Origin of the sequence: Exiguobacterium sp. s70, assembly GCF_018618315.1 — a bacterium.
Classification (GTDB): domain Bacteria; phylum Bacillota; class Bacilli; order Exiguobacteriales; family Exiguobacteriaceae; genus Exiguobacterium; species Exiguobacterium chiriqhucha.
In genome coordinates this window covers 629,117-859,802 of record NZ_JACSLV010000001.1, presented here as the reverse complement: position 1 = coordinate 859,802, position 230,686 = coordinate 629,117, and the positions used below count along the sequence as shown (strand labels likewise).

At 49.5% G+C, this 230,686-nt stretch carries 218 protein-coding genes and 1 pseudogene (2 of these 219 cut by a window edge); 141 read left to right on the top strand and 78 right to left on the bottom strand.

The window, feature by feature from the left end; translation table 11 throughout:
• The 10 genes from atpA to KNP84_RS04235 form a co-directional block, all read left to right on the top strand.
• Nucleotides 1–1,270 carry the 3' portion of a F0F1 ATP synthase subunit alpha gene (atpA, locus tag KNP84_RS04280; RefSeq protein WP_021066138.1) on the top strand. It extends 239 nt beyond the left edge of the window, so only the last 1,270 of its 1,509 coding nucleotides appear in the window; its start codon lies off the left edge, out of view; it ends in the stop codon at nucleotides 1,268–1,270.
• Between the two features lie 36 nt (nucleotides 1,271–1,306).
• Entirely contained in the window at nucleotides 1,307–2,164 is an 858-nt protein-coding gene (gene atpG, locus KNP84_RS04275; protein ID WP_021066139.1) for an ATP synthase F1 subunit gamma, read from the top strand.
• A gap of 34 nt (nucleotides 2,165–2,198) precedes the next feature.
• Nucleotides 2,199–3,617 carry a F0F1 ATP synthase subunit beta gene (gene atpD, locus KNP84_RS04270; protein WP_021066140.1) on the top strand — a complete coding sequence of 473 codons (1,419 nt, stop codon included), beginning with the start codon at nucleotides 2,199–2,201 and terminating at the stop codon, nucleotides 3,615–3,617.
• A gap of 28 nt (nucleotides 3,618–3,645) precedes the next feature.
• Nucleotides 3,646–4,056, top strand: coding sequence for a F0F1 ATP synthase subunit epsilon (locus KNP84_RS04265; RefSeq protein WP_021066141.1), 411 nt, complete (start codon nucleotides 3,646–3,648; stop codon nucleotides 4,054–4,056).
• Nucleotides 4,057–4,229: 173 nt separating this feature from the next.
• Nucleotides 4,230–5,426, top strand: a complete 1,197-nt coding sequence (locus KNP84_RS04260; RefSeq protein ID WP_251131122.1) for an EAL and HDOD domain-containing protein — start codon at nucleotides 4,230–4,232, stop codon at nucleotides 5,424–5,426.
• Nucleotides 5,427–5,625: 199 nt separating this feature from the next.
• Nucleotides 5,626–5,844 carry a DUF1146 family protein gene (locus KNP84_RS04255; protein ID WP_021066143.1) on the top strand — a complete coding sequence of 73 codons (219 nt, stop codon included), beginning with the start codon at nucleotides 5,626–5,628 and terminating at the stop codon, nucleotides 5,842–5,844.
• Between the two features lie 246 nt (nucleotides 5,845–6,090).
• Nucleotides 6,091–7,392 (top strand): UDP-N-acetylglucosamine 1-carboxyvinyltransferase, encoded by a 1,302-nt coding sequence (gene murA, locus KNP84_RS04250; protein WP_021066144.1) that lies wholly within the window; start codon nucleotides 6,091–6,093, stop codon nucleotides 7,390–7,392.
• 77 nt (nucleotides 7,393–7,469) lie between these two features.
• On the top strand, nucleotides 7,470–8,456 hold the full coding sequence (gene mreB, locus KNP84_RS04245) for a rod shape-determining protein (protein ID WP_021066145.1): 987 nt from the start codon (nucleotides 7,470–7,472) through the stop codon (nucleotides 8,454–8,456).
• A 101-nt stretch (nucleotides 8,457–8,557) separates the two neighbouring features.
• Nucleotides 8,558–8,992: a DUF4275 family protein gene (locus tag KNP84_RS04240; RefSeq protein ID WP_215114352.1), complete on the top strand. Its 435-nt coding sequence runs from the start codon at nucleotides 8,558–8,560 to the stop codon at nucleotides 8,990–8,992.
• Nucleotides 8,993–9,754 (top strand): SDR family oxidoreductase, encoded by a 762-nt coding sequence (locus KNP84_RS04235; protein ID WP_215114351.1) that lies wholly within the window; start codon nucleotides 8,993–8,995, stop codon nucleotides 9,752–9,754.
• A gap of 35 nt (nucleotides 9,755–9,789) precedes the next feature.
• Here the strand turns inward: KNP84_RS04235 and KNP84_RS04230 are convergent, their stop codons facing one another.
• Nucleotides 9,790–10,569, bottom strand: coding sequence for a response regulator (locus tag KNP84_RS04230; protein WP_215114350.1), 780 nt, complete (start codon nucleotides 10,567–10,569; stop codon nucleotides 9,790–9,792).
• Nucleotides 10,550–12,361 (bottom strand): sensor histidine kinase, encoded by a 1,812-nt coding sequence (locus tag KNP84_RS04225; RefSeq protein WP_215114349.1) that lies wholly within the window; start codon nucleotides 12,359–12,361, stop codon nucleotides 10,550–10,552. Before KNP84_RS04225 ends, KNP84_RS04230 begins: the two co-directional genes overlap by 20 nt.
• A 180-nt stretch (nucleotides 12,362–12,541) precedes the next feature.
• Between KNP84_RS04225 and KNP84_RS04220 the strand changes: the two genes are divergently transcribed.
• The 4 genes from KNP84_RS04220 (at nucleotide 12,542) to KNP84_RS04205 (ending at nucleotide 17,320) form a co-directional block, all read left to right on the top strand.
• A complete protein-coding gene (locus KNP84_RS04220) occupies nucleotides 12,542–14,473 on the top strand; it encodes a sensor histidine kinase (RefSeq protein ID WP_215114348.1) in 1,932 nt (643 codons plus the stop codon).
• Between the two features lie 120 nt (nucleotides 14,474–14,593).
• Entirely contained in the window at nucleotides 14,594–15,367 is a 774-nt protein-coding gene (locus tag KNP84_RS04215; RefSeq protein WP_215114347.1) for a flagellar hook-basal body protein, read from the top strand.
• A gap of 11 nt (nucleotides 15,368–15,378) precedes the next feature.
• Complete coding sequence (locus KNP84_RS04210; RefSeq protein WP_215114346.1) at nucleotides 15,379–16,158, top strand: flagellar hook-basal body protein; 780 nt, start codon at nucleotides 15,379–15,381, stop codon at nucleotides 16,156–16,158.
• 64 nt (nucleotides 16,159–16,222) lie between these two features.
• Nucleotides 16,223–17,320, top strand: a complete 1,098-nt coding sequence (locus tag KNP84_RS04205; protein WP_251131121.1) for a glycerate kinase family protein — start codon at nucleotides 16,223–16,225, stop codon at nucleotides 17,318–17,320.
• A 27-nt stretch (nucleotides 17,321–17,347) separates the two neighbouring features.
• Here the strand turns inward: KNP84_RS04205 and mscL are convergent, their stop codons facing one another.
• A complete protein-coding gene (gene mscL / locus KNP84_RS04200) occupies nucleotides 17,348–17,725 on the bottom strand; it encodes a large-conductance mechanosensitive channel protein MscL (RefSeq protein WP_215114345.1) in 378 nt (125 codons plus the stop codon).
• A 207-nt stretch (nucleotides 17,726–17,932) separates the two neighbouring features.
• Here mscL and KNP84_RS04195 point away from each other — a divergent pair, with 207 nt between their 5' ends.
• The 6 genes from KNP84_RS04195 to KNP84_RS04170 all read left to right on the top strand — a co-directional run bounded on the left by KNP84_RS04195 (nucleotide 17,933) and on the right by KNP84_RS04170 (nucleotide 22,426).
• Nucleotides 17,933–18,184: a DNA-directed RNA polymerase subunit beta gene (locus tag KNP84_RS04195; protein ID WP_029594701.1), complete on the top strand. Its 252-nt coding sequence runs from the start codon at nucleotides 17,933–17,935 to the stop codon at nucleotides 18,182–18,184.
• A gap of 13 nt (nucleotides 18,185–18,197) precedes the next feature.
• A complete protein-coding gene (gene fabZ, locus KNP84_RS04190) occupies nucleotides 18,198–18,620 on the top strand; it encodes a 3-hydroxyacyl-ACP dehydratase FabZ (protein ID WP_021066156.1) in 423 nt (140 codons plus the stop codon).
• 12 nt (nucleotides 18,621–18,632) lie between these two features.
• Nucleotides 18,633–19,082 carry a hypothetical protein gene (locus KNP84_RS04185; RefSeq protein WP_021066157.1) on the top strand — a complete coding sequence of 150 codons (450 nt, stop codon included), beginning with the start codon at nucleotides 18,633–18,635 and terminating at the stop codon, nucleotides 19,080–19,082.
• A gap of 97 nt (nucleotides 19,083–19,179) precedes the next feature.
• Nucleotides 19,180–20,919 (top strand): methyl-accepting chemotaxis protein, encoded by a 1,740-nt coding sequence (locus KNP84_RS04180; RefSeq protein WP_215114344.1) that lies wholly within the window; start codon nucleotides 19,180–19,182, stop codon nucleotides 20,917–20,919.
• Between the two features lie 63 nt (nucleotides 20,920–20,982).
• Nucleotides 20,983–22,032 (top strand): C45 family autoproteolytic acyltransferase/hydrolase, encoded by a 1,050-nt coding sequence (locus KNP84_RS04175; RefSeq protein ID WP_215114343.1) that lies wholly within the window; start codon nucleotides 20,983–20,985, stop codon nucleotides 22,030–22,032.
• 115 nt (nucleotides 22,033–22,147) lie between these two features.
• The gene (locus KNP84_RS04170) at nucleotides 22,148–22,426 is read left to right on the top strand and encodes a hypothetical protein (protein ID WP_215114342.1); all 279 of its coding nucleotides are present in this window, start codon (nucleotides 22,148–22,150) and stop codon (nucleotides 22,424–22,426) included.
• Nucleotides 22,427–22,428: 2 nt separating this feature from the next.
• Here the strand turns inward: KNP84_RS04170 and KNP84_RS04165 are convergent, their stop codons facing one another.
• On the bottom strand, nucleotides 22,429–23,055 hold the full coding sequence (locus tag KNP84_RS04165) for a class I SAM-dependent methyltransferase (protein ID WP_215114341.1): 627 nt from the start codon (nucleotides 23,053–23,055) through the stop codon (nucleotides 22,429–22,431).
• A gap of 74 nt (nucleotides 23,056–23,129) precedes the next feature.
• Here KNP84_RS04165 and KNP84_RS04160 point away from each other — a divergent pair, with 74 nt between their 5' ends.
• The 7 genes from KNP84_RS04160 to KNP84_RS04130 all read left to right on the top strand — a co-directional run bounded on the left by KNP84_RS04160 (nucleotide 23,130) and on the right by KNP84_RS04130 (nucleotide 30,217).
• Entirely contained in the window at nucleotides 23,130–24,617 is a 1,488-nt protein-coding gene (locus KNP84_RS04160; RefSeq protein ID WP_215114340.1) for a cryptochrome/photolyase family protein, read from the top strand.
• 199 nt (nucleotides 24,618–24,816) lie between these two features.
• The gene (locus KNP84_RS04155) at nucleotides 24,817–25,404 is read left to right on the top strand and encodes a glycerol-3-phosphate responsive antiterminator (protein WP_370448784.1); all 588 of its coding nucleotides are present in this window, start codon (nucleotides 24,817–24,819) and stop codon (nucleotides 25,402–25,404) included.
• Nucleotides 25,401–26,492: an ABC transporter ATP-binding protein gene (locus KNP84_RS04150; protein ID WP_214835728.1), complete on the top strand. Its 1,092-nt coding sequence runs from the start codon at nucleotides 25,401–25,403 to the stop codon at nucleotides 26,490–26,492. The genes KNP84_RS04155 and KNP84_RS04150 overlap by 4 nt, the downstream gene beginning before the upstream one ends.
• Nucleotides 26,489–27,394 (top strand): carbohydrate ABC transporter permease, encoded by a 906-nt coding sequence (locus tag KNP84_RS04145; RefSeq protein WP_215114339.1) that lies wholly within the window; start codon nucleotides 26,489–26,491, stop codon nucleotides 27,392–27,394. Before KNP84_RS04150 ends, KNP84_RS04145 begins: the two co-directional genes overlap by 4 nt.
• A complete protein-coding gene (locus KNP84_RS04140; RefSeq protein ID WP_215114338.1) occupies nucleotides 27,391–28,200 on the top strand; it encodes a carbohydrate ABC transporter permease in 810 nt (269 codons plus the stop codon). The genes KNP84_RS04145 and KNP84_RS04140 overlap by 4 nt, the downstream gene beginning before the upstream one ends.
• A 15-nt stretch (nucleotides 28,201–28,215) precedes the next feature.
• A complete protein-coding gene (locus tag KNP84_RS04135) occupies nucleotides 28,216–29,526 on the top strand; it encodes an ABC transporter substrate-binding protein (RefSeq protein ID WP_215114337.1) in 1,311 nt (436 codons plus the stop codon).
• A complete protein-coding gene (locus KNP84_RS04130) occupies nucleotides 29,498–30,217 on the top strand; it encodes a glycerophosphodiester phosphodiesterase (RefSeq protein ID WP_251131120.1) in 720 nt (239 codons plus the stop codon). The genes KNP84_RS04135 and KNP84_RS04130 overlap by 29 nt, the downstream gene beginning before the upstream one ends.
• 98 nt (nucleotides 30,218–30,315) lie before the next feature.
• On the opposite strand, the gene KNP84_RS04125 is transcribed toward KNP84_RS04130, so the two are convergent.
• The 7 genes from KNP84_RS04125 to KNP84_RS04095 form a co-directional block, all read right to left on the bottom strand.
• The gene (locus tag KNP84_RS04125; protein ID WP_215114336.1) at nucleotides 30,316–30,663 is read right to left on the bottom strand and encodes a hypothetical protein; all 348 of its coding nucleotides are present in this window, start codon (nucleotides 30,661–30,663) and stop codon (nucleotides 30,316–30,318) included.
• Between the two features lie 81 nt (nucleotides 30,664–30,744).
• Nucleotides 30,745–30,897, bottom strand: a complete 153-nt coding sequence (locus KNP84_RS04120) for a hypothetical protein (RefSeq protein ID WP_215114335.1) — start codon at nucleotides 30,895–30,897, stop codon at nucleotides 30,745–30,747.
• Between the two features lie 49 nt (nucleotides 30,898–30,946).
• Nucleotides 30,947–31,093 carry a hypothetical protein gene (locus KNP84_RS04115; RefSeq protein WP_021066172.1) on the bottom strand — a complete coding sequence of 49 codons (147 nt, stop codon included), beginning with the start codon at nucleotides 31,091–31,093 and terminating at the stop codon, nucleotides 30,947–30,949.
• Nucleotides 31,094–31,169: 76 nt separating this feature from the next.
• The gene (locus KNP84_RS04110) at nucleotides 31,170–32,336 is read right to left on the bottom strand and encodes a sensor histidine kinase (protein ID WP_251131119.1); all 1,167 of its coding nucleotides are present in this window, start codon (nucleotides 32,334–32,336) and stop codon (nucleotides 31,170–31,172) included.
• 204 nt (nucleotides 32,337–32,540) lie between these two features.
• Nucleotides 32,541–33,242: a peptidoglycan DD-metalloendopeptidase family protein gene (locus tag KNP84_RS04105; protein WP_353047990.1), complete on the bottom strand. Its 702-nt coding sequence runs from the start codon at nucleotides 33,240–33,242 to the stop codon at nucleotides 32,541–32,543.
• Nucleotides 33,243–33,695: 453 nt separating this feature from the next.
• The gene (locus KNP84_RS04100) at nucleotides 33,696–34,277 is read right to left on the bottom strand and encodes a YdhK family protein (RefSeq protein WP_215114334.1); all 582 of its coding nucleotides are present in this window, start codon (nucleotides 34,275–34,277) and stop codon (nucleotides 33,696–33,698) included.
• 26 nt (nucleotides 34,278–34,303) lie between these two features.
• The gene (locus tag KNP84_RS04095; protein ID WP_251131118.1) at nucleotides 34,304–35,803 is read right to left on the bottom strand and encodes a multicopper oxidase family protein; all 1,500 of its coding nucleotides are present in this window, start codon (nucleotides 35,801–35,803) and stop codon (nucleotides 34,304–34,306) included.
• 282 nt (nucleotides 35,804–36,085) lie between these two features.
• Between KNP84_RS04095 and KNP84_RS04090 the strand changes: the two genes are divergently transcribed.
• Nucleotides 36,086–37,942, top strand: a complete 1,857-nt coding sequence (locus KNP84_RS04090; RefSeq protein WP_483299375.1) for a copper-translocating P-type ATPase — start codon at nucleotides 36,086–36,088, stop codon at nucleotides 37,940–37,942.
• Between the two features lie 59 nt (nucleotides 37,943–38,001).
• A complete protein-coding gene (locus KNP84_RS04085) occupies nucleotides 38,002–38,958 on the top strand; it encodes a F510_1955 family glycosylhydrolase (protein WP_215114333.1) in 957 nt (318 codons plus the stop codon).
• A 37-nt stretch (nucleotides 38,959–38,995) separates the two neighbouring features.
• Here the strand turns inward: KNP84_RS04085 and KNP84_RS04080 are convergent, their stop codons facing one another.
• From KNP84_RS04080 to KNP84_RS04070, 3 genes are all read right to left on the bottom strand, one after another.
• On the bottom strand, nucleotides 38,996–40,390 hold the full coding sequence (locus tag KNP84_RS04080) for a sensor histidine kinase (protein WP_215114332.1): 1,395 nt from the start codon (nucleotides 40,388–40,390) through the stop codon (nucleotides 38,996–38,998).
• The gene (locus KNP84_RS04075; protein WP_021066180.1) at nucleotides 40,387–41,064 is read right to left on the bottom strand and encodes a response regulator transcription factor; all 678 of its coding nucleotides are present in this window, start codon (nucleotides 41,062–41,064) and stop codon (nucleotides 40,387–40,389) included. The genes KNP84_RS04080 and KNP84_RS04075 overlap by 4 nt, the downstream gene beginning before the upstream one ends.
• Nucleotides 41,065–41,140: 76 nt before the next feature.
• A complete protein-coding gene (locus tag KNP84_RS04070; RefSeq protein ID WP_215114331.1) occupies nucleotides 41,141–42,595 on the bottom strand; it encodes a UDP-N-acetylmuramoyl-L-alanyl-D-glutamate--2,6-diaminopimelate ligase in 1,455 nt (484 codons plus the stop codon).
• Nucleotides 42,596–42,767: 172 nt separating this feature from the next.
• Here KNP84_RS04070 and KNP84_RS04065 point away from each other — a divergent pair, with 172 nt between their 5' ends.
• On the top strand, nucleotides 42,768–43,265 hold the full coding sequence (locus KNP84_RS04065) for a DUF305 domain-containing protein (protein WP_058764755.1): 498 nt from the start codon (nucleotides 42,768–42,770) through the stop codon (nucleotides 43,263–43,265).
• Between the two features lie 14 nt (nucleotides 43,266–43,279).
• On the opposite strand, the gene KNP84_RS04060 is transcribed toward KNP84_RS04065, so the two are convergent.
• The 5 genes from KNP84_RS04060 to KNP84_RS04040 form a co-directional block, all read right to left on the bottom strand.
• Complete coding sequence (locus KNP84_RS04060; protein WP_021066183.1) at nucleotides 43,280–43,483, bottom strand: hypothetical protein; 204 nt, start codon at nucleotides 43,481–43,483, stop codon at nucleotides 43,280–43,282.
• A 325-nt stretch (nucleotides 43,484–43,808) separates the two neighbouring features.
• Nucleotides 43,809–44,726: a TerC family protein gene (locus tag KNP84_RS04055; protein ID WP_058764751.1), complete on the bottom strand. Its 918-nt coding sequence runs from the start codon at nucleotides 44,724–44,726 to the stop codon at nucleotides 43,809–43,811.
• A gap of 130 nt (nucleotides 44,727–44,856) precedes the next feature.
• A complete protein-coding gene (locus KNP84_RS04050) occupies nucleotides 44,857–45,480 on the bottom strand; it encodes a DedA family protein (protein ID WP_021066186.1) in 624 nt (207 codons plus the stop codon).
• A 90-nt stretch (nucleotides 45,481–45,570) separates the two neighbouring features.
• The gene (locus tag KNP84_RS04045; RefSeq protein ID WP_214835692.1) at nucleotides 45,571–46,551 is read right to left on the bottom strand and encodes an aldo/keto reductase; all 981 of its coding nucleotides are present in this window, start codon (nucleotides 46,549–46,551) and stop codon (nucleotides 45,571–45,573) included.
• Nucleotides 46,552–46,564: 13 nt separating this feature from the next.
• Nucleotides 46,565–46,810, bottom strand: a complete 246-nt coding sequence (locus tag KNP84_RS04040) for a hypothetical protein (protein ID WP_021066188.1) — start codon at nucleotides 46,808–46,810, stop codon at nucleotides 46,565–46,567.
• Nucleotides 46,811–46,966: 156 nt separating this feature from the next.
• Between KNP84_RS04040 and KNP84_RS04035 the strand changes: the two genes are divergently transcribed.
• Together KNP84_RS04035 and KNP84_RS04030 are read left to right on the top strand one after the other, a co-directional pair.
• On the top strand, nucleotides 46,967–47,848 hold the full coding sequence (locus KNP84_RS04035; protein ID WP_029594733.1) for an AraC family transcriptional regulator: 882 nt from the start codon (nucleotides 46,967–46,969) through the stop codon (nucleotides 47,846–47,848).
• A 147-nt stretch (nucleotides 47,849–47,995) separates the two neighbouring features.
• A complete protein-coding gene (locus KNP84_RS04030; protein WP_207391688.1) occupies nucleotides 47,996–48,832 on the top strand; it encodes a Cof-type HAD-IIB family hydrolase in 837 nt (278 codons plus the stop codon).
• 22 nt (nucleotides 48,833–48,854) lie between these two features.
• Here KNP84_RS04030 and KNP84_RS04025 read toward each other — a convergent pair whose 3' ends face one another.
• Nucleotides 48,855–49,289, bottom strand: coding sequence for an Rrf2 family transcriptional regulator (locus tag KNP84_RS04025; RefSeq protein WP_029594735.1), 435 nt, complete (start codon nucleotides 49,287–49,289; stop codon nucleotides 48,855–48,857).
• 147 nt (nucleotides 49,290–49,436) lie between these two features.
• Here KNP84_RS04025 and KNP84_RS04020 point away from each other — a divergent pair, with 147 nt between their 5' ends.
• Entirely contained in the window at nucleotides 49,437–50,297 is an 861-nt protein-coding gene (locus tag KNP84_RS04020) for an SDR family oxidoreductase (RefSeq protein WP_215114330.1), read from the top strand.
• Nucleotides 50,298–50,663: 366 nt separating this feature from the next.
• On the opposite strand, the gene KNP84_RS04015 is transcribed toward KNP84_RS04020, so the two are convergent.
• On the bottom strand, nucleotides 50,664–52,190 hold the full coding sequence (locus KNP84_RS04015) for a methyl-accepting chemotaxis protein (RefSeq protein ID WP_215114329.1): 1,527 nt from the start codon (nucleotides 52,188–52,190) through the stop codon (nucleotides 50,664–50,666).
• Nucleotides 52,191–52,303: 113 nt separating this feature from the next.
• Nucleotides 52,304–52,951, bottom strand: coding sequence for a TVP38/TMEM64 family protein (locus KNP84_RS04010; protein WP_021066195.1), 648 nt, complete (start codon nucleotides 52,949–52,951; stop codon nucleotides 52,304–52,306).
• Between the two features lie 206 nt (nucleotides 52,952–53,157).
• On the opposite strand from KNP84_RS04010, the gene KNP84_RS04005 reads away from it, so the two are divergent.
• From KNP84_RS04005 to KNP84_RS03990, 4 genes are all read left to right on the top strand, one after another.
• Nucleotides 53,158–54,867: a methyl-accepting chemotaxis protein gene (locus KNP84_RS04005; protein ID WP_215114328.1), complete on the top strand. Its 1,710-nt coding sequence runs from the start codon at nucleotides 53,158–53,160 to the stop codon at nucleotides 54,865–54,867.
• A 322-nt stretch (nucleotides 54,868–55,189) separates the two neighbouring features.
• Nucleotides 55,190–55,519 (top strand): hypothetical protein, encoded by a 330-nt coding sequence (locus tag KNP84_RS04000; RefSeq protein WP_021066197.1) that lies wholly within the window; start codon nucleotides 55,190–55,192, stop codon nucleotides 55,517–55,519.
• Nucleotides 55,520–56,263: 744 nt separating this feature from the next.
• Nucleotides 56,264–57,421, top strand: coding sequence for an ABC transporter permease family protein (locus KNP84_RS03995; RefSeq protein ID WP_251131117.1), 1,158 nt, complete (start codon nucleotides 56,264–56,266; stop codon nucleotides 57,419–57,421).
• Complete coding sequence (locus KNP84_RS03990; RefSeq protein WP_058764720.1) at nucleotides 57,418–58,080, top strand: ABC transporter ATP-binding protein; 663 nt, start codon at nucleotides 57,418–57,420, stop codon at nucleotides 58,078–58,080. The genes KNP84_RS03995 and KNP84_RS03990 overlap by 4 nt, the downstream gene beginning before the upstream one ends.
• A 266-nt stretch (nucleotides 58,081–58,346) precedes the next feature.
• Here KNP84_RS03990 and KNP84_RS03985 read toward each other — a convergent pair whose 3' ends face one another.
• Together KNP84_RS03985 and KNP84_RS03980 are read right to left on the bottom strand one after the other, a co-directional pair.
• Entirely contained in the window at nucleotides 58,347–58,769 is a 423-nt protein-coding gene (locus KNP84_RS03985; protein ID WP_058764716.1) for a DUF1801 domain-containing protein, read from the bottom strand.
• Nucleotides 58,769–59,125, bottom strand: coding sequence for a DUF2200 domain-containing protein (locus KNP84_RS03980; RefSeq protein ID WP_214802158.1), 357 nt, complete (start codon nucleotides 59,123–59,125; stop codon nucleotides 58,769–58,771). Before KNP84_RS03980 ends, KNP84_RS03985 begins: the two co-directional genes overlap by 1 nt.
• 142 nt (nucleotides 59,126–59,267) lie before the next feature.
• Here KNP84_RS03980 and KNP84_RS03975 point away from each other — a divergent pair, with 142 nt between their 5' ends.
• Nucleotides 59,268–59,720, top strand: coding sequence for a MarR family winged helix-turn-helix transcriptional regulator (locus tag KNP84_RS03975; protein ID WP_214714399.1), 453 nt, complete (start codon nucleotides 59,268–59,270; stop codon nucleotides 59,718–59,720).
• An 8-nt stretch (nucleotides 59,721–59,728) separates the two neighbouring features.
• Nucleotides 59,729–60,250 carry a spermidine/spermine N(1)-acetyltransferase gene (gene paiA, locus KNP84_RS03970; RefSeq protein WP_214802428.1) on the top strand — a complete coding sequence of 174 codons (522 nt, stop codon included), beginning with the start codon at nucleotides 59,729–59,731 and terminating at the stop codon, nucleotides 60,248–60,250.
• Here paiA and KNP84_RS03965 read toward each other — a convergent pair.
• Nucleotides 60,225–60,911: a haloacid dehalogenase type II gene (locus KNP84_RS03965; RefSeq protein ID WP_215114327.1), complete on the bottom strand. Its 687-nt coding sequence runs from the start codon at nucleotides 60,909–60,911 to the stop codon at nucleotides 60,225–60,227. The genes paiA and KNP84_RS03965 overlap by 26 nt on opposite strands.
• Nucleotides 60,912–61,018: 107 nt before the next feature.
• Here KNP84_RS03965 and KNP84_RS03960 point away from each other — a divergent pair, with 107 nt between their 5' ends.
• Nucleotides 61,019–61,615, top strand: a complete 597-nt coding sequence (locus KNP84_RS03960; RefSeq protein ID WP_215114326.1) for an FMN-binding negative transcriptional regulator — start codon at nucleotides 61,019–61,021, stop codon at nucleotides 61,613–61,615.
• Nucleotides 61,616–61,664: 49 nt separating this feature from the next.
• Here KNP84_RS03960 and KNP84_RS03955 read toward each other — a convergent pair whose 3' ends face one another.
• Nucleotides 61,665–62,285 (bottom strand): YesL family protein, encoded by a 621-nt coding sequence (locus tag KNP84_RS03955; RefSeq protein ID WP_215114325.1) that lies wholly within the window; start codon nucleotides 62,283–62,285, stop codon nucleotides 61,665–61,667.
• A gap of 27 nt (nucleotides 62,286–62,312) precedes the next feature.
• Entirely contained in the window at nucleotides 62,313–63,437 is a 1,125-nt protein-coding gene (locus KNP84_RS03950; RefSeq protein ID WP_021066209.1) for a GntR family transcriptional regulator, read from the bottom strand.
• Nucleotides 63,438–63,804: 367 nt separating this feature from the next.
• On the opposite strand from KNP84_RS03950, the gene KNP84_RS03945 reads away from it, so the two are divergent.
• From KNP84_RS03945 to KNP84_RS03845, 21 genes are all read left to right on the top strand, one after another.
• Nucleotides 63,805–65,154: an ABC transporter substrate-binding protein gene (locus KNP84_RS03945; protein ID WP_021066210.1), complete on the top strand. Its 1,350-nt coding sequence runs from the start codon at nucleotides 63,805–63,807 to the stop codon at nucleotides 65,152–65,154.
• Nucleotides 65,155–65,222: 68 nt separating this feature from the next.
• Nucleotides 65,223–66,119: a carbohydrate ABC transporter permease gene (locus tag KNP84_RS03940; RefSeq protein ID WP_021066211.1), complete on the top strand. Its 897-nt coding sequence runs from the start codon at nucleotides 65,223–65,225 to the stop codon at nucleotides 66,117–66,119.
• A gap of 72 nt (nucleotides 66,120–66,191) precedes the next feature.
• The gene (locus tag KNP84_RS03935) at nucleotides 66,192–67,034 is read left to right on the top strand and encodes a carbohydrate ABC transporter permease (protein ID WP_031200025.1); all 843 of its coding nucleotides are present in this window, start codon (nucleotides 66,192–66,194) and stop codon (nucleotides 67,032–67,034) included.
• A gap of 68 nt (nucleotides 67,035–67,102) precedes the next feature.
• On the top strand, nucleotides 67,103–68,503 hold the full coding sequence (locus tag KNP84_RS03930; protein ID WP_215114324.1) for an arabinan endo-1,5-alpha-L-arabinosidase: 1,401 nt from the start codon (nucleotides 67,103–67,105) through the stop codon (nucleotides 68,501–68,503).
• A gap of 16 nt (nucleotides 68,504–68,519) precedes the next feature.
• Nucleotides 68,520–69,830: an arabinan endo-1,5-alpha-L-arabinosidase gene (locus tag KNP84_RS03925; protein ID WP_215114323.1), complete on the top strand. Its 1,311-nt coding sequence runs from the start codon at nucleotides 68,520–68,522 to the stop codon at nucleotides 69,828–69,830.
• 280 nt (nucleotides 69,831–70,110) lie between these two features.
• Nucleotides 70,111–71,808, top strand: coding sequence for a ribulokinase (araB, locus tag KNP84_RS03920; protein ID WP_215114322.1), 1,698 nt, complete (start codon nucleotides 70,111–70,113; stop codon nucleotides 71,806–71,808).
• A complete protein-coding gene (araD, locus tag KNP84_RS03915) occupies nucleotides 71,802–72,500 on the top strand; it encodes an L-ribulose-5-phosphate 4-epimerase (protein WP_031423581.1) in 699 nt (232 codons plus the stop codon). The genes araB and araD overlap by 7 nt, the downstream gene beginning before the upstream one ends.
• Nucleotides 72,501–72,534: 34 nt before the next feature.
• Nucleotides 72,535–74,022, top strand: coding sequence for an L-arabinose isomerase (gene araA, locus KNP84_RS03910; RefSeq protein ID WP_215114321.1), 1,488 nt, complete (start codon nucleotides 72,535–72,537; stop codon nucleotides 74,020–74,022).
• Between the two features lie 44 nt (nucleotides 74,023–74,066).
• Nucleotides 74,067–75,590 (top strand): alpha-N-arabinofuranosidase, encoded by a 1,524-nt coding sequence (locus KNP84_RS03905; RefSeq protein WP_215114320.1) that lies wholly within the window; start codon nucleotides 74,067–74,069, stop codon nucleotides 75,588–75,590.
• A 1-nt stretch (nucleotide 75,591) separates the two neighbouring features.
• Nucleotides 75,592–75,831 carry a DUF6171 family protein gene (locus KNP84_RS03900; RefSeq protein WP_214759834.1) on the top strand — a complete coding sequence of 80 codons (240 nt, stop codon included), beginning with the start codon at nucleotides 75,592–75,594 and terminating at the stop codon, nucleotides 75,829–75,831.
• A gap of 15 nt (nucleotides 75,832–75,846) precedes the next feature.
• Nucleotides 75,847–76,851 carry an aldose epimerase family protein gene (locus KNP84_RS03895; RefSeq protein ID WP_215114319.1) on the top strand — a complete coding sequence of 335 codons (1,005 nt, stop codon included), beginning with the start codon at nucleotides 75,847–75,849 and terminating at the stop codon, nucleotides 76,849–76,851.
• Nucleotides 76,848–78,017: a sn-glycerol-1-phosphate dehydrogenase gene (locus KNP84_RS03890; RefSeq protein WP_021066220.1), complete on the top strand. Its 1,170-nt coding sequence runs from the start codon at nucleotides 76,848–76,850 to the stop codon at nucleotides 78,015–78,017. The genes KNP84_RS03895 and KNP84_RS03890 overlap by 4 nt, the downstream gene beginning before the upstream one ends.
• Nucleotides 78,014–78,961, top strand: coding sequence for a glycoside hydrolase family 43 protein (locus KNP84_RS03885; RefSeq protein WP_215114318.1), 948 nt, complete (start codon nucleotides 78,014–78,016; stop codon nucleotides 78,959–78,961). The genes KNP84_RS03890 and KNP84_RS03885 overlap by 4 nt, the downstream gene beginning before the upstream one ends.
• Complete coding sequence (locus KNP84_RS03880) at nucleotides 78,958–79,902, top strand: glycoside hydrolase family 43 protein (RefSeq protein ID WP_215114317.1); 945 nt, start codon at nucleotides 78,958–78,960, stop codon at nucleotides 79,900–79,902. The genes KNP84_RS03885 and KNP84_RS03880 overlap by 4 nt, the downstream gene beginning before the upstream one ends.
• Before the next feature lie 187 nt (nucleotides 79,903–80,089).
• Nucleotides 80,090–81,070 carry a LacI family DNA-binding transcriptional regulator gene (locus KNP84_RS03875; protein WP_058764690.1) on the top strand — a complete coding sequence of 327 codons (981 nt, stop codon included), beginning with the start codon at nucleotides 80,090–80,092 and terminating at the stop codon, nucleotides 81,068–81,070.
• Between the two features lie 157 nt (nucleotides 81,071–81,227).
• Nucleotides 81,228–82,469, top strand: coding sequence for an MFS transporter (locus KNP84_RS03870; RefSeq protein ID WP_215114316.1), 1,242 nt, complete (start codon nucleotides 81,228–81,230; stop codon nucleotides 82,467–82,469).
• A 17-nt stretch (nucleotides 82,470–82,486) separates the two neighbouring features.
• Nucleotides 82,487–83,971, top strand: a complete 1,485-nt coding sequence (locus KNP84_RS03865) for a glycoside hydrolase family 32 protein (protein ID WP_215114315.1) — start codon at nucleotides 82,487–82,489, stop codon at nucleotides 83,969–83,971.
• A 77-nt stretch (nucleotides 83,972–84,048) separates the two neighbouring features.
• Nucleotides 84,049–85,026, top strand: coding sequence for a carbohydrate kinase family protein (locus KNP84_RS03860; RefSeq protein ID WP_215114314.1), 978 nt, complete (start codon nucleotides 84,049–84,051; stop codon nucleotides 85,024–85,026).
• 135 nt (nucleotides 85,027–85,161) lie between these two features.
• Complete coding sequence (locus KNP84_RS03855; RefSeq protein WP_021066227.1) at nucleotides 85,162–86,199, top strand: iron-siderophore ABC transporter substrate-binding protein; 1,038 nt, start codon at nucleotides 85,162–85,164, stop codon at nucleotides 86,197–86,199.
• Between the two features lie 10 nt (nucleotides 86,200–86,209).
• Nucleotides 86,210–87,223 carry a FecCD family ABC transporter permease gene (locus tag KNP84_RS03850; RefSeq protein ID WP_034797063.1) on the top strand — a complete coding sequence of 338 codons (1,014 nt, stop codon included), beginning with the start codon at nucleotides 86,210–86,212 and terminating at the stop codon, nucleotides 87,221–87,223.
• Nucleotides 87,220–88,251 carry a FecCD family ABC transporter permease gene (locus KNP84_RS03845; protein WP_029594756.1) on the top strand — a complete coding sequence of 344 codons (1,032 nt, stop codon included), beginning with the start codon at nucleotides 87,220–87,222 and terminating at the stop codon, nucleotides 88,249–88,251. The genes KNP84_RS03850 and KNP84_RS03845 overlap by 4 nt, the downstream gene beginning before the upstream one ends.
• Before the next feature lie 46 nt (nucleotides 88,252–88,297).
• Here the strand turns inward: KNP84_RS03845 and KNP84_RS03840 are convergent, their stop codons facing one another.
• Nucleotides 88,298–89,047, bottom strand: coding sequence for an SDR family oxidoreductase (locus KNP84_RS03840; RefSeq protein ID WP_021066230.1), 750 nt, complete (start codon nucleotides 89,045–89,047; stop codon nucleotides 88,298–88,300).
• A gap of 137 nt (nucleotides 89,048–89,184) precedes the next feature.
• Here KNP84_RS03840 and KNP84_RS03835 point away from each other — a divergent pair, with 137 nt between their 5' ends.
• A complete protein-coding gene (locus KNP84_RS03835) occupies nucleotides 89,185–89,757 on the top strand; it encodes a TetR/AcrR family transcriptional regulator (protein WP_215114394.1) in 573 nt (190 codons plus the stop codon).
• Here the strand turns inward: KNP84_RS03835 and KNP84_RS03830 are convergent.
• Entirely contained in the window at nucleotides 89,754–90,632 is an 879-nt protein-coding gene (locus KNP84_RS03830) for a LysR family transcriptional regulator (RefSeq protein ID WP_021066232.1), read from the bottom strand. The genes KNP84_RS03835 and KNP84_RS03830 overlap by 4 nt on opposite strands.
• 104 nt (nucleotides 90,633–90,736) lie before the next feature.
• Between KNP84_RS03830 and KNP84_RS03825 the strand changes: the two genes are divergently transcribed.
• The 4 genes from KNP84_RS03825 to KNP84_RS03810 all read left to right on the top strand — a co-directional run bounded on the left by KNP84_RS03825 (nucleotide 90,737) and on the right by KNP84_RS03810 (nucleotide 92,987).
• Complete coding sequence (locus KNP84_RS03825) at nucleotides 90,737–91,468, top strand: SDR family oxidoreductase (protein WP_021066233.1); 732 nt, start codon at nucleotides 90,737–90,739, stop codon at nucleotides 91,466–91,468.
• Nucleotides 91,468–92,028: a sugar O-acetyltransferase gene (locus KNP84_RS03820; protein ID WP_198922689.1), complete on the top strand. Its 561-nt coding sequence runs from the start codon at nucleotides 91,468–91,470 to the stop codon at nucleotides 92,026–92,028. The genes KNP84_RS03825 and KNP84_RS03820 overlap by 1 nt, the downstream gene beginning before the upstream one ends.
• Nucleotides 92,025–92,456 (top strand): cyclophilin-like fold protein, encoded by a 432-nt coding sequence (locus tag KNP84_RS03815; protein ID WP_215114313.1) that lies wholly within the window; start codon nucleotides 92,025–92,027, stop codon nucleotides 92,454–92,456. Before KNP84_RS03820 ends, KNP84_RS03815 begins: the two co-directional genes overlap by 4 nt.
• Before the next feature lie 132 nt (nucleotides 92,457–92,588).
• The gene (locus KNP84_RS03810; protein WP_021066236.1) at nucleotides 92,589–92,987 is read left to right on the top strand and encodes a cytidine deaminase; all 399 of its coding nucleotides are present in this window, start codon (nucleotides 92,589–92,591) and stop codon (nucleotides 92,985–92,987) included.
• A gap of 51 nt (nucleotides 92,988–93,038) precedes the next feature.
• Here KNP84_RS03810 and KNP84_RS03805 read toward each other — a convergent pair whose 3' ends face one another.
• The 7 genes and pseudogenes from KNP84_RS03805 to KNP84_RS03780 all read right to left on the bottom strand — a co-directional run bounded on the left by KNP84_RS03805 (nucleotide 93,039) and on the right by KNP84_RS03780 (nucleotide 98,617).
• Complete coding sequence (locus KNP84_RS03805; RefSeq protein WP_215114312.1) at nucleotides 93,039–93,977, bottom strand: M23 family metallopeptidase; 939 nt, start codon at nucleotides 93,975–93,977, stop codon at nucleotides 93,039–93,041.
• A 99-nt stretch (nucleotides 93,978–94,076) separates the two neighbouring features.
• Nucleotides 94,077–94,793, bottom strand: a complete 717-nt coding sequence (locus KNP84_RS03800; protein WP_214751221.1) for a polysaccharide deacetylase family protein — start codon at nucleotides 94,791–94,793, stop codon at nucleotides 94,077–94,079.
• A 134-nt stretch (nucleotides 94,794–94,927) separates the two neighbouring features.
• The gene (locus KNP84_RS03795) at nucleotides 94,928–95,401 is read right to left on the bottom strand and encodes a GNAT family N-acetyltransferase (RefSeq protein WP_215114311.1); all 474 of its coding nucleotides are present in this window, start codon (nucleotides 95,399–95,401) and stop codon (nucleotides 94,928–94,930) included.
• A gap of 172 nt (nucleotides 95,402–95,573) precedes the next feature.
• Nucleotides 95,574–96,188 carry a TOPRIM nucleotidyl transferase/hydrolase domain-containing protein gene (locus KNP84_RS15350; protein WP_353049100.1) on the bottom strand — a complete coding sequence of 205 codons (615 nt, stop codon included), beginning with the start codon at nucleotides 96,186–96,188 and terminating at the stop codon, nucleotides 95,574–95,576.
• A 120-nt stretch (nucleotides 96,189–96,308) separates the two neighbouring features.
• Nucleotides 96,309–97,271: pseudogene (locus KNP84_RS15345) on the bottom strand (ATP-dependent nuclease); the annotation flags it as partial.
• A gap of 98 nt (nucleotides 97,272–97,369) precedes the next feature.
• On the bottom strand, nucleotides 97,370–97,642 hold the full coding sequence (locus KNP84_RS03785; RefSeq protein ID WP_215114310.1) for a hypothetical protein: 273 nt from the start codon (nucleotides 97,640–97,642) through the stop codon (nucleotides 97,370–97,372).
• An 84-nt stretch (nucleotides 97,643–97,726) separates the two neighbouring features.
• A complete protein-coding gene (locus tag KNP84_RS03780) occupies nucleotides 97,727–98,617 on the bottom strand; it encodes a helix-turn-helix transcriptional regulator (RefSeq protein ID WP_215114309.1) in 891 nt (296 codons plus the stop codon).
• Between the two features lie 75 nt (nucleotides 98,618–98,692).
• Between KNP84_RS03780 and KNP84_RS03775 the strand changes: the two genes are divergently transcribed.
• Entirely contained in the window at nucleotides 98,693–99,211 is a 519-nt protein-coding gene (locus KNP84_RS03775; protein ID WP_215114308.1) for a dihydrofolate reductase family protein, read from the top strand.
• A 131-nt stretch (nucleotides 99,212–99,342) separates the two neighbouring features.
• Complete coding sequence (locus KNP84_RS03770; RefSeq protein WP_215114307.1) at nucleotides 99,343–100,278, top strand: HNH endonuclease; 936 nt, start codon at nucleotides 99,343–99,345, stop codon at nucleotides 100,276–100,278.
• Between the two features lie 116 nt (nucleotides 100,279–100,394).
• On the opposite strand, the gene gntK is transcribed toward KNP84_RS03770, so the two are convergent.
• The 4 genes from gntK to KNP84_RS03750 form a co-directional block, all read right to left on the bottom strand.
• Entirely contained in the window at nucleotides 100,395–101,900 is a 1,506-nt protein-coding gene (gene gntK, locus KNP84_RS03765) for a gluconokinase (protein ID WP_215114306.1), read from the bottom strand.
• A gap of 11 nt (nucleotides 101,901–101,911) precedes the next feature.
• The gene (locus tag KNP84_RS03760) at nucleotides 101,912–103,255 is read right to left on the bottom strand and encodes a GntT/GntP/DsdX family permease (protein WP_215114305.1); all 1,344 of its coding nucleotides are present in this window, start codon (nucleotides 103,253–103,255) and stop codon (nucleotides 101,912–101,914) included.
• An 82-nt stretch (nucleotides 103,256–103,337) separates the two neighbouring features.
• Nucleotides 103,338–104,222 (bottom strand): phosphogluconate dehydrogenase (NAD(+)-dependent, decarboxylating), encoded by an 885-nt coding sequence (gnd, locus tag KNP84_RS03755; RefSeq protein ID WP_214720305.1) that lies wholly within the window; start codon nucleotides 104,220–104,222, stop codon nucleotides 103,338–103,340.
• Nucleotides 104,223–104,360: 138 nt separating this feature from the next.
• Entirely contained in the window at nucleotides 104,361–106,799 is a 2,439-nt protein-coding gene (locus KNP84_RS03750; protein WP_215114304.1) for a bifunctional diguanylate cyclase/phosphodiesterase, read from the bottom strand.
• A gap of 196 nt (nucleotides 106,800–106,995) precedes the next feature.
• Here KNP84_RS03750 and KNP84_RS03745 point away from each other — a divergent pair, with 196 nt between their 5' ends.
• Entirely contained in the window at nucleotides 106,996–107,844 is an 849-nt protein-coding gene (locus tag KNP84_RS03745) for a MurR/RpiR family transcriptional regulator (RefSeq protein ID WP_214833758.1), read from the top strand.
• A gap of 29 nt (nucleotides 107,845–107,873) precedes the next feature.
• Here the strand turns inward: KNP84_RS03745 and KNP84_RS03740 are convergent, their stop codons facing one another.
• Nucleotides 107,874–108,752: a manganese catalase gene (locus KNP84_RS03740; RefSeq protein ID WP_215114303.1), complete on the bottom strand. Its 879-nt coding sequence runs from the start codon at nucleotides 108,750–108,752 to the stop codon at nucleotides 107,874–107,876.
• A 202-nt stretch (nucleotides 108,753–108,954) separates the two neighbouring features.
• Between KNP84_RS03740 and KNP84_RS03735 the strand changes: the two genes are divergently transcribed.
• The 6 genes from KNP84_RS03735 (at nucleotide 108,955) to KNP84_RS03710 (ending at nucleotide 113,770) form a co-directional block, all read left to right on the top strand.
• A complete protein-coding gene (locus KNP84_RS03735; RefSeq protein WP_215114302.1) occupies nucleotides 108,955–109,350 on the top strand; it encodes a hypothetical protein in 396 nt (131 codons plus the stop codon).
• A 93-nt stretch (nucleotides 109,351–109,443) separates the two neighbouring features.
• Nucleotides 109,444–110,964: an FAD-dependent oxidoreductase gene (locus tag KNP84_RS03730; RefSeq protein ID WP_215114301.1), complete on the top strand. Its 1,521-nt coding sequence runs from the start codon at nucleotides 109,444–109,446 to the stop codon at nucleotides 110,962–110,964.
• Between the two features lie 214 nt (nucleotides 110,965–111,178).
• Nucleotides 111,179–111,565, top strand: coding sequence for a DUF2512 family protein (locus KNP84_RS03725; RefSeq protein WP_215114300.1), 387 nt, complete (start codon nucleotides 111,179–111,181; stop codon nucleotides 111,563–111,565).
• 14 nt (nucleotides 111,566–111,579) lie between these two features.
• Nucleotides 111,580–111,780 carry a spore coat protein gene (locus KNP84_RS03720; protein WP_214708958.1) on the top strand — a complete coding sequence of 67 codons (201 nt, stop codon included), beginning with the start codon at nucleotides 111,580–111,582 and terminating at the stop codon, nucleotides 111,778–111,780.
• Nucleotides 111,781–111,793: 13 nt separating this feature from the next.
• Nucleotides 111,794–112,090, top strand: a complete 297-nt coding sequence (locus KNP84_RS03715; protein ID WP_214764294.1) for a spore coat protein — start codon at nucleotides 111,794–111,796, stop codon at nucleotides 112,088–112,090.
• A gap of 87 nt (nucleotides 112,091–112,177) precedes the next feature.
• Nucleotides 112,178–113,770, top strand: coding sequence for an FMN-binding glutamate synthase family protein (locus tag KNP84_RS03710; RefSeq protein WP_215114299.1), 1,593 nt, complete (start codon nucleotides 112,178–112,180; stop codon nucleotides 113,768–113,770).
• A 6-nt stretch (nucleotides 113,771–113,776) separates the two neighbouring features.
• On the opposite strand, the gene KNP84_RS03705 is transcribed toward KNP84_RS03710, so the two are convergent.
• Complete coding sequence (locus KNP84_RS03705) at nucleotides 113,777–114,976, bottom strand: MDR family MFS transporter (RefSeq protein WP_215114298.1); 1,200 nt, start codon at nucleotides 114,974–114,976, stop codon at nucleotides 113,777–113,779.
• 271 nt (nucleotides 114,977–115,247) lie between these two features.
• On the opposite strand from KNP84_RS03705, the gene KNP84_RS03700 reads away from it, so the two are divergent.
• Nucleotides 115,248–115,862: a flavodoxin family protein gene (locus tag KNP84_RS03700; RefSeq protein ID WP_215114297.1), complete on the top strand. Its 615-nt coding sequence runs from the start codon at nucleotides 115,248–115,250 to the stop codon at nucleotides 115,860–115,862.
• Nucleotides 115,863–115,904: 42 nt separating this feature from the next.
• Here KNP84_RS03700 and KNP84_RS03695 read toward each other — a convergent pair whose 3' ends face one another.
• The 3 genes from KNP84_RS03695 to KNP84_RS03685 form a co-directional block, all read right to left on the bottom strand.
• A complete protein-coding gene (locus tag KNP84_RS03695) occupies nucleotides 115,905–116,390 on the bottom strand; it encodes a hypothetical protein (protein WP_215114296.1) in 486 nt (161 codons plus the stop codon).
• Nucleotides 116,391–116,600: 210 nt separating this feature from the next.
• The gene (gene gnd / locus KNP84_RS03690; RefSeq protein ID WP_215114295.1) at nucleotides 116,601–117,482 is read right to left on the bottom strand and encodes a phosphogluconate dehydrogenase (NAD(+)-dependent, decarboxylating); all 882 of its coding nucleotides are present in this window, start codon (nucleotides 117,480–117,482) and stop codon (nucleotides 116,601–116,603) included.
• Nucleotides 117,483–117,543: 61 nt separating this feature from the next.
• Nucleotides 117,544–117,756 carry a hypothetical protein gene (locus tag KNP84_RS03685; RefSeq protein ID WP_215114294.1) on the bottom strand — a complete coding sequence of 71 codons (213 nt, stop codon included), beginning with the start codon at nucleotides 117,754–117,756 and terminating at the stop codon, nucleotides 117,544–117,546.
• Nucleotides 117,757–118,190: 434 nt separating this feature from the next.
• Between KNP84_RS03685 and KNP84_RS03680 the strand changes: the two genes are divergently transcribed.
• The 5 genes from KNP84_RS03680 to KNP84_RS03660 all read left to right on the top strand — a co-directional run bounded on the left by KNP84_RS03680 (nucleotide 118,191) and on the right by KNP84_RS03660 (nucleotide 122,847).
• Complete coding sequence (locus KNP84_RS03680) at nucleotides 118,191–119,144, top strand: LCP family glycopolymer transferase (protein WP_215114293.1); 954 nt, start codon at nucleotides 118,191–118,193, stop codon at nucleotides 119,142–119,144.
• A gap of 72 nt (nucleotides 119,145–119,216) precedes the next feature.
• Nucleotides 119,217–120,062 (top strand): YihY/virulence factor BrkB family protein, encoded by an 846-nt coding sequence (locus tag KNP84_RS03675; RefSeq protein ID WP_215114292.1) that lies wholly within the window; start codon nucleotides 119,217–119,219, stop codon nucleotides 120,060–120,062.
• A 102-nt stretch (nucleotides 120,063–120,164) separates the two neighbouring features.
• Nucleotides 120,165–121,088: an LCP family glycopolymer transferase gene (locus KNP84_RS03670; protein ID WP_215114291.1), complete on the top strand. Its 924-nt coding sequence runs from the start codon at nucleotides 120,165–120,167 to the stop codon at nucleotides 121,086–121,088.
• A gap of 83 nt (nucleotides 121,089–121,171) precedes the next feature.
• Nucleotides 121,172–122,371: an alpha-amylase family glycosyl hydrolase gene (locus tag KNP84_RS03665; RefSeq protein WP_215114290.1), complete on the top strand. Its 1,200-nt coding sequence runs from the start codon at nucleotides 121,172–121,174 to the stop codon at nucleotides 122,369–122,371.
• Between the two features lie 125 nt (nucleotides 122,372–122,496).
• The gene (locus KNP84_RS03660) at nucleotides 122,497–122,847 is read left to right on the top strand and encodes a hypothetical protein (protein WP_215114289.1); all 351 of its coding nucleotides are present in this window, start codon (nucleotides 122,497–122,499) and stop codon (nucleotides 122,845–122,847) included.
• Between the two features lie 23 nt (nucleotides 122,848–122,870).
• On the opposite strand, the gene galE (KNP84_RS03655) is transcribed toward KNP84_RS03660, so the two are convergent.
• Nucleotides 122,871–123,887, bottom strand: a complete 1,017-nt coding sequence (gene galE, locus KNP84_RS03655) for a UDP-glucose 4-epimerase GalE (RefSeq protein WP_215114288.1) — start codon at nucleotides 123,885–123,887, stop codon at nucleotides 122,871–122,873.
• A gap of 32 nt (nucleotides 123,888–123,919) precedes the next feature.
• Nucleotides 123,920–125,152 carry a flagellar basal body-associated FliL family protein gene (locus KNP84_RS03650; RefSeq protein ID WP_215114287.1) on the bottom strand — a complete coding sequence of 411 codons (1,233 nt, stop codon included), beginning with the start codon at nucleotides 125,150–125,152 and terminating at the stop codon, nucleotides 123,920–123,922.
• A 195-nt stretch (nucleotides 125,153–125,347) separates the two neighbouring features.
• On the opposite strand from KNP84_RS03650, the gene KNP84_RS03645 reads away from it, so the two are divergent.
• The 14 genes from KNP84_RS03645 to KNP84_RS03580 all read left to right on the top strand — a co-directional run bounded on the left by KNP84_RS03645 (nucleotide 125,348) and on the right by KNP84_RS03580 (nucleotide 140,368).
• Nucleotides 125,348–126,073, top strand: coding sequence for a YveK family protein (locus tag KNP84_RS03645; RefSeq protein WP_215114286.1), 726 nt, complete (start codon nucleotides 125,348–125,350; stop codon nucleotides 126,071–126,073).
• Nucleotides 126,066–126,782 (top strand): CpsD/CapB family tyrosine-protein kinase, encoded by a 717-nt coding sequence (locus KNP84_RS03640; RefSeq protein ID WP_215114285.1) that lies wholly within the window; start codon nucleotides 126,066–126,068, stop codon nucleotides 126,780–126,782. The genes KNP84_RS03645 and KNP84_RS03640 overlap by 8 nt, the downstream gene beginning before the upstream one ends.
• Before the next feature lie 14 nt (nucleotides 126,783–126,796).
• On the top strand, nucleotides 126,797–127,564 hold the full coding sequence (locus tag KNP84_RS03635) for a tyrosine-protein phosphatase (RefSeq protein ID WP_215114284.1): 768 nt from the start codon (nucleotides 126,797–126,799) through the stop codon (nucleotides 127,562–127,564).
• Nucleotides 127,565–127,784: 220 nt separating this feature from the next.
• Nucleotides 127,785–129,674 (top strand): polysaccharide biosynthesis protein, encoded by a 1,890-nt coding sequence (locus KNP84_RS03630; RefSeq protein ID WP_215114283.1) that lies wholly within the window; start codon nucleotides 127,785–127,787, stop codon nucleotides 129,672–129,674.
• 17 nt (nucleotides 129,675–129,691) lie between these two features.
• The gene (locus KNP84_RS03625; RefSeq protein ID WP_215114282.1) at nucleotides 129,692–130,324 is read left to right on the top strand and encodes a sugar transferase; all 633 of its coding nucleotides are present in this window, start codon (nucleotides 129,692–129,694) and stop codon (nucleotides 130,322–130,324) included.
• Nucleotides 130,321–131,166, top strand: coding sequence for a sugar nucleotide-binding protein (locus KNP84_RS03620; RefSeq protein ID WP_215114281.1), 846 nt, complete (start codon nucleotides 130,321–130,323; stop codon nucleotides 131,164–131,166). The genes KNP84_RS03625 and KNP84_RS03620 overlap by 4 nt, the downstream gene beginning before the upstream one ends.
• Nucleotides 131,167–131,237: 71 nt before the next feature.
• Nucleotides 131,238–132,323, top strand: a complete 1,086-nt coding sequence (locus KNP84_RS15340) for a glycosyltransferase family 4 protein (RefSeq protein ID WP_215114280.1) — start codon at nucleotides 131,238–131,240, stop codon at nucleotides 132,321–132,323.
• Entirely contained in the window at nucleotides 132,320–133,657 is a 1,338-nt protein-coding gene (locus KNP84_RS03610) for a nucleotide sugar dehydrogenase (protein ID WP_215114279.1), read from the top strand. Before KNP84_RS15340 ends, KNP84_RS03610 begins: the two co-directional genes overlap by 4 nt.
• Nucleotides 133,658–133,668: 11 nt before the next feature.
• Nucleotides 133,669–134,643, top strand: coding sequence for an SDR family oxidoreductase (locus KNP84_RS03605; protein WP_215114278.1), 975 nt, complete (start codon nucleotides 133,669–133,671; stop codon nucleotides 134,641–134,643).
• Nucleotides 134,644–135,849 carry a glycosyltransferase gene (locus tag KNP84_RS03600; protein WP_215114277.1) on the top strand — a complete coding sequence of 402 codons (1,206 nt, stop codon included), beginning with the start codon at nucleotides 134,644–134,646 and terminating at the stop codon, nucleotides 135,847–135,849.
• Between the two features lie 18 nt (nucleotides 135,850–135,867).
• Entirely contained in the window at nucleotides 135,868–136,377 is a 510-nt protein-coding gene (locus KNP84_RS15290) for an acyltransferase (RefSeq protein ID WP_215114393.1), read from the top strand.
• A 12-nt stretch (nucleotides 136,378–136,389) separates the two neighbouring features.
• The gene (murJ, locus tag KNP84_RS03590; protein WP_215114276.1) at nucleotides 136,390–137,904 is read left to right on the top strand and encodes a murein biosynthesis integral membrane protein MurJ; all 1,515 of its coding nucleotides are present in this window, start codon (nucleotides 136,390–136,392) and stop codon (nucleotides 137,902–137,904) included.
• A 6-nt stretch (nucleotides 137,905–137,910) separates the two neighbouring features.
• Nucleotides 137,911–139,221 (top strand): hypothetical protein, encoded by a 1,311-nt coding sequence (locus tag KNP84_RS03585; RefSeq protein WP_215114275.1) that lies wholly within the window; start codon nucleotides 137,911–137,913, stop codon nucleotides 139,219–139,221.
• A 109-nt stretch (nucleotides 139,222–139,330) separates the two neighbouring features.
• Nucleotides 139,331–140,368, top strand: coding sequence for an acyltransferase family protein (locus tag KNP84_RS03580; RefSeq protein WP_215114274.1), 1,038 nt, complete (start codon nucleotides 139,331–139,333; stop codon nucleotides 140,366–140,368).
• A 530-nt stretch (nucleotides 140,369–140,898) separates the two neighbouring features.
• Here the strand turns inward: KNP84_RS03580 and KNP84_RS03575 are convergent.
• Nucleotides 140,899–141,819 carry a tyrosine-type recombinase/integrase gene (locus KNP84_RS03575; RefSeq protein ID WP_215114273.1) on the bottom strand — a complete coding sequence of 307 codons (921 nt, stop codon included), beginning with the start codon at nucleotides 141,817–141,819 and terminating at the stop codon, nucleotides 140,899–140,901.
• 5 nt (nucleotides 141,820–141,824) lie between these two features.
• The gene (locus KNP84_RS03570; RefSeq protein ID WP_215114272.1) at nucleotides 141,825–142,277 is read right to left on the bottom strand and encodes a sigma factor; all 453 of its coding nucleotides are present in this window, start codon (nucleotides 142,275–142,277) and stop codon (nucleotides 141,825–141,827) included.
• 397 nt (nucleotides 142,278–142,674) lie between these two features.
• On the opposite strand from KNP84_RS03570, the gene KNP84_RS03565 reads away from it, so the two are divergent.
• From KNP84_RS03565 to KNP84_RS03480, 18 genes are all read left to right on the top strand, one after another.
• Complete coding sequence (locus tag KNP84_RS03565) at nucleotides 142,675–143,826, top strand: ROK family transcriptional regulator (RefSeq protein ID WP_215114271.1); 1,152 nt, start codon at nucleotides 142,675–142,677, stop codon at nucleotides 143,824–143,826.
• A 168-nt stretch (nucleotides 143,827–143,994) separates the two neighbouring features.
• On the top strand, nucleotides 143,995–144,441 hold the full coding sequence (locus KNP84_RS03560; RefSeq protein ID WP_131472967.1) for a hypothetical protein: 447 nt from the start codon (nucleotides 143,995–143,997) through the stop codon (nucleotides 144,439–144,441).
• Between the two features lie 19 nt (nucleotides 144,442–144,460).
• Complete coding sequence (locus KNP84_RS03555) at nucleotides 144,461–145,762, top strand: ABC transporter substrate-binding protein (RefSeq protein ID WP_021066290.1); 1,302 nt, start codon at nucleotides 144,461–144,463, stop codon at nucleotides 145,760–145,762.
• Nucleotides 145,763–145,828: 66 nt separating this feature from the next.
• The gene (locus KNP84_RS03550) at nucleotides 145,829–146,782 is read left to right on the top strand and encodes a carbohydrate ABC transporter permease (RefSeq protein WP_215114270.1); all 954 of its coding nucleotides are present in this window, start codon (nucleotides 145,829–145,831) and stop codon (nucleotides 146,780–146,782) included.
• A 12-nt stretch (nucleotides 146,783–146,794) separates the two neighbouring features.
• Nucleotides 146,795–147,580, top strand: coding sequence for a carbohydrate ABC transporter permease (locus KNP84_RS03545; protein ID WP_215114269.1), 786 nt, complete (start codon nucleotides 146,795–146,797; stop codon nucleotides 147,578–147,580).
• Between the two features lie 18 nt (nucleotides 147,581–147,598).
• The gene (locus tag KNP84_RS03540) at nucleotides 147,599–149,587 is read left to right on the top strand and encodes a beta-galactosidase (RefSeq protein WP_215114268.1); all 1,989 of its coding nucleotides are present in this window, start codon (nucleotides 147,599–147,601) and stop codon (nucleotides 149,585–149,587) included.
• Entirely contained in the window at nucleotides 149,584–151,650 is a 2,067-nt protein-coding gene (locus tag KNP84_RS03535; RefSeq protein WP_215114267.1) for an alpha-galactosidase, read from the top strand. The genes KNP84_RS03540 and KNP84_RS03535 overlap by 4 nt, the downstream gene beginning before the upstream one ends.
• 31 nt (nucleotides 151,651–151,681) lie before the next feature.
• Nucleotides 151,682–152,857 carry a galactokinase gene (locus tag KNP84_RS03530; protein ID WP_483299374.1) on the top strand — a complete coding sequence of 392 codons (1,176 nt, stop codon included), beginning with the start codon at nucleotides 151,682–151,684 and terminating at the stop codon, nucleotides 152,855–152,857.
• Nucleotides 152,854–153,861 (top strand): UDP-glucose 4-epimerase GalE, encoded by a 1,008-nt coding sequence (gene galE, locus KNP84_RS03525; RefSeq protein WP_215114265.1) that lies wholly within the window; start codon nucleotides 152,854–152,856, stop codon nucleotides 153,859–153,861. Before KNP84_RS03530 ends, galE (KNP84_RS03525) begins: the two co-directional genes overlap by 4 nt.
• Nucleotides 153,858–155,372, top strand: coding sequence for a UDP-glucose--hexose-1-phosphate uridylyltransferase (locus KNP84_RS03520; RefSeq protein WP_215114264.1), 1,515 nt, complete (start codon nucleotides 153,858–153,860; stop codon nucleotides 155,370–155,372). Before galE (KNP84_RS03525) ends, KNP84_RS03520 begins: the two co-directional genes overlap by 4 nt.
• A 23-nt stretch (nucleotides 155,373–155,395) precedes the next feature.
• Nucleotides 155,396–156,364, top strand: coding sequence for an aldose epimerase family protein (locus KNP84_RS03515; protein ID WP_215114263.1), 969 nt, complete (start codon nucleotides 155,396–155,398; stop codon nucleotides 156,362–156,364).
• A gap of 587 nt (nucleotides 156,365–156,951) precedes the next feature.
• Nucleotides 156,952–158,220, top strand: a complete 1,269-nt coding sequence (locus tag KNP84_RS03510) for a dynamin family protein (RefSeq protein ID WP_215114262.1) — start codon at nucleotides 156,952–156,954, stop codon at nucleotides 158,218–158,220.
• 44 nt (nucleotides 158,221–158,264) lie between these two features.
• Nucleotides 158,265–160,502 (top strand): dynamin family protein, encoded by a 2,238-nt coding sequence (locus tag KNP84_RS03505; RefSeq protein WP_215114261.1) that lies wholly within the window; start codon nucleotides 158,265–158,267, stop codon nucleotides 160,500–160,502.
• A gap of 19 nt (nucleotides 160,503–160,521) precedes the next feature.
• Nucleotides 160,522–161,106, top strand: coding sequence for a hypothetical protein (locus KNP84_RS03500; RefSeq protein WP_214754815.1), 585 nt, complete (start codon nucleotides 160,522–160,524; stop codon nucleotides 161,104–161,106).
• 5 nt (nucleotides 161,107–161,111) lie between these two features.
• On the top strand, nucleotides 161,112–164,153 hold the full coding sequence (locus tag KNP84_RS15335) for an ATP-binding protein (RefSeq protein ID WP_215114260.1): 3,042 nt from the start codon (nucleotides 161,112–161,114) through the stop codon (nucleotides 164,151–164,153).
• The gene (locus tag KNP84_RS03490) at nucleotides 164,150–164,689 is read left to right on the top strand and encodes an HNH/ENDO VII family nuclease (RefSeq protein ID WP_215114259.1); all 540 of its coding nucleotides are present in this window, start codon (nucleotides 164,150–164,152) and stop codon (nucleotides 164,687–164,689) included. Before KNP84_RS15335 ends, KNP84_RS03490 begins: the two co-directional genes overlap by 4 nt.
• Complete coding sequence (locus tag KNP84_RS03485) at nucleotides 164,670–165,065, top strand: SMI1/KNR4 family protein (RefSeq protein ID WP_215114258.1); 396 nt, start codon at nucleotides 164,670–164,672, stop codon at nucleotides 165,063–165,065. The genes KNP84_RS03490 and KNP84_RS03485 overlap by 20 nt, the downstream gene beginning before the upstream one ends.
• 218 nt (nucleotides 165,066–165,283) lie before the next feature.
• Entirely contained in the window at nucleotides 165,284–165,862 is a 579-nt protein-coding gene (locus tag KNP84_RS03480; RefSeq protein ID WP_215114257.1) for a hypothetical protein, read from the top strand.
• A gap of 75 nt (nucleotides 165,863–165,937) precedes the next feature.
• Here the strand turns inward: KNP84_RS03480 and KNP84_RS03475 are convergent, their stop codons facing one another.
• The 11 genes from KNP84_RS03475 to KNP84_RS03425 all read right to left on the bottom strand — a co-directional run bounded on the left by KNP84_RS03475 (nucleotide 165,938) and on the right by KNP84_RS03425 (nucleotide 177,616).
• Nucleotides 165,938–166,372 (bottom strand): hypothetical protein, encoded by a 435-nt coding sequence (locus KNP84_RS03475; protein WP_215114256.1) that lies wholly within the window; start codon nucleotides 166,370–166,372, stop codon nucleotides 165,938–165,940.
• A gap of 92 nt (nucleotides 166,373–166,464) precedes the next feature.
• Nucleotides 166,465–168,354: a hypothetical protein gene (locus tag KNP84_RS03470; RefSeq protein ID WP_215114255.1), complete on the bottom strand. Its 1,890-nt coding sequence runs from the start codon at nucleotides 168,352–168,354 to the stop codon at nucleotides 166,465–166,467.
• 90 nt (nucleotides 168,355–168,444) lie between these two features.
• Entirely contained in the window at nucleotides 168,445–170,475 is a 2,031-nt protein-coding gene (locus KNP84_RS03465) for a nuclease domain-containing protein (protein ID WP_215114254.1), read from the bottom strand.
• A 22-nt stretch (nucleotides 170,476–170,497) separates the two neighbouring features.
• On the bottom strand, nucleotides 170,498–172,435 hold the full coding sequence (locus KNP84_RS03460; protein ID WP_215114253.1) for an AAA family ATPase: 1,938 nt from the start codon (nucleotides 172,433–172,435) through the stop codon (nucleotides 170,498–170,500).
• Nucleotides 172,436–172,729: 294 nt separating this feature from the next.
• Nucleotides 172,730–173,320 carry a hypothetical protein gene (locus KNP84_RS03455; RefSeq protein WP_215114252.1) on the bottom strand — a complete coding sequence of 197 codons (591 nt, stop codon included), beginning with the start codon at nucleotides 173,318–173,320 and terminating at the stop codon, nucleotides 172,730–172,732.
• A 71-nt stretch (nucleotides 173,321–173,391) separates the two neighbouring features.
• Nucleotides 173,392–173,967 (bottom strand): DEAD/DEAH box helicase family protein, encoded by a 576-nt coding sequence (locus KNP84_RS03450; RefSeq protein ID WP_215114251.1) that lies wholly within the window; start codon nucleotides 173,965–173,967, stop codon nucleotides 173,392–173,394.
• 15 nt (nucleotides 173,968–173,982) lie between these two features.
• Nucleotides 173,983–174,489 carry a GreA/GreB family elongation factor gene (locus tag KNP84_RS03445; protein ID WP_215114250.1) on the bottom strand — a complete coding sequence of 169 codons (507 nt, stop codon included), beginning with the start codon at nucleotides 174,487–174,489 and terminating at the stop codon, nucleotides 173,983–173,985.
• 29 nt (nucleotides 174,490–174,518) lie between these two features.
• On the bottom strand, nucleotides 174,519–175,163 hold the full coding sequence (locus KNP84_RS03440) for a deoxynucleoside kinase (RefSeq protein ID WP_215114249.1): 645 nt from the start codon (nucleotides 175,161–175,163) through the stop codon (nucleotides 174,519–174,521).
• Complete coding sequence (locus KNP84_RS03435; RefSeq protein ID WP_215114248.1) at nucleotides 175,144–176,082, bottom strand: radical SAM protein; 939 nt, start codon at nucleotides 176,080–176,082, stop codon at nucleotides 175,144–175,146. Before KNP84_RS03435 ends, KNP84_RS03440 begins: the two co-directional genes overlap by 20 nt.
• 167 nt (nucleotides 176,083–176,249) lie before the next feature.
• Nucleotides 176,250–176,618 carry a hypothetical protein gene (locus KNP84_RS03430; RefSeq protein ID WP_215114247.1) on the bottom strand — a complete coding sequence of 123 codons (369 nt, stop codon included), beginning with the start codon at nucleotides 176,616–176,618 and terminating at the stop codon, nucleotides 176,250–176,252.
• A 23-nt stretch (nucleotides 176,619–176,641) separates the two neighbouring features.
• Nucleotides 176,642–177,616, bottom strand: coding sequence for a PDDEXK-like family protein (locus KNP84_RS03425; RefSeq protein WP_215114246.1), 975 nt, complete (start codon nucleotides 177,614–177,616; stop codon nucleotides 176,642–176,644).
• Nucleotides 177,617–178,206: 590 nt separating this feature from the next.
• Between KNP84_RS03425 and KNP84_RS03420 the strand changes: the two genes are divergently transcribed.
• The 3 genes from KNP84_RS03420 to KNP84_RS03410 all read left to right on the top strand — a co-directional run bounded on the left by KNP84_RS03420 (nucleotide 178,207) and on the right by KNP84_RS03410 (nucleotide 183,251).
• A complete protein-coding gene (locus tag KNP84_RS03420; RefSeq protein ID WP_215114245.1) occupies nucleotides 178,207–180,324 on the top strand; it encodes a hypothetical protein in 2,118 nt (705 codons plus the stop codon).
• A 64-nt stretch (nucleotides 180,325–180,388) separates the two neighbouring features.
• Nucleotides 180,389–182,158 carry a P-loop NTPase family protein gene (locus KNP84_RS03415; protein ID WP_215114244.1) on the top strand — a complete coding sequence of 590 codons (1,770 nt, stop codon included), beginning with the start codon at nucleotides 180,389–180,391 and terminating at the stop codon, nucleotides 182,156–182,158.
• Nucleotides 182,070–183,251 (top strand): hypothetical protein, encoded by a 1,182-nt coding sequence (locus KNP84_RS03410; RefSeq protein ID WP_215114243.1) that lies wholly within the window; start codon nucleotides 182,070–182,072, stop codon nucleotides 183,249–183,251. Before KNP84_RS03415 ends, KNP84_RS03410 begins: the two co-directional genes overlap by 89 nt.
• Before the next feature lie 55 nt (nucleotides 183,252–183,306).
• On the opposite strand, the gene KNP84_RS03405 is transcribed toward KNP84_RS03410, so the two are convergent.
• The 10 genes from KNP84_RS03405 to KNP84_RS03360 all read right to left on the bottom strand — a co-directional run bounded on the left by KNP84_RS03405 (nucleotide 183,307) and on the right by KNP84_RS03360 (nucleotide 197,625).
• Nucleotides 183,307–184,761: a 6-phospho-beta-glucosidase gene (locus tag KNP84_RS03405; RefSeq protein ID WP_215114242.1), complete on the bottom strand. Its 1,455-nt coding sequence runs from the start codon at nucleotides 184,759–184,761 to the stop codon at nucleotides 183,307–183,309.
• Nucleotides 184,762–184,799: 38 nt separating this feature from the next.
• Nucleotides 184,800–186,707: a beta-glucoside-specific PTS transporter subunit IIABC gene (locus tag KNP84_RS03400; RefSeq protein WP_215114241.1), complete on the bottom strand. Its 1,908-nt coding sequence runs from the start codon at nucleotides 186,705–186,707 to the stop codon at nucleotides 184,800–184,802.
• Nucleotides 186,708–186,985: 278 nt separating this feature from the next.
• Nucleotides 186,986–187,579 (bottom strand): DUF4956 domain-containing protein, encoded by a 594-nt coding sequence (locus tag KNP84_RS03395; RefSeq protein WP_251131115.1) that lies wholly within the window; start codon nucleotides 187,577–187,579, stop codon nucleotides 186,986–186,988.
• Between the two features lie 100 nt (nucleotides 187,580–187,679).
• Nucleotides 187,680–188,378, bottom strand: coding sequence for a polyphosphate polymerase domain-containing protein (locus KNP84_RS03390; RefSeq protein WP_021066326.1), 699 nt, complete (start codon nucleotides 188,376–188,378; stop codon nucleotides 187,680–187,682).
• On the bottom strand, nucleotides 188,375–190,105 hold the full coding sequence (locus tag KNP84_RS03385; RefSeq protein ID WP_215114240.1) for a CotH kinase family protein: 1,731 nt from the start codon (nucleotides 190,103–190,105) through the stop codon (nucleotides 188,375–188,377). The genes KNP84_RS03390 and KNP84_RS03385 overlap by 4 nt, the downstream gene beginning before the upstream one ends.
• A 16-nt stretch (nucleotides 190,106–190,121) precedes the next feature.
• Nucleotides 190,122–191,558: an exopolysaccharide Pel transporter PelG gene (gene pelG / locus KNP84_RS03380; protein ID WP_215114239.1), complete on the bottom strand. Its 1,437-nt coding sequence runs from the start codon at nucleotides 191,556–191,558 to the stop codon at nucleotides 190,122–190,124.
• Complete coding sequence (gene pelF, locus KNP84_RS03375; protein WP_214803823.1) at nucleotides 191,521–192,960, bottom strand: GT4 family glycosyltransferase PelF; 1,440 nt, start codon at nucleotides 192,958–192,960, stop codon at nucleotides 191,521–191,523. The genes pelG and pelF overlap by 38 nt, the downstream gene beginning before the upstream one ends.
• Nucleotides 192,957–194,348, bottom strand: coding sequence for a DUF2194 domain-containing protein (locus KNP84_RS03370; protein ID WP_215114238.1), 1,392 nt, complete (start codon nucleotides 194,346–194,348; stop codon nucleotides 192,957–192,959). The genes pelF and KNP84_RS03370 overlap by 4 nt, the downstream gene beginning before the upstream one ends.
• A gap of 279 nt (nucleotides 194,349–194,627) precedes the next feature.
• Nucleotides 194,628–195,497: a bacterial transcriptional activator domain-containing protein gene (locus KNP84_RS03365; protein ID WP_214710838.1), complete on the bottom strand. Its 870-nt coding sequence runs from the start codon at nucleotides 195,495–195,497 to the stop codon at nucleotides 194,628–194,630.
• The gene (locus KNP84_RS03360; RefSeq protein ID WP_215114237.1) at nucleotides 195,487–197,625 is read right to left on the bottom strand and encodes an NAD-dependent epimerase/dehydratase family protein; all 2,139 of its coding nucleotides are present in this window, start codon (nucleotides 197,623–197,625) and stop codon (nucleotides 195,487–195,489) included. Before KNP84_RS03360 ends, KNP84_RS03365 begins: the two co-directional genes overlap by 11 nt.
• 229 nt (nucleotides 197,626–197,854) lie before the next feature.
• Between KNP84_RS03360 and KNP84_RS03355 the strand changes: the two genes are divergently transcribed.
• Nucleotides 197,855–198,310, top strand: coding sequence for a hypothetical protein (locus KNP84_RS03355; protein WP_215114236.1), 456 nt, complete (start codon nucleotides 197,855–197,857; stop codon nucleotides 198,308–198,310).
• Between the two features lie 40 nt (nucleotides 198,311–198,350).
• Here the strand turns inward: KNP84_RS03355 and KNP84_RS03350 are convergent, their stop codons facing one another.
• Complete coding sequence (locus tag KNP84_RS03350) at nucleotides 198,351–198,998, bottom strand: acetyltransferase (RefSeq protein ID WP_215114235.1); 648 nt, start codon at nucleotides 198,996–198,998, stop codon at nucleotides 198,351–198,353.
• A 283-nt stretch (nucleotides 198,999–199,281) separates the two neighbouring features.
• Here KNP84_RS03350 and KNP84_RS03345 point away from each other — a divergent pair, with 283 nt between their 5' ends.
• From KNP84_RS03345 to KNP84_RS03250, 20 genes are all read left to right on the top strand, one after another.
• Nucleotides 199,282–200,127, top strand: a complete 846-nt coding sequence (locus KNP84_RS03345; protein WP_215114234.1) for an aldolase/citrate lyase family protein — start codon at nucleotides 199,282–199,284, stop codon at nucleotides 200,125–200,127.
• A complete protein-coding gene (locus KNP84_RS03340; RefSeq protein WP_021066336.1) occupies nucleotides 200,124–201,029 on the top strand; it encodes an NAD(P)-dependent oxidoreductase in 906 nt (301 codons plus the stop codon). Before KNP84_RS03345 ends, KNP84_RS03340 begins: the two co-directional genes overlap by 4 nt.
• Before the next feature lie 172 nt (nucleotides 201,030–201,201).
• Entirely contained in the window at nucleotides 201,202–202,254 is a 1,053-nt protein-coding gene (locus tag KNP84_RS03335) for a glycosyltransferase family 2 protein (protein ID WP_081637921.1), read from the top strand.
• A 13-nt stretch (nucleotides 202,255–202,267) separates the two neighbouring features.
• Complete coding sequence (locus KNP84_RS03330; RefSeq protein WP_021066338.1) at nucleotides 202,268–203,425, top strand: glycosyltransferase family 4 protein; 1,158 nt, start codon at nucleotides 202,268–202,270, stop codon at nucleotides 203,423–203,425.
• Nucleotides 203,426–203,559: 134 nt separating this feature from the next.
• Nucleotides 203,560–204,336, top strand: a complete 777-nt coding sequence (locus tag KNP84_RS03325; RefSeq protein ID WP_021066339.1) for a YveK family protein — start codon at nucleotides 203,560–203,562, stop codon at nucleotides 204,334–204,336.
• A gap of 22 nt (nucleotides 204,337–204,358) precedes the next feature.
• Entirely contained in the window at nucleotides 204,359–205,003 is a 645-nt protein-coding gene (locus tag KNP84_RS03320; RefSeq protein ID WP_353049098.1) for a CpsD/CapB family tyrosine-protein kinase, read from the top strand.
• 16 nt (nucleotides 205,004–205,019) lie between these two features.
• Nucleotides 205,020–206,291 carry a glycosyltransferase gene (locus tag KNP84_RS03315; RefSeq protein WP_215114233.1) on the top strand — a complete coding sequence of 424 codons (1,272 nt, stop codon included), beginning with the start codon at nucleotides 205,020–205,022 and terminating at the stop codon, nucleotides 206,289–206,291.
• Nucleotides 206,234–207,169, top strand: a complete 936-nt coding sequence (locus tag KNP84_RS03310) for a glycosyltransferase family 2 protein (RefSeq protein ID WP_215114232.1) — start codon at nucleotides 206,234–206,236, stop codon at nucleotides 207,167–207,169. The genes KNP84_RS03315 and KNP84_RS03310 overlap by 58 nt, the downstream gene beginning before the upstream one ends.
• A 20-nt stretch (nucleotides 207,170–207,189) precedes the next feature.
• Complete coding sequence (locus KNP84_RS03305; RefSeq protein WP_021066343.1) at nucleotides 207,190–208,254, top strand: EpsG family protein; 1,065 nt, start codon at nucleotides 207,190–207,192, stop codon at nucleotides 208,252–208,254.
• Nucleotides 208,255–208,269: 15 nt separating this feature from the next.
• Complete coding sequence (locus KNP84_RS03300) at nucleotides 208,270–209,811, top strand: oligosaccharide flippase family protein (RefSeq protein WP_215114231.1); 1,542 nt, start codon at nucleotides 208,270–208,272, stop codon at nucleotides 209,809–209,811.
• A gap of 192 nt (nucleotides 209,812–210,003) precedes the next feature.
• On the top strand, nucleotides 210,004–211,029 hold the full coding sequence (locus KNP84_RS03295; protein ID WP_214714225.1) for a polysaccharide biosynthesis protein: 1,026 nt from the start codon (nucleotides 210,004–210,006) through the stop codon (nucleotides 211,027–211,029).
• Entirely contained in the window at nucleotides 211,026–212,210 is a 1,185-nt protein-coding gene (locus tag KNP84_RS03290; protein WP_215114230.1) for a polysaccharide biosynthesis C-terminal domain-containing protein, read from the top strand. Before KNP84_RS03295 ends, KNP84_RS03290 begins: the two co-directional genes overlap by 4 nt.
• Nucleotides 212,137–213,294 carry a non-hydrolyzing UDP-N-acetylglucosamine 2-epimerase gene (gene wecB, locus KNP84_RS03285; RefSeq protein ID WP_214714221.1) on the top strand — a complete coding sequence of 386 codons (1,158 nt, stop codon included), beginning with the start codon at nucleotides 212,137–212,139 and terminating at the stop codon, nucleotides 213,292–213,294. The genes KNP84_RS03290 and wecB overlap by 74 nt, the downstream gene beginning before the upstream one ends.
• Nucleotides 213,291–214,421 (top strand): glycosyltransferase family 4 protein, encoded by a 1,131-nt coding sequence (locus tag KNP84_RS03280; RefSeq protein WP_215114229.1) that lies wholly within the window; start codon nucleotides 213,291–213,293, stop codon nucleotides 214,419–214,421. The genes wecB and KNP84_RS03280 overlap by 4 nt, the downstream gene beginning before the upstream one ends.
• 12 nt (nucleotides 214,422–214,433) lie before the next feature.
• Complete coding sequence (locus tag KNP84_RS03275; protein ID WP_214803788.1) at nucleotides 214,434–215,150, top strand: WbqC family protein; 717 nt, start codon at nucleotides 214,434–214,436, stop codon at nucleotides 215,148–215,150.
• 10 nt (nucleotides 215,151–215,160) lie between these two features.
• Nucleotides 215,161–216,336, top strand: coding sequence for a DegT/DnrJ/EryC1/StrS family aminotransferase (locus KNP84_RS03270; RefSeq protein ID WP_214803787.1), 1,176 nt, complete (start codon nucleotides 215,161–215,163; stop codon nucleotides 216,334–216,336).
• The gene (rfbA, locus tag KNP84_RS03265) at nucleotides 216,336–217,307 is read left to right on the top strand and encodes a glucose-1-phosphate thymidylyltransferase RfbA (RefSeq protein WP_021066351.1); all 972 of its coding nucleotides are present in this window, start codon (nucleotides 216,336–216,338) and stop codon (nucleotides 217,305–217,307) included. The genes KNP84_RS03270 and rfbA overlap by 1 nt, the downstream gene beginning before the upstream one ends.
• Nucleotides 217,213–218,271, top strand: coding sequence for a dTDP-glucose 4,6-dehydratase (rfbB, locus tag KNP84_RS03260; RefSeq protein ID WP_215114228.1), 1,059 nt, complete (start codon nucleotides 217,213–217,215; stop codon nucleotides 218,269–218,271). Before rfbA ends, rfbB begins: the two co-directional genes overlap by 95 nt.
• An 11-nt stretch (nucleotides 218,272–218,282) precedes the next feature.
• On the top strand, nucleotides 218,283–218,891 hold the full coding sequence (locus KNP84_RS03255) for a sugar transferase (protein WP_214803783.1): 609 nt from the start codon (nucleotides 218,283–218,285) through the stop codon (nucleotides 218,889–218,891).
• A 153-nt stretch (nucleotides 218,892–219,044) separates the two neighbouring features.
• Nucleotides 219,045–219,689, top strand: coding sequence for a thioredoxin domain-containing protein (locus KNP84_RS03250; RefSeq protein ID WP_215114227.1), 645 nt, complete (start codon nucleotides 219,045–219,047; stop codon nucleotides 219,687–219,689).
• 31 nt (nucleotides 219,690–219,720) lie between these two features.
• Here KNP84_RS03250 and KNP84_RS03245 read toward each other — a convergent pair whose 3' ends face one another.
• The 4 genes from KNP84_RS03245 to KNP84_RS03230 form a co-directional block, all read right to left on the bottom strand.
• Nucleotides 219,721–220,329, bottom strand: coding sequence for a polysaccharide deacetylase family protein (locus KNP84_RS03245; protein ID WP_215114226.1), 609 nt, complete (start codon nucleotides 220,327–220,329; stop codon nucleotides 219,721–219,723).
• Nucleotides 220,330–220,410: 81 nt separating this feature from the next.
• The gene (locus KNP84_RS03240) at nucleotides 220,411–220,890 is read right to left on the bottom strand and encodes a PgaD family protein (RefSeq protein ID WP_215114225.1); all 480 of its coding nucleotides are present in this window, start codon (nucleotides 220,888–220,890) and stop codon (nucleotides 220,411–220,413) included.
• A complete protein-coding gene (pgaC, locus tag KNP84_RS03235; RefSeq protein ID WP_215114224.1) occupies nucleotides 220,848–222,107 on the bottom strand; it encodes a poly-beta-1,6-N-acetyl-D-glucosamine synthase in 1,260 nt (419 codons plus the stop codon). Before pgaC ends, KNP84_RS03240 begins: the two co-directional genes overlap by 43 nt.
• Before the next feature lie 120 nt (nucleotides 222,108–222,227).
• A complete protein-coding gene (locus tag KNP84_RS03230) occupies nucleotides 222,228–222,473 on the bottom strand; it encodes a hypothetical protein (protein WP_215114223.1) in 246 nt (81 codons plus the stop codon).
• A 126-nt stretch (nucleotides 222,474–222,599) separates the two neighbouring features.
• On the opposite strand from KNP84_RS03230, the gene KNP84_RS03225 reads away from it, so the two are divergent.
• Complete coding sequence (locus KNP84_RS03225) at nucleotides 222,600–223,841, top strand: UDP-glucose dehydrogenase family protein (RefSeq protein WP_215114222.1); 1,242 nt, start codon at nucleotides 222,600–222,602, stop codon at nucleotides 223,839–223,841.
• Nucleotides 223,842–223,875: 34 nt separating this feature from the next.
• On the opposite strand, the gene KNP84_RS03220 is transcribed toward KNP84_RS03225, so the two are convergent.
• Nucleotides 223,876–224,349: a DinB family protein gene (locus tag KNP84_RS03220; RefSeq protein ID WP_215114221.1), complete on the bottom strand. Its 474-nt coding sequence runs from the start codon at nucleotides 224,347–224,349 to the stop codon at nucleotides 223,876–223,878.
• A gap of 108 nt (nucleotides 224,350–224,457) precedes the next feature.
• Here KNP84_RS03220 and KNP84_RS03215 point away from each other — a divergent pair, with 108 nt between their 5' ends.
• Nucleotides 224,458–225,186, top strand: a complete 729-nt coding sequence (locus KNP84_RS03215) for a DUF3784 domain-containing protein (RefSeq protein WP_021066361.1) — start codon at nucleotides 224,458–224,460, stop codon at nucleotides 225,184–225,186.
• Nucleotides 225,183–225,449: a hypothetical protein gene (locus KNP84_RS03210; protein ID WP_215114220.1), complete on the top strand. Its 267-nt coding sequence runs from the start codon at nucleotides 225,183–225,185 to the stop codon at nucleotides 225,447–225,449. Before KNP84_RS03215 ends, KNP84_RS03210 begins: the two co-directional genes overlap by 4 nt.
• A gap of 31 nt (nucleotides 225,450–225,480) precedes the next feature.
• On the opposite strand, the gene KNP84_RS03205 is transcribed toward KNP84_RS03210, so the two are convergent.
• Both KNP84_RS03205 and KNP84_RS03200 read right to left on the bottom strand, forming a co-directional pair.
• Complete coding sequence (locus tag KNP84_RS03205; protein ID WP_215114219.1) at nucleotides 225,481–228,189, bottom strand: EAL domain-containing protein; 2,709 nt, start codon at nucleotides 228,187–228,189, stop codon at nucleotides 225,481–225,483.
• 115 nt (nucleotides 228,190–228,304) lie between these two features.
• On the bottom strand, nucleotides 228,305–229,912 hold the full coding sequence (locus KNP84_RS03200) for a C40 family peptidase (protein WP_251131114.1): 1,608 nt from the start codon (nucleotides 229,910–229,912) through the stop codon (nucleotides 228,305–228,307).
• Nucleotides 229,913–230,192: 280 nt separating this feature from the next.
• Here KNP84_RS03200 and KNP84_RS03195 point away from each other — a divergent pair, with 280 nt between their 5' ends.
• A protein-coding gene (locus KNP84_RS03195; protein ID WP_214714192.1) for a sensor domain-containing phosphodiesterase crosses the window boundary here: on the top strand, nucleotides 230,193–230,686 show its 5' end (the start). The gene runs 1,360 nt beyond the window's last position; 494 of the gene's 1,854 nt are visible here — the first part of the coding sequence; it begins with the start codon at nucleotides 230,193–230,195; its stop codon lies beyond the right edge, outside the window.

Below are 230,686 nucleotides of genomic sequence, written 5' to 3'. Positions count from 1 at the left end.
AGGCATCAAAGAAGGCGACTCGGTAAAACGTACGGGCCGCATCATGGAAGTTCCAGTCGGTGAAGCGCTCCTCGGACGCGTCGTCAACCCACTCGGACAACCAATCGACGGTCTCGGACCGATCGTGACGGACACATACAACCCGATCGAGCGTAAAGCTTACGGCGTTATGGCCCGTAAGTCAGTTCACGAACCGCTCCAAACTGGGATTAAGGCGATTGACGCCCTCGTACCAATCGGTCGCGGACAACGTGAGCTCATCATCGGTGACCGTCAAACTGGTAAGACTTCGCTCGCAATCGATGCGATCATCAACCAAAAAGAAGAAAACATGGTCTGTATCTACGTCGCAATCGGTCAGAAAGAATCGACTGTCCGTGGCGTAGTTGAGACGCTCCGTCAAAACGGCGCCCTCGATTACACGATCGTTGTTTCGGCATCGGCTTCACAGCCAGCCCCACTTCTTTACCTCGCACCATTCGCTGGGGTATCGATGGGTGAGTACTTCATGGACCGCGGACAACACGTCCTCGTCGTATATGATGACCTCTCGAAACAAGCGGCAGCTTATCGTGAGCTCTCGCTTCTTCTCCGTCGTCCTCCAGGCCGCGAAGCCTACCCAGGGGATGTCTTCTACCTCCACTCACGCCTTCTTGAGCGTGCGGCGAAGTTGAACGACGAACTCGGCGGCGGTTCATTGACAGCACTTCCGTTCATCGAGACACAAGCGTCGGATATCTCGGCTTACATCCCGACGAACGTTATCTCGATCACAGACGGTCAAATCTTCCTTCAGTCGGACCTCTTCTTCTCAGGGGTACGTCCTGCGATTAACGCCGGTCTCTCGGTATCGCGTGTTGGTGGTTCGGCTCAAGTGAAAGCGATGAAGAAAGTTGCCGGTACGCTCCGTCTTGACCTCGCGTCATACCGTGAGCTCGAAGCGTTCGCCCAGTTCGGGTCGGACCTCGACAAAGCGACACAAGCGAAGCTCAACCGTGGACAACGTACCGTTGAAGTCTTGAAACAAGACTTGAACGCACCGCTCTCGGTCGACAAGCAAGTCATCATCATCTACGCTCTCACGAAAGGTCATCTCGATGACGTCCCAGTCGAAGACATCCGTCGTTTCGAAAAAGAAATGAACGCATGGCTCGACCAAAACCGTGCGGACCTCTGCCGTGAAATCCGTCAAACAGGAAACCTTCCTGCTGACGAGGCGATGGTCGATGCACTTACGGAATTCAAAAAGACGTTCTCGCCATCGGTTTAATCCGGTGACGAGCGTCTATTAAGGTGGTGAATCGAAATGGCATCATTACGTGAGATCCAGATGCGGATCACCTCGACCCAAAGCACGAAGCAAATCACGAAAGCGATGAACATGGTGTCGGCCTCGAAATTGAACCGCGCTCAAGGGAGCAACGCCAACTTCAAGCCGTACATGACCAAGTTGCAGGAAGTCATCTCGTCGATTGCCGGCGGTACTTCAGGCGCAACACACCCGATGCTTCAAGTCCGTCCCGTCAAACGGACCGGCTATATCGTCATCACGTCAGACCGCGGACTTGCTGGTGGATACAACGCCAGCGTCCTTCGTGACGTGTATCGCGAGTTGAAAGCCAAACACGGTTCAACAGACGAGTACCGTCTGTACGTGATCGGGAAGGTCGGCGTTCAGTTCTTCAAGGCACGTAACATTCCGGTGTACAGTGCCATGACAGGATTGAACGACCAGCCATCATTCGTTGAAGTCGCAGAGATCGTCAAACAGACGGTCGGCGCGTTCAGTGAAGGCGAGATTGATGAATTGAAGCTCTGCTACAACTCATTTATCTCTGTCATCAGCCAAGAAGTGAAGATTGATCGATTGCTTCCGCTTGGGAATATCGAACAGACCGCATCTAATGTGATGTATGAATACGAACCAGAAGAAGAAACGATCTTAGCAGCGCTTCTTCCGCGTTACGCGGAAGGACTCATCTACGGCGCGCTCCTCGATGCGAAAGTATCGGAGCACGCGGCTCGGATGACGGCGATGTCGAACGCGACAGACAACGCGGATGAACTCATCCGTGGACTCAAGCTCAAGTTCAACCGCGCGCGTCAAGCGGCGATCACACAAGAAATCACAGAGATTGTCGGAGGTGCGGCTGCGCTTGAATAAGCGCACGCCCTCTAGATTGTAGGAGGCTAACACGATGAACGAATACGGCATGAAAGGCCGCGTAGTCGCAGTCATGGGCCCAGTTATCGACGTTAAGTTCGACAACCACTTACCGAACATCTATAACGCCCTTAAAGTCACACACGTGGCTGAATCGGCACAAGATGTCAGTGTCGACTTGACGCTCGAGGTGGCGATTCACCTTGGGGATGACACGGTCCGTACGATTGCGATGGACTCAACGGACGGCGTTCGCCGCGGCATGGAAGTACTTGACTTAGGTTCACCGATTTCAGTACCAGTCGGAGAAGAGACGCTCGGTCGTGTCTTCAACGTACTCGGTAACCCGATTGACGATAAAGAAGTGTCACCGACTGTCCGTCGGTCACCGATTCACCGTCTCGCACCGACGTTCGATGAGTTGTCGACAAAAGTTGAAATCTTGGAAACAGGAATCAAAGTCGTCGACCTTCTCGCACCATACATCAAAGGTGGTAAAATCGGCCTCTTCGGTGGTGCCGGTGTAGGTAAAACCGTTCTCATTCAGGAACTCATCAACAACATCGCGCAAGAGCACAGCGGGATTTCTGTATTTGCAGGAGTCGGTGAGCGTACGCGTGAAGGAAATGACTTGTTCCACGAGATGACGGACTCAGGCGTTATCAAGCAAACGGCGATGGTCTTCGGTCAGATGAACGAGCCGCCTGGCGCGCGTCTTCGCGTAGCCTTGACGGGTCTTACAATGGCAGAATACTTCCGCGATGAGCAAGGACAAGACGTTCTTCTCTTCGTCGATAACATCTTCCGTTTCACTCAGGCAGGTTCGGAAGTTTCGGCCCTTCTCGGTCGGATGCCATCTGCCGTAGGTTACCAGCCAACACTCGCAACGGAAATGGGTATGCTTCAAGAGCGAATCACGTCAACAGCTAAAGGATCGGTCACATCGATTCAAGCGGTTTACGTACCAGCCGATGACTATACTGACCCGGCTCCAGCGACAACGTTCGCTCACCTTGATGCAACGACTAACTTGGAGCGTCGTCTTTCGGAGATGGGGATTTACCCAGCCGTTGACCCGCTCGCATCGACTTCACGTGCCCTCTCGCCTGACATCGTCGGACCTGAGCACTACGAAGTAGCCCGTAACGTCCAGCAGACGCTTCAGCGTTACAAAGAGCTTCAAGATATCATTGCAATCCTCGGTATGGACGAGTTGTCTGAAGACGATAAGCTCACGGTTCACCGTGCCCGTCGTATTCAGTTCTTCTTGTCACAAAACTTCCACGTGGCTGAGCAGTTCACAGGCCAAAAAGGTTCGTACGTACCAGTTAAAGAGACAGTTCGCGGCTTCAAAGAGATCCTCGATGGTAAACACGACGATCTTCCAGAAGATGCATTCCGTCTCGTTGGTCCAATCGAAGACGTCATCGAAAAAGCGAAGACGTTGGTCTAAGACCTACACGGAAGGGGGAAACTAGACGATGAATACTCTTCACGTCAACGTCGTCACCCCGGATGGTGCAGCCTATGAGGGCGAGGCACGGATGGTCGTCGCCAAATCGGTGACCGGTGAACTCGGTATCTTACCGAAACACATCCCGATGGTGACACCGCTCGATATCTCAGTTCTCAAACTGCGCCACGAAGATGGTGGACGCACGCTGATCGCACTCAGCGGCGGTTTCATGGAAGTTCGTCCCGACACGGTGACGATCTTAGCTGAAACAGCCGAAATGGCGGATAAAATCGACTACGACCGCGCTTCTGCGGCGAAAGTTCGTGCCGAGCGTCGTCTTCAAGACACGAAGCTCTCGGACCTCGAATTCCGTCGTGCGGAGCTCGCGCTCAAAAAAGCGATTAACCGTTTGAGCATTCGCGATATCAAAGAATAACCGACATCTCTCCTGCAGCCGCAGGGGAGATTTTTTTGTGGATGGACCGAATGAATCACGTTCCTTCTATATATATAGGTCCAAAGCATCAAAAGTTTTACGACCAAATAGTGGAAGACAGACATCTCTTATCCGATAATATAGGTGGGAACTACGGTAAAGGAGACAATGGGATGAAAGTTTATGTTGCGCGCCAACCGATCTTTGATCAAAAATTACGCGTCTGTGGCTATGAACTGTTATATCGCCGCAGCGAGAAAAATATATTTGAACATGTCGATGACGCACTTGCGACCGCCGACGTGATTCATAACGCCTATCTCGTCTTCAACTTTCGGGAGTTGACGGAAGGGACGAGAGCGTTCATCAACTTTCCGCAAAACTTGATTGAGAGCGAGGTCCCGGCTTTATTGCCGCGGCAGACGCTCGTCGTCGAAGTGCTCGAGCATGTCGAACCGACGGAGAAAGTCTTGGCGGCGTTACGTTCGTTACGTCGGAAAGGCTATACGATCGCCCTCGACGACTTCGTGTTCGAAGAGAAGTATCGGCCACTCATCGGACTCGCCGATATCATCAAAATCGACTACCAGGCGACACCAATCGACCAACAGAAACGGCTCATCGACGCCCTCGGCCATCGCATCGAATTTCTAGCGGAGAAAATCGAGACACCGTTTGAATATGAGATTGCCAAGAAGCTCGGCTATCACATGTTCCAAGGCTACTTCTTCAGTCGGCCGACGGTCGTCCACGGTGCCGAGGTCCATCCGCTCCGGCATACGCTCGTCGAAGTGCTGAAGGAGCTCGATAAGCCGGAACCGGACTTCCGACGCATCGCCAGCCAAATCGAACGAAGCGTCGACTTGTCGTATAAAATGTTACGCTCGGTCAACACGGTTTATCAAAAGGGACGTCACACGATTCAATCGATTGAACAGGCCGTCGCGCGCATCGGGCTCGATGAGATGCGGCGTTGGTCCTACTTGATGTTGTTGCGTGAGTTACAGACATCCGAATCGAAAGAATTGATTAAACAGAGTGTCATCCGCGGCAAGATGATGGAACTGATCGCGGCCGAGACGCTGCCGCACGTGACGGCGTTCGACGCGTTCATCACGGGTATCTTCTCGTCGCTTGACGTCATCTTGGACGAGACGATGCATACGCTCGTCTCGGAGCTTCCGGTCGAACCCGTCGTCAAAGCGGCGCTTCTCGGGGAAGACAACGAGTTGCGCGGTTTGCTCGATACGGTGCTCGCCTATGAGCGGTTGACGGTCGACGTCGATGAGACGATGCCGGACTTGTCTCGATACTATGTCGAAGCCATCCGTTGGAGCCAAACTTATGATGCTGAAGTGAATAATGTTTGAAATGTTGAAGGGACGTCAATTACTGTACTAAGGCCATGCGCCGGTTGACGTTCCTTTTTTGTATGCGGTTTATGGAGAGAAAGCGAGTTGATCGGATGAACCCATTCAACCACTCACTAGAACGCTAAGTCTTTTTTTCTCTGACGCGTCATGCTATGATTAAAAATGGTACGAATTTTTGAAAAGAGGGGAATCGTCGATGCTGAACACCGTATTATCGCTCGTCATCTACGTCGTAGCGATCTACGTCGCTTGGTGGGCGCTCATGCCGGTCAAATGGGACCGCTTGCTCAATCAAGTGAGGAGTCCGCAAGCTGCTGTCTTGCGCGTCCTCGTGGCCGTCGTCTTCGGTTCACTGATCGCCCAGTTCTTTTTGGAGTATATCCGATTGGCTCAGGCACTCGCACCATTACAGTAGGCAGGGAAATGATTACTAAACTGTAATCCTGCTGTAACGTATCGTATATGTTTATCGTGATAGGATAAATTCGTCTGACATGACGAAATTTTTCATCAGAATTTTATGGTTGCTTTTATTATTATTTTTCTCTCTGATGAAGCGTCACGTAATACAAACCATCATAGTAATCGACACAACCACATCCGGTAACGGATATCGACGTATAAAACAAAAAATCAACGAAGTTGGAGGACAAAGAGAGATATGAAGGATTTGATTGTAGTCCGTGGAGGACGTAAATTGTCAGGTACTGTGCGTGTTGAAGGAGCTAAAAACGCCGTACTCAAAACATTGGTTGCCACTCTATTAGCAGGTGAAGGAAAGTCGGTACTTCAAAACGTGCCACGCCTCGCTGATGTGTACACGATTAACAAAGTGCTTCGCCACCTCGGTGCAGAGGTTTCATTTGACGAAGCGAGTAATGAAGTCACTGTCGATGCGTCGGGCACAATCAAAGACGAGGCGCCACTTGAGTACGTCCGTAAGATGCGTGCTTCAATCCTCGTCATGGGTCCTCTTCTCGCTCGCCTTGGTCACGCACGTGTTGCGATGCCAGGCGGATGCTCGATCGGCTCACGTCCGATTGACCTCCACTTAAAAGGCTTCGAGGCGATGGGTGCGAAGACGGTCATTGGCAACGGTTTCGTTGAAGCTTCAGTTGACGGTCGCTTGAAAGGTGCGAAGATCTACTTGGACTTCCCATCTGTCGGCGCGACAGAGAACATCATGATGGCTGCCGTCCTCGCGGAAGGCACGACGATCATCGAGAACGTCGCCAAAGAGCCTGAAATCGTTGACCTCGCCAACTTCTTGAACGGTATGGGCGCACACGTGCGCGGTGCCGGTACAGAAACGATTCGCATCGAAGGTGTCGATAAGCTTCATGGCGCTGAGCATTCAATCATTCCTGACCGCATCGAAGCCGGTACGTTCCTCGTCGCAGGAGCCATCACAGGCGGCGACATCGAAGTCATCGGCGCTGAGCGCGAGCACCTTCGTCCGCTCATCTCGAAGATGGAAGAAATGGGCGTCAAGTTCGAGGATACAGCAGAAGGCATGCGTGTCATCGCACCGGATGAGTTGAAGCCGGTCGACGTGAAGACGATGCCACACCCTGGTTTCCCGACAGACATCCAAGCCCAAATGATGGCGCTCGTCTTGAAAGCAGGCGGCACATCGGTCATCACCGAAACAGTGTTTGAGAATCGCTTCATGCACGTGGAAGAGTTCCGCCGCATGAACGCAGACATCAAAATCGAAGGCCGTTCGGCCATCATCAAAGGTGGCGTTCGCCTCCAAGGTGCTGAAGTCGTATCGACTGACCTTCGTGCCGGTGCTGCTCTCGTCCTCGCTGGACTCATCGCGGACGAAGAGACACGCGTGGGCGATCTCTACCACATCGACCGTGGCTACGTTGACTTCCACAAGAAATTGCAAGCTCTCGGTGCTGACATCGAGCGCATCCAAGGGAACGTCGAAGTTGCCGAAGAAATGGTTAAGAACTAATTAATAGACTCATAGGAGCGAGGAGAGACTCTTCTCGCTCTTTTCAATGAAGTAATGAACGGAGGAACCTACACACCATGTTTTCAAAAGATATCGGGATTGATTTAGGAACAGCAAACGTCGTCATCCACGTCAAAGGTCGAGGCATCGTCCTCGACGAGCCATCGGTCGTTGCCATTAAACGTTCGACAGGGAAAGTACTCGCTGTCGGGACAGAAGCGTATCAGATGGTCGGACGTACACCTGGTGACATCGTCGCCATCCGTCCACTCCGTGACGGTGTCATCGCCGACTTCGCGACAACCGAAGAGATGCTTCGTCACTTCGTCGAGAAGATTCAAGTCCGCGGTTTCTTTGGCGGCATCCGCATGCTCATCTGTACGCCGGCGAATGTGACACCGGTCGAAGCGAAAGCCATCCGTGAGGCGGCCGAGAAGGCCGGCGCGAAAGAGGTCTTCCTCGCCGTAGAACCGAAAGCAGCAGCCGTCGGTTCGGGCATGGACATCTGGAAGCCGGTCGGTCATATGATTGTCGACATCGGTGGCGGGACGACAGACGTTGCCATCCTCTCGATGGGCGATATCGTCTGCGGCGAAACGATTAAAATCGCCGGGGACCGGTTCGATACGGACATCCTCCGCGCCATCAAAGACAAGCATAAGCTCGTCATCGGTGAGCGGACGGCCGAGCAAATCAAGAAAGAGATTGCGACGGTCTTCCCAGGCGGACGTAACGAGACGATGGATATCCGAGGTCGTGACATGGTGCGTGGGCTTCCGCGTACAGTAACCATCACGTCGGAAGAACTCCGTGAAGCGATGGCCGAATCGGCAAATGAGATCGTCGAAGCAACGAAGCGCGTCCTCGAACAGACGCCTCCGGAACTTGCGGCCGATATCATCGACCGCGGCATCATCATGACAGGTGGCGGCTCGCTCCTCCACGGGATCGACCAGCTCGTCGCCGAGCGTGTCGGATTGCCGGTCATGATTGCCGAAGAGCCGACGCTCAGCGTCGCGCACGGCACGGGCATCATGCTCGAGCACTTGGATCGTTTGAAGTAAGATCATCTAAAGGCACGGCGTCAGTAGACGTCGTGCTTTTTTGCGTTCAACACTGTCCGAATTTCCTGGAAATGGATAGACTAAGGGAGGGAGGGCTACAGATGAATCCATTGATTGAGCGATTGACGGCGAAAGGAGTCGAGGTCACGGAGGTTGAAGACCGAGGTGAGGAAGCGCGTCAGACATGGGTGGCGCACTTCATCCGATTGGAACAGCGGACACGGCTTTCCCCTTATCTATGGGAGGATATTGGGGCAGAAACTGACGGCTGTCTCGTCGGAACGGCTGCTGAGCATGCGTTCGAACGGGCCGGGAAGTGGAAAGCGATGCTCTTTTTTCAACACTCGAACGATGTGCTCGAGCTCGATTTGACGCAAGCGCAACCACTTGCCAGGAAAGAGTTGATTGTCGAAACCATGGACTATGCGGACATCTATATCGTCGACCCGGCTTACACGTGGACGTATGTCATCCCGCACGAAGCGGACTGGGGGCCGTATTTTTTCACCAAATTAAGGACTAAAGGGGATCATTAAATGACACGACCACTCACACTCATTACCGGCGTCAGCCGGACGCAAGGCATCGGGGCAGCCATCGCGCGAAAACTCGCTACGTCAGGCCATGACTTGTATCTCACGCATTGGAGCCCGTTTGACGGCACGGAAGGCGTCGGAGCGGAACCGGACTTCATCGACGGCTTCGTCGACGAATTACGGGCATCAGGGGCCCGTGTCGCACACGAAGCGTATGATTTGGCGTCTGGAGACGCAGAAGGGCTACTCAACCGCGTCGAAGCGGCGCTCGGTACTCCGAGCCGTCTCATCAACAACGCGACGTATGAACGGCACGTGAGCGTCGATACGTTCACGACCGAGACACTTCGCCGGCATTATCTCGTCAACAATGAAGGGACGCTCGGTCTGACGTTCGCCTTCATCGAGCGATACAAACAGGCTGGGCATACGGACGGACGCATCCTGTTCATGGTGTCCGGGGGAGCGGATGCATCCAATTTGGCCTATATCGCCACGAAAGGCATGTTGATCGCCATCACGCCGGCACTGGCCAATGGGGCAGGTCAGTATGGAATCTCCGTGAACGCGCTCGACCCGGGCCCGACCGATTCGGGTTGGATTGATGACGCGCTTCGTCAACAACTCGTACCGCTATTCCCACATGGACGTGTCGGGACACCCGAGGACACGGCCCGCTATATCGCGTTCCTCATGGGGTCGGACGGGGCCTGGGTCAATGGGCAACATCTTCACGTCGACGGTGGCTTCGTCGGACGCTAAAAAGAGCTTCTCCCAATTCAAGGGAGAAGCTCTTTTTAATGCCATGTATAATCTTTGTCGACAAAGAGTCGAGTGGACAATTCCGTTTGCGGGAACGGCTTTTCTTTTGCATCTAACCAATCATGGTAATCGCAAAGACAGGCGTCATCCAAATGAAGCGAGTAGCCGTTGTTAATCGTCTGAACCGTGATGCTCAAATCATACTCGGCGAGCGTCTTTTTCAACCGATAGATGAGGTTATAGACGTTATGGAGTGCACGCTGCGGCTCGTCGATATCCGGATAAAGTGTCTCGGCAATGAGCCATTTGTTGACGACTTTATCGCGGTGGAAAATCAAGTAGGCGAACAGTTCCTCGGTCTTTTGCGTCGGCCATTTGACGAGGTCGCCGTCTTGTGTCTTGACTGAGAAGTGGTCGAGACATTGAATCGTACACGTCCGGTGATGCTCGGTCGATAGTGTCTCCGCGTATCGCTTCGAGACGCGCGGGATCAGGTCGTGAATCATCTGTTCGGTGATTGGTTTAAGCAGGTAGTGTGTTGCCTGTAAGTTGAACGCTTCGACCGCATATTGGCTGTGTGCCGTCGTAAAGACGACTTGCGTTGTTTCGGGTAAACGTTTGGCAAAATCAAGGCCGCTCATCTGTGGCATCTCGATATCGAGAAAGACAAGATCGATTTGTTGATCTGCTAAAAAATCAAGCGCTTGGAACGGATCGTGGAACGAGCCCATCCATTTTAAGTTCGGTTCGGCTTGGATGAGGCGCTCCATCATCCTCAAAATATGGTGCTCATCTTCAATCAAAATCGTGCGCATGTTGCGAATTCATCCTTTCTCGTTTTGGAAGTCGAATATGCACATGCGTACCGACCCCAGGCTCAGAATTTAATTTAAACGTGGCACCTGGCAAGAAACCGATCCGATTTCTGACATTCGGGATACCGATTCCATTTGACTGTTTCAAATGCGGTGTTGGATCGAAACCGATGCCGTTGTCGGCAATCCGTATATCGATTGAATCGTCCGATGCCTGGACCGATAACATGAGCCGCTTCACACCTTCTTGTTTCATCAACCCGTGTTGAACCGCGTTCTCGACGAGTGGTTGCAATAAAAGAGGAGGGATTGAAGCGTTGAGCACAGATTCATCGATATCCTTCGTAATGGTGAAGGCGTCATTGAAGCGAGTTTGCTCAATCATTAGATACGAATCAATGACCTCAAGCTCTTGACCAAGAGAAATATCATTCTCAGTGCGGCCGTTCTCAAAGATGAAGCGGACGTACGTGCTCAAGTGACTGAGTAACCGTGCTGCCTCGGTCGGTGCCGTATAACAGAGCGCGATTACGTTCCCAAACGTGTTGTATAGGAAGTGTGGTTTGATTTGGGCGTTGAAAAATGAGATTTCACTTTGGTTCGCGAATGTTTGAACTTCCCGTTTTTGTCGCTTATCGGTCGATAAGTGAATCGGAAGTAACGTGAACATGAGCAAGAAATAAATGAGTGACATGACGCTCGTATACAGTTCCTGATTCGGGTGATCAATCAAAGCGTTCAACAACTGACCGATGTATCCGATAACGAGTGCCACTGTGAATACTAAAAATTCAAACGGATAGCCGTTATCTTTACGCTCGAACAACCAGTTGATGTTCAGACCGGTCCAAAAGAACGTGATGAACAACACGTAAAGCCATGCAAACTGATCAAACATGGTATGTGCGGTATAAGGTAGCACCAAGGCAATTAGGCTAAGTGCATAAAACGGATACGACACGTACTTCAAAAAGTGACGGAATGGGACACGTTCGAGCTGGAGCGCAAAGTTAATGAGCATGGCAATGCTTAAGAACGCTGTAATCAAATTCAATTTATGGGCAAAGACATAGGTCATCAGTGGGATAAGTTCGAAGACAATCATTTGATCGCTCGTCAACAGTGAAATACTGACAAGGAAAAAGAAAGCAGCCCCATACAAATAAAGTGCCTCTTTGCGATGAAATAGCCAAACAATCGCATAGAACGAGAAAATGAGTAGCGAAATGAGAATGATGACAAACTCATAACTGAAATATTTATTATGATACGTCATCATATTGCTCGTCGGGCCGATGAGTAAACTGTCGGAAACGCCAGTTGCGAGTTCCTCCGTCTCGGCTGTTTGAATCGTTAAACGAAACGTCGGGGTATGCGTATCAAGGAGAACGAGGTAGGCATGCCGAGGATCTTCATCTGTCGATGCATAGACGGGCGAGACGTTTTTTCCATCAATGAGGAGATTGACATGTGGGTGGTTACGCGGGACGCGTAGTGCATATTGTCCCGGAGGTAGGCTTATGTCAGCCTCGTAGGTTGCTGTTTTGTGTGGTGTCACATGCGGGATTCTTCGATAGGATTCACGGTCGACTTGATCGAGAAAACTCGATTGGAAGCGCCATGTCCCATCCAGACGCATGATGTGTTCGGTCACACGAGAATCGGTCAAATTTGCCGTTCCTTGCGTGACGGTGACTGAATCGTCGATAGTTTGTCCTCGCGTCAAGGCGAACCCGCCTGCGAATGCAAAGAAAATCATCAATACGACCAGCCCAATCGATTTAGGGGTCATCTGCATATTCCCTTCGTGATTTGTGAGTTTCTTGTGAGAAACGAACGATATACTGACACTAATCGGTCACAATTAAAAGTAACCAACGTTTTCTTATCGTACACGAAACTGACTTTTTTGAATAGCCGAACATACTGAATTGACAAGCTGATCAATCACCGATATGAAAGAAGGCAACATATGAAACGCTGGATTGAACAACGAATTAGCCGCCAAGTGCTCACCGTGTTTTATGTATTAATCGCGTTAATCACGTTGACGTCACTCGGCACATATTTTTATACCCAGCAGGCAATCCGAGAAACGACGGTCGAACTCGAACGCATCAGTGAACAGCGCTCACGGGCGACCGACTTATTCGAGACGTGGCAGTCGATGCAATATGAGATGCGCGGTCACGTCTTGCTAGGGGAAGAGGCATTGTTGGCTGAAGTGAAACGAGCCCAAACTCGCATCGACGACCAGACGAGCTGGTTCGAACAGAATGCGGAGACTAAAGAAGAGACGACGTTCGCGGAAGATGCGCGTCTCTTGTTCACCATCTATACGACACGGGTCATGCCTAGCCTCGAGCGTTATGTCGTTGCCAAATCTAATGGTGAGGTGGATGAGCCGTTTTTACAGATGGCAACCGTTGGTCAACTTATGCCCAAGAATGCGTCATCAAATCAAACACGATTCAAATTTAATTCGAATAGTGCGGCTGATATGAGTGCAAGTATCGTTGATATGGAGTCGGTATTCACAGACTATCGCTCAGAACTCGACTTTCAAGAGACGGGACTGCGTGAGCAGTTATCGGAACAACTCGCAAAAGCCCAGTGGATCTGGCTACTCATTCTACTTGGCGCATTATTCATCCTATTCGTCAGCTTACAACCATACATTGTGCGGTTGACGAAACAGCTTGAGGCGCTCATCACGAACAGTGAGAGGCTTGCCGTCGACCCGCACGCCACGCTTATTCCGATTGAGCCAATGAAAAATGAAGTCGGTCAACTGTCGAAATCATTCACGGAGATGTCGAGCTCATTGATTCATCAACATGATGAACTCGAGAAAGAACGCGAGAAGACGGCCCGGATTCTCCATACGATGCGCGACGCGATTGTCTTTGTAGAAGTCGACACGAATCAACGCTTTGCGAACGAGGCTCTGTTCGATTTGTATGACCAACCGTTCCCGTTCGGGGACCGTCAAAGCTTATATCCGATTGACGCGTTTTACAAACCGTTCATGGACCAAATCGATGATCAAGACGGACTCAATCGCTTCACGCACCGGGCCAAAAATTGTGGGATATTCGATGAGACGTTTACGTACTCGATGCAAGGGGGAAGACGTATCATACGGATGTACGCCGAACCGATTGAACTGCAGGACGAACGTTTCGGCGTGATGTTTGTGTCGCGGGATATTACGAAAGAGATTGAGATTGACCGCTTGAAGACGGAACTCGTCGCGACGGTCTCTCACGAACTTCGAACCCCGCTCACATCGATTCTTGGTTTTACTGAATTACTTGAACATCGACACGTCGACGAAGAGAAGCGGAAACGTTACTTGAGTATGATTCATAGCGAGACGACCCGTCTTGAGCGGCTCGTCAGTAATCTACTAGATGTCCAGAAGATGGAAGCCGGTAAGACGGAACAAGACTTCAAAGTAGAGAATCTGTTCGAACTATTGTCTGATGTCCTTGAGATTCATGCCGGTTCAACCGAATTGCATGCGTTCCATTTCGATTGTGATGAGACGATTCGCATTTCCGGAGACCCGGCGCAATTACGTCAAGTGTTCTCGAACATTCTGAATAACGCTATTAAATATTCACCCGACGGTGGGAACATCGCCGTTAACGTCTCGTGCGATGACGATGTCATCCGGATCGCCATCGAAGACGAAGGCATGGGTGTGGCACCCGTAGATGCCGAACGATTATTTGAGAAGTTCTACCGTGTTCAGAACGAGCAGAGTCGCAATATTGGAGGCACCGGCCTTGGACTTGCCATCTGTAAGGAGATTATCGAATCTCACGGCGGGACGATTAGCGTTAGTTCTGAGCTTGGGAACGGGACGACCATGACGGTCGAACTTCCGATTGTCGATTAACGAAAACCACTTCATATTGAGAAGTGGTTTTTTTGATTTTTTTTAAAAAACGGTGAACGAAACGTTCCTTTGGTACGATATAGAAAGTGAAGACTTTGAACGATGAAAGGAAGACGAACCATGTTACGTGGATTATATACGGCGGCGGGCGCGATGAACGTGCTCCAACGTCAACAAGAGATTTTAAGCAACAACCTTGGTAACGTCCGGACGCCTGGATTCAAGGCGTCGAACGGCGTCGTTCGCTCGTTCCCTGAAATGTTGCTCGCTCAAGTGAGCCACCCGGGGAATTCGGGTTCACGCGTCCAAGGCGAGGTAGGCACGTTGTCGACGGGTGTGTATCTGCAAGAGACGATGCCGCGCTTCTCGACGGGCAGTATCTCAGAGACGGGCAGCCCGACCGACGTATATATGAAGGTACCGGCTGACGCGACGGGTGCCGCTATGTTCGCCGTCGAACAGAACGGTGAGACGCTCTATACGACGAACGGACGCTTCGCGGTCGATGAAGAACGCTTCTTGCGTTCGGCAGATGGCGGGTATATCCTCTCAGACGCCGGCGAACGGATTCAATTGCCGTCAAGTGAGTTCACGTTGTCAGGTGACGGACAAATCACGTCACTTGGGCAGAACGTGGCGACGCTCGGTGCCGTCCAAATCGATGACTTGGCGACACTCGAGCAAGTCGGGAACGACTATCGGGTCAATGGAGACGCACCGCCTGCTGCGAACGTTCAGTTCCAACAAGGATTTATCGAAGAGGCAAACGTCGATCTCGATCGGACGATGGCCGATTTGATGACGACGTACCGTCAATTCGAGGCGAACCAAAAAGTTGTCCAAGCGTATGACAAGAGTGCCGAGCGGGCGATTGAAATCGCTCGGATTCGTTAAGGAGGAAGCCCATGCAATCGATTTATAACTCGGTGTCGTCGCTCACGCAGCTTCAGCGCCAGCTCGATGTGACCGGTCACAACATTGCCAACGTTGACACGGCCGGCTATAAGCGGGAACAGACCCACTTCGCCTCGCTCTTGTCCCAGGCGTACGACAATCAACCACGCGCCGAGCTCGAGGTCGGGCGCGATACGCCGAACGGGATTCGTATCGGCGTTGGCGGTCACGTCGCCGATATTAGCCAACAGTTCAATATCGGCCAGATTCGCAAAACGGACCGTGGCCTTGATGTGTTCTTAAAAGCGAGCCGCCAGTTCTTCGCCGTCGAGACGGAGAACGGTGTCGGACTGACTCGGAGCGGGAATATGCAGCTATCGGTCGGTGACACGACGACACTCGTCGATGTGAACGGGAACGCCCTCCTTGGTGCGGACGGGAATCCGATCGTCATGCCAAACGAGGCGACGGCGCATCGTGTCCGGCAAGATGGGATGGTCGTCGCCAGCGTGAACGGTGTCGAGCAAGAGTTCGGCCGTCTCGATATCGTCGAGGTGCGTAACACGTCAGCGCTCCAACCGCTCGGCAACAATGTCTATGCGGCTGACTTGGCGACGGACGTTGACCGTCCGCTCGGCAATCTGTTGATTGAAGGGACGCTCGAATCGTCAAACGTCGATTTGACGAAAGAGATGACCGACATGACGATCACGCAACGTGCCTACCAGATGAATTCACGGGCGTTGTCGATGAGTGACCAGATGATGGGACTCGTCACGTCGCTTCGTTAAACACGGACCGTTCTTCCTCGGAAGAGCGGTTTTTGCGTTACACTGAATACGAGGAGGGATGGACATGCGAATTGTCGTGGCGATGGATTCGTTCAAAGGGTCACTCACGAGCGTGGAAGCCAATCGGGCGGTGCGCGCAGCGCTCGCTGGGCATGACGTCGTCGAGGTGCCGATCTCAGACGGCGGCGAAGGTTTTTTGGACGCGTGGCTCTTGACGCACCCGCAGGCCGAGGTGGTTACGCAAGACGTGATGTCGCTTGACGGGACGGTGCGGCAAGCCCGGTATGGCTGGTCGGAACGAACGCGCGAGGCGGTGATTGAAGTCGCCGAGGCGTCTGGCCTCACCCTCATCGACGTGCTCGACCCGTGGCGATACAGCTCCTATGGGACGGGTCTGCAAATCAAGCATGCGCTCAAGAGCGGGGCGACACGCATCACGGTCGGTCTCGGCGGGAGCGCGACCGTCGATGGAGGGAAAGGCTTGCTCGAGGCGCTCGGCGTCCGCTTTCTTGATGAGACAGGGCATGTCATTGATTCGTTCCCGCATCAACTCGAGCGCGTCGCGCAAGTCGATTGGACCGGACTCCTACCGGAAGCGCGTCATGTCGAGTGGCGGATGGCCTCGGATGTGACGAATCCGTTACTCGGTCTATCTGGGGCGGCCGCCGTATTCGGTCCACAGAAAGGATTGGCGCTAACGGACATCGACCGTTATGACGAACAGCTCGCCGCGTATGCCCGTTGCTTCGAGCGTGATGTGACGGGACAACCGGGGGCGGGCGCGGCCGGCGGGATCGGCTTCGCGCTCTATCAGCTCGGAGCCGTATATGGGAGCGGGATTGACGAGGTAGTACGGTGGTCGAAACTAGAGGAAACGTTGCAAATGGCCGACTGGTTGATCACCGGGGAAGGCCGGTTCGATGAGCAATCGCTCCACGGAAAAGCACCTTACGGATTGGCCCGAATCGCATATGCACACGGGGTCCCGACGCTCGTCTTCGCGGGACAATCGGAACTGATTGCCGTTCCGGACGTCGGCATCGAAGCCGTGTTCCCAATCGTTTGCCGGGTGATGACGCTCGAAGAGGCGATGCAGCAAGCGGCGCCGCTCTTGACGGACGCCGTCAGCCGAGCGTTCCGGTTAATCGACAAAGACGCCTGAACCAACTTCGGTTCAGGCGTCTTTTGGTCACGAACGTTCTTTTAATAGGTCACGAATCTCCGAAAGGAGCTGTTCTTCACGCGACAGTTCCGGCTCCGGTGTCTCTTCGACCGCTTTTTCTCGCTTCAGACGGTTCAATACTTTGACCATCATGAACAACGCGAAGGCAACGAGGAAGAACTTGACGATTTCTTGCAGGAAGTTGCCGTACGTCACGTTCACGCCGAGCACCGACACCGCGAGCGTCGAGAAGTCGATGCCGCCGATGAGGATGCCGAGGAACGGCATGAAGATGTCGTTGACGAGCGACGTGACGATGGCCGTAAAGGCGGCCCCGAGGATGAAGGCGACGGCTAGGTCGATCACATTGCCTTTGATTGCAAACTCTTTAAACTCTTTCCACATAAAAATAAACCCTCCTAAATGATGAATACTCTTACGGTAGCACAGCATAGGTGGAAGCGGGTAGGAATTTTTTACAGAAGCGTCGCCCTTGCCCTAGGCCGGGCGCTTGTTCGACGTATGGTAGATACGTTACACTTATATAGAACTCATGCAATAGTTTTAATACCAGGTACTAATATGTTATGATTAATTCAGCTGAAAGGATGTATGGACGTGGCGAACGAAGAACAGAACGGCTCGGAACAGACCGAGTCCAAAGAGCGGACGGAGCGGAAGCGATTATCGAACCATCGACGTTTCCCGATCTTGTTACGCGTCATCGTTGTCCTGCTGTTGGCTTTCGTGATGCTTGCGATTGGGGCCATCATTGGGTACAGCGTGATTGGCGGAGGCGAGTGGAAGGACGTGTTCAACATCGACACGTGGCGCCATATCACCGATTTTTGGCTAACATCATAAGGGTGGTGGAACCATGTACACGATTGAACAGATTAAAGAAGTGATCCCGCATCGGTACCCGTTCTTGCTCATCGACCGAATTCTTGAAGTCGAAGAAGGCAAACGGGCCGTTGGATTAAAGAATGTGACGGCGAATGAAGAGTTCTTCAATGGACATTTCCCGGACTATAACGTCATGCCTGGCGTCTTGATCGTCGAAGCGCTCGCGCAAGTAGGCGCGTTCGCGATGCTCAAGCAAGAGTCGAACCGCGGCAAGCTCGCGTTCTTCGCAGGCATCGACGGATGTCGCTTCAAACGTCAAGTTGTCCCGGGCGATCAATTGCGCCTCGAGGTCGAAATCTTGAAAGTGCGCGGACCGATCGGTAAAGGACGCGCCGTGGCGACAGTCGATGGAGAAGTTGCTTGTGAAGCGGAACTCACTTTCGCCTTGAAGTGAGGAGAGAACGAGATGCGCGTATTGGTGATTGCCTTGATTCTCGGATTGGCGACCATCGTCGGTTGCCAACAAGTGCAAGATGATCCGGTCGAGGAGAACGTCGTGTTTGAACAGGACGTTGATGATGCGATGATCGACAAGCGAGCCGGCCAATCGGAATCGATTGCGGTCTCGCTCGAGCGGACGAACAGCTCAACGATGTTGTTCACGATTCGGATGCTCGAAGACCGTCGCCTCGATCCGACGACGATCATTAGTTATGAAGTCGACGGCACGCGTGTCCCGATTCCGTTCGGTGAACTCGTCGCGGAACGCGAAGGGGACGTGCGAACTTACGTCTATCAAGCGGATTTGAACCCCGATCTATTCGTCACCGAGACGCTGCCTCTCTTCCATATTGGAGAAGAGGGCGAGGCTGAGGTGTCGATGCCGCTCGAGGTAGTAGATTCGACAAATGAATGAACGAACGGATGATTTTTGTCGAAAATCATCCGTTTTTTTGTGCAGTTTTTTCGGAAATCGTCCGATACATACAGTAAGGACGAATGGAGGGAATCACATGAAACGAAATAAACCACAATCGCTACAGACGCGGATTTTGGCGATGATGTTGGCATTCATCACGCTACTCATCGTCACATTCGGCGTGTTGCAGTACGTCAGTACGAAGCATACGGTACAGAGCTCGATGCAAGCGGTCCTGTTGGCGGATGGGGCCCGAATCAGCGAGGCGATCGACGCAGAAGCGTATGCGGCATTTTTACAGAACCCTGTGAAAGATGAACGGTTCGAGCAGTTTCGGGAACAGCTCGACACGTATCGGACGCAAATCGGGGCCATGTATGTGTACACACTCGCAGCCGACGGCGAAGAGCTTCAAATCATCGTCGATGGGATGAGCGCGATTGATGCGGTCGATATCGGAACGCCGACGACGGCGACATCGTTTGCGGACGCGAGAGCGGCGTTTGAAGGTGGGACCGTCACGACACCGATTGTCGAGGACCCAGAGTACGGGGACTATATGACGGTGCTCGTTCCGATCAAACAAGGCGGGGACGTCATCGGTGTACTTGGAATCGACAAAGGGGCGAGTGACGTCGCAGCGGTGACGGAAGACGTGTTGCAAGAGAGCTTGCCGCCGATTCTCATCGGACTCGTCGTCTTGCTTGGGATCGCCTCGGTCATCATCTGGCGCTACCTTGGCTGGAAACTTCGTCCGCTCCGGGAGCTCGAACGTGTCGCGACCCATATCGCGAGTGGGGACTTGGCGACGGCGGCTCGTGAGATGGACAACATCCAGTTGAAAGCGAATGACGAAATCAAGCGGCTTACCGCTTCGATGGATCAGATGACAAAAATGCTCCGCGACTTGATCTCCGGATTACAAACGTCCGCTCAGACGGTGCGCGATGAGAGCGGCAACGTGGCGAGTATCTCGGAAGAAGTGAACGATGCCTCGCGTCAAATCGCGTTCACGATGGAAGAAATCGCGGGCGGTGTCGAGAATCAGAGCGTGCTCACGATGAAACTGTACGGACACATGAATGAGTTTTCGGAACTCGTCGACCAGACGGCGCACGACGGCAACGGCGTGAGCGAACAAGCGGAAGTCGTCAGTCGGGTGACGGCAGAAGGACTTGAACTTATGGAGGATGCCGTCGGCAAGATGACGAACATCCATCTGCAAGTGCGCGAGTCGCAAGGCCAGGTGAAGGACTTCGAGCAACAGGCGGACGAAGTGACGGCGCTCGTCACGATGATCCGTCAAATCTCTGAGCAGACGAACTTGCTCGCCTTGAACGCGGCCATCGAGGCGGCTCGTGCCGGGGAGCATGGAAAAGGCTTCGCCGTCGTCGCTTCTGAGATTCGCAAGTTATCCGACAGCGTTGCGCGGTCGGTCAGTGAGATTTCGGAAATCGTTGGCAGCGTCAAACGAAACTCGATCGCGCTCGGCGAGACGTTCACGGACAGCATGCACGCTGCCGAGGACGGCAAGCGGACGCTCGAGGAGACGAAGCGCGCCTTCAATGAGATTGAACAGAGCGTGCGGGAGATGCAGCGCCTGACGAACTCGATGCAAGGGCAGCTCGGACGCGTCAAGACGAACCAAGACGACATCAAACGTGGTCTCTCTGACATCGCGTCGATTTCTGAAGAGAGTACGGCTGGTAACGAGGAAGTGGCCGCCTCGACCGAACAGATGTCGGCGACGAGCGAGACGATGAACCGGCTCGTTAAAGATTTGTCGCACACGGCCGAGGACATGCAACGCATGAGCCGACAGTTCAAGTTGTAAACAGTCTCAAGTCAGACATACCTCCATTGCGTCCGTTATACTAGGCGCAAGGGAGGTTTTTTCATGCAACGCGTCTCAAGTGAACTCACACAATTCCGCGGCAGTCACTATGACTTTGGCCGCTTTCAAGGACAATACATCAAGCGCAGCAAACTGCTCGAGAACCGAACCGACCAGTGGAAGCTCCGCGTCCCGCGCTTTGAGATTGACGAGCGCGAGGCGAAGCAGGCGTTCGACCGGTTCGCCCCGAAGATTTGGGAAGAACTGCTCGGACTCCAAGACGAGCTCGAATTGACGCTCGCCGACACGCTCCTTCACTTCGGTCATTTCCGGGTCAATAATCCGATCAGCGGCTGTTCGATTTTGACGGGCGACAACTTCCTCGTCCGTAACTATGACTATCACCCGATGACGTACGACGGACGCTATAACGTGTTCCAGCCAGATGAGGGTTACGCCGTCATCGGTCCCGTCTCACGTGTCACCGGCCGGATGGACGGGATGAACGAGAAAGGGCTCGCCATGGGTTATAACTTCATCAACCGGCGGCGCCCGGGGGATGGGTTCGTCTGTCAGATGATTGGCCGAATGATTCTCGAGACGTGCGCCACAGTCGAGGAGGCGGTCGATCTGCTTCAAGAGATTCCGCACCGCGGCTCGTTCACGTATGTCGTCCACGACAAGTCGTCGAAGACGCGTGTCATCGAAGCGACACCGCGCGACATTCGCGTCCGCGAGTCGAATATCTGTACGAACCATTTCGAGTTGCTACAACACGAGAACCGTTACCATCTTGATGATTCAACACGCCGGATGATGGAAATCAAGATGTATCAACATATCGTCCAGGACGCCGAGAGTGCGTTCCGGCTCATGAACGACTCGGACAAAGGCGTCTTCTCGGAGCTGTACAAGAGCTGGGCCGGCACGATTCACACGGCGGCTTATTTCCCGGAGACGCTCGAGACGTGGTTCGCCCTCGGTGGCGACCGCGACCCGGTCATCTTTGATTTTCAGGAGTGGCTCGACGGCAAGGATTTCGATTTACATGCCCTCGATGGGGAAATCGCGACCGACATCGAGTTCGCGAACACGGTCCAACTGTGGCGGTAACGAAAAACAAGCAGAGGCTCATGATGAGTCGCTGCTTGTTTTTCGTTCGTCTGGCGCACGTTAAACCGTACTGAATTCTTTAAAACCGGGAATACTCATAGCAGGAGGGATTCAGATGAAACGAATCGGATTGTTAGCCATCATGCTCAGTTTGATGCTCGTCCTCGGCGGCTGTGTGCCGGGCGACGGGACGTACACGACCGACCCGGCCGGCTTCTTTTGGGGCGTCTGGCACGGGTGGATCGCACCGGTGTCACTCGTTTTAGGATTGTTCAATGACACGTATCGCGTCTATGAAGTGAATAACACCGGTTGGTTCTACGATTGGGGCTTCTACATCGCCATCATCAGCGGCTTTGGTGGGGTAGCGGTCACACGGAAGAGTCGGAGTTGACGTTAGACGGGCTTTCGTCCGGACACGGCTACTGTATGATAATCACGTGAGTCAGGACCGCGAGTCTCGACGACGTCGGTCAGACCAAGCGCGGAAGCGGCGGGGATGAACTGTTCCCGCACGATGGATGCGATGCCGTCCCACGTCACGTCAGCTTTCCCGTCACAGTACGTGATGACGAACAACCCGCCCGGTGCGAGGACACGTTCGATTTCGGGAAGCACCGCAGGCACGTCTTCCCAAAAGTAGAGGGTATGGATGCTGAAGACGCGGTCAAACTGTGCGTCCGGGAACGGGAGCGTTCCGAGGTCGCCTTCGACGACATCAGCTCGCCCGGCTTGCACGTCCGTTCGATTTCGTCGGAGCGCCGAGCGGACGATAGTCGGGGAACGGTCGAGTCCGGTCACATGCACGTGCTCAAAGCCACGTAATATCTGTGCAAGCGCGTCGCCGGCCCCACAACCAAGGTCGAGAACGCGATTGTCGGGCTGAATGTGAAGTTGCTCAATCGTCCAATCGACTTCGACTCGGTGTTGCCGGACCATCTTCTCGCCGATGTACGTCCCGACGATGCCGCGCGGGTTCTCGTATTGACTGTCAATCCATGTTTGGAGACGTGTGAAGCGCATCGAACCATTCCTTTCCGAATCCAGTAGATGTAGATTGAGTGTAGCATAACCATTTTGGGAAGGGAGTTGAATCGATGCGTTCCTTTTGGATTTTCGGCAATCAGTTGTCGCACGAACTCGAGCTATTCAATCACGTTAAGAACGATGACGTCATCGTCATGATCGAGGCGACATCCCGGGCGATGTGGCGGCCGTACCATAAACAAAAGCTCGTCCTCATCTTCTCGGCGATGCGTCATTTCGCCGAGGAGCTGCGCGACAAAGGCTACACGGTCGACTATCACGAGGCCGACTCGTTCCAAGACGCATGGGACGACCACTTCACACGATATGAACCGGAAGAAATCCATTATACAGCCGTCACCGACGCTGCGATGGAGAAAAAGTTGCAACAGTTCGGTCAGCAGCATAAGCTCGTCGAACATACGGACGTGCCGCTCTTCTATTTAACGAAGAAGGAAGCCGTCGATACAATCGGCAACGCGCCATGGCGGATGGACCGCTTCTATCGCCAGATGCGGAAACGGTTCGACGTCTTGCTCGAGGACGGGAAGCCGCGCGGTGGCAAATGGTCGTTCGATGCGGATAACCGCCAGCCGCCGAAAGACGGGCTGACGTTCCCGGCACCGATCCATTTCCGACCGGACGCGATCACGAAAGAGGTCATCGAAAAAGTGAATCGCGATTTCGCCGACCATCCGGGCGACATCACCCCGTTCGTCTGGCCGGTGACGCGTAGTGAGGCACGACGGGCATTGAAACGGTTCGTTGAGGAGCGACTCGAGACGTTCGGTCCGTATCAGGACGCGATGCTGTCGGACAATCAAGACATGTCGCATAGCCTGCTGTCGGCGGCCATCAACATCGGGCTCCTGACACCGGACGAGGTCGTTCAAGCGGCCATTGCGTCGGATGCGCCGCTCGCCTCGGTCGAAGGATTCGTTCGTCAACTTCTCGGCTGGCGGGAATATATGCGCGCCGTCTATGTGGCGACGATGCCGGGCTACGAGTCGGTCAACACGTTCAAACATGAGCGTGACTTGCCGCACTACTTCTGGGACGCCGAGACGGACATGCACTGTGTCCACCAGAGTGTGAAGCCGGTCATCGAGCGGGCGCACAACCACCACATCCAGCGGCTCATGGTGCTCGGCAACTTCGCGACGCTGTTCGAAGTGTCGCCGCAACAGACGAGCGACTGGTTCAACGAGATGTATATCGATGCCTACGACTGGGTCGTGCTGCCGAACGTGCTCGGGATGGCGCTCCATGCCGACGGCGGGCGCCTCGCGACGAAGCCGTATATCGCCTCGGGAAAATATATCGACAAGATGAGCGACTACTGTAAAAGCTGCAAGTATAACCCGAAACATACGACCGAAGAAGATGCCTGTCCGTTCAATGCGCTCTATTGGCACTTCATCGACAAGCACGAGGAGCGGTTCGAAAAGAACCAGCGCATGAAGATGATGGTCCGCAACTGGCAAGGCCGGGACGATGCCGTCAAAGCCGACATTTTGGCGAAGGCGAGACAGACGCTCGACGAAACCGACTCCTTATGAGTCGGTTTTTTTACGTCGTCTTCACAAACTTTTGCATCTGCTTCACGGACGCTTTACATTCATCCGTTACGATATGACTTGTGAGACCCCTCATGCCAAGTGAATAGCAACCGGTAGAACATTCGAGAGACCAACAGAAGCCCGTACGTCGATGACGTCCTGTTTCTGTTGGTCCTTTTTTTAGGGAAGGATGATTCAAGTGAATGAAACGCTCCGCACGATCGGACAAGAGAAGATGATTGCCTCCATCAAATCACCGAAACAACTCGAGAAGTTCCTGCAGTCAGACGTGACGACGACGTTCCTCATGATGGGGACGCTCAGCACGCTCGATCGCTACGTCGCCCATTTGAAGCGCGAGAATCGGACCGTGTTCCTGCACGCCGAACGCATCAACGGCATCAGTCTCGACCGTGACGGCATCGACTATTTGGCGAAACGCGTCGGCGCAGACGGGATTGTGACGACGAAGGCGTCTGTCATCCAACATGCCAAACGGGCCGGCCTGATGACGGTGCAGCGCCTATTCCTCGTCGACTCGGACGCCATCTCGTCAGGCATCAAGATGGCGAAAGACCAACAGCCGGACGCGCTCGAACTGATGCCGGGTCTCATTCCGAGTGTCATCGAGCACGTCGCGGAACACGTCTCGTTGCCGATTGTGACGGGTGGGATGATTCGAAAACCGATTCACGTGCATGAAGCCTTGTCCCACGGGGCGTTCGCCGTCTCGACCGGGGATGAGCGATTATGGGCGTCGCAAGGAATGAAGGAGGATATCATATGAAATCGATTCAACTGCAGAATATCAAAAAGTCATACGACGAGACGGAAGTCATCCGTGGCATCGACGTGACAATCGAGGCCGGTGAGTTCTTCGCCCTCGTCGGACCGTCGGGTTGCGGCAAGAGCACGATGCTCCGAATGATCGCCGGGCTCGAGTCAATCACGAGCGGGACGCTCCGCATCGACGGCGTCGCCGCGAACGACTTGAAACCGAGCGAACGCCAACTGTCGATGGTGTTCCAAAACTATGCGCTCTATCCGCATATGACCGTCGAGAAGAATATCACGTTCGGGTTACATACGAAAGGGCTGACGAAGCTCGAGCAGCGCGAACGCTGCCTAGCAGCGGCCGAGACGCTCGGACTGACCGACTATTTGAAGCGGAAGCCACGCGAGCTCTCAGGTGGACAACGGCAACGGGTCGCCTTAGCCCGGGCGATCGTCACCGAGTCACCGATCTGCCTCATGGACGAGCCGCTCTCGAACTTGGACGCCAAGCTTCGGGCCAAAATGCGCTCGGAGATCCGGCAGCTGCAACGCAAGCTCAAACTGACGATGATTTACGTCACGCACGACCAAGTCGAGGCGATGACGATGGCCGACCGGATGATGCTGTTGAACGATGGCGAGGTCCAACAAGTCGGTCAACCGCTCGATTTGTACAATAAGCCGGCGAACACGTTCGTCGCCTCGTTCATCGGTTCACCGCCGATGAATTTGACGCCGGTGCAGCGGAGTGACAAGGGCTGGGTCGCCTCGGACGGACGCCTGTTCCATCCGAACACGCTGACGCGAGAAGATACGGCGACGCTCGGCATCCGCCCGGAACAAATCACGCCGGCGAAAGAGGATGTCACGTTCTATGCCGAACTGAAGAACATCGAGGTGCTCGGCACGGAGACGATTCTCGCCTTTGACATGGGCGGCGTCGAGTGGCTCGCCAAATGGCCGGGACAATGGCCGCTGTCGATCGGGGAGAAAATCGCCTGTTACGTCGACCCGAAACAGATATCTTTGTTTGATACGAACGGCAATCGTATCGAACCGCGGCAACCGAAACTGTTCGAGGCGTTGGAGGTGTTCCAATGACGGTCGCCCTTCCGAGACAACGCGTCCGGACCCGACTATCGGACGCGACGAGCGGGCTCCTCTACTTGTCACCGTCGATCGCGCTGTTCGGGATTTTCCTCGTCTATCCGCTGTTCCGGACGATTTACTTGAGTTTCTTTCAAACGGACACACAAGGGACGCCACTCAGCTACGTCGGCGGCGAGCATTACGCTAAGCTGTTCACGAGCGCCTCGTTTTGGCAGAGCATTCAGGCGACGGTCGGCTTCGTTCTGTTGACCGTCCCGCTCACAATCATCATCGCGCTCAGTCTGGCGCTCCTCGCCAACGAGAAATTACGCGGGATTGGCATCTTCCGGACGGCATTCTCGGCGACGATGGGGATGAGCGTCGCAGCCTCATCCGTCATTTGGATGTTCATGTACAACCCGTCCATCGGCATCTTCAACCGTTTCTTGGAAGCGGTCGGAGCGAGTGGGGTGCAGTGGCTCCTCGACCCGCAGTACGCGCTCCTATCCGTGTCGCTCGCGACCGTCTGGATGAACATCGGCTTCACGTTCTTGATTCTTCTCGGCGGGCTGCAAAACATCGACCGGACGCTGTACGAGAGTGCGGACATCGCCGGGACGGGGTATTGGACCCAGCTCCGAGCAATCACCATCCCGATGCTGTCCCCGACCCTCTTCTTCGTCGGCATCATCTCGCTCATCAATGCGTTCCAGACGTTCGGGCAGATTGATTTGCTGACGAAAGGCGGGCCGACGAACTCGACGAACGTCATCGTCTACGCCATCTATAAGGACGCGTTTATCAACTATAACGTCGGCGGGGCGAGTGCGCAGGCCGTGCTCTTGTTCCTCGCGGTCCTGACATTGACGTGGCTCCAGTTCAAGCTCGTCGAAAGGAAGGTGCATTACCAATGACGCTCCGGAAAGTAGTCACGTATGCTCTCCTCGTCTTGAGCGCCGTCGTCATGCTGTTCCCGATTGCCTACGCGTTCTCGATCAGCCTGATGGATGGGAGTGAGGTGTTAAAAGGCAACCTCATCCCGCGCGACGTCACATTCGACAACTATGTCGCCGCGTTCGAGCGGATTCCGCTTATGACGTACTTATGGAACAGTCTCGTCGTCGCACTCCTCGTCATGGTCGGTCAAGTCGTCTTGTCGAGTCTTGCCGCCTTCGCGTTCGTCTTCATCGACTTCAAAGGGAAAGGGCTCATCTTTATGCTCTTCCTCGCGACGATGATGGTGCCTTGGGAAGCGACGATGGTACCGAACTTCTTGACGATTCAGTCGCTCGGCTGGCTCAACTCGGTGTGGGGGCTGTCGGTGCCGTTCTTCGCGCTCGCGTTCGGGACGTTTTTGCTAAGACAACAGTTCAAGACGATTCCGTACGAGATGTACGAGGCGTCACAAATCGCCGGCATCAGCCGCTTCCGTTTCTTTTGGAACGTCGTCTTGCCGGTGTCGAAGACACCGCTCGTCACGTTGTCGGTATATAGCTTCTTGACGACATGGAACATGTACTTATGGCCGCTCCTCGTGACAAACACGGAGCAGGCGCGCACGGTGCAAATTGGGATTAAGCAGATGCAGTCGAACGAGGTCGCCTCGGATTGGGGTGTCGTCATGGCGGCGGTCATCATGATCATCATCCCGACGCTGATGCTGTTATTCGCAGGACAAAAGCAGTTACAAGAAGGTCTGACGCAAGGTGCGATCAAATAATAGGGGGAAACGTTCATGAAAAAGAAAGCATTATTCGCAGGGTTGGCCAGTTCGGTGTTATTGCTCGGGGCATGTGGCAGTCAAGAGGCGGAAGAAGCCGCGGCGACCACGACGACGGATGGGAAGACAGAAGTCGTGTTTTGGCACGCGATGAGCGGTGACTTAGAGACCGCTCTCAACAACCAAGTCGACGCTTTCAACGAGTCGCAAGAGGAGTATGAAGTGAAACCGGTGTTCCAAGGCACGTATGAAGAGGCGCTCACGAAGTTCAACGCCGTCGCAGGGTCAGCGGACGCACCGGCCATCATGCAGACGTTCGAGGTCGGCACGAAGTATATGATCGACTCGAACAAAATCACGCCGGTCCAGGAGTTCATCGACAAAGAGGACTTCGATACGAGCGTCTGGGAAGAGAACATCTTGAGCTATTACCAAGTCGACGGCAAGCAGTACTCGATGCCGTTCAACTCGTCGACACCGGTACTCATCTACAACAAAGACGCGTTCGAAAAAGCAGGCCTCGACCCAGAGAAAGCGCCGCGCACGTATGACGAACTGAAGCAAGCGGCGAAGGCACTGACGACCGACGGGCAGACCGGCTTCACGATGCTCAACTACGGTTGGTTTTTCGAGCAACTTGTCGCCGCGCAAGGTGGGCTCTATGTCGACAACGACAACGGCCGTAGCGAGGCACCGACGAAAGCTGTCTTCGATGGGGAAGAAGGGCAGAACGCCTTCAACTTGATTAAAGAGATGTATGACGAGAAGACGTTCATGAACGTCGGTCAAAACTGGGACGACATGCGTGCCGCCTTCCAATCCGGAAAAGTTGCCATGTATCTCGACTCGTCGGCTGGGATTCGTACCGTGGCGGACAACGCTGACTTCGAGGTCGGGGCGTCGTACTTGCCGGTGCCGAACGAAGCCGATCGTGAAGGTGTCATCATCGGTGGGGCCTCGCTCTGGATGGGTGACGGCATCGCCGACGAGACGAAGCAGGGCGCATGGGAGTTCATGAAGTATGCGGCGTCGAAAGAAGCACAGGCCAAATGGCACGTCGAGACGGGCTACTTCGCCATCAACCCGGACGCGTATGACGAGCCGGTCGTCAAAGAGATGTGGGCCGAGTACCCGCAACTGAAAGTGACGGTCGATCAATTGAGTGAGACGAAAGCCTCACCGGCGACACAAGGCGCCCTCATCTCGACGTTCCCGCAGTCACGTCAAAGCGTCGTCAACGCCATGGAGAGCCTATACCAAGGCGTATCGGTCGAAGAGGCGTTGAAACGCGCGGCCGATGAGACAACTTCCACCTTGGGACAATGACATGTTGATTTACGCACATCGCGGCTATAGCGCCAAGTATCCGGAGAACACGATCAGCGCGTTCAAGGCGGCGTTGCCTCACGTCGACGGCATTGAGCTCGATGTCCAATTGACGCGCGACGGACGCCTCGTCGTGATCCATGACGAGACGGTAGACCGGACGACGAACGGAAGCGGCTTCGTCAAGGATATGACGCTTCGACAGCTCCGCTTGCTCCGGACGGAGAGCGGGGAACGGATTCCGACGCTCGAGGAAGTACTCGTCTTGATTGAACCGTCCGACGTCACGCTCAATATCGAGTTGAAGACGGATCAATTTGATTATGAAGGAATCGAGTATTTGACGTGGCTCGCTGTCACCGAGTTCAAGTTAGAAGAGCGCGTCGTCTTCTCGTCGTTCAACCCGGACACGCTCGTCCGGTTACGGGACGTCGCCCGCGAGGCGCGAATCGCCGTCTTGACCGGGGATGGTCATCCGTACTTGATTGAGCTCGTCGAACGGATCGGTGCCGAGGCGGTTCATGCTCAACCGGCATTTATCGGGACGAGAGATGCGGCGATGATTCGCGAACAAAATCGGTTGCTTCGCCTGTATACCATCAATGACCCGAGCGAGTTGCCGGACATGACTGGTGTCGACGCCATCATGACGGACGAGGTCGAGCGGTTCCAATCGAGGTTGCGTCATTGAAGTGAGGCTGGGATATGCCTCAGTCGATTTGTAAAAAGAGGCCAGCTGGCGCGACGTGTTCGCATCAGCTGGCCTCTTCTCATGGCAATTCTCTAAATTTAGTATTCTTTGTTCAACGTGGTAAATTCATCTTCTTTCAAAGGTGAATCGCCTTTTGAATTATGTCCATAATAGGTGACGACGTACTCTTTCTTTTGATTGGTTTTGACGAAAAATTCATACTCGACTCTGTTTTCGTCCTCGAAATTCAAGCGATATAAGTACCCAAATTGATTCATGCTGAACTCGACATCATAGGCGCTCTGATCGATTGAAAAATGCTCAGTTAACGTTTCGTTCAAAAAAGTTTCTCGCTGATTTACTTCATGAAGAAGGAAAAAGACACCTCCTAACAGGAGTAACGCAAAAGCGAGTTGAAACTTGGGTATAGGTTTGGTAGATGCCATCTACATGAGCCTTCCTTAAATGAGATCAATCAACTGCTACCGAGTAAATATGACAAAGACCGCTCAATGAAACGGTCTTTGTCATGTCTTCTTCGATGAATCACTAAAAGCAAAATACAACCCGACGCCAATTGCGAGTCCGATCAAGTAGTGATCGAGCGCGATGGCAGTCGAGACACCCACGCCGAGGGCGAGCGGAAAGGCGTAGCTGCCGATTGTCGGTTTGTTGGACATGGAGCATGCCTCCTTTGTCCAATTACTACGGGCGCCGCCTCAAAAAGTTTCAAGCCTTCTTCTTCGTCCCTTGGAACGCGAAGAACATCGCGATGCCAATCCCGAGTCCGAGCCACCAGTTGTCGAACAACAGCCCGAAAATGAGAATAAAGGCGACGGCGACCGGGAGTGCCAAAAAGCCACGTTGACGTTTCATGCGAATCATCCTTTCTACGTCTCTCTTCTCGTCTGTTCCCGCTTTAAAGGTGATTCATTCAAAAAAGACGGTCCTGTCAGTCGGACGTCTCCCGTTCGGCGAGTGACGTCGCATGCGTCGAACTATTGGGATATAAGTAGATGGAGAACGTCGTGCCTTCCCCGTACACGGAGTCGGCATGGATGCCCCAGCCGTGCGCTTCGGCGATCCGTTTACAGATGCGAAGGCCGAGACCGGTCCCTTTGATCGGGCGGTGTGCATCCGAGTCGACCCGGTAATACTCATCGAACACATACGGGATGGCGTCACTCGGGATGCCGATTCCGGTGTCACGGACCGACAGGACATACGTGTCGTCTTCGGTCGTCAGCTCGACGTAGACCGTGCCGCCGTTCGGCGAATACTTGATCGCGTTCCCAATCAAGTTATGGAGTAGTTGCAACAGCTTCTCCTGGTCGGCCTCGAGCGTCACATCGTCAGCGGACAAGATGACGTCGTGCTGGGGGGCCGTCGCCTTATAGTGTGCGACGATGTCCTCGAGCAATGGTCGCAAGTCGAACGTCGACAACGACAATAACTCCACGGAATAGTTCACACGCTGGTAGTCGAGGAAATTATCGACGAGCCGCTCGAGCCGCTCGGCCTCCCGTTTGACGAGCGTCAACATCCCATGCGTCTTTTCATCGTCGTGATGTTGATACATGAGCAGCTCTGCATAACCGTTGATGGCCGTGAGCGGGGAACGGAACTCGTGGGACAGTTCGGCCAAGAAGGTGTCTTTCTGCTCCTCGAAGCGGATCGAGTCTGTGATGTCTCGCCACATGAGGAATGCGCCGCGCGGCGTATGTGTGAAGTTCACAATGACTTGCATCGTTCGCTCGCCAATGCGGAGCGACTTCGCGTCCATGCTCGGACAACAGCCGAACCGGTTCGTCATGAGCTCCTCCCAAAACAGCGTTACATCCGTCATATTTGCACCGTTACGCTCGAACGCTTCGTGGAAGAAGCGGGTCATATCTTCCGGACGCGAGAAACGCTGGGTGACCATCGAGGGACAGATGGCACGAAGCTGTTCATTCGAATACAGATGGTTTCGTGTGAAGTCGATATAACAGACCGCATCTTGAGCTTCTTCGACAATCGAGTGAATCGGTAACGTGTGGGGTACATGGGTCCGATTCATTCGCTTCGCCGTCGAGCGTCCATGGTACCGGCGAGCCGGATAGAATGACTTTCGAGTCATCGGGCGAACCTCCCTTCGATATAAAGCTATATATATACGTAAAGTAATATCCGACATACTCCTTTATTATACGATATTCGCCGATGATTCCCTATACCCCCCATAGACCTAGCTAGAAATGGGACACAACCGGGATAGTCGGACGGAATGCGTACGATTCTAGGAAAAAACACCTTCCTCGTAAATTAGAGGAAGGTGGTAGGATTAGAACAACGTATACGGGTTGACGCTATTGGCAGCCGTCGAGCTGCTGTAGACGTATTTATTTTTATGGATTTCGAAATGAAGGTGGCTTCCGAACGAGTTGCCGGTGTTGCCGACCGTTCCAATTTTCGCGCCTTTGGCGACTTTTTGTCCTTTGACGACGTTCAAACGATCCATATGGGCGTAGACGCTCGTGTACGCTTGACCGTTGATCGTGTGCGAAATCATGACGTGGTTACCGTACGCTCCATAGTTACGGGCGACGATGACTTCACCGTATGCTCCAGCTTGGACTGTCGTGCCTTTCGCGGCCGCCAAGTCGATGCCGTTATGGAACGTGTAGCCGTATTTGCCGCTCGCTGGGCCATACCCTTGCGTCAACGTGCCTTTCGCAGGAATCAAGAACTTGCCCGCTGTCGCTGTTTGGAGTGACGTGCTGCTATATTTTTTAACATATGTACTCGAGACGTATTTTGTACTGCCGTTATAATTGATTTTTGTCCATGAACCGGTCGCGCCGAGATAGGTGAACGTTTGGCCGAGTTTGGCACTGCCGACTTTTTGATAAGACGTCGATGGGCCGCTCCGCACGTTCAAAACATTCGTCGTGACTTTGACTTTATACGATGTAGCTGCCTCTACCGGTGTCGAAGCGGGAAGTGTCAAGCCGGAAACAAGAAGGGCGCCTAATGTGATCGTCATCAGTTGTTTTTTCATAGTATGGTAAATCCTTTCAATTATGGAACAATGCGACAGAACAATGATAATTACCTTATAAAAAAATTTTACCATCAAAAAATAGATTCTAATATGTCATTTATATTTCAAAAAAGTATAATCGTTATGAAAACGATTGTGTATTAGAGAAAATCCAGTCATATCAGCGAAAATGAGACATGCAACGTTTTGTTGGTAAAAGGATATATGCCTAAAATTCAAAAAAACTCCGATTTCTCGCTGTTTAGCTTTTGAAAAACAGGGTAATTTTAATTAGTTTAGCCTAGATAAAAAAAGGCTGATGAGAATCAATCTCTTTTGTCAGTTGTTTCCTTGAAATGCTTCGTCCCATACATAAGAAAAACCGAGGCATGTGCCCCGGTTTCACTTGCCTGCTCTTACTGAGAAGGCGTGACCACGTTCCGACAAACGTCTCGATTAAGGTGCCGACAGTTCTTCCTCGGTGACCCATTTATGGTTGGTCACTTCTTCGCCGGATTCTAACGTGAAGTCGACCATATAGACCGTCGTCGCTTCGACAGAATCGATGGTAGCAGTCGTTCCGCCCATACCGCTCATATGCTCGGCATTGACTTCAACCTCATCGCCGACCTCGTACGGGTCGTCCTGTGCACCTTCAATCTCTTCATGAATGATCCATTTATGGTCTTTGACGCGCTCGCCTCCGTGCATCGGGTCGTACGAGATACTGTAGGCGACCGTATCGTAGGCGCCGACGATGGTCGCTTCCGCGCCTTCCATGCCAGGCATATGGGCCTCTGTGATGACGGCCGTGTCGCCAACCGCGAACGTCGGGTTCTCTGCTGACTTCAAGCCTTCGGGGACGTCACCAGACCCGGACATATCCATTCCTGAATGGTCGTTCCCGTCCATCGTCTCTTCCATTTGATCATTCATGTTCGTATCATTATTCGTCGTGTCGTCTTCACCACAAGCAACGAGTAAACCGCTCAGTGAGAGTGCCATCGTCATCATTCCGAGTTTCTTATTCCATTTCATTCATATTCCCTCCAAGTAAAGTGTGATTAGTCTACTTTCAATTGTCCCATCATCCCGTTTTCTTCATGCTCCAGGATGTGGCAGTGATACATAAACGTCCCTGTCTCTCGAAACGTCATTTCAATGTTCACTTTCTCGCCCGGTGCGACGGCGACCGTATCTTTCCAGCCACGTTCGTTGTCAGGCGGAGGCTTGCCGTCCCGTTCAAGTATCCGGAATTGGACGCCATGGACGTGGAACGGGTGGGTCATCCCGCCCATCATGTCTTCTCTGTTATAAATTTCCCACACCTCGGTCGAGCCTTGCCGGACGTTAATGTCAATCCGGTCAGGGTCGAACTGTTTGCCGTCAATCGTCACCATATTGCCCATCCCGAACAACGTGAGCCGGCGATCGGTCTCGCTCGCCTCGTTAGCGACAGGGGCTTCCGTGAAAGCATCCGTCCAGTCGCCATCTTGCTCGATGTGGTCACGCACCGTGAACGTCGTGAACGGGATTCCGTCCGCTTGAAGAGCGAGGTCGTCCTCGAGCGACAAGTCGGAAAAGTCGATTAAAATCTCGGCCCGTTCACTAGGTGTGAGCGTCAACGTCTCAAGCGAAACCGGTTGGTCGAGCAACCCGCCGTCAGTCGCGATTTGAGTGAACGCCTCCCCGTTCGATAGGGAGAAGTCGAGATTCCGGGCGTTAGAGCCGTTGACGAGACGGACGCGTAACGTGTTCGTCGTCACGTCGAACGTTGTATTGATCGCTCCGTTCGCAATCAACGTATCACCGACCGTCCCATCGATGTTCATCTGGCGGTCGTAATCGAGTTGTCCGTCGGCTGTGAAGAGACGGTCTTGAACGATGAGCGGGATGTCATCAACACCGTATTCATTCGGCAACCCGGTCTCCGCTTGGTTCGTCACGTACAAGAGTCCGGCCAAACCAAGGTATACTTGTTCGGCCGTCGCGCCCATCGGATGCGGGTGGAACCAGAGTGTGCCCGGTTCTTGGTCGATATCGAGACGAACTTGTCTTTGTTCACCCGGGGCAATCGATTGATGGGGTCCGCCGTCGTCGGCTCCCGGGATGACGAGACCGTGCCAATGGAACGAGGTCGGTTCATCGAGCTGATTGATTGTATTGATATAGACGGTCTTTCCAGCTGGTAATTCAATCATCGGTCCGAGCAAATTCCCATTATAGCCGAGCGTCTCGGTACTGACACCTTGATTGAAAAATCGGTGCTCGCCACGTTCGGTACGAACCGTATAATAGAGCGCCTCGTCCGTGACACGGTCAGGTCGTAGCCGTTCCGGGATGGGGAGTCGTTGATTCGGTTCGTTCGACGCGACGAGCTCGACGGTACCCCCACGTCCCATCCCGCCGTTGCCATGCATCATGCCACCATCGTTTCGATCTCCCATGAATGAACCGTTGCCCATCATCCAGTTTCCAGGAGCAAACGTGAACAAAAGCAAGAACAATCCAATCACGATACTGACTATACCCATCCCAATGACCCATTTCGTTACGCGGTTCATAAGGCATCATCCTTTCGGTTAAAAGCGAGAGCCTATTTAGTTATACCAACAAGTTATGAAATATTTGTTAAACGGAAAACAAGTTTTTATATACTATATAGGGGTATATGGTATACATAGGAGGTGGTCAACGTGGAACATTCACACCACGCGTCATCTCATCATGAACACGGGGAAGCGCATGACTCGCACGCCGGCGGACATGAAGGGATGATTGAAGAGTATAAGCGTCGATTTTTCGTCTCGTTAGGGCTGACGATCCCGATTCTCATCTTGTCAGATATGATTCAAGAGTGGGCCGGTTTCGAACTCACGTTTCCTTATGAAAAGGAGACGCTGTTCGTGTTGGCGACGATTGTGTACGTCTACGGAGGGTGGCCATTTTTGAAAGGGAGCATCGATGAATTGCGTCAACGAAATCCGGGGATGATGATGCTGATTGGACTTGCCATCAGCGTCGCGTACTTCTACAGTGTTGCCATCGTGTTCGGATACGGGCATGGGCATGACTTCTTTTGGGAGTTGGCGACGTTAATCGTCATCATGTTGCTCGGGCACTGGATTGAGATGCGCTCAATCATGGGTGCGTCGAACGCGTTGCAACAGCTCGTTCGTCTATTACCGAGCGTGGCACACCGCATCAACGGGAGTGACATCGAGGACGTTCCCGTCTCGGCGCTCGCTGTTGGGGATTTGATTCTCGTCAAACCGGGCGAGCAGATTCCTGTCGACGGGGAACTGCTGAAAGGGCGGACGACGGTCGATGAGTCGATGTTGACCGGTGAATCGATGCCTGTCGAAAAAGAGACCGGGGATGTCGTCATCGCAGGATCAATCAACCAAGAAGGTAGCATGACGATTTCGACGACAAGCACGGGAGAGAGCACATACTTGGCGAAAGTCATCGACTTGGTCAAAGAAGCGCAGGAGTCCAAATCGAAAACGCAAAACCTAGCCAATCGGGCCGCCAAGCTCTTGTTTTATGTCGCCGTCGGATCGGGAGTTCTGACGTTCGCCATTTGGGTCGCTCTCGGATATCCGGTCAGTATGGCTGTCGAACGAATGGTCACCGTCATGGTCATCTCATGTCCGCACGCGCTCGGTCTCGCGTCTCCGCTCGTCGTGGCGGTCTCGACAGCCCTGTCGGCGAAACGTGGACTGTTGATTCGGAATCGGACCCAATTCGAAGAGGCGCGTCATCTCGATGCAGTCATTTTCGATAAGACGGGAACGTTGACGCAAGGCGATTTCGGGGTGACGGACATTGAAGCCGCATCTTCTCATACAGAAGAGGACGTGTTACGTCTGGCCGCCGCGGTCGAGACGGTCTCGCAGCATCCGCTCGCACGAGGCATTCTTCGGGAAGCGGAAGCACGCAAGTTGACGTTGCCTGAAGTCGTCGATTTCGCTTCAATCACGGGTGTTGGATTAGAAGGACAGGTAGAGGGAGGTCACGTTCAAGTCGTCAGCCCCCGCTATATTCGGGAGTATGAGCTCTCAATTGACGAAATGGCGTTCGACCGATTATCGGCCGCCGGGAAGACCGTCGTCTTCACGATTCGTGACGGGGAGTTGGTCGGTATGATCGCCTTGGCGGACATGGTTCGCGATGAAGCGAAAGAGACGGTCCGAGCGTTGAAAGACAGGGGCGTCCGTTCGATCATGCTCACTGGTGACAACCGAAAAGTGGCCGACTGGGTGGCGGCGCAACTTCATATCGAAGAAGTGTACGCCGAAGTGTTGCCGGATGATAAATCAAGGCAAGTGCAAACCGTCCAAGCCGACGGCAGCAAAGTGGCGATGGTCGGGGACGGCATTAATGATGCACCGGCTTTGGCCCAAGCGGACGTCGGCATTGCCATCGGGAGCGGCACCGACGTCGCCGTCGAGACGGCTGATATCGTTCTCGTCCGGAGCAACCCGAAAGACGTGCTGTCGATTCTCGACTTGTCTCGCAACACATACAACAAGATGATTCAGAATCTGTGGTGGGCCGCCGGCTATAACATCGTCGCCATCCCGCTCGCGGCCGGTGTGTTGGCCCCAATCGGCATCATCTTGTCACCGGCCGTCGGTGCCGTGCTCATGAGTCTCAGTACCGTCATCGTCGCGCTCAATGCCCGGACGCTCAAGCTTTAACAATTCTTTCATCTTTGGTCTCTATAATGAGGAGGATGCTAAAGATGGAGGGAACTATTATGAAACGAAAGCTATTCGTACCGATGTTTTTGACGACTGTATTTCTTGCCTCGTGTGGGGGTGCGACACCAGCGAGCGAGTCGAAGGAACCGGTCACGGAAGAAAAAGAGGCGTCGACGGAACAAGTGCCGGACCGCTGGACAGCGACAAAAACAGGCATCGTGGTCTCGCATATCCACGGTGCCGGCTTTTGGCCAGACGGGCGTCCGGTCATCGCGACGCATACGGGACTGATGGAATTCAGAGAAGACGGCTGGTACGAATTGTCGTCGAACCGTCACGACTACATGGGCTTCGAGCTCGTCAAAGACGGATTCTATGCGAGTGGTCACCCGGCACAGGATTCACCGTATAAAAATCCGCTCGGTGTCGTCCGTGGGACCGATAAAGGGGAGACGCTCGAGATTCGCTCGCTAGAGGGCGAGGCTGATTTTCACTACATGAGTGCGGGCTTCGAATCCGAGAGCCTCTACGTGTATTTAGAAACGGCGACGAGTGAACTCGAACCAGGTTTTTATCGGTCGCTCGACGGTGGTACGTCGTTTGAGCCGATGAAAATGGACGGGATCGAAGGTCGAGACATCGCCGGCATCACGGCCGATGCGAGCGAACCGAAACGCGTTTTCGTCTATGGCCCGGACGGCATCCTCGTCTCGAGCGACGGGGGAGACACGTTCGAGTCGTTCAACAATCAAGGAAATATCGTCATGATGGCCGCAGCAAAGGGGCAACTGGCGTATATCGCTAAAACAGGTACCTCGTTCGATCTGGTGGTCTCGGATTTGACCGACGAGACGGAGACTACCGTTGAGCTGCCCTCGCTGAACGCGGACAGCGTCCCGATCGAACTGGTCAGCCAAAACGGGCGATTTTTGCTAGCGACATCGGATAACAGTGTGTACGTCTTTGAAGACGAGGAATGGACGCAACTGTTGCAAGCAGGGAAAGTGAAATGAAAAATATCCGGCGCCTGAGCTCAGGTGCCGGATATTTTTAATGGAGCGGAAGCGTGATGGTGAACATCGTCCCAGATGAATCAGAGGCGACGGTCAACGTACCATCATGCAACCGGATGATTTGATGGGCGATGGCAAGCCCGAGTCCACTGCCACCCGTACGACGGGAACGTGATTTTTCGACCCGGTACAGGCGATCGAAGATGTGAGGCAGATCTTCTTGAGGGATACCTTTCCCATCGTCTTGAATCGTGAAGTGAAGTGCTTCATCCGTAAGTTGCATATCGAATCGGACGTGGCGTGCCTCGCTATGTTGAATCGCGTTGTGGGCGATGGAGCGGAACACTTGTAAGATGCGATGTCGATCTAACTGTAAGACGACGTCCTTGGAGGAGCAATCGGTGCTACTAGCAAACGCGATCGGTGTCACTCGGAACATCGTGGTGAGCACGCGTTGCAAATCGTCACAGAGCGCATCGACGGCCACGGGTTCGCGATGCAACGTGAACGTATTCTCGTCCAACTGGGCGAGCTGGAACGCGTTCTCGACGAGCTCGGTCAACGCTTGGCTCTCTTCGAGAATCGTCTGAATCGACTGTTCTTTTAACGACTCTGGCGTCTGCGGTTTGGATGCGATTTCGGCATATCCTTGCAGATACGTGAGCGGCGTTTTGATCTCGTGAGCGAGGTCGGACAAGAACTGGTTTCGTTCTTTCCGGAGACGATCCAGTTCAAGCGACATCGCTTCAATTGAACGGGCCAACTCGCCGATCTCATCTTCTCGAGACGTCGGCAGGGTCAACGTCTCGGGATTCGTCAAGACATCCTCGGTCGCTCGGCGCAACAGCTGAATCGGGTTTGAAATCAACCGGCTTAGCAAGACGAACGTCATGATGGTGATGACGAGGGCGATGCCGGTGATATAAAGAAACCGGAGTTGGAGCCGATGGCTGATGCCATGAATAATCTCGGTCGGTAGAAACATATACACATACCCGTAACGGGTGTCATTTTCCATCGCATCAATCGGGGTCCGTACTGCGAGATACGGTTCGTTCTCCCAATCGTCTTCGAGGATGGTCGTCACATCGGCATCCCCTCGGTCCGCTTCCGTTTGGACGAGCACCGAGAGCGGGTCGGGGAAGCGGTTGGATGTCTGTAGAATCGAGTGGTCGGGAGCGGTGATGGCGACTTTCGTATCGGTCTCGCTCTCCATCGTCGCGACGTGGCCAATCGTCTCTTCATCAAAACTCATCGCCAGTACGCTCGCATGGCTTTCCGCTCTCGATTCGAGCCGGTCGATTTCTTCGACAACACGTTCACCGAGGAGCGTATGGTAGAGCAATAAGAACAAGACGCCTTCAATCAATAACGTCGTCAATAAAAAGACCAGGCTGATTCGGAACGGGAGGCTATTACGTCGGAATGTCATGAGTCCGACCGCTCCTCGGTCCAGCGATAGCCGCGTCCCCACACCGTCTTCAAATAATCGTCAATCGGGAAGCCGGCCTCACCGAGTTTGTCGCGAATCATGCGGATATGGGCATCGACCGTGCGCGGGTCCGACTCGGACGAGTAGGGCCACACCAAGTCGTATAAATCCATCCGGTTGTATAGCCGGTTCGGATGTTGCAAGAACAGTTTCAAAATGGCCGTCGCTTTCGGCGTCATAACGACTTCTTGTTCTCGATAGAGGATCCGTCCGCTCGCTTCCTCATAGCGCAGCTGTCCGTAGTTCACATTGGTGACACGGCTCCGTCGCAACACCGCACGAATCCGGGCCAGGAGCACATTTCCTTCGAACGGCTTCGTGACATAATCGTCGGCACCTGCGTCTAACCCACGGATTGTGGTCTCACTGTCCGAGCGGGCCGTCAACAAGACGACGGGCAGTTCGGCATCGAGCGCCTTGATTTGGCGGCACAACGTGATCCCATCGACGCCGGGCATCATGATGTCGAGCATCACCAAGTCCGGACGTTCGGAAATCCGTTCCATCGCTTCTCGTCCGTCAGCGGCCTCGATACAGGTGTAGCCGTCGCCTTCTAAGAATAAGCGGAGCAACCGTCTCATTTTCATTTCGTCATCGACAATCAAAATTTTCATATGTGGTCCTCCTATGATTCTGAGCCGTCTCGTCTACGTAACGGTTTCGAGAGAAGGGGAACGTTCTCCTTGTCCCTCAGGGCAGTTCGGGCGATTGAAGAAAGCGTCGGACGAGTGCGGGTTCGTCGAACGGCACGGCCGCGTCTCCGATGCGCTCGACGCGGTCATGCCCTTTCCCGAATAAGACACCACAGTCGTAGTCGTCCATCCGTTCGCAGAAGAACCGGATGGCTGCTTCGCGTTCGTCGAAACGTGCAAGCTCGACAGATTGTCCCGTCGCCAAATCGTCAAGGATTTGTTGCGGATCTTCGTGACGTGGGTCATGGACCGTCAAAATCATATCCGCGCCTGAAGCAACGACGACCTCTGTCATGATGTTTCGCTTCACTCGGTCACGTTCGCCGGCAGCACTGAGCAGCACGAGTACACGAGGGTAGCGGGCCGTCAATGCCGTCACGACTTGTTTGATGGCGTCCGGCGTATGTCCATAGTCGATATAGACCGATTGTTCGATTCCGGTCACTCGTTCGAGGCGTCCGCTCGGCAACGTCAACTTCTTAACATGAGGAAGGACCTCTGCCAACGGAACCCCGGTTTGCAGGACAATGCTGATGGCGCACAACGTGTTATCGAGGTTATAGTCCTCATAGAATGGGAGGGGAGATTGGACCGCTTCGTCACCCAATTCGAGCATGAACTGCTCGTCTTTTCGATGCCCGACCAAGTCCGCGGCAGTCGACTGACGGCTGAACAAAAACGAGTTGGCGGCGGACGGTGCCATCGACAACATGAGCGTGTGATGCGGATCATCTTCATTGACGATCCCACATCCAGACTCCGTCAACTGTGCAAACAACTGGGCTTTCGTATAGGCGTACGTCACCATCGTCCCATGATAGTCCAAGTGATCGTGGGACAGGTTGAGGAACGAAGTCGTCTCGAACTCCAAGCCCGCAATCCGTGCCTCCGCGATGGCCTGAGACGAGACTTCCATCAGACAGTCGGTGACACCTGCCTCGACCATGGCGTGAAGGTGGCGATTGATCGTCAACGGGTCAGGCGTCGTGTTCGGTGTCTCAAACGTCTTCCCGGCGTACGTGATGCCGAGTGTGCCGATGAGTCCGGCTGACATGCCGACGTGATCAAACAATTGATGGGCGAGCGCCGTCGTCGTCGTTTTTCCGTTCGTCCCGGTGACGCCATGCAGACGAAGTCGCGTCGAGGGATGGTCATAAAACGCACTGGCGAGTTCGGCGAGGGCATGTTTCGTATCTTTACAATAGATGACAGGTACCCGGGCCTCAATCGGACGTTCGGCGACGATGGCGACCGCCCCGTTATGAATCGCCTCGTTCACGTAGTCATGGCCATCATGGCGATAGCCTGAGATACAAACAAATAAAAAATTTTGTTTAATTTCTTTTGAGGAGAAGGAAATGCCCTCAATCATCGTTTCGGCAGGGTTGTCTAAATACGTCCATGTCACGAGCTGTTTCAGCTCTGTCAACAGGTCTTGCAAGGTTTTCAACACTTCGAATTTCTCCTTTGTCGGCAAAGTCCATTTTGACAGTATAGCCCTTGTTTGTGAAAAAGAAGTGAAATGAGACAGGGGCGCATGTCGCGAGCGAGTCGTCGATGTTTTAACGGAATTGGATTAGGCAATCGATTATGTAGACAGACCATCAGAAAAGGAGGAGTAGACGATGAAACCTTACGCAAAATTCGGAGTGATGATTCTCGTGTCGACATTCCTCATGTATTGGCTCATGTATTTGAACGTGTTCCAACTCGACCACGTCTTCTTCAGTCAGACACGCTTGTATATGGCGCTCATCATGGGATCGGTCATGGCGTTCGTCATGTTGCTGTTCATGTGGGGCATGTACAAAAATAAGAAGTTGAACGCCATCATCTTGAGTGTGAGCGCGCTCGTGTTCGGGCTCTCGCTATGGCTCGTCCGGAGCCAGACGACGGTCGATGACGTCAGTTGGATGAAAGCGATGATCCCGCACCATTCGATCGCCATCTTGACGAGCGAGCGGGCCGAGATCGAGGATCCGCGCGTGAAACAGTTGTCGGAAGACATCATTGAAGCACAGCGGCGTGAAATTGAAGAGATGAAGCGGTTGATTGAAGAGTTAGAAAAAGAAGAAGAGGAAGCTGCAAAAGAAGCTAAATCGACAACAACAGCGACCGAGTGATACGGTCGCTGTTGTCATATGTCGGGATGAAGTTGGGCCTCAATCAATGCGACGGCGATTGTCAGCGCCTGGATGCGCCGGTTGGCGAGTGTCAGTTGTGACTTGTAGCGCTCAGGGGAGTCTTTCGCCTCGAGCGTCGTCACCGTCTCTTGCAGCTTGTGGAGAATCGAATCGATTTGACGTTTCGCCTCTGTCAGTTCTGTCGTTGAATAATCCATAGGTCCTCCTAGATGGGTTTTCTTCAGTATACATAAGAAAAACCGAGGCGATTGCCCCGGTTTAGCGTATTTGCGGTATATATTTTCTAGTACGGCGGTTTGTCGAGCGCGGTGCGACGAGGAAGAAGATTCCTAACATCACACCGACCCCAAGTCCCCAAAGACTGTTGAACAAAAGCATCAACACGATCCCGAAGACGAGTCCAATACTCACATCACCCATACGGTCAAACATTTGTAACCACCTTTTCTGTGTTTGCTAGACTAAAGGTTTACCCACAATTGAGAAGTGAACCACCTGGGAGGCTAGCACATCTCCCTTTTGTTATACGTGATTTTTCTGACCAGGTTTCGTTTTATAGAAACTATAGACGACACTGATCAAGATGACGAGGACGATTGCGCCAAGCGACATCCAAATCGGCATTTTGTATACGTCGCCCAATACCATCTTCGCTCCGATGAAGACGAGCATGAAGCTGAGCCCGTGCTTCAAGTAGTAGAAACGGTCAATCAAGTTGGCGAGGACGAAGTAGAGGCTACGGAGTCCAAGAATCGCCATGATGTTCGCGTAGAAGATGATATACGGGTCACGCGAGTAGGCGAAGCTGGCCGCGACCGAGTCGACGGCGAAGACGATATCCGACAGCTCGATGAAGATGAGCGCGATGAACAGCGGTGTGAAGAACAGTTTGCCGTTGATGCGTTTCGTGAACTTACCAGACGAGATGTCTTGCGTGATGGGCAAGCGGCGTTCGAGCCAACGAATCGTCTTGTTCTCCTCGAGCGACTCGTCCTTACCGATGTTCTTGAACATCATCCATCCTGTATAGATGAGGAAGGCACCGAACACGTAATAGACCCAACCGAAGTTCTCTAAGAGCGAGACGCCAGCCACGATAAAGACGGCCCGGAAGAAGATTGCCCCGAGAATGCCCCAGAACAACACCTTATGCTGATACTTGAGCGGAATCGCGAAGTAGGCGAACACGAGCGAGAAGACGAACACGTTATCGATGGCGAGTGCCTTCTCGATGAAGTAGACGCTCGCATATTCTGTCGCGACGGTGCTGCCTTGCGAGTAGAACAACCAACCGCCGAACGCGATGGCGATCCCGATCCAGACGAACGTCCATGTCCATGCCTCACGGAGCGAGACTTCGTGTGCCTTGCGGTGGAACACCCCGAGGTCAAGCGCGAGCATGAAGATGACGAGTGCCAAAAAGGCGATGAGTAATGTCAACAATAATTCCTCCTTTTTAAGTTCGTGTGAACTCTATATGTTTAATTTAAGGTCATAAGAACTTAAAGTCAAGAGGGTAAACTGCGATTCCACAAAAAAACACTCCGAATCGATTTCGGAGTGTGCAAACTTAACGCTGTTCAGAGCGACGTGACCAGATGACCCGGACGATGAAAGCGCCTAGTCCGAGAAGGATGACGGCGAGGACGCCATACATGACATGCGAATACGTCTCGATATGGCCGAGCCACACTTGCCAATTCTCCCCGACGTACACGCCGACAAAGATGAGCACCGTGTTCCAAATGAGCGTCCCGAGTGTCGTCAGCATCAAAAATTTGACGAACGGCATGTTCGACATGCCGGCCGGAATCGAGATGAGGCTACGGACGACGGGGACGAATCGACCGAAAAAGACGAGTTTCGGTCCAAAGCGGTCGAACCAGCGATCGGCCATGCGGACGTCATCCACTTTCAAATAGAGACGTTTGCCGTAACGCGCGACCCATGACTCGAGACGCTCCTTGTCGAAAAATAATCCGACGCTATACAAAACGATGGCTCCGATGACCGCACCGACCGTCGCGGCGAGAATCATCCAGACGGGTGTAAGCGTGGTCGTTGTCGTGAAGAAGCCGCCGAATATTAAAATGAGCTCGGACGGGATAGGTGGGAAGACGTTCTCGATAAAGATGAGGAAGAGCACGCCCCAATAGCCGAACTGCTCAATCATTTGTTGAATCCATTGTTCCATGAATCGGTTCTCCTTGCGTATTGTGACATCTCTGTCTACTTTACCCGACGGCAAGGAGCACGCCCATACGACTTGAGGTTGAATTTTGACTCAAATCGCACCGACGACCGCGTGTGGGATGTACGGTTCTTCGAGCGAAGCCATCTCTTCTTTTGTCAACGTGACGGCCAACGCACCGACCGCCTCGTCCAAATGACGCTGCTTCGTGGCACCGACGATTGGCGAGGTGACCGTGTCTTGTTGCAAGAGCCAGGCGAGGGCGACTTGTGTCCGGGTAATTCCCCGCGTCTCAGCGATTGCGGCGACCCGCTCGATGATGAGCCGGTCGGCGTCCATCGTCGCGTCATACTTCGAACGTTGAATCACGTCCGTCTCAGAGCGGTGGGTCACGGTCGACACGTCGCGTGTCAGGCGCCCCGAGGCGAGCGGACTGTACGGTGTGACCCCAATTTTCTCTTCCCGGCAGAGCGGCAGCATTTCACGCTCTTCTTCACGGTAAATCAAGTTCAAATGGTTTTGCATCGACACGAACCGGGTCCAGTTGTTTCGTTCCGCCACGTGGAGCGCTTTTTGGAACTGCCAGGCGTACATTGCCGATGCACCGATATAGCGGGCCTTCCCGGATTTGACGACGTCATGGAGCGCCTCCATCGTCTCTTCGATCGGTGTGTCATAGTCCCAGCGGTGGATGATATACAGGTCGACGTAATCGGTGCCGAGCCGTTTCAAACTATGATCGATTTCCGACAGAATCGCCTTCCGCGACAAGCCGCCACCGTTCGGACCGTCGTGCATTCGACCGTGAACTTTTGTTGCGAGAACGATCTCGTCCCGGTTCGCATAATCCCGAAGCGCACGTCCGACGTATTCCTCGCTCGTGCCTTTCGAGTAGATGTTTGCCGTGTCAAAGAAGTTGATACCGAGGTCGAGTGCTTGTTTGATGATCGGACGGGTCGCCGCCTCATCGAGTACCCAGTCATGAATCCATCGGTTCGCGTCGCCAAAGCCCATACAGCCGAGACAGAGCCTTGAGACATCGAGTCCCGTATTGCCAAGTTTTACGTATTCCATGAAAATGCCTCCTTCAAAGTTGATACGTGGAGAGGAACCGTTCGAACTCATCCACGGTGCTGTCGTCGTTGACGGTCAATCGTAATTCGGTATGGGTGCCGATCGGAAGCGCTAGCGCCTCGACAAGTGCCTCTGGCGTCGGTTCAAGTCGGAATGAATCGAGCCGAATCACCACGTTATGGGCAAGTGCGAAATGCGCACAACGGGTGAGCAATGTCGCGAAGCCACGTTCGACCGTCACGTGATACGTCTTTTCCATGTCGATTCCCCTCCTTTGCCACCAGTATGACGCGAGATGTGGGGCGGGCGTTAGCGCGTTCATGTCGTGTTTTTGCCTAATCCTCTCAACAGGTTGGACAGGGCTCGTCCAAGAAAACGATCTGCCGTATACTGAAGGGGAGAATCCAGAGGGAGGGTGAACGACATCGAGACACGACTGCAACTGATTGACGTCATCACACGACATATACCGGGGGACGGGGTGCATCCGACGATCGTCCCGGCGATGACGTTCATTCATGAATCGATGGTGACCGAACCGATCACACGCGTCAATGAACCGTCATTTTGCCTAATCCTGCAGGGGGGGAAAGAGATGTTGTTCGGTGACGAACGGCTCGTCTACGAGGGCGGGCATTACCTCGTCGCTTCGGTCGACTTGCCTGTGACGGGACAAGTGACGAAAGCGAGCGCAGACGTCCCATACGTGGCGTTGAAACTCGAGTTGACGATTGACGACTTGATCGATGCCGTCGGGCACGTCGAGCTGACCGAGCCGCGTGAACCGAAACGAGGCATGTATATCGCCGATGCCGACGAGGCGTTGTTCGATGTCGCGCTCCGTCTCGCTCGTCTCGTCGACACACCGGATCATGTGGCACTCGCGCCGCTCTATAAGCGCGAGCTCCTGTATTGGGTGGCGCAAGGGTCGAACGGGGAGATGCTGCGGCAGTTGGCGTTCGAGGGGAGTCAGGCGTTCCGGATCAAACGGGTCATCGACCACATCATCGCGAACTTCAACGAGACGATTCGGAGTGAAGAGTTGGCCCGCATCGCCAATATGAGCGTCTCGACGCTCCACCGTCATTTCAAGGAAGTGACGGCGATGAGCCCGCTCCAATTCCAAAAACAGTTACGGCTCCAAGAGGCGAGACGGCTGTTGCTCATGCAGGCGACGGACGTTGGCGAGGCGGCGTTCCAGGTCGGCTACGAGAGTCAATCACAGTTCAGCCGCGAGTATGCCCGGTTGTTCGGGCTGTCGCCACGGGCCGACGTGCGGCAACAACGACAGCTTTGACAAACGAAATGCGCGAGCGGTATGCTTGAGGGGAAAACGACATACATCAGGATTGTTACTGGATTGCCAGGCAAAACCTAAACTGGGCGCACGTGTTGCGTCTGGTTTAGGTTTTTCTTGTGTTCAGGACAAAAAAAGGAGGATATTATGCGACATATCATCTTTCTAGACGTCGACGGCACGCTCGTCGATGACCACGGCAACATCCCGGAATCGGCCAAAGAGGCCGTCCGCCAGGCGCGACAGAACGGCCATCTCGTCTTCTTGTCGACCGGGCGCTCGAAGGCGGAGCTGTTTTCGGACATTCTCGACGTCGGCTTTGACGGCATCATCGGGGCAGCCGGCGGCTACATCGAACTCGAGGAAGAAGTGTTGTACCATCAACAAGTCTCCGTCGATGATTTGAGCCACCTCATCTCCTTCTTCACGGAACACGGCATCGATTTCTATCTTGAGTCGAACGACGGCCTGTTCGCCGGCGGCAACGCCAAGGCACGGGTGGCGACGATGATTGACGAGTTGATGGCGAACAATCCGGAGGCGAGTGCGACAATCGAGCGCGGCTTGAAACCGTTCCATGACGCAATGATGGAAGGGGTCGACCTCGTCCGTCCCGACGTGAACAAAATCTCGTTCCTCGGCTCATCCGTGCCGCTCGACGTCATCCAACAAGAGTTCGCATCCCGCTTCACCGTCATCCCGAGCACGGTCGCCGTATTCGGGGCCAACAGCGGGGAGCTGTCCATCCCGGGCGTAAACAAAGCGACGGCGATTGCGACGCTGCTCGAACATCTAGGTCTCGAGCGAGCGCAGACGTTCGCCTACGGGGACGGGTTGAATGACATCGAGATGCTTGAATACGTCAAGGTCGGTGTCGCCATGGGCAACGCCAAACCCGAGGTCAAGCGTGTCGCCGACGACGTGACGGATGCGTGTGATCAGGACGGGCTTTCTAACAGCTTCAAAAAGTATCGACTCATCTGAAAAAAAGCCAAGCAACCTCTCTTCAGGTTGCTTGGCTTTTCGTGGCGACGTCGTTCACGACATCGGCGAGGGTCACGTGCTTCAATACGGACTCCATCGCTGATTGGGCGTGGATGAAAATCGGTTCGATTGTGGATTGGATATGTTGGCCGACGGGGCACGCCGGGTTCGGGTTGTCATGGATACTGAACAACTCGTTCTCCTCGACGACACTGACGGCGCGATAAACGTCATAGAGCGAGATCTCGTTCAAGTCTTTCGTCAGTTTGGCTCCGGCGACGCCAGGCTTCACTTCAATCAAGTCGGCCTTCTTCAACATGGCCATGATTTTTCGGATCAAAGCCGGGTTCGTGTTGACGCTGCCGGCCAAAAAGTCAGACGAGGTGACGCCGTCCTGATTGACCTCGATCAACGTCAAGATATGAATGCCGACCGCGAAACGGCTACTGATGGACATAGGCCACCACCTTTCTGCACAACCATGTAAGCGAATTGGTTACATCCTTAGTATAACAGGGAACAAACAATTGACAAACGAAGAAGCTGTAACTATGATGATTACATGTAACTGATTTAATTACAGGTTAAAAGGAGGAAATGATTTATGAAATACTTAGTCACAGGTGCAACCGGAAAACTCGGTTCGAAAATTGTCGATGTGTTGCTCAAGTCGGTACCCGCAGGTGAACTCGCGGTCAGTGTCCGCAACCCTGAAAAAGCAGAAGCACTGAAAGCGAAAGGCGTCGATGTGCGACACGGCGACTTCGACCAGCCAGAGACACTCGATGAAGCGTTCAAAGGTGTCGAACGGCTGCTCATTATCTCGGCGGACGGGGACAACGACACACGCATCCGTCAACATGCGAACGCCGTCGAGGCGGCCGAGCGCGCAGGCGTATCGTTTATCGCCTATACGAGTCTCGCCGACGCGACAGAGAGCCAAAACTTGATGGCACCGCCACATGTCGAGACGGAAGGCGCAATCGAGCGGACGGGGATCCCGCACGCGTTCTTGCGCAACAACTGGTACTTAGAAAACGAACTTGGCAGTATTCAAGGTGTGCTCGCCGGCGCACCTTGGGTAACGGCGGCCCGTGACGGGAAGGTCGGTTGGGCGCTACAAGAAGATTACGCTGAAGCGATTGCGAACGTCCTGATGGCGGACGATTTCGAACAAGACATCTTCGAATTGTCAGGTCCGCTCCATACGCAAGCCGAACTCGTCGAGGCGCTCAGTGAAGTGCTCGGGCGTGAAGTGACCCTTCAAGAAGTGAGTAACGACGCTTACGCTGGCGTCATGCGCGGCGCCGGGGTGCCGGAAGGAGCGATTCCGATCGTCGTCGGCATTCAAGACAGCATCCGCAATGGCTCGCTCGAGGTCGAGTCGAACGATTTCGAGTTGGTGCTCGGTCGTCCGGTGACGCCGCTCAAAGAGGCGCTTCAAAAGCTCGTATCAACGTTATAAACGATAGTGACGTCACGTTTTCGATAATTGAGAACGTGACGTTTTTTGATGAATATTAGTGATTTGTCTTCACATATTTGTGCACACGTCATCCCCATCCGGTATACTAACAATAAATGGATAATCATAGATGTACATAGGAAGGATCGATCACATAAAAAACATGATGTTTCTAATGGCCGTTGTCCTCGGATTAGCAATACTTTTCGGGTTGAGATATGAATTCAATGTCATCGGGGATATGGGATTTAGAATCGCGGCCATCCTTATGCTCGTATCGGTACTCGTCATTCGGTCGACTGCAAAAATTTCATTCTTCAGCCATTCATAAAAACAGACCGCGAATCCACATTCGCGGTCTGTTTTTTAGTTCGCTCGGGCTTCGAGCTGACCGGTCACATCTTCTAACGTGCTCGCGGTCGAGGCGAGGCGATCCGACATGTGGCTCAACTCTTTTTGGATGGCGACTTGTTCTTCGGTCGCGGCGGCGACGTGCTGAATCTGTTGCTGCAGTTCGCTCGCCGCTCGTTTTGTCGTCGCAAGGCGCGTCTCGAGCGTCTCCATCTGAGACGTCACGCGTTGACGTGTCTCTTGAATCGAACTGATTTGACCGTCGATTTCGGAGACATCTTCAGTCAAACGATGGAAGACGGCCGTCACGTCGGCCGAGACGGTTTGACAGTTCTCGGTCGCGCGTTTGAATAACTGTGCCGAATCGCGGACGACAATCGTATCGTCCATCAGTCCACCGAGAACGCGGGTCATCTCGGCTGCATAATCTCGGGACTGGACGGCGAGCTTGCCGACCTCAGAAGCGACGACGGCGAAACCACGACCGGCATCACCGGCCCGTGCGGCTTCAATCGAGGCGTTCAAAGCCAGCATGTTCGTCTGGTCGCTGATTGTCTCGACGTGCTGCAGGATGGCTTGAATTTCGGTCGATCGGTTCGACATCGTCGTGACAACGCGTTCGAGTCGTTCCGATTCGCTAATGATTTCTTCGACTTTCGCCTCCATCCGTCGCATGTCGCCGTCCCCGGCGATGGCGTCGGCCGCAATCCGTGACGAAGCGGCAGCTGTTTGGGCCATCCGTTCTTGGATGAGCGCCGTGAGGGAGCGAATCGATTGAATTTCCTCGGCCCCGTGGTTCATCGACGTCTCTTGCTCGGTCGCGTGGGCGACGATCGGATCGACGGTGACGGCGATTTGTTCCCCGGACTGGAGCGACTGGTTGGCTGCCGTCTCGAGTTCGGTCGCATGTGTCTTCAATGTCATGACGAGTTGACTGGCGTCGGTGACGGCTTGCTGTAACAGACGGTGCGTCTCATCTTCCTGTACTTTGACACGCGACGACTCGAGGTTACGGAAGTGAATCTGCGCGATAAGCACGGCGCTCAGTAGGATGAGATAGATCGCATGGACGAGCAACAGGCTGAACGGATAATCGGCCGTCCCGCAAATGATTTCAGGAACCAAGAAATATCCAGCGAGATGTTGCACGGCGAAGATGACCGTACTGTAGACGATCAAATCGATGCGGCGCATGAACGACAAAATCGCCAAGACGACGAAAATCGAGAAATGATATTCGACGAGCCCTTGCCCACCGGCGACGGTCGAGATGCTCGCGAACGTGAGCGTCAGCATCATCAAGTACGGGAAAAGATGTGGTTTTACGCGCTGGCTGACGACCATGGCGATCAATAGTACGATTGGGACTGCAAACAGGACCCATGTCGCGATGGGATATGCGTAGCCGACGGCACCGTTTCGGAGCACGGTGTACGTATAGGCAAAATCCGTGAAGCGGTGGAGCAGATGGACGATAACAGACGTCAAGACGATGACGAACGTGGTGACGAGCATCAATTGATTGCGTTTCGTAGAACTCATATAGATTCCTCCTGGTGATGGGTCAATATAGCTACTAGAGTATCGTCCGATTGGCACGAATGTTTATCGTTTTTACACGCCGAAGCAAAAAAAAGAGAAGCGGATGCGCTTCTCTAGTCTGACGTGAGTCCGAGCCACCGTTTGACGGGTTCCCGGAAATAGTAAGTGACACCAATCAACGTGACGAAGACGAGGGCGGCGATGACGACCAAAGTGATGCTTCCCGAGGCGAGACTCGCCCCGAGAAAACTGTAGGCGAGCGTCCCTGGAATCATTCCGAGGACGGTCGCGAGGATAAACGACCGGAACCGGACCTTAGCAATCCCGCCCGCGTAACTGAGCAAATCGAAGCTGACGAGCGGGATGAGCCGCAAGACGAACACGTATAGGAAGCCACGTTGCTCCATCTGCGTGAACAGCTTCTCCGACCATGGATAGCTCTCGACCTTGAGCACGGACCTGCCGAACAGTCGGGCCATGACGTAACCGGTCACGGCCGCCGCCGTCGCCCCGAACAGGATGTAGAGGACACCCGGCCACACCCCGAAGGCGAGACCGGCCCCGAGTGACAGTACCGAAGTCGGCAAGAAGATGATTGGGCCAATCGCATAGATAAGGAAAAAGACGACAGGACCCCACCAGCCGAACGACAGGACGATGTCACGGATATCGGATGGACGGAGTTCATAGTGGAAATGAGTGATGTAGAAGATACTCCCGAACACAATGAGCATGAGACTAAGTTTGAGCCAGCGGGGCACAGATTACGCCTCCTTTCCATCAGTTCCTTTTGTTTATCGTATCGCATTCCGTCTCCAAATGAAGGTGAGCCAGCTTACAAATGGGTCGGCAATGTGCGATTGTGCTCAATAGGGTGGCTAAAAATGGAAACATAGGTCAACGCATGTGCCGAGGGACTTCATTTTGAAGCTCTTTCCTACGATAAATCAGGTAGGGAGGGATCATCGTGAAAAATTTGAAGATGTCTAAAAAACTGACAGTACTGATCAGCGTATTCATCGCGACACTCGTTCTCGTCGCAGCACTCAGCCACGTCTTCATGGGACGCATGGCCGATGCGGGAGAATCGATTTATGAAGATCGGTTATTGCCGATTCGCGCCCTCGGTCAAATCCGGACGGATAACCGTGCCTTGGACGGGTATTTGCTCGAATTGATGCTGACGACGGATGCGTCTCGAAATGAAGAACTAGAGGCAAGTATCGAGGAACGGCGTGACAGCATCGGGACGAACCTCGAACTGTTCAACGAGACGTTCGCCTCAACAGATGCCGAGATGCAAGGTCGAGTCGAAGACTTGAATGCCGAGATTGCAGCCTATCTCGAAGGGACCGAGCTCGTGCTTCAGCCGGTGCTTCGGAATGAGAACACGGCGGCCTATCGCGTCTATATGAGTGACTTGCGACCGGTCCGTCAAGACTTGGTCGAGACGGCAACGGTCGTCATGGACGGCATCAATCAAGAAGCCGAGACGGCAAGCACGACGATGCAGAACGAGCGGACGGAATCGGTCACGTTGTTCTGGGCGCTTGTCGCCATCGGGGCACTCATCTCAATCGGGCTCGGCGTCTACATCACGCGCCTCATCGTCCGTCCGGTCCGTGAGTTGAATGGACTCATGAGCCGTGCCGGAGCCGGTGATTTGACGGTCGACAGCACGTACACGTCGCGTGACGAGATTGGTTCGCTCGCCAACTCATTTAACGAGATGAAAGATAGTCTTCGCGACTTGATCGGCAACGTCACGGCGACAGCCGGTCGCGTCGCGACGTCATCGGACGATTTGAAATCGAACGTCGAAGAGACGACAAAAGCGACCGAGATGGTCGCCGTCACGATGGAAGAGATTGCATCCGGTTCGGTCCGTCAATTGACGCGTGTGAAGGAATCGAACAGTACGCTCACCGAACTGACGAATGGGATTCATCACGTCTCAAATAGCGCCCAACACATGACCGAACTGTCAGACGGGGCACTTCAAAAAGTCGGGACCGGCAACGAGTTGATTGAGACGCTCGAGTCCCAGCTTGAGGCGATGAACGAGAAAGTGAAGGCGTTGCAGACGGTCATCGGCCAACTCGACGTCCGCTCCCAAGAAATCGGCAGCATCACCGGTACGATCTCCGGTATCGCCGAACAGACAAACTTGCTCGCCTTAAACGCGGCCATCGAAGCGGCCCGGGCTGGCGACCAAGGACGCGGATTCGCCGTCGTTGCCTCAGAAGTCCGGAAACTTGCTGAAGAGTCGGCGATCGCGACGAAGCGAATCTCTGGTTTGATTGGAGATACGCAGACGGAGACGAAACAAGCCGTCCAGACGATGCATGTCGTCGAGAGCGAGATGGGCCATAGCGTCACGAACGTCCAACAGGCGGGCGTCGCATTCGAGGACATCAAGCGGGCCATCGAAGAAGTCGGTCAAAAAGTCGAGGAAGTGTCAGGTTCTGTCCAAGAGATGGCGGCCGGTGCGACCGAGATTTTGAGATCAGTGAACGAGATTCAAGGCATCACGGAGACGACGGCGACCGATACCGAGAATACGTCGGCGGCGACGGAAGAACAGATGGCGTCGATGGAAGAGATTACGGCATCGGCCCAAGAGTTGTCGAACATGGCAGACGAGATGCGCCAAATGACAAAACGATTTAACGTGTAACGAACAGGCAGGTCGCCATCGACCTGCCTGTTTTTGTGAATTCTGTTCTATTACCACACTTCGTTTCGAACTTCGTTTTTAAGAAACAGAGCAATCTAAGGACCCTGGACACGATTCAAATTAATCTATCAGGCGAGAGGTCGTGTATAGATCGATTGATGATAGTTAATTCGTAATGAGGAGGAACATACTTTTTATGTAAAAAGAATCAAATTGTAATAATATGTTATTTATCGATTGAATTTAATGGATGGTATGTTAGGTTTTAAATTGTACTAACCTTTCTCACTTCAAAATACTAACAGGAAAGAAGGAATGTGTTATGAACAAGAAGACAAAACGGTTTACTAGCTCAGCTTTAGTAGTCGGTGCGCTTTTATTAGGTGCAGGGTCTGCCTCGGCAGCAACTTTCGGTACTGCCTCTAGTGGAGCCTCTACAGAAGAGTCTTTCCAGATTAAGTACAACGGTGCTGCTTGGAATTACAGTAACTCAGCATACAAATGGACTTCGTTTAAATACACACGTGATGGGAGAACTTTGTTGAGCAAAGTCGCCTACAGCAGCAAAGTGACAGGGTCTGTTTGGGATGATTTAAGATGGGGAGATAAGTACACGACAAAATTCGGCTGGGCCCGTGGCGCACTAAAATAAGACTTTGTCGTTTGAATTTTTTAATTACTAAGCACGTAGGGGACGTGAATCAGGCCCGAGAGGTATGTTCCTACAGGGCCTGATCTTATACCGATGCGATGTGATTTATTTCTATTTTAACTGGAAGATCAGCTTGTTTTTCTTGATGATCAGTTAGAACTCACAGTTTTTTTTAGCTAGGTAGTTGGCATTTAATTATACGTGTTACCATAAATTTATAAATGCCGTCTGTAAGGAGTAGGTCATGAAATATTCTTTATTTAGATTTAATGATGTGTTTGAAGCTTTTGCCATTTACTTCTTCTGTTTCGTTTCAAATTTAATATTACTTTATGTAAAAGTCACAGATTTAGAGGGCTCATTTATTTTAATGTCGTTCATTGAAAGCATTATCGACTATCAATTTGTAATCAGTATTGTTCTCACTTTTATTATGATGATTTTTCATTATCAATTTTTAAATCGGAGAAAAGTAGAGATATCCTGTCGCATCCTCGTCGGTGACACAAAGCAAAAGATTATGATTCGATATATGTTGAATAGCCTGGCGATCTTGCTGTTCACCTTTTTACTATCACTTTCATTGAACTTCTACTTGGATTTGAATATAACCAGCAATCTCTACCTCGTTTTGCTGTTTATCGTATACATATTAATTAGTGTAGGTCAGGTGAATAGAGAATGAGAATTTTACACTTTTTTATAACTAAAATATTTTTGAAAAGGTGGATCCTTGTTTTTGGAATGATCCTATTACTTTTTCTAGCGAATTATCTCTCGTTTAGTGCCACGCGTTCGATTATTTCGACTGTACAAGGTTATCAAGAAATTGAAACGTTTAACCAAGAAGGGAATTATATCGCCAATCTGGACCCGGACAGTGAAGCTGATTTCGCTCGAATTGAAATCGAGGATACACGCAAGATTTATGAGGATTTAAATAACAATTATACATACGCCCTACAAGCTGATGGTTTTACGACCTCGTTAGAGAATGAACATGATATGGAAGTGTCGTTCAATTACATCAATGATGAGGCTTACCAACTTAATCAGTTCAAATTGGCGCAAGGTGATCATTTGAGCTTCGATTATCAATTTCAAAAAGATGAAATTCCGGTCCTGATAGGTGGGGGTCTGGCCTCGACGTATCCTGTAGGATCAAAAATCGAGATTGCTGATCCGGTTACCCAACAGGTAGTCGATTTGAAAGTTCAAGGAATCTTGGAGAAAAATACGCACCGCTCTAATTTTTATGCGCCCAATTCAAAGAATTACTACAATTTTTCAATTTTCGTACCCGTCAATGAACAATTTATTCAAAGTGCAGGGCTTGACCTCCATTTGAATGGTTTGATGGACATCGTGCTTCTTGGTTCGACGAAAGAAGAAGCGACGAAGCTTACTGAACAGATTCAAAATGAGTTAGGGTTAGACTTTAACTTTTTTAATCAGCAAGAAAACTTTGAGTACTTTGAAGATTATTATATAAGCTCATTAAAAATGATTAGTGCGATTACGTTAGTGTTACTCGTCGTCATTATTTGTCTGGCGACCTGGAATACGCTGATCAGTGTTCGACTCATGATCAAGGATTTTACAGTCAATTTATTAGTTGGATTAAGTTATTCCAAACTGAGAACCATTTTTTATAGTTACTTTGCGATTTTGTTCTCAATCAACCTCGTTATCTTATTTGCAATTACCGCCTTCAACCGATACGGCTTTTGGATGAGAAAAGATTCGATTTTTGCTACGTATGGACTGTTTGGCTTAATCAGTATGGATTGGATCGCTTTCCTAGGTGTTCTGTTGATTGACGTGATCATTGGGTTGATGATTGTAGAACTTACGTTAAAAAAAATCAAAGGTATTCCAATCTCGGTGGGGGTTTTGAAATGAGTAGTATCATCAAGTTAGAAATCCAGAAAAAATCATTTGATAAAAAAGGGTTTTCGATCTTACATGATTTTGAGTTGGAGGTTCAACCGGGGGAGAAGCTCTCGATTATAGGGGAATCTGGAGTGGGGAAAACATCTTTGCTCAATATCATCGGATTACTGGATACGCGATATCAAGGGAGTTATGAGCTATTTGATTCATCGGTTCAGGAGCTGTCACGGAACAAACTAGCAGAATGGCGCAATCAAAAAATTGGATTTGTTCTGCAGGAGTCGGCACTCATTGATTCGTTGACGATCGAGGACAATATTAAGTTACCCCTCATGTATGCCAACATCGAAAAAGATCCGAGCGCCCAAGAACATTTCAAACGGATTGTTAATAAAATTGGCATCGAGTCTATTTTGAAGAAAAAGCCGCTGGAGTGTTCGGGCGGGCAACGATCTAGAGCTGTTTTCGCGAGGGCTGTCATTATGAATCCCCAAATCATTCTATCCGATGAGCCTACCGCGTCATTGGACCCTGAGAATAAAGAAAGAATCATCGATTTATTGTTTGAGATGAATAAAGAGTTCAATACGACGGTGATTACCGTGACGCATGATTTAGATGTGGCCAATCGTCACGAGCGAATCATTAAGCTTAAAAGGAGCGAATAAAATGGGATTCTTTGCAATGGTCTTGTCATTCCTACTCGGTATCTTCTTTACCGTGATTGGTGTTGTTCGTAGAAAACAAAACGTGATATATAAACTTTTCATCGTACTAGGGGTTACTCTCCTTATTGTGGCGGTATACCTAGCAAGACCACAATAAAAGCCTGGGCATTGAGGTCTGAGACAGTCCTCAATCAGCATCGTCACGATTGTGTAAAAGGGGAAAAACACGCTAAAAAGGCAGGTCGAAACAATTCGACCTGCCTTTTTTAGCGTGATTCGTAAGCCGTAATCCATTGCTCCGGCGTCATCTTCGAGACGAGCTCGCCAATCAACTCGTACGGGATATGTTTGACGTTGCCGAAGCGGATACAGCTCTTGCCCATGTTCAATTTCGTCGGCACTTGGGCGGCGTATGACTCCTCGAACCAGCGGAGCAGTTCCGGGTCGCTATAGACGCCCATATGATACACGGCGACATGGTTCTTCTGGGCGATGACGCTCAAGAACGGGAGCGGGGTGCCCGGCGTGACGTGATACCCGGACGGATACGTCGATAGCGGGACGACATAATGGATGCCGTTCCCGTCGGTCGTCTTCTCGAACCCGGCCGGTAAGTTCGCATCGATGACGTCAATTAAACGGATGAAAGCGTCGAGCCGCTTGTCGTCGACGAGTGTCGTATAGTCCATCAGACGTCGCCTCCTCGTAAAATCTTCGCCATCGCCTTGCCTTTGGCCAGTTCGTCGACGAGTTTGTCCAAGTAACGGATTTCGCGCATGAGCGGCTCCTCGACATTCTCGACGCGGACGCCGCAGACGACGCCTTTAATCAAGGCGCGGTCTTCGTTCATCTTGGGTGCCGTGGCAAAGAACGTGTCAAAATCGACCTCGGCAGCGAGTTGGCGCTCGAGCCCAGACTCGTCATAACCGGTCAACCAGCGAATAATCGTATCGACTTCGTCTTTCGTCCGGCCTTTCCGTTCGGCTTTCGCGACGTAAAGCGGATATACGCTCGCGAAGCTCGTCGTGTAAATACGGTGTGCCATGAAATCCCCTCGTTTCGTGGAATGATACCTTCATTTTCTCACATAATCAAAGCCCATATCCAAAATACTTTTTGTTGCAAATGCAACTAAATGGATTATACTGAACGTAACGTATTGTAAATACAACAATCAGGAGGATTGTATGAGAGACCAGTTGCGTGAAATCGGGATGATTGCCCGTTCCCTCGACTCGATCAGCAATATCGAGTTCAAGGAGCTCGAGCTGACGAAAGGGCAATATTTGTATTTGGTCCGGATTTGTGAGGAGCCGGGCATCATTCAAGAGAAGCTCGCCGAATTGATTAAAGTCGATCGGACGACGGCGGCGCGGGCGGTTCAAAAGTTGGAAACGAACGGGTTGATCACGAAGCAGGACGACCCGCACAACAAGAAAATCAAACGGCTCGTCCCGACTGAACGGGGCAAGGCGCTGTATCCGGTCATCATCCGCGAGCATGAGCATTCGACTAACGTCGCGCTCGCCGGGCTGAGCGACCAGGAAGCCGAGCAGCTGCTTCGGCTGTTGAAGCGGGTCCGCCACAATATCGAAGGGGACTGGGATGCCGTGAAAAAAGGGAAGAAACGAGACTACTAGGGGGAACAATCATGATCACCATCAAAGCTTGTACAATCGAAGACGTTGACGCACTTCGCACCATCAGCATCGAGACGTTCACGGAAACGTTCGAAGCGGAGAATGACCCGGCGCATTTGGCCGCGTATCTCGAGCGGGCGTACAACGTAGCGCAACTTAAAAAAGAGCTTTCGAATCCGGACTCACAGTTCTTCTTCGCCATACTTGACGGGGAAGTCGCCGGTTATCTAAAAGTGAACGCCAACAACGCCCAGACCGAGGCCATGGGCGAAGAGGCGTTCGAACTCGAACGGATTTATGTGCGACGGAAGTTCCAAGGTAGTGGCGTCGGCAAGGCGTTGTACGACCAGGCCATCACATGCGCAGGCGAACTGAACAAACGTGAAATCTGGCTCGGTGTGTGGGAACATAACCATAAGGCACTCGCCTTTTACCGAAAGCACGGCTTCGTCCAGACCGGGGCGCATACGTTTTATATGGGTGACGACGCTCAAGTCGATTTGATTATGGCCAAGCCGCTTCGTCCGTGACCCATTCCAGTATGCCTGACAAGTCCTCGTAGACGGCGTCAGGAGCCAGGTCGGGCATATCGACCGGTTTGCTGTCGCGGTTGATCCAAGCGGTATGGAATCCGAAGTTCTTCGCACCGGCAATGTCCCAACCGTTCGAGGACATAAACAGCACCTCGTCCCGCTTCAACCCGCTGTTCTTGAACCAGTGCATGTAGGCGGCCGGTGACGGCTTCGCTTGTTTGACGCCGTCGATGCTGACGAGTTCGTCGAACAGGTCGGTGAACCCGGCGTTTTGGATGAGTTCCGTGAGCATCGCGTCCGTCCCGTTCGAGAGAACGATGGTCTGTTTATGATGCAACTGGTGTAAGACGTCTTCAACCTCTTCATATGGTGACAGGTCGGCGTAAGTGGCAATCAATGCGTCCTCCGTCTCGATCGTCCACGTCACTTCGGCCGCTGACAATGCATACCGAAGCGCGTCGCGCGTGACGACGGAGAAGTCCTCGTAGCGCCCCATGATGTGGCGGGTAAAGAAGTAGTCGAGCTGTTTCGTCCGCCATGCCTGGCTGATTTGGTCCCCTTTTCCGGGGAACTGTTCGTCACACGCCGTCTTGACGGAATGGACGTCGAACAAGGTCCCATATACATCGAACACGAATGCTTTAACAGTTGGTTTCATGAAATCCCTCCTCAGTAAAATCGTGTCATCTACTCTTTACCCTAGTTGGCGTGAATTATACGGAAGGGTCCAGTCAGTTGAACAACGAACAAGACAGGAGGAATTTGATGTACGTCCCAAAACTTTACGCTGTGAATGACCCGAAAGAAGTCTACGCCTTTCTGAAGGCCCATCCGTTCGGCACCGTCGTCACGCATGACGGACAGAAGCCGATCGCGACGCACGTGCCGCTCCGTTTCCATGAGGAAGAGGGCCGCGTCTGGTTCACGACACACATCGCCAAAAACAATCCACAGTGGCAAACGATTGAAGACCAGACCGTCCTCTTGATCGTCCAAGGCCCGGACGCCTATGTGTCGGCGTCGTGGTACGGGCATGAGGACGTATCGACGTGGAACTATCAGGCCGTCCATGCATACGGACAGGCCACCATTTTCAATGCGGACCAACTCGATGAAGACTTGGCCGGACTGCTTCAAGACCATGAAGGGGACCGGGAGCACGCCGTCGTCTGGGAGGAACTGTCCGAGCCGGTGCAGCGGCAGAAATATGGCGTCGTCGGGTTCCGCATCGATATTTCGGACATGCAGGCGGCGTTCAAGCTGAGTCAGAATCGAAACGAAATGGATTATACACGTATCGTCTCGGAACTCGAACAGGCAGGGTGTCCGATGGCAGATGTGATGCGAGCATATAAAAAATAACCCTTCCCTCGTCTGCGTGACCTAATCGCAGATGGAGGAAGGGTTTGTTTCATGAAGACTTGATGTCGACGTGGCGGCTCATGATGGCGCGGTCTAACTGGTGGAGGTACAGTTTCGTCATTAAAAACACGATGAACGAAAAGCCGAACAACAAATAGAGCGGAGAGCGATACGCGAGCATACCAAGCGCTGTGAATAACAAGAGCGCGAGCACGACAATATAGCCATATCGCATGATGCTGAATAACGCCAACTTCAAGGCATCCATCGTCTTCATCTCGTAGTGCGTCAAAATCGGAAACAGGAATAACGATAGGGAGGTGAAGACAAATCCAATCACGAACAGACCTGTGAAGAGAATCGTTTGCCCGGTATCGATTTGACGAATGAGCAAAAAGTCGATCAACAAGACGAATACAAACAAGGTCCAGGCTACACCTAGCTTATAATGACGGCGCACTCCTTCATTAAAGAAGCGGAAGTAGGCGCGGAACACGCTGTAATCTTGGTTGACCGACCATTGCCGTGTGACGGCATGTAAAGCGTACAAGGCCGGGAACAACGTGATGACAGGCAGAATGGTCAGTAAGAAGACCACGTTCAGTTGCACCAGGCTGGTGACAAATTCGAGCGCTTGGAATAGCTTGTTGTGTTCATGTTTTAAATTCATGAGGACCTCCAAGAAGTTAGCAGAGAATCAGCCTAATTTAGATTCGAGACGATTATAGGGTGCAGTCGAGTTGCGGACGATCAATTCAGGTTCATACGTATGTGACGGTGGCGTGTCCTTTTTCTCGACAGCCGCGATAATCCACTCGGCTGCGGCACGACCCAATTCTTGCTTCGGGTGGATGATTGAAGTCAGTTTCACCTCTGTCGCGACGGCAAGCACCGAGTCGTCATATCCGACGAGTGAGACGTCTTGCGGGACAGAGAGGCGTAGATTTCTCAACTGGTCCAACACGTTAAGGGCGAGTTGGTCGTTATAACAGACGATTGCACTCGGCCGTTCGTCCGCGTTCTCGAACACTTGATGAATCACGTCATAAAAAGAAGGCACAAGTTCTTCTGTCGTATACGTTATAATTAATTCTGGCTCTAGGGGGAGATTGTATTCTCGGAACGCGCGTATAAAGCCGCGCATCCGATGGACCCCTTGAAGGTCATCTGTTTTGAAGAGTCCCATGATGCGCTCATGGCCAAGTTTGATGAGATGTTCGGCAGCCAAGAATCCACCTTTCTCGTCATCCATAATCAAATAAGGAGGCGTCAACTGCGAATAGTATTGGTTAATCATCAAATACGGCGTATGCTGTTGTTCGAGTTCTAAATAATATTTGATGTTCGGATTGTAGCTACTGCTCTTCGTCGGCTCGACGATCAACCCATCAATTTGACGATCTAACATCATCTCGAGGCACTGCCGTTCTTTCTCGACGTTGTTATCCGTACAAGATAAGGTTAGCGTATATCCTTTTGAAGCCAAGTGGGATTCAATCCCCCGGATGATAGACGGGAAGATATAGTCAGACATGTAAGTCGTGATGACCCCGATGTTTTTACCATTTCCTAAACGTTCGATCGTCTGGGGAGTCGAGGTCGGGAGGACCGGGGAACAATACGTGCCCGAGCCTTGTTCACGGTAAAGATAACCTTCGTTTACGAGTTCTCCTACAGCTTGTCGAATCGTATGACGGCTCACTCCAAATGATTGGACCAATTCATTTTCAGAAGGAATTTTTTCGCCGGGTCTTACCGTTCCATCTTTTATCCATTCAAGAATATGATCTTTGACCATATTGTACTTTGTGCGTTGTGCCATCTGGCGTCCCTGCTTTCTCTCATGTACGTCGAACAACTCATACGTACAAGATATGATCTTACTTCCATATTAACAAACAAATGTACCGTTTACTATGAATAAGCAAAAAAAGCATCTGAATTTTCTATGAATATGTACGGATGAAATATAAAAATACATAAAAATCGAATTGACATGTCCGAACGTGTGTAATAGACTCGAATTGTACAGAAAACGCTTTCATTACCAATTATATCGGTTTATTGGCTAGTAAATGTATAGTGTTGTGTGGGCTTCATTATACAGTTTGCTTTTTTATTTAACTCAACATGTACGTACATCTTTATCATGCTTTGCACATGAATATAAATTGATGGAGGAATTCACAATGAATCGTAAATCGAAAAAAATGTTTGCGTTGACGATGTCAGCACTGATGACAACTTCTTTTGCGCTCGCCGGCTGTTCGGGAGACGAGGCAGGCGCGGATGGAAAAGTTGAACTGACATTTATGTTCCGTGGAAATCCAGAAGAGTTAAAAGCCTATCAAGCGACGGTGAAACGTTTTGAAGAAGCCAATAAAGATGTGAAGGTGACGATGGTCCAGACGGCGCCGGATCAGTACGACACGAAACTCAAATCGGCCATCGCAGGTCGCAAAATCCCGGACGTCTTCTTCTATAATCCTGCCCAAGTGAAGGCCTATGTAAACTCGGGCGTGCTACTCGATATCACTGAAGCGGTTGAAACTTCAGAAGACGTCAAGTTGGACGACATTTGGGAGAAGGGTGTCGACAAATATCGTTTCGATGGGAAGACGCTCGGAGAAGGCGCGATTTACGGACTACCGAAAGACTTAGGTCCGTTCGCACTCGGCTACAACAAGACGATGTTCGAAGATGCGGGCATCCCGCTTCCGGATAAAGACAAACCATATACATGGGATGAATTCGTAGACGTGGCCAAACAGTTGACGAAAGACACGAACGGTGACGGGAAGATGGATCAGTACGGCACTGGCTTCAACGTGAACTGGGCCCTTCAACCGTTCGTTTGGAGTAATGGAGCAGACTGGATCAATGAAGATGGTACGAAAGTGACAATCGATGATCCGAAGTTCATCGAAGCGTTGCAATTCTTTGTCGATCAACAGTTGAAACACGGAATCACACCGTCAATCGGCGAAACACAGACGCTCGACACGTACCAACGTTGGTTGAAAGGTCAGCTCGCCTTCTTCCCGGTCGGACCGTGGGATATGGCGGCATTTAAAGAACAGTTGAAATTCGAATACGACTTACTCCCATGGCCAGCTGGTTCTACCGGTAAAGCGTCGGGATGGGTTGGGTCGCTCGGGATTGGCGTCGGTTCGACGACGAAACATAAAGAGGAAGCGGCAGAGTTGGCCATGTACTTGTCTGCCGACCAAGAAGGGCAACAAGCGCTCGTAGACGCGCAAGTCCAATTGCCGAACAGTATGGAAATCGCAGACAATTGGGCGGCTGATACGTCGATCAAACCAGAAAACAAACAAGAGTTCCTTGATTTGATCAACGATTATGGCCGCGGCTTCCCGGCTGAGAAAACATACACGGCAGAATGGTACGACGAGTTCTTCAAAAACATCCAGCCTGTCCTCGATGGTAAAACATCGGTCGAAGACTATGTGAAGACGGCGCAGCCGAAGATGCAGAAGTTGCTCGATGCGGCGATCGAACAAGAGAAACAGGCGAACTGATCAGAGAGTCGAAACGGGGTGGCGAAGTTCGCCACCCGCGTCTCTGACGTTGAAAGGATGGAAGAACAATGAAAACAAAATCGATTTCCAAGTTATATCGAACTGAACAGCGGTACGCTTACCTGTTCGTTGCGGCACCGGTCATTGGGTTCTTTCTCTTCGCGTTCGTACCGTTGATGTATTCCGTTTACGGCGCCTTCACGAATTGGAACGGTCTCGGTCAAATGAAATTTATCGGGTTTGAGAACTTCGTTAACTTGTTCCAAGATGAATACTTTTATAAGTCGATGTACAACACGCTCTTTATGATGATTGGGATTCCGATCGGCATCGTCCTCGCGCTGCTGCTCGCCCTCGCGTTGAATCGAAAGATTTTTGGGACAGACACGTTCCGCGTGATTTACTACATTCCCGTCATCTCGTCGATTGCCGCCGTCTCGATTTTGTGGCAATGGGCGTATAACGGGGACTACGGATTGGTGAACCAATTCCTGGCTTTGATCGGGATTGACGGGCCGAACTGGCTTCAAAACACCGATACCGTTAAACCTGCGCTCATCCTCATGGCGATTTGGAAAGGGCTTGGCTACACGATGCTCCTTTACTTGGCGGCGCTCCAAAGTGTCCCGAAATCATTTTATGAGGCAGCGAAACTCGATGGAGCCAACGCGTGGCAAAGCTTTTGGCACATCACGCTCCCGATGGTCAAACCGGTCACGTTCTTCATCATCGTGACGAACATCATCGGTGGTGCGCAAATCTTCACAGAAATCAACGTCATGACACCAACCGGGGGTCCGGAGTACTCGTCTGCCTCTGCGGTCTTCTACATTTGGCAAAAATCGTTCGGGAACTTCCAACTCGGTTACGCTTCGGCGATGGCGCTCGTCCTCGGGCTCTTCATTTTCATCGTCACGTTGCTCCAATTCCGGATGAATGAAAAATCATCGTTCGATCTTGATTGAGCGATTCGCGTATAGGAAAGGAGAATGACCATGCAATTAGCTCTCTCACGGAAAAAAGAGAACGTGGAAACGATGTCGGTGAAGAAGAAGGACCGGATCACAGATTTCTTCATCTTTATCTTCCTGTCCATCGGAGCGGTCGTTATGATCGCGCCGCTGCTCTGGATGGTATCGACGTCGCTAAAATCAAAAGAGGATGTGTTCGCACTCCCGCCGGTATGGATCCCGACCGATATTTCGTTTAGCAAGTACACAGAAATTTGGAGCATGGGCCCGCTGTTGTCGGGGATATCGAACAGTTTGATCGTCGCGTTATCCGTCACAATCGTCGGAACGTTCACGTCGAGCTTGGCGGCGTTCGCCTTCGCGAAGTTGAACTTCAGAGGCAAGAATAAAATCTTCCTGCTCTTGTTCGCTTCTGTCATGATCCCGTACCCGGTGCTCATGATTCCCCAGTTCATGATGTTCTCGAGCATCGGCTGGGTGGATACGCTGTTACCGTTGATCGTGCCTGGACTGTTCGGGAATATTTTCATGATTTTCTTCTTGCGCCAATTTTTGAACAGCATCCCGAACTCGATTATCGAAGCGGCCAAGATTGATGGCTGCTCGTACTTCCAAATCTTCTATAAGATTATCTTTCCATTGATCAAGCCGGCCGTGGCCGCGCAATTGATTCTTTGGTTCATGGCAATCTGGAACGACTATCTCGGACCGATTCTGTATTTGAACTCGCCGGAGAAACAGACGCTTCAACTTGTCATCGCGAACTTTAACGCATCGTATGCAATTCAAAGTGATTATCCGTTAATCATGGCCGCGTCCGTCGTGGCGTTACTCCCGATGTTAATCGTCTTCATGATCTTCCAAAAACAGATCATCGAGTCGATTGCGATTTCTGGTGTGAAGGGCTGAGGTGTGACAGGACAAAGGCACCCGTCTTTTTTAGGCGGGTGCCTTTTTGATGGAGAAAGGAGATTGACATGAAAAAAATGATGGTCTGGATGGCGTTGCTCATCGTCGCGGTCGGAGGTGTTTTCTTCTGGCAGACGACGAGTGCGTCAATCGATGAGTTGCCGCTCCCGAAAGCGCCGTTTGATCAAAAAGTGGAAGATGTGACGCCAGACGTGCTCAACAAAGAGAGCGAGTGGACGACGAACTTCACGCATGACGGGGCAATCTTTAAAGATGGTGACACGTACTACGTTTTCTCGACGGATTACATGGTGGGTAGTCCTCCGACGCCCGGCATTCAAATTCGTAAATCGACCGATCTCATTCACTGGGAGTTCGTCGGCCGTGTGTTCGATCAAGTGTCTGAAGAGGCGTTCGCTTGGGCCGGTGGGAATACGTTCTGGGCCCCGGCAATCACAAAGATTGGAGATCGGTTCCACTTGTACTATTCCGTATCAGGGGTCGGTAGCCGCACGTCGTACATCGGACTAGCGACCGCGTCAACGATCGAAGGGCCTTGGGAAGACGAGGGTGCCGTCGTGACGTCGAAAGACGGGGACGGGGGTGTCGCCAACGCGATTGACCCTCATGTGACGCAAGATGCGTCAGGCAAATGGTGGATGACGTATGGGTCGTACTTTGGGGGAATCTTTTTGACGGAGATTGACCCAGGCACCGGGAAGCGAGTGGACGAATCGTCAGAAGGAACGCTGCTCGCCAAACGGAAAGACATGTCGATGGGCATCGAAGGACCGGAAATCTTATACAACGATGAGACAGGCTATTACTACTTGATGGTGTCGTATGGTTGGTTAGAAGATACATACAACGTCCGGATCGGTCGCTCGAAGTCAATCGCGGGACCGTACGTCGACTCGCGTGGTCGCGACTTACGGGACGAATCGGATGAGTCATTTGATACGGGCGTGAAAATCGTGGGTCCGTATCGTTTCGAAGGAGATGACGGATACGTCGGGACCGGACACTCGGCATTCTTACAAGACGGGACTGACACGTTCGTGTTGCATCAGGCGCGACCGAGTGAAGACATCTATTGGTCACAGTTGCACGTCCGAAAAGTGTATTGGACGAAAGATGGTTGGCCGGTCGTCTCGCCCGAGCGCTATGCAGGCGAAGGAGACGTCGAGGTCGACGACGTCCATCTGGTCGGGGACTGGGACGTCATCACGTTCCCGCGATTCGACGATGGGCAGCAAGCCTCGAGCACGTTGACGTTGAAACGAGGCGGGAAGCTCGAAAACGGGGACGGGTCTTGGCGATTGAACGGCTCGGTCCTCGAGGTCGAAGTCGGGCAAGAGACGTATGAGACGCAAGTCGGAGCGGCTTGGGATTGGGAGAATTGGCAACCGACGATCATCTTCACAGGTCTGAGCGAGGACGGCACCGCCGTATGGGGCAAAAAACGATAAAAGGAGAAACGGAAACATGCAAAAGCTGAACGGTCCGAAACGAGAAGAACGTTATGTGTTAGAACGATTGACAGACGAAACGATGTGGGGCACACACAACGCCCACGATCCGGCGTCAATAAAAGTCGGGGATTGGTATTACGTGTTCTCGACGGACGCCGCCCACGGACATCACATCAACGGCGGGATTCAAGTGCGTCGCTCACTTGACTTGATCCATTGGGAATACGTTGGCTTGGCGCTTGAAGAACTTCCGCACGAGGCTGTGGAATGGACGGGGGCGCCAGGGCTTTGGGCGCCGGAAGTCGTGTTCATGGGTGGTCGCTATGTCATGTACTACGCGGCTTCACAATTTGGACAGACGCAGTCGTATATCGGTGTCGCCAGTGCGGAAACGATAGACGGACCTTGGCAGGATCACGGGCTCGTCGTGAAGAGCGAGGCGGGGACATCGGGGCCGAATGCGATCGATCCGAATATCACATTCGATGCGCAAGGAGAACCGTGGCTCGTCTACGGCAGCTTCTTCGGGGGGCTGTATGTGTTCCCGGTCGATCCGGAAACGGGAAAGAAACGCCCGGGGAGTGAGGAGACGTTGATTGCGAAACGTCACCAAAGCGTTGAAGGGGCAATCGAGGGACCGTATATCGTCTATCGGGAGGCGGATCGCCATTATTACTTGTTCGTCTCGTACGACTCCTTGTTCAAGGACTATCACATCCGTGTGGCCCGCTCGACTTCGATCACCGGACCGTACGTCGATTTTGATGGGAACGTCATGACCGACCTCGAGATCGACCCGCAACAAGTCGGCATGAAGATTCTAGGGGGCTATCGGTTCGGGGCTGGGGAAGGTTGGGTTGGTCCTGGTCATAACTCCGTCTTGCAGGACGGCGACAAGGATTATCTCGTCCATCACGTCAGAGGTGAGCAAGACCCGCACTGGCACGAACTGCATATCCGGAAAATCATCTGGACGGAATCGGGCTGGCCGCTCGTGTCTCCGCAACGATATGCCGGGGAAGAGGAACGGCCCATCGAGATGGAAGAGCTCGTCGGGGAGTGGGAGTGGATCTACATGGACCGGACGAAACATGGCGTCCTGCCTTCGAGTAAGATTGAACTTCTAGCTGACGGGACGTTCGTGACAGAGGAGGGCGAACGAGGGCGTTATGAGAAGCTGACGGATACGACCATCAAACTCTACGGTCCTGAAGGGATCACTTGGCATGTGTTACCGGGTTGGGACTGGGAGAATTGGCGAGAGACGCTCGTGTTCGCGGGACTGTCTGACCAAGGGCGAGTCTTTATTGGCAAACAACTATAAATATCCGTACAACTTATCGCATTCTCTTAAAGATGCGTGTCACAGTTTTTTCAGAACTAACGCAAAAATGTTCGAATAAAATACTGAAAACAGTTGATTAATTTAAAATAGTTGATACAATCAAGGTGTAAGTTATACGTACAACTTAATTGTATCTTTTTGTTTTCTGTACGAATCAGGCACGGTATTTGAATAGTTGTACGGATGAAAAAGACAGGAGTGCCCACACACTTTATTTTTTTCATCCTATATGTAAGCGCATTCTTTTGGAGGTAGGGTGATGAATATGGCCAACTATACAATCGGCGTCGACTACGGGACGCAATCAGGACGTGCGGTCCTCGTCGACGTAGCGACAGGTCGAGAAGTGGCGACCGCGGTCAAACCGTACACACATGGCGTCATGGATGAATATTTACCGGACGGGGTGACCCGTCTCGAGCATGATTGGGCGCTCCAACATCCACAAGACTATTTAGAAGTGTTAGAACTCACCATCCCGGCCGTCGTCAAAGAGGCGGGGATCACGGCTGACCAAGTCGTAGGACTCGGTATCGATTTCACAGCCTGCACGATTTTACCGATTGACGAACACTTGAACCCGCTTTGTTTCCGCGAGGAACATCAGCAAAACCCGCACAGCTACGTGAAGCTTTGGAAGCATCACGCCGCGCAAGACGAGGCGGACGAGTTGAACCGCATTGCGGCCGAACGGGGCGAAGCGTTCTTGAAACGATACGGCGGGAAAATCTCATCGGAATGGATGATCCCGAAAGTGTGGCAAATCCTGAACGAGGCCCCGGCGATTTATGAAGAAGCGGACCAGATATTAGAAGCGACGGATTGGGTCGTCTCCCAGATGACAGGACACGTCGTTCGGAACAGTTGCACAGCTGGTTATAAAGCCATTTGGCATAAACAAGACGGTTACCCGTCGAACGAATTCTTTAAAGCGCTCGACCCGCGGCTAGAGAACGTTGTCGAAGAGAAACTATCTCGCGACATCGCGCCAATCGGGTCCAAGGCGGGTGAACTGACAGAGGCGTTCGCCGCCCGGATCGGACTCCTTCCAGGCACGGCCGTCGCGGTCGCGAACGTCGACGCCCACGTGGCGGTACCGGCTGTTGGAATCGCCGAACCTGGCAAGATGTTGATGGTCATGGGCACATCGACGTGTCATATCCTACTCGGTGAAGACGAACAAGTCGTCCCAGGCATGTGCGGTGTCGTCGAAGACGGCGTCATCCCAGGATTGATGGGCTATGAAGCTGGCCAATCGTGTGTCGGGGACCATTTTGAATGGTTCACCGAGACGTGTGTCCCAGGACATTACGTCGAAGAGGCCGCCTTGAAAGGTATCGGCATCCATCAGTTGTTGACGGAGAAAGCAGCCCGGCAACGTGTCGGGGAGAGCGGTCTCGTCGCCCTCGACTGGTGGAACGGGAACCGATCGACGCTCGTCGATACGAATTTGACGGGTGTCCTCCTCGGAGCGACATTGCTCACGAAACCAGAAGACATTTACCGGGCATTGATTGAAGCGACAGCGTATGGGACACGGACGATTGTGGAAGCGTTCCGGAACAGCGGTGTCCCTGTGCATGAAGTATATGCAGCCGGCGGGATCGCCGAGAAGAACGCCCTCATGATGCAAATCTATGCGGACGTGTTGAACATGGAAATCAAAATCTCCGCCTCCTCGCAAACGCCTGCCCTCGGGTCGGCCATGTTCGGAGCGGTGGCGGCCGGTGCGGAGCGAGGCGGTTACGCCACGATCACGGAAGCGGCAGCGAAGATGGGCCGTGTCAAAGAAGAGACGTACAAGCCGATCCCGGAAAACGTCGCGACGTATGATGCTCTGTTCGCCGAATACACGAAACTATACGACTACTTCGGTCGCGGTGAAAACGATGTGATGAAACGCTTGAAAAAAATCAAAGCCGACGCGTCACGCGTGAAGGAGGAGCCGGTATGGTAAGCCGCCATTTGAAGGAAGCCGTGCTCGAAGCGAACTTGGCCCTCCCGCAACACGGCTTGGTCACGTTCACATGGGGCAACGTCAGTGGCATCGACCGTAACGCCGGATTGGTCGTCATCAAGCCGAGCGGTGTCCCTTACGAACGATTGACCGTGGAAGACATGGTCGTCGTCGATTTGGAAGGTAACGTCGTCGAAGGCGAGCTTCGTCCCTCATCAGACACACCGACCCATCTCGCGCTCTACCGGTCTCTCCCAGAGATTGGCGGGGTCGTGCATACCCATTCGCCATGGGCGACGAGCTGGGCACAGGCGAAGCGGGCGATTCCGGCGTTCGGAACGACACACGCCGATTACTTTTATGGCGAAATTCCGTGCACTCGAGAATTGACAGACGAAGAGATCGCAACGGCGTATGAGCTCGAGACCGGACACGTCATTTTAGAGACGCTCGACGAGTTAATGCTCGAAGCGGTCGCCGTTCCCGGCGTACTCGTGGCCAACCACGCACCGTTCTGCTGGGGCAAAGACGCGAATGAGGCGGTCCACAATGCGGTCGTCCTCGAGGAAGTCGCGAAGATGGGACTTCACGCCTTGAACTTGAACCCTGGCCTGACACCGATTAAACAGAGCATCTTAGATAAACACTATTTGCGAAAACATGGGGCGAACGCATACTACGGCCAAAAATGACCGGAACTTCGCCCTCACATTAGGGGGACTTTGGATGTTGACAGCAAAAACATATGAATTTTGGTTCGTGACAGGAAGCCAAATGCTTTACGGCGAAGACGTGCTTCGACAAGTGGAGGATCATTCAAAAGAGATGGTGGCCGGACTCGATGCGGCCGACGTCTTCAGCGACCGGATCGTCTTCAAAGGCGTCGTCAAAAATGCAGAAGAGATCCGTCAGATGATGCTTCAGGCGAATGCGGACGACTCATGTGCAGGCGTGATCACCTGGATGCACACGTTCTCGCCATCGAAGATGTGGATCAGTGGCATGCGCGTCCTGCAAAAACCGTTGCTCCATTTCGGGACACAGTTCAACCGTGACATCCCTTGGGATGCGATCGATATGGACTTCATGAACTTGAACCAATCGGCGCACGGCGACCGGGAACACGGCTTCATCACGAGCCGGATGAACGTCAAACGCAAAGTGCTCGTCGGGCACTGGGAAGACGAGACGACACGCGGCAAGATGGCGAGTTGGATGAAAGTCGCTCATGCGTTGGCCGAAAGCAAAGTGTTAAAAGTGGCTCGTTTCGGTGACAACATGCGCAACGTCGCCGTGACGGAAGGCGATAAAGTCGAAGCGCAGATTCGCCTCGGTTGGACGGTGGACGGATATGGTGTCGGTGATCTCGTCGCATATATGGACGCCGTGACCGACACGGATCTCGATGCGCTGATGGACGAATACGCGTCTCGTTACGAGCTGACGAACAAAGGGATGGCGGAAGAGGAGTTCCTCGACTCGGTCCGTTACCAGGGTCGCATTGAACTCGGTATGAAAGCTTTCCTCGAGGCAGGCGGCTATACCGCCTTCACGACGACGTTCGAAGATTTGCACGGCATGAAGCAGTTGCCGGGTCTCGCCGTCCAACGCTTGATGGAGCAAGGCTATGGCTTTGCCGGAGAAGGTGACTGGAAGACCGCAGCGTTGGTCCGTCTCATGAAAATCATGGCGAACAACGAGCGGACCTCGTTCATGGAAGACTACACGTACCACTTCGAGCCGGGCAACGAGATGGTGCTTGGCGCCCACATGTTGGAGATTTGTCCGACGATTGCGGTCGATCAACCAAGAATCGAAGTCCATCCGCTCGGTATCGGCGACCGAGAAGCACCGGCCCGGATCGTCTTTGAAGGACAGAGCGGCAAGGCGTTGAACGCGAGTATCATCGATCTCGGCCATCGCTTCCGTCTTCTCGTCAACACGGTCGAAGGCATTCAGCCGGAAGAGGCGATGCCGAACTTGCCGGTCGCACGCGTTCTTTGGAAAACAGAACCTTCGATGGCGCAAGCGGTCGAAAACTGGATTCAAGCCGGTGGGGCGCACCACACCTGTTATTCGTATGAAGTGACGACAGACCAATTGCGGGACTTCGCGGAACTGCTCGACGTTGAAATCGCGGTCATCGACGCCAAGACGGAGACGATCCAATTCAACAACGAACTACGTTGGAACGAACTTTACTATCGACCATAATCTAAAGGGCCACTTCGTTGGCCCTTCTTCATGGAGGAGATACAATGAACAACCAACTCATCAAACCGACGCACGTGACGACAGGGACGACACAGCTCATCGTCAATGCCGACTTAACCAAAGGGACGATCAGCAAGCACATTTATGGTCACTTCGCCGAGCATTTGGGTCGTTGTATTTATGAAGGGCTCTGGGTCGGTCCAGAGTCGCCGATTCCAAACACGGATGGCATTCGTAACGACGTGCTCGCCGCCTTGAAGAAATTGAACATCCCGGTCCTCCGTTGGCCGGGCGGCTGTTTTGCCGACGAATACCACTGGAAGGACGGGGTCGGTCCGAACGAGAACCGAAAACGGATGGTCAACACGCATTGGGGCGGGGTCGTCGAAAACAACCACTTCGGCACCCATGAATTCATGCGCCTCTGTGAATTGCTCGAGTGTGAGCCGTACATCTGTGGGAACGTCGGGAGCGGGACGGTGCAAGAGATGTCGGAATGGGTGGAGTACATGACGTTCGGTGGCGAGTCACCGATGTCGAACTGGCGACAAGAGAACGGCCGGACCGAGCCGTGGGAACTCACGTACTTCGGCGTCGGGAATGAGAACTGGGGCTGCGGCGGCAACATGCGCCCGGAATATTATGCGGACCTGTATCGCCGCTACCAGACGTACGTCCGCAACTACGACGGCAATAAACTCTATAAAATCGCTGGTGGGGCGAACATCGACGACTATAAATGGACAGAGGTCCTGATGCGGGAAGCAGGGACGATGATGGACGGGCTCAGCCTCCATTACTACACGATTCCAGGTGACTTCTGGTTGGGCAAAGGATCGGCTCTCGATTTCACGGAGGACGAATGGTTCATCACGTTGAAGCGCGCCCTCCATATGGACGAGTTGATCACGAAACACGGCCAGATCATGGACCAGTATGACCCAGAAAAACGTGTCGGCTTGATCGTCGACGAGTGGGGCACGTGGTTCGATGTGGAGCCGGGGACGAACCCAGGTTTCTTGTATCAACAAAACTCGATTCGGGATGCACTCGTAGCTGCGGTCCACTTCAACATCTTCCATAACCATAACGACCGCGTTCATATGGCGAACATCGCTCAAATGGTCAACGTGTTGCAGGCTATGATTTTGACGGAAGGAGACCGATTCATCCTCACGCCGACATACCATGTGTTCGAGATGTACAGCGTCCACCAAGATGCCGAACGCGTCGAACTCGCCGCACACACACGCAATTACGTGGCCAAAGATGAAGCCATTCCGGCCGTGAACGCCACTGCTTCGCGAAATGCGGAAGGTGTGCTCCACATCAGCCTCTGCCAACTCGACCACGAGCAAGGCGATACGGTCGAAATCGATTTGCGGGGAATCGGCGCCATCTCTGGCGTGTCGGCCCGGATTTTGACGGCAGACCATTTGAACGCCCATAACACGTTCGAACAGCCTGACCTCGTCTCACCACAGGACCATGATGTGACCGTCACGGAAGACGGCAAGCTCGTCCTCGACGTGCCGGCGATGAGCGTCATCACCATCGCGGTCCGCTGAGATGACAGTGGCGGAGACGCGGCGGTGCCGGACCTGTCCACCGCAAGCGACAGACCAAGACTGGCTGTTGACCATCGATGCGGAAGTCATGGAGCAGGTGTCGGATACGGAATACGAGGCACGCCTCACCCATTGCGCGGCTTGCCCGTTCCAGCAACAAGATACTTGCTTGAAATGTGGGTGTTACGTCTCGTATCGGGCACGACTCGCGACGAAGCACTGCCCAGTGAACGTTTGGTAAAAAGGAGTGGATGTCATGAAGCGGCAACTAGAAACAGCGATTGACGAGTCGACGATCACGCTCGAGAACGATGTGTATCGATTGAACATATTGACTTACGGAGCGACGTTGCAAGAATTTTCGATTCAGGACGACGGCTGGAAAAATATCGTCTTGTCGTACGACACAGTCGAGGCGTACATGCAGGACACGTATTATTTGGGTGCGACGATCGGACGGGTCGCCGGACGGATCGACCAGAGTACGTTCGACCTGGATGGTGTGACGTATCACGTGCCCGCAAATGAAGGTGTCCATCACCTTCACGGCGGAGAAGGATTGCACCGTCGCGTCTGGACGGTCGAACAGAGAACATCCGGCCGTGTGACACTTCATTGCGTCAGCCCCGACGGAGAGAACGGATATCCCGGGATACTCGACGTCCGCGCCACGTTCGAATTGGTCGACCATGGCGTCAGCATCACATACGAGGCGACCTCTGATCAAGATACTGTGTGTGATTTGACGAACCACACGTATTTCAACTTGAGCGGAGGTGAGCGGGACATCTTGAACCATGAGCTCACGTTGTCCGCCGACACGTTCGCTGAGCTGCGGGATGATTTGATTCCGACGGGTCGCTTGCTTGAAGTCGCTCAGACAGCGTTTGATTTCCGGTCTGGTCGCGTCTTGGCGGACGGTCTCGAGTCAACCCATCCACAAAACGAATTGGTCAACGGTTATGATCATCCGTTCGTCTTCGCGGAGCGACGGGAAGCGAGACTCTATGAGCGAGCGTCACAGCGAGAGTTGACGATCTCGACGACGGCCCCCGCCATCGTCCTCTATTCGGGTAATCAGATGAATGATACGACTTCATTGCGTGAAGGGACGTCGAGACGTCACTACGGCGTCTGTCTGGAACCGCAACACCTCCCTGATGCGGTTCACCACGAGACGTTCCCGTCGATTCGCTTGAAGGCGGGAGACACGTACCGTTGGCAAACGACGTACCGCGTTGAGACAGGAGTCAGCCGATGAACCTCGAACAGATTAACGAACACGTACAAGCTTGTGATTGCGGGAATCCCCATCACGCGATCACGATTGAACGGATGGTCGCGTCCGAACACGTCTGGGTCGAATTGGCTGCGTTCGTCCACGAAAAAGAGTGGAACCACCTCCTCGTCGTCGCCGACATGAATACCGAGCACGTCGGGTTTCTCCCGCTACGAGAAGCCTTGACGGACATCGGAGTCGATGTGTCGCTCGTCTCGCTCCAAGCGGATGAGCAAGGCGACGTCTTGGCGGAGGAACGCTCGGTCGTACAAGTATTGCTTCAACAAGATGAAACCGTCGACGCGCTCATTGCGCTAGGTGCCGGCACGATTCATGACGTCACCCGGTTCTGTGCGGCCAAAACGAAAGTACCGTTCATCTCGGTGCCGACCGCGCCGTCAGTGGATGGCTTCACGTCGAAAGGAGCCCCCCTCATTGTGAGAGGTAAAAAAATCACGTACCAGCTCGTGTCCCCGATTGCCGTGTTCGTCCCGAGTCAGGTGATTCGAAAGGCACCCGACGCGTTGGTCGCAGCCGGGGTCGGCGATATGCTCGGGAAATACACGTCCTTGTTGGACTGGCGGTTCGGAGCATTTGACGGCGGTGAACCGTTTTGTCCGGTCGCCGCATCGTTGACGGAGCAGGCGTTACAATCGTGTGTGAACGCCTTGCCTGCCATCTATAAACGAGACGCGGACGGGTTGGATCAACTGATGGAGTCGCTGTTGTTGTCCGGAGTCGCCATGTTGATTTTCGGTCATTCGCATCCAGCTTCCGGTGGTGAGCATCACTTGTCCCACTATTGGGAGATGGATTTCATCGCCAACCATCGTCCGGCGGTCCTCCATGGAACGAAAGTCGCCATCGCCACGATGGAACTCATCGATTCCTATAAAACAATGATGCTCGAACGGCCCGACACGCCGGACGCGCTACGGGCATGGGCCGAGCAGATGCCGACAAGCCAAGAGCTCGAACACATCTTCCACGCGTTACAGGCACCGCTGCGGCCGGATGAGATCGGGGTCTCCTCGCTCTTATTAGCGAGTAGCAAGAGAGAGGCGTACCGTTTGAGAGAACGACACACACTGTTAAAACATATGAGTTTGAACCGAACAGAATCTGAGGTAGGGGAGCGTTCTTTATGAGAGAGACGATCACGAATCCGCTAGTGGAACAACGAGCGGACCCATGGATCATGCGCCATACAGATGGCTATTATTACTTCACGGCCTCGTTGCCGGACTTCACGGGCATCCCGCTCCGTCGGGCGAAGACGCTCGCCGCCTTGACCGAGGCCGACGAACGAGTCGTCTGGACCAAACGTGAGACGGGTATCATGAGTGCGAACATTTGGGCCCCGGAATTACATCACATCCAAGGGAAATGGTACCTCTATTTTGCGGCCGCGCGAGAAGATCACGTCTTCGATCATCGGATGTATGTGCTCGAGAACAGCTCGGCGAATCCGCTCGAAGGGGAATGGATCGAAAAGGGACAGGTCCGGACTTGGTGCGAATCGTTCGCGCTTGATGCGACGACGTTCGAGCACGAGGGGCGCCTCTATTACGTATGGGCCCAAAAAGACCCGTCCATCGATGGCAACTCGAACCTCTACATCTCGGAGATGGCGAACCCGTGGACACTCACGGGGCCACAGACGATGATTGCGACGCCGGAGTATGACTGGGAGAAGGTCGGTTTCCTCGTGAACGAAGGGCCGGCCGTGTTGAAGCGGAATGGTCACATCTATATCACGTTCTCTGCGAGTGCGACGGACCATCACTACTGCATGGGCCTCCTGTGCGCTGAGGGGACGAGTAATTTATTGGACGCGGCGAGTTGGACGAAACATCCGGAACCGGTCTTCGGAACCGATGAAGCGGCCAGTCAATTCGGACCGGGTCACAACAGTTTTACGACGCTAGATGACGGGACGGACATCCTCGTCTATCATGCCCGTAACTATAAAGAAATCGTCGGGGACCCGCTCTGGGACCCGAACCGACATACGCGTGTCCAACCGTTCATGTGGGATGAAGTCGGCCCAGTGTTCGGCCGACCGATTCGCGACGAGGAGGCTGTACGATGAAGCAAGTAGAAGATCGACATTTGATAGTAGAACAGCGGGCCGACCCGTGGGTATATTTGCATACGGATGGCTACTACTACTTCACGGCGTCAGTGCCTGAGTATGATTTGATCGAGTTACGCCGTGCCAAGTCGCTTCAAGCGATTCGGACGGCCGAGCCGGTGACCGCATGGGTGAAACACGAGACGGGTCCGATGAGCGACTTGATTTGGGCGCCTGAACTGCATCACATTCATGGCAAGTGGTATCTCTATTTTGCGGCAGCGAAATCGCGGGATATCGTCAATGGTCTGTTCGACCATCGCATGTTCGTGTTAGAGAACGAATCAGCAAATCCGCTCGAAGGGGAGTGGGTCGAAAAAGGGCAGGTCCAGACCGAATGGGATTCGTTCGCCCTTGACGCGACCGTATTTGAGCATAAAGGGACTCACTATTTGGTGTGGGCCCAAAAAGACCCGTCTATCGACGGAAACTCAAATGTATACATCGCCGAGCTCGAAAATCCATGGACGATTAAATTGCCACAAGTCATGCTGACGAAGCCTGAGTATGATTGGGAGACTCGCGGTTTCCTCGTCAATGAGGGGGCGGCCGTGTTGAAGCGGAACGGCCACATCTTCATCACGTATTCGGCGAGTGCGACCGATGAAAACTACTGTATGGGTATGTTGTGCGCCTCGGAAGACGCTGATTTGTTGAACCCGGCATCGTGGTCGAAATCGTTCCGGCCGGTGTTCCAGACGAATGCCGACGTGAATCAATTCGGGCCCGGTCACAATAGCTTTACCGTGAACGAGAAGGGAGAAGATGTCCTCATCTACCATGCTCGGACGTATACGGAAATCGAAGGGGATCCCCTCTACGACCCGAACCGTCATGCGCGCGCACAAGTGTTCACGTGGAATGAAGAAGGACGCCCGGAATTCGGGAAACCGCTCTGATCAGCAACAGACGCTCACACGTTGTGGGCGTCTGTTTTTATGTAACGGGAGCGGACGTCACGAACTACAGTTGATCAGATGCACCATCCCCTCTCTGATTTTCTTCACTGAATTCACTCCAATCCTGCATCAACGCGCACAGTTTTGTATAATTGAAAGCGAGAGCTAGGAAGGGAGAAACGATTCGATGAAACCAAAGATTGAGGACGTAGCCAAGTTGGCTGGGGTTTCTCCGACAACCGTGTCACGTGTGTTGAACAATCGTGGCTATATCAGTGAAAAGACTAAAACAAAAGTTGAGGCGGCGATGCAAGAACTCAACTATTTTCCGAATGATGTGGCGCGGTCGCTGTTCAATAAGCGCTCTTACTTGATCGGCTTGATTTTACCGACAACGGCCAACCCGTTCTTCGGGGAGCTCACGTTCCATATTGAGAACTATTGTGCAACGAACGGGTATAAAGTACTCCTATGCAACAGTTTGAACCAAGTCGATAAAGAAGAGCGTTATTTGGAGATGTTGCTCCGGAACCAAGTCGATGGCATTATCGTCGGGACACATAACCGTGGAATTCTCGATTACCATAAACAAAATTTGGCGGTCGTGGCAATTGATCGTTACTTATCTGATACGATTCCGGTCGTTAGTTCGGATAATTATCAAGGTGGCAAACTGGCGACCGATTATTTATGGACAAAAGGCTGTCGTCGCATCGCTTTAATCGATGGGGAAGGGTCACTCGAGACCCCGGCCCGCCTCAGACGGCAAGCCTATCTCGACGTGATGAAAGCACACGGTCAAGAACCGATCGTGTACGAGGTCGAAGAAGTCTTTGATCGTACGAGCCAAGAAGCCGTCATGCAAAAGTTGATTGACGAACAACCGGAGCTCGATGGGGTGTTCGCGACGAACGACTTGTTCGCGGCTTCCTTCATGCGCGTGATGAAAGCTTCTAAACACTCGTCACGCAAAATCGAAGTGGTCGGCTATGATGGGACCGAGGCAGTCCGCTCGCTCTTGCCCGAACTCGCGACCGTACAACAACCAATCGAAGAGATTGCGAAGACCGCCATCGATCTTCTGCTGAAAGAAATCGACGGGGAATTTACAGACGAAGGTAGAGAAATTCAACTTCCCGTCCGTATGATTCAAGGCGCCGACGCTTAAAGATCGACCCGCTCTGTACGAGGAGCGGTTTTTTTTAATCCAAGAAAAAAGTGACAACAATATGTCAACCGGTTGACATATGAAAGCGGTTGACATATTATGATTTTGAAAGTGCTTTCAATTTGTAGTTCATTCTATTTTTGAGGGAGACACCATCATGAAAACGTCAAAAATCTTGTATTGGAAACTCAGTGCCTATTTCTTCTTCTTCTTTTTCACTTGGTCGTCGAGTTATTCATTGTTCTCGATTTGGCTCGGTCAAGAGATGCAACTGACTGGCGCCCAGACTGGCTTGGTCTTTTCTGTAAACGCTATCTTTGCGCTATTGATGCAACCGCTCTATGGATTCATCTCCGATAAGATTGGTCTAAAGAAAAACATTTTGTTCTTCATCAGCATGCTGCTCGTGTTTGTCGGTCCGTTCTATATCTATGTATACGGACCACTCCTTCAGTACAACGTCATCATCGGTGCCGCTGTCGGGGGGCTCTATCTCGGGACGGCCTTCCTTGCCGGGATTGGTGCAATCGAGTCGTATATTGAAAAAGTAGGACGGAAATATGATTTTGAGTACGGGAAGACGAGAATGTGGGGTTCTCTCGGATGGGCTGCAGCGACGTTCTTCGCAGGGCAGTTGTTCAACATCAACCCAAACATCAACTTTTGGGTGGCGTCGGTCTCGGCCGTTGTCTTGGTCGCGATCATCTTATCCATCAAGGTAGAGGTCACGGACGTCGAGATGGAACGGGCGGCCTCGGTCACATTGAAAGACGTCGGTCATTTGTTCACATTGAAAGATTTTTGGTATTTGATGCTGTATGTGATTGGGGTCGCTTGTGTATATGGTGTGTATGACCAACAGTTCCCGGTCTATTACTCGTCGCTCTTCCCGACAGAGGCACAAGGGAATCAGGTGTTCGGTTACTTGAATTCACTGCAGGTATTCTTAGAAGCTGGGATGATGTTTGCCGCACCGTTTGTCGTCAATAAAATCGGCGCAAAAAATAGCTTGATTCTTGCCGGTTACTTGATGGCGTTCCGAATCGTCGGTTCGGGTCTCGTCGAAGGACCAATCGGCATCTCGTCAATGAAGTTGATTCACGCGCTGGAATTACCGATTATGCTCGTCGCAATCTTTAAATACTTAGCGGCCAATTTCGATACGCGTCTATCGTCGGTGCTGTATCTCGTCGGTTTCCAGTTCGCCAAACAGGTCGGGGAGTCAATCATGTCACCGGCTGCCGGATACTTCTATGACAGTATCGGCTTCAGACAAACGTATTTAGCGATGGGAGCCATCGTTCTCGCGTTCACGGTCATCTCGATGTTCACGTTATTGAACGAGAAGAAGACTGATCTTCAAAAACCAACATCAAAAGATATGGGACAAGTCATTTAACTTTAAGGAGCGATCATATGTTAACGCACACAACACAGACAGAGGCAGACAAAGCGGTGGCCGAAGCGAAAGCGAAACTAGACACGACGTATCGGCTCGGCTATCACATCATGGCGCCGGCCAATTGGATCAATGACCCGAACGGACTGATTCACTACAAAGGTGAGTATCACGTTTTCTATCAACACCATCCGTACGACGAGAATTGGGGACCGATGCATTGGGGACACGTGAAGAGTAAAGACCTCGTTCATTGGGAGCACCTCCCGATTGCGATCGCCCCGACAGAGGAATACGAGCGGGACGGTTGCTTCTCTGGGAGCGCGGTCGATGACAATGGTGTCCTCACATTGATTTATACGGGCAATCTCTTCATCGACAAAGAGAAAGACATTCTCGACCAATCTCAATGTATCGCCACGAGCACCGACGGCATCCACTTTGAGAAGCATCATGAAAATCCGGTCATCCCGAGGCACCCGGAAGACGGTTCTGGTCATTTCCGTGATCCAAAAGTATGGAAGCACGAAGACGAATGGTACATGGTCCTCGGTACCCGAAAAGGTGACATCGGGAAGGCGATTCTCTACAAGTCGGCAGATTTGAAGGAATGGCAGTATCTCGGTGTGCTCGGAGAGAGTGATGGGACGGAAGGATACATGTGGGAATGTCCGGACTTCTTTGAACTCGACGGCGAGCACGTACTCTTGTTCTCACCGCAAGGGATGAAACCAGAAGGTGACCGTTATCAAAACCTATTCCAGACCGGATACATGACGGGGTCGTTCGATTATGAGACGAACACATTCGACCGGGGCGCATTTAAAGAACTCGATTATGGACATGATTTTTATGCCGTGCAGACGTTGCTCGATGACAAAGGCCGGCGCATCGCCATCGGGTGGATGGACATGTGGGAATCGGAGATGCCGACGAAAGAACATGGCTGGGCCGGGGCATTGACGTTACCGCGTGTGCTGACGCGAATGGAGGACGGCCGCATCAAGATGGAGCCGGTCGAAGAGCTGACGGCACTTCGTTCGAAACGATTTGACTTGAACCTATCGACCATCGAGGACACAGAGATCGTCACCAACGTCACTGAGGAGCTGCTCGAAGTAGAAGTTGAGTTTTCCTTACGCGATGTGACGGCGGAGACATTCGGCATCAAGTTGCGTCGCAGTGAGGACGGGGAGCAAGAGACGGTCATTCGGTTCTCGCCGAAGACGCAACAACTATCACTCGATCGGACGAAGTCAGGTGTGGGCGTCGATGGGGTGAGAACGGTCGAGGTCGAAGGGGAAGGTGATGTGCTCAGTTTGCGTCTCTTCTTGGACCGCTCATCAGTAGAAGTATTCGCCAACGGTGGGACGACGGTGATGACGAGCCGGATTTATCCGGATCCGACAAGTCTCGGTCTATCGTTCTATGCCGAGGGGGGACGTGTCGACATCAAATCGTGCCGTGTTTGGAGTTTGAGCGATGTGTGGAACGAACAATAAACATGCAGAGCCAAGTATCCATCTTTCGAGGTGGGGCTTGGCCCTTTTTATGAAGATGAGAAAGGATGGAAATGAGCATGAGACAACTTCATTGTATGGGTGAGGCGCTGATTGATTTGATTGCGCATACGAAAGGACAATCATTGGACCAAGTAACGACGTTTGAACGGGTCGCAGGAGGGGCCCCGGCAAATGTGGCTGCCGTCGTGGCTTCATTAGGAGGACAATCTTCATTGATCACAAAGTTAGGAAATGACGCGTTCGGGGACTATTTAGTTTCCACACTGAAAGAGAAAGGGGTTGGCGTCGAACACATCTTCCGGACGAGTGAAGCAAATACAGCGCTAGCGTTCGTCTCGGTAAAAGAGGACGGCGATCGAGACTTTTCGTTCTATCGAAATCCGTCGGCTGATTTATTACTGAATGAGGATGAAGTGAAGAGAGAATGGTTCAATCAACAGGATATTTTTCATTTTGGGTCGGTCGACTTGGTCGAGAGTCCGATGAAATATGCCCATCGCCGTGCAATCGAATGGATGACACAAGCCGGTGGCATCATCAGTTTTGACCCGAATGTACGCACCTCACTTTGGAATGACTTAGACGTCTACAAACAGACGATTCAAGAGTTTCTGCCTTTCGCCCATATCCTCAAAGTGTCGGAAGAAGAGCTTGAATTCATCACGGGTATCCCCGAACAAAAACGAGCGATCGCTTCCTTGTTTAAAGGCAATGTGCGTATCGTGCTCTACACGAAAGGAGCGCGAGGAGCCACGATTTATACAAAAGATCACACCTGGGAGATACCTGCGTTTCCAATCAAGGTCGCTGACACGACCGGCGCCGGCGACGCGTTTATGGGGGGATTTTTATATCAGTTGCTTGTGAATGAGGCGACCGTTTCTACGCTCGAACCATTCATAGGTCGTCATGGCGAAGAGGTCTTACGGTTTGCCAATGCGACTGGCGCGCTCGTCGCATCAGTGAAAGGTGCGATTGACGTTTTACCGACGCAAACCCATGTCAATACGTTATTGGACACGCATAGCGTTTAAGGAAAAGCGGTTTCTTGTCCAAAATAGATGGAAGTTCACATTGACAACGTCAAGACATTCATCCTATACTCATAAATGATAATGATTATCAATGTCGGCGTAAAACGTTGTCATACAGAAAAAGGGGACTAGGACATGAACAGCTACAAGAAAATGCTACATATGTTCATCATCATGTCTGCTTTCGTGCTCGTGCTCGCAGGATGCGGCTCGAACAATGAAGATGCAGCCACGACAGATGAATCTGCTGAAACGGCAGAAGGCTATCCAATCACAATCAAACACGCGTTAGGCGAGACGGTCATCGACAAGAAGCCGGAACGTGTCGCAACGGTCGGTTGGTCAAACCAAGACGTGGCGCTCGCGCTCGACGTCGTACCAGTCGGTTTCTCGGCTGCGAACTACGGTGTCCAAGACGGCAGCGGCATGTTGCCGTGGACGGCTGACAAGTTGAAAGACCTCGGTGAAGAAAACCCGAACATCTACCAAGATACGGACGGTCTCGACTTCGAAGCGATTGCCGACTCACAGCCGGACGTCATTCTTGCCGCCTACTCAGGCATCACGCAAGAAGACTACGACACGTTGACAGAAATCGCACCGGTCGTCGCATACCAAGAGACGCCTTGGGTGTCATCATGGCAGGACACGGTTCGTTACGACTCAATGGCCATGGGCATGGAAGAAGAAGGCAAACAGTTGATTGAAGACACAGAGAAACTCATCGCCGACAAGGCAGCTGAAGTACCGGAGATGAAAGGGAAGAAAGCGGCATTCGTCGCGCTCAGCCCAGACGACCTGTCGAAGTTCTACATCTACACGACGGGTGACCCACGCGGTGCCTTCATCGAAGAGCTCGGCATGGAGTACCCTGAGAACATCACGAGCCAAATCAAAGATGAGAACAGCTTCTACCTCGAGCTCAGCTCAGAGAACGCTGACATCTTGAACGATGTCGATATCTTCGTCGCCTACGGGAACGAAGAGACGTTGAAAGCACTTCAAGCTGACCCGCTCTACAGCAAAGTGCCGGCCATCAAACGCGGTTCGGTCGTCATGATCGAAGATAACACGCCGCTCGCGGCTGCTGGGACACCATCACCACTCTCAATCGAATATACGATTGACGACTATGTGAAACTCGTGTCAGAAGCACTCGCGAAAGTCGAGTAATCAAATGAATATGCCGAAGAAGTTACACACGCCGAAACGGTTCGGGCTCCTCCTCGTAGGGTCGCTCGTCCTGCTCGTCGTCTGTATGCTCGCTTCGCTTGCTTTCGGCTCACGGACAGTCGGATGGGATGAACTGCTTGACGGTTTATTCCGTCCGGCTGTTCAGTCGTATGAAGCGGACATCGTCCGGCAGCGGGTCGTTCGGACGGTGTTCAGTTTCATGTGCGGGGCGGCGCTCGGTGTCTCGGGCGCATTGATGCAGTCGGTGACGCGCAACCCGATCGCCGATCCGAGCATTCTCGGGGTCAACACGGGAGCAGCGCTGTTCGTCGTCGTCGGGATCGCCTTCTTCAACATCTCGACCGCGAGCGACTATATTTGGTTCGCACTTGCCGGGGCACTCTTGACGGCGGCGTTCGTGTTCGGGATTGGGTCGCTCGGCCGGGGCGGTTCGACGCCACTCAAACTCGTCTTGGCCGGCGCGGCGACGAGTGCGGCCTTGTCGTCACTCGTCATGGCCATCATGATTCCACGCTCGAACGTCATGGACCAGTTCCGGTTCTGGCAAGTCGGTAGCGTCGGGGCCGGGACGATGGATTCGATCATGACGTTCCTGCCGTTCTTTATCGGCGGTATCGTCATCGCCATCTTGGCGGCACCGTCCCTCAACATCTTGGCGCTCGGAGAAGAGCTCGCCACAGGTCTTGGTGTCCGCATCGGCACGTTGAAATTGATTGCCTCGTTCGCCGGTGTGATCTTGTGCGGGGCGGCGACGGCACTGGCTGGACCAATCGGCTTTATCGGTCTCTTGGCGCCGCACCTCGTCCGTTTGGTCATCGGAGCGGATGAACGGTATATCATCCCAATGTCGGCACTCACCGGCGCAATTTTATTGACGTTTGCTGACGTGGCAGGACGGTTGCTCGGTAGTCCCGGGGAACTCGAAGTCGGGATCGTCACGGCGTTCGTCGGGGCCCCGATTTTGATCGCGTTGACGATGAAAGTGAAGGTGCGTGGCGTATGACGAACCAATCGATTCAACCCATCATCCATAACAGTCGCAAGCGTCGGCAACGGACCGTCTTCGTGACGCTCGTCTTGTTCGCGTTGGCCCTTACGTTGAGCGCGACGATGCTCATGCTCGGCAACACGATTTATCCGGTCGCAGACGTCATCCGTGTCTTGTTCGGGGAACAAGTACCGGGCGCCTCGTTCGCCGTCGGCACAATTCGTCTGCCGCGCATGCTCGCCGGCGTCTTCGCTGGACTTGCGTTCGGGATCGCCGGGACGGTGTTTCAGACGATGCTCCGTAACCCGCTCGCCAACCCGAACGTCATCGGCATCACGACCGGGTCGAGTGCGGCGGCCGTGTTCGGCATCGTCGTCTTACAGGCGAGCGATACGTTCGTCTCTATCATCTCGATCATCGGCGGGCTGTTGACCGTCCTCGCCATCTACTTTTTGTCGAAAGGCGCCGCCTTCTCGATCGGCCGGCTCGTCTTAGTCGGCATCGGGATTCAGGCGATGCTGACGGCGGTCATCAATTATCTGCTGCTCATCAGCCGCCAAAACGATGTCGGGACGGCGATGCGCTGGTTGAGCGGTAGCTTGAACGGGGTGAAGATGGAGACGCTCCCGCCGCTCATGATTGCGGTCGCGCTCTGCCTCCCGGTCATCCTCCGACTCAGCCGACAGCTCCAGATTTTAGAGCTCGGGGAGATGACGGCGACGTCGCTCGGTGTTAAGACGAACCAGACGCGCGTCCTGCTCATCGTCGCCTCGGTGCTCATGCTCGCGCTCGCGACGGCGACGACCGGACCGATCGCGTTCGTCGCGTTCCTTGCGGGACCGATCGCGAAGCGGCTCGTCGGGGACGGGCGTTCGACAATCATTCCGGCGGCACTCGTCGGGGTCATCCTGGTGCTCGCAGCCGATCTCATCGGTCAGTTCGCCTTCACGGCCCGCTACCCGGTCGGTGTCATCACCGGCATGGTCGGGGCGCCGTATTTGATTTATCTCTTGATCCGGATGAACCGGAGAGGGGAGCTATAACGAGAAATGAGCCATATCCGGCGTCGGATATGGCTCATTTTTTTGATTAATAGGCGGTCCAACCACCATCGATGGCGACGACTTGACCGTTGATGAAACTCGATTCGTCCGAGCCGAGGAAGAGGGCGAGTTGAGCGATCTCTTCCGGTTGTCCGATGCGTGGGTTGATGGCCATACCGAGTTGCTGGCGACCGAACCCGGCCTGGCTCATGTTCGTCATCGTCGAGCCGATATTCGTCGCGACCGCGCCCGGTGCGATCCCGTTACAACGGATGTTTTGGTCGGCATACATGAACGCCGTGTTCTTCGTCAATCCGACGACGGCGTGTTTCGACGCCGTATAGGCCGCGCCGGCTCGAGCCCCATACAAGCCGCCGGCCGAGATGTTGTTGACGATGACGCCGTGCCCTTGCTTCGTGAACAAGTCGACGGCGATGCGCATCGATTTCATGACCGACACCGTGTTGACGGCAAAGATTTTCTCCCAGCGCTCGTTCGAGATCTCACCGACCGGTTCCATCCCGTCCATGATGCCGGCGTTGTTGACGAGGATGTCGACTTGACCGAACGTCTTCACCGTCTCATCGAACAACTGCTGCAACGCTTCTTCAGACGTGACGTCCGTCTGGATGGCGATCGCCTCGCCTGAGATATTCTCGGCGACGTGCTTCGCCCCGTCAAGATTCATGTCCGAGACGACGACTTTCGCCCCTTCCTGCGCGTACAATTCCGCGATCGCTTTCCCCATTCCTGATGCTGCTCCTGTGACAATCGCCACTTTCCCCGATAACCGCATGACTGATTCCTCCTTTTATTGTACATGTGTTCAATAACTATTATAATGAATGTTAGAAAACGCTTACAATAATCAAAAAATGAGGAACTGTTGAGTAATCAACATTTTAGGCCATAACTGTTGAGAGGAATGTGCGAATCATGAAGTCGGACTTGCGTGTCATCAAAACAAAACGAGCGCTTCATGAGGCGCTCGTCGAATTATTGAGGAATCGTTCGCTCGAACAAGTGACGATTTCGGAACTTTGTCGTGTGGCAAATGTCAATCGGGGCACGTTTTATTTGCATTATGCCCGGGTCGAGGACGTGTTCGAGGAGTACTTCCAAGAGATTACGGCCGACCTTGCCAAGTCGTATGAGGAGCCATATCGACATGTGAAGTTGCTCAATCCGCGTGAACTCGAGCCGTCGACGATCCGCATCTTTCACCACGTCCAGACGTACGTCGACTTCTATCGCATCGTGTTCTCGAAAAACGTACCGCTCGCGTACTACTACATGTTGTTCGACGAAGTGTGCAAGTTACTCCTCCGCGATACGGCGGCGCACAAGCAAGATGAGATTGACCATGAGTTGTTCTGTTCGTATCAAGCAAACGCCATCGTCGGGATGATCATCCATTGGGCCGAACACGACTTTGCGGCCACCCCGGACGAGATGAACGAGCAGTTGGCGCACATATTGCGTCTCGATTCCGGCCGCCGTGTTTAGGTGGCCGTTTCCCGTTCATCGAACAGCTCTAAAAATGTTGAGGCGACGTTCGACAGACGACTCCCGCTCTTCCAAATCAAATGGACGGAAGACGTGAGCGGGGGATGGAGCGGGACGAACACCAACTCGGTCCCTTGCGTGTTGATAATCCCGTCGAGGCAGAGCGCGTGGCCGACGCCTTCCCGGACGAGGAGCGAAGCGTTATAGAGCAGGTTATACGTCGCCACGACGTCGGCTTCAGTCAAATCGACGCCGAGCCGGGCCGACAAATGTCGGTCGACGAGCGATTGCTCCGACAAGATGAGCGGCAAGTCGAGGAGATCCTCGGTCTCGATGGCACTCTTTTGTCCGACTAGGCTGTCACGACGCGTCAAGATGCCCCAACGATCGACATGAGGGAGCTCGCGCGAGGCGTACGTGGCCAGGTTGATTGGCTCGATGACGACCCCGAAATCGAGGATGCCTCGGTCCAGCTTGTCGATGACGTCGTCTCCGTTGCCGCTATACAGGCGTAATTTGACGTCGGGATGAAGCTGTTTCATCTGTCGGAACGTCTCGATGACCGAGGTGAGCGTCTCCGTCTCGCCACCGCCGATATACAGTTCTCCGCTGACGGGTGTCGCCGTGTTCAAGTTGATCGAGATCTTATCGGCCAGACGGATCATCTCTTTGGCGTGTTCGGCCAAATAGTAGCCTCGTTCCGTCAGCGTGACGCCGCCTTGGCTCCGCTCGAACAACGGTCCACCGAGACTGTCCTCGAGCTGATGGATTTGCCGGGACAGCGCCGGTTGCGACAGCCGTAAATGTTCGGCCGCGCGCGTGATGTTCTTTTCGCTCGCGACGGCGAGGAAGTAGCGTAGTTGTTGTAGCTCCATGTCATCCCTCCATGCGTTTTCGTTATGGTTCTTAATCAAATAGTAGCATTAGACATGACGCTTGTCCGTTCCTATACTAGAGTCATTCAAAGGAGGAATGGATTATGACCATCAACAAAGTTGTCATCATCATGGGGGCGTCGAGCGGGATCGGCGAAGCGACGGCCCATCTATTGGCCGAACGGGGCGCGAAACTCGTGCTCGCCGCCCGTCGTCTCGACCGGTTGGAAGCCATCCAAGCGAAGCATCCCGAGGCTGACATCGTCATCCAGCAAGCCGATGTCACGGACTACGCAGCTGTCGAGGCGGTGGTGAAGACGGCACTCGACACGTTCGGGCATGTCGATGTCTTGTTCAACAACGCCGGGATCATGCCGACCGCGCCACTTGTCGACGGGCGCCGTGACGAGTGGCAGGCCATGCTCGATGTGAACGTGACCGGGGTGTTGAACGGGATTGCCGCCGTGCTTCCAATCATGGAACGTCAACAGTCGGGTCATATCATCGCGACGGATTCGGTGGCCGGCCACGTTGTCTATCCGGAGTCGGCCGTCTACTGCGGGACGAAGTTCGCGGTCCGCGCCATCATGGAAGGCTTGCGCCAAGAACAGCGGGAGAACAACGTCAAATCGACGATCATCTCACCGGGAGCCGTCCAGACCGAACTGTACAACACGATCAGTGACAAACAAGCCGCCCAGGCGCTCCATGAGGCGCAAACCGAGTGGGGATTGACGAGCGAGGACGTGGCTGAAGCGGTCGTCTACGCCATCGACACACCGGACCGGGTCTCTGTCAGCAACCTCATCATCCGTCCGACGAAACAACAGGTGTGATGATGGGTAGCGGATTGAGAGAACGCGTGTCCGGTCGAACGATCGCTGCGGGCGAAGCCGTCTTTGAAGAGATTCATCACATTCAACGAGCCATCGAGCCGACGCTCATGCGCCTGAATTATCAGTACTTGCCGAAAGACGAGTTCCAGCGGACGCTCTCGGAGTTGCTCGGGCAAGACGTCGCGGACTCGGTCACGGTGCTACCGCCGTTCTATACCGATTTCGGGAAACACATCACGCTCGGGACAGACATCTTCATCAACCGTGGCGTCATGTTCACCGATCTCGGCGGCATCGACATCGAGGACCACGTCTTGATCGGCCCGTTCGCCAAGTTGCTGACGGTCAATCATCCGACCGACCCGACCGAACGGCGCGGCTTGATCACGAAGCCGATTCGTGTGAAACGTAACGCCTGGATTGGGGCCGGGGCGACGATTTTGCCGGGTGTCACCATCGGCGAGAACGCCATCGTCGCAGCTGACGCGACGGTGACAAAAGACGTCCCGGACAACGTGACGGTCGCCGGGACACCGGCCCGTATCGTTCAGACGTCATGAACGTCATCCGCCTCGGATTGGTCGCTTCCATGGTGTTTCTCGCTGGGTGTGGGGACGACACGGTGAGGAAGCCGGAGAATCAGGAAGGAGTGACGTCACAAGTGGAAGAACTAAACGTCTCAATACGTTTCGAAACCAACCCGACAGCCGAAGCGCTCCAAGCCCGTCTGCCGCTCACGTTGTCGATGCAGGACTTGCATCAGAACGAGAAGTACCTCTATTTTAATGAACCGTTCCCGACGAACCCGGAACGTGTCGGCTCGATTCGGGCCGGGGATGTCATGCTGTATGGCGATGACTGTCTCGTCTTGTTTTATAAAGACGTCGAGACGAGCTATGCGTACACGCGCATCGGTCGGGTCGAGGATTTCGCAACGCTTGAACCGCTACTCGGGAGCGGGACGGTCGAGCTGACGTTTCAAAACTGATAAAAGATTGTGACCGCTTTCAAAAATTCATTGACTTCTCTATCGCATGAGGTGTATGCTAAAAATCCTGCCCAAAAAGAGAGGCCGGGAACTGGCATCAGTTCATTTCGAGTCAGAGAGGACCATGATCCCATGAACCAACAACAATTAGTCGAGCGTGCCCGCCAAGTGAAAGAGAACGCCTACTCGCCGTATTCAAACTTCCGCGTCGGAGCAGCGCTTCTCATGAAGGACGGTACGGTCATCGACGGCGTCAACGTCGAGAACGTCTCGTTCGGTGCGACGAACTGTGCCGAGCGTACGGCCATCTTCACAGCGGTCGCGCAAGGTTATAAAAAAGGCGATTTCGAAGCCGTCGCGGTGTCAGGCGACACGGTCGACTTCTTGCCGCCATGCAGCATCTGCCGCCAAGTGCTCGTCGAGTTCGGCGACCCGGACTTCAAAGTGTTGCTCACGAACGGCAATGCCGACGTAAAAGAAGTGACGCTGGAAGAGCTCGTCCCGCTCGCGTTCACAGAACTCGAGATGTAACAGCAATGTCCCCACATCCATCGATGCGGGGACATTTTTTGTGGCTAACGATTACCGCCAAAAATTAAACAAGAGTCTGGGAACGGCGAGCGCGAGTTCGAATAAAAAGTCAGCAGCTAAGTCCGTGCGATTCGGTAAGTTGGATGGTTTCGGTCTGACGATTTGACCACGAACAGGTTTCTTTCTTCCTTTTAGCCGAATTCGAAGTGAGGTGGCGGATGCCAGGTCGGGACTGTCCATCACTTGGAAGTGAAGGTGCGGTTCAGACGAATCACCCGAGTTGCCACAACGACCAATCAATTGGCGTGTCTTGACATGGTCTCCGACGTTGACGGCGATCGAACCGGCTTCGAGGTGGGCGAGGAGACTGTACTCGCCGTTAGCATGCTCCAAGATGACGTGATTGCCAAAGGGGTGACTCGAATTTGGAACATCCGGTACATCATCGACAACCACCACAACGGTCCCGTCCAACGGGGTGATGACGCGTTCACCAAACGCATAAAACGAGTGGTTCCCGGACTTTGTCTTGTTGTATGACCAGCTGTTGTTCACTTTAATGAAGTCGTAGGCGTATCGTTGCGCGCGTTCCGGATAGTGCCGATTCTCACCAGGATGTGTACCGCCTGATACGACGAGCCAGTCATCCGTGAACGGGAGGTGGTATGTATGTTTCGTGAAGCGACGGTCGCCCCTCGAATCGGGTTGATGTGGCGTCATGAGTAGTTCCTCGATGAGGTCGTCCTGATTGAACGTGACACTGAGCACGCGTTCCTTTCGGTCATCCATCCAGACGAGATGACGGCTTCCGTTCAATTTCATGTCATTCACCACCCGATAGCGGCGAACACCTTCATTGAATGAGGTGGCGAGCCGGTAGAACGTGTCGAGCGAGGTCTGTTGTTTGAATGAGTCGGTCGTCTGGCTATAGATTGAATCGAATTGACCATCGAGAAATGATTTAGGAAACGTTCGGACGTCGAGTTGCATGTGGGTTCCACCTTTGCTGGTTGTTCCTATTGTATACGGCGTAAAGAACATAAAGTTTCGAGCAAACAACAAGCTGAGCCCACGTGGACTCAGCTTGTTTTATTCATTCGGTTCCCACGGATTGAAAAAGTTGTACGCGGGATGCACCCCTTCTAACGTCCGGAACTCATAGTCGCGTTCTTTCGCGTAGCGGATGATTGTATCGAGCGCTTGCGGTGTCATCGAGTGATCGTGTGCCAAGATAATCGAGGCAATATTCATCTCATAATTCGCCTCGAGTCGGTTGAACACACGCTGCTCGATTGGCGCGTTGTCTTTCTTATAGATATGGTCGAGACTGCCGACGTTCCAGTCCCAAATCTCGAAACCGGCCTCGTCCATCGCTTGCCAGTGCGCCGGCGTCATCCCGGCGTCACTACCGTAAATCGTGCGGGCCATGTTCGTATGGATGCCGGTCACGTCATAGATGAGCGTCTGGACTTCTTGCATTTGGCGAACGGCCGTCATCGGCGATTCATAAAACTCCTCGCGCACGTGTGTCATCCCATGCAAGGCGATGAGATGGCCATCAGCGACGATACGTCGGATGAGGTGCTCATTGCCCTTGATATTCTTCCCAAGGATGAAGAAGGTCGCCTTCACCCGATGTTTTTTCAAGACGTCGAGCAACGCGCCCGTCTTTCGATTCGGTCCGTCATCGAGCGTCAAATAGATGAGGCTGCGGTCGTTATAGGCTTTCGGTTTCGAAATCGCTGCCTGTGACAGGGAGCTGATCAGCAAAAAAATCGACATGAGCAAAATGACACGTTTCATCATCCAAACAAAACTCCCTCAAGGCAAAAACAGGTGACGTGGTATGGTTTGGAAAATAGAGTACCATACATCTGATTCAAATTTGAAGCTAAAAATGCATCTGAAATTGAAAATCAGGGACGGGGATGTGAGTCGGTTCATTTCGTTACATCAAGCGCATAAATCTGTTCGTCGTCTTCCATTGTGATATAGGTAAAATTCAATTTTTTCAAGAGGGCGATGGACGCCTCGTTCGTCGGAATGGCACCTGCTTTGATTGTCTCAGCCCCTTGGGCGGACAAATGAAGAATCAATCCGGACACGACTTCGAACGCATAGCCTTGGCGTGCGTGTCGGGGCGAAATCGTATAGCCAACCCAATACGTCGTCCCGTCTTGTTGCACATACAAATCGCCAATCAATTCATTCGTCTCTTGATGGATGATGGCGAGTTGCATGCCTTGAGTGATAGCTTGGTCGCTGAGTAAAGAACGTTCATATTCTTGAAGCGTTAATCCTTTGAACGAGTGATGTTGCATCCAGTCCAAGTCGTTTCGATAGTCCATGAACGGTTCGATGTCCTGTTGTTCGAACGGTCGGATGAGGCAGCGGGTCGTCGTGAATGTCATCATGAATCCCTCCTATATCTTCTTAGTGTACCGTGGATGATCAGCCGGGAATAGTCATAGAAAAACCCTTCAATCGACGGATTGAGGGGCTTGTTATTAGTTCGTGAACGATGTTACCTTGCTCGGTGAAGGTGACGTTGTTTTTTTCGAATTCGCATAATATTTGAAATGAAATTTAATTCGTTTGTTGAGAAGTTTCTTCTTGTTCTTTACGTTCAATAATCTCTCTAAATAAGTCATCATAATCAGATTCACTAGTAATGAGTTGAAAATTACCACTTGGCTCTTCAGTTTCTCTTTTTACTATACAATTAAATATATTTTCAATCTCATTTCTAGCTGAACTAAAATCATCACTACCTGAGTCCGGTCCATCAGTTCCATGAATAATTTGATAAATATTTTTTGTTTTTTGATTACTGCTTACATCCTCTAATCCAATAGCATTTTCAAAATTGGAAATTGAAGCAAATATACGAATTTCGTCGTGTGTTTTTTGATTATAAATATTTTTACAGTTCGTTAATTGTGCTTTTAAAGTTTGTAATTTGTATCCTTCATTATTGTCTACATCATGTATTACGTCATAGCTAGTATTAAATTGATTTAGAATTTTCATTAAAGTTACAATTGTAGATTTTCCCCGTGCTCTTACAATGTGTATATTCTCTTGGGCCTCCTTGGCATAATGCTTGAAAGCAATGTATTCAGTGTCTCCTTCAACAATCAATATTTTGTCTGCAAAGAAAAACTCATTAACATAAGAATCCACATAATTCAAAATTTTCATATTGGCAACATCTTCTTCTTCAAATTGTTGTGCTTGAGTCTTATAAAGTTGGATTGCTTCTTTATTCCCTATACGGAAAACTTGAATAGAGGTATGACTTTCAGATAAATCTATGAGAATTGGAGAATGGGTTGATATCATTAGTGGCATTCTTGATCCTATTTTATATAAAGATCGACTTAGAGCTCTTATGGCTTCTGGATGTAAAAAAGCTTCAGGTTCATCAATCAGTTATAGTTTGTTATCTTGATCTCCCATTAACCGATTTTGAATCATATTCTGAATTAGATATATTAAGCTCATTCGTTGGAGGCCGGTTCCTTGATTAGCTAACGGCATTTCATTTTGGTGATGGTTATTAATATGAACGGTAGAGGCAGTTGTTTTGAGTAAGTCACTTGAAGAAAAACCGCTCGTCTCTCCTCCGATAACATTTAATGATAGATGCTCATTTGAGAAAAGTGTTTTTAAGTCATTTGTAACGTCCGAACTTACATTTTTTAGTATTGAATCAGTATTTTCTTTTAACTTTTGAATGAATATAGGATATGCACTTTTAATATTTTCGTATTCTTCAGCCAATTGAATCAATTCTTGAGAATCATCATCCTCAACATTTTCTAATTTATTCAAATCATTTTTAATAATTTCTGAATAAATATTTTGAATTAAATCATGAATGTCATCTGGTAGCATCGAAGGAGTTATGTAAAAAGGTTTATTGTTTTGAAGACTATCAAGTTTTTCCTTCAAACCGTGATCGGCTCTGATTTCAGCTTTTGCTTCATCATAGTATTTAGGTTTCTTTTCTCTTTCATATTCTTTTATTATTTTTATTTCATTATCTTCTTCAATAAAAACAGCTTCCATAGTAATATTTTCACTCTCTGTTGAAAAACAATTACTTGGTATGCTTTTAGAGGCAGTCTCATTTCTAAAGAAACAATCTATGGCCTCTAGTATTGTCGACTTACCTGTGTTATTTCTGCCAGTTAAAATGGCTATTGAATTAACTGATAAATCGATAGAGAAAGTTTCTTTGAATACTTTATAGTTAGTCACACTAAATTTGACTAATTGCATAGTAGCCTCCTGTAATTTAATTTAGTTTGGAAGATTAACATACTAAATCGATGTAATTTGAATTCAAATTTATCTAATAAATAATCAATGGTATATTGTCAGTTCGTAAACGACGTGAACCTATAGTGTTGAACGACTTTGATGAGCGTCGATCCAATGAGGCCGATGGCGAGCGGTAACGTGATGACGCCGATGCCTTGCTCAGTGACAATCATATTGCCTTCTTCATAATAGCCTTTTAGGTAGAACAGTCCAGAACCGATTGCCTCGTTTAACTCGAGCGTCGAGACGTTGAGGTACACCATGATGGCACAAAGTGAGATGACGCTGATGGAAAGGAATAATGTGGAGAACGATAGCTTCTTAGTCATGATAGCGCTCCTTTATGTGTAACAATACGAGTTAACATTACCATATTAAACCAATTATGACATGAGACCAAAGCATCGATTTGATTAACGATACAGGTCCCAAAGCCGCTCCGCCTGGTCCCGCATCATCTCCCGCAGTTCAGTCGGCTCCAACACCTCGACCTCCGCCCCGGCTGCTAGCAATTGTCGTGACAAGAATGCGAGCTCGGCTTCCGGCACATCCCACTCATTCTTTTCGCTGATATCGGGTAATACGTCTTCAAGCAGACGGCGGCCGAGCGGGGTAAGCTTGAGCCGGACGGTCACGCCGGTTCGTTCGTCACTCGTCTCGAGGAGTGTCGCCAAATCGTCCGCCTCGAACGTGTCATCGAGGAGACGCATCGCTTCAATCCGGTCGATTCGGTATTGGCGCAACCCGTACTCCGAGAGACCGAATACGTACCATTTCAAATCGAGGAGTGCCATCCCGACCGGTGAGACGGTGAACGTGCGTGATCCTTTCGTCGTCGCGTACGTCACTTCGATGTTGCGCCGTTGCTCGACTGCTTGAAACACGTCCTTCGTGAATGGGGCCGATGGGACGGTCTTGTTTCCGAGCCAGAGGATGTTCTTTTCGAGCCGGGCGATTTTCGTTTCGAGGTCGTGCGGTAATTCGTTCACGTACCAGTCGGACAGTGTGTCGCGTAGTTCACCGAACGGCACGTCCGGAATCTGTTCCATCCATTTGAGGGTGAGGTAGAGCGCGACCGCTTCCTGTTCCCGGAGCTGGAGCGGCGGGAGCAATCGGTTCGGCAACATCTCATAGCCACCGCCTGTGCCGGGGACGCTCCAAATCGGATAGCCGAGTTCTTCGAGCGTCAGCATGTCGCGTTGAATCGTCCGGATTGAGGCGCCCGTCTCACGGGCAAGCTCGTCCGCCGTGAACCGTCGACCCCGATTCAATAGTCGAATTAACTGCAGATGTCTTTTTTTCATGTTTCTCATTCCCGTCAAGTTTTGTCGTGTTTATCAGATAAGCTGAATGTATCACGAATCAAGGAGGAATTCATCATGGCAAACGTCGTCTTATATATCGCGACGAGTTTAGATGGAAAGATTGCCCGCACGAACGATCAACTCGACTGGTTGTTCGCGGTCGAAGGGGAAGGAGACAACGGCTACGCCGACTTCTTCAAAACGGTCGGCGCGGTCATCATGGGACGGAAGACGTATGAGGAAGTGCTTGTGCTTGAGCCTGACGGTTATCCGTACGACAAGATTCCGAACTATATTCTGACGCGGAGTCCGGACCGGAAAGCCGAGCACGTCACGTTCACGGATGAGCCGATTGAACAGCTCGTCGAACGCTTGAAGCAAGACATCGACGGAGACATTTGGATTGTCGGGGGTGGCGAGGTCATCAAGGCGGCGATGGAGCACGACTTGATCGACCACTATGAGATCGCCATCGCGCCGGTCGTATTAGGGGAAGGCATCCCGCTGTTCCCGGAAGGCACGAAAGAGACGAAGTTAAAACTGACGGGTCAACGGGCGTCTGGACAATTCGTCATGGTGACGTACGAACGATAAACGAAAGGCCGAGCCAAATGGACTCGGCTTTTTTTATTCAGTAAAATTACTAGACAAAGTGGTATGCAGGAAGTGACTAGATTTAGTAGAAATATAATTAAATAATTTGAATTTCGGAAAGAAGGTATGATATGGAAGAAAAAATAAAAAAGGCTTTAAGAATCAAAGAGGAAGCTATGATGGTAAGACAACTCTCATCTCATTTAATCAATGTTGAGTTACCTAATAATGAATTATTAATTGGAGATTTTACTTTAAAAGCAGAAAAAGGATTATCTCGTCCGTTAAAAAGCAGTAATGATATTAGTCAGCTTTTGGGTGAGCAACAATCTTACAGATTTTTATTAAAGCAAGGTGAGCTTGAAATATCGATTCAAATTTATCAAAATGATAGAAATCATTATAGAATTAACTGTTTCAGTCGGTTTAACGGCATCCTAGGTCAACTTTTTTCGGTCAATATCTCGACCCAATATCAAGAAGGAGCTATTTTTTTAACTCCTAAAATCGTCTTTTCTGAAAGGGTCGATGGTGATAGTAAACTTGCAGTAAATCATAAGAAAATGAAGAAGATTGTATTCGTAGACATTTTAAGAAAAATGGGTTTTGAAATTTCTCCTACAGATGAGGTATATCTGGGTGTGTTTGATGTTAAGTCAGATAGTTTTTTAAATACTACATGTGAAAAACTAATTAATGATTTACTCGTTATTTCATTATTGAAAGGTCACTTTATGAGTAATAAAGGATATCAACTTGAAATTCTACCTTCTTTTAAATTAAACAATGAAATTAAAGTAGAAGAAAGTCAGGTCAGTAGTTTATTTCCTGAAAAAATTACTAGTAAAGAAAAGAGTAGAACTATACCGGATTTAGTTAGATTTAAAGTATTAGAAAGAGACCGCGTATGTAAACTATGTGGATATGGCCCTCCAGACGGAGTAAAACTCCATGTAGATCATATTATTCCCTTTTCATTAGGAGGAACATCAAATATTAATAACTTGCAAGCATTATGTTATAGATGCAATTTAGGAAAAGGAAATAGATCTTCACAAAAGTACTAATTCAGAAAATTAGTACTTAGATTGTCTATATTAGATTATTTTAAGATTAACTTTGTAATCAGGAAAAAAATTGCATGTATAATTCAAAACCGAGCCCGTATGGACTCGGTTTTGAATTATATATGTTTCCGCTGAAACGCGGCAATCGCTTCATACTCTTCCGCGAGATGACGAGAGAGCCGGATGTAAATCGGCAGCAACTCCCGGTAAATCGTGGTCGCTTCATGATTGGGTGCATGTTCGTGCGTCACTTGCGGTACGGCCGTGAAGTCGTCGATGTCGCCGAACGCGTACTCGCCGAGCATGACGGCACCGAGACACGAGCTCTCATGGCTCTCCGGAACGACGACCGGTGTATCGAAAATGTCGGCCATCATCTGGCGCCATAGACTCGATTGGGCGAAACCACCCGTCGCGTGAATCCGGTTCGGTGCGCCCGTCAACTCGTCGAGCGCCAACATGACCGTATACAAGTTGAAGATGACGCCTTCGAGTACTGCGCGGATGAAGTGCTCGCGCTTATGGTGGATACTCAACCCGAAGAACGAACCGCGTGCGTTCGAGTCCCAGAGCGGGGCCCGTTCCCCCATCAAGTACGGATGGAACAATAGACCGTCCGAGCCAGGCTTGACCGTCTCGGCGATACGCGTCAACACATCATACGCGTCCATCCCGAGCCGTTTCGCCGTCTCGACCTCGCTCGCCGCGAACTCGTCGCGGAGCCAGCGCAAGATGATGCCGCCGTTATTGACCGGCCCACCGATGACCCAATGCTTGTCGGTCAAGGCGTAACAGAAGATGCGGCCTTTCGGGTCCTCGACCGGTTCGCGGACGACCGTGCGGATAGCACCGCTCGTCCCGATTGTGACGGCGACGACGCCTTGTTCGAACGCTCCAACCCCGAGGTTGGATAACACACCGTCACTCGCCCCAATGACGAGCGGGAAGTCCCAGCCGAGCGTCTCAACAACATCCGATTTAAGCGTTAAAATCTCTGTCGTCGGTACGAGCTCAGACAGTTGCTCGGGCGTTACTCCGGCGACGTCGAGCGCCTCCGGATCCCAGTCGCATTCTTTCAAATTGAACAGCCCCGTCGCCGAGGCGATCGAGTGGTCGATGACGAAGCGACCGGTCAGTCGATAGAAGACGTACTCCTTGATGGAAACGAATTTCACGGCCCGAGCGAACACGTCCGGATGCTCATGTTTTAGCCAACGCAGCTTCGACAGCGGCGCCATCGGATGCACCGGCGTGCCGGTGCGCATATGGAGCGCACTCGCATCAAAGTCGCGTTTAACTTCTTGCGTATAAGGGTTGGCCCGGCTGTCGGCCCACGTGATGCTGTGGGTGAGCGGGCGGCCCGACGCATCGAGCGCAATCAGGCTGTGCATCGCTGAGCTGAATGAGGCGAAGCGAATCGGACCGTCGGCTTTGGCACGGACGGCGGAAATCGCCTCGAGCACGGCCCCGTAGATGACGACCGGGTCTTGCTCGGCCGTCTCCGTGTCCGGGGTGAGGAGCGGGTACAACACGTTATGTACCGCGAGTTGTTGTTGGTTATGGAACAGGACGGCTTTCGTGCTCGTCGTCCCGATATCGACGCCAATCGTGTACACATACATCACTTCCTAACTTAAATGATAAACAAGCTGATCAAGAAGACGACCGCGAAGCCGGTCAATCCGATAATCGTTTCCATGACGGTCCACGACTTGAGCGTGTCTTTCACGTCCAAACCGAAGTAGCGGTTGACGAGCCAGAAACCTGAGTCGTTGACGTGCGAGAGTACCGTCGCACCAGAGGCAATCGAGATGACGATGAGGCCGAGCGCGGCACCGGTGATATTTTGAAGTTCGAGAAGCGGCGTGATGAGTCCTGCCGCGGTGACCATCGAGACGGTCGCCGAACCTTGGGCGACACGGACGACGGCCGCAATCAAGAAGGCGAGCACAATCGCCGGGAGTGCTGACCCGGCCATCATTTCTCCGAGCACGTCACCGACACCCGAGTCAATCAACACTTGTTTGAACACGCCACCGGCACCCGTGACAAGGATGATAATCCCGGCCGGTTCGAGTGCTTTCGTCGCAATCTCTTGCACTTCGTCACGCGTATAGCCGCGGCGTGTGCCAAGGAAGATGAACGTGAGGAGTGTCGCGAGCGTCAAGGCGACGAACGGGTGACCCATGAACGTGAAGAACGCGCGGATGCCGTTGCCTTCTTCAAGCAAGACGGCGGACAACGTGTTGGCGAGAATCAACACGAGCGGAATCGAGATGAGCGAGACAATCATCTTGAAGCTCGGCAATTCTTTCGACGTATCAATCTCTTCGAACTCCATATAGTCCGGGATAGTGACGTGAATTTTCTTTGCGATATACTTCGCGAAGATCGGACCGGCGAGAATCGTTGCCGGAATCCCTGCGATGACCCCGAACAAGATGACCCATCCGAGCTCGGCCCCAATCAAGTTGGCAACGGCAATCGGACCCGGCGTCGGCGGGATGAAGCTGTGCGTGACGGCGAGACCCGCGAGGAGCGGAATCCCGTAGTACAAGAGTGAGCGGCCCGTCTTTTTGGCGAGGCCATAAACGATTGGAACGAGAATGATGAAGCCGACATCGAAGAAGACCGGGACGGCGACGATAAAGCCTGTGAGGGCGAGCGCCCATTGCGCCTTGTCCTCTCCAAACTTATTGACGAGCGTCTGGGCGAGGCGTTCCGCTCCACCCGAGACTTCTAACATCTTCCCGAACATAGCCCCGAGACCGACGACGACGGCGACGAAGCCGAGCGTTCCGCCCATCCCGTTCTGGATCGAGGCGATGACGTCCCCGAGCGGCATACCGGCCGCGACCCCGACGAGCAAACTGACGAGGAGAAGTGAGACGAAGGCGTGTAGCTTCGTCCGCATGACTAAAAATAAGAGCAAGAAAATCCCTGCGACTGCGATTAAAATGAGTGTCGAACCCGACATATGTATTTCCCCCTTTACCGTATGTGTAACCGTTTACAAATATTTACAAAGGAAAAGGCCACCCCTGACCTTTTCCTTGCGGTTATTTCTTGACGACCGCGTGGCCCCCGAACTCGTTGCGGAGCGCGGCGACGACTTTCCCTGAGAACGTATCGTCTTCGAGCGAGCGATAGCGCATCATGAGTGACATGGCGATGACCGGGGCCGCTGCCTGTAGCTCGAGCGCCGTCTCGACCGTCCATTTTCCTTCCCCTGAGGAATGCATGACGCCACGGATGTCGTCGAGCTTCGCGTCTTTCGAGAACGCGTTCTCGGTCAACTCCATCAACCATGAGCGGACGACCGAGCCGTGGTTCCAGACGCGGGCGACCTGTTCGTAATCGTAATCGAACGGGCTCTTTTCCAAAATGTCGAACCCTTCAGCAATCGCCTGCATCATGCCGTATTCGATGCCGTTGTGGATCATCTTCAAGAAGTGGCCGCTGCCGGCAGGTCCCGTATACAAGTAGCCGTTCTCGACCGAGAGGTCTTTGAAAATCGGCTCGATCGTCGGCCACGCATCGGCGTCACCACCGACCATCGTGCAGGCGCCGTTGCGGGCACCTTCCGTGCCGCCGCTCGTCCCGCAGTCGAAGAAGGCGATGCCTTTGGCGCTGAACTGTTCGGCGCGAGCGACCGACAGCTTGTAGTTCGAGTTGCCGCCGTCGATGACGATGTCACCTGGCTCCAGCTTCTCGAGCAGTTCCGCCAGTACGGCCTCAGTGATGTCACCGGCCGGCACCATCGCCCAGACGACGCGTGGTGTCTCGAGCGAGTTGACGACGTCCTCAAGCGTCGGCACGATCTCAAACTTCGATGTCGCCTCGACGTTCCCGGCGTCCGTCCCGACGACCGTATGACCGTGGTCGCTCAAGTTGAGCGCCAAGTTGTATCCCATCTTGCCTAATCCAATCAAACCGATTTGCATATCGTCACCTCTAAATCGAATTTTTTTCCATCTCTCCACTATAATATCAAATTAAATTCGATTTACAAGTCGAATGATGGAATTTTTTTCGAAGAACACAAAAAAGCGTCCCGACCTAACGTGTAGGCGGGACGAGAATCAGACACTTTTCTTATACGGATACAGGAATGAGTCGAGCTCTTCGGCCGGCATCGGCTTGTTGTAATAGTAGCCTTGCGCCTGGTTGCAATCCTCGGCCTTGAGGAAGGCGACTTGTGCTTTCGTCTCGACACCTTCGGCGATGACGTTCAACCCGAGCTCGTGCGCCATCCGAATGATTGTCTTGACGAGGGCGGCGTCCTTCGTGTCGGTCTCGATATTTTTTGTGAAGTGTTGGTCGATTTTCAACGTATCGATCGGGAACAGCTTCAAATAACTGAGCGACGAGTAGCCGGTGCCGAAATCGTCGATCGACAAGTGGACGCCGAGGGCGACGAGTTCCTCCATCGTCTCGATCGCACTTTGCGCGCTCTGGATGACGGTCTCGGTCAACTCGAGCTCGAGATATTCCGGTGCGAGCCCGGACGCCTCGAGCGCCTGGCTAACGATGTCCGGCAAATCTTTTTGCGCGAACTGGAGTGCCGAGATGTTGACGGCGACGCGGAACGGTTCGACGCCGGCATCCTGCCACGCCTTGTTCTGCCGGCACGCCTCATTCAAGACGTACTCGCCGAGACGGTGGATACTGCCGGTCTCCTCGGCGATTGGGATGAACTCGGCCGGCGAGATCATACCGAGCTCGGGGTGCGTCCAACGCACGAGCGCTTCGACACCGATGAGCACCTCGGTCTCGAGATGCACTTGCGGCTGATAATGAATCGTGAACTCGCCGCGGCCGATGCCTTTCCGGAGCGCCATCGCGAGCTGTGATTTGCGGGCGACGGACTCGTTCATCTCGGTCGTGAAGAATTGGAAGCCGTTCTTGCCGTCCTCTTTCGCCCGATACATGGCGATGTCGGCGTTCTTCAACAAGTCATCGGCCGTCCGCCCGTCGGACGGATAGAGGGAAATCCCGATTGAGAGGCTCGTGAACACGTCCTCGCCTTCGAGCAGGAACGGTTGATTCAATGCGTTCGTGATCTCTTGGGCACGGTGAGCGGCCAAATTGCTGCCGGTGTTCGGCGACAGGATGACGAATTCGTCCCCGCCGAGACGGGCGAGCGTGTCGCTTTTTTTGATTGTCGTCAACAGCCGGTCCGTCACTTGGCGCAAGAAGACGTCGCCTGACGAATGGCCGAACCGATCGTTGATGACCTTGAAGTTATCGAGGTCGATATAGAAGAGCGAGAACGTCGACTCGTTGCCTTGGGCAAGCAAGGCGTCGAGCCGGTCGTTGAACAGGCGTCGATTCGGCAGGCCGGTCAACGTGTCCAAATAGACGAGGTCGTTGATTTGTTCCTCGATTTGTTTCCGTTCACTGATATCGCGGATGATACTGCTGAAGAAGAGACCCTTCTCCGTCTCCCATGTGCCGAGTGACATCTCGAACGGGAACTCGGTGCCGTCTTTCCGTCGTCCGACGAGCTCGACCGTACGCCCGATGACGTTCGCTTCACGGGTCTGACGATAGCGTTTCATACCTTGTTCGTGTGCGACTTTGAAGCGCTCGGGCATGATGAGCGTGATTGATTCCCCGAGCACCTCGCTTGCGGCATATCCGAACAGTCGCTCGGCCCCGTGGTTCCATTGCACGATACGGCGTTCTGCGTCCGCGACGATGATCGCATCATTAGCCGACTCGATGACGGACTGGAACTTCGTTTCGAGTTCGATGGACTGACGCTCGAGCTGCTTCTCGTTGCGAAGCGAGATCAGCATGAGCACGAACAGCGTCGTGACACTGCCGCCAATCCACAAGGCAAGGAGCGTGCTGTCCATCGAGAAGCCGGTCAAGGGTTGTGGCGTCGCGAGTGGTGTAAATTCGGCCGCGCCCATGCCGATATAGTGCATCCCCGAGACGGCGAGCCCGATCAAGAGCGAGCAGACGAGTCTCCGCCAATGGAATCGTGACACGTCCGGGAGCGAGAACAACAGATACAGCCCGACGAGCGAGGCGACGAACGCGACGACGGCCGATAACAGCCACATGACCGGGTCGTACGTCAATACGGCGTTCATCTGCATCGCTTCCATGCCGACGTAATGCATCGAGACGATCCCGATGCTGATGAAGACGGCGCTGATGACGAGATCGCGCGGTCGTGCCGTCTGTCGGCTGACGATGTAGAAGGCGAACCCGGACGAGACGATGGCTGGAATGATCGAGGCGATGACGATGCCGATATGGTAGGATACGTCGGCCTCTAGATGGAATGCCAACATCCCGATGAAATGCATCGCCCAAATGCCGAGCCCGAGACTAAGGGCACCGGCGCTCACCCAACGGAGGCGCGACACCCGTTCGGCGTATTTGAGCCGACTGCTAATATCGAGAGAGACAAAGGCCGAGAAGACGGCGACGGCGATGGATAAAAGGACGAGGGGAAGACTGTACGTACTATGGAGGTGGTGTTCGATGGGGACCAACCCTTTCTTCATTAAAGTCGGGACAAACGGATGAAAGCTGACAGGTTCTCAAAAATGAGCTTTCCTAGCTTAGCATATTTGTCTTGACGTGAAGGGAATCTTTTCCACAGTGGGTCAATAGTTTGGAACATTGTCCGAAGGAACGGTCAGTCTTTGATTGCGGAATTTTTTTCGAAACGGTATCGTAAAAAGAAAAAGGGTGAGACATATGGAATCGATGAACGGCCTGGCCCGCATCCGTGGTGCCTATACGACGCTCGGCAAGAAAGAGCAACGCATCGCCGATTATATCTTGAAACAGCCTGAACGCATCATCCACCATACGATCAACCAAGTCGCCGACGACCTCGACGTCGCCGAGTCGACCGTATTCCGTTTCTGCCAGCGCGTCGGCTTCAAAGGCTATCAGGCGCTGAAAATCGCGCTCGCCACCGATGTCGTCGCACCGCTCCAAGACATCCATGAGGATATCTCGAACGAGGACACACCGATCGAGATTGCAGAGAAGATTTTCACGTCGAACGTGAAGACATTGGAAGCGACGCGACAAATTTTGGACGGGGCCTCACTCGACGAGGCTGTCGCGTTCCTCTTGTCGGCCCGCCGCATCGAGTTCTTTGGGAGCGGGGGCTCGGCTGTCATCGCGCTCGACGCGTATCACAAGTTCGTCCGGAGCGGATTGTTTGTCACGGCAAATTTGGAATCGCATATGCAGCTCATGTCGGCATCGCAACTGACGACCGACGACGTCGCCGTCCTCATCTCGCACTCGGGCGCCTCGAAAGACACGCTCGATGTCGCGAAAGTGTTGAACGAGCGCGGGGTGCCGACGATTGCCATCACGAACTATGCGAAGTCCCCGCTCTCGAAACTGTGTGACGTCGCCCTCTATACCGTGTCGCAAGAGACGGAGTTCCGTTCTGAGGCGCTCGCCTCGCGAATCGCCGAGCTCAGCCTGATTGACGCTTTGTTCACCGTCGTCATGATGCGGCGCGGGGAAGAGGGCCGAGAATCGCTCCAGAAGATGCGCGAAGCCATCTCGCTTCGACGCATGTGAAAAGGCTGACCCTCGGGCCAGCCTTTTTCTTATTTTCGTTTGATTTGATCGGCGACTTTCTTGACAACTTTCTCGACACCGTCCGGGGCATCTAAGTCATGATAGAGCGATTTGTCCGGAATTTCCATGACCGGCTTCTGGCCTTGCGGGGCCGGGTCGCTCAAATAGACGAAGTCGCCGGCACCGTCCGGCGCGCTGCCCGTTGCCCATTTGCCTTGGCTCGACTCATTGCCTTCCGACAAGTCCCAAAACTCGAGACCGTGTAGCTCAGCCTCTAGCTCATCCTTGGCAGTGAAGGTTGCTGGTACGATGACGCCGTTCTTCTGCTCAAGCTCATCGATGGCTGCCATCCATTGATATTGGTGATAGCGGTCACGGGCGAGCATCTTACGGAATACCTTCCGGACCCCTTCATCTTTCGTCATATGATAGAGACGGGCGACTTGGAGTCGTCCTTGCGTCTCGGCATGCAAGTTCGAGCGCATGTCGGCGAGCAAGTTCCCACTCGCGACGATATACGACCCGTTCCACGGCACCCCGTTCGAGTTCGTCGGCAGTCCGCCGAGCCCGCTGACAATCAAATGCTGGGGGTTCATCCCGCCAAGGATGGCTGCCGTCGCCGGGTCTTTGGCCGCCTCGGCCTGGTCGTCCGGTGACGCCCCGTCGAGCAGTTGCGAGATGAGGGCACAGAGCATCTCGACGTGGCCGATTTCTTCGGTCCCGATGTCCATAAGCATGTCCTTATACTTCTCTTCCCCGCGACAGTTGAAGCCTTGGAACAAGTACTGCATCATGACGGTCATTTCCCCGAATTGACCGCCGAGCACTTCTTGGATTTGACGAGCGAGCTGCGGATCCGGACGGTCGACCTTCACTTCGAACTGTAATTCCTTCTGATGGCGAAACATAGAACTCCTCCTTTGTTTGAACAACTGGTAAATGCACGACAAAGGTATAGTTCCACTATCAATATGTATAAAAACCTGGAATTTGAAAAAAATTTACATATACAAGTAGGGGTATGGGTATCGTCTGAGGGTTACAATTGATTAAATCGTGGAATTAGTAGTAACAGATTGATTTTCGTCTATACAGAGAGGAACGACAGCTATGAACAACCTTGAATTCTTGACGACCGAACACTACGACGTGTTCAAACAGTTGGCCCAGCGCCTCAGTAATCCCGGTGACGTCAAGAAAGAGTATTTCTCCGCCCTATACGTGATTGCCGGGAATGAGCGGGTGCGGAACCTCCTCTTGCCGTACATGGACCTTGAGCAAGGGAAAATCAGCACGGCGACCATCATCGATGACAACACGTTCGAAAAGCAGGATTTCATCCTCGTCAAACTCGTCATCCATTTGTATAACAACAAAGAATGGGTGCTCCCGACCGAGCTGATTACGTTACCTGAACCGGATTACCAGCTCGCGATGCAGGCGATCACGCTCTGTCGCAATCAACAATTCGATGAGGTGGTCATCCCGAGCGACCAAGAGACCTGAAGCAGGTCTCTTTTTTTTGTTTCTCGTTCCCAAATGAAGGGTAATTCATCCATGCATTCGAAACCGTTGGATTTTCCTGAAGGAGGGACACGTATGTTACAAGATTTTCCGAAATCGTATTGGCGCGATGTCGTCGTGAAGACGGTCAACCCGCTCAACGAAGACATCAACACCGAGGTCGTCGTAGTCGGGGCCGGCATCGTCGGCGTACTCGCCGCCTTGCAGTTGGTCGAACGTGGGAAGCAGGTCGTTTTAGTGGAAGCGGCACGTTTCGCGACCGGTACGACCGGTTATACGACGGCTAAAGTCTCGGCCCAGCATGGCGTTGTCTATACCGAACTGGTCAAATCGCTCGGGGAGGACAAAGCGCGGCTCTATTATGAGGCGAACATGGATGCGCTCCGTTTCCTCGAGGAGCAAGTCGACACACTGAACATCGACTGTGACCTCGAGCGCCAGCACGCCTATATGTATTCTCTCTCCTCGTCGAGCTCGGCGAAACTGCTCGAGAAAGAAGAAGAGGCGTATGAACAACTCGGAATCGACGGTGGTGACGCCACTGACGAAGTGAACGGTCTGTTGCCATACGACGTCAAGAAGGCGACCGTCATGCGCGACCAGCTCCAATTCCATCCGGTCAAATACTTACAAGGGCTGATGGACCGGTTCCTCGAGCTCGGTGGGACATTCTATGAGATGACCCGGGTGACCGGCATCGAATATGGGACGCCGAACCGACTTGATACAATCACGGGCCACACGATCGAGGCGCAAGATGTCGTCGTCGCGACCCACTTCCCGTTCAACGACTTCAAAGGCCTCTATTTCGCGAAGATGGAAGTCGAGCGCTCGTACGTCGTCTCGGCCGAGGTCGACATGTTCCCAGAAGGCATGTTCATCAGCGTCGACAAGCCGAGCCGTTCGCTTCGGCACGTCAAATTCGACAATGGCAAAAAGATGGCCATGTTCGGGGGCGAGAACCATTTGACGGGCCATAAGGAAGAGACGTTGGCCTGTTACGAGAAGCTCGGCGAGTTCGGGACACGGCATTTCGGTACAGAGACGTTCACCCATCATTGGTCAGCCCAAGATTTGATCACGCTCGACAAAGTGCCATACATCGGGCGGATGACGAACGATACGCCGCATGTCTTTGTCGCGACCGGATTCTCGAAATGGGGGATGAGCCAAGGCATCGTGGCGGCCCGACTCATTGCCGACTTGGTCACGAATCAACCGAACCGCTATGAGGACCTATATGACCCGACTCGGTCGAAATGGAAGCTCGCGGACGCGGCCCGGTTCATTAAGACGAATGCCGACGTGGCGAAGGAACTCGTCAAAGGCAAGCTGAAGCCGACGGACAAACGAGTGGATGAGCTCGGTCTCGATGAAGGGGCCATCGTCAAACATAATGGCGAACACGTCGCTGCCTACCGGGATCCCGACGGACACGTCTCGATGGTCGGGTCGGCCTGTACGCACATGGGCTGTACGGTCAATTGGAACCAAGCCGAGCGCTCGTGGGACTGTCCGTGTCATGGCTCGCGTTTCAAACCGAACGGGGAAGTCATTGAAGGACCGGCCGTCAAATCCCTTCCGGACAAGGCATGAAATCAATTTGTAAATATTTCTAGAAAATCATGAGATCAAGTCATTACCGAAGCCGACTTGAGGTCCAGCATTTACCAGTCCACCTTTCCATTGTGATGGTTTGACTCTCATCATGTTCCTCCGATAATGACCGTGAAACTTTTCGTTTGAACAGTTATGGGAACGGAAAGAGGGTCCATGTACAAACGCCATCACGGGGAAAGGGGGAACATCGATGCAAGTGAATCATGGAAAAGCGCTGAGTCTGAAACTAGGGACGTTACTCGTCGTGTTCATCGCGATTTTGACGCTTGGGTTCGATGTCCCATGGTACCACGCCGCTTGGATCTCGATCGTGGTCGGACTGATCGCCTATGGGGTGGGCGACATGTTCGTATTACGGAAATTCGGTAACTTGATTGCGACAGCAGCCGATTTCGCCCTCGTCTTCTTCTTGACGTGGTTCTTCCTGTGGATTCTCGACTTCGATATTGGGACCGAGACGAGTTTCGTATTGCTTGCGCTGTACACGGCGTTAGTAACCGCGGTCGTCGAGTTCGTGTTCCACGGTTGGCTGCTCAAGCATAAGCGCGAAGAAGCGCACATTCATTCGACACGCTAAAAGGAGGAACGGACATGGCTAAAAACAAACTCGCCATCCATGAAGTGTTAGAGATTCATGAGATGCTGACGCTGAAGCAAGCGGGGCTCGTCAAAGGATACGTGAGCGAACCGCTCATCAAGGACGAGAAGTTGCAGAAGATCGCCCGCAAACATTTGAAGAACACCGAGCAAGCGATCAGTGAACTGAAACAACTGTTGCCGAAGAAGGCATAAGGAGGAGAGACGGATGGGAATCACGGAAAACTTGAAACGGGCCAGCAAACAACGGGACGAATTGATTGCGACCGATCTGCTCATCACGGCGAAGTCGGCCGTCCGCGCCTATGCGGTGGCCGTGACCGAGACGGCGTCACCCGAGGTCCGGAAAGTGCTCATCAAACAATTGAACCAAGCGATCGAAGACCATGCCGAGATCGCCGACTATATGATCAAGAATGACATGTACATGGCGTATGATATCGAGAAGCAGTTGAAGCACGACAAAGAAAAAGTCGACAAAGCGAGCAAATTGATCAAGAAGTAAGGGCCGACGGAAACGTCGGCTTTTTTCGTTTCATCAGGAAGGACCCGTGGTATCGGATAAGGACTATACGTGAGGGAGGAACCACTCATGTCCGTGAATACGATGATGCTCGCCATCGTTCTCGTCCTGATGGTGTCGACGATTGCCGCCCGGTTCCTGTTCGTCTTGTACCTTTGGCGGAAGGACCGCCACCAGCGCGAGCATTCCGTCTTCCGGAACTTCCCAATCCTTGGCAAGGTGCGCTACATTTTGGAGAAGGTCGGACCTGAGATGCGCCAATACTTGTTCTTAAACGACAACGAGTCGAAACCGTTCTCCCGGAACGACTACGAGGCGGCCGTTATTTCCGGGAAATATAAGTCGCGCATCATCGGATTCGGCTCGGAACGGGACTTCGAAGGCGGCGGCTTCTATCTGCAGAACGTGCTCTACCCGACGAACCGGGACGAGCTACGCATCGATAACAGCGAGACCGTGACGACGCATCTCTATCAAGTCGAGGAGGACAACTTGTTCACGCGGAAAGAGCGGATTGTCGAACGCGACGTCGGACCGTACTTATTGACAGAAGAGGACAGCATCGTCATCGGGAAACAGACGTGTCGGGAGCCGTTCCATGTCCGCGGTCTCGTCGGTCAGTCGGCGATGAGTTTTGGTTCGCTCGGCGAGAACGCCATCACGACGCTGTCGATTGGACTCGGTCGGGCCAAAGGGACGTGGATGAATACCGGCGAGGGTGGACTGTCGGACCCTCATTTGAAAGGCGGGGTCGACCTCATCTGTCAAATCGGACCGGCGCTGTTCGGCGTCCGGACCGAGGACGGTTCGTTCTCGGACGCGGTGTTCAAAGCGAAGAGTGAGATTCCGCAAGTGCGGGCGTTCGAGTTGAAGCTCGCCCAAGGCGCGAAGACACGAGGAGGTCACATCGAGGGCGCGAAAGTGACGGAAGAGATCGCCCGCATCCGGAACGTCAAAGTCGGCGTGACGATCGATAGCCCGAACCGGTTCTCCGAGTTCAAGACGGACCGGGAACTGCTCGACTTCATCGAACGGCTGCGCGACATCGGCGGCAAACCCGTCGGCATCAAGCTCGTCGTCGGCCGGCTTTCAGATGTCGAGGCGCTCATTCAAGAGATGGCGTCCTCGGGGAAACATCCCGACTTCATCACGGTCGATGGTGGGGAAGGTGGGACCGGGGCGACGTACCAGGAGCTCGCCGATACGGTCGGGTTGCCGTTGAAGGCGGCGCTCCCGTACGTGCATCGCTTGCTAGTCGAACACGGGCTCCGGGACCGCATCACCTTGTTCGCCTCCGGCAAGCTCGTCACGGCCGATAAGATTGCCGTCGCCCTCGCGCTCGGGGCCGACTGCGTCAATATCGCCCGTGGCCTCATGTTCAATGTCGGTTGTATCCAGGCGCAAGTGTGCCACACGAACCGATGCCCGGTCGGTGTCGCGACGACCGACCCGAAACTGCAGCACGCCCTCGTCGTCGACGAGAAGAGCTTACGCGTGACGAACTACATCATCTCGCTCCGGGAAGGACTCTACAACATGGCGGCCGCGGCCGGACTCGACACACCGACGAAACTGTCGCTCGAGCATGTCGCCTACAAGTATCCGGACGGCCGGGTGAAGCGGGGCGAGGATTTGTTCGATGGACAAGCGAAAGACGGATGACCGCGGTCATCCGTCTTGTTGCGTAAGTCGTTGGAATAATTTCGAATACAGCGCCATCCCGACGAGCGCCGACAGCAAGATGAGTGTGAAGACGGCAATCGGGGAGACGAAACCTGAGACGAGTACCGTCACCGGCGCAAGGAACTTGCCAATCGTGTTTTGGAGCGTATCGGCCGCGAGATATTGGCCGCGTGATTCGGTCGGGGCGTAGCGGCTGACGAAACTCTGGCTGACCGGAGAGCGGATCAACTCGCCGAACGTGAACACGGTCGTGACGACGAGCAAATACCAGATGTTCGACGAGAAGGCGACGAGGAACGTCCCGAAGCCGGCGAGGAACGTCGACAACAGGAAGACACGTCGTTCGTCCCACGCTCGGAACACGCGCGTGACAGGAATGATGAAGACGACGAACAAGAGCCCGTTATAGGCGACGAGCCAGCCGAACAGGACGGTGTTCGAGACGTCGAACGTGGCCGGGGCCTGTTCAATCAAATAGACCGGTACATACACGTCGAGTTGCATGATGGGGATCAAGGCGAACACCCCGGCAATCAAATAGAGGCGGAACAACGGATCGCGCAAAATCGTCGCATACGAACGCCCTTGGGTGAGGAATGTTTTGGCGACCGTCTTCTCAGGTGAGCCCGGCCGTGTCTCACGGGTGAGCGCCGCGAGCAGAACCCCGTATCCGAACAGGACGAGAGCGCAACCGAACAGGAGCGCTTGGCGATGCTCGAAGAAGAGGACCGCCCCGAGAATCGGACCGAGCACGGCGCCGATATTGTTCGACGCCATGAACGTCGCGAACACGTCACGTAGGTGCTCCGGTGGTACGAGATCTGCCACCATGGCCGAGCTGGCCGGTTTATAGATCGCGCCCATGAAGCCGATGCCGATATAGGTGATGTAATCGACGTAGGCGTTCGTCGACAAGGCGAAGGTGAGGAACAAGAATCCTTGCGCGAACGTCCCGACCAGCATGACGGGACGGCGTCCGATTTCGTCCGCTAGCGAACCGCCGATCAAACTGCCGATTAAAAGAAACAGCGGCGGTACGGCCATGAGCAGACCGGCCAGCTCGACGCCGAGCGTCTGGGCGAAATAGACGGTGATGAACGGAAAGTACATCCAAAACAACAGATTGAACAGGCCTTCGCCGAATAAGCGGACCTTCAGATTGAGATCCCAGCGGTATGATTCCATCGTTGTGCTCCTTTCAAGAGTCTATCTTTACTGTAGGGAGTTGGACCGAGAAAGAATAGACTTATGTTGCGGGATTTGCTAAGCTAAAAATAGAAAAAGCGAATATATAGGCGCTTGTTTGCGCTGTACCATAAAACGAACATATGTTTGTTTAACCTTCTTAAAACGACCCGTCATCACATAGATGACGGGTCGTTTTTGACATACCATGACGATTATCCCTTCCTTAGACCGGGAACACCTAACTGTTGATCATCTAAGGAGGGATTCGATGAAAGCCTTATTCTTGAACTGCTCATTGAAAGGCGAGGGCACGACCTCGCACACGGAAGGGCTCATGAAAGATATCATTCCACACTTCGACAAACTCGAGGTCGACTCGGAGATCGTCCGTGTCGTCGACTACAACGTCGCGTTCGGAGTGACGGAAGATGAAGGGGACGGGGACGAGTGGCCGCAAATCTTCGAGAAAGTGAAGGCCGCCGACATCCTCATCATCGGGACACCACTTTGGCTAGGTGAGAAGAGCAGCGTCGCCACGCAAGTCATCGAGCGGCTATACGGAGGAAGCGCCTTAACGAACGATAAAGGCCAGGCCATCTATTACAACAAAGTCGGCGGTGTCGTCGTGACAGGGAACGAGGACGGGGCGAAACATGCCTGTGCGTCCATCTTGTACGGGCTATCCCATATCGGCTTCACTGTCCCGCCGAACGTCGACACGTATTGGGTCGGTGAGGCCGGTCCGGGCGACTCATACATCGATGCCGGCCGCGACAACGCCTTCACGAAAAAGAACGGTCGTGTCATGGCGTACAACCTCTACCATTTCGCGAACCTATTGAAGCAGACGCCAATCCCGGCGGAAGGCAACGTCATGGAGTGACGGACAGCGCGACAGCCCCTAGACATCTAGGGGCTGTTCACATTAGAACCTTGATCGGAGCTCGATCTTGCGGAACTCTTTCAGCAATAAAATCGAGATGTCGTCGATAAAATGATCCCCGACCCAGCATGGTTCAAAGTGGAGCCAATTCGAATACGAGTCCGGCTGGAGAATCAGAATCCCGTTCGACAGCCAGGCCGTTCGCGCCCGGGTCGCTACACCGTCAATATAAAACATGACGTAGATATCTTTCATTTCATGCAAATAAGTCACGTGCATCTCGACGCCGCGGCCATCCTCACACGTTCGTTTCAGCTTGAGCATGTGAATACGGGTGTGGACCAGAGCGTACGCCTGACATAAGAAGTACCCGCCATGCTCGAACGCATGGAACGCTTGGGCGACGAGTTTGTCAAAGCATGCCTCCATGTCCTGCCAGTTATGATTCCGTCTCCGGAACACGGGCCTGTCTCCTGGCTCATAAAGCTCTTTCGGGATGTAGACGTTATAGTCGTGAAGTTTACGCATCATGTCGGCTCCTTCTGTGTCACAAGATATGCTGCTCTTTCATCATACGCCTGCTGAAACGAAAAGAGTTTTACAGAAATTAGTATATTCAATCGACAAATGTATAGAAATCCCATTCGTATCAACGTTTGTTCGCATCGAGACGAGCGGATAACTGTCACAGTACAAAAAAACGTCGCCCGAGTTCGACTCGACCGACGCTTACCCCGATTATTTTTTCTCCACCGCATGCCCGCCGAATTCGTTCCGCAGGGCAGCGACGACTTTTCCAGAGAACGTGTCCTCTTCGAGCGAACGCTGCCGCATCATGAGCGACATCGCGATGACCGGTGCCGGCACCCCGTATTCGAGCGCTGTCTCGACCGTCCATTTGCCTTCACCCGACGCATGCATGACTCCTTTAATCTCGTCGAGCTTCGCATCCTTATGGAACGCGCTCTCGGTCAGTTCCATCAGCCACGAGCGGACGACCGAGCCGTGGTTCCAGACGCGGGCGACTTGCTCGTGGTCGTACTCGAACGGGCTCTTCTCGAGAATCTCGAACCCTTCGGCGATGGCCTGCATCATGCCGTACTCGATGCCGTTATGGATCATCTTCAAGAAATGGCCGCTACCACTCGGTCCGGCGTACAAGTAGCCGTTGTCCGTCGACACGTCGTGGAACAGTTCCTCGATTTTGCCGAACGCCTCCAAATCCCCACCGATCATCGTACAGGCGCCGTGTCGCGCCCCTTCCATGCCTCCACTCGTCCCGACGTCAAAGAAGTAGATGAGTTTGTCTTTGAAGTGTTCGGCCCGCCGCATCGATTCTTTATAATTCGAGTTGCCGCCGTCGATAACGATATCCCCCGGTGACAACAACGCATGCAGGTCGTTCAAGACGTGCTCGGTCACGTCACCGGCGGGCACCATCACCCAGACGACGCGTGGCGCTTTGAGCCCTTCGACGACTTCTTCGAGCGACTGTTTCGTCTCGAACTGACTTGTCGACACGTTACCCGGGTCATAGCCGAGCACCCGGTGTCCCCCGTCCGTCAAATTGAGCGCCAAATTCAGCCCCATCTTCCCAAGTCCGATCATCCCTAATTCCATATTGGTTCACCCCGTTCGTTGTATTGGTTTCCTTATAAGGGTTACCCGATATGACGAGACTTCAAAAGAACGGTTTCACTTCATCGATGCGGTAGGCGAGGATCGAACCGACCTTTACTTGCTTGCCGTCACTCAATTCGACATAGTCATTGAGCGGACTCGCCTCTTTCAACGTCTTCTCGAACGTGAACGCAGCCTCATGTTTTGACCCCCCGTACACGATGAACGAACAAGGCTCTTCTTTCTCTAAAAAGCACGTGACGACATAACGCATCTGCCGATTCCTCCAACCAATGAATGGATTTAAATTTACATTTTCATTACTAACAATACAATTATTACAAAAAATCATCCATTTGTCCCATAAAGGTTTTTGAATATAAGGAAACATACCTAAAAAACAGCACATTCGACTAAATATTGACACGATTTCATACAGGTCCTAATCCAAAAGCAGGACCTTATGCGTATGACTGAAATGTGCTAACGGTTTCACCTTTACAGAAGCGTGGTACTCTTACAAAGGAATGTCGACGAAACCCTAAACTTTTGATGAGGGAAATCCGATACTTAAAAACGAACGAATATTTCGACATCGTTCGGCAATCATTTACCTTTTTTATAAAAAAACCAAATGGTCGAAATTGGTTGCGTGATAAACTAAAACCTGGTCTTATTCATCAAAGGTTCGAGGAAAGGTGTTATGTCATGGAAGAGCAAAAGAAAAAGAGAGTTAAGAAACGTCGTAGAAAGAGTTCGCCCGCTAAACGCATCGCGATTATCGCGGGAATCGTAGTAGGGTTGTTCCTGCTCATCGGAGTCGGGGTAGCTACATATCTATACAATCAAGTCGATTCGACCGTCGAACGCTTGAACGAGTCGACGGGCCTTAGCCCGGAGCGCATGCAACCGGAAACGATTGAAAACAAGAAGCCGATTTCGGTCCTTCTCCTCGGTGTCGATCGTCGTGCCGACGAGCAGGGTCGCAGCGACTCGATTATCGTCATGACGCTCAACCCGAACACGGATCAAAGCGCGATGCTCAGCATCCCGCGTGACACGAAGACGGAGATCGTCGGCAAAGAGACATCTGACAAAATCAATCACGCTTACGCGTTCGGTGGAACCGAGATGGCACTCGATACGGTCGAGAACTTGCTCGACATCCCAATCGATTACGTGGCTGAAGTCGACATGAAGGGCTTCCAAGACACGGTCGACCTTCTCGGCGGCGTCAACGTGACGAACAATTTGGCGTTCACGTCAGGTGAGCATACGTTCGAGCCGGGCGCACTCACGCTCAACGGTCCAGAAGCGCTCGCATATACACGCATGCGCTATGACGACCCGAGCGGGGACTTCGGTCGCCAAGAGCGCCAACGTGACGTCATCACGGCGCTCGTCAATAAAGGCAAAGACGACTTCTCGATCTCGAAGTTCAACAACATGCTCGACGTGCTCGGCAACAACGCCAAGACGAACATGACGTTCAAAGACATTCGGACGCTCTCGAGCGACTATATGGCTGCTTTCAAAAACCAGGACGTCCTTCGCCTCGAAGGAACGGGCGGGAAAGAAAGCGACGGCATCTATTACTGGAACCCAGACGCCGCTTCACTCGAAGACGTGAAGTCGTATCTCGGACAATTGATGGAACAGTGACGGTTCGCCTCATCCAAATTCGGATGGGGCGTTTTAATATGTGCGATAATAAGAAGAAAAGGGGTGACCCGAGTGCTCGACCGCCTAATCCGCCTCGTCATCGACGTCCGTCATCGGTTCAAGGACCACCATATCAACGACTATAGCGCGACGCTCGCGTTCTTTTGGTTTCTCGCCATCTTCCCGACGTTCGTCCTCTTGTTCGCCGTCATGGCGTGGTTCGGGATCGACGATGCCTTGTTGATCGAACAGATTGAGATTCTCATCCCGGGTTCGAGTGTTCGGGACATGCTGTCGATCGTCTATGACGTCAGCGGCAACATCAACGCCGGCCTCGTCTCGATTGGGGCCATCATCGCCGTCTGGTCGGCGTCGAACGGGACGGCCCGTCTCATCAAACTGACCGTGTTCGCCTACGGGGAGACGGAGGCCCGGAGCTACGTCGTCCGCCGTTTGATCGGGTTGCTGACGCTCATTGCCTTCAGTATCGGTGCCGTCATCTTGATTGTGTTCCATATCTTTGGCCGTGAGTTCGTCGAGCTCATGTACACCTGGTTCCCGCGGCTCGAGGACTTCGACCGGCTGGCGACGCTCACCCGGTATACGGTGTCGACGATCATCCTTATCTTCGCGTTCTCTCTGTTCTATAAGATCGCCCCGCAACAACACGTCAAATTCACAGAGACGCTCCCAGGTGCCACCTTCGCCGTCATCTCCTGGCAGATGCTGTCGACGGGCTATAGCGTCTACGTCGACCGATTTTCGATGTTTGGCGACACGTACGGAACAATCGGCATCGTCATCCTGCTCCAAATCTGGCTCTACTTGACGGCGGCGACGATGTTGCTCGGGGCAGAGATCAATGCGGCCTGGCCGAATCACATGCGGCGCACCCGTTATAAGACGCATTTTCCATAAAAATTGAAAAGATATGGTTAGCATTTTTTGACAACGTGCTATAATACAACACGTGAAGCGGGAAAATAATCCATATCTAAGATTTTGAAAGCAGGTGCACGCATGGCGAGACATAAGAAGAAATCACGCTGGAAAAAGGTGTTGGCGATCACGCTCGGCATCCTGACGATTTTCCTCGTTGCCGGGGGCTTGTTCGTCTGGTCGATGTACCGGGACGTCAATGAGACGGTGACGAAAGTGAACGACAATTTGGAAATCAGCGAGGAACGGAAGCAGGTCGAGACGATTGAACAGAAGGAATCGGTGTCGGTGTTACTGCTCGGGATCGACCGCCGCGACGGCGAGCAGGGACGGAGTGACTCGATCATCGTCATGACGCTCAACCCGACGACGGACGAAGGGGCGATGCTCAGCATCCCGCGCGATACGAAAACGGAAATCGTCGGCAAAGGCATGAGCGATAAAATCAACCATGCCTATGCGTTCGGTGGGGCCGAGATGGCGATGGACACGGTCGAAGGGCTACTTGACATCCCGATCGATTACGTCGTCGAGGCGGACATGGAGGCGTTCACCGAGGTCGTCGACGCGCTCGGCGGCATCACGGTAGAGAACAGTTTCGCGTTCTCGTCGGACGGATACAACTATCCGATTGGACAGGTCGATTTGAACGGTGCCTCGGCGTTGTCATACGCCCGCATGCGTTACGATGACCCGAACGGGGACTTCGGTCGCCAAGAACGGCAACGCGCCGTCGTTGCGGCCATCGTTGAGAAAGGACGTTCCGATTTCTCGGTCGACAAAGTGACGAAACTGCTCGACGTCGCCGGCAACCGCGCCAAGACGAACATCGAGTTCAATGAGCTCGTGACGTTGTCGACGGACTATATGAAGGCGTTCCGTAACGCCAGCACGCTCCGCATCGAAGGCTCAGGCGGTCTGGAGTCAGACGGTATCTATTATTGGAATCCGGATTCGGCCTCGCTCGCCGACGTCCAAGCCGAGCTGCAGCGCTTGATGAACTAAGCCATTCCTTGTGGGATGGCTTTTTTTGCGTTTGAAAATCGTTTATCGGTGGGACTGATAAAGAGACACTGAGGAGGGATCACATGCTTTGGGAAACTGTTGAACCGATCATCAATCAATTAGAGGACGACCATACATCGGAAGACTGGCAAGAGCTGTTCGCCAAGTGGGACGGCCATCATTGGCATGACGTGAAGAGTGTGAGCGAAAAGACAAGCGTCCTCATGATTGACGCCAACGCCATCACGACGGACGGGAGTCCGGACTTGGACGCGCTTCATGAGCTGCTGAAGGAACACGTCCAGGCGTCGATTAGCGACTTGTATCTCGTCTCGCTGTTCCCATATCCGGCCAAGCCGACCGACACGGCTATTAATCCGCGTATCCGTTTATATGAGGACCTCGGACGCTTCAAGCATGAGTTCGAGCTTATGTATGACACCGAGCCCGACGTCTATAACGAGCTACAGTTTAATTTACTCGAAGAGACGGACGCCTTCATCGAGCGGCTTGCCCAAGGCGCGACGAAGCTGCGTGTTCATGTGCAATCATTCCGTGGTATGCCCGAGGAGAGTATTCAACGCGTCATCGAACTGTGGCACGCGGTGCTTCATCACTATAAACCGCACGGCCAATTGATTCTCGCCTATGAAGGGGACGTTCAGGCACTCGGCTCATACATCAGCGTCGCCGACGCCATCTGTCACTTCGACCTCGCCTCGCACACGATGCTCGCCTTCGCGCAAGGAGATGCCAAGAAGTTGTCCGATTGGGCGAATCGAATCGAGGCGCCAGGAGAAGGGAAGACGTACTTCAACTTCTTGTCGATTCATGAACGCGACCCGTTCGAGAAGAACTTGATCGAGCCGAGCGTCGACATGATTCTCGCAGCGCACAGTATACTATTCTCGCTCCAAGGCATACCGACCGTTGATTATCGGACGCTGCTCGGTGTCCAGACACCGGTTGACCATGACGCGTTGATTCAAGAGCTGAAAACCGATCCGTATCGCTTGCAAGTGTTCTCTGGCATCATCAGTCAGTTGAACGTCAAACGGACACATTCGGCGTTCTCACCTTATGCCGAGCAGCGAATCGATACGTCCGATAAGCGCGTCTTCACAGTCGAAAGAAAGAGTGAGGAGGAGGCGCTCATGCTGTATACAAACGTTAGCAGTGAGCCAGTGACTGTGCGGACGAGCGGGACGAATCTGTTCACGGGTGAACCGGTCGAGACGATTGATCTCGATGCCTACGGGTTTGTGTGGGTCAAATCCGAATAGGACTTTTGATTCAAATTCGAATTGTGTGATTTGGGTGTATTGACTCACGATTCATTTGGTAGGAGAATGGATATAGAAGGAATTTCCATGACAAAATCCTACATACACCTAAGGAGCGAATTCCGATGAATCAGTCACTATTTATGCATGTCTTAAGCCTTACATTCCATTCATTTTCGTATTGGATGTTTGCTACGTTGTTCATCGCATTAGCGGGCTTCGTATTTTTCTATATGTGGGACCGTGAGTTTGCAATCGAGCACCGGACGATTTGGCGCAAGTTTTACTACTTGATGTTCGCAGCGTTCGTCTTGTTCGGATTAATCGTCGGCGAGTTCACGTTCGACGCAGCGTGGGCGCTCGCAGGCATCGCTATCGTGATTGCCGTCCTTGACTTCGGAGTGCTCGTCACGCCAGGCAAGGAACCCGAAATCATTGAAGTGGACATGACAAAACCCCTTACCGAAGAACAGTAATGTTCTCGTGTAAGGGGTTTTTCTTATGCCCGATAACCGTTCGGGTTGTTCGATTGCCAGTTCCAAGCGTCGCGGCACATGGCACGGACGTCATGTTTCGCTTCCCAGCCGAGCACACGTTTCGACTTCGATGGGTCAGCAAAGCACATGGCGATATCGCCCGGACGGCGTGGGGTAACTTGGTACGGAACAGCTTTTCCACTCTCGGTCTCGAACGCATGGACGAGGTCGAGGACGCTATAGCCAGTCCCAGTCCCTAAGTTGAACGCCTCGGCGCCGGTGTGGTCCATGACGTAGTTGAGCGCCTTCAAGTGACCTTCGGCCAAGTCGACGACATGGATATAGTCGCGGACACCGGTTCCGTCCGGTGTGTCGTAATCGTCACCGAACACACTCAGTTCGTTCAAGCGACCTACGGCGACTTGCGTGATGTAAGGCATCAAGTTGTTCGGGATATCGAACGGATCTTCACCGATTTGCCCCGATTCGTGGGCGCCGATTGGGTTGAAGTAGCGCAAGAGGGCGATGCTCCATGATGGATCGGCGATAGCGAGATCGCGCATGATGTCTTCAATCATCAGTTTCGTCCGGCCGTATGGGTTCGTCGCGCTGAGCGGGAACGACTCGTCGATCGGTGTCCGTTCCGGCATGCCGTAGACGGTTGCTGACGAGCTGAAGACGATTCGTTTCACGTCGAACGCGTTCATCACTTCGAGGAGGACGGTCGTGCCGACGACGTTGTTCTCGTAGTAGCGGAGCGGCTCTGATACCGACTCGCCGACGGCTTTTAGTCCCGCAAAGTGGATGACGGCGTCAATCGTATGTGTCAAAAAGATTTGTTCAAGCAGTTCGCGGTCGAGGATGTCACCGAGATAGAACGTGACCGATTTCCCGGTCAGTGCTTCGACGCGATTGAGCGCCTCGCGGCGGCTATTCGATAAGTTATCCAGAACGATGACGTCGTGATCGGTTTCAAGTAATTGTAAGACAGTATGGGTACCGATATAACCGGCACCGCCTGTGACTAAAATAGTGTTCATATGAATGACCCCTTCCAAAATTCCTCTATCGATTACTTCTCAGTTAAGCGCACCCGGGTCTGTCCGTTTGTGCCTTCAAATAAGCGGAGTGAATAAGTCTCACTCTCGTATACTACTGCATCGTCCGTCTCTAGGACCGGTTCGCCAAGGGGGCTGAACGCCTCGCGTGTCGTTTGCGTGTTCGTCCAGTCGATGGCGTGAACCTTGTCCTGTTGAATGACGAAGAAGCCGCCGTTATAGAACGCATAGTCGTTCAACGCATCCGTCTCACGGCCGTACGGCGCGCCGATCGTCTCCGTGAGTGCCGCTTCGTTCATTGCGAAGAAATCAGGAATCGCTTCGCCGAGCCAATCGTTGTTCAAGTTCGTGTTCACCCAGTCGAGTAGGGCGCTATCGGTCAAGTCGCGTGTCGGCCATTCAGTCGTGACCGAATCGAGCGGAACCCATGCTGTCGCCCCATCCAAATTCACTTCAACGTGGTCGTCCTGTTCCTTCACAATCTCGTAACGGTCGCCGATATCTCCTATATAGGTGACGGTCGTGCCGTTCGGTTCCGAGACGAGGTTTACGTTTTTCGAGGCGAGCCAGACATAGTTTGTTTCTGGCTCTTGGACGACTGGCTCAGGATCTGGTTTCGGTGTTTCCTCGACGACTTTGGCTTCTTGCTTTGGCTCCAACAAGTCCATAACATATGGATACCCGATATAGCCGCCTCCTATGAGTAAAGCGAGGAGGAAAAGGACACCGATCCATTTGCCGGATTTCCGGCGAGGGCGGGCTGGTTCGATTGTTCGTTGATACTTGGCTCGTTCCGCCCGTGACGGGACAGGAGCTTCCGGCATGTAGCGAGGTTTTGAAGCGGGTGCTTTATCTTCCGCCTTTGAAGTTTCAACTGCGGTTGGTTCAGGAATAGGTACCGATGTCTTGTCCACGATCGGTGTCCCCTTGACGCCTGTCTTGTCAATTGGTGCGGATTGAGGAACCGTCACTTCTTTGTTCAATACATTCTCATGCATCTCGAGTAAAGACACATAGTATGGAAGAAACGTGGCATCTTTCTTGCCGTCTTTGATCCAAGCAGCGAAGTCCGACCCCGATTTTTCTTCCGTCGATAGCGACTCTAACGTTGTACCCGTCAATTCTTCAAAGGACATGCTTAACGATTTTCCGTCCCCTAAATTTTGTTTAATGACATCTTGTAGTTTTGTACGTGTTGTCGCATTCGTGTCTGCATACAACTGGAGTAGGCGCTCACTAACGTGCACTATTGTCTCCTCCTTTTGTTAAGTTCTTCCTAACAAAGTTTATCAGATTTACATACCAAAAAACCCAAATTTTAAAAAATGGGTCATCAACTGTGAGGATTTTTGCTATAATGTTTTGGTATTAACATTGTTAAATATTATCTGCGGAATTTTTCCAGCAGTGACTTTAAAGAACAGAGGAGAGAAAACACGAGCATGAAAGAAGAAACAATTTCCCTTGGAGAATTATTCTCCATCATAAAACGGAGCAAGTGGCTCATCGTCAGTTTAGCAATCATCGCGGCGCTTATCGCCTTTTTAATTAGTTCGTTCGTGATTAGTCCAACATACGAAGCTTCGACGCAAGTACTCGTCGCACCGAAGGAAACACAGAACAACATGATTGATAGCAGCCAAGTTCAGTCGTCAGTCGCACTTGTAAACACATACCGGGTCATCATCCAAAGCCCCGCAATTTTAGAAGCTGTGCAACAGAATGTGGTGGGTGCTCCAGAGAACATTAGTAACTTAATCACAGTCAACAGTGAACAAAACTCTCAGGTCATCAATATTAAAGTTCAACATACTAATCCAGTTCTCGCTACTGATATCGCTAACGAAATCAGCACTGTGTTCGCAGACGAAGTCAGCGAATTAATGAGTGGTGTTGATAACGTCAAAGTATTGTCTAATGCGTCAGTTCCAATGTCACCAATCAAACCAAACATTTTATTGAATACAGCAATCGCAACAGTACTTGGTTTAATGATTGGTGTCGCCATCGCGTTCCTTAAAGTTGTGTTGGATCGTCGGATTAAGACGGAACAAGATGTTGAAAACATTTTGGAACTCCCGGTTCTCGGGTCAATCCCTGTCATCGATAAAGTTGAAATGCGTCAACAACGCCAAGCTAACATGAAAGGTGAACAAGTCCATGTTTAAGTTCGGAAAAAAGAAGAGTAAACACATCAAATACGATAAGACTGGACGGGAATTAATTACGGTCCACAAACCAAAGTCGCCAATCTCCGAACAGTATCGAACGATTCGGACGAACTTAGAGTTCACGGCAGTCGATGACGACCTGCAAACGATGGTCATCACTTCTGCTTCATCGGGCGAAGGGAAATCGACGACCTCGTCGAACCTCGCCGTTGTCTATGCCCAACAAGGAAAACGTGTTTTACTCGTTGACTGCGACATGCGTCGTCCGACAGCCCACTTTACGTTCCGCCTTTCGAACGGTATTGGTCTTTCTACCGTGTTAGCGAAAAAGACAACCGTTGAAAAAGCGACACATTCGACTCAAATTGAAAACCTCGATTTGATTGCGGCAGGTCCGATACCACCGAACCCGTCAGAACTATTGTCTTCGAAGATGATGGATCGCGTTTTAGAAGAACTAAAAACAAACTATGACATCATCATTTTAGATGCACCTCCAATGATGCAAGTGGCGGATACACGCCTTTTGGCTCGCAAGGTTGACGGTGTCGTTCTTGTTGTAGGTTGCGATAAATCAGATCGTCAGATGGTCGTCAAAGCAAAAGAACAATTGACGCTCGCTGAAGCTCATATTCTCGGTGTTGTCTTGAACAAACGTGAGCCACAAGGCAGCGATGATTACTATTACTATTACGCATACGAATAAAAGGAGAGCGTGCCATGATTGATATCCATTGTCACTTATTGCCGGCCGTTGATGACGGTCCGGAAACAGTTGAACAAGCGGTCGAGATGGCGAAACGCGCCGTAAGTGAAGGGGTGACCGCAATCGTGGTCACCCCCCACGCGTTTCACCCACAGTTTGACACAAGTCAGCTGGATGTATCGAATGCTGTCACGAGATTACAAAACGTTTTGCGGCAAGAAGGAATCAACCTCGATTTATACACAGGTCAAGAAATCCGGATTTTTGGAGACCTTGTTGAGTCACTAGAGCAAGGTAAAGCGTTATCACTTGCTGGATCACGTTATGTCCTCGTGGAGTTCCCAAGTGACTCAGTCCCTGCCTATGCCGAACAATTATTCTTCGGACTTCAAACAGAAGGCTACACGCCCGTCATCGCTCACCCTGAGCGTAATAAAGAATTCGCTACAAATCCGAAACGATTGATGGACTTCATCTCTTCTGGTGCGCTATCGCAGATTACGACGAGTAGTTTGACCGGAGAGTTCGGTCAGAACGTGAAGGGACTTGCATTTGCTTTCCTACGTAATGGGTTGAGTCATTTAATCGCATCAGATGCCCATAGCACAGGGCGCCGAACATTTTATTGGACTGAAGTTGAAAAAGTTGTTCGTGAAGAGCTTGGTCAAGACAAATGGGAGAATTATGTAGTCAATGCAGAAGCTGTTATGAAGGATGAATTTGTATTCATCGATCCGCCGACATTACCGACAAAAAACTGGCGAGGGAAATGGAAAAAATGATTGTCTTATTTTAAAGACTAGTTATTGACAAATTATCTAAATATGTTAAACGTTGTCGACAACTGTCGAACGATTTTAGGTTTAATTTACTCCTCGCATGTTTTTATATTAGGTCGAAAGTGATACCCTTAATTTATAATTTTGAAAGGATGTAAGTTACATCCTTTTTTCTATGAATCAGACAGATAATATATATTATCCCAGCGAGGAGGAACGATGAATGTCATTTACAGAGCTAAAAAGAAAGTCGATTCGGACTAGTATTTTGGCTGCGCTAGATATTATTGCAATTATTTCTGCAATTACATTTACGTATTTCTTTTTATATCCTGTCGAATTTTTATTTTCGATGAATCAAAATCATTTTATTCAATCGGCGATTATTTATAGTGTGCTATTTATTTTAATAGCGGGACTGAGCGGCCTCTATGATGTAGCATGGCGATTCGCCAGCATTAAAGAAGCAGTACGCCTAACGCTTACATTAGTAATGAGTACGGTTTCCCTATATCTTATACAGTTTGGAATGTATGGAGAAGCAATGGAGCGTATGTTATTTCTCAGTTTCTGTCTTTCCTTATTAGCTTTAGGAGCAATTCGCTTAGGGTCGCGTGTAGTAATCACTTGGAACTCTAATTCTGCTTCGGGTTTATTTAATAAAAAATTAAAGAAACGAAAAGATGAAAAACGGACGCTGATCATTGGTGCTGGACAAGCTGGACGAATGCTCGTCCGTCAAATGCAGCACTCACAAAATCATCGGATGAACCCGATTGGGTTTATTGATGATAATAGTCATCTACAATCACTAACTGTCAACGGCGTGAAAGTGTTAGGTAAGGTTAATGATTTAGAATCTGTAGTTGAACGTGAGGCAATTGATAAGATTGTCTTCGCTATCCCGTCAATGAATTATAAGGAAAGGTTAGAAATCATTAAACGGGCAAAAGCGATTTGTACAAATGTACATACGTTGCCAATGATTGAAGAAGTAGCGGCCGGTAAAGTATCAGTTAATCAGATGCGCCAAGTGTCAATTGAAGATTTACTTGGGCGTGAGCCTGTAGAACTTGATATCTCTGGGATACAGTCGGAAGTGGAAAGCAAAACGGTCCTTGTAACGGGTGCCGGTGGATCAATCGGCTCTGAAATTTGTCGGCAAATCTTAAAATTCCAACCATCACGCCTTCTATTGCTAGGTCACGGAGAAAATAGTATCTATTTGATTGAACGTGAACTTCGTGATTTGAACTTTGATATTGAACTTATTCCGATTATTGCGGACATACAAGATCGAAATCGATTAAGAGAAGTTTTTGAATCATACACGCCACATCTTGTCTTTCATGCTGCAGCTCATAAACATGTGCCATTGATGGAGGCCAATCCCCATGAAGCTGTAAAGAATAATATTTATGGGACTAAAAACGTTGCTGAAATGGCAGATGAGTTTGGGGCTTCTCGATTCGTTATGATATCTACTGATAAAGCTGTGAATCCAACGAATGTAATGGGATCTACAAAACGGATAGCTGAAATGGTCGTTCAACGCTTAGGAAAAGTAAGTAGTACGAAATATGCTGTAGTTCGTTTTGGTAATGTTCTAGGAAGCCGTGGTTCAGTCATCCCACTTTTCAAAAATCAGATTGAAAAAGGCGGTCCACTTACAGTTACACACCCAGATATGACTCGATATTTTATGACTATTCCTGAAGCGAGTCGACTTGTGATTCAAGCCGGAATGCTTGCGGACGGTGGAGAAGTTTTCGTTTTAGATATGGGTGAGCCCGTGAAGATTGTGGACCTTGCTAGAAACATGATCAAACTAAGTGGATTTACAGAGGAACAAATTTCCATTGAGTATAGTGGGATTCGTCCAGGCGAAAAAATGTTTGAGGAGTTGTTGAAAGAAGGCGAAGTCCATCCGGAAGCAGTATATCCTAAGATCTTTACAGGCATCGTGTCAGAAGAGAAGAATTTGGATGGAAAACTAAATCAAATTCATCATCTTAAAACGAGCGAAGCGCTTAGCCTTTACCTTATTAATTGGGCGAATGATGGAATTGAGTTGCATGACGATTCTCTTAACCATATTCGAGAAACTGTTTGACCATTGGAGTGTGAATAATGAAATACATTGAGCAGAAAAGAAAAATTGATTTCATTCTTTCTTTAGTAGGATTAATTGTGCTATCACCTTTATTTGTTGGGATTATGATTGCGATTAAATTGGAGTCGAAAGGTCCTATCTTTTTTAAACAAAAGCGTGTCGGGGTGAATCAAACTCATTTCCAAATTTTAAAATTTAGAACTATGAAAATCGATACTCCTAAGGATACACCAACTCACTTATTGCTAGACCCCAATCTCTACATTACAAAAGTAGGGAAGTTTCTTCGGAAAACGAGTCTCGATGAACTTCCTCAAATCATTAATATTCTAAAAGGTGATATGGCAGTGATTGGTCCGCGTCCTGCACTTTGGAATCAGTACGATTTGATTGAGGAACGTGAAAAATACGGAGCGAACAGTGTGACTCCGGGTTTAACAGGATGGGCTCAAATCAATGGTCGAGATGAACTTCCAATTGAGTATAAGGCACAACTAGACGGTTATTACGTTGAAAAGATATCGTTATGGATGGATGCAAGATGTTTTATAGGGACTTTATTTAGTGTGGCAAAAGGCGACGGAGTTGTTGAAGGCGGCACAGGAATAATGAGTAAAGAAGTCGCCTCGTCCAAGGAAACAGACAAATGAAGCGTGTTTTAATTGTTGGGGCTAATAGTTACATCGGAAAGTCATTTAGAAGCTGGGTTACAGAGAATTCAATTTCAGAGATGACACTTGATTCTTTGAGTTTACGTGATGATACGTGGAGAAATGTTGATTTGCATGAATATGACTCAGTCATTCATTTAGCAGCTATTGTACACTCTCCAAAGGCAGAATCATCTTTATACTACAAAGTAAATCGAGACTTAGCAGTTGAATTCGCGAAGAAAGCTAAAAACGAAGGGATCAAACACTTTATTTTTATAAGTACGCTAAGTGTCTATGGAAATGAAGTGAACGAAATGATTGATCAATATACTATGCCAAAACCAAGTAATCATTATGGTAAATCTAAATGGGAAGCCGAAAATGAAATCCTTGGACTTGAAAATGATGAATTTGTTGTTTCGATTGTGAGACCGCCGTTGGTATATGGACCTCAGGCGCCGGGCAATTTTACAAGAATCATGAATTTTTCGATGTTCACGCCTATAGTGCCTTTTATTAAGAATAAAAAAAGTATGATTTTTATTGATAATCTTTCAAACTTCCTATTTGTTCTGATAAAGAATGAAGTCAAAGGAATTTTCATACCTCAAAATGCAGATACTGTGTGTACATCAGAAATTTTGCTTGAATCTAGAGCGATATCAGGCAAAAAAACATTTGTATTACCAATCAAATTACCTCGGAAGTTAAAAAAGAAAATTAAGATTATAGATAAAGTGTTTGGTGATTTAGTAGTAGACCCACAACTGTCATCAGTAAATGAGCAGTATAGCCAAGTGACTTTTAAAGATTCTATTTTTTTGTCAGTAACTAAATAATACACAAACGTCGACGCAACATGCTCCTCATAGTGATTTTCAGAATAGAGATTTAGGCGAGGAAGAAAACGGTGAAACAAATACTCATATTATCAAATCATCATGCATACACCTATAACTTCAGAAAAGAAGTGATCCAGTCGCTACTGAATGAAGGGCATAAAGTATGTATTGTTGCTCCATACGGAGAGAAGATAGAATTACTTAAAGAGATGGGATGCGAATATTTAGAGCTTTCTCTAGATCGAAGAGGAATCAATTTGAAGAATGACATCCAATTAATGTATGGATACCATAAAATTGTGAGACGTATGAAACCGGATGTTATTCTCTCTTATACGATTAAACCTAATATTTACGGCGGGATTGTTTCGAGAGTGCATAAGATTCCTTTTATCCCGAATGTTACTGGCCTCGGATCAGCTGCCTCTTCAAATAAACTCATAAGCAAATTGGTTTTATTTTTGTACAGATTGGCTTTCAAAAAATCGAGCCATGTCTTTTTTCAAAATAAAGAAAATAGAGATTTCTTCTTAAATAATGGATTTAAGTTGAACTATGAAGTATTGCCTGGCTCAGGAGTTAACTTGAATGAATATGTTCCGGCTCCTTATCCTATTGAATCCAATACATACGACATTCTATACGTTGGGAGGGTCATGAAGGAAAAAGGAGTCAATGAGCTTCTTTCGGCAGCGAAAATCCTTGAAAATCGAGCCGTCCCTGTACAATTTCGGTTAGCTGGTTTTCTTGATGATGGATTTGATATTTCAAATTTGAGCGAACATAAGAATGTGGAATTATTAGGTGCGAGGGATGATGTTCCTTCTTTGATAGAGAAAGCTCATGCAATTATTTTGCCATCTTATCATGAGGGAATGTCCAATGCCTTGTTAGAGGCAGCTGCCTCAGGTAGACCCTTACTAGCCTCCGATATAGCGGGATGCAGAGAAATCATTGACGACAATAAGAACGGGTTCTTATTCGAAGCAAAATCTGCAAACAGCATTGTAGACAAAGTGGAAGCATTCATTTCTACTTCGTATGCTGAGAAAGTTCGCATGGGGTCCGCATCAAGAAATAAAGTAGAAGAAGAATTTGATCGAAGCATTATTGTAAAGGCATATCTCAACAAAATTACGGAGGTTACTCAATGAATACTCAAGTAGTGAATGAAAACTTATATCAAGAAATCGTGACAAAACAAGCCAACATTTCATTGATTGGATTGGGCTATGTAGGGATGCCAATTGCGGTAGCATTTGCAAAAAAAATTAACGTTATCGGGTTTGATATTAGCAGTGAAAAAGTAGAACTATACAAAAATGGTATCGATCCAACAAAAGAAGTCGGGAATGAAGCAATCAAGCAAACGACTGTTGAATTCACTTCAAATGAAGAAGATTTAAAAAAAGCAAAATTCCATATTGTCGCAGTACCTACTCCAGTCAATGCAGACCACACTCCTGACCTTCGTCCGATTCAAGGAGCTAGCCGTACACTTGGGAAAAATTTGACTAAGGGATCAATCGTTGTCTATGAATCGACCGTATATCCGGGTGTGACTGAAGACATCTGCGTTCCGATTTTAGAAGAAGAATCGGGTTTGAAATGCGGGGTTGATTTCAAGGTAGGGTATTCACCTGAGCGTATTAATCCTGGCGACACTGTACACCGACTTGAAACGATTATTAAAGTGGTTTCAGGAATGGATGAAGAATCATTAGATATTATTGCTAAGGTCTATGAGTTAGTAGTCGATGCTGGTGTATATAAAGCCGAGTCTATTAAAGTGGCTGAAGCAGCTAAAGTAATTGAGAATTCTCAACGTGATATTAATATCGCGTTCATGAATGAATTGTCTATTATTTTTAACAAAATGGATATCGATACAAAAGCAGTTTTAAAAGCGGCGGGAACAAAATGGAACTTCCTAAACTTTTCTCCAGGTCTCGTGGGAGGACATTGTATTGGCGTAGATCCTTACTATCTCACTTACAAGGCTGAGCAATTAGGATACCGTTCTCAAATTATTTTATCTGGTCGTCGTATCAATGACGATATGGGTAAATATGTGGTCGAGAATCTCGTGAAAAGTTTAATTAAATCAAATATTCCTGTAGCAGGAGCAAAAGTAGCGATTTTAGGATTTACATTTAAAGAAGATTGTCCGGATACACGTAACACACGTGTGATCGACATTGTAGAAGAATTAAAAGAGTATGGGATTACTCCTGTGATTGCAGACCCAGTAGCAGACGCTGAAGAAGCTCATCATGAATATGGCATCATCTTCGACTCAATGGAAGATGTGAAAGATATGGATGCAGTCATTTTAGCAGTGGCCCATAAAGAATTTATGGACTTGTCACATGAAGAAATTTCAAATTGGTTCAATTCGATGAACGAAAAGAAAGTACTTCTCGATATTAAAGGTGTGCTAAATCGAAAAGATTATGAAACTGGTCAATACAAATACTGGAGACTGTAAGGGGTTTATTTATGGGATACGAAAACGTTATTTTTGAAGAGAATTCATTGTTTTTAGTCACAGGTGGAGCCGGTTTTATCGGCTCTAACCTTTGTGAAGCTATTTTGAATAAGGGGTACCGGGTGAGATGTCTCGATAACCTATCTACAGGAAATCGAGAACATGTCGACATGTTTTTACATCATCAGAACTATGAGTTTATGGAAGGCGACATTCGCGACTTAGATACATGTCTTAAAGCTTGCGAAGGAGTAGACTTTGTCCTTCATCAAGCTGCTTGGGGAAGTGTCCCTCGAAGTATTGAAATGCCTTTATTGTATGAAGATATTAATATTAAAGGTACGTTAAATATGCTCGAGGCTGCGAGGCAAAATAACGTGAAGAAATTTGTCTATGCGTCAAGTTCATCTGTATATGGTGATGAGCCAACTCTACCAAAAGTCGAAGGAAGAGAAGGGAAAGTTCTTTCTCCGTATGCCTTAACGAAAAAGGTAGATGAGGAGTATGCACGCCTCTACAGCAATCTATATGGTTTAGACACTTACGGGTTGAGGTACTTCAATGTGTTTGGACGTCGTCAAAATCCGGAAGGTGCCTATGCGGCTGTAATCCCGAAATTTTTAAAGCAATTGTTGAATGACGAAGCGCCTTCTATAAATGGAGATGGGAAGCAAAGTCGTGACTTCACTTACATCGAGAATGTCATCGAAGCCAATTTAAAAGCTTGCCAAACGTCAAGTGAATTTGCAGGAAATGCCTACAATATAGCGTTTGGTGGCCAAGAATATTTAATTGATGTTTATCACATGTTAACGGAATCGCTTGATAAAAAAATAGATCCAATCTATTTACCGGAGAGAGCCGGGGATATTAAGCATAGTAATGCAGACATTTCTAAAGCACAAAAAGAAATGGATTATGAACCAGAGTATAGTTTTGAGCAGGGGATTTTGGAAGCTATTGAATGGTATAAGGAGAATTTGTGAATGAAAAAAAATCTAGTACTTCTAATTCCTCAAATGTATAGGGGGGGAGCCGAAAGAGTAGTATCAAGATTATCTAGTCTTTTAAAAAATGACTATAATATCAAAGTGGTAGTTTTTGACGATTCAAGAATTAGCTATGATTTGGATTGCGAAATTATTTCTCTTAACGTGCCACCGCAAATAAATAGCACATGGTTTTCAAAAATCATAAATGTGGTCCTTAGAGTGTATAGGTATTCAAAATTTAAAAGGACATATCAGACTGATATAACATATAGTTTTGGCGATACTGCCAATATAATTAATATTCTGTCGTTTGGTAATGACAAAAAAATCACATCTATTCGAGGATTTAAGAGAGTCAAAACAGGAAAGAATTTCACAGAAAAATTTATAACTAAGCCCGTTTCTAAATTTATTGCCAATAAATCAAATAAAATCGTGAGTGTTTCGGAACTGATTTCATACAATATAAGTTACCATTATAACATTTCCAAAGATAAGATTATTACTAGTTATAATGGCTATGATATTGCAAACATTCTAAAGAAAAGTGAAGAAAATATAGAACAAGAGGTTTCTGACTTCATACAAAATAAAAAAGTAATTATTAGTGCAGGAACTTTTAGACATGAAAAAGGTTACTGGCATTTACTTAAATCATTCTATGAACTAAAAAAAATCAATGATAAAGCAGTGTTATTAATTTTAGGTGAAGACTATAATGGTGAAAAACTCAAGAGTGATTTGTTAACCACAGAACTAAAACTTGAAGATTCAGTAATGTTTTTAGGATATAAGAAAAATCCATATAAATATTTTAATGTTGCCGATACATATGTTTTAAGTTCCGTGTTTGAGGGTTTCCCAAATGCGATGGTTGAAGCAATGGCATGCAGTCTTCCTATAGTAGCTACGGATTGTCCTTCGGGTCCACGAGAAATTCTAGAACCCTCGCTATCATTAGGTAAAAAAGTTACAGAACCACTGTATGGAGAATTTGGGTGCTTAGTGCCTAAATTTAGCGAAAAAGAAGATTATCGAGCTAACGAAATACATGATGAGCATAAAAGTACAGCTGAAGTAATAAATAAATTATTAACAGATCAGCAAATAAATTCATTCTATAGAAATCAATCTTTAAAAAGAGCAAATCAATTTTCTTATGAAAGTTGGTTGAAAAAACAAGTGGAAATACTAAATTAAGGAGGAATTAGCTTGGTAATGCTCATAGTAAAAAAAATAAAAAATTATATTTTCATTAAAAAAAATATCGCAATAGGTAAAAATACTCGTATCTTAACCAGTATCTCTAACTTTGGTTCAGAACCATATTTGGTGAAAATAGGAGACAATTGTACAATTACTTCAGGAGTAAAGTTTGTTACACATGACGCTTCGATCGAGACAGCATTGAATTTTAGAAAAATTCCTAGAGTGCAAGGTAATTTTAAGATTGAAAAGATGGGAGCTATTACAATTGGAGATAACTGTATGATTGGAGTTAACTCTATTATCTTACCTGGTGTAACAATAGGAGACAATTGTGTTGTAGGAGCCGGATCTGTCGTGACAACTAATATACCTTCAGGATCATTAGTTGCTGGAAACCCTGCTAAAGTTATAAGTGACATCGAAACATATTCAGATAAGGCTCTTGAAAAAAGTATAATGATTCCAATTGAAAAGAATCTTGATAAGAGAAAAAATCATATATTAATAAAAGTGAAATAGGGCAAATTTAAAATGAAAAAATTAAGTGTAATATTAATACTAATTTCTTTTTTTTCTCAACTAACCGGTTTCATTAGAGAAGTTGTTATATCTTTTTTTTACGGGGCGTCAAGTATAAGTGATGCATACTATATTGCTTTAACCATTCCAATGATGTTTTATGCTTTCATTGGAAAAGCTATTTCTACAAGCTATATTCCAATATATTCAGATGTAGAAAAGAAAAGTGGCAAAGAAAGCGCGTTTAAACTAACTAATAATGTTATAAATGTGTCTATTGTAGTATGTATTTTTTTCATTATTTTTACTTGGGTATTTACTCCCCAAATAATAAAAATTTTAGCATCTGGCTTTTCAGGAGAATCTTATGATTTTGCTGTAAACTTTACAAGAATAATGATATTTGGAACTATTACAATGGTTACAGTAAATGTTTATTCTGTATTTTTGCAATACAACAATAAGTATATTTTTCCTGCGTTTAATGGGGTCTTATTAAATTTTATTGTAATTGGATCAACTATTATAAGCGCCCTGTACAATAATCCTTTTATTCTGCCTTTAGGAACTCTTTTCGGTATGATGATGCAAACCATCTTTTTAAACATAAACTCAAAAAAAATGGGATTAAAAAAAACATTGGATACAAATTTCAGAAGCCAAGAAATAAGAAGTATATATCTTCTTTCCTTACCTGTTATTTTAGGAGTTGGTGTTAATGAAATTAATTTGTTGATAGATCGAACATTAGCTTCTCGTGTAGATGGTGGAGTTTCTATATTAAATTATGCAAACAAATTGAATGGATTAGTATACGGTATTTTTGTATTTTCTTTAATCACTATTTTATATCCTGCTGTTGTTAAAGCAGCTAGCAGTAAGAATTTCGAACTTTTTAAATCTAAAATGAACGATGCGTTTATATGGGTTCTTCTTTTAGTTACTCCCGCTACTTTTGGATTAATTTTCTTATCCCATGAAATTATAAGTTTTATATACGGTAGAGGGGAGTTTAGTACTGAGGATCAGGCCGTAACATCTGTAGCACTACAATTCTATAGCATCGGTGTTTTAGCAGTCTCACTCCGTCTGATCATTTCACGTGGTTATTATGCTTTGCAAGATACTAAGACACCAGCTGTAAATGGGATATACGGATTAATTTTAAATGCAGTTTTAAATATTATTCTTTTTAATTATTTAGGTCTTATAGGAATTCCTTTAGCGACATCTTTGTCTTCTTGGATTACTCTTTTTCTTTTACTGACTCATTATAAAAACAAAATGCAAAATTTGTATAACTTAAAAATAATAAAAATCTTTTCAAAAAGTATAATAGCTTCAATCATAACCGGTTTAACTGCAAAAATTGTTTCAAACTTCTTAGATTCAGATGTGGGACTAATATTATCTGTAATTTTATCGTCGTTAATTTATTTTACATGTATGTTGTTATTAAAAGTTAATGAATTTGATGACTTGATATTATGGATGAAAAAAATGAAAAAATATAAATTTAGAAAGTGAGAAGTCATGAAATCAAACTTAAATGATAAAAAATTGCTAATTACTTTTTTTATCTTATATGCTCTCTTTATCCTAGTTAGAGACTTGTTTGGTATTCAAATAAATAATGGGATTTTTCTCATTTTACTATTTGGAGCCTCGCTAATGGTTCCAATCAATCAAGTTACGGCTTTAGTTAGCTTTTTAATTGTTCCTAATATGAATATGGCATTTTCTACTATAGCATTTGTTATATGGATTAGTATTATTATAAGATTTCAACAAAAAATCCAGTTAGGCACTTGGATAATACCAACAATTATTTTGATTTTTATAGAAGGATTGAGTTTTCAATACGGATATTTTAATTTGATTGAATATTTTTCTTTTTTTGCTGTACTGACTTTAGTTGTTGTGTTGTTGAATAACCCTTCGTTTATGGAGCGTCCAAAGTTAACTGTTATTTCATTTTTATGTGGAGCATTTCTAGGAACTTTTAGTATATTGATACAAACTTTTAACTTTTATACTTTTCAAGAATTTATTAATTTTAGAAAAAGGTTAGGTCCAACAGATTTTGCTGTCTTTGAGACAATTAATACTATTCACATGAATCCTAACACTCTGGGAATGGTATGTTCTATAGCAATAACTTTATTGATTTTATTAATTATAAATGACGAGAAACTAAAAAATAATTTAAAAGTAGCTTTATGTTTTTGGTTTATAGGTATTGGATTTTTAACACTATCTAAAACTTATTATTTTTCACTGATTTTAATTTTTTCATTTACCCTTATTTATTACTTACATCAAAAGAATAAAACAATTAAAAGTATTTTTGGATTATTGGGTATAGGTATAGGCTTATTTTTGATAATAAATCAACTACCTAAAAAACTAATAAATAACTTAAGTAACCGCTTTTTAGAAGGCGATTTCACTACTGGTAGATCTGAAATTTTTTCTGATTATAACCAAGTATTATCAGATCATCCAACGTGGATTTTTCTAGGATCCGGTCTTCAAAACTACAGTACAAAAGCTGGAATTGACATGTCTATACACAATGCTATTCAACAAATTTATTTCACTTGGGGATTTTTAGGGTTGGTAGTTTCTTTAATATTTTTCTATCAAATATATACTATTCCTAAGTTGTCAATAAATAAAGATTTTATAAATTTATTTTATTTTTTACCATATTTAAATCTTTTATTTATTGTTCAATCTTCGAGATTTTTCTCTACTTACTCAACTATCTTTTTATTAATACCTGTAATAGCAGGCACTTTATTTGTTAAGAATAGAAACAATAAATACGATCGAAATATTTAACCTTTTTATTCATTACTGAAGGAATTCATGATTATAAAAAAATACTATTTTATAAACAAATTTTGAAATAACTATTTTTAATAAATTAGGTTAGTAAGGGGATAAATTAATGAATTCAGAGGATAGATTACTAGAGTTAGATGCATTAAGGGGCTTAGCTGCTTTAGCTGTAGTAATTTTTCACTATACCACTAGATATAATGAACTTTATGGTTATGAAAATAAACTTTCATTTGAACTAGCCTATGGTCACTACGGAGTTCAATTGTTTTTTATTATTAGTGGTTTTGTTATATTCATGACAGTGCAATATATTCCTACTTTGAAAGATTTTATACTAAAAAGGGCTTTTCGGTTATATCCTGCTTATGTAATAGCTGTCGTGATAACTTTTCTGATTATTAAAATATTCGGATTACCAGGCAGAGAGGTATCAAATATTGAAGCGTTAGCGAACTTAACTATGTTTCAAGGCTTTATTGGAATACCTCACGTAGATGGAGCGTATTGGAGTCTACAAATTGAATTAACATTCTATTTATTAGTAGGATTTGTAATATTTTTAGGATTGTCAAACAAATATTTGATGCTTTCATATATTTGGTTAACGGCCTCGATATTCACAAAAGTATTATCATTTTATTCGGATGGCATAGTTGTGAAGATTCTTGAACATCTTTTAATTTCCAACTATAGCCATTTGTTTATCCTCGGAATTATATTTTATGCATTTCGTAGCTCGTTAAAAACTGATTTTAATCATTATGTGATTTTTTTAATTTGTATTTTTTATGAAATAATTTTTTTCTCTACAGTCAATAACTTGTTTACAATTTCATTTGTACTCATTTTTGTGCTGTTAATAAATAACAAGTTAACATTTTTGCGATTTAAGCCCTTAGTTTATTTAGGGACAATTTCTTACAGTTTATACGTAATTCATCAAAACATAGGTTATGTAATTTTGAACTTTCTAAATTCCAATAATATGAGTAATGAATTTTTTCTTGTCATACCATTAATTATCTCAATTTTTTTAGCCACATTTATTACGTATTTTATTGAGAAACCGTTACTAAAATTTCTTAATAATAAATACTTTAAGAGATCATTAAAAAATGCCAGTAAAGGAAAAATGATTGTATAATTTTTATGTGAAGTGAGTACATTGTTTATAGTCCAAAAGTTCATTTGTAGATTTAATATAGAAACCGAGTAAATATTAAATGAACGGACTAGCTCGTTCAATTCCTTCAATAAAGGATGGATGTCCAATATCTTCTGGAGAAGTGGTTTGTTGGAAAGCGCGTTCTCGCAATGAACTTTTTGGATTATTCGTCGATTGATGCTTATTTCGTGTGGAACGGTTCTTTTCAGCCTTGTGACATACTGTCGAAATGTACTGATTCTACGGGTATATCCTTGCCGTTTCAACGTCAGATACATCCATACAGTCGTCCTGCCTTGTTGAATCAATCTGATGAATTTGTTTGTACACGTCTGCTCTGTATCGTAGAATGGAATAAATCGGAGGTTAGGTCAACAATTGATTGGAACAAAAATAGAATTTATTAGTACATGTTCTGTCGTGATCAGTTAGCGTTCATCAATTGCTCATTGAATAAAGAGAAGGCGACGTCCGGATTGTTTCCGGACGTCGCCTTCTCTTTTTCAATACTACTTATGCTTCTTATTACTTTGATAAATCTGTCTGTTCATCTTGTTCAGCACTTCAATCGTCTCATGCTTTTGTTCTTTCGAAATGTGCAGATATAATTCGGTAGTCTCCGTCGAGGTGTGACCGAGCAAGCGACTGATTTTGGTGATGTTGACGCCTGCGTTATGCAGCTCCGTCGCAAAGCTATGTCGAAGGATATGGCTCGTGATGCCAAAGCCGAGCTGTTCGTTCGACACTTTCTGCAAATACTCGTTCACGTAGTTCGCACGGACTTTCGTACCACGCGGCATGATAAACAAATAAGGAGACTCTGCATCAGTCTTTGGCCGCTCGCATTGAATGTAACGAAGCAATGCGTCACGCAAACGATCACTCATCGGTACTTCCCGCATCTTGTTGCCCTTCCCATGCCGGATGACAAGCTCATTCGTATCAAACGCGACATCTTCAATCGTTAAATTTAGCGTCTCGCTGATTCGAAAACCTGCATCGCAACCAATCATATAAATGTTATATAGGGTCGCGTTGTCGGCATGATATAAGATTTGATGCAGCTGTTCACGGCTCAGGATAATGGACTGTCGTCTTGCCTCTGCGCCAGACACGTTGACCTGTGCGAACGGATTGCGTGTAATCCATCCTTTCTCGACCGAATAAGCCATGAATGTTTTGAGCACACTTACATATTTCTTAATCGTATTGAACGCTCGCTCACAGTCAACGAGTTCATCTCGATACGCATAGGCGTGGGCGGTTTCGTCCACGTCTTTTAATAAGGTCACGTTCGCCTCGTCCATCATGTTCTCAAATCGACGTAAGGTATTCCGATATGTTTTCACGGTGTCTTGCGATTTACGTTGTCTGAACTCCACATCCTCTAAATAAATGGAGATGGCCTCTTCGATTGTCATGCACTCCATGTTCTTCACTCCTTCGAATAGATGTCTTCTCTCAGTTCACGTTGAACGTCTGCCTTGTAAGCCCGCAATCGGCTCGCGGAATAGGTCAGCGTCTGTTCGGTCCCATCAATCAGGTGACAGAGAAGTTCGAAGTGGCGTGGTGACAGTTTCACTCGTTGTTCGTCAAGCCAGTCGAACAGATGGCGCTCGGACGTCATACATTGTTCTGGAATCCGTTCGGCTGCGACTTCATGTTTCAAGTGGCGAGCATTCTTTTGTTGATGATTCAAGATGGCCCCGCGGACTCGTTGGAAGCAGTACGTCTTTGATAACGTGCACCCCCGATTCAACGCTTCCCACAAAGCAATGCGTGCGATTTGGGCGCAGTCTTCTTGCTCGTTCGGGTGGATGTTCAAGTGTCGGACGACGTAATGGATCATCGGCTCCCACTCATGGATTTGTTCGTCAATTGTTTTCATCGTCGATTCTCTTCCGAGCGCTCTGTGTAGTTCCTAGGTTAGACCGAGTATAAACGCTATTCCCCCTTTTCAGTCGTTGTTCCGCCGTTGTCTCACGCCTCTGTCACCTTACGCCCTATGTTATCGGAGATATCCCCGGGCTTATGTGTGATAAGGCCAATGGTTAGACGGGGGGAATTAGCGTTTCCTTCTTTGTGAGGGTAGGCATAAAGCGTGATAGGGTCCGTGTAGTATTAACCGGAGAAGTTCGTGGAATGATCAGCCGGACAAGGTTGATCATTCCATTCTTTTTGGACAACGCTAAAGGATCAATTAATCAGATTTTTTCAGCCAACCCATGACCGGTTTCCCCGACATGCTATACTAAGAAAAAAGCAAAGAAATGGGTGGAACAGTTATGGGGAAGACGACACCACGGAACTCGAAATGGATGCGGACGTATAACCGCTCGCTCATCCTCCGGCTCATCCGGCTCCTTCAGCCGGTGTCCCGGGTCGAGCTCGCCAAGGCGACGAGTTTGACGAAGCCGACGATCTCGAACATCGTCAATGAACTGAAAGAAGAAGGGTTGATCAACGAGCGCGAACTCGGCGTCTCGAGCGGGGGGCGGCGGCCGATCATGCTCGAACTCGCGGCGAGTAACCGTTTCGTCATCGGTATCGACGCGACGCAGCGGCGTCTGCACGGCGTCGTCACGAACATCCATGGGGAGATGTTAGGCGAGGCATGGCATGACGAGCGGTTCGATACGAACGAGGAGTTCATCGAGGCCATCGTGACGCTCTACATAGAACTGGCCGGCAAGGCCCAAGGCGACGTCATCGGGCTCGGCGTGTCCGTCCACGGGATGGTCGAGGCGGGGAACGGGATCGTCCTGTTCGCGCCGCGCTTCCACTTGCATGACATCCCACTCAAACAAGAACTCGAACAGCGTCTGAACCAGAACGTCTTCGTCGAGAACGACGTGCGGACGCTCGCCTTAGGCGAACTCTATTTCGGTGAGGCAATCGGTATCGATGAGTTCTTTTACGTCTACGCCGGCTACGGCATCGGGGGCGCCTACGTCCACGGCGGCGAACTAATCGACGGGGAACACCATATCGCCGGTGAGATTGGGCATATGCGGATCATGCTCGACGGGCCGATCTGCTCGTGCGGCAACCGCGGCTGCTTGGAGGCGGTCGCCGGGGAACGGGCCATCTTGAACGAGGCGCGACAGCTGAACCACGAGCTCGACTTGAGCGACTTGCGTGATTCCGTCGGGACGAACGCCGACATCCAGCAGCTGTACGAGCGGGCCGGGGAGTATATCGGCATCGCGACGCTCAATATGATCCACCTACTCAATCCAAACCGGATTCTGCTCGGGGGACCGCTGTTCAACTACGCGCCGAACGTCGTCGCCAACATCCAGGAGCGGGTCGCCCAGACGGCGCTGACGATGGATGCCCGCCAGACGGACATCCGCGTCGTCCCGTGGAATGCGAACCACGGTGCGCTCGGTGCGGCCGCCTTGATCACGAACCAACTGTTCGGCGAGATCCAATGATTCAATCGCTCTCACCTCGAGGGCGATTTTTTTGTGTCGAAAAATATTTTATATGAAACCGTTTACAAGTCTAAAAAAGATATGCTATAGTCTGTTTGTAGTTAGATAATAAATTTAATTTACTAAGTAAGGGGTGACACTCTCAAACGGGAAAGTGGAGGGGTAGACATGGACATAGAGACACCATTGCTGAAAGACAAGTTTCACGATATATTCGGCCGCTACGGGGCGACACGGCTGTTCACACGGGACGGTTCTTCTTTCAATGAATTGGAAGCGTTCTCAAAAGCGGACGGTGTCGTCGTCACCCGCTCACGGCGGGATGGCATCTTCCGGCTCTACGACGAAGAGGCCCGCGACATTCGGCTATTCCGCGTCTCAGACTTGAACGAGGCCCGCACGAACGACTTCGACGGACTGTTCGAGATGCTTCTCTGGCGGTTGAAGCAACAGGACGCGCTGCCGTTCGGGGCCGACCTGTACGTCGTCGGATCGTACATAGACGACCATTGGCAGTTTGATTTGGAACTGATCGCGTACACACTCACCCGGCTCGGGGATCAACCGATGCCAGACCACTTGATTCGGGAGCTTTGCCTCAAGCTGGTCGCATAACATTTAAAGGAGAATGAACATGAAGAAAACGACAATCGCACTCGCATCATCGGTACTCGTCTTGTCATCACTACTCGCCGCTTGCGGCGGCAAGGAAGAGGCGGCCGCGACGACGGAAGACGGCAAGCCGGTCATCAACTGGTGGGGCTGGGCGCCACAACCAGAAGTCGGGGAAGCCATGGCCAAGGCGTTCAACGAGTCGCAAGACGACTACGTCGTCAAGTTCAAACGTCTCGAGGACTATGAACAACAACTCCAAGTCGCCATGCTTGGCGGCGACGGCCCAGATGTCATCGGCCTCAAGGAACCGATGATTCCGCAATACAAGGACCGCCTTGTCCCGGCGAAAGACTACATGGACAAAGCGGCCGGCGCGGGTTGGAAAGAGAAGTTGATCGAGCTCGGCGTCGAACAGACGACGGTCGACGGCGAACAGATGGCGGTACCGGTCGGGTTCACAGGCCAGGCGTACCTCATGTACAACAAGACGATGCTCGACAAATACGGCGTGACGCCGCCGAAGACGTATGACGAGACGATCGCGGCGATCGACAAGATCAACGCCTCGGGCGACAAGGTCATCCCGATGCAGCTCGGCGCGAAAGACGCCTGGGTCGGCACGGACGTCTTCAACGTCTTGAGCCACCAAGTCGCACCAGGGTACATCCAAAAAGTACTTGAGGGTGAAGCGAAGTGGACGGACAAAGAGATGGTCGAGACGGCTGAACTTTGGCAACAACTGTTCGAAGACAAAGTGTTCCAAGAAGGCGCTTTGGGTCTCGCGACATACATGGACGGCATGAACAACTTCTTCGACAAGAAAGCGGCGATGTGGGTCATCGGCTCATGGGAAGCCCACTCGATGACGACGGTCGAGAAGCGTGACAAGTGGAACAACTTCGAAGACGAGATCGGTTTCGTCCCGCTCCCGAACCTCGCGGGCGGCACCGAACAACCGGTCATCGCCTCGATCGACATGGCGCTCGGCGTCAACAAAGAGTCGAAACAACAAGACGGCGCTGCCGCCTTCATCGCCTACATGACGCAAGGCGAAGGCCAAGCGCTCTACATGGAGAAGTTCGAGATGGCTCCGGCCGTCAAGGACATCGAAGTCGCGTACGAGGACAAGTTCACGTCTGACGTGGAACGCGAGTCGTACAAGATCTTGAACGAGACGGTGAAGAACGCCGTCGCGGGCCGCGGCATCCGTGACCCGAAAGTATACGACACGCTCGGCAAAGAGCTTCAAAACATCGCCGGCGGTCAAGACGCGAAAGAAGCGCTCGCACGCATTCAAGCCATCGCCGATCAAGGTAAATAATCGAACGAGCGCCAGTGGCCAGCCTGACTGGCGCTCGATTTTTTGATAGGAAAGTGAGGGAACCTTATGCAACACGCAACCGAGTTACCGGAAGAACAGCCGAAGCTGTCGGCGGTCCCGCCGAAACAACCGGATTCGACGAAGAAGAAAGCGCAGCTGAAGAAGAACTTGATCGGCTGGGCGTTCGTCGCTCCGACCGTCCTGTTCGTCATCGCCTTCATCTATTACGGCATCTTCTATAACGCCTATCACTCGCTGTTCTCGTGGGACGGCATCTCGTTCGAGAAGACGTACATCGGCTTTGAGAACTTCGGCCGCATGTTCAGCGACCCGGAATTTTATAACGCGCTCAAAAACACGGGCATTTTCACCGTCTTGACCGTGACGATTCAAGCCGGTCTTGGGCTCGTCTTGGCGTATCTACTCCACACGAAAGGCGTCGGCCGCACGTTCTTCAAGTCGGTGTTCTTCTTCCCGGTCGTGTTGAGCCCGGTCGTCCTCGGTGCCGCGTTCTCGCAAATCTTCGACTTCCAGTTCGGCTACATCAACGAATTTCTCCGGATGGTCGGTCTCGGTGCGTTCGAACAGAACTGGCTCGGCGACCAGGATGTCGCCTTGTACGCCATCATCTTGATCAACATCTTCCAATGGACGGGCTCGTCGATGATCATGTACTACATGGCGATGCTCGCCATCGAGCGTGAAGTGTTCGAGGCAGCCAATATCGATGGCGCCGGCTTCTGGCGCACGCTCTGGAGCGTCGTGTTCCCGAACTTGAAAGGGACGACGTTCACGCTGACGATCCTCGGGGTCATCGGCGGACTGAAGACGTTCGATATCGTCTGGATCTCGACGCAAGGCGGACCAGGTAACTCGACCGAGGTCATCTCGACGTACCTGTTCCGTAAATCGATGTTGCACCAAGAAGTCGGCTACGCCAGTGCCGTCGCCATCATTTTGCTCATCATCGCGCTCAGCATCACGTACTTCCAGACACGCGTACAGAAGAAAATGGACTGAGGAGGGATACCCATGGAAATCCAAACGAAAAAAGGAAGATGGCTCACCAATCTCGGCTTGTCGCTCATGGCGGTCATTTGGTTGTTCCCGATCTTCGTCATGTTCAAAGAGAGTTTACGGGTCAACGGCTTCAGTAACTATATCGCGACGTTACAGAACCCGAACTTCCCTCAGTTCGTCTTCAACAGTTTCATCGTCGCGTTCTTCATGATCATCATCTCAATCTCGTTTCTCGCCTTCGCGGCGTTCGGCTTCTCGAAGCTCGAGTTCGCAGGGAAGCGATTGTTGTTCAACCTCGTCTTGGCCGGGCTCATGTTGCCGGTCGCGTCGCTCATCGTCCCGCTCTTCTTCACGTTGCGCAACCTTGACGGCTTGAACAGCTACTGGGGATTGATCGGAGCCGAGGTGGCGTTCTTCCTCCCGTTCGGGCTCATGCTCATCAAGAGCTACTTCGACGAGCTGCCGAACGAACTGATGGAAGCAGCCCATATCGACGGGGCGACGACGTTCCAAATCTTCTATAAGATCATGATGCCGCTCGCCAAGCCGGCGCTCGCGACGGCGACGATTTATGCGTTCCTCAACTCGTGGAACGAGTATTTGATGGTCCTCACGTTCATGACGGACCCTACCTATCAGACGGTGACGATGGCCCCGACGTTCTTCACGGAAGCGCTCGGTGGTGACCCAGGTAAACTATACGCCTCGCTCGTGTTGATCAGCTTGCCGACGATGGTGTTCTATATCTTCTTCCAACGCTTCTTACAGAAAGGCATGACTTCGGGAGCGGTCAAATAATCGATTGAGGTGAATCAAATGTATGTAGGTGTAGATTATTATCCAGAACAGACGGACCGCGCCCTATGGGATGAGGACGTCCGCTTGATGAAAGAGCTTGGTGTCAATGTGATCCGCATGGCGGAGTTCGCGTGGACGATGATGGAGCCGGCCGACGGCGAGTTCGATTTCTCGTTTTGGGACGAGGTCGTCGACACGTTCGGCAAAGACTTCGACGTCATCCTCGGCACGCCGACGGCGACGCCACCGGCCTGGTTGATCGAGAAATATCCGGACATCTTGCCGGTGACGGCGGACGGGGTCCGCATCAGTTTCGGCGCCCGCCGCCACTATACGGTCAACAGTCCAGTATACCGCGAGTATTGCGAGCGTATCACGCGCAAGATGGCGGAACGTTACGGGAAGCATCCGGCCGTCATCGGCTGGCAGACCGACAACGAGTACGGCCACGAGAAATCGGACCGCTCGTACGGCGACGTCGACCAAGTCGCGTTCCAAGCCTGGCTACAAGACCGCTATGAGACGCTCGACGCGTTGAACGCGGCCTGGGGGACCGTCTTCTGGAGCCATACATACTCGGCATGGAGTCAGATTCCGGTCCCTCGTACCGTGTTCCAAGAGCACAACCCGTCGCTCCTCGTCGACTTCGACCGCTTCTGCTCGGACGCATACCGTTTGTTCAACAAGCTCCAAGTCGACACGCTCCGGCCGCTCATCCATGACGACGCGTTCATCACGCACAACCTCGTCTATAGCGACATGGCGATCAACCAGCAACAGATGGCCCAAGACCTCGATTACGTCTCGTTCGACAATTATCCGGTCTGGGGCGGTCTGCCGGAGCCGAACCGTTTCGAGAAGACGGCACACGACCATGACTTGTGCCGCTCATCGAAACAAGGCAAAGGCTTCTGGGTGATGGAGCAGCTCAGTGGTGCGCAAGGCTGGAGCCGGATCGGCTACTTGCCGCGACCGGGCCACATCCGTCTGTGGACGCATCAGGCCGTCGCCCGCGGCGCCGAAGCCATCGTTTATTTCCGCTTCCGGGCCGCTCATTTCGGGACCGAGGAGTTCTGCCACGGCATCATCGATCACGACGGCAAGCCGAAACGGAAGTTCGATGAAGTGCAAGGCGTCATGAAAGAGCTCTCGACGCATGGCGATATAATCAACGCGGCTGAATATAAGGCCGACGTCGCCGTCTACTTCGACCAAGAGAACCTATGGGCGTGGACGCATCAGCCGCACTCGGACGCGTTCAACTTCAAGCAAGAGTTCGTCCGCTTTTACGGGGCGGCCGTCCGCCAAGGTGTCAACACGGATATCGTCTTCCCAGGCGACGCACTCGACCGCTATAAACTCGTCGTCGTGCCGCTCTATTTCCTCGGAAATGACACGTTCGATGCGTCACTCATCGACTATATCGAGAACGGCGGCCACGTCATCTTCACGTACCGGACGGGCGTCAAAGACCCAATCAACCGCTGTCACTTCGATACGCTCCCAGGCAAGTTCGCGAAATACGCCGGCATCGAGATCGATGAGTACGAGAGCTTACAAGCGGTCCAGTCGAACCAAGTCAGACTCGGTGACTATGTGTCCGAGGCGAACATCTGGTGCGATTTGATCACGCCGAAGGATGCCGACGTGCTCGCGACGTATGAGCAGGCGTTCTACAAAGGGACGGCCGCCGTCACACGCCACACGTACAAGGGCGACGTGACGTATATCGGCTCATCGGTCGACGATGCGATGCTCGATGTGATTTACAACGAGGCGCTCACACGCGCCGGTATCGATGCCAACCGCCTCCCGGACGATGTCGAGAAAGTCGACCGCCACGGCGATGGATACGTCATTCGCTTCTACATGAACCATTCGACGGACGTGACGTCGACGGTCGACGTGTTAGGCGACTGGCAAACGCTCGAGGGGGAAGCAGTATCAGGCAAGCTCGAGCTCAAGCCGCTCGATGTCGTCATCTTGAAGCAGGAGGTGGAGGCATGATTTACCGCTTTGAAAACCGCTTCGTGATTGAAGGGACAAACCTCGCCTACGTGTTCGACGTCGACGCCCGCGGACGACTCGTCCATCAATATCTCGGTGGCCGGCTCCTTGAAGCCGATTATGCCGAGCTGCCGGACGCACGCATTTTGCATTCGTCATTTGAGACACCAGAAGGCGTCGCCGCGTACGAATTCGCCTCGTTCGGTGACCTCGTCTATACGGAACCGACGTTGAAGAGCCGCACCGAAAGTGAACGGCTACATGCCTTCACGTTCCAGGATGCCCGCATCGATGGCGACACGCTCGAAATCGACTTGGTCGATTCGATCCAACAGTTGACGGTGACGCTCCACTTCAAGGTGTATGCAGCGTACGACATCATCGAACGCAAGATGACGATTCAGACAGGCGAGACGGTGACGCTCGAGAGCGCACAGTCGTTCAGCCTCGGCTTGACGGAACGCAAGCTTCGCCTCAGTCATTTCAGTGGGGCGTGGACGAGCGAGTTCCAGCTCCAGCAAGGCGACTTGCTCCCAGGTAAAAAAACGATCGAGAGCCGCCGCGGTTTGACGAGCCACCAAAGCAATCCGTGGTTCGCGCTCGACCAGTCGGCGACGGAAGAAAACGGTGAGGTTATTTACGGCTTCCTCGGTCACTCCGGCAACTGGGCGATCCACTTCGAACGCGACCAGTTCGGCTTCACGCAAGTGACAGGCGGACTCAACCCGTTCGACTTCGCGAAGAGACTCGAAGCGGGTGAGTCGTTCACGACACCGACCGGCTATATCGGCTACACGCAACAGGGATTCGGCGGCATGAGCCGGAACGCGCATGATTTCGAGCGCGACGTCATCATGCCGGAACGGACGCGCGAGACGCTCCGACCTGTGCTGTATAACTCATGGGAGGCGACGTATTTCGACGTCAGCGAGGACGGTCAGAAACGGCTCGTCGATGAGGCAGCCGCGATCGGCTGCGAGCTGTTCGTCGTCGACGACGGCTGGTTCGGCGAACGGAACTCGGACGCGGCCGGTCTCGGGGATTGGCACGTCAACACGACGAAGTTCCCGAACGGGCTCGAACCGCTCATCCGTTACGTCGAGGGCAAAGGCCTCCAGTTCGGCCTCTGGGTCGAACCGGAGATGGTTAACCCGGATTCGGATTTGTACCGGGCGCATCCCGATTGGATTTACCAGACGGGCGGACGCCCATCGACGACGTCGCGCAACCAGTTCGTGTTGAACTTGGCGCTCCCAGAAGTCGAGGCGCACGTGACCGGTCTATTGGACGAGCTGCTGTCGAAGCATGCGATCCGCTATATCAAGTGGGACATGAACCGCGCCTTCTCGGAGCCGGACAGCCCGCAATTACGCGACGCGAAAGAGCTGTGGCTCCGCCACACGGAAGCCGTCTATCGCATTCTCGATACGCTCCGGGCCAAACATCCGGACGTCGCTTTCGAGTCATGCGCCGGCGGTGGGGGACGGATCGACCTCGGTGTGCTCATGCGCGTCGAACAAGTCTGGACGAGCGACAATACCGATGCGCTCGACCGGCTCGAGATTCAGGAAGGCTTCTCGTACGCCTATAATTCCAAGATGATGAGCTGCTGGGTGACGGACGCACCGAACTGGCTGAACGGCCGCTCGCTCCCGCTCAAGTTTAGGTTCGTCAGCGCGATGCAAGGCACGCTCGGCATCGGCGGCAACCTGCTCGAATGGAGCCAGGACGAGCTTGTTGAGGCGGCACAATGGATCGAGACGTACAAGTCGATCCGCCCGCTCGTTCAGCACGGTACGAGCTATCGCCTTGCCTCGCTCAAGATGGACGGGGTGCATGCGATGGGTTACACAGACGGGGAGGACTATGTCGTCCTCGTCAACGCCGACCGCCGTCATTACGGCAAGAATCGATTGCGTATCAAACTCGCCGGGCTCGACCCGGAGCGCGTCTACGTCTACGACGACCGACGCGTGAGCGGACGCTATTTGATGGAACAAGGCCTCACACTCACACAACAACAGGACTATGACGCGTATTGCCTGGTCATCCGCCCGGCATGAGCAAAGAAAGGGATGGAGTCGTATGCTTTCAATTGATTCAGCACACCTGAACGAACAGTTCGAGACCGTGTTCTCGGCAAACCCCGAGCGAAGCTTCTTCGCACCGGGCCGCATCAACTTGATCGGCGAACACACCGATTACAACGGAGGCCACGTCTTCCCATGTGCCATCACGTTCGGCACGTACGGGCTCGTCCGGAAGCGTGAAGATGAACTGATTCGCGTCTACTCGCTCAACTTCGAGGACGTCGGCATCATCTCGTTCCCGGTGACGGATGGGACGTATGACGCGCAGCATGACTGGGCGAACTACGTCAAAGGTGTCGTCGCGCTCCTACGCGCGGACGGGCACACGGTCGGAGGATTCGATTTCCTCCTCGCCGGCAATATCCCGAACGGTGCCGGCTTGTCATCGTCGGCCTCGCTCGAACTCGTGACGGCGCTTATGATTAATGAGGTATACGGACTCGGTCTCGATCGGATTGACCTCGTCCATCTCGGACAACGCGTCGAGAACGACTTCATCGGCGTCAACAGTGGCATCATGGACCAGTTCGCGATCGGCATGGGGAAAGCGGACCACGCCATCCTGCTCGATTGCGACACGCTCCATCACGACTACGCGCCGATCAAGCTCGACGGTTATGACATCTTGATTATGAACACGAACAAACGCCGTGAACTGGCCGACTCGAAATATAACGAACGTCGCACCGAGTGCGACACGGCGCTCGGCCTGTTGCAGCAACATTTCGACGTCGCCTCGCTCGGGCAATTATCGGTCGAGACGTTCGAGACGGTGGCGGACGAGCTCCCGGAGACGCTCCGCAAGCGGGCACGTCATGCCATTTCGGAGAACGAGCGGACGAAGCTCGCCTTCATCGCCCTAGAAGACGGACGGCTCGATGCGTTCGGTCAACTGATGAACGACTCACACGCGTCACTGAAAGATGATTACGAAGTGACGGGCCACGAGCTCGACACGCTCGTCGCCGCGACGCAAAGTTGTGACGGCGTCATCGGCAGCCGGATGACCGGCGCCGGCTTCGGTGGCTGCGCTATCGCCATCGTCGAAAAGACGGCTACGGAAGCAGTCATGCAGACCGTGTCGACCGTATATGAAGCAGAGATTGGCTACGCGCCGACATTTTATATCGCGTCCGTCGGGGACGGCGCGCGCGAACTCGTAGAGGAGGAAGTGAAATGAGTGTACTCGTCGTCGGAGGGGCCGGTTATATCGGCTCCCATGCAGTCCGCGCCTTGCTTGCGCGCGGGGAAGACGTCATCGTGATCGACAACCTTCAGACCGGCCATATCGAGTCGGTGCCGAAACAGGTCCGTTTCTATGACGGGGATATTCGCGACCGTGCCTTCATGGATCGGACGTTCGCGAACGAATCGATCACCGAGGTACTCCATTTCGCGGCCAACTCGCTCGTCGGCGAGTCGATGGATGAGCCGTTGAAGTATTACGACAACAATGTCTTCGGGACACAAGTGTTGCTCGAGACGATGCGCAAAAACGGCGTGACCCGAATCGTCTTCTCCTCTACGGCCGCGACATATGGCGACCAGGACGAGATGCCGATCTGCGAGACGGCCGCGACGAACCCGACGAACACGTACGGGGCGACGAAGCTCGCGATGGAGACGATGATGAAATGGTGCGACCGCGCCTTCGGTATCCGGTTCGTCGCGCTCCGTTACTTCAACGTCGCCGGTGCCGACCCGACCGGTGAAATCGGTGAGGACCATATGCCGGAGACGCACCTGATCCCGCTCGTGCTCGAAGTGGCGAACGGGAAGCGTGACGCGATCACCGTGTTCGGCGACGATTATGAGACGCCGGACGGGACATGTATCCGCGATTACATCCACGTGCAAGACCTCGTCGACGCCCACGTACGCGCGCTCGATTATTTGAAACAGGGCGGTGCGAGCGACGTGTTCAATCTCGGAACGGAGACGGGGCTATCGGTGCTCGAAATCATCGAGGCGGCCCGCCGCGTGACGGGACATGCCATCCCGGTGCAGATGGGTGTACGCCGTGCCGGCGACCCGGCGATGCTGATCGCGTCACCGGACAAGGCGAAACAAGTACTCGGCTGGGTGCCGGAACGGTCGACGGTCGATGTCATTCTCGCCGACGCCTGGAATTGGCACGAGCATCATCCGGAAGGCTATAAACATGTCGAAGGGGTGAGACGATGATCGAATCAACGATTGAAGCGCTCGTCGAGGCGGCGATTCGGGAGGAACTGATTACGGAACAGGACCGCATTTATTCACGGAACCGTGTCCTCGCCCGAATCAATCAGCTTGATTTCACGAAACCGACGTTCGTCCCGCACGACTCGATCCCGAATCTGCTCGAGACATTGACAGAACACGCGGTCGAACGCGGGCTCGTCGACGATTTGCTCGAAGAGAAGGACCGGTTCATGGCCGAGGTCATGGACGTGTTCGTCTCGAAACCGTCCGAGGTGACGCGCACGTTCAACGCGCTTCGAGCTGCCGATGTTGAAGCGGCGACGGATTTCTTCTATAAGATGAGTCAGGCGTCGAACTATATCCAGACGAAACGGATTGCCAACAACATCACGTACAAGGCACCGACCCGCTACGGCACGCTCGATATCACGATCAACCTGTCGAAGCCGGAGAAGGACCCGCGCGAGATTGCACGGGCCCGCCTACAACCGACGCCGGAGACGAACTATCCGAAAGGGTTGCTCGCGATTGAAAACGAGGGCTACGGCGGCCACTTGAAACATCCAGCCCGGGCCAACCATCGTATCATCCCGCTCACACTCGGCGGACAGGCATGGTCGTTCCAATACTCGCCCTATCTCTACTACAATGAGCACTCGATTTTGTTATCGAATGAAGTGCGGGACATGGTCATCGACCGGGGCGCGTTCGAGCGTCTGCTCGACTTCGTGTCACAGTTCCCGCATTACTTCGCTGGGTCGAATGCGGACTTGCCGATCGTTGGTGGATCGATTTTGACGCACGACCATTACCAGGCCGGCCGCTACCGGTTTGCGATGGACGATGCCAAAGTCGTCTCGACGTATCGCTCGGACCGTTACGACCAAGTCGAGATCGAGACGCTCTATTGGCCGCTCTCGGTCGTGCGGCTCCGCTCACGTCAGAAAGAGCAGCTCGTCATGTTGGCGAATCAGTTGCTCGGACATTGGCGCGAGTATGCCGACGGTGACATCGTCCCGTATTCGGGTGAGACCCGTCACAATACGGTGACGCCGATTGCGCGCCGGCGCGACGGACGTTATGAGCTCGACCTCGTCCTTCGCAACAACCGGACGAGCGATGAGCATCCGGACGGCATCTTCCATCCGCACGCCGACGTCCACCACATCAAGCGCGAGAATATCGGCTTGATCGAAGTGATGGGACTCGCCGTGTTGCCGGCCCGACTGAAGACCGAACTCGAACAAGTCGTCCGCTATGTGGCCGGTGAAGACGTCGAAGTGGCAGACATGCACCGCGCTTGGGCGGAAGAACTGAAGGCGAAGCCGGGCGACGCGAAGACAATCGTCGACCAGGCCGTCGTCGACAAGTTCGTCAAAGGGCTCGAGGACGCGGGCGTGTTCAAACAGACGGTGGAAGGACAGGAACGTTTCACCGCATTCATGAACGCGTTTTTGAGTCACGTCGATAAAGTGGAGTACGGGACGACGACTACGGGAATGAACAGGTAAACGAATCGAAGTAGGTGAGCCAGTTGAGAGAAGCAACGATTGAAAACAAGAACGGCATGCGCTTGTCTGCCATTTCATACGGATGTGCCATGACCGAGTTGACGGCACCGGACCGTGACGGGAATATGGACTCCGTCATTTTGAAATATGGCAATCCCGAGCAATACCTCGAGAACCCGGTATATCTCGGTTCCGTCGTCGGACGAATCGCCGGACGGATCCGCAATGCGGAGATTGATGGCATGGCCTTGACCCCAAGCGAGGCTCCGCATCATATCCATGGCGGTGACGACGGCATTACGTTCCGGCATTGGGACATGGACGCCGAGGGGCAGGCGATCACGTTCACTTATCTCAGTCCGGACGGGGAAGAAGGGTATCCCGGCAACGTCACGTTCAAAGTCGTCTATGAGTTGACGGACGACAACGAACTCGTCGTCACGATGACGGCCCAGACGGACGAACGGACGTGGGTCAACTTGAATCATCACAACTATTTCAATCTCGGCGGACGACCGACGATTCACGATCACGTATTGACGCTACCGGCCGACCGCGTCGCGAAGCTCGATGACGAGTCGCTGCCGACGGGTGAGTTGCTTGAAGTAGAAACGACACCGTTCGACTTCCGTGACGGGAAGCAAGTTGGTGAGGCAATTTCGTCGGAGGACGAGGCGATTGTGAAGGCTGGGGGACTGGATCACCCATTCATCTTGAAGGACGGGGTGACCCGGTTGCACGATTCGGTCAGCGGACGCGTCATGGACGTCGAGACGAATCAACCGGTCATGGTCGTCTATACGGCGAACTTCCTCAGTGAAGAGACACCGGTCACGCTTAAGGGACGGCAGAAGCATAGTGCGATTTGTTTAGAAGCGCAAGCGTTTCCGGACGCACCGAATCATCCCGACATCGCCACATCGATTGAACTGAAACCAGAGGAGTTGTATCACTCGAGGACGGTTTATCGATTTGGGGTGGAGTCGAAGTGAAGTATTTATGTAACCACTACGCATTATTGCGTGGTGGTTTTCTAATGTAAACATTTTAGAAGGGATTACCGAAAGTCGGTATGCTTTTGAGAAGTGATACAAATTAGAAACCAGAACAAATATTTTTTCTGAAACCATAAATTATGCCCACCATTAACAAAAAAAGTAAAGCATATGTCTTTTCAATTCCTTATAATAACAAAGGGAAAGAAAGGGGATAAGAAATTGCTTTCAATGAAGCAAAGAATAACTCATACATAGGATTGGCAAGTAGGCGGTTCGCAACGCAAATGATACGTGTATGTTTAACCGCATCAGACATATTCGAAATCACTTTAGTATTAACAAAATTGTTGAAGATACACATTGTTTCGTTTCACCTTATCAACGAGGTTATTACTTTAACAAGAAACGGGTGTTAAATCCCTTGAATAATTTTTATGAGTTTATTGAAAGAGCGAACAGTAAAAATTTCTAGTGCATCGAATCTGTCTTTTATGAAATGACGGACATTAAAACATATGGTGATGAATGTAAATAAGAACTATATGAGCCTATAGCGGAATAAAAAGGAGAGGTGGTTTGAGATGTTTAACTACGACGCACTTACTAAGTCGCATCAGGACTGGCACATAAGAGGACTAAAAGATCGTCATAAAAGAAAATACATAAGCGGTTTGCAACTTATTGTAAATCAATTAGAAGATAGCGAAAAACAACTAGATACATTTTATGGAGAATTATTAAATGTAAAATCTTATGAAGAAACACATGACCTTAAAGAAATTATGAACTATTTAGAAAAACTTCGTTTTAAGTGGAAAGGTATAAAGTCATATAGCTATTGTCTTGCAGACGAGCTTGTTTTACATATCCTATCGATGTTTCCAAATAAGAAAGAACAATTACGTACTATTCTGGAATCACTCGAGATGAATCCTGATCGAGTTCAATTTTTGATGAATGATTCGATTTACAGCGAGATTAAAACGAAGAAGTCGTTTAAACATATTCGCTATCAAAAAACACTCGGTTTTTGGCTGGCCCCTCATGAAAAAAGAGAACGACAATTAGGTACGACTTTAATTCTTGGGACGATGAGTGCTGGTAAATCAACGATTCTGAATAATCTATTAGGCGCGAATTGGGCCAAAACGCAAAATCAAGTTTCTACGAACTTCTCTCTTCGATATAAGCATTGCCCGACTTTGGATCAAGTTTTTTTATCAGACACAAATCATCGGATTTTTTCTTCTGCATGTTCGACACCAAACTGGATTGAACAACTTAATGATTCAGACTTACATGATTTGAATCACTTAACGTTTTGGAGCGGACAATCAACAAACGGATTAGCTGAGTATGGCTATACAGTAGTGGACACACCAGGAATGAACAGTTCTTGGAGAGAAAATCATTTTGATCTTGCCCAGCAAACACTACTTGAGCACTCTTACGATAAAGTCATTGTGGTATTAAACGCAACGCAATTAGGTACGGATGACGAAAAAGAATTATTACATTTGGTGAAGTCCTATTCTAAAAGTCATCGCATTCTATTCGTCTTAAATAAGATTGACGAACTTGATTCGGAATTAGGGGAAACGTTAGAGCATTATATGGGAGTAGCAACATCCTTCATTGAGGAAAATGGATTTAACAAACCAAATGTCGTGACGACATCTGCGATTGCCACACGACTTTTAAGTCAAGAGGTTGCTACGCTGACAAAGCGAGAACAGCGATTAAAAGATTACTTTCATTCTTATTTCAAAGTAGATGGTCAGACAGAATCATCTGAAATTAATGAACGTACAGGATTTGCAAGCATCATAAATTTCATGAAAAGTGAGTGATTTCTTAAATGAAGAACGTAGAAATGATTTATAACCCGTACCTGATGGAAACTGAGATTCATTTTGATGGACAAGAATACTTAGAGAATAAAAATAGTTCGCTTCATGACTGTAAAAAACTGCGTCTTCAACTTTGGATGGAACGGCTTTGTGGAGCGTTAGAAAAGGATGTAAACGAAGAAGAAATTTTAATTAATTTTTCTGGAACAGCACCGGATTTTGAAGATTTATCTTTATCTTGCCAGCAACATAATAAAAAGAATACAGGGACTCAGTTCTTTTGCCAGCATGTTCATGTCATGGATCCAAGTGACAAAATTCATCAATTGAAAGAATTAATGACTGAAATCCAAAAAGGTCCTTTTGATGAGTTGAAAACGGATCGGGTTCAAAAGAATTTTGAGAAATCGATGAACGATGAATTTGAGATTGCGATTATCGCTACGATGAGTTCTGGGAAGTCTACATTAATCAACGCATTTCTAGGTCAGGAACTCATCCCTTCAAAAAATGAGGCGTGTACGGCAAAAATTACGCGCATTTACAATCGTGAAGGGCAAGAATCATTTTCGGCAGAGACTTATGATGCGGATGAGCAACCTATTCAATCCATTCGCGAAATTAGCCCTGCGGATTTAGTAAGTTTCAATGAGAATCATCAAATTCAAACGATTCATTTAAAAGGCGCAATTCCAAACATCTCTTCTAAAGGAATGAACCTTGTCATGATTGATACTCCGGGTCCAAACAATTCACGGGACATGGAGCATCGAAACGCAACCTTCCGAATCATTCAAAATGAAGATCAACCTATTGTCATGTATGTACTGAACGGTTCTCAGCTTGGTATCTCGGACGACAACCGATTGCTTGCAGACGTCTCAGAAGCAATGAAGGTATCTGGTAAACAGTCAAAAGATCGTTTTATTTTCGTACTCAATCAAGCAGATAAATATGATGTCGAAGCAGGGGAATCCCTTCAAGTAGCAATTGATAATGCAAAGAAATATCTCGAGGGGCATGGGATTGAGCAACCAAATATTTATCCTATTTCTGCACAGTTGGCAAAGTTATTACGAATGCAAAAGGCAGGGCAGCCACTGACAGGAAAACAAAGACGAGACGCGTATGATTATGAGCGTTTTATCGAACAGCCGGAAATGCAAATGCATCGTTACCCGGCCTTGACTCCTTCTGTACAAACAGCAGTTCAAAATCGTATAGAACACGCCACGGACGAACAAGAAGAGGCGATTGTCTACTCTGGTGTCCCTGTTATTGAGGAAGTCATCAATGAATACTTAGAAAAATATGCGGTGACTTCGAAAATCAAAAATGGAGTGGAATCATTCCGTAAAGTGATTGAGCAGGAAAAAATGTTGATGAAAATAGAAGACGAACTTGAAGAAAATGAGGCAAAACGTGAAGAACTTGCTCAAGAAATCAAGCAAGTGAACGCACTGCTAGAAAAGGGTGACCATGGTAGAGCTTTAATCCAGGATATTCAATCATTGAGTGATGACACAGCAAAAGAATATCTGTTAAAAACCCGTAAGACATTTGGTAAAAAATTATTGGAAGTTTCTGAGCCGTTACGCCAAGAAAATCAAGTTAAACAACGTGAAGCAAACTTGATGATCAAGCATTTCCAAAAGGAAGTTGAAATGTTGTGTTCGAGCATGTTGATTGATCTGGAAAAAGGAATTGACAAAGGTTTGCGTCATCAGGCTAATGTGTATGCCAAAGAGTATCAAAAATCGATTGAAAATCTTTTGAGTGCATCGATTGAATTAAATATTGCGACAAGTCTCACCGAAAGTGTCCTAACCGTCAATTTACCAGACGCAGATTCGTTGATTGCTATGTATACGGAAGAACGAGAAGTCTATGTTGGGACCGTAACACGGCGCAACACTAGTAAGAAATGGTATAAGCCTTGGACATGGGGAGAATCTTCAACATATGAAAAGGATGTTTATGAAACGCACGATTTTGTCGATATGGACAATGTTATTAAAGAGTACATTAATCCAGTCGACGACTATATGGAAAACTTGCTAAAGACTGCAGAAGTACAAGCACAAGAACAAACGGATATGTTTAAAAAAATGTTCCTTGGTCAACTTGAGTTGTTGGAAAAAGCAATCCGAAAAAATCTGGATCGTGTTCAGCTTTTGACAACGGATCAAGAAATGGTAATGGAAGAAGTGGAGCGTCGCAAGGCCAATAAAGAATGGTTACATGGAATTATTAAGAAATTAGATGTCTTGTTAACAAACTAATTAAGGAGAGTGGAAGGATATGGATTTATTCGAAGCGATTAAAGAAAAAGATATTTCGTTGATTCGTCGTCGTTTATCAACATATATCATGGCCAATCCAAATGATAAAAATGCTGTGATTTCACAGGCGTTGACGATGATTGAACAAGAAAATATCCCACTTTGGGACAAGGAGGATACTTTTGAACGTCAAGATAAAAAACACTGGAATCAAGAATATTTGACGGAAGCATATGCATCGTTGAAAACGGAACATTACTCCCGGGCCCTGTTCCTTCACATTATTGAAGTGGGAAAACACTTGTCACCTATCCAAGAGCCGAAGCAGTCAGGGGAACAAAGAACGCAATATACAAGACAACATTCAATTGGACATCGCGTAAAAGAGCTTAAACAGGAATTAAGAGATTTGGAAGAAATCAATCGAAAAAAAGGCTTCAATGCACATGAGAAGAAACGATTTGAAGAGATTCGTAAAGAATTGGATCGTATCCATGCAAATCATCGTAGCACAGAAGCTTCAAGACGTTCACCGCTCGTAGAGATGCTAGCAGAACTATATAAAATTGTAAGACAAATCTTGAGTGCATCGAGAGGAAGATGAGTAGCGTGAATACTTTAGTCAAGACAGAAACTCATCTTCAAGCACTTAATGAAGCCATTTTACTGGCAAACGATATTGTTGATCGTAATTACTTGATGCGCTTACCTGAGCAAGACATCCAACCGTTTGATCAAATGCCTGAGGTGTTCATGGTTCACAAAAACATTCGAATCATGAAAATCATGACACTCGTCTACGAACAGGAAGAAGATATCACAGATAAACTGACCACGCTTTTCAATGGGATTAGTCATATGAACGGATCACTTTCCTTGTTAATCAATAGCGATGGTCATCAAGTTGATTTATATATGGCCGTTCGAACGAACCAGGCGCAACAGGAAGTTTATCCACTACATGATTTATTCCAAAAAAGTTTTGAAAGTCAATTTCAAGGTAGCATGCTAAAGGTAGTTTCGAACTCGAAAACTCATGAACTATTTGATACAATTCTCCATCGAAACAGTGATTTGCCATCTATTGTTTCAGTCTGCGGTATTCCTTCTAAGAAATCACTTCAACAAGCACAAGGAATTGATCGTCTGATTGAATCAATGCAAGGTGAGCGTTTCAGTGCAATCATTATCGGCACCGCACTGTCATCATCAGAAGTTGCATTGTTGCGGCAGAATTATGCTTCGCTTTACACGGAATTGTCTCCTTTACGCCAGTCGACTCGAACATATGGAACTGCTGAAAGTCAGGCGGTCACAGAAGGAATGACAAAAGGTGTCACGAAAAGCGCCACATCTACAATCAGTCATTCTACGAGTCAGAGCACATCTTCTTCTATTACCACTACAGAAGGTGTCACACATTCGGGTTCAGCTAGTGTCAATCTTGGGGTGAAAATAAAAGAGAACGTGCACGTGGGTCTGGGCGCTGGTTACTCGAAAAGTAGTTCTACAAGCGAAAGTAAAGGAACGAGTGAATCAAAGACATCTGGAATGTCTAGTTCGACAGGCGATTCCGTAGGACAATCAATTAGTAGCTCTGTGTCAGTTGCTGCTACAGCGTCTTCTAGTGAAACGATGCAACTCACTTTTGAGAATAAGACTGTCAGCGAAATGATGAAGAAGTTAGATGCTCAATTAGAACGAGTCAGTGATGCGGAAGACTATGGTATGTGGGAGTTTGCTGCGTACTTCATCGCTGAGAATCCAAAGGTGGCACAAATTGCAGGACAAACATATCGTTCGGTCATTCGCGGAGAAAACTCTTCGATTGAACAAGGAGCGTTATTACAATGGAACGAAGAACAGATTCCAGAGATGACTCGCTATTTATCGACTCTTTGCCACCCGATGTTTCACTTCGAAGCAACAAATCAGCAACAACTCATCGTAAAACCAACTTCATTGATTCACGGAGAGGAGATTACGCTAGCGCTCCATCTCCCTCAAAAGTCATTGAATACGGTACCAATTTTGCGTATGGCGGAATTTGGAAGAAGTGTCCAATACATTTTTGGTGATGGTACAGGAAGAAAAATCGAATTAGGGAAATTGCAACATTTCGGTAAAGTAGAAACGCAGGAAGTCCATTTAAATGTGGATCAATTAGCGAGTCATACTTTTATTAGTGGCTCTACAGGTTCTGGAAAATCAAATACAATGTATCAAATCATCAACGGATTACGGCAACATCATATTAAAACTCTTGTCATAGAACCGGCAAAAGGGGAGTATCGGCATATCTACGGGCATCTGTCGGACGTTAAGGTGTTTGGAACAAATCGTACACAAGGACAACTATTACAAATCAATCCGTTTGCATTTCAAGCAGGAATTCATATTCAAGAACATATAGACCGCTTGATTGAAATCATGAGTGCTTGTTGGCCTCTTTACGCAGCGATGCCAAACATTTTAAAAAAATCTGTTAGTGAGAGTTACGAGCGAATCGGTTGGATTTTAAATACGTCAACATTTATCGGAAGTACGCCTCGGTTCCCTACCTTCCAAGATTTACTGCAGACGTTACCTTCCGTAATTGCGAGCTACGGATTTTCGAAAGAAGTAGAAGACAATTATAAAGGGTCTTTAGTGGCACGAGTTGAATCAATGACAAATGGGATTGTTGGTCCGTTATTTAACCAATCTCCAATTCCAGATGAAGAATTGTTTGACCATCATGCAATCATTGATTTAAGTCGTATTGGTTCACTTGAGACGAAATCATTGATTATGGGCATTGTTTTCTTAAAGTTGCATGAGTATCGCATGGTTCAAGCGAACAACATGAATACACCTCTCCATCATGTCACGATTTTAGAGGAAGCCCATCATCTTCTAAAAAATGTTTCGCACACTGGAGAGAGCACGATTCAACAAAAATCTGTTGAGATGATGACGAATGCAATAGCAGAAATGCGCTCGTATGGACAAGGGTTCATTATCGTCGATCAATCACCAAGTGCGGTTGATCCAGCAACGATAAAGAATACGAACACGAAAATCATTATGCGACTCCCGGATGTAGAGGATCGGCAACGTCTCGGGAAATCGATTGGATTGAATGAAGAACAAATTGATGAGATATCTAAGTTACGTCCTGGAAGTGCGATCGTGCATCAGAGTACATGGCTGAATCCAGTGGTCGTCAAGGTTAATTATCAGGAATCTGACGGGCAACGACTGCTGACTCATCAGGCTGAAGAAATGAATCCCCGTGACGTTCTGTGTCATCTTATCGTTGACCAACCAAAAGAATTTCCATCGATGGAAATGACTCGATTGCTTGAGTACATCCACCAAATTGCTCTAGGTGAAGGTGAGCGTGCACATCTGATTAATATGGTAGAACAATTGCATGAAGGTCGAGTACCAAACTTGTTTTCAAGATTTTTCATAGAATTGCGGGCTCGAATCATTTTCCATCTTATTGATGGGGCTTTAATTCTGAAATATTGTACGTTCAGTAACAATCCGAACGAGTTTCAGAAACGATTTAACGAGGCTTTGAAACACTTTTCAGGAAGCCATATCGAGAACGTTGATGAACTCAAACGATTGATTCTTCATCATTGGAGGGGGATGGAACGATGAGTGAACAGAGTATGGTACGAAATGAAGGTTTATTTATTTCTGACCAACATCTACTTGAACAATTAAATATGCCAGATGTGATTGAAGTGGATGACAAAAAAGTATTTCAAATGCTCGAAAGTAAGGTTTTTACCACGGTGTTACAAGCATTTGAGGTCGCATCACCTGAGGAAATTGAAATTTATGAAAACTCGAATGTGGAATTAGGTGAAGTGAACGGTCGAGAAGTGCTTGTACGAACCGATATCGATTATGAGGAAAAGGATATTTTCGGCAGAACCAATCTAGAAAGAATGGAGCAAGGGTTAGCCCCACTTTGTGAAGGAAAGCCAATAGAATTGCATCATATTGGTCAACGTATGGATTCTCCTTTAGCAGAGTTAAAAGTGGAGGAACATAGAGGCGCGGGGAATGACGGTATTTTGCATGATAAAACCATCAAGTCTGTGATTGATCGTGTGGAGTTTAACTCGGAAAAAATCGAGCATTGGAAAACAAGAGCGGAGGAAGTCAAATATGGACAAACAATGGATTGATCAAGCGATTGCGGACAAGACAGCTTTTGTATTAGGTGGTGTTGATGAAGATACGATTCGAAACATGGAGACGCAGTTGGGGATCACTCTTCCAAAAGGGTATGTCACATTCTTAAATCGATATGGTGCATTATCTATCAATCACCATGAGATTTTTGGCTATGCTCCCTCTTCACACATCGGTGTTGTTGAAAATACTCTGCAAGAAAGAGCGCGAACAAAAGAATTAGATCAATATGTCGTTATTGAGAACCCGGGGTTTGATGGAATCTTGATTCTAATGGATGATTCAGAGCAAATCTTTGAATATAACGCAGGTGAGTTAGTGCCGCTCCATTCATCTTTCGAGGATTTTCTTGATACTTTGAAGAAGTGAATTGGTCATTCAGATTGTTAACCAAATATTGAATGGTACTAAGTGAGGTATTCCTGTATGGAGGAAACTTACACTATAATGATTAAACGGCTTGAACTCTGATTTCCGAAGAGTCCAAGCCGTTTGTACTTACAATAATTCAGCAAATGTTAAGCGTCAGAAAAATTGTATCGCCAAGTTATAATCAGAAATAATTACTATAATTAGGAGGGAAAAAGATGGGTGAACGGTTAAGACTTGATGTAGAGTATCATGGTGAGCATGTAGCAACTGCCTATTACAGATGGGGCGGTCTCCCTAGCATGGCTATCCAGCTAGCAGGCGTTATTTTAGAGTCGCTTCGAAAGAACGAAGAGAAGGAATTGATTCCTATGGTTTACTATGCGCTTTCTTTTACAGGCGCGGTTGTAGAACCGTCAGATCAAGATTACCTGAATACATTAGGTTATGAGTTTGAAGATGTTGAACCAATGATGGAATCTGGTGGGGTGATTTGGTTTTCAAAGAAAACAAATAATCTCTTGGGAACAGACTACGAGCTGAAAATTTGCCTTGAAAATTCAACTGCCGATTTAGAAAATGTGCTTTATCATTGGAAGGTTGATGAATCTTCTGAGGCATGGAGATATATGGATTCGCAACGAAATGAAATGCCTTCGACTTCATGGGAAATGAATCTCGCCAATTTGAATGAAAAAGATCTTGTAGAGCTTCATAAAGTATCTCAAAGTGCTGTTTCAACTAATTCTCTCTTCACAATAAAGGGGAGAAAAGAACTTTTTGATAGTCCGCTCTAGAATATTACATGGATAAATGAATAAAAAAGTTGTATGCATTCTCAAAGATGAATTGCATACAACTTTTTAGTCGATTTACTCCGGGAATTCTTGAATCATCAATTGCTTATTTACTTCAGAAACAAACTCGAAAAACAGTCCTTGCTTAACTATCTCCTGTCCTAGCCCATTACTCTCTTTAATGATGATGGTTTGGACAACATCACCGAATCCAATCGTTACCCAGTATTTTTTATCCGCAATAACTTTTTCCCAAGTAGAATTCACAAATTTTCCTGTGTCGTTTCGTACTTCGACCGTAACTAGGTCCCATTCATCAGTATTAAACTTTAGCAGAGATTGAATGATGTGTGCTGGAATGTCTCGCTCGAGTTGTCGCATACTAAAATGCTTACCATGTAGTTTCAAAACTCTGGGACTTTGAAGCTTATGTTCTACACGCTCAAATAAGGGAACAGGGCCATAAAGTACATGAAAACGAGTTGTCTTAAAGCGGACTCCCAATGCCATCACCTCAATTTATATATTTTGTCTGAAGCAAGCAGAATGACTTTAAAGTTATCTAAGATATTTTTTACTCAATGATAGAAGTGTAGCTAGTTTTAGAATTGGAGTTCAATTCGCTCGCCATCAATATTTTGAATGTGAATGTTTCCTGACTGATCTCGATTACAAGCGGGGCAATGGACGTCCCAAGTCTCAATTGAAAGTGGATTATAGTTTTCCGAACTATATTTTAACAGGCGCACATTTTCTGGTTCATCGGCTGTATGGTAGTCTGTTACGCCTTCTTTTTTACATAAGTGACTGACCCAAGTTTCTGTGCAGTCACAGACGTACGTCCATTTATATGCGCGTTTTTCAGACGGGTAAGGGATGCCTCGTTGAGTTGAACCACAAGCGGGACAATAGTTCGTATTGCCATTGTACTGATGAAGAATGCGCTTTATATAAGTTCTAAGACTGTTAGTTTGATTGGGCGTTAGATGATAATGGGAATGCGTATAGGCTGTTTCGCCCTCAAGCAGTTGTACATTCCAGTTTTGCATGAAGGAGCTATGGACTAATGTTGTACTAGTCATTTGAAAAGGTGTTCCAGTTAAGTCATCAATGTAACGCTTCCTAGAATGTATTAGGTGATTACGCAATAGATAACTATAATGTTGATTTTGATAAGGTAGATGGCTTACATCCAAAGCATGATGGTTATATGATCCTTTCCGTGTGTTTTTAAAAGAGACAACAATATCGGGTTGTCGAATACTCTTGTCATCTAGAACAATTTTAGGCGATAACACAACGATGAGCCGGTCCTGTGTTTTTGCGTGACTGAAATGCATAACCATACCATTTAAGTGTTGATATTGATGTTGATGTTTAAGCAGACGTTCGAGAATTGAAGCACGGGGCACAAACTGTAGTTTCATACATTCTACGTAAAGTTTCAAAAGTGCCCATATATCAAAAAGTCTTGGAGATTCAAACATTTGATAAGTTAGCGTTTTTGCGTTTAAGGATAATTGAGGAAATAGGTTCATAATTTGTTGATACGACTTCATCAATTTTTTCTCTTGCTCACTAGGATCCAACGAAAGTTGAAATTCTTCTAAATCACTGCCGTAGTCGTTGAGTAAAGAGGTTGCATAAGGGATAGAGTGAAGGTTATTCAACATATGCTGCAGCATATTCATATTAGTTGTTAAACGGCTAATACTCTCTTTGAGCACAGCCTGTTTTTTATTGATAGCGGCTGTCATACCGTGGTCAGCGCCAGGGCGTGGAAGAGTGGCGGTGTTTTGCCGAGTCTGAAGTTCATCCCGTAATTGCTTGTGATGTAATGATAAGATTTGATATTCGTGATTCAATACGTGCTGTATGTTTCGTGACAAGACATTAACAGTTGAATAAGGATTAAAGGCATTTCTCTCCAGGAAAACAAAATCCGTTAAGACAATGTGCACGTCATTCATAAACTGATCAAAGAACAATTTTAATTTGGGAAAATCAAAACGTTCAGCTGAGACATCTTGCCCAGTGAAATAGCTGGGATTCACCTCGAACATTGTCATCATATCTCTAATTTCAGTTCGCAATAATTCATATTGTTCGATGGGAATTGTTAAAGGTAGAGCAATCATTTTCTCCTTTGCGATCAGTTGTCCGTGACTGTCGTATGCTTCGATTGTAAACTTTCCACAACTATAAAATAGTGCTTCTTCATGTGGAGGAGGAGTTAGATACCAGAGCTCTTCATGCTTTAAAGAACGTGTCAAACGTAATTTGAAATGGCCGGATAGTACTACTATAGATGCACCCTTTACGTGGACGCCCAGATGAATTTGGTGAGCGTCTCTTTTTTCGTGTTCTTGAAAGACGTAAGTTCCTTTATATTTGCGTAACTCGTTAAGGATTTGAGGCGTAACTTGGTTCGCACTAGGGAAAAATGCGCTTCTACGTTTTGGATAAGTTAGGATAACTTCGAATAGCTTCAAGTACGTCACTCCTATAATATTAGTAGAATAGTGAAAAAGTTAGACCGTTGAGAAGATATCGTCTCAACGGTCATGACATATCAAAAAATATTATATTTCTAGGGACGCTTCGATTTCTCTACCTAATATATCTGAGGAATAAAGAGATCCTTGGTGGCTGCGTTGACAAACTTGACAGTGGACATCCCATGTATCTCTAACTTGTTTGTTGTAATTTCCGTGGGCATATTTGAGAAGACGAACATCGTTTCCACGAAGGTGGTCAGGATGGTATTCTCGTTTATAGTTTGACTTACATGTATTATCTACCCAAACTTCTTGGCAGTCACAGACATAGGTCCATTTAAATGGATATGGAGAATCTAGAGGAAAAGGTTCACCGCTGTTCATTTTTCCGCAGGATGGGCAGTAACCATAATCACCGTTATATTGATGGATAATTCGTTTCATATACGTATTTAAGTGATTCGTTTTGCCTGGGGCGATGTTAAAGTGAGCAAATGTGTAAGGCAATTCGTTATTTAACCTTACATTCCAATTACAGCTGTCTGAAATGGCATCATTGTGAATAAGGGATGCACTACGTATTTGATATACAGAATCCGAAAAATCTTGAAGATATCGATTGCACGAGTGTGATATATCCTGACGGAGCAAACGGTCAAAACCCGGGTCACTATATGGCTTATATTTAGCATCTAATGTATGATTCACACAAGATCTATTTCGAACGTTAATAAAGGAAATATAGTAATCTGGTTTTCGCAATGAACCATTTGCAATTGTAATTTCCGGTTCATAAGTAATAACGATTTGGTCTCCTGTCGTGGCATGTTGAAAGCGAACTGTGAGTCTTTTTAACTGTTTATGTTTTTGAAAATTAAAGAACATCTGATCTGTAATAGGAGACTTCGGTATAAAATTTAGACGCATACACTCGGAATATAGTTGCAATAGCGTCCACACTTCAAATAAATAAGGAGACTTAACCATCAACTCTATAAACTCTGCTTTTTCCAACTTGATTTTGGGGGTTAAGTCAGCAATTTGTTCATAATACTCGAAAACTGCATTGTATCGAGGTTCGTGTATAAACAAGTGAGACTCTTCGATTTCTGCAGGAGAGACATCAAATAACGGTTCCTCGTAGCGATATGGGTGTAGTAAAGCAGCCATCTGAGTCAATGTTTCAATTTTCTTATGTGCATCAAAAAGCCGTTGCTCCACCTCGTTTTGTTTATTAAACATGGCTCTTGCAAGACCATTTTCATTTATTTTTTTTGAGGCAGACGAAACTTGTGCACGGGACAGGATCTCATTCTCTAACATTTGAGAGCGGGCTAACTCAACATGGTAAGCTTGTTGAATCTTAGAATGAAGGTTGTCCAACATGGTTCTTATCACTTCATGTTCAGGGATGTTGTGTGATCGCTCGATTACTTCTGTTTTAATTTTTTGTTGCCCTATGGCATGTTGTCTATTAATCAAAGTGCGAGGAGTCCAGCGTTTTATAGATTCAGGTCTCATGGTTATTTGGCGTTTTTCTAGAATTTCCGCTGGAGCAGTTAAAACATCTTCTACACTCTTTATGAATTTTTGTAGAAGTGTTTGAAATTCATGGAGCGGAAAAACACTTTGGCGTGTCCAACGAGTGTTATTGGATTCTTCAGAGGCAGGGTTAGTATTAAAAGCAATCATTAGATCTCTAATTTCAGCCTGCATAAGTTCGTATTGTTCTAGTGTTAGCGTTTTGGGGAAAACAATAATTGTTTCCTGAGCAATTAGAGTCCCATAATTATCGAACGCTTCGATTGCAAAACGACCACATACATTTAAACCGATTTCCGCATCGGAATTAGGGTCCATAAACCATAATCCAGGCTGATAATCAGAATGAATAAACGATATGTGAGGACGATTTTTTATTGAAACTCTAAAAGCATTTTCGATTTCTACTCCAATTCGAACGAAACGGCGACTCATTTGAGAATATTCTTCGAAGTAATAACTGCCGTTTTGTTTATCCATTTCTTTTAATATTTTTAACGGTACTTGTTTCTTTTCATGCAAGTGCAATTGGTTTGTTACACTTTTCATAAATTGAATCTTATAAAGCTTCATAATCACTGTGCCTCCAAAAAAATTATTTAAAGAAATTAATATATCGTCCTCCTTTTTTCATTTTCTCAAATCGATTGATACTAGGTGTAAGTTGTTTCAATCGCAAATCGGATACAAGTCCCTCACAGACTGCCATTGCTTCTTCATTTCCACTTGAGAAATGAATACGCGGTAATAATTTGGATAAGACTAATTGGTTCATTAGGCCTTCAGATGATAATGGTCCCATTTGTAAAAACTTAGATATTTGTTTTTCGCTACGTGAGTTAATTTTTGCATCAGGGATGACGTTTAGCTTGTCAGATAGAGAGACAATCCAATGTGTGTCATCTAGGACTTCTTCGACAGAGAGATAGTCGCTCGAGAAGACATCTAAATCAAATTCGATTTTTCCGGATACCGGGTTATTATTTAACTCAGCTTTCAGTTCTAAATCTGCAGCTTGATAAGTCAATTCGAGAATAAAGCTACGATCGATGACTTTAGGACTCAGTGGCTTAACAGTATGGTCCATGTTGACAGTCCCAACAAATCGTACGTTTTTAGGAATACTCAATTCAAATGGGTAGTGGTCTAACTCGATAGCATTGCGATAACGTTCCTTATCTTCGCGTGACGGAGATTCAATTTCGCTAAACTCTTCAATTATTTCTTGTGCTTCTTTTCTATAGCGCTTCGGATAAAGATTTATGGGGATGTTCAATTCGCGGGCGCTTAGTAACTCAGCAAAGTAATACTCGACATGTGAGAGGTTCATCTCATCTAAACAAATTAGATGAAGTCCCTTCGATTCACGGGCATTTAATATAGCTTCTAAGAAAGGTGTAGGCACGTAACGCTTTTCGATTGTATTAAAATAGCCTAATAAATCTTGTTTATCTGTCCAACTTGATTGTACTGGAATGACTTTCGCAGTTGATGATTGAAAAGCGTCTGCGAATGCATTGATTAAGCTAGATTTCCCTGTACCAGAAGGACCACTAAGGATTACAAGAGTGTTCGTTTGGAGAGCTCTCAAAAACGTCTCAATTACTTGTGTGCCATAGTATAGCGTTTGATTGCTATTATGGTAAAAAAGGCGTTGTAGCATCGAGACGTTTGTCTCTACATTCCATGGATGGATTGTCACGTCCTGATCTTCATTGATTTCTTGACTAGGTGACTCATCGCGAATATCAGAAAGAATTTCGTATAATCGACGTTCCCGTTTAGTCAATTTGTCCACCTTTTTCTGATAATCACGATTTATTATTAAGATTTCTTTTTTATGAGATTTTTGTAATTCTTTTTCGGTTGTATTAAATTCTTGAATTTGAGTGTTAAGTTGCTTTTCCTTACTAGACACTTCTTGTTGTAAAGTGTTTATTTGTTCTTGTTTTTCCTGGATTTCCTTGTAGGAATTTTGAATTAATTCTGTGTTATGCGACACGAATTTTGAGAAGAGGACTGACTCTAAGTCACCTTCGTAAATTTGTGATGCCACGTCTGCTAAAGCATTTCCGCCGATTAATTTCAAAGACTCATTAAAGGAGAGATCAATCGGCACTAGTGTATCAGGATCGAATGTAATCAATTGTTCACGTTTAGAGGGGTGTATTTCAGGAATAAACGTTGTTTGGTACAATACGTCAGATTTGACCTCCACTGAGCTTGAAACATTTGCAGAAATTGTCCAAGAGGAGTATGCGCTGATAGGAGAAGTACAATGTTGGTACCCCTCAATGGTAGGTTCCATGACCGTCGCGACAATCAACTGGCGACTATTTTTAAGCTTTACAGTTTTGTCGATTTTTATAATAATGCTATCCCCAAAAACATTAGAGGCCTGCAATCTTTCATAAAACGTACGAGTGTCGTCAGTTGTAAGATCACGGTTTTTAAGATCTTCAATTAAGCCTTTATTGATGTTTAACCACTCTTCGAATTTTTTTGGATTATTGCTTGTATTTTGAATTGTCATTATTAAAATTCCTTTCTTTACAAAAAAAGATTTAGAAAACACAGAATCAAATGTAAAAGAACTTGATATAAGAATATTATACCAGTATTTATCAAATTGATAATTGAATACTGGGCATTATTCTCTATTAAATTATGTTATTTCTTAACATCAATATTGGTCAGAATTTAGATTAGTACAAAGCGAACAAAGGAAGCAATGAGGCATTAGACACGTCATTGCTTCCTTTGTTCGCTTGTAGTCAACCAAATTTGATTCACCGATTAATCCATCTTACATAGTAGGTTTTTAGAGTTAGAAAGGAGAGTAAAATAATTCTTCTCTTCCTTTAACCTGAAACACGGACTCAGGGTGGTTTCTAGCATTGACACTGACTTTATATAACTCGATTAAATCTTGCTCGCTTAGACAAGAAAGATTCATTTCAAAGTCAGTTGTAGGTAGTAAATCTTGATATGTCAATAAATCAGTCAAATCCTCATTTTTTGTGGAACGTTGCCAACTTTTTAATGCTTGAAATAGATTAGCCGTTAGATTCTCAACGCTAATAGTAGCGTGGTAGTCAGCACCACGATCTAACATTTGTCTTCCTTCTTCTGAAAAAGCAATGTACCCATCATACTTGTTGATTGGAACAATCTCTTGTAAATCGTAACCTTTGGCTCTTAACATGACGACTTCTTCAGGAGATAGTGAAGCACCAGTACTTGCGAGCGCATCATATACACAGGAAATAATCGACTGTTCACTATTTCTTACTTTGAGCGTTTCAAGCACATTTTGAGCAATTTGAATCATGTCGGAAGGGACACCGCCCCAACTATAATAAGCATTTGCGATTACTTCATCATTAATAGTTACAGCTACAGTTAAACGTTCTCCCATGTTAATCCCCCTTATTTATATGTATATAGGAAATGCCTAAAGTCATACAAAGAGCATGACTTTAGGCATGGTTAGCCAATTGGATAACGAGTAGCATTCTTTACTATACTCTTTGCTTCTTCTACAATCTCTTCAAACGGACGATCACCGTTGATGACATGGGTTCGGTTTGTGAGGCCAAGTGTGTCTAATATCGATTCAAATTTCGTATCGAGTTTACTGTAGAAATCAGCAGCCCATTCCTTATTGTCTTTAAACGTAATCGTTCTAGACATGATTGTCTCTTTGGGTATTCGTAGCCAGATTCCAATTGCTTGTTCAATAAATGGCGACTGTTGGGCAAGACGAATTAATCTATCGACAGATTCTGGATTGCGTACAGCGGCATATGCGATATTACCAGGATGCCAAGTTTCTACTCCATAAATTTTTGGTGTACCGGCGAATGTATTGTCCCTTTGCAACTCCAAATCAGTCACTTCAAATTCAAACTCTTCACCTTGAAGGTCAGTCAAAAACTTTCGTTCATAGTACAAATCTTTTCCGATTTCAGAGCATCTTACCATACTTAAATCCTTTTGTAGCCTTTGTAGTAAGGAGGTTTTCCCACTGCAATGAGGTCCAATCACAAATACAACCGTTGCCATCTGCTCACCTCGTTTTCAAATTTTTGTAGATGACGCTTCTTCCCAGCTGCTGAACAGTTTTTCGATTCGGTACGTGGCAGGGCCAGCGGGAGTATCAAAAGTGGTTTCCTCTCCAACAGATAACCCCATCAAACTTTTGGCCACTGGAGAATCATAGTAAAGTTTGTTTTCTTCAATGTTTGATTCTCCATATCCTACAATTTCGTAAATTTCTCTTTCTGTGAAGTCTGGGTATACACAATTGCAGAGCGCAATAGATCCAATGTCAATTGCAGAAACATTTCTTTCATTAATTTCAATGAGGTCCGCCAGTCCCACTATCTTTTCGATTTCTTGGATACGCTTGTCTAAAATCCGTTCATCTTGTTCAAGCTTGTTAAAGTGTGGATTGTCATGCCATGTATCGCCACAAAGTGTGTAAGCAATGTTTTTTTCTTCACGCAACGTTTTTAACTCTTGCTTGAGTTTGTTAATATTTTCATCAATAACAATCTTGCCCGTGGTTGTGATTTTAACTGTCATACATAGTTCTCCTGTCATTCGTTAATTATTTATCGCACATGGGAGACGATTAACTCATATAACTCATCCCCCAAAGTTGCCAATTCTTTGTCCCCGGGTAACAAAATCCAATTTGTTTTCCGTATCCGATGGGGAGACGCTTCACTCATCATTGCTTTATAAGCTAATTCCATTTCACGTAAACGGATAGCAGTATCATCGATATCACGTTCCTTATCGCGAGTGTCGATTCGCGTTCGAAGAATAGAATGCGGGACATCGATATAGACAACGATATCAGGGCTCTTAATTTTGTTCTCAAATAAATTGATGATTTGAAGATGGAAGCGTCGTAACCATTTGTTAGAACTCCATTTAGTGGCATAGCTCGTGATTAGACTACGTTCTCCAAGTACTAGAGGTTTTGACCAATCGGCAATTTCAGCGGCATGATTTGAGCGAGCAGCATATAAAAAAATACGAACTAGACGATTGTCACGCAATGAAGGGTGTTGCCTGATGAGGCGTTCGAAGAAAAAGTCGGGAGGTGCGGCTCTAGTTGGTGAAACTGTCGAAAATTCAACTTGGTTTTCCTCTAACTTTTCAATCAGGTAATTAAATAAGGTTGTTTTTCCAGATCCCTTCAAACCTTCCAGACAAATATAAGTAGACGCCTTAGTTTTCAATAGGATCACGCTGCCAATTCCTGACTTGATTGAACGCATCAGTCAACTCTGATTCGTTTTGATTTGTCAAAGTTTGCTTAATTGAAATTCTGTTCTCGTGACTTGCTAAGCAAGGAATTAAGCTGCCTGAAGCAGACAAGCGCAATGGGAAAATCCCTTCACGACACTGATCTTTGACTTTACAAGTATCGCAAAAATGATAGGGTTTTTGTTCTGAAAGTTCGTCGTCGCGCAGTAGAATTACGCCACCTGTTTTTAATGTAATGAGCCTCTTCATGATTCCTTCGTTGTCTATTACAACTTTCTCGCTCTCTACACCGTTTTGAGTGATTTTTTCATAAAGTTCGTTCAGAGTAGTTCGATGATTACTTGATTTTTCAATCACCGGAAGCACTACTAAAGTCAAAGATCGTTGAGTAACAAAGTCAATTAAATCTTCTAGGTCTTTATCAGATGATAAACCCGTGTAGACAAAATTGATTTTCATGTTTGTAAAACCGACCTCAATCGCATGATCAATCCCATCGATGATTTTCTCTAAGCTGACCTTCTGTTTAACCATCATCTTGTTGTATTTATCGACATCGAGAGTGTGCAAGCTGACGTTTATGCGTTGAAGGCCGGCATCTTTTAAGGGCTTGGCTAGTTCAGTTAATTTAGTACCGTTAGTAATCATAGAGAAATCATCAAGCTCGAGGGCAGATAAACGTTCGACGAGCTGAATAATATCTTTACGAATGGTCGGTTCTCCACCTGTGAGTTTAAACTTTGAAAAGCCTTGTGTTTTGGCAATTTTACAAGCATATTCTAGTTCGTCTAAAGATAACTTTTCCCCTGTTATAGGAGCCCCTTCGTTATGACAAAAGAAACAAGAAAGATTGCATGTGTTGACTACTGAGATTCGTAAATAACTACTCTGTTTTAGCATAAATTCTCCTAATTAACCGTTTTTATAAAGAAATCCCCTTTAAAAACTAAAAACAAAATCATTAATGTAATTATATTACATTTGATATTATGTTTACCTAATAATTGAAAAAATTTTTTAAATAAGTTAGAGTTTGTAAATCCCTTTAATTGTATGCCGTTCGCACTTTAGTTGTTGGATGGCAGGGAATCTGGTTGAGGATATAATACGGCCAATACATTCAATACTGTTGTCTCGAATTCTTTAAATGTAGAGGACATGACCAGTGAAGTCATCGCACGTTCTACGCAAGTTGAATCTGTCCAATCGGATACAGAAGTACTTGCGGTATAAATCTTCGTATACTTCTTCCCTTGAAGCATACCGGACGGTCGAAACGAAATCCCTTGTTCACATAATGCTTCTAACAATGTCAATCGGTTCGGATAATCAAGGGGACCGACTTCTACGTGAATTTTTAAATCTTGATTCCACTCCCGCGAAAACCAAATAATCAATCCATAACCAAGCCAATAGCTATTACCGAGTTGTTCCATGCGTTCTAAGTAAGGCGCCCATTTTAAAGAGACAAAGTTCGGACTTTTGCATGCGGACGGTGCAGAGTTTCTGGCAATTTTTGTTTATCCGCAAACTTCAAGAAAGATTGGTAGAGAATATTGCTTCCCATTTTAAATATGTAATCGATTGTTTTACTTTTCTTTGCATAGAATCTTTTCAAATGATCACGTTGAGATGAGGATAAATGTTTGAGCGCTGTGACGGCTTCACGCAACTCAATTTGCTTTTGGCGATTTGTGTCTTGATAGGCGTTTGCACAGATTAAATGAATAGCCGAAGCATAGTTTTGATACAGATTCATCGCCATTTGCATCGTTTTATCATCCTCAACCAACTGTTCTTCGAGCAACGCTATATAAAAACTTAAGAAATCATAGATGCTGTCAGCAATCGTTTCTTTATTCAAATCGAGTTCTTGCGTGATGATTTGGAGTACATCTTCATATGCCAACATCCAATAAGCATCATGAGACGGCGGCTCACCGGACAGTGTCAAAAAAACAGGTAAAACGCGCCATTCATCGTTTGCATACTTTTCTGAAACACTCGTTAAATAACGATCAAGTTGACCGGGAGATTCAGCTGAGTGAAATTTGTTTTCGATAAGTAAAATGATATTTAGTGAGGGAATCTCAATCAGCAAATCAATCGCACCATTTCCATTTGTCAACCATTCTCGATGGACAACGACATCAGAGAGTGATGTATGGAGAAATGACAAATAATCAAAATTATCGATTTTTTCTTCATTATCAGGTTTGGTAACGAGATTCATTAGTACTTTTCGTAAGAAGAAACTACCGAGCCGGTGATTTTCGTTAGGATCGAATAGCCAAGCTAACACGTTCGAGTGACGAATCTCGTACTGGTCAACACGCAGTACTTTAAGTGGATTGAATTGATCAAAGTGTTGATGAAGTTCGTGGAATTTCGTTGAATTTTCGAGTTGTAAGATGGTATCGAGCGAATAGGACATATGGGCCTCCTAAAGAAGAGTTAATGAGGTTAGTAAACTATAAAAGAAATAGATAGGTTGTAAAAATATTGGACGTGGTCATAAAATTTCTATGGATTTGTATAAAAGAAAGGTTAAAGACAGAAAAGGACTTATCATTTAACGTTGAGTGTTCAATTTTTTTGAGCTTTGTTCGAAATCACAAGTAATGAACTATAATATTTTGGTAATTAACCGATGGTTTACTTGGATTTATTGTATAATTGATTACATATAGTTACAAATAATTTATGAAGGAGCAACTATAATGGCTCGTAAGGTACGGAGTGATTGTACAGTAGGCACATTCGAAAAGAAGAATGGCTTACCGCCAGGAACGATTCGAAATACAAATGGTAGAGATACAAGGAGTGATAAGAAAATCGGGACGATTAGAAAAGAATCAGAACGTAAATGAATTTAACCGAGCTCTGGATGCTTTTAAAGTCATGACCAGTGTGAATAAGAACGGACTTCTCAATTGCATAAAGAGATGTCTGTTTTTTTACTAATTACTACACACACAAATCGGAATGTAAGCGCTTGAAAACATAAAAAGGAGTGTGTCAACAATGGAACGACAACTTGAATTTAAAACAGAATTTACAGTCCAAGCGATGTTGCATGAACTGCATGAACTCATTGCGAAAGCGAATCGGCTTAATCTCGATACAAAAGAACTCGTAAATATTTATCAGGACTTACAGGTTATGAATTTGATTTCAACGCGTCATGTAATTAGTGTGGCCGGACTACAAAGCGCAGGGAAAACGTTGATTGTGAAACGAACGCTAAATTTGCCAGAAGATCTTTTGGTATCGGAAGTTGGGGTCGGAGAAAAGCGACCTGTACTGATTTCGTCTGATGATACAGCATCAGAAATCAAGTACATGGTGAAGAGAGCGGTTAAAACGAGTTCAGGAAGTTTTGAAACCCAAAGTGATCTCATCACAAAACAATTTTTAAATGAGAGTGTTCAAAATCCAACCGAAGAAATGCTATGGTTTGAAATTATACTCCCTAAAAATGATGTTATTGGACATCTCACTCTTGCGTTGTTGCCAGGTTTTGAAAGGACTGACCGCTCAGATTCTCAAAAATTCCTTAAAATATTTTTGAATAGTTCTACAGGAATTATTCTTGTACTGAACCATATGCGTCTTGCGCAAAAGATTCAAGAAGATTTGCTTCGAAGAGTTGCCAACAACTATAAAGAGAAGTCGCCTGGTTTCGTTATCACGTACGCCAACGAGTTAACGTCAGAAAAGATGGAGAAAATTCGTCAAAACTTATTTGAAAAATTTCAGATTGATGATGAAAAACAAATTGTTTTATCAGATACAGATATTAAGGATGTCCCTCAAAAAATGGAAAGATTGATTAAAAACAATAGTCACTATACGCAGGCATCGTTAAATCTTCACCACGAAAAATTAATGGAACTTAGTGTGTCCTTATCGGAAGAGTTAACAGTTCTTAGAGAGCAACTTGAGGTTAAAGAGAATCATTCACTGAGAACGCAACGAGAACTTCGGACAATTCAACGTTCTTTTGAGGCGGCGCGCGAGAATTATATTGAAAGACTAGACGAGAGATTAAAAGAACAATTTGATCAACACATTCAAGGCTGTATAGAGGAAATTACAGAAAGCATAAAAAATGAAAGATATAACAGTATAGAAAAAGTAAAAGCGTTATTTAAGAATGATTTAAATTTTAATGAACGTATAGAGATTCAAGAGCTCATTAAAGAAACTTATGCACCAAAAGGTGAGCGAGAACTAGATTACATGATTGTGAATTCTATTGAGGCGGTGAATCAACGAAATCTGAATAAGAGCCAGCCTAACGTAGTCTCAACTAAAAAAATCAGAACCTCGCCATCGTCAAGCACAATGAAATTTATAGAGACAAGTAACGATAATAATATTATGCAACAAGCTAACAAAGAAGTGTCTGTAAGTGACGCTGAAACGTCTGATTTTAGTAAAGTCTTAAATTCTGTGAATCAGTATTTGAATACAACTAATCTCGAGGTGACACTAACGGAACAAGAAATTAAACAGCTTCCTATTATCGCAGGAATGATTATGCAGCACTTAATTTTGACAAGAGGAGAGATTGGGAATCAAGAATTTTTTACTGAAGGAGTCGAACAATACAAACTATTTCAAGACAAATCATTAGATATGGAGACGGTTCATCAGGAATATTCAAATCTCTTTTTGGATGCGAATCGTGTTGCGACAGGAGCAGCAATCTTTTTTGGTGTGGATGCACTTGATGGTACGCTAAATGGTTTTGAAGCAATCGGGGGATTACTAGGTACCCTTGGAATTTCAGCGACGTTAGGTACAACACTATCAGTTGTTGGACTTAGTACTATTACAGGATTAATTGCAGTTCAAAAAGGATCAGCAAAAATCGAAAAATTCAAATATGAACGTCATGAATACTCGCGCAAAGTACTAGAAGCGACAGCGAATCATCAGCGTGAGGCGATGCTCGGAGGCGTCAATAGAATTATGGATGAAATACAGGAGAAATTAGCGTATGCCTATCAAGTACGTCGTCAAGACGGATTAGACATTGGGTTGTATGAAGAGGTTGAAGTTCGGATACAAAGACTAGAAAATCAATGCGGAAAATTAAGAGAAGAGGCGTTTCGAAATGCGGGACTCCTTAATTGAACTCCAAAAGAATCGATATAAGTGGGCCGATGAGGCAAGGAATGATTTCTTAAAACGATTCCAAATGTACGATATTGAAGAAGGGATCCCGGATTCCGAGGCTGTCGTCATATCGGTGTATGGCCCAACACAAGTCGGTAAAACAACATTGATTTTAAATCTACTCGGTGTCAAAGAAGAGGCAATCAATGAGCTGTCAATGTTTCTAAGGGGAAAGCGCGATTTAGGAAAGTCGGCAACAGTCACAGTTATGCGATATCAAATCTCAGATACGGAAGAATATGTGTTGACGTTGCCAGGTGAATCAGCGACTGTAATCCATACATCAGATATGTTGGAAGAGTCATTGGCTGAACTTAGGGAGAAAGTAGAACAGGGGCAACACAATGAAATTGCTCCTGTTCTACTTGGATTGCCTAAATCAAAATTTGCGCAATCTAATGTTACGCTCGAACTATTAGATTTGCCTGGTATTGAATCTGCCGACGAAAGAGAAGTAGGGCACGTTGAAAGATGTATTAAATATTGGATACCACGCTCGCACGTTTGTTTAATCGTTAATAGTGCGTCTGATTTAACTTTTTTAAGAGACATTGAGCTGAGTCATTTGAAATACTGGTATGAATATCCTGATAGTTTTTATGTGGTGTTAACGAGAGCTTTTTCTCCTGACTCAGTCAGAAAGAGACTTCAAACAAAAGAAATTCTCGACGCGATAGAACTTAAAAACTATTATGACAGAGAAATTACGGATATTCTTGGGTTTACCACTGAGATGATTTATCCAATCGAAATTGGTCACAGTCTCGAATGTTTACAACCATTTGAACAAAAACTGGCAGGTAAAGTGATGGACGAACTTAAAGAGAACATTAACTGTATAAATCGTCAGTCTATATCCTTCAACTACTTGACAAGATATTACGAGAAAGTGATACGAGAAAGTGAGGAGGAGATTGCATTCTTAGAGCAAGAGCTAAACCTCAAAAGAACAAAAATAAGTGAACATAAAAAGAGACAGAATACGCTTGATTGTGCAAATGAAGAGAAAAATCATGCTGATAAAGAGCTTCTTGAGGTATTAGAAGAAGTTAATAAGAATTTCAGCCCATTTTTTACGGATTTGTGGAGACACGGAACATGGGAACACCAAATTGATAAATCGGTTAGACAGCTACAGTCACATATGTCAAAAAAATCATTGAACAATGGTTTTCTTGAATTGAAAGATTCATTTGAGGAACAGATAAATAATCGGATTTTAAAGATGAATAAGTCACTAGAAAAATTGAATCGAGAGGTCGCTAGTTTAGATAAAAATTTAAAAATAAGTGCGCCCGTGTCTATTGACTTCGATATGTGGGATGAATCGAAAGTTGATAGATATATTTCTAAAAAAAATTACAGAAAACAAATCGAGGTAATGAAAGAACGACTTTTAAATCTCACAATTGATTCTTGCGAATCACTATACAAAGAAGCAGATAAGATTTATTCAAGTCTTCATGCTCATTATAAAAAACTAAAAGAAGAGCAAGATTTGAAACGACGATTTCTAGAGAGACAAAAAAGAACAAGCAATCAGAGAATCAAAAGAATTGAACGCGAAATCTTTGAAGACGAAATAAGGCTATCGAAAATACAATCTTCTTGGCAAGAAGAACGAGACCACGCTCGAACGTATATGAATTATTTTGTAAAACATTTTAATATCAGAAAAGAGGATCTTTACAGGCAAGCGGTAAATGGGAACACAAAAGAACGCTATATGGCTGGAATATATCTACTCCTTCTTGAGAGAGATTTCAATCACATTATCGAGACGTTGGGGTGAAAAAATGAACCTAAGGAAACCAAGAGAAAGTAAAAATGAACAAGTACTCTATGAACAAGCTATTACCTCGTTAAAAGAATTAAATGATGAGGTTTTTTTGAATCGTTTTCGAGAAGAAATACAGGAACTTCTCGTATCCATCCAAGCTGAAATTAATGACTTGTCTGATGCGATAAAAAAAGAAAAATCGTTTATTCAGAGCGCTGTTGAAGGTATGGGTCATTCAGTTAAAAAGGTTAACAATGAATCAATCTCTAACAGTCAGGAGGTAAAACAAAGCATTCATGCGTCTTTTCAAAACTTCTCTGTCGAATACAGCAATGGAATTGAACACATAAAAGATTCAATCAACCGGTCTAACGAATATTCAAAAGATTTGATTGGTTCATATGTCGGCAAGTACGAACTGCAACTACAGCAATCACACGAAAGACAAAAGGAAGCATATGACCGCCTGAAAAAGGTATCAGACAACCTTAATGATTATATCTCTAAGTTGGAAGGGCTACACACTCGTTGGCTAGAGACGTTATTTGAATTCAAGGCGGGCATGGCCGATAGATTCACGACAATTGAACATAATATCGAGAGACAGAGAAAACTAATCGGGGAGACTGAAGAAAGATTATTGAACCAAATCAATCAAATTGAAGGAATGATAACTCAAGTGACCAATGAACAGCGACTTTCGGCAGAAACGTATGAGGAGAAGTGGTATTCATCTCTTGACGAGCAAAAGAACTTGTTTCAAAAAGTTGAAGTTCAATTAATAGAGCGTATTAATAGTATGGAAAACGCGATTAATCTGCTTACGAACGAACGTGGAGGTTGGGAAACAGTCATCAATCACCAAAAGACAATTTGGAAGAATGAATTGATCGAACGAGCTGAAATAGATTCTCTTAATCGAACCAAACTATTAGAGGAATTAAAAAGCGCAAATGAATTGTTGGCATTACAGAATTTGCAAGAACTTCAAACAGAAAATAATCAATTGAATGTTCGGCAGGAGACTTTAGCGAAGCAGAACCGTCTCTTCATGAGTGGGCTGATTGTTTTAAGTGCTCTGCAAATAATTTTGCATTTTATTTAATCTATGGTTAACGCAAACAAAGCAGCTCCAGCCAACCTGGCCGAAGCTGCTTTCTTCATTTCTCTACAGACGCCTTCAGAGTCACTTCTTCACCGTTCGTCGCGATGACTTGCTTGTACCAATCAAAGCTCTTCTTCTTCGAGCGGGTGAGGGACCCGTTACCTTCATTGTCTTTGTCGACGTAGATGAAGCCGTAGCGTTTCTTCATCTCGCCAGTCGAGGCGCTGACCAAGTCAATCGGACCCCAACTCGTATAGCCGAGAATCTCGACGCCGTCCTTGATGGCCTCATGCATCTGTTCGATATGCTTCGCCATATAGTCGATGCGGTAATCGTCCTCGACGTAGCCGTTCGCGTCTGGCGTATCGACGGCACCGAGTCCGTTCTCGACAACGAACAACGGTTTTTGGTAGCGGTCGTACAGTTGGTTCGCCGTGATGCGGAAGCCGGTCGGGTCGATCGTCCAGCCCCATTCCGACTTCTCGAGGAACGGGTTCTCGAGCGAGCTGAAGATGTTACCTTCGGTCGATGCGTTGATTTCCGGGTCCGTGCTCGTCGTCCGGCTCGCATAATAGCTGAAGCCGATATAGTCGACCGTATGCTGTTTCAACAACTCGAGGTCGCCGTCTTCCATTTGGAGCGTGATGCCGTTTTCGTCGAGGAAACGTTTGGCATAGCCCGGGTACTCGCCGCGCGACTGGACATCGATGAAGAAGAACGATTCACGGTCCTTGTCCATCGCGTCCAAGACGTCGTCCGGGTTGCACGAGTAGGCATACGTCTGACCGGCCGCGAGCATGCAACCGACTTGCATGTCGGGATTGATGGCGTGCGCTGCCTTGACCGCTTTCGCGCTCGCGACGAGTTGATGATGCGCCGCCTGATATTTCACTTGCTGCTTGTCTTCACCGTCCTCAAAGACGAGACCGGCGCCGATGAACGGCAAATGGAGCAACATATTAATCTCGTTGAACGTCATCCAATATTTCACTTTGCCGTTATAGCGGGTGAACAGCGTCGTCGCGTACGTCTCGAAGAAGTCGACGACACGACGGTCGCGCCAACTACCGTAGTTTTGGATGAGGCTGACCGGAACGTCGAAGTGGGCGATCGTGACGACCGGTTCGATCCCATGCTTCAACAGTTCGTCGAAGATGTCGTCATAAAACTGTAGCCCGGCCTCGTTCGGCTCGGCGTCGTCGCCGTTCGGGAAGATGCGGGCCCATGAGATCGACAGGCGGAGTGCCTTGAAGCCCATCTCGGCGAACAGCGCGATATCTTCTTTATAACGGTGATAGAAGTCGATCGCTTCGTGTGACGGATAAAACTCGCCTGGCACCGGCTCGAGTGACGGTAAGTCGCCGAACATGACGTCGAACCGCTTCTTCCCGGTCGGCAACAAGTCGACCGTCGTCAAGCCTTTGCCACCTTCTAAGTACGCACCTTCAGCTTGGTTCGCGGCGATGGCGCCGCCCCATAAAAATCCGTTTGGAAAACTCATTAAATCCATCCTTTCTCAGATAGGGGAGGGACGAGCCCTCCCACATTTTATTCGTTGATGACAAACAAGGCTTCGCCTGAGCGAACGTTTGTGGCGCGGCTCGGTGAAATCACTTTCCGGTTCGTGACGATGACCGGTGTCGTGAGGGCACGGCCAGAGCGTTTGATTGCGTCGAGGTCGAACTCGATCAACAGCTGTCCTTTCTCGACAAATTCGCCTTGCGTGACGTGTGCTTTAAAGTGTTTGCCTTCGAGTTGAACCGTGTCCATACCGATATGGATGAGCACCTCAGCCCCGGTCTCGGTCGTGATACCGATGGCGTGATGCGTTGGGAAGAGGGCGGACACCGTCCCAGATACCGGGGCGACGAGCTTGCCTTCCGTCGGTTCGATGGCGACACCTTGGCCGAGTGAGCCCGATGAGAAGGCGACGTCCGAGATATCTTTCAAGTTGACGACGTTGCCGGCAAGTGGACTGAGGATTTGCTCTTGGCCGACTTTTGTCGCTGATACTTCTTGTGAGACCGGTGTGACTTCTGGTTGTGGTGTTGCGGCGACCGCTTTATTGACGCCACCGAAGAGATACGTCAAGACGAAACCGACGACGAAGGCGGCGGCCGTTCCGATGAGTGAACCGTAGAAGCCGGTCGTGATGCCTTCCGGTGAGATGTTCGACGGGTACCCGAAGACGCCGAGTCCACCGATGATATACACTTGTGTACCCATGATGCCCATGATCCCACCACCGACGGCACCACCGATACAGCTCATGATGAACGGTTTCTTGAGCGGGAGCGTGACACCGTAAATGGCCGGCTCGGTGACCCCGAAGATGCCTGAGATGAAGGCCGGGATAGAGAGCGTTTTGATTTTTTGATTTTTAATACGAAGGAAGACTGCGAGTACGGCACCGATCTGTGCGAATGAGGCTGCGAAGACGAGTGCGAGTACAGGGTCGGCCCCGAGTGACGTCAAGTTGTTGATGGCGACTGGGACGAGTCCCCAGTGAAGGCCGAAGATGACGAATACTTGCCAGAGACCACCGAGGAAGATCCCGGCGATGAGCGGGCTCAAGTTGTAGACGGCGACCGTAGCGCTACCGAGCAACATACCAGCCCATGTCGCGATTGGTCCGATCAAGATGAACGTGAGCGGGACGATGATGAGCAATGTAAGTAACGGGACGATGAACATTTTGACGACGTCTGGAATGACCGTCTTCAAGAAGTTCTCAAGCTTCGCTGCGAAGAACGCCGCGATGATGATCGGGATGACCGATGTCGAATACGTCATCAAGATGACCGGCACACCGAGGAACGTGATATGGATCGGTGACTCGAACATGGTGCCGGCGAAAACGGTGTAAAGCGGGTCACCGGCCGTGAGCGTCGACAGCGTCGGATAGACGAGCGCCGCCCCGATGGCCATCCCGATGAACGGACTGCCGCCGAACTTCTTAATGGCTGTATAGCCGAGGAAGATTGGGAAGAAGTAGAACAACGAGTCGCCGATGGCGTTCAATAGCTGATACGTGCCCGATGTGGCGTCGAGCCAACCGAGGGCGACGAAGAGGGCGTTGAACCCTTTAATCATCCCGGTCGCGGCCAAGACGCCCAGGACAGGGGTGAAGATGCTAGAGATGATATCGATGAACCGGCTGAATAATGATCCTTTCGGGCCTTCCTCTTCTTCGATCGGTGACTGGTTCTGGAAACCGCCGACTTCGACGACCGCTTTATACACGTCCGGGACGTGGTTGCCGATGACGACCTGGTATTGGCCGCCGCTCTTCATGACGGTGACGACACCGTCCATGTTTTTGAGTGCTTCCGTGTTGGCCTTGCTCTCGTCTTTTAATTTGAAGCGCAAACGGGTGATACAGTGGACGACGCTGTTGACGTTCTCTTTGCCGCCGACTTGCTGGATAATGTCGCGTGCGAGCTGTTCATACTTCATGTCCATACCTTCCTTTTTCATTGGATTTTTGGTTTGCGTCAAATAAAAAACCTGACCCGTGTCAGATGAGATACGTGAAATCACGTCTACCATCTGACTCGAGTCAGGTTATGCCCACTAAAGGTAACATTCCTGCGCAGGAGACCGTTCAGTTGTTATTTGATACTTGAAATGTAGCACGTGCCAAAACAAAATGTCAACGCTTACATTTAGGAATTTTCAGATTTCTTTATTTAGACAAAAATGGACTCACCATGAGGTGAGTCCATTGGATTGGATTATACGGCGTAGTCTCCGTTGTATTGGACGAGTGAGACGTCGCGGACTTCTTCAATATCGTTCAGTCGGTTCATGAAAGCTGTATTGTCGATTTTCAAGCGTAACTCCGCCGTCAATTCGACGACATCTTTCCGAACGATTTTTGATTTGAGCGTGTAATCGAGTTGCTGCAGTTCACGTCGTACTTCATCGTTCCCATCTTCATAGTAATGGATTACGAGAAGATAAAGCGTATCGGTATGCTTTTTCCGGGACAACATGAAGATGACAGCTCCGACGACAACCGCGCCGAACAACGTCAAAAAGTAGAGTCCCGCGCCACTCGAGATGCCGGCCGCGATTGCCCAAAACATAAAGACGACGTCGAACGGGTCTTTGATGGCTGTCCGGAAACGGACGATACTGAGTGCACCGACCATCCCGAGTGATAAGACGACGTTCGTCGAAATGGTCATAATGACGAGGCACGTAATCATCGTCATGACGAGCAACGTGGCATTGAAACTCGGACTGTACAGGACACCTCGGTATGTCATTTTATAGATGAAGTAGATGAAGCCGCCGGCAATAAAAGCAGTCAACAACCCTAACATCACATCGATAATTGATAAATTTCCGAAGGTAAATTCGTTTAAGAAGCTATTTTTAATGACATCGTTAAAGTTTATTGTTGTATCCATTGATTCCACTCTTTCATAATCCATGATAACGAATGCTGGCCATCCGACAGTGAACATACTTCGAAATGGCAGATCGTTGGTGTGACTCTAACTGCAATAATTGGCGTACATACTCCGGCAAGAATTCATCGTACTTCACTTCCAAAATCGTCTTTGGATAGTCGAGTACTTCTTCCGATACAGGGTGCTTCTCGAACAAATCGACACTGTTCGTGACGAAGCTGAGCTCTTTATCGAACGTGACTCGGACATTGCCGAGGGTCCCGACGTATGCCTCACGAACATAGTCGACGATGACACGGGGACGCATTTGGGAGCTCGTCAGATAGTAGTAAAACTCTTGGTATAGCTGCCCTGTTTTCTTCAACAAGAAGTCATAGTCCCAGTCTAAGATTTGTTCATATTCTTCACGCGTAATCGGGACAGAGGATTTTAAAATGTATTCACCTTGCCGACTTTTTTTCTCGAGCTTGATGACGTCTTCTGAGTAGTTGTACGTTCGGATCCGAAACTTTTTACGGCGGAAGATTCCACTGTTTTTTTGAATCAAATCGTGATCATACACGTTGTCGAAATAAAGACTGCGAATCAAGTAGCCGTCCCGACTGACGGAGTGCCGGTCTTGAGTCAGGACGAGACTGATTTTGTCGCGAAGGGTCGCGTAATCTTTTTCATTAATAAAGTATTTGAGTTCGTGCCGGAATCGCTTCATGGTTTTGCTCCTGGTATGACAATTTGTTGGACTCCCCAATGCATCGTACGGTCGTTATCACGGTAATAGTCAAATGGGATTTGTGTATTTCCTTCCGCATCTGTGACCGTGACACGCCAATAGTAACGACCGGGGTCAAGGCTTGGAATCGACTGAGAAAACGTCGTCATGTTTTGCTTTTCGGTGACGAGCGTTGAAAAATCAGGAGATTTACTCAATTCAAAGTGATATCGTAACTCATCGTTTTGGATGTCGTATGAAGCATCCCATCGGAAGACATCTTGCTTCCCTTCACGAGCGTAGTTAAGGAAAATCGGCATTGGATTTTCGAGAGAACGAATAAAATCTTTATGATATTTCGAAGTGATATTTTCGAGTGTACGATAACTCGTCGCATAATCTTTTGCTTCGACGCTTAAGAAGCGAATATCTGGTTCACTCGTGACGAGTGGGGCGACAACCGGATAGAATCCATCAATCAATCGTTTCGTATTGTCCGCATTGATGACGCGCGTCAATTCCTCCATTTTTTTCTTCAGTGCCTCGACGTGATCCGGGTCTTTTAAATAACGGCGATGGAGGACAGTTCCCCAGTAACGTTGGACACCTTGTTGCCAACTTGGCATGACGTCCGTCCGTTCAGTATCTCGCCCGAGTGCTTTGTCGAAGTCCCAAGGCATGAAATACCATTTTTCCGAGTTGAGCGGACTATATAAATAATAGTTCGTCGACATCGTGTCATAGTTTCCAAACAAAATATTCGTCCCAAGCCACGTTAAGTAATTGTCCTCATCGAAATAGGTGTCGAATACTTCGTCGAACGGTTTGGATAAATCATTCAAATCATCGAGCATGGTTAACAACTCTTCATGATTATCCGAACCATTGATTTTGAGCACCGACTCGAATGCTTTTTTGTCATAAGTCGGATCGTCTTTCGCTTTTAAGGCATCCGGGTAGCGGTGAAACTCAAAGTTTTCTGCTTTGTATAAATGACCATCTGGGTTCAATCCGCGCGCAGAGAGCGCCTCCTCATTCAGTTGTTCGACATGCGTATAGAGGCCGTAACTGACAAATTCGTCAGCCTGGCTCGGATCCGTCATATCGCGGACATGCAATTGAACGAAGTTGGTACGCAAACTTGAGATATCATCGAGTTGTTCGTAATAGGCGAAGGCCAAACGATTGCGAACTCGTGTCCGGTCGTCCGCATGTTTATTTAAATTCAGTACACTTTGGCCGTACCACAGCCCGGCGCTGTCTTGGAGTCGGATTTTATACGACTTTTGTGGTTCTAAACGGCTCGATCGCCCCCGTAGTTCGATGGTGGCATTGACGGTGGCGTCATCAAACAAGTTGATGGAATCAGGACCTTCAGCATCGCCTGACTCAAAATGGACGAACAGCTTCGGACCGCTCTCAAGGTTGCTATACTGTTTATACGATTCATTTAAATCATACAGAGTGATGTCGTTTTCCGGTACCGACTTTTGGTCGAACACAGTGACGTATACGTGCTCAAGCCGGTTGCCATCATGGCTGGCATACACCCGTTTGTCTTCAGCGAACGACGTTTCGGACGATTTTGCCTCTGGCGATGTGACAGTCGATGAGGCTGATGTCGACGTCGATGTCGATGGAGACTTTAGAATGGCTTGAAGGCCAAGCAAAACAAAAAATAAGCAGATGATACTGATTGTCGTTTTCGGATAAGGCAACCGTTTCATTAATTAACTCCTTCTTTCATGACAAGCTGCCGATTCGTCGCAAGAATCGTTCGGTTTTCGTCGTGATTTCTTGGTAGACAATCGGCTGTGAACAGAACGTGGTATAGTCGATGTCATTTAAGCTCCGGATGAGCAGACGAGCTCCCCATAGAAACCCGAGGACGGAGGAGAGGAACATGCCGACGCCGTACATATCGAAACCGAGTACAAACAACAGGGTAGTCGTGAAGCTCGCCACCGCATAAAATCCAGTCAAACTGATGGCAGCGCGACGTTCGTCAAAATAAAGCAAAATCAAGAAGAACGTGATGATCAAACTGAGGAACCAACTACCGAGTACCACGATAATGTAAATATCGATTTGGTTTTGCGTCATCCCTAGGAAGGGAAGCAGACGCACACCTAAAAATAAGAAGATGAACGTGATTAACATTTGAACTTGAGCCATGAACAAGAGCTCGGAACCAAGTGTTCGATACATCTCTTGTTTTGCGTTCTGAATATCTTTGTACGGGTATCCGTTCAAAATCCGACCGTAATATTTTTTATACGTCGTATAAAAAGTCGTCTCGAGCGTGACCATAAACAACACGAGAGAAGGCAAGACGCTCAAATAGGCGTAGAACACCGGAGTGTCATAATAAGGCGCCATTAAGAAGGTCTCCCCGACAACGATGGCCCGGTCTCCAAACCAAGTCGCCAAATTATGTCCGTATAAACCAAAATAATAGGCAACACCAATTAAAAACAGGAGCGGGTACTTCTCGAGATAGACGAGAAAATAAAAGTAATTACGATCGTTCACTTGAAAGTAATTGTGGATGTCTCGGAATAACCGAATCAAGATGATAAAAAAGCCGATGTTTAGTCCGATGAAGACCGAGGTCGGTGTCGCTGAATCGAGTGGTCCCGTCAACAGCCAAATGAAAAATGCCGCGACAATCGTTCCGAGTAAATAGTTCTTGACGATTTTTTTGTAGTCTTTCAGAGCGGACACATACATCGATAAAATCCAAATGACAGAGAGCTGGGTGAAGTATAAATACGTCACGAGCTTATAACTGAAAGGTAGCGGAGACCCGGCGTAGAAGACGACCGTCATCACAAACCCGATTAAGACGACGAGACTGATGAGTCCGTATAAAGACGACAAGACGTGCTCTTCTTTCTCTAAAAACGTCTGATCGGCTACGAACCGAGAAATCGTGAACAAAAAGCCACCAGTCAGCAATTGAGAGAAGATAAATGTGTATTGGACCGCTGCCATATAGATGTTAATCTCTGTTGCGGCGACGTCCAAAAAGAGAAGCCATTCGCGTGATGCTGTGATTAACAGTATGGATAAAAACATAGGACCGACCGCAGTAATCGAGGAATATCCATAGGCGCGGAGTTGTCCGAAAAAGCTAGATTGGTCATACAGACGCTTCAGTTGAAATCCGATTCCGGCCATGACGTTCTCCTTTCTCGTAATAAGATTTATAACGGTCAATCATCATGTGGAGCGTGTAACGGTTGAGGACGCGTTCCCGCCCATTTTGTCCATATGTCATTCTCGATTCCGGGCGCTCGATTAATTTTATGATCTCTAACGCCAGTAGGTGAAAATGCATGACAGGGACAGTTGCGCCGGCTGGACCGTAGTGATCTTCTGGTCCTTCTAATAGTTCACGGCACCCTCCGACGTCGGTCGAGACAAAGGGAATCTCCATCGCAAGCGCCTCTAAAATTACCAAAGGTTGTCCTTCGCTAATGCTTGAGAGGACAAGAATGTCCATGAACGTCAAGTAGTCCGTGACGTTGACAGGTCCAGTAAAATGTACGTTCTGTAAATCAAGTGTGTCGATTAAGTCGAGGCACTCGTCGTAGTAATCTTCATCTTCGTCCAAGGGACCGATGATATAAAAATTGGAGTCAGGGAAGGTCTCCTGAACAAGCGCGAACGCCTGTAACATCGTCTTGATGTCTTTGATTGGGACAACACGTACGATGGCCCCGATATGAATCCCAGGTCGTGTCGCCCGGAGTTCGGGCGAAAATCGAGCGACATCGATACCGTTCGGAATGAGAAACGTCTTGTTTGGGGGGCAACCGAGCTCCAATTGGATTTCACGATTCCCTTCGAACAAAGTACTGACGTCGTCGGCGTATTGATAGGCGCAGTTGGATAAACTGTAGAAGTAATCAATCCATACATCCTTGAAGTAGCCTTTGATCCATGAGGACTTAATGATTTCTTCTTCACGTTCACGTGTATAAATCCCATGTTCTGTGATAAGCAATGGTTTTCCGTACTGATACTTCGCAAGTGCCCCTAAGACGCCGGCGTATCCCGTCGACACGCTATGATAGACGTCGGCAACGGGCACTTTTTGATCGATGCAGACGAAGAGCGGAAGTAACATCGAACGTAGCGCCCAAAACATGTCCGTGAACGGAACTTGCATGAAACGTTTTTCACACAGGATGGTGACGATGTCATAAAAATCTTTGCTTCCTAAAAAGTTCATAACCGAATCGATTCGGCCACTCGTAAAGAAGTTGAATAGGACATCCCAATCGGTCTGACGGTTAGACATAAGGGAGAGGAAGGCCAACCGTTCGGCTTCAGTCAATTTGTAACGTTTTCCGGTCACGATGGCTTGATCCAAGTAATCCCCGAGATGAATTTCTCGCAATTCAATCAAATTCGGAGGGAGCGTATATTTGGGCTTCGCGCCTTTTAATTCTTTAGCGGAAATCGAATAAACGATGAAGTCATGTTCAGGCATTTGCGTAATGATGGATTGAATCCAGCTCGAGACACCACCTGTGACGTGAGGATAGGCCCCTTCTGAAATTAGACAAATTTTCATATCGTTTCCTCCAATTGAATCGTGAACGATAACGACTCCGACTTCACGAGGTATAAACCTGGACCGATTGATTCAAGCTGACAATCGGTGTAGTCCGCTACCGGGATGGGTGTCGTGAAATAAAAGAATGTTTCATCCGATCCTTCGTCAAGCGTGAACGTGTAGGTGTTATCTGTTTTTTTCGTATAAATCGAGCCGTTAAAGAAGTGATGGTTGTCTGCTACGTCTGACGCTTTTGTGGAGCGGAGCCATGGTACTTCTCGTTGTTGCATCTCATGACTGTCTTTAAAAGAAGCCAGAAATTGTTCGCCACCTTCTTCTGACGTGACGGCTTGAGGCATGATTTGTGTGGAGATGAGTCCGCTCGAGACGAGCTCATTAAACGTATACCACTTCGTCAAGTCTGTGTTGGTGAAGTCGCTAGGAGCAGAAGGGAGTCGCAATTGGTCCTCTTGCATGGTAGGGAATTGGGTACCGCCAAGGGCTACAGTCACATCTGAAAAGGATTTGTTGAGCCGCGTCTCGTCGAGCGGTGAAGTAGCAAGAACGGTTTTGACGGTGAGACCTGGAAGCGCATATTGGAGTTGTTGACTATTGGCCTTATACCAACCTTCTTGCTGCTTTTCAGGGGCCGATATAATGGCGACCTCACCACCCGACCGTAACGTCTCGCGTCCATAGAGTGCCAAATCTTCGGAGTAAGCAGACGTCTCTAGTTGGGGATTCAAAGACGGGCTTGCCGTAGCCATCACGTAGTTCAAGTCATACTTAGCTTCCACCCGCTGGAGTTCTGCCCAAAAGATATTTCGATAATAGTCTCGATCTGTCATCGAGGATGAGATGTTTCTTTCGTCCGAGCTATGAAACGGGAAGCCATGTAACGCTGTGATTTTCGTATTCAAAATAGGGCGTAGCATTGGGTCTGTGTGTGACAGACCAACAAAGAACAAGGCGTGTTCTAAAGGATCCTCCATCATCGTTCCGTTGAAGAAAATGAAACGACCGGCTTGATAGTCGGTTTGCCAAAGCAGCGGGACATCTTGGCTCGAACGTGCGAGTAATGTCGCGTTCGGATCAAGACGAACGGATAGGGACGAATTAATCAGCTCTTCGGTCTCGAACGTTTGATAGTCAGAGGCACCGAAAAACGGATTCGTTAATTGAATTCCGGTCGTCTCGACAAAGTTACCCACCTCAATCAAACCGACGTGACGGTATATCTCCATGAAACGGGGACTTGGAGAAGGTCTCGTCGCAAAAAAGACAGTTCCCCCTTTGCCTACATAATTTAAGAGAATGTCTCGGTCACGTAACAAGTCGAGCCGTTCTGTCGCGATGATGACGGTTGTGGCTTCGGGTAGACTCGTTAGCTTTTCAATCGAGGACACGGTCACACGTTTACCGATACCTTCAAGCCGTGTTTGTAGAGATGAACTAAGGCGCGTTTCTTTTTGACTGTTGATAATCAAAAACGAATCGATTGTCCCGTCTTTATTAGGGTCAATCGATTGGGTGCGAATTGCACTAACGGATGACTCGTTAAACAAAGGTAGCTTCAGCACATAGTCTGATCGAATCAAAACAAATAGAACACCTAATACGGCGATAAATACTCCGATAATATATAATCCTTTTTCAAGTTTGAACGCATGTTTCACTGTTTTCACCTATATCCAAAATCGTAGTTGATTGAGTCCATCCGGCGATAAACGTACTTCAGAGGAGCGAAGCAGATGAATCATTTCGTGGACTCGCTTTACATTTTTCATTGCATAATGAACGGCCATTGCTTCAAAATAGGCCGTTTCGTTCGTAGGATGTTGATGTAAAAACAAATCACTCGCTTGAAGCGCATGCTCATATTCACCGAGCGAAAGTGCCATCTGGATACGCTCCACATGATAGATGGTTTCGGCACGGTCATCCACATCAATCAAATTGGCTAGCGCATGGAGATAGGTGTAGGCATACTTCATTTGGGTCCGTCTGTCTAGAAACTCCATATCCATGATCTGTTTTAAAATTTGTAAATACGATTTAATAACTTGTGGGTCCTCAGGCCGTTCTTCGAGTTCGCGTTCTAGATGACGCAGTTGTTTAGAGAGGTGCGTCTTAGCTTGTTGAAGTGCGGTTGCCGCGTAATGAGACGTCTCATTGTCTTCACTCTTCAAAGCAGCTGCAAGCATCGGTGCCTGTTGGAGGAAATCATTTTTTAAGATGTTCATGAGTGTTTTACGTTTAATTTGATTCGTATTTAAAATCAATGCATCTTGTAGAGAAATCATATTTGTCTCACTTGATTTATCCGGGAGGCTTAGACTTACGTCTTCATAGGCCTCTTTTCGTAAAAGCCAATCAGGGAGTTCTGTTGCATCGTGTTTCGAACGTTGCAAATAGTAGATGATTCCCCAGCTGAAAAATGGTAAAGCGATCAGCGTGAAGGCCATTGGAATAAAATCTTTCCGTTGTTTGAGGAAGACGATGACAAGAGTAATCACTGTCAAAACATAGTGGAGGATTAAGGCGTTACTCAACATAGGATACGTCCTCCACGACCTCGGCATGAATGGATTTTTGGGCTAACCGTTCAATAACGATTTGCGATTCATCTACCGTCGCGTTTGATAATAGGGCATACAGTTCATTGTCGTCACGATAACCTAAATAATCTGTCGTTCGTAATGTGGCATCTACCGAGTGTAGGACAGTATCAGTTAGGGAGTCGCGAATGTGTAATAACGTGTAAGGGATATTTAACTCTACTTTGGCCTGTTCTTTTTGCATGACAATCCGTTCGAAATAGTCTTGTTTCAGAGCGTTTGTATTTCCGACGTATCGATCAAGTTGGACGGCGTCAATATAACCAAATGAACGATCGAGCGATGAGTTGATCAAGCGCGTCATAACATCGATTAGGTTTCGGTAGGACAGCGTCAAGTTTTGGAACGGGACTTGATAACATAAAATCACAGCAAATATTTCGCCTTGGCGGAGCAACGGCGCGCCGAACATGGCTTCCTCTGGAGTGAGCGCTGTATTAAACACAATTTCTTTAGATTGAACCACTTCGTTCACTAGCGAATGTTGCTCGAGGTCTAGTGAATTTTTAGGGTGAAACTCGGGATTGGCTGATTTGGCTGCTAATCGTGCAAAAGCAGATTGATTTACTAAATAGATGGCGAAATGGTTAGCCTTCAATGTTTTTTCGAGTACAGAAATTGATCCGACAAACAGTCCTTCCGGCTCTAAGCTGTCAAGCGCACGCGTCGCCTCATAAACACTTCCGATACTGTCTTCCGAACGAATGATTTGTTGATGTAACTGATTTTTGATATCGAGTGTTTCTTCATAAATCTCATTTAAGAAGTGGTGACGTTCACTCGTTGCGGCTAACTCATCTTTTAAAAACTGAATCTCAATTTTGCGACGGTCCATGACATAACTCACGATTAGTCCAATCAATAGGTAAATTGTAAATACCGCGAGAATTGAGTTATCGACGAACAAAGAGAGAATGTTTCGACCGGTCGCAGCATGATCATAGAATTGAACACCAACAGCCAAAATCGAGGCTACGAGGGATTGGGTTTTCCCGAACAGTAAGGCAGCTAATAACACATAGATAAACCAATAATCGGGTGCATCTACAACAGGTGTCATGATGAGTGAGAGAGCAAAAAAGATGAGAAATAACGTTAAATTCTCAGCAATTCGAACAAACGGGTGCGAGAAGAGCGCGGTGAACTTCGTCGATTTCTTCTCGTCGGAGACAGACGTTGCAACTTCATGTTTGTCATAGTACAACCGAGTTGCGTGCAGTCCTTCTTCAATCGTATACTTTGGTACCCAATCTAAGTCGGTTTTTAATTTGCGATTTTCAAATGGAGCTGCGTGTGTCTTGGCAGTATGACTGTATGTCACGTCATTCAAACCGACAAGTTCAGATAAACGGCGCAGAGAAGTTTGAGTGCTAGATGATAGATTGTATATGCCGGTTAATTGACTCATGACACTGCGATATACGGCATCGGCTACATCCCCTACAAAAATGAAGTCGTATGTCCAGTCAGGGCTACCATTTAGGAGAATATTCGTCCCTTTTGAAGCGGCAGAGGTCACAGTGGTGATGAGTGAACTCTCTGAACTCGTATGTTGCTTCGGTCCATAAACATGACCCAATCGGAGTATGAGCGTTGGAAGTCCATACAATTCAGACCATTGTTCGCAGTACGCTTCGCCATGGAGTTGATCAAGTGCGAACGGTGTGGCTGGAGCAAGGGCTGTTGTCTCTGTAATGAGTCCTTCACTCTGATTTCCATATACCTCTGAGGTCGAACAATAAATAAATTGTTTCACCTGATATTTTTTTGAAAGTGTCAATAGATTAAGGAGACCGTTCACGTTCGATTGAACTGGGTGAGATAGATGGGAATGTTGATTCGATGCGGCACAATGGATCACGACATCGAAGGAGTATGTTCTAAAAAAAGCTTCACAATTCGGATCGGATATGTCTGAGATTAAGAAGCGATGTTTGAAATCAATATTTGATTTCGTGCCAGATGAGAGATTATCAAGTATATGTACGTGATGACCCTCTTTAAAGAATCGTTCAGCGAGAGTGCTGCCAATAAATCCATAGCCGCCTGTAATTAATATGTTCATCGTCTAGCCCCTTCATGATTTGAAAGTAAGAATGCGTAAGGAATATTATAATCGACGGATGTTGCATTTACCTAAAATCGAAGAAAGGACAATGTGCTCCTTATAATTAGTCGAATAATGTAGAATTTAAATGCTGATTCTACATATTTTCTCCAATATTAGTTTGAAACATACGTTACCTTTTATCCGTATAGATTTAATAACCTGATTAATAAGAAGGAGGAGGACTATGAGACGTGAACAACATGTCCGTCGCCTTGTCGATTACGCACGGCAAGGGAAGACGAAGACATTCATCATTGGGGCCACTTCGGCCATCATCACGGGAACGCTCGTCCAGTACGTGACTGAATTCGAACTCGTCGTTCTCGGCATCGGGTTTCTCGGCGTCATTCCGTTGGCCATTCGCGAATGGAAACTTGGCACGATCCGAGCCTCGTTCAACGACAATGCGACGTATCAGCGGCTCGTCCGGTTGCCGTTTTGGCTGACGTTATGCGGGTTGGTCATGCTGTACGCCCTTCTCGGATGGTATGATTCCGGCTCGCTGGGTCCGTCCTTCTTTATCTTGTTCGCTGCGCTCTGCATAGGGATGTTTGGTCTCCAGCGTGCCTTCGACCGGGTCATCCTGAAACTTGAGCCAGACTATATCACCGACCGCGAACTGCATCGCGAGCTGAAATGAAAAAACGAGGTCACCCGGCGCGGGATGACCTCGTTTTTGCTTACAAATATCGTTCGTTCATGACCCGCCCCCGAATCGGTTTGGCCGGTGAGCCATAAGCGACGACGTGGTTCGGGATGTCTTTCACGACTGTGGCGCCGGCACCGATGACCGTGTCGTGCCCGATGTGGACGTTGTGGATGACCGTCGCGCTCATACCGACGAACGTGCGGGCACCGACACGGACGTTGCCGCCGAGATGCGCGCCCGGGGCGATTGAAGCGAACGGTTCGAGCACACAGTCGTGATCGACCGACGCCATCGTATTGATGATGCTATGAGGACCGATGACGGCATTCGGGTTGATGACGCTACCGGCCATGACGGCCGTTCCTGCGCCGAGGGTGACGTTCTTGCCGATAATAGCACTCGGGTGCACGGCGTTGACGAATTCAAAGTCTGGATTGTATTTCATAACTTTTTTGGCAATGTTCTCACGATGGTGATTCACTCCGACCCCGATAATCCCTTTCTGAGCCACAAGCTTAGAATCAATCAGTCCTAGTACCGGATACCCAGCAATGAACTTTCCTACTAGACTGGGACTGTCATCGTAAATTCCCGCAATCCGATAAACACCCATTAGTTCAAGTATATCGATGAGAACTTGTGCGTGACCGCCTGCACCAAATATCACAATCCATTCCATAATTGGTCACCCCTTTTGCCGAAAACTGTCGAATTTTATACTGTACGTTAGTTATTTCCGATTCACCATATTTAAAACAAAATCAAAAAGAAGTTACGAGAATGGTTTGATATCAAAGCATATTCCACATGAGGGTCTCATCCCGAAATAACGAGGCAGACGATAAATAAACAACATGATACGAAAGGTTTGGATTGCAAAAGCATTATTCGCATTTCCGTTTTGTTGTTTTTCGGACGGGCTATTTTCCTAAAGTAATCTACTTACGGAAGGAGTGCTCGCCATGCCTTTAAAATTGATGTACATTACGAACCAGCCGGAGATTGCGCTGCTCGCTGAACAGAACGGAGTCGATTGGGTATTCGTCGATTTAGAACTGAACGGAAAAGAAGAACGACAAGGTCATCTCGACACGGTCATTTCACGCCACGCAATCCGCGACGTGAGTCGGTTACGTGCGGTGTTGAAGCATGCCGAGCTGCTTGCTCGTGTCAATCCGATTTTCCAAGGATCACGCTATGAGATCAATGAAGTCATCAATCGCGGGGCCGACGTCGTCATGTTGCCATACTATAAGACAAGCGACGAAGTCGCGACATTCATCGAACTCGTCGACAAGCGAGCCAAGGTCTGTCTGTTGTGCGAGACGAAAGAAGCCGTCGCTTGTATGCCGGACGTGCTCAAACTACCGGGTATCGACTACGTCCATATCGGATTGAACGACTTGCATCTCAGTTACGGGCAGAGCTTTCTGTTTGAACCGCTCGCCGACGGGACCATCGAGGCGGTCGTTCATCAAATTCAAGCATCGGGCATCCCGTACGGCTTCGGTGGCATCGCCCGGATCGGGGAAGGGAAGCTCCCAGCCGAGAAGGTGCTCGGGGAGCATGTCCGACTCGGCTCGTCGCTCGCCATCTTGTCGCGCAGCTTCTGCAATATCGGGGTGACCGGAAAATTTGACGCCAGACAGGCACAAATGTTCCAAGAAGGGGTATGGAAAATTAGGGTGTACGAGCAACAGCTCGAATACGCGACACCGGAGTGGTTGGAATTGAACCGGTTGAGCCTCGTCTCGACCGTCGATGCCATCGCGACGGAAATCCAGAACCGGAAAGGGATTTTGTCATGAATTTGCTGTCAACAGGAGTGCGTTTGGCTCCTGAACAACTCACAAAACTCGAACAACTCGGCTATACGGTGACGACGCTCCGCGAAGAAGCGGACGTAACAGACATCGATGTCTCAGAGGTCGAGGGCTTGATTTGTAACAATGTGTTTCAATATCGCCAATGTGAGGATTTCGAACGGCTGCGGTTCGTCCAAGCCATCAGCGCCGGACTCGACCGTCTGCCGCTCGACGAACTCGAGGAACGAGACGTCCGCATCTATAATGCCGGCGACACGTATGCCGTGCCGATGGCCGAATGGGTCGTCTGGCAATTGCTGGACTTCATGAAGCATGGGGCGGCGTTTCGTGAGAAGCAGGCGAATCGGCATTGGGAGAAGGAGCGTCGATTGCGCGAACTGACCGGAAAGACCGTCGCCTTGCTTGGCCTCGGCCACGTTGGAGAGGCGATTGCGACGCGGCTCCGGGCGTTCGATATGACCATCATCGGCGTCGGGCATCGCGAGAAACAAGTGTCGTTCGTCGACCGTTACGTGTTGATGGATGAGCTACACGACGTCTTGGCGGAGAGTGACGTCATCGTCATCGCTTTACCGCTCACCGACGAGACGTATCACATGATCGATGCGGAGGCGCTTGCGGCCATGAAAGAAGACGCTGTCTTGTTGAACGTCGCGCGCGGCTCGATTATCGACGAGACGGCGCTCATCGCCGCACTCGAGGAAGGGAAGTTCTTCGGGGTCGCCTTGGACGTCTTTGAGACCGAGCCGCTCCCATCGGACCACGCGCTCTATAACTTCGAATGGGTGACGCTCACCCCGCACAATTCATACGTGTCGGACCGGGTGAACGAGCGGCTGTTTGATAATATCTTTCATAACTTGTTACATGAACAACCTAACTGACACACGAAGCTGACCCAAGGGTCGGCTTTTTTCATTTTTTATACTTCACGAAAAGATTATCCACCACTCATTCTGTTTGTGAGTTACCGGGAAGGGCTTACGGGAACAACGAGGATAGAATCATCGCCTTTCACTCACATCATGAAATGACAACCTAGAAGGAGTGACCCACATGCCAAGTCTTACCCCGCTCGTCAGTTTAGTCGTGCCCATCCACAACACAAGTGCCTACTTGAGACAATGTCTTGATAGCCTTGTCCATCAAACTTATCCACACCTCGAAATTATTTGTATCGATGATGGTAGTACGGATGATAGTCTCGACATCGCCTTGAGTTACGACAAAGATCCACGGATGCGTGTCATCAGTCAGACGAATCGAGGATGCTCCTCTTGCCGAAATCGTGGCCTACAATTGGCATCAGGTGAGTACATCATGTTCATCGACAGTGACGACTGGCTCGATTTAGATGCGATTCGATTAATGGTCGAGCACGCAGAGGCAGGACGTGCCGATGCCGTCATGGGCACGTACGTCCGTGAATACACCGACCGTTCCCTCCCTAAACGAATCTTTGAGGCGGATTTTTTGTCGTATGACGCAGCGCAGACGAGACGCTATGTTCACCGCCGTTTATTCGGACTCGTCGGTGACGAGCTCGCTCATCCGGAAACGGTGGATGCGCTCAATTCAAATTGCATCACGCTCTATCACCGGGACCTCATCAAACATTTGTCGTTTGGCGGTCCATACGGGACGTTCATCGACTTGTATTTTCAAATCCAAGCGTTGGAGCATTGCCAGCGATTTATTTACATTGACTATCCGGTCTATCATTACCGAAAAACGAATGCCACATCGGAAACGAGTGTGTATCACAAAGACCTCATCTCCTCTCGCCTGCAGTTCTTTCATATATTGATGCGCTATATTGAGACGCATCAACTTGGGGAGGAGTACAATCACGCCCTCTATAATCGAATCGCCCTCAGTATGATTGGCATCGGCTTGAACGAACTCGCTGCACCGAAGTCACTTCTCGCCCAGGCCGAGTCGCTAAAACAAGTGCTCCGGCAAGAGGAATATAAGCGTGCCTATTCACAGATGGACATGCATCATTTCGATGTGAAGTGGCGGACGTTCTTCCAGCTTTGTAAGCACGAACAGACCGTGCCGCTCGTCTTGATGTTGCGTGGTGTCGATTATCTTCGGAAACGTGTATGAGGAGGGGAGAACGATGAAACGAGTGCTCATGGTCGCCTCGGTCGTCTCGATGATCGAGAGCTTCAACCGCGACAATATCCGTATGCTCCAAGAGATGGGCTATCAGGTCGACGTCGCCACGAACTTCGAGTGGGGCAGCATGTATTCGCCTGAGAAAATTGCCCGCATTAAACAGGACTTACAAGATAGTAACGTCGGTTTGTTCCAAATCGATTTCGAGCGTGACATCAAGCGGATGAACAGTCACGTCCGTGCCTATCAACAATTGAAGGCCGTCATGACGGCGAACCGCTATCACTTCGTCCATTGCCACTCGCCAATCGGCGGGGTCGTCGGTCGGCTCGTCGCCCGCCAGACGCATACGCCATGCATGTATACGGCGCACGGATTCCATTTTTTCAAGGGCAGCCCGTCACTCAACTGGATGCTGTATTATCCAGTTGAACGAACGCTCGCCCGTCTGACCGACACAATCGTCACCATCAATGAGGAGGACTTCTCGCGGGCACAGACGTTCAAGACGTCACATACGTTCCGTATCCCCGGCATCGGCGTCGACACGAAACGGATTGAGGCGATCACAATCGACCGAACGTTGAAGCGTAAAAGCCTCGGCATCGACAGTGACACCGACTTTGTCTTGTTATCGGTCGGCGAGTTGAACGAGAACAAGAATCACGAGACGATCATCCGTGCCATCGCCTCGCTAAAAGAACCCACGCTCCGCTATTTGATTGCCGGGACGGGTGACAACAACGACCACCTCGAACGGCTTATCCGGGAGCTAGGGCTCGAGCGGCAAGTCGCTTTACTCGGTTTTCGGGACGACGTCATCGAAGTGATGAAGGCGTCGGATTGCTTCGTTTTCCCATCGAAACGCGAAGGGCTCGGCATGGCCGCGCTCGAGGCGATGGCTGCTGGACTCCCGCTCATCACGTCGAACGTCCACGGCATCAATGACTATTCGATTGACGGGGTGACCGGGTATAAGTGTTCGCCGGAAGACGCTTCAGGGTTCGCTCGAGCAATCCGGACGATGCAACTCGATTTTGATTTGTCCCACCAGATGGGGCTCCACAACAGTGAGTCGGTCAAGGCGTTCGACGTCGACCGCTCGAAGACGGAGATGCGACGTATCTATTCTCAATTCCTTCAAGATAAGCCGACGTGATAGTTCATGAAAAGATGGTAGACATTTCTTTTCGATTTGCAGAGAACGTCGGGTAAGAAGTAAAGACATAGAACGATCTCATCATCTCGATTGGATTATGGTATAGGCAACTTTGTCTGAAGGAGGGCTTACGTGTGAAAAGTCAAACGATGTTACTCTCAGAAATATTTGGAGTCCTAAAGAAAAACTTTTTACTTCTCGTGTTGATGATGCTCATTGGAGGAGGGGCAGCCTATTATTTAAGTCAGTATGTGATTGCACCGACTTATGAGGCTTCGACACAAGTATTGATTGTACCTAAAGAAGAAGCCGGTACGAACGTGATTGACAGTGCCCAAGTATCTTCTTCACTATCGCTCGTAAATACGTACCGCGTCATCATGCGCAGTCCAGCCATCTTGAACGAAGTACAAGAAAGAGTGCCTGAAGCACCGACAGACATCAGTGAGATTCTTTTAGTAGAAAGTGAAGAGGACTCGCAAGTCATCAATATCGTCGTTCAATACGTTGATCCAGTCGTGGCGACTGAAATTGCAAATGTCATCACGCGCGTATTCGCGAGTGAGATTCCTGATTTAATGAACATCGACAATGTTCGCATTTTATCAGAAGCTGTCGTACCCGGTGATCCAATTGCTCCTAACCTCGTTATGAACACCGCGATTGGTCTACTTGCAGGTTTCATGGTCGGAGGAGCGCTTGCTCTCATCCGCCATACGTTTGATAAACGGATTCACGATGAACGTGAGGCAGAACTGATTTTGTCCATGCCAGTGATTGGTTCAATTCCGGTCATTGAAAAACGGGATATGAATCCCAAAGCGGTGAAGGCAAAAGCTGAAGCTGCCAAAGAACCGAAAGGAGATGACCCACATGTTCCACCTGTCAAAGAGACAAGACAAACATCGTGATTCTGGGCGTAGCCTCATCACATTGGCAAATCCTAAATCCCCGATCGCCGAACAGTATCGAACGATTCGGACCAACCTACAGTTCACGGCACTTGGTGCGACGTTACAGACGATTGTTGTCACGTCAGCGTCGCCAGGTGAAGGGAAATCAACGACGGCTTCGAACTTGGCCATCGTCTATGCGCAGCTCGGAAAACGGGTGTTGCTCATGGACTGTGATATGCGGAAGCCGACGGTGCATTTCACATTCCAACTAGCGGGGCAAACCGGTATGTCTACCGTCCTCGCTAAACGGACATCGTTTGAGCGTGCGGTTCAAATGACGAAAGTGCCAAAACTTCATTTACTGGCAGCGGGACCGATTCCGCCGAACCCATCTGAGTTATTGGCTTCTCCAATGATGAAGCAACTATTGGATGAGGTGAAAGAAAAGTACGACTTAGTTATCTTGGACGCTCCTCCACTCATGCACGTGGCGGACAGTCGACTGTTGGCAAGTGAGACCGATGGAACCATTCTCGTCGTAGGTTGTGACAATTCAAACCGCGACCTCGTCTTAAAGGCGAAAGAACAGCTCGTCTTGTCTGGTGCTCACATGCTTGGAATCGTTATGAACAAGCGGGAACGAGGCGGCAAGGACGCCTACTACGCCTATACGTACGAGTAAGGAGGGAGGGAGAACCATGCGGATTCTACACATCAATGCCATTCATGAAGAAAAAAGCACGGGACGGATTTGTAAAGAGATTTCGTCTGTTGCGGTTGCCCATGGCCATGAGAGTGTCGTCGCTTATGCGACAGGTCCAGATACGGGAAGTGGGTTCCGCATCGGTTCATCCTTCGATCAAAAACGACATGCGCTCTTGTCTCGCTTGAGTGGGAAACAAGGTTATTTCTCAAAAGGGGCGACGGCAGAACTCATCGATTATATCGAATCGTACAAGCCTGACGTCGTGCATTTGCACAACCTCCACGGCAATTATATACATTTCGAGACATTGTTTAATTGGCTCAGCCATACTGACACGCCGACGGTACTGACGCTACATGATTGTTGGTTTTACACCGGGAAGTGCACGCATTATACGCGAACCGGTTGTGAGCGTTGGCGAGATGGATGCGGAAGCTGCCCTAGACTTGCGCTTGATAATCCAAGTTGGGGTCTTGATCGGACTGCTGAAATGTGGCAGGACAAAAAACGATGGTTCGAAAACATCTCGCGATTAGCCGTCATCGGCGTCTCAGATTGGATCACGATTGAAGCACGATTTTCATTTCTCGGTAATGCAAAGATGATTCGGCGGATTTATAACTGGGTCGACCTCGATATTTTCTACCCCCGGGACACATCAGGGTTACGTGAGGTGCTTGGGTTAGAGAACCGTTTCGTTCTACTAGGCGTCGCTAGCTCATGGGACGACTCGAAAGGACTGTCTGACTTTTTACAGGTGGCACAGGCGTTGCCGGAAGCACGATTGTTGCTCGTCGGAGACCTTCCCGACATTACGTTACCCGTGAATGTGATCCATATTCCTTCAACGAATCGTATCGAGGAGTTGGCTGACTACTATGCGCTCGCAGATGTGTTCCTCAACTTATCGGTCGAAGAATCATTCGGGAAAGTGACCGCGGAAGCGATGGCCTCAGGAACGCCGGTCGTTGTGCTCGATGCGACAGCTAATCCAGAGCTAGTTCCACCTACATGTGGGGAAGTCATACAGCCCCAACGGTTAGAGGCCGTTATAGCTGCCATCGAAAAAATGAAAAGACTCGGAAAGGAACACTACACGGATTCCTGTGTCGAGCACGCACGCACCTCCTTTTCAATGGAAGAGCGAGTGACGGATTATCTGGGAGTGTATGAAAGCTTGGTCCACGAAAAAAGGAGGAATCCACAATGGAACGCCCACTCGTCTCGATTGTCATCCCCGTCTACAATGGAGCGGACTATTTGAAGGAAACGATTGAAAGTGCCCTCGCTCAAACGTATGAGCGTGTGGAAGTGATTGTAGTCAACGACGGATCGACAGACAGCGGGGCGACAGCGGCTATTGCCCGTAGCTTTGGAAACCAAATTCGATATTATGAAAAATCAAATGGCGGAGTATCGACCGCACTAAATCTTGGGATCGAGAACATGCGCGGTGAATGGTTCTCTTGGTTAAGTCATGATGATCTTTATGAACCGGACAAGGTGAACAATCAAGTCCAAGAACTACAGAAGCTTGGTGATCAAGCTCAGAACTATATATTGTCTTGTGGTACGAAACTGATTAATGAAACAGGGGCTCCCATCCATCGTCCAAGAAGACAGTTGAAAGGGTTGTACACGGATGAGGCCATGTTTGATTACCTTTTACTCAAAGCTTGTTTGAGCGGCTGCGCGTTACTTATTCCCAAACAAGCATTCGAACAAGTGGGAGGATTCCCAACAACGTATCGATATATTCAGGACTGGGTGTGCTGGGTTGATATGGCTTTGGCAGGATATCAATTTAAATTGACAACGACTCCACACTCGAAGACACGCATTCATGAAAAACAACAGACGAAGAAAATAGCTGACCTCGCGCCAATCGAGACGGCTCGCTTTTTCGAACAGTTGTTAGTACGACTTGATGCCCAAAATAGTGTTACCACGCCTCAGATTAAAACGGTATTTAAGGCGGTGTATCGCTCGGCTGAACCTGAAGTAAGAGAGGATTTATTAAAACGTTTCGCTGGGAACCGTCATATAAGTGAATTCGAACAAAAGAAATTGCAGACGTCTTCGTTCATCTATCATCGCGTGTTGATGCTCTATAGAGGAATGATGAACCTTCGTTATCGTTAAGCGGAAAAGGAGGAGGTCATATGTGGATCTATTTGATTAATATGTTGCTTCTGATTGCATGGGCGGCGCTCCTCCTGCGTGATGATGGCATCAAGCACGGAAAGTTGCTGTTTGTGACGATTGCGACGTGCCAGTGGATACTTTTATCAGGATTTCGACATTTCAGTGTAGGTGCCGATACGATGCAATACAAATGGATGTTTGATGAGACGAAAGGCATATCGTGGGAACGTCTAGGTGACAATTTTGTCAGCATTCTCTTTGGCGCCGCTGACGGAAGAGATCCAGGTTATTACTTATTGCAAAAAACAATTCAACTGGCGACAGAAAATTATCAGTGGTACCTGTTAACGGTTGCGCTCTTGTTCTTGATTCCGTTTGGGATTTGGATTTATCGAAACTCTAGCGAACCGTTACTCAGTTTTCTAATTTTTTCAACACTGTTTTACGCGTTCTTTGCCATTACTGGTATCCGCCAAACAATTGCGACGGCGATTGCCGTGTTGATCGGCTATTACTTTATTCAAACGAGACGATTTTGGCCATTTCTCGGTGTCGTGTTGCTGGCAGCGACGATTCATCAATCCGCACTCGTCTTCCTTCCGTTTTATTTCTTGGCTACGAAGACGATTACATCACGCTATCTGTTGTTCATGGGTGCGCTGATTCCATTCCTGTTCGTTTTTAGGGTTCCACTCTTCGAATTCTTCCGTACCATTAGCGGTTATGACGAGTATGACTACTATACGGGCGCAGGTACGTTCAATTTCTCCATGATTTTGATTTTAATCACGATTGTCTCGCTTTGGCGTCGTGAACAAATGATTGCGGTCAATCCGAACGTAACTCACTACTTAAATGCGTTACTGTTGGCGCTTTGCTTCCTACCATTAACGTTCATCAACCCTTCGATGATGCGAATTGTCCAGTACTTTTCAATCTTCGTCATGCTACTGATTCCTGAGCTTCTCCGTTCATTCGAGCGGCGAGAACGTTTGCTCGTCTATTACGTTGCCATCACGATGCTGCTGCTCTTATTTGTCCGCAATGAACCGCTTTATATGTTCTTTTGGCAACAAAAATAAGAGGAGGGGAATCTGGTGACGACGAAAGTGGAATTTGATGAACAAAAAAGCTCTCGGCAAATCAAGATTGGCGTGCTTATGTCTTACGTCGCCATCGGATTCAATATCCTGGCGGGTCTGTTTTACACCCCGTGGATGATTGCGGAGATTGGGAAGGCGAACTACGGGCTCTACATGTTGTCGCTGTCGCTCGTCAGCATCTTTGCGATGGATTTCGGGTTAGAGGCGGCGGTGTCGCGGTTCCTGTCAAAATACCACGCCCTCGGGGATACGGAAGGGGCGTCTCGCTTTCTCGGGGTCGCGTTCAAACTTTTCATAGGCATCGCGCTGTTGATTGGGATCGTACTCATTGGTGTGTATATGATGATCGACACGATTTATGCGAGTTTATCTCCTGGTGAGATTGAGACGCTTCAAGTGCTATATATCATGGTTGGCTTTTACATCGTCGTCTTGTTTCCGACCAAACCGTTCAACGGGATTTTTATCGCGAATGAACGATTCGTTGTCCTCAACTGGTTCAACTTGATTGAGAAAGTATCGACGGTCGTCTTGATGGTCGGTGCGCTCCTATTCGGATTTGGCTTGTATGCGCTTGTCTTCGTTAATGCGCTTGTCGGTCTGTCAATTATTATCGGCAAAGGAATCTATCTCATGCGTAAAACAGAGACGGCGATTGATTTTTTGCATAACAGCCGTTCGATGTACCGAGACATCTTCACGTTCTCCTCGTGGACGACCGTGATTGCCATCGCGCAGCGCTTCATTTTAAATATCACACCGACCATCCTCGGAGCTTTGGCGAGCAGTGCCTCCATCGCCTTGTTCTCGATTGGGATGGTGATTGAAGGTTATGTCTGGACCATTTCCTCGGCGATCGGGTCACTGTTCCTGCCGAAAGTCACGCGTATGACTACGTTTAATCGTCAGGCCGAACTCGATAATCTATTAATCCGCGTAGGGCGGATTCAATTATACATCGTCGGCTTGATTATCATCAGCTTTGCGACGATGGGCCGGGAGTTCATCGGACTTTGGGTCGGGCCAGACTTCTTTCCCTCTTATGTAGTGGCATTATTACTCATTCTTCCTGGCATCATCACGTTGACGCAAGAAATTGCCTATACGACATTGATTGCGCTCAATCAAATCAAGTACCGGGCGTTCGCGTCGCTCATTGTCGCGACGGTCAGTGTGATCCTATCGCTGATCTTGTCACCGCAGTATGGTGCAATCGGTGCTGCAAGCGCCATTTTAGTCGGTAACTTGGTCGGCACTGTGATTTTCATGAACATGGTGTATATTCGCATATTAAAATTGAGCATGTGGAGATTCTTCTACGAATGTCATGTGAAGCTTGCGCCGGCCTTGATTTTTCTAGGGATTTCCGGCTTCTTGCTCCAACGATATCTACCTGTCGATTCGCTCATGTACTTCCTCTTTAAAGCTGTTGTGCTCGGTCTCGTCTACTTTATCTTTCTGTGGGTCTTCACGTTTCGGGATAACGAAAAAGAATTATTGCGTGGATTTGTCCGCCATGCAACGAAGGCATCCTGAGCAAGGGTGTCTTTTTTCATGAGATACAAACATTAGACATGTCATCTTTCAAAAAAATGATAAACATTTCTTTCCTATTCTCACAAAGAGTCGGGTAACACGTTAGTATCAACATCATTGCAATGGTTTCCAACTCAACTTTCCCATCACCTTTAGAAGCAACCGACATCATGACAAAGGAGAGGATTTGCAATGTTTAAAGACAAGACGTTATTGATCACTGGAGGAACAGGTTCATTCGGAAACGCCGTCATGCAGCGTTTCCTGAAAACTGATATTAAAGAGATCCGTATCTTTTCACGAGATGAGAAGAAACAGGACGACATGCGCAAACTATATCATGACGACAAACTCAAGTTTTATATCGGTGATGTGCGCGATGTGAATAGTGTGCGCAACGCGATGTACGGTGTCGATTATGTGTTCCACGCGGCGGCGTTGAAACAAGTTCCTTCCTGTGAGTTTTTCCCTCTAGAGGCAGTGAAAACGAACGTGCTTGGAACAGACAACGTCTTGAACGCAGCCATCGAGCAACAAGTTCAAAAAGTCATCTGCCTGTCGACCGATAAGGCGGCCTATCCAATCAATGCGATGGGTATTTCCAAAGCGATGATGGAAAAGGTGTTCGTCGCCAAAGCGAAAGCTGTTGGACCGGACCAGACATTGATTTGCGGTACGCGCTACGGAAACGTCATGGCATCAAGGGGTTCTGTCATCCCGCTATTCGTGGATCAAATCAAACGGGGAGAGCCGTTGACCGTGACAGACCCGTTCATGACACGTTTCTTAATGAGTCTCGAAGACGCGGTCGAACTCGTCGTCTTCGCCTTCAAGCATGCACATGCGGGAGACATCATGGTCCAAAAATCACCTGCGTCTACAATTGGAGTGTTGGCCCAGGCGCTACTTGAACTGTTCCATGCGAACAATCCAATTAAAGTCATCGGCACACGGCATGGTGAGAAGTCATACGAGACGCTGTTGACACGAGAAGAGAATGTCGTCGCAGAAGACATGGGCGGTTTCTACCGCGTTCCAGCTGATACGCGCGACTTAAACTACGATAAATATTTCAACGAAGGTAGCAAGCGTTTGACGGTCGAGGGCGAATACAACTCGGCCAACACGGAACAGTTGAACGTCGAGCAAGTGAAACAGCTGTTATTGACGCTACCCTACATTCAACAAGAACTCGCGAGCTGGGTGAAAGTATCATGAAGATTCTTGTCACCGGAGCAACTGGATTCATCGGTAAAAATCTAGTCGCTGAGCTAACCGCACGAGGTTACGAGGTATTCTCATCCACGCGCAATACGTCAGAAGCCGAATTTCAACGATATTGCCAACATGCCGAGTTCGTCTATCACTTGGCCGGAGTGAACCGATCTGAAGTGGAAACCGACTTTGAGGAAGGGAACATCGGGTTCACGGAACGATTGATTGCATCGTTGGCGTCTTATGAGAATGATGCATCAATCATGTTCGCTTCCTCGATTCAAGCGACGCAAGATAATCCATACGGTCGCAGTAAACTCGCTGCAGAGAACATCTTAAAACAGGAACATGAGAAAACGGGACGCACTATCTATCTGTTCCGTTTCCCAAATTTATTCGGCAAGTGGGGACGACCGAACTATAACAGTGTCGTCGCGACGTTCTGTTATCGGGCCGCTCGCGACTTACCGTTAGAAATCCATGACCCGACACGGACCGTGCAACTGGCGTACATCGATGACGTGCTCGATGCGTTAGTCCACTTACTAGATGCCAATGTAAAAACGCATGCTGTGTTTGAGGAAGACGTTGCGGTCCATCCGCCAATCGAGCTCGGCCGGATTGCCGACCTGTTACAGGTGTTCAAAGAGAGTCGACGGAGCTTGACCGTCCCGCAACTCGATGATGCGTTTACCAAGCAGCTGTACAGTACGTACCTCAGTTACTTACCTGTCGACCGCTTCGCTTATGACTTGAAATTGAATGAAGATGCACGCGGATCGTTCACTGAATTCATACGGACGCCCGACCGAGGGCAAGTGTCCATTAACGTGGCCAAGCCCGGAATCACGAAAGGGAACCACTGGCACCACACGAAAAATGAGAAGTTCCTCGTGGTCAGCGGCGAGGCGTTGATTCGTTTCCGCAAGGTCGGAGAGAGCGAGGTCCATACGTATCACGTCACGGGAGAGATGATGCGTGTGCTCGATATCCCGACCGGCTATACGCACAACATTGAAAACATCGGAACGACCGACTTGGTGACCGTCATGTGGGTGAATGAGGCCTATGATTCGAACAACCCGGACACATACTTTATGGAGGTGCAAGATGAAACGACTCAAAGTGATGACCATCGTCGGGACGCGTCCCGAAATCATACGCCTGTCGGCCGTTATTCATAAACTGGAACACTCTGAGGCCATCGAGCATGTCCTTGTGCATACGGGACAGAATTATGATTATGAATTGAATGAAGTGTTTTTCCAAGATTTCTCCTTGCGAAAACCAGATTACTTCCTCAATTCGGCAACGGGCAGTCCAATCGAGACGATCGGCAACATTCTCATCCAAGTCGATCCAGTCCTCGAGCTTGAACGTCCGGACGCGGTGTTGATTCTCGGAGATACGAACTCTTGTCTCGCGGCAATCGCAGCCAAACGACGGAAAATCCCGATTTTCCATATGGAGGCAGGGAACCGTTGCTTCGATCAACGCGTCCCGGAAGAAATCAATCGGAAGATTGTCGATCATACGGCGGACGTGAATTTAACGTACAGCGATATCGCTCGTGAATATCTTCTCCGCGAAGGGCTTCCGGCAGAACGAATCATCAAGACGGGGAGCCCGATGTTCGAGGTATTGATGTCTAAACGAGAGGCGATTGAAAACTCCGATGTACTCGATCGACTCGAATTGAGCCCTGACAACTACTTCATCGTTTCGGCGCATCGCGAAGAAAATGTTAACTCTGATCAACACTTTCTCGCACTCGTCGACAGTTTAAATGCCATTGCAGCGCAATATGGACTGCCTGTCATCGTCAGCACTCATCCTCGGACGATGAAGCGAATCCATGAACTGAACGTCTCGTTCCATCCGTTGGTTCGACTTCTCAAGCCGTTGGGGTTTGTCGATTACAATCACCTTCAACTGCACGCCAAGGCGGTGCTCAGTGACAGTGGGACGATTAGCGAGGAGTCTTCGATTCTTGGGTTGCGAGGGTTGAATATCCGTGAGACACACGAACGGCCGGAAGCGATGGAAGAAGGGGCCGTGCTGATGGTTGGTCTCGAAACAGAGCGAATCTTACAAGGGTTATCAGTCGTCATGCAACAAGAGCGGCCTCGCATCGTCAGTGATTACAGCATGCCAAACGTCTCTGACAAAGTGGTGCGGATTTTGATTTCGTATACGGACTACGTCCGACGCGAAGTATGGAAAGGTACAACGGATCCACGCCAAACTGTAAAGGAGGGTGAACGATGAAACAAAAACTCGTTTTTATCGGAAACATCGCTTCTCCTTATCAGGTGAAGCTGTGCTACGCCTTGGAAGAGTACTTTAACTCTGAATTTTGGTTTTACGAATATCTAGATCAAAATCGGCCAGACTGGTGGAAAATCCCACTCGGTGATAAATGTCAGGTGTTGAAATATTCGAAGTGGTTTCCGAAGATTGGCTATCTCTCACTCGGCTTGATCCCAGAGTTGATTCGTTTCAAACCAGACGTCATCCTACTCGGCGGGTTCATGGCGGGACATGCTGCCATCGTGAGAATCGCGAAACTGTTCGGCATCAAAACCGTCATTATGAGTGAGCCGCTTCGACCGCTACAAAATGACGACGATCCGTCTGACCGGCTGACGAATCCGCAGGATAATCCATACAAAACGAAGCTGTTGCACTGGATGTTCAAGGACGCTGACCTCTACTTCGGGATGGGGACGGTAGCAGTGGAGCAATTCAAACACCAACTCGGGTTTGACCCTAATAAAGTCGTACATGCGACGTATGCCCAAGACATTGATGCGTACTTCGATCACGGATTGAGACGGAAACAGCAGGGCGATACATTCAAACTATTGTTTGCGAATCGACTCGTCGAACGCTATCAACCACTACTCGTGCTAGAAGCGTATCGGAACTTATCAAAACGCTATTCCCTCGAACTCTATTTGAACAATTCGGGGCAACAGCTCGAGGCGTGTAAAGCCTACATCGCAGAACACGATTTGAAGAACGTCCACTTCTTAGATGAGATTCGGGCGTGGGATGAGATGCCGAAAGTGTATGAACAAGCGGACATTTTGGTACTGCCGGCAACGTATTCGAACGGGAATGGGACTATCATCGAAGCGAGAGCCTCGGGCATGGGGGTCGTCATCAGCGATCAAATCAACAACGTCTCCCATCATTCCGTAGACGGTAAGAATTGCTATATGTGTGGCGTCACGGTCGAATCGATTGAACGAGGGATTGAACAATACCTCGAACATCCGCAGCGTCTCATCGAACATGGCATGTTATCGCGGGAACTCGTCAAGTTCCACCGTAACGATGTCACAGCAAAAGGGTACTATGACACGTTGCGTGCGAAACAGATTATTTCGTAAAGGAGAAATGTCATGAACGTGGCCATTATGCAGCCTTACTTCTTCCCATATATCGGGTACTTCCAATTGATTCATGCGGTTGATACGTTCGTTGTGTATGACGACGTTCATTTCATCAAAAAGGGTTGGATTCATCGCAATCGGATTCTGATTGACGGAAATCCTCATCCGATCACCTTACCCATTCAGAAGATGAGCCAGAATCGTTTGATTTGCGACCATGAGCGTTCGCAACCAGACGAAATCGTTGAACAACAGTTGAAGTTGTTGCGACACGCCTATCACAAAGCCCCTCAATTTGAACACGTCTTCCCGTTACTCGAACGCGTGATTCGTCATCCCGAGCGAAACGTCGGGAAATATTTGGCATACAGCATCGAGGAAGTCGCTCGGTACCTCGGCATTTCAACGACATTCATTCTCTCGTCAGAATTGAACGCTGGGGTTGGATTGAAGGGCCAAGCGAGAATCCTCAATATATGTGAGCATTTGAGGGCGACGCATTACGTGAATGCCATCAACGGAATGGACTTGTACGATACCGAGGTGTTCGAACAGGCGGGAATCGATTTATCATTCATCGAGACCGAGCCAATCATTTACCATCAAGGATCATGTCCGTTTCAAGCGAATCTGTCCATCATCGACGTGATGATGCATTGTCCCAAACAGGAAATCCAGCTCATCCTTGAACGTTACGCACTCGTCTCGAATCGCCAAGTGACCTAGGAGGTGCCTTATGCTACACATCATCGATATCCAATCCGCCGCATTCCCGGTTCGTCCAGTAGTGAACAAGCCTGACCGCAAACCGACAGCTATTCCGATCACCAAATCCGTACTTCCCTCCTTTGAAGAATATACGGATGAGATTCGTGACATATGGGAGTCAGGATGGTTGACGAACAACGGCACCAAACATCAGCAACTTGAACAGGAGCTGATTGAGTATTTGGATGTAGAACACGTGTCACTGTTCACGAACGGGCACTTGGCGCTCGAGACGGCGATTGAAGCACTCGGATTGACAGGTGAGGTCATTACGACGCCTTTTACTTTTGCTTCGACAAGTCATGCACTGATTCGTAAAGGGCTAACACCCGTTTATGGAGATATCCGATCAGATGACTTTACGCTCGATGCTACAAAACTAGAACATCTGATTACACCCAAAACTTCAGCCATCCTTCCTGTCCATGTATACGGAAATGTATGTGATGTTGAGGCCATCGAAGCGATTGCCAAACGACACAACTTGAAAGTGATTTATGACGCGGCCCATACGTTCGGCGTCAAAGTGAACGGACGAGGAATCGGAACGTTCGGAGACGTCTCGATGTTCAGTTTCCACGCCACGAAAGTATTCCATACCATCGAAGGCGGGGCTCTGACATACAATGATCCGGCACTGAAACATCGTTTCGACCAATTGAAAAACTTTGGCATCACCGGACCAGAAACGGTGGAAGTGACGGGCGGGAACGCCAAGATGAACGAGTTCCAAGCAGCGATGGGGCTATGCAACTTGCGTCGTATTGATGAGACGATCGCGCGGCGGAAGCAAGTGCGCGAGCTATATGACGAATTACTCAAGAACATTCCAGGAATTCGGATTCTGACACCTCAAGAAGGTGTCGAGACGAACCATTCGTACTATCCCATCATTTTCACAGCAGAAGAAAATCGACGGGATGAACTGCATGACGCCCTGGCGAAAGAAGGAATCTTCACTCGAAAGTACTTCTATCCGCTCGTAACGGATTATGCGTGGAATCATAATCGTTTCGCGAGCCGTCGCACACCCGTTGCCCGCACGATTGCCGAACGTGTACTGACACTTCCACTTTACCCAGACCTTACTACAGAAGATGTAACCCGGATTTGTGCCACGATTCAAGAAAGGGTGATGAAGTGATGAAAGGGATTATATTAGCGGGTGGGAATGGAACGCGCCTCTATCCGATGACGAAGGCCGTCTCGAAACAACTGTTACCAATCTACGACAAGCCGTTGATTTATTATCCAATGTCCGTGTTGATGCTCGCAGGTATTCGGGAGATTCTGCTCATTTCGACTCCGCAAGACATTGGTGGATACGAGCGATTGTTCGGGGACGGGCATCAACTCGGTATCGACATCTCGTATAAAGTGCAGACCAAGCCGGTCGGACTAGCAGATGCGTTTATTTTAGGAGCTGACTTCATCGGTGACGACTCGGTCTGTCTCATCTTGGGGGATAACGTTTTCTACGGACCGGATTTAACTCGATTCTTGAAACACGCACAATCGAAAAAACAAGGAGCGACCGTCTTTGGCTATCCGGTAAAAGATCCACGGGCGTTTGGAGTCGTTGAATTTGATTCACAAAATCGAGTTGTCTCGATTGAAGAAAAACCGGCTGAACCAAAATCGAACTATGCGGTCCCAGGACTTTACTTTTACGACAATCAAGTCGTGGAGTTCGCCAAACGTGTTGAGCCTTCTGCACGAGGAGAACTCGAAATCACGTCAATCAATAATATGTATCTGGAACGCGGCGAGTTGAACGTCGTTTTGTTCGGCCGCGGAATGGCCTGGCTCGATACCGGCACACCAGAAGGCATGATCAAAGCAGCTGTGTTCGTTCAAACGGTACAAGAACGGCAAGGCTATTACATCGCCTGTCTCGAGGAAATCGCTTGGCGTCGCGGGTTCATCACAAGAGATGAGTTGAAAGATATCGGTTTGACGCTCAAGATGACGGATTATGGACAATATCTCTTATCACTCGTCGAGGAAGGGGAGAGAACGGATGCGAACGATTCTAGTGACTGGCGGAGCCGGGTTCATCGGTTCAAATTTCATAAAACACTTACGGGTAAAACATCCGACGTACCGCATTCTTAACGTCGATGTGCTCACCTATGCAGGGAACTTGGAGAACTTGCGCGAGTTCGAAGCAGATCCGCTTTATCATTTCGAAAAGGTTGATATTCGTGACCGTCAAGCAATTGAACAGTTGTTTCAAGCATATGACGTGGATGAAGTCGTTCACTTCGCTGCAGAATCACATGTCGATCGGAGTATCACCGAGCCCGAGTTGTTTTTGACGACAAACATTCTCGGGACGCAAGTGTTGCTCGACACGGCGATGCGACATTGGAAACGTGAACCTGACAATAAATATGGTCGCGATTATAAAGCGGGCGTCTGTTTCGTCCATGTGTCGACCGACGAAGTATACGGTTCACTCGGAGCGATCGGTTATTTCACTGAAGACTCTCCCATTGCCCCGAACAGTCCATATTCCGCCTCGAAAGCAAGTTCTGACCTGCTCGTTCGAGCCTATTACGAGACGTATGGGTTGCCGGTCAAGACGACGCGATGCAGCAACAACTATGGGCCGTATCAGTTCCCAGAAAAACTCATCCCGCTCATGATTCATAACTGTATGACGAATCTGCCATTGCCGGTCTACGGAGACGGCCAGCAGATTCGGGACTGGCTCCATGTGAGCGATCATTGTGAAGCCATCGATGTCGTTCGAGAACATGGACGCTTCGGAGAAGTTTACAATATCGGCGGTCATAATGAAAAGACGAACTTGGAGCTCGTGCAAATCATCATCAAAGCTTTCGGCCAGTCAGAAGAACTGATTCAATTCGTCAAAGATCGTCCAGGGCACGATCGCCGCTATGCGATCGACGCGACCAAGATGGCCAATGAATTGGGATGGACCCCACGATATCGATTTGAAGACGGAATCGCGGAAACGATTCAGTGGTATGTGGGGCATCCTGAATGGATTGAGCGAATCGTGTCTGGTGCGTATCAAACCTATTACGACTCGATGTATTCTTCGTTCAGATAGGAGGGGTCATCATGTACGAACGTTTGGTGAAACGCCCACAAGATGCAATCCTTGCGACGGTTTCGTTACTCGTTTTAAGCCCTGTTCTTCTGACGATTGCGGGTCTCATCAAGTGGAAACTCGGGGGACCAGTGTTGTTCAAACAGAAACGTCCCGGAAAGGACGGCGTTATCTTCGAGATGCTCAAGTTTCGAACGATGACAGACAAGCGGGATGAGCATGGAAAGTTGTTACCTGACGAGGTACGTTTGACCCCGTTCGGCGAGACGCTCCGGTCACTCAGTCTCGATGAACTGCCGAGCCTGCTCAATATCGTCAAAGGCGACATTGCGATTGTCGGACCGCGCCCGTTGCTCGTCGAATATTTACCGCGTTATAACGAGGAGCAACGCCGACGTCACGATGTCCGTCCCGGACTGACGGGACTCGCCCAAGTGAACGGACGGAACCGGTTGTCCTGGCCCGACCGCTTCGCGCTCGACGTGAAGTACGTTGACAACGTCACGTTCCTCAACGACTGGAAGATCATCCTGCAGACGGTCTGGAAAGTCGTGAAGAAGGAGGGAATCTCGTCGGATACGGCGGCGACGATGGAGGCGTTTATGGGGAATGAAAGATGAAGTGTGTCGTCAAATGAAGCGAGCGGGCATGCGTCCGCTCGTTTTCTTGTGTGTCATTTCTTTTGACGAAATTCACTAGAACGTCACTCGAGTCTGTTGAGCAGACGTGCTATAACTAAATTTGTGAATAATCGAACAAATGGAGGTTTATACATGAAACGGTTTCTGTTCTTATTCGTTGGACTCATCTTGATTCTCACGGCCTGCAGCCAAAGCGAGGCGGTCGACTCGACGAAGGTACATACATACAAGAAGTACGAACTCCCGCTCGATGACAAAGTCGCGCTCGGGGAAGGAGAGCATGAGATCGTGTTCGTCTTCGACTACAGTTGTCCGTGGTGTAAGAAGTGGATGGAAGAAGTACTGCCGGAAATCGAGGAGCACTGGCTTGACTCGGGCGAGGCGACTTTCAAAGGACAGCCGCTCGTCTTGTTGAACGAACAGTCACAATTGCTCGCGAACGTAGATTATAACGTAGAACGGCTCATCCCGGACCGCTACTATGAAGTGCAGCGCACCATCGGACACGATTCGGGGTCGGACGGCTTCGGGACGGAAGCCCATGTCCAAAAAATCGCCTCTGAGTTCAACCTGAATGTGGACGAACTGCTTGAGAACCACGTCGATATCGGCATCCAGAACTCACGGCTGTTCACGCGCGACTTTGGTGTCAAGTACGTGCCGACGGTGTACGTAGACGGCATCCAGCTCGTGGACGCGTTCAGTCTGGTGGAAATGGAACACATCATGGATGGCACCATCGAAGCGGGCGACGAAGTCGAATTGCCAGAAGACTAAAATAACCCCTCGTCACCGACGAGGGGTTATTTTATCTATTCTCGAAATACGGTTTGACGAACAACTCGAACAGTTCGGCGTTGAGCAAGTACCGGTTCGAATAGAACGGGTCGTTGTCCGGCGTGATCGGATTCGGGCTCAAGATGAAAGTCTGTTCGAAGCCGAGGTCTTGCACCGTCTCGATCACGGCGTCGCTCGTGTTGCCGAACGGATAGGCGATCGTCGTGACGCGCGTCCCGAGATTCTTTTCGATGGCGGCGACACTTGTCTCCAAATCTTGTCGGAGCTCATCTTGCATGTCTTCCGGCAAGAACACGGCGCCCCCGTCTTTGACGTAGTGCATGTCATGCGTATGCGTCCCGAAATCAGCGAGTCCGCTCGTCTGCATATCCTTCAGTTCAGTCCATGGGGCGAGATCCAAGTTTTGGAACGCCTCGCCGACGTGACTGGTGATGATGAACAGCGTGGACGGGATTTGCTTGTCTTTCAGCACCGGGAACGCGTTCTCATAGACGGTATGATCGACGTCATCGAACGAGATCCACACACATTTGTTCGGAATCGGCTCCCCGGCGCGATAGCCGAGCAAGTCGTCCTGCGTCGCGAAGTGGACGCCTTCCTCTTGGAGCCACGTCCTCATGTGTCGTCGAGGACACGTCGTACACTTTCCAGACGATGCCACTAATAATCAATAGAACGACCAACTGTTTCATGTAGCGCATCATTTCAACTCTTTCACCGGATTTTCTGTGAACACGATGACTTTGTCACGCTGAAGTCGCTCGATATCTTCCGGTTCCATCAAGTCGAGTTTGAGCCAATCGTCGAGCGTCGTGTCTGTCGGCATCTGCCGGCGGTTGAGCGGGCCGTACTTTCGCTTGTTGTACGTCCGCCAAAGGAAGAGCAGTAGGGCGGCGATGAACGACGAGACGAGCCCGAAATAGAGCAGCTCGCGGATATCGGCGTTCGTCACGTTCAAGGCGGTCTTGAGGATAGCGATATAGCTGTCGTTCACGTCGACGACGGCGCTCAAAAAGAACCATGTGACGATGAACGTGTAGAGCCAGAACACGACCGTGAGCAACAGCTCGATCCCTTTGCGGAACACGTTCTGTTTCGTCTTGACGAGAATCTCTTGTTCGTAATCGTATAACTCACTTACAGGTTGCTTCTCCGTGCCCCCCGGTCTGGTGAACTCCATGTCGCATAGCCTCCTTTCACACGGGCTCTAATCGCTTTCGGCGTCGCCGCAATGACGACAAACGTATTGAGCATCCAGTAGATGACCGGATACCAAGCGGCCCAGACGTAATACTTGAACACTTTATCGTAGCGGGCGTCGTTCCAGAGAGAGATGATCAGCTGGACGTGACTGACGAGGACGAGCGCGAACGAGTTGTACGTGAACCAAATCAACATGTCCTGCCATGTGTCGGCCGTCGCGAACAGATACACCGTGACGATGAGCCAGGCATACGCCCAGAGGACGCTGACGACCTGTTCGATATAGACGGGCCAAATCCGGCGCTGGCGCCAGTCTTTGAAGATGTCGAAGTGACGCAAGACGACTTCCTGTCCGCCTTGCGACCAGCGCACGCGCTGTTTCCAAATGCCAGAGATCGACTCGGGGACGAGCATCCAGCAGAGGGCGCGTGGCTCATAACGTATGTCCCAGAAATTCTTCTGGAGTTTCCACGAGACAGCGATGTCCTCGGTGATCATGTCGCGGTCCCAGAGACCGACCGACAGTAACGCTTTCTTGCGGAACATGACGATGACGCCGGAGACGGTCATGATTTTACCCATGACGCGCTGCGTCCGTTTGATGGAGCCGATAATGGACGAGTATTCGACGAGTTGCATCCGGCTGAGGAGCGTGTCGCGGTTACGGATACGCGGATTGCCGGTGACGGCACCGACGCGCTCACCGCGGTTCAAGAAGTGACGGACGAGGTAATACGGGGCCTCCTCACTCAAAAACGCGTCCGAGTCGACGCAAAGCAAATATTCCGAGCGGGCGGCGTGGGCGGCCATATGTAGCGCGTTCGCCTTGCCTCGGTTCTCATGACAGTCGATGACACGCAAGCGTTCGTACTCGTCGGCGAGTCCGACGAGAATGTCGCCGGTCTTGTCACGGCTGCCATCGTTGACGGCGATAATCTCAAAGTTCGGATAGGTGAGACGGTCCAAATACTCAATCGTCTCGTTAATCGTCTCTTCTTCGTTATAACAAGGAATCAAGATACTGATGAGCGGCCATTCCCGCTCGTTCAAATCGAGTTCTTCCTCTTTCTCACGCGTCAAGCTGAATAAGAGAGCGCCAGCAATCCAAAACAGCGCCATGAAGAACGGATACCAAAACACAAATTGGGCCAGTGGTTCAATCCAAGGTGCGATGTCGAGCCCGTAAAAATTCATAATTGTCTCCCCTTATTTTTCAATAAGATATGGTATGTAAGATACTAGTTGATATAAAATTATTATTTCATATTAATTGGGGAAAATATACATTTAATAAAAAAAGACATTCGACGTGTGTCAAATGTCTTGTTGCTTGTTCAAGTTCGTCCGTCTGTCTTTGCGCCATTTCCAAACGAACAAACCGATCAGCGCGAGGACAGGGGCCGCAACCCAAGGGCGGGCTTCGATGATGGAGACGAGTTCGAAAATCGAGAGCCATCCGCTGATCATGATGAGAATCAGCAGGAAAGTCTTGAGTCCACCTCGAATAGGAAACCAGTAGAACACGAAGAGCGTAATCAAAAAGAAAGCGAGTAATCCCATGCGGTTATTCCTTTCTAGCCTCATTTTGACTCATTATAGCAGAGAATATTCAGAGAGTGTTAGAGCCTTCCCTTGCACGCCGCTTTTCGGTACTGTTAATAGAAGACTATTGAAGGAGGAACTATCGTGAAATTTGGAATCATCGGCCTTGGCTATGTCGGGCTGGCCACCCTGTGTGGGCTAGCAAAAGCGGGGCATGAGGTCATCGGTGTCGAGAAAGACCAACCGAGACTGCTCCGTCTCATGAACGGGGACGTCCCGTTCCACGAACCGGGCATGGCAGACGTGTTACGCGATCATCACGGTTCAATCACATTCACGGACTCGATTGCCGATACAGAAACGGTCGACTACCTCGTCCTCGCTGTCGGGACGCCGAGCAAGCAAGACGGCAGCTGTGACTTGACGTTCGTCGACGCAGCCTTGTCCGAGGTCGAGTCGAAACATAAAATCATCATCCGCAGCACGGTGCCGCCGGGGACGACCGACATGCTGTCGGTCATGTACCCAGCTCATACGTTCGCCGTCGTGCCGGAATTTCTTCAAGAGGGGCGCGCTCTCGCCGACGTGTTGAAACCGCACCGCGTCGTCATCGGCAGTGACAACCTCGAGATGTGTGAGGAACTTGCCGGTATCTACGGACGCCTCGGGGTGCCGATCGTCTGTACATCACCGATTGACGCCGAGTTCATCAAATACGCCTCGAACGCGTTCCTCGCCACAAAAATCAGTTTCATCAACGACTTGGCGCGTCTCGCTGACAAGGCGGGAGCGGACATCACGACGATCGCCGACGGGATGGGGCTCGACCCGCGCATCGGACGTTCATTCTTGAACGCCGGACTCGGCTACGGGGGCTCGTGCTTCCCGAAAGACATGCACGCGCTCTTGAACGTGGCGAACGAGAACGAGGTCGATTTACCGGTCATCCGAGCGGCCATGCACGCGAACGACGCCCAGATGGAGTACGTCGCCTCGAAAGTTGAACCGAAGAGCGATCTCAAAGTCGCCTTGCTTGGCCTCGCCTTCAAACCGGGGACGGACGACATGCGCGACGCGCCTTCAATGACGCTCGCTCAACTGTTGGAGATACGTGGAGTCGAAGTCATCGGTTACGACCCGCTCGCCAAGTGGGACTTCCCCCAAGTGGAGACGGTCGAAGCTGCGCTCGAGGGAGCGGACATCGCCATCCTCGTCACGGAATGGGACGAGCTCGTCGCGTTGAAACCGGAAGCGTTCGACGGGATGCGGACGAAGCGCTTGATCGATGCGCGCAACGCTTGGAAGTATGCACGCGACCCGGGTACCGTCCAGTACGAAGGGGTCGGTCGGATGCAAAACAAGGAGAATACACCGTCATCGATGTGACGAAAAGCGAGACCCCACGGGGCCTCGCTTTTTTTCACGCCTTCATCTGTTCTTTCGTCGGTCCCATGACGCCCGGGACCGTGAGTCCCGCCTGACGGAGGAGCACCGTCATCTGGCCGCGGTGATGCGTCTGATGGTCGATCATCATGCGCAAGACGGCGCCACGCGGCTGTTTCGCACCGTGGACGTCGACTTCTTCGAGTAGGTATTCGTCCGAGAACTGTTCGGCCGCCTGGCTAATCTCGTCGGCATAGCGCGCATACTGGTCGGCGATGGCTGACGCGTCAGCCGGTTGCGTCAAACTCTTCAGCGCCGACAAACGGAAGCCGAGTAAGTTCGTGAAATAGCCGAGCGCGGTCGTCACGTGCCAACCGATCCAGCCGAGCGAGTTGTGGCCCGGGACGATTTCCTGTCCGAGCGCCTCGTCCGTGACGGCGCGGAGCACGTCGAGCGTGCCGGTCGATGATTTGGTCCAATCTTGTAGAAAATCTGCTTTCGTACGATACATCGAATTCCTCCTTGGAACGTTCTACCCTGAGTATACGACGCAGATTCACGATTTTGAAACGTTCGGTCTCGTTTTCACGTAGACTATAGAAGAAAGGGGGACACCTCTATGTGGGGACTCGTGATTGCAGCACTCATTCTATTCTTGCTCGGATTCGCCGTCCATCGCTTGGGATGGCATTTCCTCATCTCGGGATATAACACGATGAAGCGCGAAGACAAGGCGCGCGTCAATATCAAGGCGGTGGCGCGGTTAATCGGTTTCATGTGTTACGGCATCGCAACCATCTTTCTCGTCATCGTCGCCATTGACGTGTCGGGTCTCGACATTCCGCTCGAGCCGTTGTTTCTGCTCATCGTCGCTCTCGTTGTCGTGACGCTTTGGCGCGCCCAAAAGTATGACGGGAATATTTTTGATGAGAACGGTAAGCTTCGTCCTGGAGGCAAGAAGAAACTCATCCCGCTCATCCTCGTCTTGACGCTCATCTTGGGCTTTGTCGGGGGCCTCTTGTTCTGGTTCAGTCAGCCGACCGAGGTGACGCTCACCGATTCGGCGCTCATCATCGAGGGCGGTTACGGCGAGACGGTGCCATATGACGAGATGGAAGCCGTGACGTTGACGTATGAGCCGAGCCTCGCCCGTCGCACGAACGGTGCCGCCGTCGGCTCACGCCTGACCGGACACTTCCGGACGACGAACGGGGAGGACGTGCTCGTCTTCATCGATCGGGACATCGACGTGGTCGTCCGGATCGACTGGAGCGGCAAACCGATTTATCTGAACGTCGAGTCGCACGAGGCGACAGAAGCGTTATATGAGGAGGTACGACAGAAATGACGCAACCTTGGTATACACGGCACATGCCGTTCTTTTTCTTGACGTTCTTGTTCGCACCGCTGACCTTGCTACTCCTCGTCTGGCGCTGGGATCAGTTCGACGGCCACGAGCGGGGGATCAAACTGTTCTTCGCCATCGGGATGACGGCGTTCATCGTGTTCGGGCTGTTGCCGCGCGGGTCGCTGCCGATCATCTTGCCGGTCATCGGACTGTTGATCGCACTGAAGCTCGTCTTTAATATCATCAAACGAAAAACCGGCTGACATGTGTCAACCGGTCGGAGGGGGCGCTCGCTCAGGCGAGGTGCCCTCTTTTTTCGTTCACCCAGGCCTCGAACGTGGTCGCGTCAAGGGCCGGGGCGTAATAATAACCTTGTCCGAGTTCGACACCTTCCGCGATAATCCGCTCGAGGTCCTGTTTCGTCTCGATGCCCTCGGCGAGCGAGGTCAATTTCTGTTCACTCGCGAAGCGAGAGACGGCGCGGAGGAATGACGTGCTGTCCTTCGCTTTGCCGCTGACGTACATGCGGTCGATCTTCACTTCTTGAATCGGCAAGTGCCAAATCGCTTCGAACGAGGCGTAGCCGGTCCCGAAGTCGTCAATCGAGAGGCAATAGCCGAGGTCCGAGATGTCTTCGAGCCGTTCGAGCTCGTTCGTGTGCGACATGATGTCCGCCGACTCGGTCAGTTCGATTTTCAACCGGTCGGGCAGCCAGGGATACGTCGCGATCAAGTCGCGCAGCTTGGTGACGATGGACGGGTCGACCGAATGGGCCGACAAGTTATACGACAACGAGATATCGGCGAACGATGTGTCGCGCCAGGCGACGAGCTGCTCGACGACCAAATCGAGAATCGAGTGCGACAGCCAGAGAATCTGGTCCGAGCGTTCGGCGATACGGATGAACTCGTTCGGTGGCACGTTGCCGATGTCCGGGTGCTGCCAGCGGGCGAGCGCCTCGGCCCCGACGACACGTCCCGTCTTCAGCTCGACTTGCGGCTGATAGGCGACGGTGATATGTCCTTGCTCGATCGCCTCTGGGAGCGCCTGTTCAATCAAGGCGGCCCATTGAAGCTGGGCGAGGATGCTCGCGTCGTACCAGACGAACGGGGTCCGCGTCTCTTTGGCGTGTTGTAACGCCTTCGTCGCCTCGAACAGACAATCGTTAAAGCTCGGCGTCGTATGCGTCGCCCCGATTTGAAGGTGGACGGTCTGGCGTTTCTGGTTGATCAATAGCTCGGTCGGGAACAGCTCCAACAATTCGGTCTCGTCGACGTTGCGAAGCCCTTTCACATACAGCATGAGCGTGTCGTCCCGGTAACGGCCGAACAAGTGGTGCGCGTACTTCTCGAGCCGGTCCTCGACGTGACGGGCGAACTCGGTCATGAGTAGGTCGGCGTACGTCGGATCATACCAGTCAACGAGGTGATGGAAGTCGTTCAGTTTAATCAAGAGGAACGTCCCGTCGATATCCTGTTTCTCCCACGCCCGCAGGAAGCCGTACTCGTTGTAGAGCTCGGTGGCGAGGTCGAATCGTACGAGCCGGTCGACTTTACGCTCGCGTTCGACGCGCTCGGTCTCATCTTCGAGGATGAGGTAATACGTGAGCGTCTCGCCGCGCTTGAGCGGGATGATTTTGACGTTCAAGAAGCGGACGTGTTCACCTTTCAAATGCAGGATGAACTGCGCGCTCGTACCGTTCTCCGTCACCCCGGCGAGCGCCTCGCGCAACAGGCGGCGGCCCGTGTCGGTGAACAACTGGTTGATCTCATACAGGTTCCGTTCACCGAAGAACTGGCGGAACACATCGTTTCGTTCGATGAAGTTGTACGTGTCGTCGATCAAGGCGATGGCGAGTCCTGTCTCGGAGAACAAGGACGACCAGCGCTCGTGATACCGGAGCAGGTCGTTCGATTTCGTCTCGAGCGTGTGTACCGTCGAATGGACACTGGCGGCAATCTCGCGGAGTTCGTCCTCGATGCCACGGAAGTCGTGGCTCGGCGGGAACGAATCTTCGACCGGTTCCGTGCTCGGGTCGATGGCGAGGGCGCGTGCCTTCAAATGGCTCAAGTCGTGGGCGTACATCTTGCGTGTGGAGCATAGGGCGAACAAGAGCGCACCTGACAAGAGGAGCGTGATGAGCAGGACGGCGATGGCGAGTGTGCCGTAACGGTCACGCTCGGTCATGAGCGTGTCGTCAGCCGCCGAGCGTACCGCTTGTAGCGCGGTGTGCGAATCCTCATAGAAGCTCGTCCCGTTGACGTAACGGGCCTCGAGCGTCGAATTGGCAGCCGTCACCCGACCGAGGGCGAGCGCGCTCTCAATCAAGTCGTCGACCGATTTCGTCCCGAGAGACGGGTCGGTCGCGACGATGTCCTCAATCAGACGGGCCTCGTTCGCAATTGTCGAGACCTCGAACTCGAGCTGGTCTTGATCCGGTGTCTCGGCGAGCAGGTTCGTGACACCTTCGACGAACGCCATCTGCATGCGCATGATGGCATCGGTCAATTCATAGGCCGTGTTCTCTTGGGCGGTCCGTTCGAGCCCTTGATAAAGCCAGCGCCGGTTGATCGACTCGATGACGTCGAACGGCACGGCTTGGAAGCGGCTCGAGCCATCCTCGTTCAATGTATCTTCAAGTTCTTCCGAGAAGCGAAGCAACGCCTCCCGTTCGCGCTCGTCGACCCCGGTCTCGAAGTCGTCGAGCAGTTGAAGATTGTATTGGAGCGCCCGTTCACGGTACGGGGCCGACAGTAACGCCGTCGGTTGCTCTGAGTTCGTCTCGTAGAGCTTGGCCGCGTGATGCAAGACGAGATACGACTCGACGCCGGCCAAGTCGGAGGCGTGGTTCAAGTCGCGCACCGTCTCGTCGACGGCGACGTGTTTTTCTTTCCAGTAATAGCTCAGGCCGAGCCCGAACAACAATACGCCGATGAGACAAGCGACGGCGAGGGCCATCGTGTAAATCCGGTACGGAATTTTAGCGAATCGATTGCTTCCCATCGGACACCTCCTTCTTTCTCTTCCCATTCTATCTCTCGTGTTCGAGTCTTTCGAGGGAAATCCTGCCCCACGAAAAAAAACCCGACAAAGGTCGGGTCTTTCAATGCGCCGAAGGTCACGGTCGCTTGTAACCGATGACGCGTGATTTCCAGTATGGCTCTTTACTGATCGTGTTATAACCGAGTCCGTACGTCCCGGCGTGGATGAACGTGTCCGCGTTAATCATGATCCCCATGTGTGACGGGCCGGCCGTGTACGTGTTCTCGAAGAAGACGAGGTCGCCCGCTTTTGGGACGAACGTCTTGCTGAGCTGTGTTCCGAAATAAGACCCGGACCAGTACGTGGCGACGTTCGTGCGTGGGACGCTGTAGCCTGCCTGGTTGAAGGCATAATAGATGAGTCCAGAGCAGTCAAACCCACCGTTGGCCGGGTTCGAGGATGCCCAGATGTATGGGGTGCCGACGTATTTCTTGGCGACGGCGATGGCGGCGATCCCTGCCTCTGACGTGCCTGGAGCAGGACTTACTGCAGAGCCTTTCGGCACCGCTTTGACGTAAGACGCCGAAACGAAACCGGTCGTGTTCCCGATATAGATTTGATGCCAACCGTTCGACGTCTGGACGATTCGGAGCGTCTGTCCGGCCGTGACGCGACCGATGATGGCCGAGTTCGTCGAGGCCGACGTGCGGACGTTGAGCGATGGTGTATTCACGACATAGTCGAACGAAGCGTTGCCTGCACCGCCGTCTCCGGCGTTCGGTGTGACCGGCGCACTCGGTGCTGTCGTCGTCTGTTTCAAGTAACCGGTGCTGACGTAACCGCTCTTGCCGTTATACGTGACGTATACCCACGTGCCGCTCTGCTTCGTCGCTTTGACGGTCGTGCCGTTCGGGATGCTCGTGACGAGGGCGTAGCCGATGCCCGGGCCTTGACGGACGTTCAAGTTGGCGGTCGTGGTGTACGACTGGTTGATGCTCTGCTCTTGTGGAGCGGCCGGTTTTGTCGGCGTGCTCGGTGTAGTCGGTTTGACGGATGAGTTCGTCAAGTACCCGTTATGTACCCAACCCGTCTTCCCGCCGTAGCTGACTTTCGTCCAGGCGCCGCTCGTTTGAATCGGTTTGAGCGCTTGGCCTTTCGGAATCGTGACGAGTACGTCGTGCCACGTACCTGCGGCGACGCGCATATTCAAGTCTGCCGTCGTGACGGTGGCGTCGCTTGATGGTGCTGGGGCAGCAGGTTTGATTGGAGTCGGTGTGCTCGGTGTAGCTGGTTTGACAGATGAGGCCGTCAAATACCCGTTATGTACCCAACCCGTCTTCCCGCCATAGCTGACTTTCGTCCAGGCACCGCTCGTTTGAATCGGTGTGAGTGCTTGGCCTTTCGGGATCGTGACGAGTACGTCGTGCCACGTGCCTGCGGCGAGACGCATGTTCAACGCGGCCGTCGTGACAGTGCCCGTGCCTGATGTGGCAGTAGGTTTCACTGTGGTCGGGGCGCTCCCGTTCAATTTAAGCGTCTGCCCGATGGCGAGACGGTCTGAATTCAAGTTGTTGAAAGCTTTTAAATTGGCGAGTGACACGTTGTGCTGTTGGCTGATCGACCAGAGCGTGTCACCGGCACGGACGACGTGTGAGCTGGCTGCTGCGACTTCGTCGGCCTGGGCGATGATGCTTACGGCGGCGATGGCTGCGAATGAGTACATGAGGCCGGACTTAGGGGACATTGGGTCACTTCCTTCTCTAATGAGTGCTTTTGACAATTATCGACAGGTAAAGCAATACATGTTTATTGTAGGGTTTACACAAACGGCAAGCAATGGTGGAAATGGCTCAATCAGTGGATTCCGTTAAAAATGAGGTCAATATTTTCGGACACGGATGAGGCGGGAGTACTAAAGAAACAGGGGAATCGAAAATTGACTTTCTGTTGAATTTTGGAAACCTATCCATAGTTCTTTTCGTGCTATCATGAATGCAAAACGTTTGAATGAGAGTAGGGGACTTATGAACGAGGGGAACTTTTCAACACAATCATATCGCAAACATCAAGAGAAACTGTTCGAACTCGTCCGAATGCCAGAGGTGACGGAGGCTGCGGTACGGCAAGCGCTCTTATATATGTGCGAGGTCGTCTCCGATATGCTCGACGTCGACACGGTCTCGATTTGGCATTTCGACGAGACGTATGCCTCGATCAGTTGCCAAGTCGCCTATTCGAAAGAGACGGGACCGAGCGAACCGGTGTTGACGGTCATGCGTGGGGACGCACCTGTCTATTTCGACGCGTTGCGGACGAACCGGGTGCTCCCGTTCGAAGACGTCCGGACCCACGAGTGGGTGAAGGATTTATACCAGCAGCACTTTGTAGAAGGACAACGGATTTATTCGATGCTCGATGCCCCGATCTATGCGAACAATCGGGCAAAAGGGGTCATCTGTTGCGAGACGTTCGCCCCACGGCAATGGACGTTCATCGAGGAGCTGATCGTCAGCACGCT

Bases quoted from the DNA above. Each gene is read 5' to 3' on its own strand.
- KNP84_RS03245 (WP_215114226.1), bottom strand. From the start codon at position 220,329: ATGAGGACGTGGCTCCAAGAGGAAGGCGTCCACTTCGCGACGCAGGAC.
- KNP84_RS03935 (WP_031200025.1), top strand. From the start codon at position 66,192: ATGTCGGTGAAGAAGAAGGACCGGATCACAGATTTCTTCATCTTTATC.
- KNP84_RS03975 (WP_214714399.1), top strand. From the start codon at position 59,268: ATGAGAGACCAGTTGCGTGAAATCGGGATGATTGCCCGTTCCCTCGAC.
- KNP84_RS03905 (WP_215114320.1), top strand. From the start codon at position 74,067: ATGAACAACCAACTCATCAAACCGACGCACGTGACGACAGGGACGACA.
- pelF (WP_214803823.1), bottom strand. From the start codon at position 192,960: ATGAAAATTTGTCTAATTTCAGAAGGGGCCTATCCTCACGTCACAGGT.
- galE (WP_215114265.1), top strand. From the start codon at position 152,854: ATGAGTGTACTCGTCGTCGGAGGGGCCGGTTATATCGGCTCCCATGCA.
- KNP84_RS03665 (WP_215114290.1), top strand. From the start codon at position 121,172: ATGCTTTGGGAAACTGTTGAACCGATCATCAATCAATTAGAGGACGAC.
- rfbA (WP_021066351.1), top strand. From the start codon at position 216,336: ATGAAAGGGATTATATTAGCGGGTGGGAATGGAACGCGCCTCTATCCG.
- KNP84_RS03520 (WP_215114264.1), top strand. From the start codon at position 153,858: ATGATCGAATCAACGATTGAAGCGCTCGTCGAGGCGGCGATTCGGGAG.
- mscL (WP_215114345.1), bottom strand. From the start codon at position 17,725: ATGTGGAAAGAGTTTAAAGAGTTTGCAATCAAAGGCAATGTGATCGAC.
- KNP84_RS03605 (WP_215114278.1), top strand. From the start codon at position 133,669: ATGGGATACGAAAACGTTATTTTTGAAGAGAATTCATTGTTTTTAGTC.
- KNP84_RS03210 (WP_215114220.1), top strand. From the start codon at position 225,183: ATGACGCAACCTTGGTATACACGGCACATGCCGTTCTTTTTCTTGACG.
- KNP84_RS03430 (WP_215114247.1), bottom strand. From the start codon at position 176,618: ATGGAACAACTCGGTAATAGCTATTGGCTTGGTTATGGATTGATTATT.
- KNP84_RS04105 (WP_353047990.1), bottom strand. From the start codon at position 33,242: ATGACGATCACATTAGGCGCCCTTCTTGTTTCCGGCTTGACACTTCCC.
- KNP84_RS04135 (WP_215114337.1), top strand. From the start codon at position 28,216: ATGAAAAAGAAAGCATTATTCGCAGGGTTGGCCAGTTCGGTGTTATTG.
- KNP84_RS03570 (WP_215114272.1), bottom strand. From the start codon at position 142,277: ATGAAAACAATTGACGAACAAATCCATGAGTGGGAGCCGATGATCCAT.
- KNP84_RS04020 (WP_215114330.1), top strand. From the start codon at position 49,437: ATGAAATACTTAGTCACAGGTGCAACCGGAAAACTCGGTTCGAAAATT.
- KNP84_RS03600 (WP_215114277.1), top strand. From the start codon at position 134,644: ATGAAAAAAAATCTAGTACTTCTAATTCCTCAAATGTATAGGGGGGGA.
- KNP84_RS15350 (WP_353049100.1), bottom strand. From the start codon at position 96,188: ATGAAAATTTTGAATTATGTGGATTCTTATGTTAATGAGTTTTTCTTT.
- KNP84_RS04170 (WP_215114342.1), top strand. From the start codon at position 22,148: ATGAAACGAATCGGATTGTTAGCCATCATGCTCAGTTTGATGCTCGTC.
- KNP84_RS03610 (WP_215114279.1), top strand. From the start codon at position 132,320: ATGAATACTCAAGTAGTGAATGAAAACTTATATCAAGAAATCGTGACA.
- KNP84_RS03845 (WP_029594756.1), top strand. From the start codon at position 87,220: ATGACGAACCAATCGATTCAACCCATCATCCATAACAGTCGCAAGCGT.
- KNP84_RS03485 (WP_215114258.1), top strand. From the start codon at position 164,670: ATGGACAAACAATGGATTGATCAAGCGATTGCGGACAAGACAGCTTTT.
- KNP84_RS03535 (WP_215114267.1), top strand. From the start codon at position 149,584: ATGATTTACCGCTTTGAAAACCGCTTCGTGATTGAAGGGACAAACCTC.
- KNP84_RS03745 (WP_214833758.1), top strand. From the start codon at position 106,996: ATGGAATCGATGAACGGCCTGGCCCGCATCCGTGGTGCCTATACGACG.
- KNP84_RS03710 (WP_215114299.1), top strand. From the start codon at position 112,178: ATGTCCGTGAATACGATGATGCTCGCCATCGTTCTCGTCCTGATGGTG.
- KNP84_RS03785 (WP_215114310.1), bottom strand. From the start codon at position 97,642: ATGACTAAGAAGCTATCGTTCTCCACATTATTCCTTTCCATCAGCGTC.
- KNP84_RS04255 (WP_021066143.1), top strand. From the start codon at position 5,626: ATGCTGAACACCGTATTATCGCTCGTCATCTACGTCGTAGCGATCTAC.
- KNP84_RS04150 (WP_214835728.1), top strand. From the start codon at position 25,401: ATGAAATCGATTCAACTGCAGAATATCAAAAAGTCATACGACGAGACG.
- KNP84_RS03455 (WP_215114252.1), bottom strand. From the start codon at position 173,320: ATGGGAGAACGTTTAACTGTAGCTGTAACTATTAATGATGAAGTAATC.
- KNP84_RS03340 (WP_021066336.1), top strand. From the start codon at position 200,124: ATGAATTTGCTGTCAACAGGAGTGCGTTTGGCTCCTGAACAACTCACA.
- KNP84_RS04040 (WP_021066188.1), bottom strand. From the start codon at position 46,810: ATGGAAAAGACGTATCACGTGACGGTCGAACGTGGCTTCGCGACATTG.
- KNP84_RS03385 (WP_215114240.1), bottom strand. From the start codon at position 190,105: ATGAAACGGTTGCCTTATCCGAAAACGACAATCAGTATCATCTGCTTA.
- rfbB (WP_215114228.1), top strand. From the start codon at position 217,213: ATGCGAACGATTCTAGTGACTGGCGGAGCCGGGTTCATCGGTTCAAAT.
- KNP84_RS03775 (WP_215114308.1), top strand. From the start codon at position 98,693: ATGGCAAACGTCGTCTTATATATCGCGACGAGTTTAGATGGAAAGATT.
- gnd (WP_214720305.1), bottom strand. From the start codon at position 104,222: ATGCAAATCGGTTTGATTGGATTAGGCAAGATGGGATACAACTTGGCG.
- KNP84_RS03250 (WP_215114227.1), top strand. From the start codon at position 219,045: ATGAAACGGTTTCTGTTCTTATTCGTTGGACTCATCTTGATTCTCACG.
- KNP84_RS03345 (WP_215114234.1), top strand. From the start codon at position 199,282: ATGCCTTTAAAATTGATGTACATTACGAACCAGCCGGAGATTGCGCTG.
- KNP84_RS03875 (WP_058764690.1), top strand. From the start codon at position 80,090: ATGAAACCAAAGATTGAGGACGTAGCCAAGTTGGCTGGGGTTTCTCCG.
- KNP84_RS03930 (WP_215114324.1), top strand. From the start codon at position 67,103: ATGAAAAAAATGATGGTCTGGATGGCGTTGCTCATCGTCGCGGTCGGA.
- KNP84_RS03215 (WP_021066361.1), top strand. From the start codon at position 224,458: ATGTGGGGACTCGTGATTGCAGCACTCATTCTATTCTTGCTCGGATTC.
- KNP84_RS04050 (WP_021066186.1), bottom strand. From the start codon at position 45,480: ATGGAACAATGGATTCAACAAATGATTGAGCAGTTCGGCTATTGGGGC.
- KNP84_RS03450 (WP_215114251.1), bottom strand. From the start codon at position 173,967: ATGGCAACGGTTGTATTTGTGATTGGACCTCATTGCAGTGGGAAAACC.
- KNP84_RS04100 (WP_215114334.1), bottom strand. From the start codon at position 34,277: ATGAAATGGAATAAGAAACTCGGAATGATGACGATGGCACTCTCACTG.
- KNP84_RS03880 (WP_215114317.1), top strand. From the start codon at position 78,958: ATGAAGCAAGTAGAAGATCGACATTTGATAGTAGAACAGCGGGCCGAC.
- KNP84_RS03275 (WP_214803788.1), top strand. From the start codon at position 214,434: ATGAACGTGGCCATTATGCAGCCTTACTTCTTCCCATATATCGGGTAC.
- pgaC (WP_215114224.1), bottom strand. From the start codon at position 222,107: ATGAATTTTTACGGGCTCGACATCGCACCTTGGATTGAACCACTGGCC.
- KNP84_RS03445 (WP_215114250.1), bottom strand. From the start codon at position 174,489: ATGACAGTTAAAATCACAACCACGGGCAAGATTGTTATTGATGAAAAT.
- KNP84_RS03720 (WP_214708958.1), top strand. From the start codon at position 111,580: ATGGCTAAAAACAAACTCGCCATCCATGAAGTGTTAGAGATTCATGAG.
- KNP84_RS04000 (WP_021066197.1), top strand. From the start codon at position 55,190: ATGAACAAGAAGACAAAACGGTTTACTAGCTCAGCTTTAGTAGTCGGT.
- KNP84_RS03280 (WP_215114229.1), top strand. From the start codon at position 213,291: ATGAAACAAAAACTCGTTTTTATCGGAAACATCGCTTCTCCTTATCAG.
- KNP84_RS03865 (WP_215114315.1), top strand. From the start codon at position 82,487: ATGTTAACGCACACAACACAGACAGAGGCAGACAAAGCGGTGGCCGAA.
- KNP84_RS04210 (WP_215114346.1), top strand. From the start codon at position 15,379: ATGCAATCGATTTATAACTCGGTGTCGTCGCTCACGCAGCTTCAGCGC.
- KNP84_RS04115 (WP_021066172.1), bottom strand. From the start codon at position 31,093: ATGAAACGTCAACGTGGCTTTTTGGCACTCCCGGTCGCCGTCGCCTTT.
- atpD (WP_021066140.1), top strand. From the start codon at position 2,199: ATGAACGAATACGGCATGAAAGGCCGCGTAGTCGCAGTCATGGGCCCA.
- KNP84_RS03780 (WP_215114309.1), bottom strand. From the start codon at position 98,617: ATGAAAAAAAGACATCTGCAGTTAATTCGACTATTGAATCGGGGTCGA.
- KNP84_RS03760 (WP_215114305.1), bottom strand. From the start codon at position 103,255: ATGTCGGGTTCGACACTCATTTTAATCGCAGTCGCAGGGATTTTCTTG.
- KNP84_RS03670 (WP_215114291.1), top strand. From the start codon at position 120,165: ATGGCGAGACATAAGAAGAAATCACGCTGGAAAAAGGTGTTGGCGATC.
- KNP84_RS03870 (WP_215114316.1), top strand. From the start codon at position 81,228: ATGAAAACGTCAAAAATCTTGTATTGGAAACTCAGTGCCTATTTCTTC.
- KNP84_RS03500 (WP_214754815.1), top strand. From the start codon at position 160,522: ATGGATTTATTCGAAGCGATTAAAGAAAAAGATATTTCGTTGATTCGT.
- KNP84_RS04180 (WP_215114344.1), top strand. From the start codon at position 19,180: ATGAAACGAAATAAACCACAATCGCTACAGACGCGGATTTTGGCGATG.
- KNP84_RS03305 (WP_021066343.1), top strand. From the start codon at position 207,190: ATGTGGATCTATTTGATTAATATGTTGCTTCTGATTGCATGGGCGGCG.
- KNP84_RS04090 (WP_483299375.1), top strand. From the start codon at position 36,086: ATGATTCAAGAGTGGGCCGGTTTCGAACTCACGTTTCCTTATGAAAAG.
- KNP84_RS03855 (WP_021066227.1), top strand. From the start codon at position 85,162: ATGAACAGCTACAAGAAAATGCTACATATGTTCATCATCATGTCTGCT.
- KNP84_RS03200 (WP_251131114.1), bottom strand. From the start codon at position 229,912: ATGTCCCCTAAGTCCGGCCTCATGTACTCATTCGCAGCCATCGCCGCC.
- KNP84_RS03990 (WP_058764720.1), top strand. From the start codon at position 57,418: ATGAGTAGTATCATCAAGTTAGAAATCCAGAAAAAATCATTTGATAAA.
- gntK (WP_215114306.1), bottom strand. From the start codon at position 101,900: ATGTATGTGTACACGATTGGCGTCGATATCGGGACGACGAGCACGAAA.
- KNP84_RS03585 (WP_215114275.1), top strand. From the start codon at position 137,911: ATGAAATCAAACTTAAATGATAAAAAATTGCTAATTACTTTTTTTATC.
- KNP84_RS03740 (WP_215114303.1), bottom strand. From the start codon at position 108,752: ATGTTTCGCCATCAGAAGGAATTACAGTTCGAAGTGAAGGTCGACCGT.
- KNP84_RS03630 (WP_215114283.1), top strand. From the start codon at position 127,785: ATGTCATTTACAGAGCTAAAAAGAAAGTCGATTCGGACTAGTATTTTG.
- KNP84_RS03295 (WP_214714225.1), top strand. From the start codon at position 210,004: ATGTTTAAAGACAAGACGTTATTGATCACTGGAGGAACAGGTTCATTC.
- KNP84_RS03575 (WP_215114273.1), bottom strand. From the start codon at position 141,819: ATGGAGTGCATGACAATCGAAGAGGCCATCTCCATTTATTTAGAGGAT.
- KNP84_RS03950 (WP_021066209.1), bottom strand. From the start codon at position 63,437: ATGGCACAACGCACAAAGTACAATATGGTCAAAGATCATATTCTTGAA.
- KNP84_RS04110 (WP_251131119.1), bottom strand. From the start codon at position 32,336: ATGACTCGAAAGTCATTCTATCCGGCTCGCCGGTACCATGGACGCTCG.
- atpG (WP_021066139.1), top strand. From the start codon at position 1,307: ATGGCATCATTACGTGAGATCCAGATGCGGATCACCTCGACCCAAAGC.
- KNP84_RS03885 (WP_215114318.1), top strand. From the start codon at position 78,014: ATGAGAGAGACGATCACGAATCCGCTAGTGGAACAACGAGCGGACCCA.
- KNP84_RS04265 (WP_021066141.1), top strand. From the start codon at position 3,646: ATGAATACTCTTCACGTCAACGTCGTCACCCCGGATGGTGCAGCCTAT.
- KNP84_RS04095 (WP_251131118.1), bottom strand. From the start codon at position 35,803: ATGAACCGCGTAACGAAATGGGTCATTGGGATGGGTATAGTCAGTATC.
- KNP84_RS03810 (WP_021066236.1), top strand. From the start codon at position 92,589: ATGAACCAACAACAATTAGTCGAGCGTGCCCGCCAAGTGAAAGAGAAC.
- murJ (WP_215114276.1), top strand. From the start codon at position 136,390: ATGAAAAAATTAAGTGTAATATTAATACTAATTTCTTTTTTTTCTCAA.
- KNP84_RS03560 (WP_131472967.1), top strand. From the start codon at position 143,995: ATGGACATAGAGACACCATTGCTGAAAGACAAGTTTCACGATATATTC.
- KNP84_RS03480 (WP_215114257.1), top strand. From the start codon at position 165,284: ATGGGTGAACGGTTAAGACTTGATGTAGAGTATCATGGTGAGCATGTA.
- KNP84_RS03715 (WP_214764294.1), top strand. From the start codon at position 111,794: ATGGGAATCACGGAAAACTTGAAACGGGCCAGCAAACAACGGGACGAA.
- KNP84_RS03680 (WP_215114293.1), top strand. From the start codon at position 118,191: ATGGAAGAGCAAAAGAAAAAGAGAGTTAAGAAACGTCGTAGAAAGAGT.
- KNP84_RS03815 (WP_215114313.1), top strand. From the start codon at position 92,025: ATGAACGTCATCCGCCTCGGATTGGTCGCTTCCATGGTGTTTCTCGCT.
- KNP84_RS03805 (WP_215114312.1), bottom strand. From the start codon at position 93,977: ATGCAACTCGACGTCCGAACGTTTCCTAAATCATTTCTCGATGGTCAA.
- KNP84_RS03995 (WP_251131117.1), top strand. From the start codon at position 56,264: ATGATCCTATTACTTTTTCTAGCGAATTATCTCTCGTTTAGTGCCACG.
- KNP84_RS03940 (WP_021066211.1), top strand. From the start codon at position 65,223: ATGAAAACAAAATCGATTTCCAAGTTATATCGAACTGAACAGCGGTAC.
- KNP84_RS03700 (WP_215114297.1), top strand. From the start codon at position 115,248: ATGAAAGCCTTATTCTTGAACTGCTCATTGAAAGGCGAGGGCACGACC.
- KNP84_RS03645 (WP_215114286.1), top strand. From the start codon at position 125,348: ATGAAAGAAGAAACAATTTCCCTTGGAGAATTATTCTCCATCATAAAA.
- KNP84_RS03540 (WP_215114268.1), top strand. From the start codon at position 147,599: ATGTATGTAGGTGTAGATTATTATCCAGAACAGACGGACCGCGCCCTA.
- KNP84_RS04195 (WP_029594701.1), top strand. From the start codon at position 17,933: ATGGACGTGGCGAACGAAGAACAGAACGGCTCGGAACAGACCGAGTCC.
- KNP84_RS03860 (WP_215114314.1), top strand. From the start codon at position 84,049: ATGAGACAACTTCATTGTATGGGTGAGGCGCTGATTGATTTGATTGCG.
- KNP84_RS04220 (WP_215114348.1), top strand. From the start codon at position 12,542: ATGAAACGCTGGATTGAACAACGAATTAGCCGCCAAGTGCTCACCGTG.
- KNP84_RS04230 (WP_215114350.1), bottom strand. From the start codon at position 10,569: ATGCGCACGATTTTGATTGAAGATGAGCACCATATTTTGAGGATGATG.
- KNP84_RS03360 (WP_215114237.1), bottom strand. From the start codon at position 197,625: ATGAACATATTAATTACAGGCGGCTATGGATTTATTGGCAGCACTCTC.
- KNP84_RS04225 (WP_215114349.1), bottom strand. From the start codon at position 12,361: ATGACCCCTAAATCGATTGGGCTGGTCGTATTGATGATTTTCTTTGCA.
- KNP84_RS04060 (WP_021066183.1), bottom strand. From the start codon at position 43,483: ATGGATTATTCAACGACAGAACTGACAGAGGCGAAACGTCAAATCGAT.
- KNP84_RS04240 (WP_215114352.1), top strand. From the start codon at position 8,558: ATGAATCCATTGATTGAGCGATTGACGGCGAAAGGAGTCGAGGTCACG.
- KNP84_RS03850 (WP_034797063.1), top strand. From the start codon at position 86,210: ATGCCGAAGAAGTTACACACGCCGAAACGGTTCGGGCTCCTCCTCGTA.
- KNP84_RS03580 (WP_215114274.1), top strand. From the start codon at position 139,331: ATGAATTCAGAGGATAGATTACTAGAGTTAGATGCATTAAGGGGCTTA.
- KNP84_RS04140 (WP_215114338.1), top strand. From the start codon at position 27,391: ATGACGCTCCGGAAAGTAGTCACGTATGCTCTCCTCGTCTTGAGCGCC.
- KNP84_RS04075 (WP_021066180.1), bottom strand. From the start codon at position 41,064: ATGAAAATTTTGATTGTCGATGACGAAATGAAAATGAGACGGTTGCTC.
- KNP84_RS04130 (WP_251131120.1), top strand. From the start codon at position 29,498: ATGAGACAACTTCCACCTTGGGACAATGACATGTTGATTTACGCACAT.
- araA (WP_215114321.1), top strand. From the start codon at position 72,535: ATGTTGACAGCAAAAACATATGAATTTTGGTTCGTGACAGGAAGCCAA.
- KNP84_RS04080 (WP_215114332.1), bottom strand. From the start codon at position 40,390: ATGACATTCCGACGTAATAGCCTCCCGTTCCGAATCAGCCTGGTCTTT.
- araB (WP_215114322.1), top strand. From the start codon at position 70,111: ATGAATATGGCCAACTATACAATCGGCGTCGACTACGGGACGCAATCA.
- KNP84_RS03620 (WP_215114281.1), top strand. From the start codon at position 130,321: ATGAAGCGTGTTTTAATTGTTGGGGCTAATAGTTACATCGGAAAGTCA.
- KNP84_RS04085 (WP_215114333.1), top strand. From the start codon at position 38,002: ATGAAACGAAAGCTATTCGTACCGATGTTTTTGACGACTGTATTTCTT.
- galE (WP_215114288.1), bottom strand. From the start codon at position 123,887: ATGAACACTATTTTAGTCACAGGCGGTGCCGGTTATATCGGTACCCAT.
- fabZ (WP_021066156.1), top strand. From the start codon at position 18,198: ATGTACACGATTGAACAGATTAAAGAAGTGATCCCGCATCGGTACCCG.
- mreB (WP_021066145.1), top strand. From the start codon at position 7,470: ATGTTTTCAAAAGATATCGGGATTGATTTAGGAACAGCAAACGTCGTC.
- KNP84_RS03825 (WP_021066233.1), top strand. From the start codon at position 90,737: ATGACCATCAACAAAGTTGTCATCATCATGGGGGCGTCGAGCGGGATC.
- KNP84_RS03330 (WP_021066338.1), top strand. From the start codon at position 202,268: ATGAAACGAGTGCTCATGGTCGCCTCGGTCGTCTCGATGATCGAGAGC.
- KNP84_RS03900 (WP_214759834.1), top strand. From the start codon at position 75,592: ATGACAGTGGCGGAGACGCGGCGGTGCCGGACCTGTCCACCGCAAGCG.
- KNP84_RS03925 (WP_215114323.1), top strand. From the start codon at position 68,520: ATGCAAAAGCTGAACGGTCCGAAACGAGAAGAACGTTATGTGTTAGAA.
- KNP84_RS04235 (WP_215114351.1), top strand. From the start codon at position 8,993: ATGACACGACCACTCACACTCATTACCGGCGTCAGCCGGACGCAAGGC.
- KNP84_RS03435 (WP_215114248.1), bottom strand. From the start codon at position 176,082: ATGCTAAAACAGAGTAGTTATTTACGAATCTCAGTAGTCAACACATGC.
- KNP84_RS03510 (WP_215114262.1), top strand. From the start codon at position 156,952: ATGTTTAACTACGACGCACTTACTAAGTCGCATCAGGACTGGCACATA.
- KNP84_RS03395 (WP_251131115.1), bottom strand. From the start codon at position 187,579: ATGTTAGGGTTGTTGACTGCTTTTATTGCCGGCGGCTTCATCTACTTC.
- KNP84_RS03830 (WP_021066232.1), bottom strand. From the start codon at position 90,632: ATGGAGCTACAACAACTACGCTACTTCCTCGCCGTCGCGAGCGAAAAG.
- KNP84_RS03625 (WP_215114282.1), top strand. From the start codon at position 129,692: ATGAAATACATTGAGCAGAAAAGAAAAATTGATTTCATTCTTTCTTTA.
- KNP84_RS03400 (WP_215114241.1), bottom strand. From the start codon at position 186,707: ATGAAGTATGAACAGCTCGCACGCGACATTATCCAGCAAGTCGGCGGC.
- KNP84_RS04065 (WP_058764755.1), top strand. From the start codon at position 42,768: ATGAAACCTTACGCAAAATTCGGAGTGATGATTCTCGTGTCGACATTC.
- KNP84_RS03750 (WP_215114304.1), bottom strand. From the start codon at position 106,799: ATGAAGAAAGGGTTGGTCCCCATCGAACACCACCTCCATAGTACGTAC.
- araD (WP_031423581.1), top strand. From the start codon at position 71,802: ATGGTAAGCCGCCATTTGAAGGAAGCCGTGCTCGAAGCGAACTTGGCC.
- KNP84_RS03770 (WP_215114307.1), top strand. From the start codon at position 99,343: ATGGAAGAAAAAATAAAAAAGGCTTTAAGAATCAAAGAGGAAGCTATG.
- KNP84_RS03505 (WP_215114261.1), top strand. From the start codon at position 158,265: ATGGAAACTGAGATTCATTTTGATGGACAAGAATACTTAGAGAATAAA.
- KNP84_RS04030 (WP_207391688.1), top strand. From the start codon at position 47,996: ATGCGACATATCATCTTTCTAGACGTCGACGGCACGCTCGTCGATGAC.
- KNP84_RS03460 (WP_215114253.1), bottom strand. From the start codon at position 172,435: ATGACAATTCAAAATACAAGCAATAATCCAAAAAAATTCGAAGAGTGG.
- KNP84_RS04145 (WP_215114339.1), top strand. From the start codon at position 26,489: ATGACGGTCGCCCTTCCGAGACAACGCGTCCGGACCCGACTATCGGAC.
- KNP84_RS03820 (WP_198922689.1), top strand. From the start codon at position 91,468: ATGATGGGTAGCGGATTGAGAGAACGCGTGTCCGGTCGAACGATCGCT.
- KNP84_RS03310 (WP_215114232.1), top strand. From the start codon at position 206,234: ATGGAACGCCCACTCGTCTCGATTGTCATCCCCGTCTACAATGGAGCG.
- KNP84_RS03315 (WP_215114233.1), top strand. From the start codon at position 205,020: ATGCGGATTCTACACATCAATGCCATTCATGAAGAAAAAAGCACGGGA.
- KNP84_RS03240 (WP_215114225.1), bottom strand. From the start codon at position 220,890: ATGGAGTTCACCAGACCGGGGGGCACGGAGAAGCAACCTGTAAGTGAG.
- KNP84_RS03475 (WP_215114256.1), bottom strand. From the start codon at position 166,372: ATGGCATTGGGAGTCCGCTTTAAGACAACTCGTTTTCATGTACTTTAT.
- KNP84_RS03220 (WP_215114221.1), bottom strand. From the start codon at position 224,349: ATGTATCGTACGAAAGCAGATTTTCTACAAGATTGGACCAAATCATCG.
- KNP84_RS04160 (WP_215114340.1), top strand. From the start codon at position 23,130: ATGCGTTCCTTTTGGATTTTCGGCAATCAGTTGTCGCACGAACTCGAG.
- KNP84_RS04215 (WP_215114347.1), top strand. From the start codon at position 14,594: ATGTTACGTGGATTATATACGGCGGCGGGCGCGATGAACGTGCTCCAA.
- KNP84_RS03335 (WP_081637921.1), top strand. From the start codon at position 201,202: ATGCCAAGTCTTACCCCGCTCGTCAGTTTAGTCGTGCCCATCCACAAC.
- KNP84_RS03410 (WP_215114243.1), top strand. From the start codon at position 182,070: ATGGGAACACAAAAGAACGCTATATGGCTGGAATATATCTACTCCTTC.
- KNP84_RS03230 (WP_215114223.1), bottom strand. From the start codon at position 222,473: ATGGGATTACTCGCTTTCTTTTTGATTACGCTCTTCGTGTTCTACTGG.
- KNP84_RS03355 (WP_215114236.1), top strand. From the start codon at position 197,855: ATGAGACGTGAACAACATGTCCGTCGCCTTGTCGATTACGCACGGCAA.
- KNP84_RS03405 (WP_215114242.1), bottom strand. From the start codon at position 184,761: ATGGATTTAATGAGTTTTCCAAACGGATTTTTATGGGGCGGCGCCATC.
- KNP84_RS04125 (WP_215114336.1), bottom strand. From the start codon at position 30,663: ATGGCATCTACCAAACCTATACCCAAGTTTCAACTCGCTTTTGCGTTA.
- KNP84_RS04045 (WP_214835692.1), bottom strand. From the start codon at position 46,551: ATGGAATACGTAAAACTTGGCAATACGGGACTCGATGTCTCAAGGCTC.
- KNP84_RS04205 (WP_251131121.1), top strand. From the start codon at position 16,223: ATGCGAATTGTCGTGGCGATGGATTCGTTCAAAGGGTCACTCACGAGC.
- KNP84_RS03840 (WP_021066230.1), bottom strand. From the start codon at position 89,047: ATGCGGTTATCGGGGAAAGTGGCGATTGTCACAGGAGCAGCATCAGGA.
- KNP84_RS03980 (WP_214802158.1), bottom strand. From the start codon at position 59,125: ATGGCACACCGTATTTACACGACGAGCTTCGCGAGCGTATATCCGCTT.
- KNP84_RS04015 (WP_215114329.1), bottom strand. From the start codon at position 52,190: ATGAGTTCTACGAAACGCAATCAATTGATGCTCGTCACCACGTTCGTC.
- KNP84_RS03545 (WP_215114269.1), top strand. From the start codon at position 146,795: ATGGAAATCCAAACGAAAAAAGGAAGATGGCTCACCAATCTCGGCTTG.
- KNP84_RS03635 (WP_215114284.1), top strand. From the start codon at position 126,797: ATGATTGATATCCATTGTCACTTATTGCCGGCCGTTGATGACGGTCCG.
- KNP84_RS03705 (WP_215114298.1), bottom strand. From the start codon at position 114,976: ATGGAATCATACCGCTGGGATCTCAATCTGAAGGTCCGCTTATTCGGC.
- KNP84_RS03730 (WP_215114301.1), top strand. From the start codon at position 109,444: ATGTTACAAGATTTTCCGAAATCGTATTGGCGCGATGTCGTCGTGAAG.
- KNP84_RS03255 (WP_214803783.1), top strand. From the start codon at position 218,283: ATGTACGAACGTTTGGTGAAACGCCCACAAGATGCAATCCTTGCGACG.
- KNP84_RS03945 (WP_021066210.1), top strand. From the start codon at position 63,805: ATGAATCGTAAATCGAAAAAAATGTTTGCGTTGACGATGTCAGCACTG.
- KNP84_RS03565 (WP_215114271.1), top strand. From the start codon at position 142,675: ATGGGGAAGACGACACCACGGAACTCGAAATGGATGCGGACGTATAAC.
- KNP84_RS03290 (WP_215114230.1), top strand. From the start codon at position 211,026: ATGAAGATTCTTGTCACCGGAGCAACTGGATTCATCGGTAAAAATCTA.
- KNP84_RS03725 (WP_215114300.1), top strand. From the start codon at position 111,179: ATGCAAGTGAATCATGGAAAAGCGCTGAGTCTGAAACTAGGGACGTTA.
- KNP84_RS04120 (WP_215114335.1), bottom strand. From the start codon at position 30,897: ATGTCCAACAAACCGACAATCGGCAGCTACGCCTTTCCGCTCGCCCTC.
- murA (WP_021066144.1), top strand. From the start codon at position 6,091: ATGAAGGATTTGATTGTAGTCCGTGGAGGACGTAAATTGTCAGGTACT.
- KNP84_RS03465 (WP_215114254.1), bottom strand. From the start codon at position 170,475: ATGAAGCTTTATAAGATTCAATTTATGAAAAGTGTAACAAACCAATTG.
- KNP84_RS04025 (WP_029594735.1), bottom strand. From the start codon at position 49,289: ATGTCCATCAGTAGCCGTTTCGCGGTCGGCATTCATATCTTGACGTTG.
- KNP84_RS03660 (WP_215114289.1), top strand. From the start codon at position 122,497: ATGAATCAGTCACTATTTATGCATGTCTTAAGCCTTACATTCCATTCA.
- KNP84_RS03270 (WP_214803787.1), top strand. From the start codon at position 215,161: ATGCTACACATCATCGATATCCAATCCGCCGCATTCCCGGTTCGTCCA.
- KNP84_RS03695 (WP_215114296.1), bottom strand. From the start codon at position 116,390: ATGCGTAAACTTCACGACTATAACGTCTACATCCCGAAAGAGCTTTAT.
- KNP84_RS03960 (WP_215114326.1), top strand. From the start codon at position 61,019: ATGTACGTCCCAAAACTTTACGCTGTGAATGACCCGAAAGAAGTCTAC.
- KNP84_RS03555 (WP_021066290.1), top strand. From the start codon at position 144,461: ATGAAGAAAACGACAATCGCACTCGCATCATCGGTACTCGTCTTGTCA.
- KNP84_RS03955 (WP_215114325.1), bottom strand. From the start codon at position 62,285: ATGAATTTAAAACATGAACACAACAAGCTATTCCAAGCGCTCGAATTT.
- KNP84_RS04175 (WP_215114343.1), top strand. From the start codon at position 20,983: ATGCAACGCGTCTCAAGTGAACTCACACAATTCCGCGGCAGTCACTAT.
- KNP84_RS03205 (WP_215114219.1), bottom strand. From the start codon at position 228,189: ATGGGAAGCAATCGATTCGCTAAAATTCCGTACCGGATTTACACGATG.
- KNP84_RS03550 (WP_215114270.1), top strand. From the start codon at position 145,829: ATGCAACACGCAACCGAGTTACCGGAAGAACAGCCGAAGCTGTCGGCG.
- gnd (WP_215114295.1), bottom strand. From the start codon at position 117,482: ATGGAATTAGGGATGATCGGACTTGGGAAGATGGGGCTGAATTTGGCG.
- KNP84_RS03490 (WP_215114259.1), top strand. From the start codon at position 164,150: ATGAGTGAACAGAGTATGGTACGAAATGAAGGTTTATTTATTTCTGAC.
- wecB (WP_214714221.1), top strand. From the start codon at position 212,137: ATGAAACGACTCAAAGTGATGACCATCGTCGGGACGCGTCCCGAAATC.
- KNP84_RS04165 (WP_215114341.1), bottom strand. From the start codon at position 23,055: ATGCGCTTCACACGTCTCCAAACATGGATTGACAGTCAATACGAGAAC.
- KNP84_RS03420 (WP_215114245.1), top strand. From the start codon at position 178,207: ATGGAACGACAACTTGAATTTAAAACAGAATTTACAGTCCAAGCGATG.
- KNP84_RS03425 (WP_215114246.1), bottom strand. From the start codon at position 177,616: ATGTCCTATTCGCTCGATACCATCTTACAACTCGAAAATTCAACGAAA.
- KNP84_RS03390 (WP_021066326.1), bottom strand. From the start codon at position 188,378: ATGAAGCGATTCCGGCACGAACTCAAATACTTTATTAATGAAAAAGAT.
- KNP84_RS04260 (WP_251131122.1), top strand. From the start codon at position 4,230: ATGAAAGTTTATGTTGCGCGCCAACCGATCTTTGATCAAAAATTACGC.
- KNP84_RS03640 (WP_215114285.1), top strand. From the start codon at position 126,066: ATGTTTAAGTTCGGAAAAAAGAAGAGTAAACACATCAAATACGATAAG.
- KNP84_RS03350 (WP_215114235.1), bottom strand. From the start codon at position 198,998: ATGGAATGGATTGTGATATTTGGTGCAGGCGGTCACGCACAAGTTCTC.
- KNP84_RS03735 (WP_215114302.1), top strand. From the start codon at position 108,955: ATGAACAACCTTGAATTCTTGACGACCGAACACTACGACGTGTTCAAA.
- KNP84_RS03965 (WP_215114327.1), bottom strand. From the start codon at position 60,911: ATGAAACCAACTGTTAAAGCATTCGTGTTCGATGTATATGGGACCTTG.
- KNP84_RS04185 (WP_021066157.1), top strand. From the start codon at position 18,633: ATGCGCGTATTGGTGATTGCCTTGATTCTCGGATTGGCGACCATCGTC.
- KNP84_RS03795 (WP_215114311.1), bottom strand. From the start codon at position 95,401: ATGATGACATTCACGACGACCCGCTGCCTCATCCGACCGTTCGAACAA.
- KNP84_RS03365 (WP_214710838.1), bottom strand. From the start codon at position 195,497: ATGTTGAGTAACGCCTTAATCCTCCACTATGTTTTGACAGTGATTACT.
- KNP84_RS15290 (WP_215114393.1), top strand. From the start codon at position 135,868: ATGCTCATAGTAAAAAAAATAAAAAATTATATTTTCATTAAAAAAAAT.
- KNP84_RS03895 (WP_215114319.1), top strand. From the start codon at position 75,847: ATGAAGCGGCAACTAGAAACAGCGATTGACGAGTCGACGATCACGCTC.
- KNP84_RS03985 (WP_058764716.1), bottom strand. From the start codon at position 58,769: ATGGACTATACGACACTCGTCGACGACAAGCGGCTCGACGCTTTCATC.
- KNP84_RS03890 (WP_021066220.1), top strand. From the start codon at position 76,848: ATGAACCTCGAACAGATTAACGAACACGTACAAGCTTGTGATTGCGGG.
- pelG (WP_215114239.1), bottom strand. From the start codon at position 191,558: ATGGCCGGAATCGGATTTCAACTGAAGCGTCTGTATGACCAATCTAGC.
- KNP84_RS03685 (WP_215114294.1), bottom strand. From the start codon at position 117,756: ATGCGTTATGTCGTCACGTGCTTTTTAGAGAAAGAAGAGCCTTGTTCG.
- KNP84_RS03415 (WP_215114244.1), top strand. From the start codon at position 180,389: ATGTACGATATTGAAGAAGGGATCCCGGATTCCGAGGCTGTCGTCATA.
- KNP84_RS03800 (WP_214751221.1), bottom strand. From the start codon at position 94,793: ATGATGAAACGTGTCATTTTGCTCATGTCGATTTTTTTGCTGATCAGC.